The sequence below is a fragment of the Pseudomonas sp. FP2338 genome, assembly GCF_030687515.1.
GTDB classification, from domain to species: domain Bacteria; phylum Pseudomonadota; class Gammaproteobacteria; order Pseudomonadales; family Pseudomonadaceae; genus Aquipseudomonas; species Aquipseudomonas salomonii.
The window spans coordinates 125,001-355,686 of record NZ_CP117436.1 but is presented as its reverse complement, the minus strand read 5'-3'; the positions used below and the strand labels follow the sequence as shown (position 1 = coordinate 355,686).

174 protein-coding genes, 1 tRNA gene, 3 rRNA genes and 3 pseudogenes (2 of these 181 only partly in view) are annotated in these 230,686 nt (G+C 59.5%); 78 read left to right on the top strand and 103 right to left on the bottom strand.

Features of this window, described 5'->3' with window-relative positions:
* Together PSH96_RS01485 and PSH96_RS01480 are read right to left on the bottom strand one after the other, a co-directional pair.
* A protein-coding gene (locus PSH96_RS01485; RefSeq protein ID WP_056860696.1) for a 4-oxalocrotonate tautomerase family protein crosses the window boundary here: on the bottom strand, positions 1 to 100 show its start. 122 nt of this gene lie to the left of the window's left edge; only the first 100 of its 222 coding nucleotides appear in the window; it begins with the start codon at positions 98 to 100; its stop codon lies beyond the left edge, outside the window.
* A 185-nt stretch (positions 101 to 285) separates the two neighbouring features.
* Complete coding sequence (locus PSH96_RS01480) at positions 286 to 1,572, bottom strand: OprD family porin (protein ID WP_056860697.1); 1,287 nt, start codon at positions 1,570 to 1,572, stop codon at positions 286 to 288.
* A gap of 407 nt (positions 1,573 to 1,979) precedes the next feature.
* Here PSH96_RS01480 and PSH96_RS01475 point away from each other — a divergent pair, with 407 nt between their 5' ends.
* The gene (locus PSH96_RS01475) at positions 1,980 to 4,067 is read left to right on the top strand and encodes a TonB-dependent siderophore receptor (protein ID WP_305457057.1); all 2,088 of its coding nucleotides are present in this window, start codon (positions 1,980 to 1,982) and stop codon (positions 4,065 to 4,067) included.
* 653 nt (positions 4,068 to 4,720) lie between these two features.
* On the opposite strand, the gene PSH96_RS01470 is transcribed toward PSH96_RS01475, so the two are convergent.
* A complete protein-coding gene (locus tag PSH96_RS01470) occupies positions 4,721 to 4,939 on the bottom strand; it encodes a hypothetical protein (RefSeq protein ID WP_305457056.1) in 219 nt (72 codons plus the stop codon).
* A 234-nt stretch (positions 4,940 to 5,173) separates the two neighbouring features.
* Positions 5,174 to 6,280 carry an agmatine deiminase gene (gene aguA, locus PSH96_RS01465; protein WP_305457055.1) on the bottom strand — a complete coding sequence of 369 codons (1,107 nt, stop codon included), beginning with the start codon at positions 6,278 to 6,280 and terminating at the stop codon, positions 5,174 to 5,176.
* 365 nt (positions 6,281 to 6,645) lie between these two features.
* Here aguA and rfbB point away from each other — a divergent pair, with 365 nt between their 5' ends.
* The 5 genes from rfbB to PSH96_RS01440 all read left to right on the top strand — a co-directional run bounded on the left by rfbB (position 6,646) and on the right by PSH96_RS01440 (position 12,044).
* Complete coding sequence (rfbB, locus tag PSH96_RS01460) at positions 6,646 to 7,728, top strand: dTDP-glucose 4,6-dehydratase (protein WP_305457054.1); 1,083 nt, start codon at positions 6,646 to 6,648, stop codon at positions 7,726 to 7,728.
* Between the two features lie 41 nt (positions 7,729 to 7,769).
* Positions 7,770 to 8,315 (top strand): dTDP-4-dehydrorhamnose 3,5-epimerase, encoded by a 546-nt coding sequence (rfbC, locus tag PSH96_RS01455; protein ID WP_065930828.1) that lies wholly within the window; start codon positions 7,770 to 7,772, stop codon positions 8,313 to 8,315.
* A 65-nt stretch (positions 8,316 to 8,380) separates the two neighbouring features.
* Positions 8,381 to 10,189, top strand: a complete 1,809-nt coding sequence (locus PSH96_RS01450) for an ATP-binding protein (RefSeq protein ID WP_305457053.1) — start codon at positions 8,381 to 8,383, stop codon at positions 10,187 to 10,189.
* A complete protein-coding gene (locus tag PSH96_RS01445; protein ID WP_056860703.1) occupies positions 10,186 to 11,571 on the top strand; it encodes a sigma-54 dependent transcriptional regulator in 1,386 nt (461 codons plus the stop codon). Before PSH96_RS01450 ends, PSH96_RS01445 begins: the two co-directional genes overlap by 4 nt.
* A gap of 17 nt (positions 11,572 to 11,588) precedes the next feature.
* A complete protein-coding gene (locus tag PSH96_RS01440; protein WP_305457052.1) occupies positions 11,589 to 12,044 on the top strand; it encodes a thioesterase domain-containing protein in 456 nt (151 codons plus the stop codon).
* A gap of 128 nt (positions 12,045 to 12,172) precedes the next feature.
* Here the strand turns inward: PSH96_RS01440 and cysQ are convergent, their stop codons facing one another.
* On the bottom strand, positions 12,173 to 13,009 hold the full coding sequence (gene cysQ, locus PSH96_RS01435; protein ID WP_056860705.1) for a 3'(2'),5'-bisphosphate nucleotidase CysQ: 837 nt from the start codon (positions 13,007 to 13,009) through the stop codon (positions 12,173 to 12,175).
* Entirely contained in the window at positions 13,006 to 13,572 is a 567-nt protein-coding gene (gene nudE / locus PSH96_RS01430; RefSeq protein WP_305457051.1) for an ADP compounds hydrolase NudE, read from the bottom strand. The genes cysQ and nudE overlap by 4 nt, the downstream gene beginning before the upstream one ends.
* 87 nt (positions 13,573 to 13,659) lie before the next feature.
* On the opposite strand from nudE, the gene yrfG reads away from it, so the two are divergent.
* Entirely contained in the window at positions 13,660 to 14,322 is a 663-nt protein-coding gene (gene yrfG / locus PSH96_RS01425) for a GMP/IMP nucleotidase (RefSeq protein WP_305457050.1), read from the top strand.
* A gap of 154 nt (positions 14,323 to 14,476) precedes the next feature.
* Here the strand turns inward: yrfG and lysM are convergent, their stop codons facing one another.
* Entirely contained in the window at positions 14,477 to 14,917 is a 441-nt protein-coding gene (gene lysM / locus PSH96_RS01420) for a peptidoglycan-binding protein LysM (protein ID WP_305457049.1), read from the bottom strand.
* A 234-nt stretch (positions 14,918 to 15,151) separates the two neighbouring features.
* Here lysM and fdhD point away from each other — a divergent pair, with 234 nt between their 5' ends.
* The 3 genes from fdhD to PSH96_RS01405 all read left to right on the top strand — a co-directional run bounded on the left by fdhD (position 15,152) and on the right by PSH96_RS01405 (position 19,141).
* The gene (gene fdhD, locus PSH96_RS01415; protein ID WP_305457048.1) at positions 15,152 to 15,991 is read left to right on the top strand and encodes a formate dehydrogenase accessory sulfurtransferase FdhD; all 840 of its coding nucleotides are present in this window, start codon (positions 15,152 to 15,154) and stop codon (positions 15,989 to 15,991) included.
* Positions 15,988 to 18,336, top strand: a complete 2,349-nt coding sequence (locus PSH96_RS01410; protein WP_058422615.1) for an FdhF/YdeP family oxidoreductase — start codon at positions 15,988 to 15,990, stop codon at positions 18,334 to 18,336. The genes fdhD and PSH96_RS01410 overlap by 4 nt, the downstream gene beginning before the upstream one ends.
* 325 nt (positions 18,337 to 18,661) lie before the next feature.
* Positions 18,662 to 19,141: a glycine zipper domain-containing protein gene (locus PSH96_RS01405; protein WP_065930835.1), complete on the top strand. Its 480-nt coding sequence runs from the start codon at positions 18,662 to 18,664 to the stop codon at positions 19,139 to 19,141.
* 142 nt (positions 19,142 to 19,283) lie between these two features.
* On the opposite strand, the gene PSH96_RS01400 is transcribed toward PSH96_RS01405, so the two are convergent.
* Both PSH96_RS01400 and PSH96_RS01395 read right to left on the bottom strand, forming a co-directional pair.
* Positions 19,284 to 19,715: a thioesterase family protein gene (locus tag PSH96_RS01400; protein ID WP_305457047.1), complete on the bottom strand. Its 432-nt coding sequence runs from the start codon at positions 19,713 to 19,715 to the stop codon at positions 19,284 to 19,286.
* Positions 19,716 to 19,738: 23 nt separating this feature from the next.
* Positions 19,739 to 21,676 carry an ATP-dependent DNA helicase RecQ gene (locus PSH96_RS01395; RefSeq protein ID WP_305457046.1) on the bottom strand — a complete coding sequence of 646 codons (1,938 nt, stop codon included), beginning with the start codon at positions 21,674 to 21,676 and terminating at the stop codon, positions 19,739 to 19,741.
* A gap of 163 nt (positions 21,677 to 21,839) precedes the next feature.
* On the opposite strand from PSH96_RS01395, the gene PSH96_RS01390 reads away from it, so the two are divergent.
* From PSH96_RS01390 to PSH96_RS01375, 4 genes are all read left to right on the top strand, one after another.
* Positions 21,840 to 22,877, top strand: coding sequence for a S8 family peptidase (locus tag PSH96_RS01390; protein WP_370694322.1), 1,038 nt, complete (start codon positions 21,840 to 21,842; stop codon positions 22,875 to 22,877).
* Positions 22,878 to 23,211: 334 nt separating this feature from the next.
* Positions 23,212 to 23,535: a hypothetical protein gene (locus tag PSH96_RS01385; RefSeq protein ID WP_305457045.1), complete on the top strand. Its 324-nt coding sequence runs from the start codon at positions 23,212 to 23,214 to the stop codon at positions 23,533 to 23,535.
* Between the two features lie 578 nt (positions 23,536 to 24,113).
* Entirely contained in the window at positions 24,114 to 24,470 is a 357-nt protein-coding gene (locus PSH96_RS01380) for a DUF1493 family protein (protein WP_017135374.1), read from the top strand.
* 160 nt (positions 24,471 to 24,630) lie between these two features.
* Entirely contained in the window at positions 24,631 to 25,494 is an 864-nt protein-coding gene (locus PSH96_RS01375; protein ID WP_305457044.1) for a DMT family transporter, read from the top strand.
* A 56-nt stretch (positions 25,495 to 25,550) separates the two neighbouring features.
* Here PSH96_RS01375 and PSH96_RS01370 read toward each other — a convergent pair whose 3' ends face one another.
* Positions 25,551 to 27,092 carry a phosphoenolpyruvate carboxykinase gene (locus tag PSH96_RS01370; protein ID WP_017135372.1) on the bottom strand — a complete coding sequence of 514 codons (1,542 nt, stop codon included), beginning with the start codon at positions 27,090 to 27,092 and terminating at the stop codon, positions 25,551 to 25,553.
* Between the two features lie 179 nt (positions 27,093 to 27,271).
* A complete protein-coding gene (gene hslO / locus PSH96_RS01365; protein WP_017135371.1) occupies positions 27,272 to 28,174 on the bottom strand; it encodes an Hsp33 family molecular chaperone HslO in 903 nt (300 codons plus the stop codon).
* Positions 28,175 to 28,278: 104 nt separating this feature from the next.
* On the opposite strand from hslO, the gene PSH96_RS01360 reads away from it, so the two are divergent.
* Entirely contained in the window at positions 28,279 to 29,082 is an 804-nt protein-coding gene (locus tag PSH96_RS01360) for a phosphatase PAP2 family protein (protein ID WP_305457043.1), read from the top strand.
* A gap of 134 nt (positions 29,083 to 29,216) precedes the next feature.
* Here the strand turns inward: PSH96_RS01360 and PSH96_RS01355 are convergent, their stop codons facing one another.
* Complete coding sequence (locus tag PSH96_RS01355) at positions 29,217 to 29,624, bottom strand: RNA-binding S4 domain-containing protein (RefSeq protein WP_017135369.1); 408 nt, start codon at positions 29,622 to 29,624, stop codon at positions 29,217 to 29,219.
* Between the two features lie 115 nt (positions 29,625 to 29,739).
* Here PSH96_RS01355 and PSH96_RS01350 point away from each other — a divergent pair, with 115 nt between their 5' ends.
* The 3 genes from PSH96_RS01350 to rimK all read left to right on the top strand — a co-directional run bounded on the left by PSH96_RS01350 (position 29,740) and on the right by rimK (position 31,917).
* A complete protein-coding gene (locus PSH96_RS01350) occupies positions 29,740 to 30,519 on the top strand; it encodes an EAL domain-containing protein (RefSeq protein ID WP_056858190.1) in 780 nt (259 codons plus the stop codon).
* Between the two features lie 79 nt (positions 30,520 to 30,598).
* Positions 30,599 to 31,015, top strand: a complete 417-nt coding sequence (locus PSH96_RS01345) for an ATP-dependent zinc protease (protein ID WP_235365450.1) — start codon at positions 30,599 to 30,601, stop codon at positions 31,013 to 31,015.
* Positions 31,012 to 31,917 carry a 30S ribosomal protein S6--L-glutamate ligase gene (gene rimK, locus PSH96_RS01340; RefSeq protein ID WP_003171022.1) on the top strand — a complete coding sequence of 302 codons (906 nt, stop codon included), beginning with the start codon at positions 31,012 to 31,014 and terminating at the stop codon, positions 31,915 to 31,917. Before PSH96_RS01345 ends, rimK begins: the two co-directional genes overlap by 4 nt.
* A 139-nt stretch (positions 31,918 to 32,056) precedes the next feature.
* On the opposite strand, the gene PSH96_RS01335 is transcribed toward rimK, so the two are convergent.
* Together PSH96_RS01335 and ompR are read right to left on the bottom strand one after the other, a co-directional pair.
* Positions 32,057 to 33,370 carry an ATP-binding protein gene (locus PSH96_RS01335; RefSeq protein ID WP_017135367.1) on the bottom strand — a complete coding sequence of 438 codons (1,314 nt, stop codon included), beginning with the start codon at positions 33,368 to 33,370 and terminating at the stop codon, positions 32,057 to 32,059.
* A 117-nt stretch (positions 33,371 to 33,487) separates the two neighbouring features.
* Positions 33,488 to 34,228 (bottom strand): two-component system response regulator OmpR, encoded by a 741-nt coding sequence (ompR, locus tag PSH96_RS01330; RefSeq protein ID WP_017135366.1) that lies wholly within the window; start codon positions 34,226 to 34,228, stop codon positions 33,488 to 33,490.
* 357 nt (positions 34,229 to 34,585) lie between these two features.
* Here ompR and PSH96_RS01325 point away from each other — a divergent pair, with 357 nt between their 5' ends.
* The 7 genes from PSH96_RS01325 to tauD all read left to right on the top strand — a co-directional run bounded on the left by PSH96_RS01325 (position 34,586) and on the right by tauD (position 42,780).
* Entirely contained in the window at positions 34,586 to 36,913 is a 2,328-nt protein-coding gene (locus PSH96_RS01325) for a Tex family protein (protein WP_305457042.1), read from the top strand.
* Positions 36,913 to 37,296 (top strand): PaaI family thioesterase, encoded by a 384-nt coding sequence (locus PSH96_RS01320; RefSeq protein ID WP_305457041.1) that lies wholly within the window; start codon positions 36,913 to 36,915, stop codon positions 37,294 to 37,296. Before PSH96_RS01325 ends, PSH96_RS01320 begins: the two co-directional genes overlap by 1 nt.
* A gap of 214 nt (positions 37,297 to 37,510) precedes the next feature.
* A complete protein-coding gene (gene gshA / locus PSH96_RS01315; protein ID WP_305457040.1) occupies positions 37,511 to 39,094 on the top strand; it encodes a glutamate--cysteine ligase in 1,584 nt (527 codons plus the stop codon).
* A gap of 229 nt (positions 39,095 to 39,323) precedes the next feature.
* Positions 39,324 to 40,301, top strand: a complete 978-nt coding sequence (tauA, locus tag PSH96_RS01310) for a taurine ABC transporter substrate-binding protein (protein ID WP_056858186.1) — start codon at positions 39,324 to 39,326, stop codon at positions 40,299 to 40,301.
* An 18-nt stretch (positions 40,302 to 40,319) separates the two neighbouring features.
* Positions 40,320 to 41,099, top strand: a complete 780-nt coding sequence (tauB, locus tag PSH96_RS01305; protein WP_305457039.1) for a taurine ABC transporter ATP-binding subunit — start codon at positions 40,320 to 40,322, stop codon at positions 41,097 to 41,099.
* Positions 41,096 to 41,932 (top strand): taurine ABC transporter permease TauC, encoded by an 837-nt coding sequence (tauC, locus tag PSH96_RS01300; RefSeq protein WP_056858184.1) that lies wholly within the window; start codon positions 41,096 to 41,098, stop codon positions 41,930 to 41,932. The genes tauB and tauC overlap by 4 nt, the downstream gene beginning before the upstream one ends.
* A gap of 11 nt (positions 41,933 to 41,943) precedes the next feature.
* Positions 41,944 to 42,780 (top strand): taurine dioxygenase, encoded by an 837-nt coding sequence (tauD, locus tag PSH96_RS01295; RefSeq protein WP_305457038.1) that lies wholly within the window; start codon positions 41,944 to 41,946, stop codon positions 42,778 to 42,780.
* A gap of 67 nt (positions 42,781 to 42,847) precedes the next feature.
* Here tauD and PSH96_RS01290 read toward each other — a convergent pair whose 3' ends face one another.
* Positions 42,848 to 43,261, bottom strand: coding sequence for a hypothetical protein (locus tag PSH96_RS01290; protein WP_305457037.1), 414 nt, complete (start codon positions 43,259 to 43,261; stop codon positions 42,848 to 42,850).
* Between the two features lie 178 nt (positions 43,262 to 43,439).
* Between PSH96_RS01290 and PSH96_RS01285 the strand changes: the two genes are divergently transcribed.
* A protein-coding gene (locus PSH96_RS01285; protein WP_370694308.1) for an IS3 family transposase occupies positions 43,440 to 44,575 on the top strand; the annotation gives its coding sequence in 2 pieces (ribosomal slippage) (positions 43,440 to 43,689 and positions 43,689 to 44,575; 1,137 coding nt in all).
* Positions 44,576 to 45,163: 588 nt separating this feature from the next.
* Here PSH96_RS01285 and mgrA read toward each other — a convergent pair.
* The 4 genes from mgrA to epsC all read right to left on the bottom strand — a co-directional run bounded on the left by mgrA (position 45,164) and on the right by epsC (position 51,128).
* A complete protein-coding gene (mgrA, locus tag PSH96_RS01280; protein WP_065930849.1) occupies positions 45,164 to 46,201 on the bottom strand; it encodes an L-glyceraldehyde 3-phosphate reductase in 1,038 nt (345 codons plus the stop codon).
* A 108-nt stretch (positions 46,202 to 46,309) separates the two neighbouring features.
* Complete coding sequence (locus PSH96_RS01275) at positions 46,310 to 47,638, bottom strand: OprD family outer membrane porin (RefSeq protein WP_305459960.1); 1,329 nt, start codon at positions 47,636 to 47,638, stop codon at positions 46,310 to 46,312.
* A gap of 178 nt (positions 47,639 to 47,816) precedes the next feature.
* The gene (betT, locus tag PSH96_RS01270) at positions 47,817 to 49,778 is read right to left on the bottom strand and encodes a choline transporter BetT (RefSeq protein ID WP_163005536.1); all 1,962 of its coding nucleotides are present in this window, start codon (positions 49,776 to 49,778) and stop codon (positions 47,817 to 47,819) included.
* Between the two features lie 423 nt (positions 49,779 to 50,201).
* Positions 50,202 to 51,128, bottom strand: coding sequence for a serine O-acetyltransferase EpsC (gene epsC, locus PSH96_RS01265; protein WP_305457036.1), 927 nt, complete (start codon positions 51,126 to 51,128; stop codon positions 50,202 to 50,204).
* A gap of 166 nt (positions 51,129 to 51,294) precedes the next feature.
* Between epsC and PSH96_RS01260 the strand changes: the two genes are divergently transcribed.
* From PSH96_RS01260 to PSH96_RS01205, 12 genes are all read left to right on the top strand, one after another.
* The gene (locus PSH96_RS01260; protein ID WP_305457035.1) at positions 51,295 to 52,290 is read left to right on the top strand and encodes a D-cysteine desulfhydrase; all 996 of its coding nucleotides are present in this window, start codon (positions 51,295 to 51,297) and stop codon (positions 52,288 to 52,290) included.
* 309 nt (positions 52,291 to 52,599) lie between these two features.
* Positions 52,600 to 53,394 (top strand): cystine ABC transporter substrate-binding protein, encoded by a 795-nt coding sequence (tcyJ, locus tag PSH96_RS01255; RefSeq protein WP_305457034.1) that lies wholly within the window; start codon positions 52,600 to 52,602, stop codon positions 53,392 to 53,394.
* On the top strand, positions 53,394 to 54,059 hold the full coding sequence (tcyL, locus tag PSH96_RS01250) for a cystine ABC transporter permease (protein WP_017135731.1): 666 nt from the start codon (positions 53,394 to 53,396) through the stop codon (positions 54,057 to 54,059). Before tcyJ ends, tcyL begins: the two co-directional genes overlap by 1 nt.
* 2 nt (positions 54,060 to 54,061) lie before the next feature.
* A complete protein-coding gene (gene tcyN / locus PSH96_RS01245) occupies positions 54,062 to 54,808 on the top strand; it encodes an L-cystine ABC transporter ATP-binding protein TcyN (protein WP_056858176.1) in 747 nt (248 codons plus the stop codon).
* A 374-nt stretch (positions 54,809 to 55,182) separates the two neighbouring features.
* Positions 55,183 to 55,968 carry a hypothetical protein gene (locus PSH96_RS01240; RefSeq protein WP_065930856.1) on the top strand — a complete coding sequence of 262 codons (786 nt, stop codon included), beginning with the start codon at positions 55,183 to 55,185 and terminating at the stop codon, positions 55,966 to 55,968.
* Between the two features lie 187 nt (positions 55,969 to 56,155).
* Complete coding sequence (locus tag PSH96_RS01235) at positions 56,156 to 57,397, top strand: SfnB family sulfur acquisition oxidoreductase (RefSeq protein WP_305457033.1); 1,242 nt, start codon at positions 56,156 to 56,158, stop codon at positions 57,395 to 57,397.
* A 24-nt stretch (positions 57,398 to 57,421) separates the two neighbouring features.
* Entirely contained in the window at positions 57,422 to 58,615 is a 1,194-nt protein-coding gene (locus tag PSH96_RS01230; protein ID WP_305457032.1) for an SfnB family sulfur acquisition oxidoreductase, read from the top strand.
* Positions 58,616 to 59,968, top strand: a complete 1,353-nt coding sequence (locus tag PSH96_RS01225; RefSeq protein WP_305457031.1) for an LLM class flavin-dependent oxidoreductase — start codon at positions 58,616 to 58,618, stop codon at positions 59,966 to 59,968.
* 141 nt (positions 59,969 to 60,109) lie between these two features.
* Positions 60,110 to 60,925 carry a MetQ/NlpA family ABC transporter substrate-binding protein gene (locus PSH96_RS01220; protein ID WP_058422597.1) on the top strand — a complete coding sequence of 272 codons (816 nt, stop codon included), beginning with the start codon at positions 60,110 to 60,112 and terminating at the stop codon, positions 60,923 to 60,925.
* Positions 60,922 to 62,034: a methionine ABC transporter ATP-binding protein gene (locus tag PSH96_RS01215; RefSeq protein WP_305457030.1), complete on the top strand. Its 1,113-nt coding sequence runs from the start codon at positions 60,922 to 60,924 to the stop codon at positions 62,032 to 62,034. Before PSH96_RS01220 ends, PSH96_RS01215 begins: the two co-directional genes overlap by 4 nt.
* On the top strand, positions 62,024 to 62,668 hold the full coding sequence (locus tag PSH96_RS01210; protein ID WP_056858169.1) for a methionine ABC transporter permease: 645 nt from the start codon (positions 62,024 to 62,026) through the stop codon (positions 62,666 to 62,668). The genes PSH96_RS01215 and PSH96_RS01210 overlap by 11 nt, the downstream gene beginning before the upstream one ends.
* Before the next feature lie 50 nt (positions 62,669 to 62,718).
* On the top strand, positions 62,719 to 63,345 hold the full coding sequence (locus PSH96_RS01205; RefSeq protein WP_305457029.1) for a bifunctional 2-polyprenyl-6-hydroxyphenol methylase/3-demethylubiquinol 3-O-methyltransferase UbiG: 627 nt from the start codon (positions 62,719 to 62,721) through the stop codon (positions 63,343 to 63,345).
* A gap of 112 nt (positions 63,346 to 63,457) precedes the next feature.
* Here the strand turns inward: PSH96_RS01205 and PSH96_RS01200 are convergent, their stop codons facing one another.
* The 4 genes from PSH96_RS01200 to PSH96_RS01185 all read right to left on the bottom strand — a co-directional run bounded on the left by PSH96_RS01200 (position 63,458) and on the right by PSH96_RS01185 (position 70,956).
* On the bottom strand, positions 63,458 to 65,641 hold the full coding sequence (locus tag PSH96_RS01200) for a glycoside hydrolase (RefSeq protein ID WP_305457028.1): 2,184 nt from the start codon (positions 65,639 to 65,641) through the stop codon (positions 63,458 to 63,460).
* A 115-nt stretch (positions 65,642 to 65,756) separates the two neighbouring features.
* Positions 65,757 to 68,810 (bottom strand): efflux RND transporter permease subunit, encoded by a 3,054-nt coding sequence (locus tag PSH96_RS01195; protein WP_305457027.1) that lies wholly within the window; start codon positions 68,808 to 68,810, stop codon positions 65,757 to 65,759.
* On the bottom strand, positions 68,807 to 69,877 hold the full coding sequence (locus tag PSH96_RS01190) for an efflux RND transporter periplasmic adaptor subunit (protein WP_058422592.1): 1,071 nt from the start codon (positions 69,875 to 69,877) through the stop codon (positions 68,807 to 68,809). The genes PSH96_RS01195 and PSH96_RS01190 overlap by 4 nt, the downstream gene beginning before the upstream one ends.
* Complete coding sequence (locus PSH96_RS01185) at positions 69,874 to 70,956, bottom strand: efflux RND transporter periplasmic adaptor subunit (protein WP_305457026.1); 1,083 nt, start codon at positions 70,954 to 70,956, stop codon at positions 69,874 to 69,876. Before PSH96_RS01185 ends, PSH96_RS01190 begins: the two co-directional genes overlap by 4 nt.
* 119 nt (positions 70,957 to 71,075) lie before the next feature.
* On the opposite strand from PSH96_RS01185, the gene PSH96_RS01180 reads away from it, so the two are divergent.
* Positions 71,076 to 72,236, top strand: a complete 1,161-nt coding sequence (locus PSH96_RS01180) for an AAA family ATPase (protein WP_305457025.1) — start codon at positions 71,076 to 71,078, stop codon at positions 72,234 to 72,236.
* Between the two features lie 116 nt (positions 72,237 to 72,352).
* On the opposite strand, the gene PSH96_RS01175 is transcribed toward PSH96_RS01180, so the two are convergent.
* The 11 genes from PSH96_RS01175 to PSH96_RS01125 form a co-directional block, all read right to left on the bottom strand.
* Positions 72,353 to 73,204 carry a transporter substrate-binding domain-containing protein gene (locus tag PSH96_RS01175; protein WP_305457024.1) on the bottom strand — a complete coding sequence of 284 codons (852 nt, stop codon included), beginning with the start codon at positions 73,202 to 73,204 and terminating at the stop codon, positions 72,353 to 72,355.
* A complete protein-coding gene (locus tag PSH96_RS01170; protein WP_056858161.1) occupies positions 73,201 to 73,977 on the bottom strand; it encodes an amino acid ABC transporter ATP-binding protein in 777 nt (258 codons plus the stop codon). Before PSH96_RS01170 ends, PSH96_RS01175 begins: the two co-directional genes overlap by 4 nt.
* Positions 73,974 to 74,633 (bottom strand): amino acid ABC transporter permease, encoded by a 660-nt coding sequence (locus tag PSH96_RS01165; RefSeq protein WP_065930871.1) that lies wholly within the window; start codon positions 74,631 to 74,633, stop codon positions 73,974 to 73,976. The genes PSH96_RS01170 and PSH96_RS01165 overlap by 4 nt, the downstream gene beginning before the upstream one ends.
* The gene (locus PSH96_RS01160) at positions 74,614 to 75,279 is read right to left on the bottom strand and encodes an amino acid ABC transporter permease (RefSeq protein WP_058422589.1); all 666 of its coding nucleotides are present in this window, start codon (positions 75,277 to 75,279) and stop codon (positions 74,614 to 74,616) included. Before PSH96_RS01160 ends, PSH96_RS01165 begins: the two co-directional genes overlap by 20 nt.
* Before the next feature lie 488 nt (positions 75,280 to 75,767).
* On the bottom strand, positions 75,768 to 76,550 hold the full coding sequence (locus PSH96_RS01155; protein ID WP_017135750.1) for a MetQ/NlpA family ABC transporter substrate-binding protein: 783 nt from the start codon (positions 76,548 to 76,550) through the stop codon (positions 75,768 to 75,770).
* 124 nt (positions 76,551 to 76,674) lie between these two features.
* Positions 76,675 to 77,613 (bottom strand): sigma 54-interacting transcriptional regulator, encoded by a 939-nt coding sequence (locus PSH96_RS01150; protein WP_069786395.1) that lies wholly within the window; start codon positions 77,611 to 77,613, stop codon positions 76,675 to 76,677.
* 49 nt (positions 77,614 to 77,662) lie between these two features.
* Positions 77,663 to 78,244: an alpha/beta hydrolase gene (locus PSH96_RS01145; RefSeq protein ID WP_058422586.1), complete on the bottom strand. Its 582-nt coding sequence runs from the start codon at positions 78,242 to 78,244 to the stop codon at positions 77,663 to 77,665.
* A gap of 309 nt (positions 78,245 to 78,553) precedes the next feature.
* On the bottom strand, positions 78,554 to 78,955 hold the full coding sequence (locus PSH96_RS01140; protein ID WP_017136714.1) for a biopolymer transporter ExbD: 402 nt from the start codon (positions 78,953 to 78,955) through the stop codon (positions 78,554 to 78,556).
* 1 nt (position 78,956) lies between these two features.
* The gene (locus PSH96_RS01135; RefSeq protein ID WP_305459957.1) at positions 78,957 to 79,679 is read right to left on the bottom strand and encodes a MotA/TolQ/ExbB proton channel family protein; all 723 of its coding nucleotides are present in this window, start codon (positions 79,677 to 79,679) and stop codon (positions 78,957 to 78,959) included.
* Positions 79,680 to 79,730: 51 nt separating this feature from the next.
* Positions 79,731 to 80,549, bottom strand: coding sequence for an energy transducer TonB (locus PSH96_RS01130; RefSeq protein ID WP_305457023.1), 819 nt, complete (start codon positions 80,547 to 80,549; stop codon positions 79,731 to 79,733).
* A gap of 284 nt (positions 80,550 to 80,833) precedes the next feature.
* Positions 80,834 to 81,685, bottom strand: coding sequence for a LysR family transcriptional regulator (locus PSH96_RS01125; RefSeq protein WP_305457022.1), 852 nt, complete (start codon positions 81,683 to 81,685; stop codon positions 80,834 to 80,836).
* A gap of 109 nt (positions 81,686 to 81,794) precedes the next feature.
* Here PSH96_RS01125 and PSH96_RS01120 point away from each other — a divergent pair, with 109 nt between their 5' ends.
* Positions 81,795 to 82,994 carry a CynX/NimT family MFS transporter gene (locus PSH96_RS01120; RefSeq protein WP_305457021.1) on the top strand — a complete coding sequence of 400 codons (1,200 nt, stop codon included), beginning with the start codon at positions 81,795 to 81,797 and terminating at the stop codon, positions 82,992 to 82,994.
* On the opposite strand, the gene PSH96_RS01115 is transcribed toward PSH96_RS01120, so the two are convergent.
* A complete protein-coding gene (locus PSH96_RS01115; RefSeq protein WP_305457020.1) occupies positions 82,965 to 85,280 on the bottom strand; it encodes a TonB-dependent receptor in 2,316 nt (771 codons plus the stop codon). The two genes, PSH96_RS01120 and PSH96_RS01115, sit on opposite strands and share 30 nt — an antisense overlap.
* Positions 85,281 to 85,435: 155 nt before the next feature.
* On the opposite strand from PSH96_RS01115, the gene PSH96_RS01110 reads away from it, so the two are divergent.
* The gene (locus PSH96_RS01110; RefSeq protein ID WP_305457019.1) at positions 85,436 to 86,380 is read left to right on the top strand and encodes a LysR family transcriptional regulator; all 945 of its coding nucleotides are present in this window, start codon (positions 85,436 to 85,438) and stop codon (positions 86,378 to 86,380) included.
* A gap of 190 nt (positions 86,381 to 86,570) precedes the next feature.
* The gene (locus PSH96_RS01105; protein WP_305457018.1) at positions 86,571 to 88,178 is read left to right on the top strand and encodes an alkaline phosphatase family protein; all 1,608 of its coding nucleotides are present in this window, start codon (positions 86,571 to 86,573) and stop codon (positions 88,176 to 88,178) included.
* A 124-nt stretch (positions 88,179 to 88,302) separates the two neighbouring features.
* On the opposite strand, the gene PSH96_RS01100 is transcribed toward PSH96_RS01105, so the two are convergent.
* Positions 88,303 to 89,208, bottom strand: coding sequence for a TauD/TfdA family dioxygenase (locus PSH96_RS01100; protein WP_305457017.1), 906 nt, complete (start codon positions 89,206 to 89,208; stop codon positions 88,303 to 88,305).
* Between the two features lie 181 nt (positions 89,209 to 89,389).
* Between PSH96_RS01100 and PSH96_RS01095 the strand changes: the two genes are divergently transcribed.
* Positions 89,390 to 90,310, top strand: a complete 921-nt coding sequence (locus PSH96_RS01095; protein WP_017136706.1) for a LysR family transcriptional regulator — start codon at positions 89,390 to 89,392, stop codon at positions 90,308 to 90,310.
* A 98-nt stretch (positions 90,311 to 90,408) separates the two neighbouring features.
* Here the strand turns inward: PSH96_RS01095 and PSH96_RS01090 are convergent, their stop codons facing one another.
* A complete protein-coding gene (locus tag PSH96_RS01090) occupies positions 90,409 to 91,410 on the bottom strand; it encodes an ABC transporter substrate-binding protein (protein WP_305457016.1) in 1,002 nt (333 codons plus the stop codon).
* Between the two features lie 279 nt (positions 91,411 to 91,689).
* Here PSH96_RS01090 and PSH96_RS01085 point away from each other — a divergent pair, with 279 nt between their 5' ends.
* Positions 91,690 to 93,276, top strand: coding sequence for an ABC transporter permease (locus PSH96_RS01085; protein WP_305457015.1), 1,587 nt, complete (start codon positions 91,690 to 91,692; stop codon positions 93,274 to 93,276).
* Complete coding sequence (locus tag PSH96_RS01080) at positions 93,273 to 94,088, top strand: ABC transporter ATP-binding protein (protein WP_305457013.1); 816 nt, start codon at positions 93,273 to 93,275, stop codon at positions 94,086 to 94,088. Before PSH96_RS01085 ends, PSH96_RS01080 begins: the two co-directional genes overlap by 4 nt.
* On the opposite strand, the gene PSH96_RS01075 is transcribed toward PSH96_RS01080, so the two are convergent.
* The gene (locus PSH96_RS01075) at positions 94,075 to 95,145 is read right to left on the bottom strand and encodes a fatty acid desaturase (RefSeq protein WP_305457011.1); all 1,071 of its coding nucleotides are present in this window, start codon (positions 95,143 to 95,145) and stop codon (positions 94,075 to 94,077) included. The two genes, PSH96_RS01080 and PSH96_RS01075, sit on opposite strands and share 14 nt — an antisense overlap.
* A gap of 101 nt (positions 95,146 to 95,246) precedes the next feature.
* Between PSH96_RS01075 and PSH96_RS01070 the strand changes: the two genes are divergently transcribed.
* A complete protein-coding gene (locus PSH96_RS01070) occupies positions 95,247 to 96,251 on the top strand; it encodes an AraC family transcriptional regulator (RefSeq protein ID WP_058422574.1) in 1,005 nt (334 codons plus the stop codon).
* Between the two features lie 84 nt (positions 96,252 to 96,335).
* Here PSH96_RS01070 and PSH96_RS01065 read toward each other — a convergent pair whose 3' ends face one another.
* Both PSH96_RS01065 and PSH96_RS01060 read right to left on the bottom strand, forming a co-directional pair.
* Entirely contained in the window at positions 96,336 to 96,695 is a 360-nt protein-coding gene (locus tag PSH96_RS01065; protein WP_305457010.1) for a response regulator, read from the bottom strand.
* A 38-nt stretch (positions 96,696 to 96,733) separates the two neighbouring features.
* Positions 96,734 to 97,420: a Crp/Fnr family transcriptional regulator gene (locus tag PSH96_RS01060; RefSeq protein WP_305457009.1), complete on the bottom strand. Its 687-nt coding sequence runs from the start codon at positions 97,418 to 97,420 to the stop codon at positions 96,734 to 96,736.
* Positions 97,421 to 97,503: 83 nt separating this feature from the next.
* Here PSH96_RS01060 and PSH96_RS01055 point away from each other — a divergent pair, with 83 nt between their 5' ends.
* A complete protein-coding gene (locus PSH96_RS01055) occupies positions 97,504 to 98,031 on the top strand; it encodes a DUF962 domain-containing protein (RefSeq protein ID WP_305457007.1) in 528 nt (175 codons plus the stop codon).
* Between the two features lie 122 nt (positions 98,032 to 98,153).
* Here PSH96_RS01055 and PSH96_RS01050 read toward each other — a convergent pair whose 3' ends face one another.
* From PSH96_RS01050 to dibA, 6 genes are all read right to left on the bottom strand, one after another.
* Complete coding sequence (locus PSH96_RS01050; protein ID WP_305457005.1) at positions 98,154 to 99,134, bottom strand: sulfate/molybdate ABC transporter ATP-binding protein; 981 nt, start codon at positions 99,132 to 99,134, stop codon at positions 98,154 to 98,156.
* A gap of 3 nt (positions 99,135 to 99,137) precedes the next feature.
* The gene (gene cysW, locus PSH96_RS01045) at positions 99,138 to 100,010 is read right to left on the bottom strand and encodes a sulfate ABC transporter permease subunit CysW (protein WP_056858137.1); all 873 of its coding nucleotides are present in this window, start codon (positions 100,008 to 100,010) and stop codon (positions 99,138 to 99,140) included.
* A 13-nt stretch (positions 100,011 to 100,023) separates the two neighbouring features.
* Positions 100,024 to 100,842, bottom strand: a complete 819-nt coding sequence (cysT, locus tag PSH96_RS01040; protein WP_056858136.1) for a sulfate ABC transporter permease subunit CysT — start codon at positions 100,840 to 100,842, stop codon at positions 100,024 to 100,026.
* Between the two features lie 243 nt (positions 100,843 to 101,085).
* Entirely contained in the window at positions 101,086 to 102,096 is a 1,011-nt protein-coding gene (locus PSH96_RS01035; RefSeq protein WP_305457002.1) for a sulfate ABC transporter substrate-binding protein, read from the bottom strand.
* Positions 102,097 to 102,171: 75 nt separating this feature from the next.
* Positions 102,172 to 102,354: a sulfur starvation response protein OscA gene (gene oscA / locus PSH96_RS01030; RefSeq protein WP_003170956.1), complete on the bottom strand. Its 183-nt coding sequence runs from the start codon at positions 102,352 to 102,354 to the stop codon at positions 102,172 to 102,174.
* A 299-nt stretch (positions 102,355 to 102,653) separates the two neighbouring features.
* On the bottom strand, positions 102,654 to 104,567 hold the full coding sequence (gene dibA / locus PSH96_RS01025; RefSeq protein WP_305457000.1) for a phosphodiesterase DibA: 1,914 nt from the start codon (positions 104,565 to 104,567) through the stop codon (positions 102,654 to 102,656).
* A 166-nt stretch (positions 104,568 to 104,733) separates the two neighbouring features.
* Here dibA and desA point away from each other — a divergent pair, with 166 nt between their 5' ends.
* Positions 104,734 to 105,918 (top strand): delta-9 fatty acid desaturase DesA, encoded by a 1,185-nt coding sequence (desA, locus tag PSH96_RS01020; protein ID WP_017136693.1) that lies wholly within the window; start codon positions 104,734 to 104,736, stop codon positions 105,916 to 105,918.
* A 312-nt stretch (positions 105,919 to 106,230) separates the two neighbouring features.
* Positions 106,231 to 107,232 carry a sensor domain-containing diguanylate cyclase gene (locus PSH96_RS01015; protein WP_305456998.1) on the top strand — a complete coding sequence of 334 codons (1,002 nt, stop codon included), beginning with the start codon at positions 106,231 to 106,233 and terminating at the stop codon, positions 107,230 to 107,232.
* A 143-nt stretch (positions 107,233 to 107,375) separates the two neighbouring features.
* On the opposite strand, the gene PSH96_RS01010 is transcribed toward PSH96_RS01015, so the two are convergent.
* The 3 genes from PSH96_RS01010 to gabD form a co-directional block, all read right to left on the bottom strand.
* Entirely contained in the window at positions 107,376 to 108,578 is a 1,203-nt protein-coding gene (locus PSH96_RS01010; RefSeq protein ID WP_305456996.1) for an HDOD domain-containing protein, read from the bottom strand.
* Positions 108,579 to 108,717: 139 nt separating this feature from the next.
* A complete protein-coding gene (gene gabT, locus PSH96_RS01005) occupies positions 108,718 to 109,995 on the bottom strand; it encodes a 4-aminobutyrate--2-oxoglutarate transaminase (RefSeq protein WP_012721619.1) in 1,278 nt (425 codons plus the stop codon).
* A gap of 182 nt (positions 109,996 to 110,177) precedes the next feature.
* Positions 110,178 to 111,620, bottom strand: a complete 1,443-nt coding sequence (gene gabD, locus PSH96_RS01000; RefSeq protein WP_056858131.1) for an NADP-dependent succinate-semialdehyde dehydrogenase — start codon at positions 111,618 to 111,620, stop codon at positions 110,178 to 110,180.
* 369 nt (positions 111,621 to 111,989) lie between these two features.
* Here gabD and PSH96_RS00995 point away from each other — a divergent pair.
* The 5 genes and pseudogenes from PSH96_RS00995 (at position 111,990) to PSH96_RS00975 (ending at position 117,451) form a co-directional block, all read left to right on the top strand.
* A tRNA-Arg gene (locus PSH96_RS00995) sits at positions 111,990 to 112,066 on the top strand.
* Between the two features lie 104 nt (positions 112,067 to 112,170).
* Positions 112,171 to 114,081: pseudogene (locus PSH96_RS00990) on the top strand (DUF927 domain-containing protein); the annotation flags it as partial.
* A gap of 98 nt (positions 114,082 to 114,179) precedes the next feature.
* Positions 114,180 to 115,022, top strand: a complete 843-nt coding sequence (locus PSH96_RS00985; RefSeq protein WP_305456992.1) for a chromosome segregation protein SMC — start codon at positions 114,180 to 114,182, stop codon at positions 115,020 to 115,022.
* A 63-nt stretch (positions 115,023 to 115,085) separates the two neighbouring features.
* On the top strand, positions 115,086 to 115,295 hold the full coding sequence (locus PSH96_RS00980) for a hypothetical protein (protein WP_305456990.1): 210 nt from the start codon (positions 115,086 to 115,088) through the stop codon (positions 115,293 to 115,295).
* A gap of 386 nt (positions 115,296 to 115,681) precedes the next feature.
* On the top strand, positions 115,682 to 117,451 hold the full coding sequence (locus PSH96_RS00975; protein WP_305456988.1) for a retron Ec67 family RNA-directed DNA polymerase/endonuclease: 1,770 nt from the start codon (positions 115,682 to 115,684) through the stop codon (positions 117,449 to 117,451).
* Between the two features lie 84 nt (positions 117,452 to 117,535).
* On the opposite strand, the gene PSH96_RS00970 is transcribed toward PSH96_RS00975, so the two are convergent.
* The 3 genes from PSH96_RS00970 to PSH96_RS00960 all read right to left on the bottom strand — a co-directional run bounded on the left by PSH96_RS00970 (position 117,536) and on the right by PSH96_RS00960 (position 121,120).
* On the bottom strand, positions 117,536 to 118,714 hold the full coding sequence (locus PSH96_RS00970) for a UvrD-helicase domain-containing protein (protein WP_305456986.1): 1,179 nt from the start codon (positions 118,712 to 118,714) through the stop codon (positions 117,536 to 117,538).
* A complete protein-coding gene (locus PSH96_RS00965; RefSeq protein WP_305456984.1) occupies positions 118,707 to 120,365 on the bottom strand; it encodes an ATP-dependent endonuclease in 1,659 nt (552 codons plus the stop codon). The genes PSH96_RS00970 and PSH96_RS00965 overlap by 8 nt, the downstream gene beginning before the upstream one ends.
* A 344-nt stretch (positions 120,366 to 120,709) precedes the next feature.
* On the bottom strand, positions 120,710 to 121,120 hold the full coding sequence (locus tag PSH96_RS00960; protein ID WP_305456982.1) for a hypothetical protein: 411 nt from the start codon (positions 121,118 to 121,120) through the stop codon (positions 120,710 to 120,712).
* 409 nt (positions 121,121 to 121,529) lie between these two features.
* On the opposite strand from PSH96_RS00960, the gene PSH96_RS00955 reads away from it, so the two are divergent.
* Entirely contained in the window at positions 121,530 to 122,627 is a 1,098-nt protein-coding gene (locus PSH96_RS00955) for a hypothetical protein (protein ID WP_305456980.1), read from the top strand.
* A gap of 675 nt (positions 122,628 to 123,302) precedes the next feature.
* Here the strand turns inward: PSH96_RS00955 and PSH96_RS00950 are convergent.
* The 4 genes from PSH96_RS00950 to PSH96_RS00935 form a co-directional block, all read right to left on the bottom strand.
* Positions 123,303 to 123,911, bottom strand: a complete 609-nt coding sequence (locus tag PSH96_RS00950; protein ID WP_305456979.1) for a hypothetical protein — start codon at positions 123,909 to 123,911, stop codon at positions 123,303 to 123,305.
* 498 nt (positions 123,912 to 124,409) lie between these two features.
* Entirely contained in the window at positions 124,410 to 124,991 is a 582-nt protein-coding gene (locus PSH96_RS00945; RefSeq protein WP_305456978.1) for a hypothetical protein, read from the bottom strand.
* Positions 124,988 to 125,560: an RNA polymerase sigma factor gene (locus tag PSH96_RS00940; protein WP_305456976.1), complete on the bottom strand. Its 573-nt coding sequence runs from the start codon at positions 125,558 to 125,560 to the stop codon at positions 124,988 to 124,990. Before PSH96_RS00940 ends, PSH96_RS00945 begins: the two co-directional genes overlap by 4 nt.
* A 151-nt stretch (positions 125,561 to 125,711) precedes the next feature.
* Positions 125,712 to 127,352, bottom strand: coding sequence for a VWA domain-containing protein (locus PSH96_RS00935; protein ID WP_305456974.1), 1,641 nt, complete (start codon positions 127,350 to 127,352; stop codon positions 125,712 to 125,714).
* A 481-nt stretch (positions 127,353 to 127,833) separates the two neighbouring features.
* Here PSH96_RS00935 and PSH96_RS00930 point away from each other — a divergent pair, with 481 nt between their 5' ends.
* Both PSH96_RS00930 and PSH96_RS00925 read left to right on the top strand, forming a co-directional pair.
* Positions 127,834 to 129,354: a M10 family metallopeptidase C-terminal domain-containing protein gene (locus PSH96_RS00930; RefSeq protein WP_305456972.1), complete on the top strand. Its 1,521-nt coding sequence runs from the start codon at positions 127,834 to 127,836 to the stop codon at positions 129,352 to 129,354.
* A gap of 201 nt (positions 129,355 to 129,555) precedes the next feature.
* On the top strand, positions 129,556 to 131,226 hold the full coding sequence (locus tag PSH96_RS00925) for a M10 family metallopeptidase C-terminal domain-containing protein (protein WP_305456970.1): 1,671 nt from the start codon (positions 129,556 to 129,558) through the stop codon (positions 131,224 to 131,226).
* Between the two features lie 84 nt (positions 131,227 to 131,310).
* On the opposite strand, the gene PSH96_RS00920 is transcribed toward PSH96_RS00925, so the two are convergent.
* From PSH96_RS00920 to PSH96_RS00910, 3 genes are read right to left on the bottom strand one after another with little or no spacing between them, the layout of a single operon-like run.
* Positions 131,311 to 131,961 carry a DUF799 domain-containing protein gene (locus PSH96_RS00920; RefSeq protein WP_017136674.1) on the bottom strand — a complete coding sequence of 217 codons (651 nt, stop codon included), beginning with the start codon at positions 131,959 to 131,961 and terminating at the stop codon, positions 131,311 to 131,313.
* Positions 131,958 to 132,320, bottom strand: coding sequence for a DUF4810 domain-containing protein (locus tag PSH96_RS00915; protein WP_056858116.1), 363 nt, complete (start codon positions 132,318 to 132,320; stop codon positions 131,958 to 131,960). The genes PSH96_RS00920 and PSH96_RS00915 overlap by 4 nt, the downstream gene beginning before the upstream one ends.
* A 29-nt stretch (positions 132,321 to 132,349) precedes the next feature.
* A complete protein-coding gene (locus PSH96_RS00910) occupies positions 132,350 to 133,030 on the bottom strand; it encodes a CsgG/HfaB family protein (protein ID WP_056858115.1) in 681 nt (226 codons plus the stop codon).
* A 429-nt stretch (positions 133,031 to 133,459) separates the two neighbouring features.
* Between PSH96_RS00910 and PSH96_RS00905 the strand changes: the two genes are divergently transcribed.
* The 3 genes from PSH96_RS00905 to PSH96_RS00895 all read left to right on the top strand — a co-directional run bounded on the left by PSH96_RS00905 (position 133,460) and on the right by PSH96_RS00895 (position 135,912).
* Entirely contained in the window at positions 133,460 to 134,071 is a 612-nt protein-coding gene (locus PSH96_RS00905; protein WP_305456967.1) for a hypothetical protein, read from the top strand.
* A gap of 16 nt (positions 134,072 to 134,087) precedes the next feature.
* Entirely contained in the window at positions 134,088 to 134,675 is a 588-nt protein-coding gene (locus PSH96_RS00900) for a hypothetical protein (protein ID WP_305456966.1), read from the top strand.
* A gap of 101 nt (positions 134,676 to 134,776) precedes the next feature.
* Positions 134,777 to 135,912, top strand: a protein-coding gene (locus PSH96_RS00895; RefSeq protein WP_370694308.1) for an IS3 family transposase whose coding sequence is annotated in 2 segments (ribosomal slippage) — positions 134,777 to 135,026 and positions 135,026 to 135,912 — 1,137 coding nt in all. Because the reading frame shifts where the segments join, the coding sequence is not laid out codon by codon here.
* 841 nt (positions 135,913 to 136,753) lie between these two features.
* On the opposite strand, the gene PSH96_RS00890 is transcribed toward PSH96_RS00895, so the two are convergent.
* The gene (locus PSH96_RS00890; RefSeq protein ID WP_305456964.1) at positions 136,754 to 139,324 is read right to left on the bottom strand and encodes an autotransporter outer membrane beta-barrel domain-containing protein; all 2,571 of its coding nucleotides are present in this window, start codon (positions 139,322 to 139,324) and stop codon (positions 136,754 to 136,756) included.
* 675 nt (positions 139,325 to 139,999) lie between these two features.
* Between PSH96_RS00890 and PSH96_RS00885 the strand changes: the two genes are divergently transcribed.
* Positions 140,000 to 140,254 (top strand): hypothetical protein, encoded by a 255-nt coding sequence (locus PSH96_RS00885; RefSeq protein ID WP_073637951.1) that lies wholly within the window; start codon positions 140,000 to 140,002, stop codon positions 140,252 to 140,254.
* A 153-nt stretch (positions 140,255 to 140,407) separates the two neighbouring features.
* On the opposite strand, the gene PSH96_RS00880 is transcribed toward PSH96_RS00885, so the two are convergent.
* From PSH96_RS00880 to PSH96_RS00825, 12 genes and pseudogenes are all read right to left on the bottom strand, one after another.
* Entirely contained in the window at positions 140,408 to 140,944 is a 537-nt protein-coding gene (locus PSH96_RS00880) for a hypothetical protein (RefSeq protein WP_305456962.1), read from the bottom strand.
* Between the two features lie 610 nt (positions 140,945 to 141,554).
* On the bottom strand, positions 141,555 to 142,223 hold the full coding sequence (locus tag PSH96_RS00875; protein ID WP_305456961.1) for a hypothetical protein: 669 nt from the start codon (positions 142,221 to 142,223) through the stop codon (positions 141,555 to 141,557).
* Between the two features lie 268 nt (positions 142,224 to 142,491).
* A complete protein-coding gene (locus tag PSH96_RS00870) occupies positions 142,492 to 142,761 on the bottom strand; it encodes a hypothetical protein (protein ID WP_200431204.1) in 270 nt (89 codons plus the stop codon).
* A 43-nt stretch (positions 142,762 to 142,804) separates the two neighbouring features.
* Entirely contained in the window at positions 142,805 to 143,224 is a 420-nt protein-coding gene (locus PSH96_RS00865) for a hypothetical protein (RefSeq protein ID WP_305456959.1), read from the bottom strand.
* Positions 143,221 to 143,424 carry a hypothetical protein gene (locus PSH96_RS00860; RefSeq protein ID WP_305456957.1) on the bottom strand — a complete coding sequence of 68 codons (204 nt, stop codon included), beginning with the start codon at positions 143,422 to 143,424 and terminating at the stop codon, positions 143,221 to 143,223. Before PSH96_RS00860 ends, PSH96_RS00865 begins: the two co-directional genes overlap by 4 nt.
* Before the next feature lie 80 nt (positions 143,425 to 143,504).
* Positions 143,505 to 143,729: pseudogene (locus PSH96_RS00855) on the bottom strand (IS4 family transposase); the annotation flags it as partial.
* A gap of 197 nt (positions 143,730 to 143,926) precedes the next feature.
* Positions 143,927 to 144,211, bottom strand: a complete 285-nt coding sequence (locus tag PSH96_RS00850; protein ID WP_305456955.1) for a hypothetical protein — start codon at positions 144,209 to 144,211, stop codon at positions 143,927 to 143,929.
* Complete coding sequence (locus PSH96_RS00845) at positions 144,211 to 144,411, bottom strand: hypothetical protein (protein ID WP_305456953.1); 201 nt, start codon at positions 144,409 to 144,411, stop codon at positions 144,211 to 144,213. Before PSH96_RS00845 ends, PSH96_RS00850 begins: the two co-directional genes overlap by 1 nt.
* Positions 144,412 to 144,504: 93 nt before the next feature.
* The gene (locus tag PSH96_RS00840; RefSeq protein WP_305456951.1) at positions 144,505 to 145,203 is read right to left on the bottom strand and encodes a transposase; all 699 of its coding nucleotides are present in this window, start codon (positions 145,201 to 145,203) and stop codon (positions 144,505 to 144,507) included.
* 150 nt (positions 145,204 to 145,353) lie between these two features.
* Positions 145,354 to 145,950, bottom strand: a complete 597-nt coding sequence (locus PSH96_RS00835; protein WP_305456950.1) for an imm11 family protein — start codon at positions 145,948 to 145,950, stop codon at positions 145,354 to 145,356.
* A gap of 1 nt (position 145,951) precedes the next feature.
* The gene (locus PSH96_RS00830; protein WP_305456948.1) at positions 145,952 to 156,361 is read right to left on the bottom strand and encodes a hemagglutinin repeat-containing protein; all 10,410 of its coding nucleotides are present in this window, start codon (positions 156,359 to 156,361) and stop codon (positions 145,952 to 145,954) included.
* Positions 156,362 to 156,392: 31 nt separating this feature from the next.
* A complete protein-coding gene (locus PSH96_RS00825; RefSeq protein ID WP_305456947.1) occupies positions 156,393 to 158,117 on the bottom strand; it encodes a ShlB/FhaC/HecB family hemolysin secretion/activation protein in 1,725 nt (574 codons plus the stop codon).
* Between PSH96_RS00825 and PSH96_RS00820 the strand changes: the two genes are divergently transcribed.
* Positions 158,071 to 158,232 (top strand): hypothetical protein, encoded by a 162-nt coding sequence (locus PSH96_RS00820; protein ID WP_305460207.1) that lies wholly within the window; start codon positions 158,071 to 158,073, stop codon positions 158,230 to 158,232. The two genes, PSH96_RS00825 and PSH96_RS00820, sit on opposite strands and share 47 nt — an antisense overlap.
* 334 nt (positions 158,233 to 158,566) lie before the next feature.
* Here the strand turns inward: PSH96_RS00820 and pgaD are convergent, their stop codons facing one another.
* From pgaD to PSH96_RS00745, 15 genes are all read right to left on the bottom strand, one after another.
* On the bottom strand, positions 158,567 to 159,049 hold the full coding sequence (pgaD, locus tag PSH96_RS00815) for a poly-beta-1,6-N-acetyl-D-glucosamine biosynthesis protein PgaD (protein WP_058422552.1): 483 nt from the start codon (positions 159,047 to 159,049) through the stop codon (positions 158,567 to 158,569).
* Positions 159,050 to 159,051: 2 nt separating this feature from the next.
* The gene (pgaC, locus tag PSH96_RS00810; protein ID WP_305456944.1) at positions 159,052 to 160,392 is read right to left on the bottom strand and encodes a poly-beta-1,6-N-acetyl-D-glucosamine synthase; all 1,341 of its coding nucleotides are present in this window, start codon (positions 160,390 to 160,392) and stop codon (positions 159,052 to 159,054) included.
* 2 nt (positions 160,393 to 160,394) lie between these two features.
* A complete protein-coding gene (gene pgaB / locus PSH96_RS00805; protein ID WP_305456942.1) occupies positions 160,395 to 162,392 on the bottom strand; it encodes a poly-beta-1,6-N-acetyl-D-glucosamine N-deacetylase PgaB in 1,998 nt (665 codons plus the stop codon).
* A gap of 12 nt (positions 162,393 to 162,404) precedes the next feature.
* A complete protein-coding gene (pgaA, locus tag PSH96_RS00800) occupies positions 162,405 to 164,885 on the bottom strand; it encodes a poly-beta-1,6 N-acetyl-D-glucosamine export porin PgaA (protein ID WP_305456940.1) in 2,481 nt (826 codons plus the stop codon).
* Between the two features lie 375 nt (positions 164,886 to 165,260).
* Positions 165,261 to 166,757 carry a YdgA family protein gene (locus PSH96_RS00795; RefSeq protein ID WP_305456938.1) on the bottom strand — a complete coding sequence of 499 codons (1,497 nt, stop codon included), beginning with the start codon at positions 166,755 to 166,757 and terminating at the stop codon, positions 165,261 to 165,263.
* Positions 166,758 to 166,905: 148 nt separating this feature from the next.
* Entirely contained in the window at positions 166,906 to 167,538 is a 633-nt protein-coding gene (locus PSH96_RS00790) for a hypothetical protein (protein WP_058422549.1), read from the bottom strand.
* 80 nt (positions 167,539 to 167,618) lie between these two features.
* The gene (locus PSH96_RS00785; protein WP_305456935.1) at positions 167,619 to 169,061 is read right to left on the bottom strand and encodes an efflux transporter outer membrane subunit; all 1,443 of its coding nucleotides are present in this window, start codon (positions 169,059 to 169,061) and stop codon (positions 167,619 to 167,621) included.
* Positions 169,058 to 169,948, bottom strand: coding sequence for an efflux RND transporter periplasmic adaptor subunit (locus PSH96_RS00780; RefSeq protein ID WP_056858099.1), 891 nt, complete (start codon positions 169,946 to 169,948; stop codon positions 169,058 to 169,060). Before PSH96_RS00780 ends, PSH96_RS00785 begins: the two co-directional genes overlap by 4 nt.
* Positions 169,945 to 170,154 carry a DUF1656 domain-containing protein gene (locus PSH96_RS00775; protein WP_016969155.1) on the bottom strand — a complete coding sequence of 70 codons (210 nt, stop codon included), beginning with the start codon at positions 170,152 to 170,154 and terminating at the stop codon, positions 169,945 to 169,947. The genes PSH96_RS00780 and PSH96_RS00775 overlap by 4 nt, the downstream gene beginning before the upstream one ends.
* Positions 170,151 to 172,229 carry an FUSC family protein gene (locus tag PSH96_RS00770; protein WP_305456933.1) on the bottom strand — a complete coding sequence of 693 codons (2,079 nt, stop codon included), beginning with the start codon at positions 172,227 to 172,229 and terminating at the stop codon, positions 170,151 to 170,153. The genes PSH96_RS00775 and PSH96_RS00770 overlap by 4 nt, the downstream gene beginning before the upstream one ends.
* Complete coding sequence (locus PSH96_RS00765) at positions 172,226 to 172,642, bottom strand: MarR family winged helix-turn-helix transcriptional regulator (RefSeq protein WP_056858097.1); 417 nt, start codon at positions 172,640 to 172,642, stop codon at positions 172,226 to 172,228. The genes PSH96_RS00770 and PSH96_RS00765 overlap by 4 nt, the downstream gene beginning before the upstream one ends.
* A gap of 600 nt (positions 172,643 to 173,242) precedes the next feature.
* Positions 173,243 to 173,680 (bottom strand): hypothetical protein, encoded by a 438-nt coding sequence (locus PSH96_RS00760; protein ID WP_305456930.1) that lies wholly within the window; start codon positions 173,678 to 173,680, stop codon positions 173,243 to 173,245.
* Entirely contained in the window at positions 173,677 to 174,330 is a 654-nt protein-coding gene (locus PSH96_RS00755) for a hypothetical protein (protein ID WP_305456928.1), read from the bottom strand. The genes PSH96_RS00760 and PSH96_RS00755 overlap by 4 nt, the downstream gene beginning before the upstream one ends.
* 262 nt (positions 174,331 to 174,592) lie before the next feature.
* Complete coding sequence (locus PSH96_RS00750; protein WP_305456926.1) at positions 174,593 to 174,838, bottom strand: DUF2789 domain-containing protein; 246 nt, start codon at positions 174,836 to 174,838, stop codon at positions 174,593 to 174,595.
* A 33-nt stretch (positions 174,839 to 174,871) separates the two neighbouring features.
* Positions 174,872 to 176,482 (bottom strand): glycosyltransferase family 39 protein, encoded by a 1,611-nt coding sequence (locus tag PSH96_RS00745; protein WP_305456925.1) that lies wholly within the window; start codon positions 176,480 to 176,482, stop codon positions 174,872 to 174,874.
* Positions 176,483 to 176,676: 194 nt separating this feature from the next.
* Between PSH96_RS00745 and PSH96_RS00740 the strand changes: the two genes are divergently transcribed.
* On the top strand, positions 176,677 to 178,833 hold the full coding sequence (locus PSH96_RS00740; protein ID WP_305456923.1) for an outer membrane assembly lipoprotein YfiO: 2,157 nt from the start codon (positions 176,677 to 176,679) through the stop codon (positions 178,831 to 178,833).
* Positions 178,830 to 179,534 (top strand): DUF3142 domain-containing protein, encoded by a 705-nt coding sequence (locus PSH96_RS00735; RefSeq protein WP_305456921.1) that lies wholly within the window; start codon positions 178,830 to 178,832, stop codon positions 179,532 to 179,534. The genes PSH96_RS00740 and PSH96_RS00735 overlap by 4 nt, the downstream gene beginning before the upstream one ends.
* Positions 179,535 to 179,828: 294 nt before the next feature.
* Here the strand turns inward: PSH96_RS00735 and PSH96_RS00730 are convergent, their stop codons facing one another.
* The 10 genes from PSH96_RS00730 to PSH96_RS00685 form a co-directional block, all read right to left on the bottom strand.
* A complete protein-coding gene (locus PSH96_RS00730; RefSeq protein ID WP_305456919.1) occupies positions 179,829 to 181,280 on the bottom strand; it encodes an efflux transporter outer membrane subunit in 1,452 nt (483 codons plus the stop codon).
* Positions 181,277 to 182,335, bottom strand: a complete 1,059-nt coding sequence (locus PSH96_RS00725; RefSeq protein WP_305456917.1) for an HlyD family secretion protein — start codon at positions 182,333 to 182,335, stop codon at positions 181,277 to 181,279. The genes PSH96_RS00730 and PSH96_RS00725 overlap by 4 nt, the downstream gene beginning before the upstream one ends.
* A gap of 15 nt (positions 182,336 to 182,350) precedes the next feature.
* Complete coding sequence (locus PSH96_RS00720) at positions 182,351 to 183,886, bottom strand: MFS transporter (RefSeq protein ID WP_305456915.1); 1,536 nt, start codon at positions 183,884 to 183,886, stop codon at positions 182,351 to 182,353.
* Positions 183,887 to 184,123: 237 nt separating this feature from the next.
* Positions 184,124 to 185,044, bottom strand: a complete 921-nt coding sequence (locus PSH96_RS00715) for a LysR family transcriptional regulator (RefSeq protein WP_305456913.1) — start codon at positions 185,042 to 185,044, stop codon at positions 184,124 to 184,126.
* A 60-nt stretch (positions 185,045 to 185,104) separates the two neighbouring features.
* The gene (locus tag PSH96_RS00710) at positions 185,105 to 185,953 is read right to left on the bottom strand and encodes an ABC transporter permease (RefSeq protein ID WP_017136616.1); all 849 of its coding nucleotides are present in this window, start codon (positions 185,951 to 185,953) and stop codon (positions 185,105 to 185,107) included.
* Positions 185,954 to 185,964: 11 nt separating this feature from the next.
* Positions 185,965 to 186,816, bottom strand: a complete 852-nt coding sequence (locus PSH96_RS00705; protein WP_017136617.1) for an ABC transporter ATP-binding protein — start codon at positions 186,814 to 186,816, stop codon at positions 185,965 to 185,967.
* Positions 186,817 to 186,836: 20 nt separating this feature from the next.
* The gene (locus tag PSH96_RS00700; RefSeq protein WP_305456910.1) at positions 186,837 to 187,730 is read right to left on the bottom strand and encodes a TauD/TfdA family dioxygenase; all 894 of its coding nucleotides are present in this window, start codon (positions 187,728 to 187,730) and stop codon (positions 186,837 to 186,839) included.
* Positions 187,731 to 187,944: 214 nt separating this feature from the next.
* Positions 187,945 to 189,309, bottom strand: a complete 1,365-nt coding sequence (locus PSH96_RS00695; RefSeq protein WP_056858083.1) for an HlyD family type I secretion periplasmic adaptor subunit — start codon at positions 189,307 to 189,309, stop codon at positions 187,945 to 187,947.
* Positions 189,299 to 191,455, bottom strand: coding sequence for a type I secretion system permease/ATPase (locus tag PSH96_RS00690; protein ID WP_056858202.1), 2,157 nt, complete (start codon positions 191,453 to 191,455; stop codon positions 189,299 to 189,301). Before PSH96_RS00690 ends, PSH96_RS00695 begins: the two co-directional genes overlap by 11 nt.
* Positions 191,456 to 191,496: 41 nt before the next feature.
* Positions 191,497 to 192,855 (bottom strand): TolC family outer membrane protein, encoded by a 1,359-nt coding sequence (locus PSH96_RS00685; RefSeq protein WP_305456907.1) that lies wholly within the window; start codon positions 192,853 to 192,855, stop codon positions 191,497 to 191,499.
* A 340-nt stretch (positions 192,856 to 193,195) separates the two neighbouring features.
* Here PSH96_RS00685 and PSH96_RS00680 point away from each other — a divergent pair, with 340 nt between their 5' ends.
* From PSH96_RS00680 to PSH96_RS00670, 6 genes and pseudogenes are all read left to right on the top strand, one after another.
* On the top strand, positions 193,196 to 200,842 hold the full coding sequence (locus PSH96_RS00680) for a retention module-containing protein (RefSeq protein WP_305456905.1): 7,647 nt from the start codon (positions 193,196 to 193,198) through the stop codon (positions 200,840 to 200,842).
* The gene (locus PSH96_RS29460; protein ID WP_370694321.1) at positions 200,839 to 203,772 is read left to right on the top strand and encodes an immunoglobulin-like domain-containing protein; all 2,934 of its coding nucleotides are present in this window, start codon (positions 200,839 to 200,841) and stop codon (positions 203,770 to 203,772) included. Before PSH96_RS00680 ends, PSH96_RS29460 begins: the two co-directional genes overlap by 4 nt.
* A 79-nt stretch (positions 203,773 to 203,851) precedes the next feature.
* Entirely contained in the window at positions 203,852 to 204,064 is a 213-nt protein-coding gene (locus tag PSH96_RS29455; RefSeq protein WP_370694320.1) for an immunoglobulin-like domain-containing protein, read from the top strand.
* Positions 204,040 to 204,529 (top strand): annotated as a pseudogene (locus tag PSH96_RS29450) (immunoglobulin-like domain-containing protein); the annotation flags it as partial. The gene PSH96_RS29455 and the pseudogene PSH96_RS29450, both read left to right, overlap by 25 nt.
* A 69-nt stretch (positions 204,530 to 204,598) precedes the next feature.
* Positions 204,599 to 213,043 carry an immunoglobulin-like domain-containing protein gene (locus PSH96_RS00675; RefSeq protein WP_370694341.1) on the top strand — a complete coding sequence of 2,815 codons (8,445 nt, stop codon included), beginning with the start codon at positions 204,599 to 204,601 and terminating at the stop codon, positions 213,041 to 213,043.
* Positions 213,044 to 213,195: 152 nt separating this feature from the next.
* Positions 213,196 to 213,534, top strand: coding sequence for a tryptophan synthase subunit beta (locus PSH96_RS00670; protein WP_219337638.1), 339 nt, complete (start codon positions 213,196 to 213,198; stop codon positions 213,532 to 213,534).
* Between the two features lie 140 nt (positions 213,535 to 213,674).
* Here the strand turns inward: PSH96_RS00670 and lapD are convergent, their stop codons facing one another.
* The gene (lapD, locus tag PSH96_RS00665) at positions 213,675 to 215,621 is read right to left on the bottom strand and encodes a cyclic di-GMP receptor LapD (RefSeq protein WP_305456902.1); all 1,947 of its coding nucleotides are present in this window, start codon (positions 215,619 to 215,621) and stop codon (positions 213,675 to 213,677) included.
* 14 nt (positions 215,622 to 215,635) lie between these two features.
* Entirely contained in the window at positions 215,636 to 216,259 is a 624-nt protein-coding gene (gene lapG / locus PSH96_RS00660) for a cysteine protease LapG (RefSeq protein ID WP_370694340.1), read from the bottom strand.
* A 318-nt stretch (positions 216,260 to 216,577) separates the two neighbouring features.
* Between lapG and PSH96_RS00655 the strand changes: the two genes are divergently transcribed.
* From PSH96_RS00655 to PSH96_RS00635, 5 genes are all read left to right on the top strand, one after another.
* Positions 216,578 to 217,288, top strand: coding sequence for a GntR family transcriptional regulator (locus PSH96_RS00655; protein WP_065930942.1), 711 nt, complete (start codon positions 216,578 to 216,580; stop codon positions 217,286 to 217,288).
* Between the two features lie 377 nt (positions 217,289 to 217,665).
* Positions 217,666 to 218,424 (top strand): DUF3050 domain-containing protein, encoded by a 759-nt coding sequence (locus PSH96_RS00650; RefSeq protein ID WP_305456900.1) that lies wholly within the window; start codon positions 217,666 to 217,668, stop codon positions 218,422 to 218,424.
* Positions 218,421 to 219,368, top strand: a complete 948-nt coding sequence (locus PSH96_RS00645) for a diiron oxygenase (protein ID WP_305456899.1) — start codon at positions 218,421 to 218,423, stop codon at positions 219,366 to 219,368. Before PSH96_RS00650 ends, PSH96_RS00645 begins: the two co-directional genes overlap by 4 nt.
* Positions 219,365 to 222,739 carry an amino acid adenylation domain-containing protein gene (locus PSH96_RS00640; protein ID WP_305456898.1) on the top strand — a complete coding sequence of 1,125 codons (3,375 nt, stop codon included), beginning with the start codon at positions 219,365 to 219,367 and terminating at the stop codon, positions 222,737 to 222,739. Before PSH96_RS00645 ends, PSH96_RS00640 begins: the two co-directional genes overlap by 4 nt.
* Positions 222,740 to 222,758: 19 nt before the next feature.
* Positions 222,759 to 223,217, top strand: a complete 459-nt coding sequence (locus tag PSH96_RS00635; RefSeq protein ID WP_305456897.1) for an SRPBCC family protein — start codon at positions 222,759 to 222,761, stop codon at positions 223,215 to 223,217.
* 38 nt (positions 223,218 to 223,255) lie between these two features.
* Here the strand turns inward: PSH96_RS00635 and PSH96_RS00630 are convergent, their stop codons facing one another.
* A complete protein-coding gene (locus PSH96_RS00630; protein WP_058422460.1) occupies positions 223,256 to 225,136 on the bottom strand; it encodes a methyl-accepting chemotaxis protein in 1,881 nt (626 codons plus the stop codon).
* Positions 225,137 to 225,415: 279 nt separating this feature from the next.
* Between PSH96_RS00630 and PSH96_RS00625 the strand changes: the two genes are divergently transcribed.
* The 3 genes from PSH96_RS00625 (at position 225,416) to PSH96_RS00615 (ending at position 229,500) form a co-directional block, all read left to right on the top strand.
* On the top strand, positions 225,416 to 225,931 hold the full coding sequence (locus PSH96_RS00625; RefSeq protein ID WP_305456895.1) for a sigma-70 family RNA polymerase sigma factor: 516 nt from the start codon (positions 225,416 to 225,418) through the stop codon (positions 225,929 to 225,931).
* Positions 225,932 to 225,936: 5 nt separating this feature from the next.
* Complete coding sequence (locus tag PSH96_RS00620; RefSeq protein WP_305456893.1) at positions 225,937 to 226,911, top strand: FecR domain-containing protein; 975 nt, start codon at positions 225,937 to 225,939, stop codon at positions 226,909 to 226,911.
* Positions 226,912 to 227,004: 93 nt separating this feature from the next.
* Complete coding sequence (locus PSH96_RS00615; protein ID WP_305456892.1) at positions 227,005 to 229,500, top strand: TonB-dependent siderophore receptor; 2,496 nt, start codon at positions 227,005 to 227,007, stop codon at positions 229,498 to 229,500.
* 180 nt (positions 229,501 to 229,680) lie between these two features.
* On the opposite strand, the gene rrf (PSH96_RS00610) is transcribed toward PSH96_RS00615, so the two are convergent.
* The 3 genes from rrf (PSH96_RS00610) to PSH96_RS00600 all read right to left on the bottom strand — a co-directional run.
* Positions 229,681 to 229,796: ribosomal RNA gene (gene rrf, locus PSH96_RS00610) — 5S ribosomal RNA — on the bottom strand.
* Positions 229,797 to 229,905: 109 nt separating this feature from the next.
* A 5S ribosomal RNA gene (gene rrf, locus PSH96_RS00605) occupies positions 229,906 to 230,021 on the bottom strand.
* A gap of 151 nt (positions 230,022 to 230,172) precedes the next feature.
* Positions 230,173 to 230,686: ribosomal RNA gene (locus PSH96_RS00600) — 23S ribosomal RNA — on the bottom strand (it continues 2,378 nt past the right edge of the window).

The following is a 230,686-nucleotide window of genomic DNA, read 5'->3' as shown; positions in this document are numbered from 1 at the left end:
TGAGCACGCGTTCGAGGGTTTCGGTGAACTCGGCGATGACCTGGGCTTTTTGCTCAGGGGTCACGCCGTCACGGGTGATGCGCAGGCTGACGAAGGGCATGGTGTTGGCTCCAATGGGCGGGCAGTGAGGCCAATTTAGGCCTGCGCCTGGAGCGGATAAAGATGGGCCGGAGTACTTCATTAGTGATGTGATGTAACAAGTACGTGTGCAACACGCAGGCATAAAAAAACCCCGAACCAGTCGGGGTTTTTTATCGCCTGGCATCAGGCGCGACGTGCGATCAATTAGAAAACGTTGATCGGGTAGTCGGCGAACAGACGGATTTCGTTACCGCCTACGTTGTAGTTGCTGGCGTTGCTGGAGACGCGCAACCACGACGCACGAGCGCGCAGGCTCAGGTCTTTGGCTGGGCCGCTTTGAACGACATATTTGAACTGGTTGAAGATTTCACGCTCGGTGCCACTGCCACGGTTGGAACCGTCGTCAATGTTGGTGCCGCGCACGTAAGCGATGTTGTAGGTCAGGCCAGGCACGCCGAAGGCGCTGAAGTCCAGGCCGTAGCCTGCTTGCCAGGAGCGCTCGTCCTTGCCGTTGAAGTCGGACCAGTAGGAGTTGGCCAGCAGGATGGTATTGCCGCCGTCGCCGATACCGCCAGCGTTGCGGTAGCCGCCGTACAGGTAGCCAGTGTCGCCGGTGCTGCGCTGGTGAGCGAGGGTGAAGCTGTGCGGGCCAACAGCCCAGGTAGCGCCCAGGCTCCAGATTTTGTTGTCGCGGGCGTCCGCATCACCTTGGTTTTCCAGGGCGAAGCTGCGGTCCAGCTTGGTTTTGTAGCCGTTGAAGTCAAAGGTCAACGATTGCTTCTCTGGCAGGGCCAGCACGTAGTTGACGTTGACGTATTGCTTCTTCAGCACGTCCTGCATGTTGGAGGCGTACAACGCCGCCGACAGGCTCTCGGTGAATTTGTAGCTACCACCGATGTAGTCGATGCTTTTCAGCGCGCCACTGTCGGAACCTTCGGCGCTCTTGCGAGCTTCCTTGGTGAAGTGACCAGCGTCCAGTTGCAGGCCGGCGATCTCTTTGGAAACGATCGACGTACCGGTGTAGGTTTCCGACAACAGACGGGAGTTGTCGTACTGCAACACAGGCACAGCCGGCATCTGGTCACCGTACTTGAGTACAGTGTTAGAGACGCGGAACTTGACGGCAGCGCCGCCCTTGGCCAGGTCGTTGGCTGCTTCGCCGCTGTCGCCTTGCTTGAAGAAGTCGATACCGCCAGCGCCGCTGCGACCTTTACCGCCGTCCAGGCGAATGGCGTATTGGCCGATCACGTCCACACCCACACCGACGGTGCCTTGGGTGAAGCCGGATTCGAACTTGCCGATGAAGCCCTGGCCCCATTCGGCTTTGTCTTGCTTGCCGTTTTTGTAGTCACGGCTGATGTAGGCGTTACGTGCTGCGATGTTCAGGTGGCTGTCGTCCACGAAACCCTTGGATTGCTCCTGGTCGTTCGCCATTGCTGTCGATGCGCTCAAAATCCCCAGAGCGATCAGACTCATCCGTTGCTTCAACATTTCTTATATTCCTTATTACTGGTTGAGTACGCGCTGTGACACCAGGCTCCGTGTCGCTTTTCTGGTGTCGACGTTATCCAAAAAAAGAAGGCCCGCGGACGACTGAACTGCCGCGGGCCTTTTTTTATTGGATGAGTCATGGCGGTGAGCCACAGGCGTTGGGCGCAATCCTATGCGCGCGTTGAACTATGTGTCAATTTCGTGAATCGTCTGTATTTAGGCGAAATAATTCTAAGCGGTGCATTCCAAGGCCTTCGCTCAAGCCTGAAAAATCGTCTGATTCGTCAAGAAAACATATTATGTAACACTTTAGCCAAGGGTATGTTTGGGAATAGATAACCTACGCAAATGCAAAGCATTACCATTCGCGCGCTTTTCTTTTTCCAACACTTTTGGATCGACTTCCCATGCCTGCCTCTCGCCTGACGCCCATCACTTTTGGGCTTTCTGTTTTGTTGTCTGCCGGTTTCGCCTGTGCCGCCACGGTCTTGCCCGAAACTTCGGTGAGCGCCGAAGCCGATGAAGACGACCCACGCGTCAAGGAGACCAACACCGCCACCCGCACTGCTACTTCGGTGCGTTACGTGCCCCAGGCCATCGACTCGGTTAAAACCGAAAGCCTGCGTTCCTACGGCACCAACGACCTGGGCCAGGCGTTGAGTGGCATTCCCAACGTCAGCAGCGGCGCCGATACGCGCTTCGACAGCCTGCGTATCCGTGGTTTTGACGCGAGCAATGACTTCTACCTGGACGGCATTCGCGACGACAGCCAGTACGTGCGCGACCTGCATAACATCGAGCGCATCGAAGTGCTCAAAGGCCCGGCCGCCGTACTGTACGGACGCGGCGGCCAGGGCGGGATCGTCAACCGCGTGAGCAAACTGCCCCAGGCGGGCCGCACGTCCAGCATCGAAGCCCAAGGCGGCAGCCAGGATTTGCGCAGCCTGTATGCCGACCTCAGCACCGACCCGACGGATAACATCAGCCTGCGCCTGAATATGGGCAACCAGGACAACAACAGCTTTCGCGACGGTGTGAGTGGCAATCGCCAACTGTTCGCGCCGTCGATGAGCTGGCAACTGACGCCCGACCTGAACTGGCTGGTGCAATACGAATACAGCCGTTACAACCGCACGCCGGACCGTGGCATCCCCGGGGTCAACGGCCGCCCCGCCGATGTGAGCCGCAGCACGACCTACTTCGATAGCCGCGATTACATCGACGATAAATCCCAGTCCCTGCGCTCCAGGCTGGCCTACGAAATCAACGCCAACTGGCAGCTGCGCCACACCCTCGGCGTGTTCAAGCTCGACAGCGATTTCGACAACACCTACCAGGTCGGCTACGACCCCAAAACCAACAAAGTCTCGCGCCAGCGCTGGCAACAAGACCTGAACACCCGCAACGTGTTCAACAACCTTGAGCTGGAAGGTGGGTTCGACACTTTCGGCCTGGAGCACCGCCTGCTCACCGGCCTGGAGCTGGGCAGCCAGCGCCGTGATCCAAAGTTGTACAGCGCTACCGCCACCAACCGTGGCGGCCAGGCCGTGCCGAGCCTGGACCTCAACCAGCCCGACCGCCACTTGAGCCACACCGGGCGCATGAGTGTTTCCAGCAACAACCACACCGAAGTCGAAAGCCGCGCCCTTTACGTACAGGACCAACTGCGCCTCAACGATCAATGGCAAGTGTTGGCCGGCCTGCGTTACGACCACTTTGAAGTGGACACCACCAGCAAGCTGCTCAATACCCAGCAGGCGGTCGACAGCCACAGCACCAGCCCGCGCATCGGCCTGGTCTGGACGCCGCTGGAGCACCATTCGTTCTATGCCTCATGGAGCAAGACCTTCTCGCCGGCCGGCGGCGGCTTGATCGGCATCACCCCGAATGCCGCAGGCGCCGTCAACGACCTGAGCCCGGAGCTGACCAAGCAAAAGGAAATCGGGGTTAAAAGCGACTGGCTCGACGACCGCCTGAGCACCACCCTGGCCGTGTACGAGCTGGAACTCTACAACCGCCGCACCAGCGACCCACTCGACCGCAACATCACCCTGCTCACCGGCGAACAACGCTCACGCGGCGTGGAGCTGACCGCCACCGGCAAAGTCGTCGGCAACTGGTACGTACGCGGTGGCATCGGCCTGCAGGATGCCAAGGTGGTGAAGGACAACAGCGGCTTTGAAGGCAAGCGCATCAGCGACGTGGCCAAGCGTAACGCCAGCCTGTTTATCACCTGGAAACCGGAAATGGGCTGGTACGCAGAAACCGGCCTGACCCTGGTGGGCGACCGTTACGCCGACAACCTCAACACCGTGGTGCTGCCAGGCTACGGCCGCTGGGATGCACTGGCCGGGTTCCGCCAAAAAGAATGGGACGTGCGTGCGGCGCTGAACAACATCGCGGACAAAAATTACTACGCCTCGGCCACCAGTGCGGCGCAGATCCAGCCAGGCGAGCCACGCAGTCTGGTGGTAACCGGCACCTACAACTTCTAAGTTTCACTCGGTCAATGTGGGAGCTGGCTTGCCTGCGAAAGCGGTACATCTGCTGGAAAGTTGCTGGCTGACAGAATGCCTTCGCAGGCAAGCCAGCTCCCACAATTGATCTCAGTGGTCTTCAGTTTTTTGCACTAGCTCACCGAGCCTGCGGGCAACAGGCACCTACAACTTCTAAATTTTACGCGCTCAATGTGGGAGCTGGCTTGCCTGCGAAAGCGGTGTATCTGCTGGAAAGTTGCTGGCTGACAGAATGCAATCGCAGGCAAGCCAGCTCCCACTATTGATCTCAGTGGTCTTCAGTTTTTTGTACTAGCTCACCGAGCTTGCGGGCAACAGGCACCTACAACTTCTAAATTTTACGCGCTCAATGTGGGAGCTGGCTTGCCTGCGAAAGCGGTACATCTGCTGGAAAGTCGCTGGCTGACAGAATGCCTTCGCAGGCAAGCCAGCTCCCACAATTGATCTTGGTGGTCTTCAGCTTTTGCAGTAACCCACCGAGCTGCGGGCAACAGGCACCTACACCCCCTAAATATCACGCGGTCAATGTGGGAGCTGGCTTGCCTGCGAAAGCGGTACATCTGCTGGAAAGTCGCTGGCTGACAGAATGCAATCGCAGGCAAGCCAGCTCCCACAATTGATCTGGGTGTTCTTCAGCTGTTCAGGAGTTCGCACAGCGCTTGCAACTCATCCTCACTGAACAATCCCGTCGGGTAGCGTTCACTCATCACGCTGCGCAAGTCAGGCTGTTGCTGCCTCACCTGTCGCGAGCCGTTTGCCTTCAACCATAGCGCCAGCGCATGGATCGCATCACCGCTAACCCGCGTCGGGTGGAACGGGCGCGTGTAGATCGGGTTGATATCGGCGTTCATTTCAGCGCTCTCTCCTACTGCGTGAGCGGCTAACTTACTCAAGGTTTGTGACAGAACTGTGCAGTCATCACCTTGGGTCACTGTGGCAACACCGATACAAGAGCTATGCCAATGTCCCGTGTTTATAGGCATTCGGGCACAAAAAAGCCCGCAACCTAGCCAGGCTGCGGGCTTGCTGTAAGCGCTTTAAACAGGTAGCGCTCGGCGTTCACTCAAACGCTGTTACAACCGCACTCAATTTTTGTGCGGTGCCGGCTGTTGTTGGGTCAGGCAATGGATATTGCCGCCGCCCAGTAACAGTTCACGGCCCGGCACCATCACCACTTCGTGCTGCGGGAACAGGTTCTGCAGGATCTCTTTGGCTTGGCTGTCCAGCGGGTCATCGAAGCTCGGCGCGATGATGCCGCCGTTGACGATCAGGAAGTTCACGTAGGAACCGGCCAAACGCACAGTAGGATTACGTTCCTGAGAACCGTCGACTGGATCGACACCGGCGCATTCCTCTTCGGTCGCGTACAACGGGCCTGGGATCGGCATTTTATGCACTGTGAACGGGCGGCCTTTAGCGTCTGTGCTGCTTTGCAGCACGGCCATGGCGGTGTGGCAGCGCGCAAAGTTAGGGTCTTGCGGGTCATCGGTCCAGGCCAGCAACACTTCGCCGGGGCGCACGTAGCAGCAGAAGTTATCCACATGGCCGTCGGTTTCATCGTTGAACAGGCCATCCGGCAACCAGATAATTTTATCCACCGCCAAATGGTCACGCAGCACCGCTTCGATGGCCGCTCGGTCCAGATGCGGGTTGCGATTGCGGTTCAACAGGCATTCTTCGGTGGTAATCACGGTGCCTTCGCCGTCGACATGGATCGAACCGCCCTCCAGCACGAAGCCTTCGGTGCGGTAGCGCGGCGCGCGCTCGATCTCGAGTATCTTGCCGCCCACCTGCGAATCGCGGTTCCACGGCGCATACAGGCCGCCGTCAAAGCCGCCCCAGGCGTTGAAATCCCAGTTCACGCCGCGCACTTCGCCACTGTTATTGATCACAAAGGTCGGGCCGGTGTCGCGCACCCAGGCGTCGTCGTTGGACATTTCCACCACGCGGATATTGGGCACGTCCAGGCGCGCACGGGCGTTCTCGTACTGGCCGGCAGACACCGCGACAGTGACCGGCTCAAAGCGCGCAATGGCCTTGGCCACTGCCACGTGAGCGGCCTGCGCCGGCTTGCCGCCCAGGCGCCAGTTGTCCGGGCGCTCGGGCCAGATCATCCAGGTTTGGGTTTGCGGCGCCCATTCGGCAGGCATGTAGAAGCCATCGGCGCGAGGTGTGCTGTGCAGGGTGGTCATGGCGTTCAGGACTCCGAATGGGGTGAAAGCCGACTTTATAACGGATAAAAATCGGCTTTAAAAGTGATAAAAGATCATGAATGACAAATATGACAGCCGTTAGTCGATAACAATCGATAACCTACAGTTGCTAATAAAGCACCTTCGACACCCTGTCGACAAAGAAATCCACGCCGTGTTTAGACGTCACCATCGGCGGCTTGATCTTGAATATGTTGAGGTAGTCGCCGGTCGGCAGCATGGAAACCCAACTCGCGCAGGCAATCAAGGCAACCCTTCTTCACCCGAGTAGGCTTGCGCCGCCCCGTTGCGCAACTCAAGCTATGCTCTGGCTTAATGTCTGTCTTGGAAAAAAGGCTCTCTGAATGCGCATTCTCATCACCGGCGGCGCCGGCTTCATCGGTTCTGCCCTGGTTCGTCACCTGATTCAACACACCGAGCACGAAGTGCTCAACCTGGACAAACTCACCTACGCCGGCAACCTGGAGTCACTCACCAGCATCGCCGCCAACAGCCGCTATGAGTTCGTGCAGGCCGATATCATCGACCAGGCCGCCGTCAGCGCCGTGCTGGCGCGCTTTGAGCCGCAGGCCATCATGCACCTGGCCGCCGAGTCGCACGTCGACCGTTCCATTGATGGCCCCTCGGACTTTATCCAGACCAACATCGTCGGCACCTACAGCCTGCTGGAAGCCACCCGCGCCTATTGGCAAACCCTGGAGGAACCGGCCAAGAGCGCGTTCCGCTTCCACCATATTTCCACTGACGAAGTGTACGGCGACCTCCACGGCGTGGACGACTTGTTCACCGAAACCACGCCTTACGCACCCAGCTCGCCGTATTCGGCCAGTAAAGCCGCCTCCGACCACCTGGTGCGCGCCTGGCAGCGCACCTATGGCCTGCCGGTGCTGCTGACCAACTGCTCGAACAACTACGGGCCGTTCCACTTCCCCGAGAAGTTGATTCCGCTGGTGATCCTCAACGCCCTCGCCGGCAAGCCACTGCCGGTCTACGGTGACGGGTTGCAAGTGCGCGACTGGCTGTTCGTCGAAGACCACGCCCGCGCCCTGTTGAAAGTGGTCACCGAAGGCGTGGTCGGCGAGACCTACAACATCGGCGGTCACAACGAGCAAAAGAACATCGACGTGGTACGCGGCATCTGCGGCCTGCTCGAAGAACTGGCGCCACAGCGCCCGGCCGGTGTGGAGAAGTTCACCGACCTGATCACCTTCGTCAAAGACCGCCCGGGCCACGACCAGCGCTACGCGATCGACGCGAGCAAGATCGAACACGAGCTGGGCTGGGTCCCGGAAGAAACCTTTGAAACCGGCCTGCGCAAAACCGTGCAGTGGTACCTCGATAACCTGGACTGGTGCCGCAGGGTCCAGGACGGCAGCTATCAAGGCGAGCGCCTGGGCAATACCGACCCAAAAGACCTGATCGCATAAGGTTCTGATCACACGACCCGTTCACCCGGCGAGGGAAACAAATGAATGTAATCGCTACTAAGCTGCCCGACGTATTGATCCTCGAGCCCAAGGTATTTGGCGATGAGCGTGGCTTTTTTTATGAGAGTTTCAATGCCAAGGCGTTTGCGCAAGCCACCGGCCTGCAGCTGGAGTTTGTGCAGGACAACCACTCTCGCTCGCAAAAGGGCGTGCTGCGCGGCTTGCACTACCAGATAGAAAACACCCAGGGCAAACTCGTGCGGGTAACGGCCGGTGAGGTTCTGGACGTGGCGGTGGATATTCGCCGCAGTTCGCCCACTTTCGGCCAGTGGACCAGCGTGCGCCTGTCCGCTGAAAACAACCGCCAACTGTGGGTTCCAGAGGGGTTTGCCCATGGGTTTGTAGTACTCAGCGACTACGCCGAGTTCCTCTACAAGACCACTGACTACTACACGCCTTCGGCTGAGCGTTGTATTCGCTGGGACGACCCGGAGCTCAAGATTGACTGGCAGTTTGAGGGCACACCAACCCTGTCCGCCAAGGATCAGATCGGTAAGGCCTTGGCAGACGCCGATCTGTTTGCATGACCGGCGAGTGCCTTGCACGCCGGCCCTAGGCATAATGCGCCTGTCCCCACAGGCGCATGACTCCCATGACTCCACCTCTCCCGCGTAGACCTCGCTGGCGCAGCCTCGCCTTACTGGCGTTGTGCCTGGCACCGCTGCTGTGGCCGCTGGAGCATCTGGCCGAGCGCTACTACCGCAGCGAACTGGCCGGGCAGAACCGCCAAACCCTCGACCTGTATGTCGCCAACCTGCTCGGCACCCTGCACCGCTACGAAGTGCTGCCGCAGATCCTCGGTGACTTGCCGGCCCTGCGCACCGCGCTGGATGCGCCCCAGGTCAGCGCCAACCTGACCAACGCCAACCTGCTGCTCAAGGATGTCGCCGCCCAGGCCGGGGTGGAAGTGATGTACCTGATGGACACCACCGGCAAGACCCTCGCCGCCTCCAACTGGGACAAGCAGGACAGTTTTGTCGACCGTAACTTCTCGTTCCGGCCTTATTTCAGCGAAGCCATGGCCGGGCGTCTGGGGCGGTTCTTCGGCTTGGGCACCACCTCGGCCAAACGCGGCTACTTCTTCGCCGCCGCTGTGCGCGACGGCGCAAAAATAATCGGCGTGCTGGTGGTCAAGGTCGATCTGGACCACACCGAAAGCCTGTGGGGCAAAACCCCCGAGCAACTGCTGGTGACCGACCACAACGGCGTGGTCATCCTCACCTCGCGCCCGCAATGGCGCTTCCGGGCGACCCGGCCGCTCACGGCGCAGGAGCGCCAGGCAATCGTCGCCATCCAGCCCTACCCGACCCGCGACCCGCAGCCGCTGGCTCTGAGCACCACGGCGTGGCTGCGCCAATCCACGGCCATCGCCGAAACCGGCTGGACCGTGGAAATTCTTGCGCCGCGCTCGCTGATCAATCGCCCGGTGCGCACCGTGGTGGCCGTGGGCGGCGCGACGCTGCTGGTGCTGATGTTGCTGCTGGGTCTGATGATGCAGCGCCGTCGCCATTACCTGGAGCGCATCGCCTTCGAAGCCAAGGCCCGCCGCGAGCTGGAAGCGCGTGTGATCGAGCGCACCAGCGACCTCGAAGGCCTTAACCGCCGACTCAAACAGGAAGTGCTGGAGCGTGAACACGCCCAGCAGGAACTGGTGCGCGCCCAGGATGACCTGGTGCAGGCCGGCAAGCTGTCGGCGCTGGGCACCATGTCGGCGAGTATCAGCCACGAACTCAACCAGCCGCTGGCGGCGATCCGCAGCTACGCAGAAAACGCCGAGATCCTGCTCGACCACGAACGCACCAACGACGCCCGTGGCAACCTCAAGCTGATCAGCGAACTGACCGGGCGCATGGCCTCGATCATCGCGCACCTGCGCGCCTTCGCCCGCCGCGACCGCCACGCCCCGGAAAGCGTGGCCCTGCAACCGGCGCTCGACGATGCCCTGGCATTGCTGGCCAAACGGCGGCGTTCGATGGAAGTCGAATTGATCCGCGATTTACCCGAGGCGACCTTATGGGTGCAAGCCGGCGAAACCCGCCTGCGCCAGGTGCTCGGCAACCTGCTGGCCAACGCCCTCGACGCCCTTACCGAAAAAGGCCCGCCGCGCAGATTGTGGCTGAGTGCCCAAACCACCGAACAGGGCGTCAACCTGTACATTCGCGACAACGGCCCAGGTTTTTGCATGGAAGCCCTGGGCCGCGCCAGCGAGCCGTTCTACACCACCAAGACCCGCACCCAGGGCTTGGGGCTGGGCCTGGCGATCTGTGAGACGTTGATGCGTGCCTTTGGCGGCGAACTGTTGTTCGCCAACCACAAGGAAGGCGGCGCGCTGTTAACCCTGAAATTGCGTGCCGGCTCGCCGGGCGTGAGTCTGCAACCGTCCGAGGACCGCAGTGTATGAGTATCGATAACCAGATCCAGGTGGTGTTGATCGACGACGATCCACACTTGCGTCAGGCTCTGTGCCAGACCCTGGACCTGGCCGGGCTGAAAGTCCTGACCCTGGGCGAAGCCACGGGCCTCACGGCGCGCCTGTCCCGCGATTGGCCGGGCGTGGTGGTCAGCGATATCCGCATGCCCGGCATGGACGGCCTGGAGCTGCTGGCCGAACTGCACGGCCAGGACCCGGACCTGCCGGTGCTGCTGATAACCGGCCATGGCGATGTGCCGCTGGCGGTGCAAGCCATGCGCGCCGGGGCCTATGACTTCCTCGAAAAACCCTTCGCCAGCGATGCCCTGCTCGACAGCGTGCGCCGCGCACTGGCCCTGCGCCGCCTGGTGCTGGACAACCGCAGCCTGCGCCTGGCCTTGAGCGATCGCCAGCAATTGAGCACGCGCCTGGTCGGGCATTCGCCGCAGATGCTGCGCCTGCGTGAACAGATCGGCGCCCTGGCGGCGACCCGCGCCGACGTGTTGATCCTCGGTGAAACCGGCGCCGGCAAAGAGGTGGTGGCCCGCGCCCTGCACGACCTGTCGAGCCGCCGCAGCGGGCCGTTTGTGGCGATCAACGCCGGCGCCCTGGCGGAATCGGTGGTCGAAAGCGAGCTGTTCGGCCATGAGCCCGGCGCCTTTACCGGCGCGCAGAAACGCCGTATCGGCAAGTTCGAGTTCGCCAATGGCGGCACGCTGTTCCTCGATGAAATCGAAAGCATGAGCCTGGACGTGCAGGTCAAACTGCTGCGCCTGTTGCAGGAGCGAGTGGTCGAGCGCCTGGGTGGCAATCAGTTGATCCCGCTGGATATCCGCATCATCGCCGCCACCAAGGAAGACCTGCGCCAGGCCGCCGACCAGGGACGCTTCAGGGCCGACTTGTATTACCGTCTCAACGTGGCGCCGCTGCGCATTCCGCCGCTGCGCGAGCGCGGTGAAGATGCACTGATGCTGTTCCAGCATTTTGCCGACGAAGCCAGTAGCCGCCACGGCCTGCCGTTGCACGAACTGCAACCAGGCCAACGTGCACTGCTGTTGCGCCACAGCTGGCCGGGCAATGTGCGTGAACTGCAAAATGCAGCCGAGCGCTTTGCCCTTGGGCTGGAGCTGGCACTCGATGCCACGGCAGACAACCCCGCCACGGGCGTGCTGACGTCAACCTCTGGCGGTTTGAGCGATCAGGTCGAGCAGTTCGAAAAAAGCCTGATCGCCGCCGAGCTGACCCGCCCCCACAGCTCGGTGCGCAGCCTCGCGGAAGCCCTGGGCATCCCGCGCAAAACCCTGCACGACAAACTGCGCAAGCACGGCCTGAACTTCGCCGACAGCGCCAGCCACAGCGCCGACGACGAATGACCCGCCAAGAGACCGCCATGAACCGCGACAGCCGCTACCTGGAATCGATCCTTCACCACGACATTCCCCTCACCCGGGAAATGGGCCTCAAGGTGCTCGACTGGCAACACAGCCAACTGCAGTTGCACCTGCCCTTGCAGGCCAATATCAACCACAAGAGCACCATGTTCGGCGGCAGCCTCTATTGCGGCGCTGTGTTGGCGGGTTGGGGTTGGCTGCACCTGAAACTGCGTGAAGAAGGTGTTGAAGACGGGCATATCGTGATTCAGGAAGGGCAGATCAGTTATCCGCTGCCGGTGACTCAGGATGCGATCGCCATTTGCGCGGCGCCGGAAGACAAGGTGTGGAAGCGCTTTGTGGCGACGTACAAACGCTATGGCCGGGCGCGGTTGGCGTTGGAGACGTGGATTGTGAATGAGGGCAGTGAGGAACGAGCGGTAGCCTTCACTGGCCAATACGTCCTGCACCGCTAACTGCCACCACACAAAACAACTGTGGGAGCTGGCTTGCCTGCGATGAGGCCGTGTCAGTCGAATCAATTATCGACTGATACACCGCTATCGCAAGCAAGCCAGCTCCCACATTTTGAACGGTTGCGGCTTTAAGAACGGGCCAGGGTCAGCAGGCGCTCGCGCCACGCTGCCTTGGCCGGCAACGCCAGAAAGAACGGGTTTAACAACGAAGCCCGCGCCGGATAGCTGAACGGCGCACCACTCAACTCCAGCACCTCACCACCCGCCCCTTCCAGCACGCCCTGGGCCGCAGCCGTGTCCCACTGTGACGTCGGCGCCAGGCGCGGGTAGCAATCGGCACTGCCTTCGGCCAGCAGGCAGAATTTCAGCGAGCTGCCGATATTCGCCAGCTTCAGCTCACCCAAGCCTTCGCTCAAGCCACTGAGCAGGCGCTCCTGCTCCGGGCTGCTATGGCGGCGGCTGGCAACCACGGTAAAAGCCTCGCCTGCAGCCGGGGTCTGGCGTACCTGGATCTGCTTGGGTGCTTCACTCACGTCCGAGCGCCACGCGCCCAAGCCTGCGCCACCGAAGTAGCAGCGGCCACTGGTGGGCATCGACACCACGCCAAATACCACGCGGCCTTGCTCGATCAACGCAATGTTGACGGTAAATTCTTCGCTGCCGGAAATAAACTCCTTGGTGCCGTCCAGCGGGTCCACCAACCACCAGCGCTGCCAGCCGGCGCGCACGTTCTGGTCGATATCGGCGTCTTCTTCGGACAACACCGGGATGCTCGGGTCCAGGGCGGTAAGGCCCGCCAGGATCAGGTGGTGAGCCGCCAGGTCGGCCGCCGTCACCGGCGAATCATCCGCCTTGGAGGTGACCGCTACGTCCGCACGCCAATACGGCAGGATGACTTCACCCGCCTGGCGCGCCAGCTCGATCACAGGGGCAATAAACGGATGGCCTAAAAACAGTTCGCTCATGCGACAAAAGCTCCACGCTGGGTCAACAGGTCTCGTACCAAATACAGGGCCGCCAATGCACGGCCTTCACTGAACTGATCGTTTTGCGCCAGCATCGACAACTCGCGCAGGTTGACGCGCTCCACGCGCATCGGTTCAGGTTCATCGCCTTCCAGGCGTTCTTCATACAGCTCGGTGGCCAGCACCACCTGAATCTTCTGGCTCATATAACCAGGCGACAAGGACAGCTCGGTAATGTGCTCCAACTGGCGCGCGCCATAACCGGCTTCCTCCTTGAGTTCGCGGTTGGCCGCCGCCAGTACGTCCTCGCCAGGTTCGATCAAACCCTTGGGCAAGGACAATTCATATTCGTCGGTGCCGCCACAGTATTCTTCCACCAGCAACGCGTGGTCGGCATCGATCATCGCCACGATCATCACCGCGCCGTAACCGGCACCGCGGCCTACCAGGCGCTCGTAGGTCCGTTCAACGCCATTGGAAAAGCGCAATTGCACTTCCTCCACGCGGAACAAACGGCTACTGGCGACTATTTCGCGGGCGAGGACGGTGGGTTTCTGGCGCATAAGCGGCTCCTTGGCGTGATCGGGTTACTATACCGTGGCTTTTCCGATTGTCTGTGTCGGATATCTTTACTTACATGAGAACGCCCCATGCCCTCTTTGCCCTGGCACGCCATCGACACCGTCCTGCTGGACATGGACGGCACCTTGCTCGACCTGCACTTCGACAACCAATTCTGGATGGAGCACCTGCCCCAGCGCTACGCGCAACTGCACGGCGTGAGCCGGGCCATGGCCGACATGGAGTTGCAACCGCTGTTCGAGCGTAACGCCGGACAGTTGCAATGGTATTGCCTGGATTTCTGGAGTGCCGAGCTGAACATCCCGGTGCGCGAACTCAAACTGGAAACCGCCCACCTCATCGCCCTGCGCCCGGACGCGGACACCTTTCTGGCGGCGATCAAACAGGCCGGCAAGCGTGTGATTTTGATCACCAACGCCCATCGTGATTCGCTGTCATTGAAGTTGGAGCGCATTGAACTGGCGCCGTATTTCGAACGATTGATCAGTTCCCACGACTACGGTTTCGCCAAGGAAAACCCGCAATTCTGGGATGCCTTGCAAGCCGACATCCAGTTCGACCCGGCCCGCAGCCTGTTTATCGACGACACCTTGCCGATCCTGCGCAGTGCACGCGAGTTTGGCGTGGGGCATTTGCTGGCGGTCAAAGAGCCGGACAGCAAGAAGGGGCCGAAGGACACAGGGGAGTTTGCGGCAGTCGATGATTACAGAGATCTCATTGCAGGGCTCTAATGTAAATGTGGGAATGTGAATGTGGGAGCTGGCCAGTGTGGGAGCTGGGCTTGCCCGCGATGCAGGCACCTCGGTGTATCAGTGATACCGAGGTGATGCTATCGCAGGCAAGCCAGCTCCCACACAAAGCTGCTCCCACAGTTAGCTCTGTGTGTTACTCAGGAATACGCAGTACTTGCCCTGGGTAAATTTTGTCCGGGTGCGACAACAACGGCTTGTTGGCCTCAAAGATTTTTTGGTATTTGTTGGCATCGCCATATTCGCGCTTGGAAATAGCGCTGAGCGTGTCACCTTTTTCAACGGTGACAAAACGGGCGGCTGCCGCAGCCGGGCCAGTCACGGTGATCTGGTCATCCACACTGCCAACACCGGCGATATTGCCCGCAGCCAGGATGATTTTCTCTTTCTCTTCCTGAGTGGCAACTTCACCTTTAACGGTGACTTTGTCGCCCTCAACGGTTGCGGTGATATTCGGATTTCCGAGCCCTACCTTGCTGATGTGATCCTTCAGCTCATCGCTCGCATTGGCATTACCCGGCGTCAACAGATCAATCAACTTCTCGCCTGCTTCCTTAACAAAGCTAAAAATACTCATGGTGCGCTCTCCTTGGGGTTTAAGTTCCAGATGCCCAAGACTAGACCAGTCCTGCAGACTTGGGTTCCAGGCCCGCCAAATACCCAAACACGCTAGCCTGCGCGCTGCCTGGAATAAGCCCGCCATAGACGCCTTGATCGACGCCATCTATCAATAGATCAGTACAGCCGATTAGACGCGACCCTTTGTCGCGCCTAGTCTAAAGATCGATCATTCCCTCGGTGGTATTGCCCCATGAACGCCAAGCGCCCAGTCTGCGCGGCGCCTGCCCTCGAAACGCCAGCGCCAGCCGCCAGCCAGAGCTACCAGTTTTGCAATCTCGAACACACGGAAATCGCCAGCACTGCATTGGCCGAAGAAGTGGCGTTGGCGATTGCCTATAACGACATCAGCCAGGCGGTGATGCTGGTGACGCCCACCGACCTGGAAGACTTCATTGTCGGCTTCAGCATCGGCAGCGGCATTATCGCCGACGTTAGCGACATTTATGATCTAAAACTCAGCGGCGCTGGCTCTGCCCAGTACGCTCAGGTGCAGATTTCCAGCCGAGCCTTCTGGAACCTCAAGCAGCAACGCCGCCAGCTGGCCGGCACCAGCGGTTGCGGCCTGTGCGGGGTAGAAGCCGTGGAGCAAGCCTTGCCAGACCTGCAAGTGCTGCCCGGCGCACCGTTGCCGCCTGCCGAATGGCTCGACGGCCTGCGCCAACGCATCAGCGCCTTTCAGCCCTTGGGCCAGCACAGCGGCGCGGTGCATGCGGCGATCTTTATGAATAACCAGGGCGAGTTGCTGATGGGCCGCGAAGACATTGGCCGGCACAACGCCCTGGATAAATTGATCGGCGCGCTGATCCGCCAAAAAATTCCGACCGACGGTGGCCTGGCCATCGTCACCAGCCGCTGCAGCCTCGAATTAATCCAGAAAGTCTTGCGCGCGGGCATCCAGACCCTGGTCAGCCTGTCATCGCCCACCGGCCTGGCCCTGCAATGGGCGCGCCGGCACAACCTCAATCTCATCCACCTGCCGCAAAAAAGTGCGCCGCGGGTCTATAGCCCCGCGATGGAGAACCAGCCATGAGCATGCATCACCAAGCCGACCAAACCCCGACCCCGCGCTACAAGCCTTACAAAGGCCCGGCCGGCGGCTGGGGCGCACTGATCAGCGTGGCGCAGGCCTGGCTGACCAGCGACAACGCCATGAAAAACCTGCGCATGATGCTCAAGACCAACCAGAACGGCGGTTTCGACTGCCCTGGCTGCGCCTGGGGCGACTCGCCGGAAAGCGGCATGGTCAAGTTCTGCGAGAACGGCGCCAAGGCGGTCAACTGGGAAGCCACCAAGCGCCGCGTGGACGCCGCCTTCTTCGCCAAGCACAGCGTCACGGCGCTGCTGGAGCAGAGTGACTACTGGCTGGAATACCAGGGCCGCCTGACCGAGCCGATGCGCTATGACGCCGAGACCGATCGCTATAAAGCCATCAGTTGGGAAGCCGCCTTTGACCTGATCGGCAAGCACCTCAACGCCCTGCCAAGCCCGGACATGGCCGAGTTCTACACCTCGGGCCGGGCCAGCAACGAAGCGGCGTACCTGTACCAGCTGTTTGTGCGCGCCTATGGCACCAACAATTTCCCCGACTGCTCGAACATGTGCCACGAAGCCAGCGGCGTCGCCCTGGCGCAAAGCGTGGGCGTCGGCAAAGGCACCGTGACCTTTGATGACTTCGAACATGCCGATGCGATTTTCGTCTGGGGCCAGAACCCCGGCACCAACCACCCGCGCATGCTCGAACCGCTGCGCGAAGCGGTAAAACGTGGCGCCCAGGTGGTGTGCATCAACCCGCTCAAAGAGCGTGGCCTGGAACGCTTCCAGCACCCGCAACACCCGCTGGAAATGCTCACCAACGGCGACAAACCGACCAACACCGCGTACTTCCGCCCGGCGCTGGGTGGCGACATGGCCATCCTGCGCGGCATGGCCAAGTTCCTGCTGCTGTGGGAGCGCCAGGCCCAGGCCGAAGGCAAAGAGGCGGTGTTCGACCACGACTTCCTCAATGAACACAGCGTCAATGTGCTGGAGTACCTGGGGCAGATCGACGACACCTCGTGGGATGAAATCGTCGCGCAGTCCGGCCTCAGCCTGGTCGAGATCGAACAAGCGGCGCGCATGTACGCCAAAGGCAAAAACGTGATCATGTGCTGGGCGATGGGCATCACCCAGCATCGCCATTCGGTGCCGACCATCCAGGAAATCGCCAACCTGATGCTGCTGCGCGGCAACATCGGCCGCCCAGGTGCCGGCCTGTGCCCGGTGCGCGGTCACAGTAACGTGCAGGGCGACCGCACCATGGGCATCAACGAACGCCCGCCGGTGGCGTTTTTGGATTCGCTGGAGCGCCGCTTCCAGTTCCAGGTGCCGCGTACCAACGGCCACAACGTGGTCGAAGCGATCCACGCCATGCTCGAAGGCCGTTCCAAGGTGTTTATCGGCCTGGGCGGCAACTTCGCCCAAGCCACGCCAGACAGCCCGCGCACCTTTGAAGCGCTGCGTAGCTGCGACCTGACCGTGCAGATCAGCACCAAGCTCAACCGCAGCCACCTGATGCACGGCAAAGACGCGCTGATTCTGCCGTGCCTGGGCCGAACCGACATCGACATCCAGGCCGACGGCCCGCAAGCCGTCACAGTGGAAGACTCGTTCAGCATGGTGCACGGCTCCAATGGCCAACTGCAGCCGCTGTCGACGCTGATGAAATCCGAGCCGGCGATTCTGGCCGGGATTGCCGCCGCCACGTTGGGCAGCAAGCCGGTGGACTGGAACTGGCTGGTGGCCGATTACGGGCGCATCCGCGACCTGATTGCCGACACCATTCCAGGCTTCAAGGATTTCAACGAGCGTATCAAGCACCCAGGCGGTTTCTACCTGGGCAACTCCGCTGGCGCGCGTCGCTGGAACACGCCGTCGGGCCGCGCCAATTTCCGCCCGAACGTGCTGCCCAAAGACCTGATCCACGAACGCACCCATGCCACAGGCCGGGTGCCGGACCTGATCATGCAATCGATGCGCTCCCACGATCAATACAACACAACTATTTATGGCCTGGACGACCGCTACCGTGGGGTCAAGGGCCAGCGTGACGTGCTGTTCGTCAACGAAGCCGACATTATCCGCCTGGGCTTCAAGCCGGGGCAGAAGGCTGACATCGTGTCGCTGTGGGAAGATGGCCGCGAGCGCCGCGTGAAGGGCTTTACCTTGCTGGCGTTTGATATTCCGGCGGGCCAGGCGGCGGCTTACTACCCGGAAGTGAACCCGCTGGTGCCGCTGGAAAGCACCGGGGATGGCAGCCATACGCCGACGTCGAAGTTCGTGGCGATTTGCCTGGAAGCGGCGAGCGACAGTGGCTTGATCATGGCCCGCTCAGCCTGACTTGATCCGGGCTCTTCTTTGCTTGAGCTACCGCTTTCGCGAGCAAGCCCGCTCCCACACTTGAAATGCATTCCAACTGTGGGAGCGGGCTTGCTCGCGAAGAGGCCGGCACAGTCGCCCTCTATTTTTCAGGCACAAAAAAAGGCCGCTTTTGCATAAAAGCGGCCCTTCCGAAGTAGCTAAAGACTCACAAAATCGACTTAAGTTCCCTATACAAAACAGCAACTTAGCAAATTGTATACAACCTGTACCGCCGGTCGGTTTTCGATTGTCAGCGTCTCGATACAACCTCAGGATCGCGCCGTCATCCTCTTGAGGTCTCTCTATGAAGTTCTCCTCGATTCTCTTGTTGTCCCTTGGCCTGGTCAGTGGCGCAGCCATGGCCGGCGGCACCACCGAAGCCGGTGTGGGCGGCGCATTGGGCGGGGTTCTAGGTTCGGTTGTCGGCCAGCAGTTGGGCGGCAACACCGGTTCCACCATCGGCGCCGCCCTGGGTGGCGCGGGCGGTAGCGCGGTGGGTGCCGATAAGCGCAGCCGTGGCGAAGCCGCTATTGGCGGCGCGCTGGGCGCAGCCGGCGGCAACGTCGTGGGCCGCAGTGTCGGCGGCAGCACCGGTGCACTGGTCGGCTCAGCAGCCGGCGGTGGTGCAGGCGGCGCGCTGGGCAACTACATGGGCAACAGGAGCGATGACGACGACCGCCGCTACCGCGGGCGTGACAACCGTCGTTATGACCGTGATGACCACCGTGGACGCGGGCATGCCTATGGGCATCGCAAGAACAAGCATCACTACCGTCATCGGTAAGGTCTAAAGAACACTGCTGGCCCCCTGTGGGAGCTGGCTTGCCTGCGATAGCGGTGGGTCAGGACGCACATCTAATCCTGACCCACCGCTATCGCAGGCAAGCCAGCTCCCACATTTGATTTTCATTGCATGAAAAAGGGTCTCATACCACCAACCGCTCCAACGCCTCGCGCAACTTCCCCGCAATCGCCACCGGCTGGTTCGACGCCCTGTCCACAAACACATGCACAAAGCGCCCCGCCGCACAGGCTTCATCCTCGCCAGCCTTGAACACCGCCAATTCATATTGCACCGAGCTGTTACCCAGTTTGCCCACCCGCAGGCCGATATCCAGCCGATCCGGAAACGCGATCGAGGCGAAATAATCGCACGCCGAACTCACCACAAACCCCACCACTTCACCGTCATGAATATCCAGCCCACCTTCTTCAATCAGGTAGGTATTCACCGCCGTGTCGAAAAAGCTGTAGTAGGTGACGTTGTTCACATGGCCATACACGTCATTGTCGTGCCAACGCGTGATGATCGGCTGGAAATGACAGTAGTCAGCGCGTTGCGGCATTGAGTCAGGCATGGGCGGCTCTCTGGAAAGTGGGTTTACAGGTCATTCAAATGGGCTTGCGCCCACTCACGCACTTCGGCGTAAGGGTAATCCTCCAGCGCAGCAAAACCCGGTATGCCCCGCGCCTTCAGCTTGGTAAACAACGGTACGCTGATACCACCGAGAAACCGCGTCAGCCGTTCCGCTTCTGGCAAGTTCGTGGTGTGTTCATGATGCCTGTGGATAAAATCACCGCACAGCCCCATGAAGTTTTTATCCACAAGTGGCGGCAGACTCGGCGGCGGCGGCAAATGTGCGACGTGGCCGTGGCATACCGAACAATGTCCGCAGCGTTGAGGGGCATTTTCATCACCAAAGTACTTGGCCAGACGCTGCCCCAGGCACTGCTCGGTCGCAAAAAGATCGAGCATGGCGTGGATCCGCGCCACTTCCGTCACTTCATGGTGCTTGAAGCCTGTGTATAACTCGGCGCTCAGCGCCTGTGGATCAAAGTCGGTATCGAGCAGGCTGTAGACCTCGGTCATCTGCTTGCTTTCCAACTCGATCAGGCCCTGCTCCTGGAAGTAATCCAGCGCCTTCACCACCCGGCTGCGCTCGGCATTGTGCTGTTGGTACAGCGCATCGAAATCCACCGTCGCCCAGGTTTTGGCGCGTTTACACACCTGGATGATCGCCGCGACAAACTGCTGCCGCTCGCCGGAAAACCGCGCCAGCAATGCCTCGGGCTCAATCAGGTATTTGAAGCGGTATTCGGCGTAAAACGCATAGCGCGGCGCGATCACACCCTTGAGTTCCAACTGCACCAACAGCGTCTTGAGCGGCAGCTCGCGGATGTTGCTGTGGTCCGACAGCGACCTCAGCAGGAATTCCCACTGGCCCTCGCTTCGCGCCGCTTGCAACTCCTCCAGCACACGGCGAATGCCCTCCTGCTCCGGCGTGTCGCCATACACAAAATTTTCCAGCACATTGAGGCTGTCACGGTTGGCCAGCACCAGGCAGTCGGACGGCTGCCCGTCACGCCCGGCGCGGCCGATTTCCTGGCTGTAGTTCTCGATGGATTTGGGCAGGTCGAAGTGCACCACGTTGCGGATGTCACTCTTGTCGATGCCCATGCCGAACGCGATGGTGGCAACGATGCAGTTGGAGCGCCCGCCCATGAAGCGCTGCTGGATGCCTTCACGTTTATCGTGGGGTAACCCGGCGTGGTACGCCTCGGCCTGGATGCCATTGCGGTTCAGGTGCTCGGCAATCTGCTCGGCGGTTTTTTGCAACGTGACGTAAACGATGCTTGGCTGATTGGCCCGCGCGCTCATCCACTCGACCAGGCGCCGACGCTTGTCGTGGCCACTCACCGGCTCTACCAGCAAGTTCAGATTGGACCGGTAGAAGCCCGTGGTGATCACGTCATCCGGCGCAATGCCGAACTTGGCCTGCATGTCGGCAATCACCTTGGGCGTGGCTGTAGCCGTCAGCAGCAGCGCTTGTGGGATATTGAACTGGCGCTGGTAGTCCGGCAGCTTCAAATAGTCCGGACGGAAGTTGTGGCCCCATTCGGAAATACAGTGCGCCTCATCCACCACCAACAAGGAAATCTGCACGCTTTGCAGGAAGTTACGGAAGCGCTCGTTCTTCAAGCGCTCCACGGAAATCATCAAAATCTTCAACTCACCCGAACGCGCACGGGCCATCACCTCATTGGCGTCTTCACGGCTCTGCGCCGAATCGATACTGCCAGCAGAAATGCCATGGCGCTGCAGGAAACCCAACTGGTCCTGCATCAGCGCCAACAACGGCGACACCACCAGCGTCAGGTGCGGCAACAGCACCGCCGACAGCTGATAACACAAAGACTTGCCGGAACCGGTGGGGAAAATAGCCGCAGCCGAACGACCGGCCAGCACCGCGCTGATCGCGGCTTCCTGGCCCAAACGAAACTGTGGATAACCAAAGACCTGTTGGAGGGTGTTGTGCATAAGCTGTCACTCCGTTGACCGCTGAACGAGTCAAAAACATAGACCAGCGATCAGTAAAAGGTCGGGGATAAACGCTACAAACTGATACAGAGAAAACCAGCAAGCCCGCGCAAAAACGCAGACAGTAGCACGCTTGATTACATCCCCCGACAAGGAGTCGTGAATGTCTCGCATGCCATCGTTTTCTTTGCTTCTCGCATTGCCCTTGCTGCTGATGGGCTGTGCAGCGCCGCCAAAACCCACTAGCGAGCAATTGGCCGTGCGTGCCTTTGAAACGCCTGAATACTTCGCCGCAAATGCATTGCCCATCGTCAAGGCATCCACCCTCTATGCGCGTGGCGGCACTGGCCAAGGCGTAAAAGTGGCGCTGATAGACTCAGGCCTCAACAGGGAATTACCTGAGTTTCAAGGGCGCTTGGCCGACATCGGTTACGACTTTGTTCGCCAACAGCCTGGCACTGTCGACATCAAGGGCCACGGCACGCAAATGGCCGGTATTCTCGCCGCCAACAAGAACGCTCAAGGCATGCACGGGATCGCCTTCAACGCCCAGTTAATCCCCATGCGCTTCGGCGACGATAAGGAACCGTTTTATTTCGACAGCGAAATTGCCCAGGGCTGGCGTCTGGCACATGCCCAAGGCGCACGTTTCTTCAGTAACTCCTGGGCAAACCCCATTGAAGCCAACACCAATGAAGTGCCGATCTATGAACGCCTGATGGGCGACTCACTGGAGGCGGCCAAACACCTGGTGGCTGAAGGCGCGGTCTTTGTGTTCTCAACCGGCAACGAGGTCAAACGCGAGCCTCTTGCCGAACCCGGCCTGCCTGCCTTGGTGCCGGAACTGGAAAAAGGCTGGATCGCCGTCATGGCCCTCAAAAATGATGGTAGCGCGATCAACCTCAAGTCCAACTACTGCGGGCTTGCCGCGCGCTGGTGCATTGCCGTACCGGGTGGCGATGGTGGTGCGGGCCTGCTCACTACACAGAAAGATGGCAGCTATGGGCCGACCGCTGGAACTTCCCCGGCCGCCGCGTTGGTCAGCGGCGCCCTGGCGGCATTGCAAAGCCGCTTTCCCGAAATGACCCCGCAGCAGGTTCGGGATCGATTGCTCAGCACCGCCAATCGGACGGGCATCTATGCCAACAGCGAAGCCTACGGACGCGGGCTGATGGACCTGGATGCGGCTTCGCGTCTGTAGGCTTGGCGATGGCCGTCCCATGAAGCCGTTCTGACTGATCGTTCCTCACGCTCTGCGTGGGAATGCCGCCCGGGACGCTCCGCGTCCCACCTCCGCGCACGGCTTTAAGCTTGGGCACTGGTGACGCAGAGCGTCACGGGAGGCATTCCCACGCAGGAGCGTGGGAACGATCTAAGTGGTTAAACCATACGTTTATTGCTCGAAATTACGCTGACTTCTAAGGTTCGCTCCGTCGCTATCAATACGGCGACCGAGCTTGGTCACTCGAACAACAGCAGAGATAAACGTGCCAATTTTTTTGGCGTATTTCTTTGATTTTTCGGAGTGCCCTTTTATGACAACGCTCAATGTCCCTGCCAATCGCTATCGTCAGCTACGCACCAACTTCACCGACACCCACCCTCTCGTCATCGACACCGAAGCCGCCGCCGAAGATATCCAGTGCGCCGCACACCAGCGCATCCGCGCTGCCACCGATTTACTGGAAACCTTCACCTGCCTGACCTACGAACACGCCGACCTCAAAGACATTTCCCACATCATCAACGCCCTATATCTGCTGGTGCAGGATGGTTGTGATCTGCTGGAAGCAGCGCAGCACGTTCAACTGCAACCGGCAGTCGACACGCAGCCCCAACCAAGCCAACCACTGAGTTAAACCTGTGGGAGCCGGGCTTGCCCGCGATGGCGGTGTGTCAGGCAGGGAAATATTGCCTGACACACCGCCATCGCGGGCAAGCCCGGCTCCCACATTGGCTGGGTGTTGCCAAAAAATCACTGTCAAACCGCAAATGCCGGAAAGCTTTGTGGGAAGCAGACAAACACCGCGTAGTCCTCTTCCCAAACTGATCAAAACACCTGCCAAGCCCTCTACATAACCTCCCTTCACATGACCGAAACTAGTGACCTCTCAACTGTCCCGGCAAAAACCGTGAACATCGAAAGGACTCAACGATGGTCGACTACAGCTCTTGGGGCTCGCTCCTCATTCTTATTGCCCTTACTGTCCTGCTCGATAGTAAGTTGAAGCATCCCGAGCTCAGAAAATGGTTCGGACTGGCCCTCATCCTCACCGGACCAATGCTTCTAATCGTCGCCACTTCCTGGCTGAGCGAATTACAATTCGACAGTCTTCCGACATTCGCCTTTATCATTGGCATCCGTCTCTTTTTCACCCGAAACAAATTCCGTCGCCAACGCAATCCTCCCCCCCACCCACTCCTGCGTGCCCCCACCATGAACCTGGCCCCCAACTTCCCCGAAGACCCCGTGATGCAGCAGCTTCTGCAACTGTTGCACGAAGAAATCGGCCTGCCGAAGCACAAGACCCTGCGCCTCGAAACCTCGATCAACCTCGAGCTCGGCTGCGACGGCGCCGAGGCCAAGCAATTGATGGAAGCGATGGAGCAAGAGTTTGCCCTCGACTTGGGCGACTACGATGCTTATCGTTACTTCAAACCGCCGGTGTTCGATGTGTTCCTCAAGCGCCGCGCCAAGGGGCGGGGCGATAAGGTGCCGCTGACCATCGGCATGCTCTACCTGGCGATCAAGACCCATAGTTGGGATACGCAAACCCTGGAAAACTTGAGCTGATCCCAAGATCACCGAGTATCAAATGTGGGAGCGGGCTTGCTCGCGAAAGCGGTGTGTCAGGTAGAGTATTTCTCACTGATCTACCGCATTCGCGAGCAAGCCCGCTCCCACAGGGGCTATGCGTTAGTCTGGCGATTTGACCCAATAACAAGGACCTTACATGGACGTAATAATGGGCCTGCTGGCCGCCCTCCTCTGGGGCGGCACGGACTTTCTCGTGGGCCTCAACGCCCGAGCCGTCGGCGTTAAACGCGCGGTGTATTTCGGCCAAGCCCTTGGCTTTTTTATCATGACGCTGTTGCTGGTGATCTTCCCGGCATTCCTGTTCAAATCCCTGAATGCCCCGTTGAGCGTCTGGCTCCTGGGCATCACCGCCGCCCTGCTCACCGTCTCCGGCGCGCTGGCGCTGTCCAAGGCCTTCGCCCTGGGCAAAGCCGCTATCGTCGCGCCATTGGTGACCTCTTACGGCGTAGTCACCACCCTGCTGTCCTGGGCCAGCGGCGAACACATCAACCTGATCCAACTCGGTTGCATCGCCCTCTGCGTAATCGGCGTGATCCTCTCCAGCATCCACAAGGACAACGGCACGCCCCACAACAACCCACGCCAGTCCATCGCCTACGCCATGCTCGCCGCCTTGCTGTATGGCACCGGTTTCTGGTTGCAAGGCCGCTACACGCTGCCGGCGTTGGGGCCGATCACCATGCTGTGGCTGGGTTACCTGGTGGGCCTGTGCGTGCTGGTGATGATGGTGCTGAAGATCAAGGACGGCCTGAAAATCCCGCCGCTGAAAAACTGCGCGACCTTGACCGGCGCGAGCCTGATGAACCTCGGTGGGTTCTCGGCGTTTTCGTGGGGCGCGATGGCGGGCTCGGTTTCGGTGGTGACGGTGATCAGTACGTTGTCGGGGGGGATTGCGGCGATTCTGGGGTTCGTGTTTTTCAAGGAGCGGTTGTCGGCGGTGCAGGTCGTGGGGGTCGCACTGGTGCTGGTCGGCGCCGTAGTTTTGCATATCGCCATCTAACCTTTCGGCCACAAAAAAGCCGCCCCGGAGGGCGGCTTTTTCACAACAACCGAACCTTACAACTTAGGCCCGGCCGCCTTGATCGCATCGCTCACTTCAAACTTCTTGAAGTTCTCGATGAACAGACCGGCCAGCGCTTTCGCCGCTTCGTCGTAGGCAGCCTTGTCAGCCCAGGTGTTACGTGGGTTCAACAGGCCGGTATCAACGCCCGGTACGGCCAAAGGCACGTCGAGGTTGATGGTGTCGAGGTGTTCGGTTTGTGCACCGATCAACGCGCCGCTCTGGATCGCTGCGATCACGCCGCGAGTGGTCGGGATGTTGAAGCGCTTGCCGACGCCGTAGCCGCCGCCGGTCCAGCCAGTGTTGACCAGGTAGACCTTGGAGCCGAAGCCGCGCACGCGCTTGATCAGCAGTTCTGCGTATTCACCGGCTGGGCGTGGGAAGAACGGCGCGCCGAAGCAGGTGGAGAAGGTCGACTTGATGCCGCTGCCCGAACCCATTTCGGTCGAGCCCACCAGAGCGGTGTAGCCGGACAGGAAGTGGTAGGCTGCTTGTTCTTCGCTGAGGATCGACACGGGCGGCAGTACACCGGTCAGGTCGCAGGTCAGGAAGATCACAGCGTTTGGCTCGCCGCCCAGGTTCTTCTCGGAACGCTTGGCAACGTGCTCCAGCGGGTAGGCGGCGCGGCTGTTCTGGGTCAGGCTGACGTTGGTGTAGTCGGCGTGCTTGGCATCGTCGATCACCACGTTTTCGAGCACGGTGCCGTGCTTGATGGCTTTCCAGATTACCGGCTCGTTCTTCTCGGAGAGGTCGATGCACTTGGCATAGCAACCGCCTTCGATGTTGAACACCACGCCTTCGCCCCAGCCGTGTTCGTCGTCACCGATCAGGTAACGGCTTTCGTCGGCCGACAGGGTGGTTTTACCGGTGCCCGACAGACCGAAGAACAGGGTCACATCGCCTGCTTCGCCGATGTTGGCGGCGCAGTGCATTGGCAGCACGTCGGCGGCCGGCAGCAGGAAGTTCTGCACCGAGAACATGGCTTTTTTCATTTCACCGGCGTAACGCATGCCGGCGATCAGCACTTTTTTCTGGGCGAAATTGAGGATCACGCAACCGTCGGAGTTGGTGCCGTCACGCTCTGGCACGCATTCGAAGTTGGCGACGTTAAGCACTTGCCACTCATCACGGCCGGCCGGGTTGTACTGGGCCGGGTTGATGAACAGGCAACGACCGAACAGGTTCTGCCAGGCAGTCTGGGTGGTCATTTTCACGGCCAGGTAGTGGTCTTCTGCAGCCCCTACGTGAACATGGGAAACGAAATGCTCTTGCGCGTTGTTGAATGCCTCGACGCGAGCCCACAGGGCATCGAACTTGTCGGCCGGGAACTTGCGGTTGATCGGGCCCCAGGCAATTGCGTCCTGGGTGGAAGGCTCTTCAACGATGAAACGGTCAACCGGCGAACGACCGGTGCGATGACCGGTTTCTACGACCAGTGCGCCAGTATCGGCAAGCACGCCTTCACCGCGCTGCAGGGCTTCTTTGACCAGATCGTCAACACTCAGATCGGTGTATACGGCGTTATTGGCTTGCGTCATGAGGTTCCCCGTCGGCCTATGGCCGAGTGCTCCAAACGTTTTGTAGTAGAAAGTTGCGCACTACTACCGCGAAAAAAGTGGGCCGGATTATGCCAGAAAAGCCCAAAAAGAGTAGGGCCCTCCCGTCAGAACTGCGCTAATCCGGCGTTTGTCAGGTGATTTACCTGTGCTTAAACGTTTTAGTGGCGGGTGTCGGAAGGGGTGTCGATGCCTGCGCCGGCGAATAATTGGGCGACATCGGCCGCATCGAACAGGTAGCGCTGGTTGCAGAACTGGCAGTCGATCTCGATATTGCCGCCATGTTCCACCACCAATTGCTGCGCATCTTCCAGACCCAGGCTAACCAAGGCGTTGGCTGAGCGCTCACGCGAGCAGCTGCAACGGAAGCGCAGGCCCTGGGCGTCGAACAGGCGCACGGCCTCTTCGTGGTAGAGGCGATGCAGGATGGTTTCGTTGTCCAGGCCCAGCAGTTCTTCAGCCGTCAGGGTGCCGGCCAGGGCGGTCAGTTTGCGCCAGCTGTCGGTGCGTTCATCGTCGTCCTTGATGCGGTCGGCCGGCAGTTGCTGCAGCAGCAGGCCACGGGCGCGTTTGCCGTCCGCGTTGAGCCAGAATTTGGTGCCGACCTGCTGGGACATTACGAAATAATTGGTGAAGCAGTCCGAGAGGGTTTCGCCGTCGAGGTCGACGATGCCCTGGTAACGCTGGCCTTCGGTGGGGTCGACGGTGATCGCCAGCACGCCGTTCGCCATCAGGTCAGACAAGGTTGCATCCGGCGCGATCTGGTCGGCCTCGTAACGGGCCAGGCCACGAATTTCGCGCTCGCTCGAGCACTCGATCATCAACATCGGCACCGGGCCTTCGGAACGGGCCTGCAAGATCAGCAAACCGTCGAACTTCATGGTGCCAACCAGCAGCGAGGCCGCCGCCATCAGCTCACCGAGCAGTTGCGCGACCGGCTCCGGATAGGGGTGCTTGGCGAGGACTTCGGCATAGCTGCGCTCCAGCGAGACCAGTTCGCCGCGGGCGTCGTTCTCATCGAAGATAAAGCGTTGGGTGAAGTCGGTATCCGGTAGATCAGTCATAGGTCTGGGTATCTGAATTGATGACAAATTGGTTACAAGGTTTATAGAATTAAACGCTTTGGCACCTTTTTGGTGCGTTTTTATAGAGCGAAGAGGGACAGTTTATGAACAATCCGGGTTTGTTCCAAGCCAGGTGGAACCTCGGGAGGTTGGCCTTGTGCAATCTAGTCGCTATCGGGCTGCTGTGTTTTTGGCTGTGGCCCACGGGACAGATGCTGTGTGTGGTTTTCGACGAATGGCTGTTTCATCTGCTCAATGACCCACTGGCAAGCCATTCGACGTGGTTGCATGTGTGGGCGGTGGCCAGTTTGCGACCGTTCGATGCCGTGGTCGGGGTGATTTTGCTGACGCTGCTGATTCGCGGCGACTGGGTGTTCAAGGCCATCCAGGTGCGCCAGGCGTTCTTCGGTTTCTTCAGCATTCTGCTGCTGTTGCTGTTTATCCGCATGCTGTTTTCCAAGCTCACGGCGCAAATGGGCTGGCAACACAGCAGCCCGTCGATGGTGATCAGCGGCGCTATTCATATGAGTGATTATTTCCCGGGACTGGAGAAAACCTGGGAGCTGAAGGATCGTTCCAGCCAGAGTTTCCCGGGCGATCATGCGTCGGTGCTGCTGATCTGGGGCATGTTCATGACGGTGTTTGCCCAGCGTCTCACCCAGGTGGTAGCGATCTGGGGCTTGGCGCTGTTGTTCATGATGCCAAGGCTGGTGGCGGGCGCGCATTGGGGCCAGGACGATTACATCGGCGGGGTGTTGCTGGCGTTGTTGGCGTTGGGTTGGGGGTATTACACGCCGTTTGCGGCGAAGGTGTCCGGGGTTCTGATGCGGGTGACGGTGCCGGTTTTCGGGTTGCTCGGGAAGCTGCCAGTCATCGGGCGCTTAAGTGTCATGCGCACAGCCGCGTAACACCGCAGGTTTAATGTGGGAGCGGGCTTGCCTGCGATAGCGGCGGGTCAGTGAATGAGAGGGTGGCTGACCCACCGCTATCGCAGCCAAGCCAGCTCCCACATTTTCGATCTCCTTTTAAAGGGAGATCCGTGTCAATCATCATTGCCACTGCCGCGAAACTTGAACAAATCGCGACGCTGCTTCTTGCTCGGCTTGCCATCGGTGGTCATGCCGGTTGCGCCGGCCTTACGCATAGCGGCCGCGTTTTCGCGCTTGGCGATACTGGCTTCGGTTTCGGCATACAACGCCTGCGCCTCAGGCGCGCCACGACGCACGACGGACAGCGCCTGCACCACCACAGTCTTTTCGTCAAAACCGGTACGAATCTGCAACTCGTCCCCGACGCGCGGTTCCTTGCCCGGCTTGCAGCGCTCGCCGCGATGGTGCACCTTGCCGCTCTCGATGGCCGCCTTGGCCAGGGCACGGGTTTTGTAAAAACGCGCCGCCCACAGCCACTTGTCCAAACGGACCTTTTCTTCCTCTTCCTGCTTTTGAGCCACTTGAATTCCTCGCTCTGAAAAATGTCGCAACTTTACCGTTGACCCTCTTCAACGCATAAATCCCAAGCCTCACCTAAGATACGCCAGACACCCCCTGTTTTCGCGAGGATACGCTGTGACCGACTTTCCCACCTCACTCACCTCGCCCAACCAGCGTTGCGTAGGTTGCCAGCAAAGCGAAGCCTTGGGTTTCGATTTTTCCTTCGCCTACCAGCCTATCGTAGACCTTCGCGACCGGTCGATTTTTGCCCACGAAGCATTGGTGCGCGGCACTCACGGTGAAGGGGCGTTGTCGGTGCTGGACCAGGTCAACGACAGCAACCGTTATCGCTTTGACCAACGCTGCCGTACTCAGGCGATTGCGGGGGCCGCCGCCTTGGGAATGCAAAGCTATCTTTCGATCAACTTCATGCCCAATGCCGTGTACCGGCCGGAGTTGTGCATTCGCAGCACGCTGGAGGCGGCCCGCGCGCATAATTTCCCGCTGGATCGGTTGATTTTCGAAACGCTGGAAAACGAGCATGTAGATAACTATCGCCATTTGACCAATATTCTGCGTGAATACCGCGAATTCGGCTTCAAGACCGCCATCGATGACTTCGGCGCCGGCTATTCGGGGCTGAACCTGCTGGCCGATTTCCAACCTGACTTGATCAAACTCGACATGGCGCTGATTCGCGATGTCGACCAGGATCGTGTCCGGCAGGTAATTGTCCAGGGGATTGTCACAATCTGTGAGCAGTTGGGGATTACTGTCATTGCTGAAGGTATCGAAAGTGCCGGCGAGCGTGACTTCCTGTCCAACTGCGGAATATTTCTGATGCAGGGCTACTGGTTCGCCAAGCCTGCGTTTAAAGCCTTGGCCGAGGTTTCACCTCAGGCCTGGGCGAACTGACCGGTTACCCATATTGAAGACATTTGACCATTTGACCGTTGTGGGTCTGCGCGAGTGGGTGGCCCTTCCCGACCTGGGAGTGGCCGGCCTGCGCGCGAAGATCGACACCGGTGCCAGCACCTCGAGCCTGCACGCCACCGATATCGAGCCCTTTGAGCGCGACGGTGAGAAGTGGGTGCGCTTTACCGCGCATCTGGGCAGCGTGGTGCAACTGCGTCATCGTCGCTGCGAAGCGCCGCTGGTGACGATGAAAACCATCAAGAGCTCCAACGGCCACGCGCAGGTGCGGTATGTAATCAGCACCACCCTGGCTCTGGGTGACCGAGTATGGCGGGTGGAATTCACCCTGGCCTGCCGCAAAGCCATGCGTTACCGCCTGTTGCTGGGTTCCAAGGCGCTGATTGACGGCCAGTTGGTGGTCAGCCCCGGCGTCAAGTACGTTCAAGACAAGCCGGTGTTCCCGGTCTCTACTATTTCTGCCCCAGGTGCTGCATGAAGATTGCTGTGCTGTCGCGAAACCCGCGTCTGTATTCCACCCGCCGCCTGGTCGAGGCCGGCACTGAACGTGGCCATGAAATGGTGGTGATCGACACGTTGCGTGCCTATATGAACATTGCCAGCCACAAGCCGCAGATTCACTACCGAGGCAAGCCGCTGGAAGGCTTTGATGCGGTGATCCCGCGGATCGGCGCTTCGGTGACCTTCTACGGCTGCGCAGTGCTGCGCCAGTTTGAAATGATGGGCGTGTTCCCGCTCAACGAATCGGTGGCCATCGCCCGTTCGCGAGACAAGCTGCGCTCCCTGCAACTGCTGTCACGCCGGGGAATCGGCCTGCCGGTGACCGGCTTTGCCCACTCCCCCGATGATATCCCCGACCTGATCGAGATGGTCAACGGCGCACCGCTGGTGATCAAGGTACTCGAAGGCACCCAAGGTATCGGCGTAGTGCTGTGTGAGACGGCAACTGCCGCCGAGTCGGTGATCGAGGCGTTCATGGGCCTCAAACAAAACATCATGGTGCAGGAATACATCAAGGAAGCCGGCGGTGCGGACATCCGCTGCTTCGTGGTCGGCGACAAGGTGATTGCCGCCATGAAACGCCAGGCCAAGCCGGGGGAGTTCCGCTCCAACCTGCACCGTGGCGGCAGTGCCAGCCTGATCAAGATCACCCCGGAAGAACGCATGACTGCACTGCGGGCCGCCAAAGTGATGGGCCTGGCAGTCGCGGGCGTGGATATCCTGCGTTCCAACCATGGCCCGCTGGTGATGGAGGTGAATTCATCACCGGGGCTTGAAGGGATCGAGACCACCACCGGCAAGGATGTGGCGGGGATCATCATTCAACATCTGGAGAAGAATGGTGGGCCGAATATGACCCGGACCAAGGGCAAGGGTTGATACAACCCGGCCTTCCACCCACCGAAAAAACCTGTGGGAGCTGGCTTGCCTGCGATAGCGGTGTATCAGTCAACTAATGGGTTGCTGACCCACTGCTATCGCAGGCAAGCCAGCTCCCACATTTGATTGATGTTGTTTGTTAGACCGCGTCCCTTGGCAACATCAAGCCGAGCGGCAAGCGCACCCGCGCTTCCAGGCCGCCTTCTTCGCGGTTACGCAGCTCAACATTGCCGCCATGCATCGAAGCAATTCGCCGCACAATCGCCAGCCCCAGCCCCGTACCCTTGCCGCCCCGCGCACGGTCGCCACGGGTGAACGGGTTGAAAATACCTTCCAGCTCCGCCGGGTCGATGCCCGTGCCACGGTCCATCACACTCAACACCACATAGGGCGCAGTGCTGTCGCCGGACACATAGGCGGCCACCTCCACATCTGAACCGGCGTGATGCAGGGCGTTGCCGATCAGGTTGTTCAACAGACGCTTCATCGACACCCGACGCAATGCAAACGGCTGGATAGGCTCCAGGCGCATACGCACCTGTTCGCCATTCTGGTTGTAGGGCGCCACCACCTCACGCACCAGGTCCGTGAGATCGACCTCTTCCACCACCTCATCACGGCCATCGCGAATAAACGCCAGGAATTGGTCGAGAATCGCGTCCATGTCCTCGATGTCGCGCACCATGTCATCGGTCAGGTCGTTATGGTTGCCCATCAGCTCCAGGGACAGCCGCAAACGCGTCAGTGGCGTGCGCAGGTCATGGGATACGCCCGCCAGCATCAGCTCGCGTTCGCGCCCGGCCTGTTCGACATCCTCCGCCATCTGGTTGAAGGCACCGTACACCTCGGTCATCTCACTGGGCGTATCGCTGATCGGCAGGCGCACACTGCGCCCCTGCCCCAGTTGGCGCGCGGCAAACACCAAGCGTTTAAGCGGTTGGTTGAGTTGTCGGACGAAAATCCACGCGGAAGCGGTTGAAAGTAACCCGATGGCCAGGAACCAGCCCAGCACGTTCCAGATTTTTTGCCCGCGCAGCGGATGGGGGTAAAGGGGCACCTTGATCCAGGCATCTCCCAGACTCGGGGCCCGGACCCAGAGCGCAGGTGAAACATGCATGCGCAGGCGCACCTCGGTGTCCTCTCCCAGCTCAGCCTGCATCTGACGCTGATAAATCTCGCTGTAAGGCCAATGCTGCTCACCTTCGGGCACACCAGCGCCGTCGACGCGAATCAGCGTCGAAGCCTTGGCTACCTTTTCGCGGTTTTCAGGGTCAACGGCCCAATAGGCACGCAACGTCAACGCTACGCCGTGGCTGTACTGCCGGTCTACCAGCACGTCTTCGTTCATCAACAGGTAAACCAGCGTCAGTGCCTTGGAAAACAGCACGACGATCAGCACCAGCCAAAGGGTGCGAGAGAAGAAACTTTGCGGGAACCACAACGGGGTTTTCATAGGAGACAGCTAAACACCTTGCAGGAACGAGCGGCGCTCGCAGAATTGCTGACGCCGGGCATCCCGTCGACCCTCATGGAGTCAAACGCCGGGATGCCCGCGCCTGCAAGTCATCGGTCACTTGGTAGCAGTGCCATCCGGCACAAACACATAACCCACACCCCACACCGTCTGGATGTACCGCGGCTTGGCCGGGTCCGGCTCGATCATCCGGCGCAGGCGGGAGATCTGCACGTCGATGGAGCGCTCCAGGGCGTCCCATTCACGGCCACGGGCCAGGTTCATCAGCTTGTCGCGGGTCAGCGGCTGGCGAGCGTTCATCACCAATGCCTTGAGCACGGCGAACTCGCCGGTGGTCAACATGTGCACTTCTTCGCCACGCTTAAGCTCGCGTGTCGCCAGTGACAGCTCGTATTCACCAAAGGTGACGCTCTCGTCTTCGCTGCCTGGCGCGCCCGGTACCGGCGGTGCCTGGCGACGCAATACGGCTTTGACCCGGGCCATCAACTCGTCAGGGTTGAACGGCTTGGCCAGGTAGTCATCAGCGCCCAGTTCCAGGCCCTTGATGCGGCTCAGCTCATCGCCCTTGGCGGTCAGCATGATGATGGGGATCTGGTTGTTCGCACCGCGCAAGCGTTTGCAGGCGGTAAGGCCGTCTTCGCCGGGCAGCATCAGGTCGAGTACGACCAGGTTGAACACTTCACGCCCCAACAGGCGGTCCATCTGCTCGGTGTTCGGCACCGCGCGGGCACGGTAGCCCTTGGAGTTGAAAAAACGTTCCAGCAGGCTGCTCAGCCCCGGATCGTCGTCAACGATGAGAATTTTTTCGCCTTCAGCAGTTTGTGCAGTGCTGCTCATTAGATGCTCCTCTTATCTCGGCGCGCATTATGGCGTAGCTGCCGTTATACGCACCGTGTGCATTGTTAGCAGATTTTTCCTCCACCGCCAGCGAACCCGCGTCCTACAACCACCGGCGCAGTACCCCCCAAGGGCAGAACGCTGGTTATAATGCGGCGCCTTCATGCAGGGCACTGTCAGACTTTACTGTTTGCAGCCTCAGCCATTTTTTCAGCGCGGGGCAGCAATTTCCCGATTTCGAGGGTCAATAGGCAGCCTTTTGACCCAGGCAGCGGCGCCGCTGGCGCCGCTCAACCAGCCTCGCAACGCCTTGTTTTCCGGGCCTGCGAGCTGCTTTCAAGCATTTCAGGTGGTTATATGGACAGCATCAACAGCCGCATTGCCGAGGAACTCGGTGTACGCCCACAACAGGTCGAAGCGGCCGTCGCGCTATTGGATGAAGGCTCCACGGTGCCTTTCATCGCCCGTTACCGTAAAGAAGTGACCGGCAGCCTCGACGACACCCAACTGCGTCACCTGGAAGAGCGCCTGCGCTACCTGCGAGAACTCGACGAACGGCGCATCAGCATCCTCGCCAGCATCGAGGAACAGGGCAAGTTGACCCCGCAGCTGGAACGCGACATCAAGCTCGCCGACACCAAGACCCGCCTCGAAGACCTTTACCTGCCGTACAAACAGAAGCGCCGCACCAAGGGCCAGATCGCCCTGGAAGCCGGTTTGGGCGAGTTGGCCGACGGCCTGTTCAACGACCCGTCGCTGACCCCGGAAACCGAAGCCGCACGCTTTATCGATGCCGAAAAAGGTGTCGCCGACGTCAAGGCCGCCCTCGAAGGTGCCAAGTACATCCTCATGGAGCGTTTCGCCGAAAACGCCGGCCTGCTGGAAAAACTGCGCACCTACCTCAAGCAGGAAGCCATTCTCAGCGCTCGCGTTATCGCCGGCAAAGAGGAAGAAGGCGCCAAGTTCCGCGATTATTTCGAACACGACGAACCGCTCAAGAGCATGCCGTCGCACCGCGCACTCGCAATTTTCCGGGGTCGCAACGAAGGCATTCTCAGCTCCGCGCTTAAAGTCGGCGACGAGTTGCCGGGCACCATGCACCCGTGCGAAGGCATGATCGGCCAACAATTCGGCATCCAGAATCAGAACCGTCCTGCGGACAAATGGCTCGGTGAAGTCGTGCGCTGGACCTGGAAGGTCAAGCTCTACACGCACCTGGAAACCGACCTGCTCGGCGAGCTGCGCGATGGCGCTGAAACCGAGGCGATCAACGTGTTCGCCCACAACCTGCACGACCTGCTGCTGGCCGCACCGGCCGGCCCGCGTGCCACCTTGGGCCTCGACCCAGGCTTGCGTACCGGCTGCAAGGTTGCGGTGGTCGACTCCACCGGCAAGCTGCTGGACCACGCCACCGTGTACCCGCACGTGCCGCACAACAAGTGGGACCAGACCCTCGCCATCCTGGCCGCGCTGTGCGCCAAGCACGCCGTGGACCTGATCGCCATCGGCAACGGCACCGCCAGCCGTGAAACCGACAAACTGGCCGCCGAACTGATCAAAAAATACCCCGCCATGAAGATGACCAAGGTCATGGTTTCCGAGGCCGGCGCTTCGGTGTACTCCGCGTCGGAACTGGCTTCCAAGGAATTCCCGGACCTCGACGTGTCGATCCGTGGCGCCGTCTCCATTGCTCGCCGCCTGCAAGACCCGCTGGCAGAGCTGGTGAAGATCGACCCTAAATCCATCGGTGTCGGCCAGTACCAGCACGACGTGTCGCAGCTGAAACTGGCGCGCGGCCTGGATGCAGTAGTGGAAGACTGCGTGAACAAGGTGGGCGTGGATGTAAACACCGCCTCGGTTGCGCTGCTGGCGCGTATCTCCGGCCTGAACACCACCCTGGCGCAGAACATCGTTACTCACCGTGACGAGAACGGCGCGTTCAAAACCCGCGCCGCGCTGAAGAAAGTCGCACGCCTGGGCGAAAAAACCTTTGAACAGGCCGCCGGCTTCCTGCGCGTCATGAACGGCGATAACCCGCTGGATTCGTCTGCGGTCCACCCGGAAGCCTACCCGCTGGTACAGCGCATTGCCGCCGAGACCGACCGTGATATCCGTTCGCTGATCGGTGACGCCGCGTTCCTCAAGCGCCTGGACCCGAAAAAGTACACCGACGAAACCTTCGGCGTGCCGACCATCACCGACATCCTGCAAGAGCTGGAAAAACCTGGCCGCGACCCGCGTCCCGAGTTCAAGACTGCCGAGTTCCAGGACGGCGTTGAAGACCTGAAGGACCTGCAGCCGGGCATGATCCTCGAAGGCGTGGTCACCAACGTGACCAACTTCGGCGCCTTTGTGGATATCGGCGTGCATCAGGACGGTTTGGTACACATCTCTGCGCTTTCGGAGAAGTTCATCAAGGACCCGCGCGAAGCGGTCAAAGCCGGTGACGTGGTCAAGGTCAAGGTCATGGAAGTCGATATCCCGCGTAAACGCGTGGGCCTGTCGATGCGCATGAGCGACACCCCTGGCGAGAAAATCGACGGCGCCCGTGGTGCGCGCCCAGGCTCGGCACCGCGCCAGTCCCAGGGCAATGCGCCGCGTAAAGAGCCCACCGCGACGGCCGCGCCGAGCAACAACGCCATGGCGTCGTTGTTCGCCAACGCCAAACAGTTGAAGAAACGCTGATGGAAATCCCGGCCGGTTTGACCCAGAGCGCGTTCAGCGAGCTGATCGGCTGCCGCCTGCAACGCCTGGACGAGGGCGTTGCCGAGGTGGCCCTGACCCTGGAGCCGCAACTGCGCAACCGCGCGGGCAAGCTCCATGGCGGGGCGATTTTCAGCCTGGTCGACATCACCATGGGGCTGGCCTGCTCCAGCGCCCATGGTTTTGACCAGCAGAGCGCGACCATCGAGTGCAAGATCAACTATATCCGCGCCGTCGAAGACGGTGATGTGCTGTGCACCAGCCGGGTGATTCACGCCGGCAGACGCACATTGGTGGTGGAAGCCGATGTGTATCAAGGCCAAAGACTTGTCGCAAAAGCACAAGGCACCTTCGCTGTCCTCTAGCTCCCCGCCCTCGATTTGAGTTAATTTCGGCGCTGCGACAACAGCGTCGGAATTTTCTTGCTGCGCTATAGCCCAATTCATGGAGTGAAGTAGGCTTTTTCAATGTGAGCCAAATCGACTCTAAACCAGGCGATAACGCCAGTTTCAACTTCACCCTTGTAGACCGTCCTGCCCACCCCCATATTGGGGCGACTGACGCGTGAAGGAATCCAACTTGAGCGAACTTCTCAACCGCCGCCTGGCCCTGCTCGGCAAGCGCGAACACCTCTCCCTGCTAGAGCAATGCTTGCACGGCATCGAGCGTGAATGCCTACGCGTCACCGGTGAGGGTCGCCTGGCACAAACGCCGCACCCCGAAGCCCTGGGCGCCGCGTTGACCAACGAATTGATCACCACCGACTACTCGGAATCGCTGCTGGAGTTCATCACTCCCGCCCTGCCCAACCCGGCCGATACCCTGAGCAGCCTGGACAAGATCCACCGGTTTGCCTACAGCAAGCTCGGCAGCGAGTACCTGTGGAGCCCTTCGATGCCGTGCCCGTTGCCGGCCGAGGAAGATATTCCGATTGCCTACTACGGCACCTCCAATATCGGCCAGCTCAAGTACGTGTACCGCAAGGGCCTGGCCCTGCGTTACGGCAAGACCATGCAGTGCATCGCCGGCATCCACTACAACTTTTCCCTGCCGGAACAGCTGTGGCCATTGCTCAAGGAGACTGATGGCTTCGTCGGCACCGACCGCGACTATCAGTCCACGGCCTACATCGCGCTGATCCGTAACTTCCGCCGCTACAGCTGGCTGTTGATGTACCTGTTCGGTGCCTCACCGGCGCTGGACGCGGGCTTTCTGCGCGGTCGTTCGCACCAGTTGGAAGTATTGGACGCCGACACGCTGTACCTGCCGTACGCCACCAGCCTGCGCATGAGCGACCTGGGTTACCAGAGCAACGCCCAAGCCGGCCTGACGCCGTGCTACAACGATTTGAACAGCTACACCGACAGCCTGCGTGAAGCGGTGGCAACGCCCTACGCACCTTACGTCGAAGTCGGCACCCATAAGGATGGTGAGTGGGTGCAGCTCAACACCAACATCCTGCAGATCGAAAACGAGTACTACTCCAACATTCGCCCCAAGCGCGTGACCTACACCGGCGAACGGCCGATCCAGGCGCTGATGGCCCGTGGCATCCAGTACATCGAAGTGCGCTGCCTGGACATCAACCCGTTCCTGCCGATGGGCATCGACCTGCCGGAATCACGCTTCCTCGATGCGTTCCTGCTGTATTGCGCGTTGAACGACAGCCCGCTGTTCGCCAACAACGAGTGCGGCAATGCCACCTCCAACTTCCTCAGTGTGGTCAAGGAGGGCCGTCGCCCAGGCCTGCAATTGCAGCGTGACGGCCAGGCGGTGGACATGAAGGAATGGGCCACCGAGCTGCTGGAGAAGATCGCCCCGCTGGCGGCCTTGCTGGATGAGAGCCATGGCATCACCGAGCACAGCCAGGCGCTGGACGCTCAGCTGGCGAAGGTCAAGGACGCGTCCCTCACGCCATCTGCCCAGGTACTGGCGGCGATGGCCGAACGCAAAGAGAGTTTTGCGCAATTCTCCCTGCACCAGAGCGAGGTGCACGCCGCGCACTTCCGTCAGGAGCCTTTACCGGCCGAGGAGCAGGCACGCTTTGAAGAGCTGGCGCGTAAGTCGCTGGCTCAGCAGGTGGAGCTGGAGCAGAACGAGGTGGGCGACTTTGACGTGTTTGTCGGCTCGTACCAGGCGAGCATTCTGGCGATCAGTAACTAAAGTGTGGGAGCTGGCTTGCCTGCGATAGCGGTGGGTCAGCAACCCATTCGTTGACTGATACACCGCTATCGCAGGCAAGCCAGCTCCCACATTTGCCTTCATTGGGTTGAAGATTGCGTTCACTCTTCTACTCATAAGCTAATTCGAAAATGTTATTTATTTTCGAGTTCTTAGATCATTTAGTCTCCTCACACGCCGACCCTCGGCCGCCTGATTGAGGAGCTTCCCCTTGAAACTGCTTACCCCATTGCGCCTCTTGGCCGCATTGTCCTTGGCCGGTGCCAGCCTGTTTGCCCAGGCGGCAGATGTGACCATCGCTTACCAGACCACCGTGGACCCGGCGAAAGTCGCCCAGGCCGACGGCGCGTATGAAAAAGCTACCAACGCCAAGATCGACTGGCGCAAATTCGACAATGGCGCCGACATCATTGCCGCCATCGCTTCCGGCGACGTGCAGATCGGCTACCTCGGTTCCAGCCCACTGACCGCTGCAGTCACACGCAAAGTGCCGGTGGAAACCTTCCTGGTCGCCACCCAGATCGGCGGCGCCGAAGCGCTGGTGGCGCGCAATGGTTCGGGGATCAACAGCCCACAGGACCTGATCGGCAAAAAGATTGCCGTGCCCTTCGTTTCCACCGGCCACTACAGCCTGTTGGCCGCGCTGAAGCACTGGAACATCGACCCGTCCAAAGTGACCATTCTCAACCTCGCACCGCCGGCAATCATCGCGGCGTGGAAGCGCGGCGATATCGACGCGACTTACGTGTGGGACCCGGCCCTGGGCGTCGCCAAGGAAAACGGCAAAGTGCTGATCACCTCCGGCGAACTGGCCAAGTTCGGCGCGCCCACGTTCGATGCCTGGATCGTGCGTAAAGACTTCGCCGAAAAACACCCGGAAATCGTCACGGCCTTCGCCAAAGTCACCCTGGACGCCTACGCCGCCTACCGCAAAGACCCACAAGCCTGGCTGGCCGACAAAGGCAACGTCGACAAGTTGGTGAAGCTCTCCGGCGCCAAGGCCAGTGACATCCCACTGCTGCTGCAAGGCAACGTCTACCCACTGGCAGCTGATCAAGTGACCCTGCTGGGTGCACCGACTACCAAGGCTGTGACCGACACCGCCGCGTTCCTCAAGGAACAAGGCAAAGTCGACGCCGTGCTGCCGGACTACGCCCCTTACGTCAGCGCCAAGTTCATCACTAACTGATTCAAGGAGTTCCTCGCGATGGCCTTGCTACAACTGGAGCGCATCAGCGCACAGTACCCAGGCGCCACAGCACCGGTACTGTCCGATATTTCACTCGACCTTGGGCCTCAGCAATTGCTGGTGGCCCTCGGCCCGTCCGGCAGTGGCAAGACTTCGCTGTTGAACCTGATCGCCGGTTTCGTCGAACCCTCTGCCGGGCGCATCACCCTCGATGGCGTGCCGGTCAAAGGCCCGAGCGCCGAACGCGGCGTGGTGTTCCAGGACGATGCCCTGCTGCCCTGGCAGGACGTGCTGGCCAACGTCGGCTTCGGCCTGGAGCTGGCCGGTGTGCCCAAGGCGCAACGTGAAGTGCGCGCCCGGGAAATGCTCGCACTGGTCGACCTCGCCGGTTTCGACAGCCGCCGTGTCTGGCAACTCTCCGGCGGCCAGAAACAGCGTGTGGGCCTGGCTCGCGCACTGGCGGCTGACCCTCGTGTATTGCTGATGGACGAGCCTTTCGGCGCCCTTGATGCCTTCACCCGCGAACAGATGCAGGAATTGCTCCTGCAAGTCTGGCGGCGCACGGCCAAGCCGGTGTTCCTGATTACCCATGACATTGAAGAGGCGGTATTTCTCGCCACCGATCTGATCCTGTTGGCGCCCAACCCAGGCCAGATCGTCGAGCGCCTGCACCTGGACTTCGGTCAACGCTACGCCGCCGGTGAATCGGCGCGGGCGATCAAGTCCGACCCGCGCTTTATCGAAACCCGTGAACACGTGCTGGGCAAAGTGTTCTCGCAACGGCAGGTGTCCGCATGAGCAGCTACGAACTTCCCGCCACGGCTGCCAAGCCGGTAACGCACAAGGTCATTGCGGTACGTCGTAGCCTGAGCACGCGCTGGATCAGCGTACTCACCCTGGTTGCCTTGCTGGCGCTCTGGTGGGCGGTCACCGCCACTGGCGTGATCGAACCGCTGTTCCTGCCGCCGCCATCCGCCGTGCTGCAAAAAGGCTGGCTGCTGGCGACCACCGGCTATATGGATTCCACCTTGTGGCAGCACCTGGGCGCGAGCCTCACGCGCATCGGCCTGGGCCTGGGCTTTGCGGTGCTGACCGCGGTGCCGGTGGGGATTGCCATCGGTTCCAACCGCATTGCCCGTGGCATCCTCGACCCGCTGATCGAGTTCTACCGGCCGATTCCGCCCCTGGCTTACCTGCCGCTGATCGTGATCTGGTGCGGCATCGGTGAGCTGTCCAAGGTGTTGCTGATTTACCTGGCGATCTTTGCGCCTATCGCCATCGCCACTGCGACCGGCGTGCGCACGGTCGACCCGGCCAAGCTGCGCGCCGCGCAGTCGTTGGGCGCCACCCGCGCCCAGTTGATTCGCCATGTGATCCTGCCGAGCGCCCTGCCCGACATCCTTACCGGCGTGCGCATCGGCTTGGGAGTGGGTTGGTCGACCCTGGTTGCCGCCGAATTGATCGCCGCCACCAGCGGCCTGGGCTTTATGGTGCAGTCGGCGGCGCAGTTCCTGGTCACCGACGTGGTGGTGCTGGGGATTCTGGTGATCGCCCTGATCGCCTTCGCCATGGAAATGGGCCTGCGTGCCCTGCAGCGCAAATTGGTGCCCTGGCATGGCCAGGCACACTGAGTGAGAACCGCATGAGCAGCCTGACCGTTACGCCAATAAGCACCGCCCTGGGCGCCCTGATCAGTGGCGTCGATATCACCCAACCGTTGAGCCTCCACGAACGTGACGCCATTGAGCAGGCGCTGCTCAGCCACTCGGTGCTGTTCTTTCGTGGCCAGGCCGTCACCCCGCAGCAACAGGCGCGGTTTGCGGCAAATTTTGGCGACCTGCACATTCACCCCATCTACCCCAACGTGCCGGAGCAGCCCGAAGTGCTGATCCTCGACACCGCCGTGACCGACGTACGCGACAACGCCGTATGGCACACCGACGTGACCTTCCTGCCCACCCCGGCGCTCGGTGCGGTGCTCAGCGCCAAGCTGCTGCCGGCCTTTGGTGGCGACACGCTGTGGGCCAGTGGCATCGCGGCATATGAAGCCTTGTCGGAGCCACTCAAACGCCTGATCGATGGCCTCACTGCGACGCACGACTTCACCAAATCCTTCCCGCTGGAGCGCTTTGGCAACACCGCCGAAGACCTGGCACGCTGGGAGGAGACCCGCAAGAAGAATCCACCGCTGTCACACCCGGTGGTGCGCACGCATCCGGTAAGCGGGCGAAAGTCGCTGTTTGTCAGTGACGGGTTCACCACCAAGATCAACGAGCTGGAGCCGGCGGAAAGCGAGGCCATACTGAAGCTGCTGTTTGCCCACGCAACGCGGCCGGAATTCACCATTCGCTGGCGCTGGCAGGAGAACGACGTGGCATTCTGGGACAACCGCGTGACCCAGCACTACGCCGTGGATGACTACCGCCCGCAGCGGCGCGTGATGCATCGCGCCACGATCCTGGGTGATGTCCCGTTCTAAGCCAGGCACAGCCTCTGCATCAATGAAGATCAAATGTGGGAGCGGGCTTGCTCGCGAAAGCGGTGTGTCAGCCAACAGATTCATCGACTGATTCACCGCCATCGCGGGCAAGCCCGGCTCCCACATTGACCGAGTTCAACCGAATGAATTTGCCACACTGAAGATCAAATGTGGAAGCTGGCTTGCCTGCGATAGCGGCGTACCAGCCCATACATTCATCGACTGACACACCGCCTTCGCGGGCAAGCCCGGCTCCCACATTGACCGAGTTCAACCGGATGAATTTGCCACACTGAAGATCAAATGTGGGAGCTGGCTTGCCTGCGATAGCGGCGTACCAGCCCATACGTTCATCGACTGACACACCGTCTTCGCGGGCAAGCCCGGCTCCCACATTGACCGAGTTCAACCGAATGAATTTGCCACACTGAAGATCAAATGTGGGAGCTGGCTTGCCTGCGATAGCGGCGTACCAGCCCATACATTCATCGACTGACACACCGCCTTCGCGGGCAAGCCCGGCTCCCACATTGACCGAGTACTGCCGAGTGACTTTTCCACACTGAAGATCAAATGTGGGAGCTGGCTTGAACTGGCCTAATGATTTTGGACACTTCAATCGGGCGCTATGATGGCGCCCAAATCTGAGGTGTTTGGATATGCGCAAATCTTATTCGAGTGAGTTCAAGCTCAAAGCTGCCAGCATGGTGCTGGATGAAGGGCTGCAGGTTCCCGAGGTGTGCGCCAGTTTGGATATTGGCCCTACAGCCTTGCGCCGCTGGGTGGATCAGGTGCGTAAAGAGCGATTAGGCTCGACGCCGGTAGGCGCCAAGGCGATTACTGCCGATCAACGAGAGATTCAGAGGCTCAAAGCGTTGCTTCGGGAGAAAGACCTGGACATCGAAATCCTAAAAAAGGCCAGTGCTCTCCTGCTTTTGGACGCCAAAGATCATTCACGCTGATCGATGAGCTGGACGAGCAGTACGGCGTCAACAGGTGTTGCCGGGCGTTCGGCGTCAACAGAAGTAGCTTTTACGCTTGGCGTCAGCGCCAAGGCAGAGCAAATCCTGAGCGGGAGAAGCTCAAGGCCGCGCTGGTCAGGCATCACAAGGCATCGCGGGCTTCTGCGGGAGCGAGAACTTTGGCGAAGGAGCTGCAAGAGAAAGGGCATCGCATCGGGCGGTACTTGGCTCGCAGTTTGATGCGCGAAGCGGGGATCGCCAGCCGTCAGCGCCGACGTCACAAGTACAAATCGCCCGGCGTGGAAGCGTTAGTGGCCCCGCATGTGCTCAAGCGCAAGTTTGATGTGACGGCGGTTAACCAGGTGTGGTGTGGAGACGTGACGTACATCAAAGTCGGGAAGCGGTGGCTGTATTTCGCCGCAGTTCTGGATTTGTTTGCTCGTCGGGTCGTGGGTTGGTCGTTTTCTATGATTTCCGATGCCACGCTGACCTGCGAGGCTTTGCGGATGGCAGTTGAGCTTAGAGGCCGCCCTAAAGACGTGCTGTTTCACTCAGACCAAGGTTGTCAGTACACGAGCCATAAGTTCAGGAATGAGCTGCTGGAACATGAGCTACGGCAAAGCATGAGTCGTAAAGGCGAATGCTGGGATAACGCTCCGATGGAGCGCTTCTTCGGAAGTTTGAAATCAGAATGGGTGCCTGAGACGGGCTATGAATCAGAGCATGAGGCCCGGGCAGATGTGCAGCGCTATGTCTCTCGCTACAACATCTCCAGGCCTCACAGTTACAACGATTACCGGTCGCCGGTCGTCAGGGAGAGACTGGCGGCGTGAACCTTAAATGGTGTCCAAGATTACTTGACCAGTTCAGCTTGCCTGCGATAGCGGCGTACCAGCCCATACATTCATCGACTGACACACCGCATTCGCGGGCAAGCCCGGCTCCCACATTGACCGAGTACTGCCGAGTGAATTTGCCACACTGAAGATCAAATGTGGGAGCTGGCTTGCCTGCGATAGCGGCGTACCAGCCCATACATTCATCGCCTGACACACCGTCTTCGCGGGCAAGCCCGGCTCCCACATTGACCGAGTTCAACCGAATGAATTTGCCACACTGAAGATCAAATGTGGGAGCTGGCTTGCCTGCGATAGCGGCGTACCAGCCCAGACATTCATCGACTGACACACCGCATTCGCGGGCAAGCCCGGCTCCCACATTGACCGAGTTCAACCGAGTGAATTTGCCACACTGAAGATCAAAATGTGGGAGCTGGCTTGCTCGCGAAAGCGGTGTGTCAGCCAACAGATTCGTCAACTGACACACCGCATTCGCGGGCAAGCCCGGCTCCCACATTGATCGAGTTCAACCGGATGAATTTGCCACACTGAAGATCAAATGTGGGACCGGGTTGTGCCAGCTTATTCAGCAGTGGACGGTTTTTCCCACAGGTTAATCCCGCCTTCCTGCGCAAACCGGTCGATCTCGGCCAGTTCTTCCGCACTGAAGTTCAGGTTCTTCAGCGCGCCGACGTTTTCAATGATCTGCTCCGGCCGGCTCGCACCAATCAAGGCACTGGTCACCCGTGGGTCACGCAGGGTCCAGGCCAGGGCCAGTTGGGCCAGGCTCTGGCCGCGGCGCTTGGCGATTTCATTCAACCCACGCACATGGGCAATGTTGGCTTCGGACAAGTGCTTGGCCTGCAGCGAACCACCGCCAGGGCGGTTGACGCGCGCATCGGCCGGCACGCCGTTGAGGTACTTGTCAGTGAGCAAACCCTGGGCCAGCGGCGTGAAGGCAATCACACCGGCACCCAGCTCATCGGTGGTGTCCAGCAGGTCTTTTTCAATCCAGCGGTTGAGCAAGTTGTAGGCGGGCTGGTGAATCAACAGCGGCACTTTCCACTCTTGCAGCAGAGCGGCCATTTCGCGAGTTTTTACCCCGGAATAAGACGAGATACCGATGTACAACGCCTTGCCCTGTTGCACGGCAGTGGCGAGTGCGCTGGCGGTTTCTTCCAACGGGGTGTCGGCGTCAAAACGGTGGGAGTAGAAAATATCCACGTAGTCAACGCCCAGGCGTTGCAGGCTCTGGTCCAGGCTTGCCAGAACGTATTTGCGCGAACCGCCACCCTGGCCGTATGGGCCGGGCCACATGTCCCAGCCGGCTTTGCTGGAGATGATCAGTTCGTCGCGGTAGTGCTTGAAGTCTTCACGCAGCAAACGGCCGAAGTTGATCTCGGCGCTGCCATACGGTGGGCCGTAGTTGTTGGCCAGGTCGAAGTGGTTGATCCCCAGGTCGAATGCGGTGCGCAGCAAGGCGCGCTGGGTGTCGATCGGGGTGCTGTCGCCAAAGTTGTGCCACAGCCCCAGGGACAGTGCCGGCAGCACCAACCCACTGCGGCCTACGCGGCGGTACGGGATAGATTCATAGCGGTTTTCGGCAGCAATGTAAGTCATCGAATCCTCTCTTGGACGTAGGCAAATAAGGCCTGGGAATAAGGTTATTCCCAGGCCTTTTAACCAGCTGAATCGCTTGAGCCTGCCCTTCCGTTCTACAGCAATTTCCTACCAGAGTGGAACGACATAGCTGACATAAAAGCGATTTTCATCTTGGACGGTGGCACCGGTAATGTCCGGGCTGGCGTGGGCATTTTTCCAGGTCACGCCCAGGCCCTTGAGGGTGCCGGTCGGTACTTGGTAAGCCACGGCAACGTTGCGCTCCCACTCGCTGGTGGTGCCTTGCACGGTGCGGATGTCATCACCGTGGGCGTAGGCAGCAGAGAATGTCAGGCCGGTGAGGCCCAGCTTACCGAAGTCGTACTTGTACTGCGCAAGCCAAGTGCGCTCACCGGCGTGTTGAAATTTATTCAACTGCATGTTGGTGAGCGCCGGGGTGTCGGCGCCTGAACCAGGGCCTTGGCGGTTGTCGCCGCTGTTGAGGCCGGAATCGAGGTACGGGAAGTCGCTGTCGCCGCTGTTTTTCTGAATGCCCAGGCCGACGGTGTGGCCGTCCAGGCTGTAGCTCTCGAGCAGGCTGGCGGTGGTCTGGTTGATGCGGCCTTTGCTGGTGCCGTCACCATAAAGACCGGCGCCGGCAAAGTCGTTGTCGCCATCGGCGTTGGCGCCCACACCGAGGCTGCGGAACACGCGCACGTCGGTGTCGATGGCGCCCACGCTCAACGCGTCATGACGCTTGGCGCCGAGGAAGAACTGCTGGTAGTAGTCCTCAAGGTTGGAATACCACAGGCTCACGGTGGTGTTCTGAATGCCGGTGTAATCCGCCCCGCCGAACAGGAAGCGATCGCTCTCTTTGGTGCCGCCGGCGGTGATCATGCCTTGGTCGCCGGTTTCGTTGCGGATTTTGGTCTTGAAGATATCACCGCCGGTGAAGGTGAAGTCGCTGAGGTCTTTGGAGACCAGTTGCACGCCGGTGTTGGTCTGCTGGTACAGGCGGCCGTCGGTGTTGGCCAGCACCGGGTTGTTGCCGAACAAGGTGCCGACGCGCAGCTCATCCTTGGCGAAGCGCATTTTGAACGTTGGGCTGAGCACGCCGAACTGGTCGGCGGACTTGCCGTTATCCAGCGGGAACATACTGCCGGGGTAACGGCCCTGGTGATCCTTGTCATTGAGGTCGCCGCCAGAATCGAGTTTCAGGCCGTAAAACGCCTGCAAATCCAGGCCAAAACCTACCGGGCCTTCGGTGTAGCCGGACTTGAAGTTGAACTCGAAACCCTGGCCCCAATCCCGCACGCTGTGGGCCTTGGCGTTGCGGCCTACCACGTCACGACCTTGCTGGTTGAGATAGCGGTTGAGCAGGGTCACGTCGGCGTGGCTGTCGTCGATAAAATCGGCATGGGCGGACAGCATAAAGCTCGCCATGGCGGCACCCACCATGGGGCTTATTAACGTCTTCATTGTTACCGGTCTCCGTCACTGTTCTGAAATGAAAGCGTCAAACGCTTCACACAATTACGCAGTGGCCAGATGACAGTTCGGAGTCAAAACACTTGGTTCACGAATGAAATTAAGTTTAAGAAAGCCCCGTAGAACGGGGCTTTGCGCAGGTTTAGGGTCAGCGCACCAGGTGCAGGAACTGCAGGTGGCGCTCGTACTGGTCGAGGATGTCGTTGATGATCTGCTCCTTGGTGTAGCCGACCAGGTCGTAGTCCTGGCTGCCCTCACTCAAGTGCACTTCCGCGCGGTAATAGCGGCGGTTGTTGATCTCTTTGGAGCCCATGCCACCCCGGGCAAACGACGGCGTGAAGTAGCCGCGCATCTGCACCTGGTAAACGAATGGATGCTCCTCGCCATGCCCGATTTCGAGGCTGACGCTGTCGTTGGACGGGTCCGGCTGAGTCACCACATTCAGGCCTTTCTCGACAAACACCGCCGTCACTTCTTCAATCGCCGGGCGCACCGTCGCTTCGAGGAAGCGGTACACCTCATCCCGTGAAGGGAAGTGCACAGCCTGGCTCAAACGCTGACGCCAACCGCCTCGGCCTTTGCGCGCCGCCGACACCGGTGCCAGCGAATGCAGCTGGGCAATCTGTTTCTGCGATTCGAGGTAGAAGGCCTTGTGCAGCCCCCACATCATCAGCAGCAAAATCAGCGAGAACGGCAACGAAGTCAGCACCACCGCCGACTTGAGCGAGTCGATACTGCCGGCAAACAGCAGGGCACTGGTGACCAGCGCCGTCATCGCGCCCCAGAACACCCGCAGCCATTTCGGCCCGTCTTCATCAGCGTTACCGCCTTTGGACGAAAGCGTCGACAGCACTACGGTGCCGGAATCCGCCGAGGTGACGAAGAACACGAAGCTGATAAACACCGTGACCGCGATCACCGTCTTGCTCCACGGGTAGGTTTCCAGCAGCAGGTAGAGGCTCATCGACGGGTCATCGATAGCCGACTGGCCCAGCGCGGTCATGCCGTGATTGAGCACCTGATCGATGGCGCTGTTGCCGAAAATCGACATCCACGCCAGGGTGAAACCCAGCGGAATCAACAGCACACCGAACACGAACTCGCGGATGGTACGGCCACGGGAAATACGCGCGATAAACAGGCCCACAAACGGCGACCATGCGATCCACCAAGCCCAGTAGAACACCGTCCAACCGCCCAGCCAGTCGCTGGGTTTGTCGTAGGCGTACACATCGAAGCTCTTGGTCGGCAAGGCGCCGAGGTAGTCACCGATGTTCTGGATCAAGGTGTTGAGCAAGTGCTGGGTGGGGCCTGCGAATAACACGAACAGCAGCAGCGCACAGGCCAGCAGCATGTTGATGTCGGACATCACTCGCACGCCCTTGTCGACACCGGCCACGGCCACGAGGATCGCGGCGCCCATCATCAGGGTGATCAGGCCGACCTGAATCCACTGCGTATGCGCGATGCCAAACAGGTAGTCGAGACCGGAGTTGAGGTGCAACACACCAAACCCCATGTCGGCGCCCAGCCCGAACACCGTGGCAATGATGCCGAAGCCGTCCACCGCATAACCGATGGGGCCGTTGATGCGTTTGCCGATCAGCGGGTACAGCGCCGAGCGCAGCGCCAGCGGCAGGTTATGCCGGTAGGCGAAGTACGCCAGGGCCATGCCCACAAAGGCAAACACGCCCCAGCCATGCAGACCCCAGTGCAGAAACAGGATCTGCATGGCCTGGCGTGCCGCGTCGGCATTCATCGGCGCGCCCTGAGGCGGCTGCACCAGGTGTGTCAACGGCTCGGAGACGCAGAAGAAAAACAGCGTGATGCTGATCCCGGCGGCGAACAGCATGCCGGCCCAGGACAGGTAACTGAATTCGGGCTCGTCGTGGTCGGCACCGAGTTTTATCTTGCCGTAGCCCGATAACGCGGTGACCACCACGAAGACCAGATACAGCGTCATCGCGAGCATGTAGTACCAGCCGACCGTGTTGGCCGCCCAGTTTTGCGCCGCCAGCAGCCAGGCACCGGCCTGTTGCGGGATAGCGATGACAGTGATGCCAAACAGCAGAATGAAGGTTGCGGCAAAGTAGAAAACCGGCGCATTCATGCGCACCAGGCCGCTGGATGGGGTGGACGATGCACTCATGAACGATGCACCCCGAAGGTGTGTGATGTGGCTGTAAATAACGGACTCAGCAAAGGTAAGCCTCCTGTTGTGAGCGGGCAGCGAACCACCGGGTTTAACTTGAACGAGCATTCAAGTTAAACATAGGTAGGCGGTTTGGGACTAATCGCAGGGCTGAGTGGTAGACAATTCCTACACTAGCTCAAGGATTGGTATGACGGGCGCGAGAGGTAAATCGTTCAGCGATTACGGGTCTAATTTGAAATGCGGTTAAACCTGTGGGAGCTGGCTTGCCTGCGATAGCGGTGGGTCAGCCACCCATTTGTTGGCTGGCTAACCGCTATCGCAGCGATGCGGCGACCCGACAAGCCAGCTCCCACAGTTGATCGGTGTTTGGCTCAAATACTATTTCTGCGCGCCGTCGTCGTGCTGCAAATTCGCCTGCGTAATATTCGCCCCCGCCGGCACGCTGCGGGTCAGCCACACATTGCCGCCGATGGTCGAGCCCTTGCCGATGGTGATGCGCCCCAGGATCGTCGCCCCGGCGTAGATCACCACATCGTCCTCAACAATCGGATGGCGCGGATGGCCTTTCTGCAACTGCCCGTCCTCATCCGCCGGGAAGCGCTTGGCGCCCAACGTCACGGCCTGGTAGATGCGCACGCGCTCGCCGATGATCGCGGTTTCGCCGATCACCACACCGGTCCCGTGGTCGATGAAGAAACTCGGGCCGATCTGCGCGCCGGGGTGGATGTCGATGCCGGTGGCCGAGTGGGCAATCTCCGCGCTGATTCGCGCCAGCAACGGCAGCCCGGCGCGGTACAGATGGTGAGCCAGGCGGTGGTGAATCACCGCCAGAATCCCCGGATAGCACAGCAGCACTTCATCCACACTGCGCGCGGCCGGGTCGCCGTGGTAGGCGGCGAGCACGTCGGTGTCCAACAGGCTGCGCAGTGAGGGCAAGGCCAGGGCGAAGTCCTGGATCAGGCGGATGGCCAACGCATCGACCTCGCTGTCATCCTTGGCGCCCTGGCGCGCGGCGTAGCGCAGCTCCAGGCGAGCCTGGGCAAGCAAGGCATTCAGGGCGACGTCGAGGGTATGCCCGACGTAAAAATCTTCACTTTCTTCACGCAGGTCCACCGGCCCCAGGCGCATCGGGAACAGCGCGCCGCACAAAGATTCAAGAATCTGCGCCACCGCCTCGCGGGACGGCAACTCACGGCCACCGTGTTCGCCACTCAGGCGACCATTGCGCGTGCGCCACTGGTCCCGGGCGCTGCGCAGCTGGCTGACGATGGTCTGTAATTGCCAATGACTGGAACGCTCACTCACGGTATTCACTCCTGACGATGTGGCCATCACTTTACGGTATGCACCCTGGCCGCCCTTAAGAACCAATGGTGTGATGCTAAGAACTTTCCGGCATAAGCGATTGGCGGTTGCCCGATGAAAAGTGCCTGCCTATAGTCGCCCCATCACTTAGCCACTGTACGTCGCCATGATCAAACAACCGCTCGACCGTTTTAACCGCCTGGAACTGCTGGGCGGCGCCACCGCCCTGGAAAAACTCGAGCGGCTGTCGGCCTGGCTGGGCAGGGACATTTACGTCAAGCGCGATGACACCACGCCGCTGGCCATGGGCGGCAACAAACTGCGCAAACTTGAATACCTGGCCGCCGATGCCCTTGCGCAAGGTGCCGACACCCTGGTGACCGCCGGCGCCATCCAGTCCAACCACGTGCGCCAGACCGCCGCGCTGGCCGCCAAGCTCGGCCTGGGCTGCGTGGCGCTGCTGGAAAACCCCACCGGCACCGAAGACCCCAACTATCTGGGCAATGGCAACCGCTTGCTGCTGGAGTTGTTCGACGCCACAGTCGAATTGGTCGAGAACCTCGATAACGTCGACGACCAACTCAACGCCCTCGCCGACCGCCTGCGCAGTAACGGCAAGAAGCCCTACCTCGTCCCTATCGGCGGCTCCAATGCCTTGGGCGCCCTGGGCTACGTGCGCGCCGGGCTGGAGCTGGCCGGGCAGATCGAAGACAGCGGCATTGAGTTCGCCGCCGTGGTACTGGCCTCGGGCAGCGCCGGCACCCATAGCGGCCTCGCGCTGGCGTTGAGTGAAGTGCTGCCGAATCTGCCGGTGGTGGGCATTACCGTGTCGCGCACCGAAGAAGCCCAGTTCCCGAAGGTACAAGGCTTGGCCGAACGCACCGCCGAGTTGCTGGGCGTGGACATTCCCGAAGCCTTCAAAGTGATCCTGTGGGACGAATATTTCGGCCCGCGCTACGGCGAACCGAACGCCGGCACCCTGGCAGCGGTCAAGCTATTAGCCAGCCAGGAAGGTTTGCTGCTGGACCCGGTCTACACCGGCAAGGCCATGGCGGGTTTGCTCGATGGCATCGGCCGTCAGCGGTTTGAGGACGGCCCGATCATTTTCCTGCACACCGGCGGAGCGCCGGCGTTGTTTGCCTACGACTCGGTGCTTAACTGATTAAACACCGATCAAACTGTGGGAGCTGGCTTGTCGAACCGTCGCACCGCTGCGATAGCGGTGTATCAGCCAACACATTTGTAGCTGACGGACCGCTATCGCAGCGGTGCGACGGTTCGACAAGCCAGCTCCCACATTGGACCGGCCGCATATACCATAAAGAAATATCAAATTAATTTTATATTATTTTCAAGTCTTAAAAACTGGCTTTATAGTCGCGCCGCAGGCGAAGACGCGCACCGCGCTTTAAGGCAGGATACGACTACTGCGTCACCTGCTTCGCTCAACATAAAAACACAGGGGCTCTTCATGACTATTTCTGTATTGCGTCGCACGTTGCTGGTTGGCACTTTGGGGTTGGCACTCGGGGCTGGTCTGATGGGCCAAGCCATCGCGGGCGAGCAGCTGGACAACATCAAGAAAGCTGGCGAAATCAAGATCGGCCTGGAAGGCACCTACCCGCCGTTCAGCTTTGTCGATGAAAGCGGCAAGCTCAGCGGCTTTGAAGTCGAGCTGTCCGAAGCGCTGGCCAAAGAGCTGGGCGTCAAGGTCAAGCTGCAGGCCACGCCGTGGGACGGCATCCTCGCCGCCCTGGAATCCAAGCGCCTGGACGCGGTGGTCAACCAAGTGACCATCTCCGAGGAGCGCAAGAAGAAGTATGACTTCTCCAAGCCTTACACCGTCTCCGGTATCCAGGCGCTGGTGCTGAAGAAAAACGTCGACAGCATCAAGACCGCCAACGACCTGGCCGGCAAGAAAGTCGGTGTGGGCCTGGGCACCAACTACGAACAATGGCTCAAGGACAACCAACCCAAAGCCATCATCAAGACCTATAACGATGACCCGACCAAGTTCCAGGACCTGCGCATCGGCCGTATCGACGCCATCCTGATCGACCGCTTGGCCGCTCTGGAATACGCCAAGAAAGCTCCGGACACCGCCGCTGCCGGTGATGCCTTCTCCCGTCAGGAAGCCGGTATTGCCCTGCGCAAAGGCGAGCCAGAACTGCTCGACGCGGTGAACAAGGCCCTCGACAAGCTGCGCGCCGATGGCACCTTGAAAAAGCTGTCCGAGAAGTACTTCAACGCTGACGTCACTGAATAATGGAAGCAGGTTTCCAACTCGCGCTGGACTCCGCGCCCTTTCTGCTCAAGGGCGCGTACTACACGGTGATTCTTAGCCTCGGCGGGATGTTTTTTGGCTTGCTGCTGGGCTTCGGCCTGGCCTTGATGCGCTTGTCGCGCTTCAAGCTCCTGAGCTGGACCGCCCGGGTCTACGTGTCGTTCTTTCGCGGCACGCCCTTGCTGGTACAGCTGTTTTTGATCTACTACGGCTTGCCGCAAGTGGGCATCGAGCTGGATCCGATCCCGGCGGCCATGATCGGCTTTTCGCTGAACATGGCCGCTTACGCCTGTGAAATCCTGCGCGCCGCGATCAGCTCCATCGAGCGCGGCCAATGGGAAGCTGCCGCCAGCATCGGCATGACACGCGCGCAGACCCTGCGCCGGGCCATCTTGCCGCAGGCCATGCGCACGGCCTTGCCGCCGCTGGGCAACAGCTTTATTTCGCTGGTCAAGGACACGGCGCTGGCCGCCACCATCCAGGTGCCGGAGTTGTTCCGTCAGGCACAGCTAGTATCGGCCCGCACCTTCGAAATCTTCACCATGTACCTGTCCGCCGCCCTGATCTACTGGATCCTGGCAAGCATCCTGGCGCATTTTCAAAATCGCCTGGAAGACCGGGTCAACCGGCATGACCTGGAGTCCTGAGCATGATCGTGGTTGAAAAACTGACCAAACAATTCAAAGGTCAGGTGGTACTCAACGGCATCGACCTGGAGGTCAAGGAAGGCGAAGTGGTCGCCATCATTGGCCCCAGCGGCTCCGGCAAGACCACCTTGCTGCGCTGCCTGAACTTCCTCGAAGAGCCCACCAGTGGCCGCATCAAGGTCGGTGATATCGAGATCGACAGCAGCAAACCGCTCAACCAGCAACAAGGCCTGGTGCGGCGCTTACGCCAGCACGTGGGTTTTGTGTTCCAGAACTTCAACCTGTTCCCGCACCGCACCGCGCTGGAAAACGTCATCGAAGGCCCGATCGTGGTCAAGAAGATGCCGCGCGAGGCGGCGACCGCGCTGGGTCGCAAGCTCTTGGCCAGGGTCGGCCTGGCAGGCAAGGAAGACGCGTACCCGCGGCGCTTGTCCGGCGGCCAGCAACAGCGCGTGGCGATTGCGCGTGCCTTGGCCATGGAGCCGGAGGTGATTCTGTTTGACGAACCCACCTCGGCGCTCGACCCGGAGCTGGTCGGCGAAGTGCTGGCGACCATCCGCAGCCTGGCCGAAGAAAACCGCACCATGGTTATCGTCACCCACGAAATGAGCTTTGCCCGCGATGTTGCCAACCGGGTGATCTTCTTCGACAAAGGCGTGATCGTCGAGCAAGGCGAAGCCAAGGCGCTGTTTGCCAACCCCAAGGAAGAGCGGACCAAGCAGTTTTTGAGCAAGTTTTTAGCCCACTGACTGGCTTGCGGTGTGGCGAGGGAGCTTGCTCCCGCTGGGCTGCGCAGCGGCCCCAAAATCCTGGGAGCCTTCGCACTCCAGCGGGAGCAAGCTCCCTCGCCACAGTCCTACGCAAAACCGTCGCAACTATGGGTAAAACACCCCGCCAAACCCGCCTTAAAATCCCCCCCCGCGTCAGCCTTTTCTGAATCTGCTCCAACTCGCCGTTTAGCCTTTTGCCGCCATTGACGCCCGCTGGCCAACCCTCTTATCTAGCGCACAGAGGATTGGATCCTATCCCGGCTACTCACTAAATCGTTCCTTTCGGCACCTTACGCGCAAACGCGCCACGGGCGCCGGAACGATTGCTGCTGGCTGCATCAAGGAGATTACTTATGACGCGCACCGCACCCCAGGCCACGTTCACCGCCCCAACCCTGCCCCAGGCGAATCGACACGGCATCAACGCCCTCGCCGCGACCCAATTGCAGGTGGATATCGCGCCTTACCCTGGCATGGACGAGGGCGACCTGATCGAACTGTTCTGGAACAACTGCTTTGCCGACTCGCGTCGGATTACCGCGTGCAAGGTCGGCACGCTGACCCGCCTGCGTGTACCCGAAAGTTTTATTCAGGATGGCACCGCACGGGTTCACTACCAGGTCATGCAAGTCGGCCACGGCCCGGCACGTTCAGACCTCACTCAGGTGCCCGTGAAGACCTGCTATCCGGGTGGCCACCCCTGCGCACTGCTGGACGATGAAAACCAGAACCTCGCCCCCGTGGGTCTGCCCGAGACCATCCGCCGCTACGGTGTCAACGGCAGCCAGGTGCGGCGCGGCATCCCGCTGACCATCCAGCCTTACCTGAACATGGCCACAGGCGATGCCATCACCCTGCGCTGGGGCGACGTGCGCCTGGACCTGCCGAGAATCCAGGCCAAAGGCGTCGGCCTGCCGGTGCAAGTGTGGGTGCCTTCCACAGTGATTATCGAAGCGGGCGACGACAGCCGCCTGGACGTGACGTACTGCATTCTCGATCGGGTCGGCAATAATTCGCGCTGGGCACCGGTACGCACCTTGAACATCGCCACCTGCGCGCCACAGCCGCCAGCCCGCCCCGTCAGGGCCGCGACGACCTATCAACCGCGCCAGCCCGGCTCGCCCTGCGAGCCTGGGTGACAGCCCTTCTATGCATATTCCAATAAGTTAGTTTATTTAAAAAATTAACACGCTTAGGGTATATGCACCGGACCACCGGACATCTCTGATTTTTCTGTTTTTATTTCATTGAATGCGAGGTCGGTATGGTCAGAATTACCCCGGTGCATAACGCCAGGGCATTACGTGCAGCCAAGGAGCGGCGCTGATGTCTAACTTGGCTCTAACACCCCCCCAGAGTGATCTGGACGTAGCCCCCCTGCTGTTGCCGGCCACGGTGCTGCGCAGTGACGCCCAGGCGTTGAGCGCGGCCCATGAGCTGGCTCAGGCCGCGCGCCTGCAAGCGGCCAAACGCGACCAGCAGCGCAAGCTGCCCTGGGCGCAGCTTGAACAGTTCACCCGCAGCGGGCTGGGCAGTATTTCCATTCCCCGTGAATACGGCGGCCCCCAGGTGTCATTCGTGACCCTGGCCGAAGTGTTCGCGATCATCAGCGCTGCGGACCCGGCCCTCGGGCAAATCCCGCAGAACCATTTCGGTATTCTGCACCTGCTGCAAAGCACCGCCACCGAGCGCCAGAAAAAACAGCTGTTCCAAAGCGTGCTCGACGGCTGGCGCATCGGCAATGGCGGCCCCGAACGCGGCACCAAAAACACCCTGGAACTCAAGGCGCGCCTCACTGCCAAGGATGACGGCTATGTGATCAGCGGCCAGAAGTTCTACTCCACCGGCGCCTTGTTCGCCCATTGGGTCGCGGTAAAAGCACTGAACGATGACGGCAAGCAAGTCATGGCGTTTGTGCGCCGTGGCACGCCAGGGCTGCGTATCGTTGACGATTGGTCGGGATTTGGCCAACGCACCACCGCCAGCGGCACGGTATTGCTCGATCAGGTGCCGGTGGACGCAGAGTTGGTCGTCGACAACTGGCGCCTCGGCGAAAGCCCGAATATCCAGGGCGCCGTCTCGCAACTGATCCAGGCCGCCATCGATGCCGGCATCGCCCGTGGGGCGCTGGATGACACCATCGCCTTCGTTCGCGAACGTTCGCGCCCGTGGATCGACGCCAAGGTCGAACGCGCCAGCGATGACCTGTACGTGATCGCCGATATCGGCAAACTGAAAATCGAACTGCACGCCGCCGAAGCCCTGCTGCGCAAGGCCGGCAAGCTGCTGGACGAGGTCAGCGCCGCACCGATCACCGCGCACTCGGCCGCCCGCGCCTCGATCGCCGTGGCCGAGGCCAAGGTGCTGACCACCGAAGTGTCGTTGCTGGTCAGCGAAAAACTCTTCGAACTGGCCGGCAGCCGCGCCACCCTCGCCGAATTCAACCTCGACCGCCACTGGCGCAACGCCCGCGTGCACACCCTGCACGACCCGGTGCGCTGGAAGTATCACGCCATCGGCGCGTATCGACTAAACGGCACTTTGCCTGCTCGACATTCCTGGATCTGACCGACCAGACATCTGGAGAAACCCATGACTTTTTCCCCTAACGTCGCGGTCATCACCAGCGACGAACAAGCCCTTATTGTCGCCAGCGACCTGGCCGAAGACTTTGCCCGCGACAGCGCCCAGCGTGACCGCGAACGCCGTCTGCCGCTGCCCGAACTGGACGTGTTTTCGCGCTCCGGCCTGTGGGGCATCAGCGTGCCCAAGGAGTATGGCGGCGCCGGTGTGTCCAACGTCACCCTGGCCAAGGTCATCGCCCTGATCGCTCAGGCCGACGCCTCCCTGGGCCAGATCCCGCAAAACCATTTTTATGCGCTGGAAGTGCTGCGTGTGAATGGCAGCCCGGCCCAGCAAAAACGCCTGTACGCCGAAGTACTCGCCGGGCAACGTTTCGGCAACGCCTTGGCGGAACTCGGCACCAAAACCGCCCACGACCGCGTCACCTCCATCAGCCGCGACGGCGATGGTTTTCGCATCACCGGGCGCAAGTTTTATTCCACCGGCGCGATTTACGCCCAACGCATCCCCACTTCGGTGGTGGATGAACACGGCGTGCAGCAACTGGCGTTTGTGCCCCGCGACAGCGAGGGCTTGAGCGTGATCGACGACTGGAGTGGTTTCGGCCAGCGCACCACTGGCAGCGGTTCGGTGGTGTTCGAAAACGTCTGGGTGGCCGCCCAGGACGTGATCCCGTTCCAGAGCGCCTTCGAGCGCCCGACCACTGTCGGCCCGCTGGCGCAGATCCTTCACGCCGCCATCGACACCGGCATCGCCCGCGCCGCCTTTGAAGATGCGCTGCACTTTGTGCGCACCAAGACTCGCCCATGGATCGACGCCGGTAACGACAAGGCCAGCGAAGACCCACTGACGCTCAAAAGCTTCGGCCACTTGAGCATCCGCCTGCACGCGGCCGAGGCCTTGCTGGAGCGCTCGGGTGAATACCTCGACCGCGCCCAGGCCGACAGCAATGCCGAGACCGTCGCAGCAGCCTCCATTGCTGTCGCTGAAGTGCGCGCATTGAGTACTGAGATCTCCCTGGCCGCCGGCAGCACCTTGTTCGAGTTGGCCGGCAGCCAGGCCACTCTGGCCGAGCATGGCCTCGACCGTCACTGGCGCAACGCCCGCGTGCACACCCTGCACGACCCGGTGCGCTGGAAGTACCACGCGGTGGGCAATTACTACCTCAACGATGAAAACCCACCCCTGCGGGGGACCCTCTGAATGGCCAAGAAAAAAATCCTGCTCAATGCCTTCAACATGAACTGCATCGGGCATATCAACCACGGCCTGTGGACCCACCCACGGGACACCTCGACGCACTACAAGACCGTCGAATACTGGACCGACTTGGCGCAAACCCTGGAGCGCGGGCTGTTCGACGGTTTGTTCATCGCGGATATCGTCGGCGTGTACGACGTGTACCAGAACGCTATCGACGTGCCGCTCAAAGAGTCGATCCAACTGCCGGTCAATGACCCGTTGCTGCTGGTCTCGGCCATGGCCGCCGTGACCAAAAACCTCGGTTTCGGCCTCACCGCCAACCTCACCTACGAGCCGCCGTACCTGTTCGCCCGGCGCATGTCCACGCTCGACCACCTGAGCCGTGGCCGGGTCGGCTGGAACATCGTCACCGGCTACCTCGACAGCGCGGCCAAGGCCATGGGCCTGACCGAGCAGGTCGAGCATGACCGGCGCTATGACCAGGCCGATGAGTACCTGCAGGTGCTGTACAAACTCTGGGAAGGCAGCTGGGAAGACGACGCGGTGCTCAACGACCCCACGCAACGGGTCTACGCGCAGCCGGGCAAGGTGCACAAGGTCGAGCATCACGGCGAGTTCTATCAGGTCGAGGGTTATCACCTGTGCGAACCCTCGCCACAGCGCACGCCAGTATTGTTCCAGGCCGGCAGTTCGGACCGTGGCCTGCTGTTTGCCGGGCGCCATGCCGAGTGCGTATTTATCAGCGGCCAGAACAAGGCCGCAACCAAAGCCCAGGTGGACAAGGTGCGCGCCAGTGCCGTCGAGGCCGGGCGCAACCCGGAAGACATCAAGGTGTTCATGGGGCTTAACGTGATCGTTGGCGCCACCGAAGCGCTGGCCTGGGCCAAGCACGCCGAGTACTTGAGCTACGCCAGCCCGGAGGCCGGCGTGGCGCATTTTTCGGCGTCCACGGCGATTGATTTCTCTCAATACGAGATCGACGAACCGATCCAGTACGTGAAGAGCAACGCGATTCAGTCGGCCACCAAGAACCTGCAGAACAACGACTGGACCCGGCGCAAATTGCTCGAACAGCACGCCTTGGGTGGCCGCTATATCACCGTGGTCGGCTCGCCCGAGCAGGTGGCTGATGAGCTGGAATCCTGGATCAGCGAGACGGGCCTGGATGGCTTCAATTTGACGCGGATTGTGACGCCGGAAAGCTATGTCGACTTTATCGACCTGGTGGTGCCGCAGTTGCAGAAGCGTGGGTCGTACAAGACCGCTTATGAGCAGGGAACACTGCGCGAAAAGGTCTTTCACGCCGGCGCTCGTCTACCCGAACAACACACCGGCTCCACCTACCGACACTAATGAAAACTGTGGGAGCTGGCTTGCCTGCGATGGCGGTGGGTCAGCAAAAAATATGTGGCTGACCCACCGCTATCGCAGGCAAGCCAGCTCCCACAAGTGACCGCATTGTTCTTATCCATACCTTATGACTGGAAATCGACTATGAAAAAAACCCTGCTCTCCCACCCAGTCAAAGCACTGGCCCTGGCCTTCGGCTTGTTCAGCTCGGCCGTATTTGCCGCCGACGCACCGCTGAAAATCGGCACCACCGCCGCCTTCGCGATTCCTCTCGAAGCCGCCGTCGCTGAAGCCGGCAAGCAAGGCCTGAAAGTCGAGCTGGTGGAGTTCACCGACTGGATTGCGCCCAACGTCAGCCTGGCCGCCGGCGATATCGACGTGAACTACTTCCAGCACATTCCGTTCCTGGAAAACGCCAAGGCCGCCGCCGGTTTTGACCTGGTGCCATACGCGCCGGGCATCATCAACAACGTCGGGCTGTATTCCAAGAAGTACAAAACCATCAACGACCTGCCCCAAGGCGCCAGCGTGGCGATTGCCAACGACCCGATCAACAGCGGTCGCGGCCTGCAACTGCTGGCCAAGGCCGGGCTGATCAGCCTCAAGCCGGGCGTGGGCTACAAGGCCACCGAAGAAGACATCATCGCCAACCCGAAAAAGCTCAAGATCCTGCAAGTCGAGGCCGTGCAACTGGTGCGCGCCTATGACGACGCCGACTTGGTGCAGGGCTACCCGGCCTATATCCGCCTGTCCAAGACCTTCGATGCCGAGTCGGCGCTGCTGTTCGACGGCCTCGATCACCCGGAATACGTGATTCAGTTTGTGATCCAGCCCAAGAGCAAAACCGACCCACGGGTGATCAAGTTCGTCGACATCTACCAGCACTCGCCAGTGGTGCGTGCGGCGCTGGATAAATCCCTCGGCAAGCTCTACCAGGTCGGCTGGGAAGATAAAAAATGACCGCCGCCAACGCCCAACTGCGCGACCTGGGCACGCCGCCCAGGGCCGCCGAGCAGACAGAGCTGCACCCGGACCTGAACCGCGCCCATGTGCGTTTTATCAACCTGGGCAAAACCTATGACGGCGCCGTGCATGCCCTGCAAGGCATTGATCTGGCGATCCAGCACGGTGAAGTGTTCGGCATTATCGGCCGCAGCGGCGCCGGTAAATCCTCGCTGATCCGCACCATCAACCGCCTGGAGCAACCGAGCAGCGGGCGCGTGTTGATTGATCAGGTGGACATTGGTGAGTTCGACGAAGACCGCCTGGTGGCGCTGCGGCGGCGCATCGGCATGATCTTCCAGCACTTCAACCTGATGTCGGCCAAGACCGTGTGGCAGAACGTCGAACTGCCGCTGAAAGTCGCCGGTGTACCCAAGCCGCAGCGTGAGCAAAAGGTGCGGGAACTGTTGGAACTGGTCGGCCTGAAGGACAAGCACACAGCCTACCCGGCGCAACTCTCCGGCGGGCAGAAACAGCGCGTGGGCATCGCCCGTTCGCTGGTGCATGACCCGCAGATATTGTTGTGCGACGAGGCCACTTCGGCCCTCGACCCGGAAACCACCCAGTCGATCCTCGGTCTGTTGCGCGAGATCAACCAGCGCCTGGGCCTGACCATCGTGTTGATCACCCACGAGATGGCGGTGATTCGCGACATCTGCGACCGCGTGGTGGTGTTGGAACACGGGCGCATCGTCGAGCAAGGCCCGGTGTGGCAAGTGTTCGGCAACCCCCAGCATGAGGTCAGCAAAACGTTGCTGGCGCCGTTGCAACACAGGCTGCCGGACGAACTGCAAAGTCGCTTGCAGGCTGAACCTTCGTCGACGGCGGCGGTGGTGTTGCGGTTGCAGTTCACCGGCAGCGCCGCAGACGAACCGGACCTGGCCGCACTGTTCAGCGCCCTCGGCGGGCGCGTGCGCTTGCTGCAAGGCGGCGTGGAACGCATTCAGGGGCATGCCCTGGGGCAATTGTTGCTGGCCGTGAATGACTCGCCCCACAACGCCGAAGCGTTGCGCAACCGCGCCGGGCATTGGGCACAACAGGTGGAGGTGCTGGGCTATGTGGTTTGATCGTTTATTACAGGGCGCCATCGACACCTTGTTGATGGTCGGCGTGTCATCGCTGATTGCGTTGCTGGTGGGGATTCCGCTGGCGGTGTTCCTGGTCACCAGCGACAAGGGCGGCATCTACCAGGCTCCGGCGCTGAACCGCGTGCTGGGGGCATTCGTCAATTTGTTCCGCTCCATTCCGTTTTTGATCCTGATGGTGGCGCTGATCCCGTTCACGCGGCTGATCGTCGGCACCACCTACGGCGTGTGGGCCGCCGTTGTACCGCTGACCATCGCCGCCACGCCGTTCTTTGCGCGGATTGCCGAAGTGAGTTTGCGCGAGGTCGATCATGGCTTGATCGAGGCCGCACAGGCCATGGGCTGCCGCCGCTGGCACATTATCTGGCATGTGTTGCTTCCCGAGGCGCTGCCGGGGATTGTCGGCGGGTTTACGATTACCTTGGTGACCATGATCAACTCATCGGCCATGGCCGGGGCGATTGGTGCTGGCGGTTTGGGGGACATTGCGTATCGGTATGGGTATCAGCGGTTTGATACGCAGATCATGCTCACGGTGATTGTGCTGCTGGTGGTGTTGGTGGCGGTGATTCAGTTGGGTGGGGATCGGTTGGCGCGGGTGCTTAACAAGAGGTGAGGGAGAGGTGAGGTATAGTCGGGCAATCTCAGCGCCCGGTATTACCCGTCATGACCTTAAAGCCCGACGACCTCGACCAGATCACCACCACCACCCTCGGCCACTACAACAAAGTCGCCGAAGACTTTCGCGAAGGCACTCGCGACCACGATGTGAGCCAGAACATCGACGCCCTGCTTCGGCATATCCAGGGCACGCCACCGTTTACCGTGCTGGATTTCGGCTGTGGGCCGGGGCGGGATTTGCAGACGTTTACGCGCATGGGGCATATCGCCGTGGGGCTCGATGGCTCTGAGCGCTTTGCGCAAATGGCGCGTGAAGACAGTGGTTGTGAGGTGTTGCAGCAGGACTTCCTGAAGCTGGATTTACCCGCCGCGCGCTTTGATGGCGTGTTTGCCAATGCGGTGCTGTTTCATATTCCAAAACAGGAACTGCCACGGGTGCTCAAGCAGCTGCATGGGGCGCTGAAGCCAGGGGGTGTGTTGTTCAGTTCCAACCCTCGGGGTGAGAATCAGGAAGGCTGGAATGGGCCTCGGTACGGGGCTTATCACGATCTGGAGGCGTGGCGGGGTTTGCTGATGGCGGCGGGGTTTGTGGAGTTGGAGCATTACTACCGACCGGCCGGGTTACCGCGCGAGCAACAGCCTTGGTTGGCGAGTGTGTGGCGCAAGGCCTAGAGACTCGTTGTTTAATCTGACGCTATCGCAGGCAAGCCAGCTCCCACATTTTGATGTGTGAACACCTTCAACTGTGGGAGCTGGCTTGCCTGCGATGGCGATTTAACCGGCGCTACGGATTCACCTGATACACCACCGGTTTTTCACCCACCACCAACGCCGTCACGCTACGCCCCACATACCCCGCTTGCTCCCGCGCAGAAAAATTCACCACCAACCGCGTGCCATCGGCAAAGGTAGTCTGCTGCACCTGTTTGTCCGCCGTCAGCCACCGAAAATCGGTCAACGCCTGAGCTGCCAAACGCTGATGCAACGGCCTGAAAAACCGATCCTGACGCTGAATCATCGGCAGCCGCTGTTTAAGCGTCGCATCCGTAAGGTGATACAGCGGCGGCACGTTGTAGAGCAGTTGGGTCAGCTCGTTCTCGGCCCGCACATTGCTCAACTTCAGGTTGTCGAACAGCCAATGGTGGGTGGTGATCACCGAACCGTGGAACACCGCCTGGTACAGCGGCAGGCGCATGGTCGGGTCGAAGTACAGTGTGCGAAACGGCTCTTTTAACGGCACAGGCTTGAAGAACACTGCCGGCTGCTCCGGCGGGTACCAGTTGCCGACGTAATAGGGCGATTGCTTGTCCTGGGTCATCTGCCGATCGCCCCAGCCGATCACCGGTGTCTGCATGCCGTGGGCGAACAGAGTGCCTTGGGCGGTGCTGGCATTGCCATCTTCGGAACCCGCCGGCAGTTTGAGTACCGTGTTGATCCAACGGGAGGCGTCGATATTGCCTTCGGCGTTCTGCGCCTGAGTCATGGGCGCACTGTCACGGTAGCTGTCGAACACCATGCCGGTGGCGTAGGCATCCAGGAACCAGGCGTTAAAACCGGCCCTGGCCTGCACCGCCTTCACCCGTGCTTCCAGCAAAGGCCGTATACAGCGCGGGTCGATGTAGTGGCCCGATTGCTGGAAGCCGGTTTTCAGCTTGCCGTCCTTGAGCACAATTGCGCAGTCGCGGTAGGCCTTGGCGCCCAGGTGCGCGGTGGTCCAGTCCGGGTTTTCGCTGGCGGACAAGGCAGTTTCATAGGAGTCGTAGGGCGCCATCAGGTAACCGGCTTCGACACCGGCGCGAATCGCTTCGGGATGCCACAGGCCGCCTTCCCAGCCTTCGCCCAGGGTCACCAACAGGCGCGGCAGCCCGGCATCGCGCAGGGATTGAATCGTCTGGTTGCCCCAGGTCTCGGGGGTATCGGTCAAGGCCCCGGCAAAGTCCTTGGCCAGCTCGCTGCGCAGCTCACCATAGCGGGCGGCGAGTCGGGTCATGTCCGGGTCTTCGACTTGCCAAGCCTGCCGCGCTTGCTGATTGATCGCCGCATTCAGGCCCCGCAGCAAAACGCCTTGCTCATAACGGTTCAAAGCCTTGGCCTGCGCCAGAACCTGAGTCGCCTGTTTGTCCATCAACCCCTTGAGTGCATGACCGCGCAAGCGTTTGACCAGCAGCGGCCAATCACGCACATCAGCGGGGGCCAGCAGGCTGTTGCCCCACAGGTAGACATGGCTGGCGCCCAGCAGTTTTTTGGCTTCGGGGGTTTGTTGCAGCTTGTCCGCCAGCGGCTCGTAGCGGCCCTGCTCTACCAGCCATTGGCGATAGCGCTTGGCACCGGCCAATGGGTCGGCGTCGCCCAGGTGCAAGCGCAAGGTCATCGGCGCCGTGGGATCAAGACGGGTAAATTCGTGGGCCACCGAGAGTGCCAGGCCCTGGTCGTCGGCCTGCCATTTCAACTGATTGTTGTAGGGGTTGGTCAGCAACCAGTTCAACGTGAAGCGGCCGTGATCCATGCCCCATAACGGCAGGCTGAGGTCCTGAGTGGTATTGAGTTCGCCCTGCTCCAGCAAAAACGCTTTCCACACGGCGTTACCGGACGGTATGTAATGCCCTTCGGCCAAGGGCCAGATCAACCCCTTGCCCATGGCCGCAGCGGGTTGACGCAGCAGCGGCAATTCACCCGGCTCGCGGGCGCTGAGGGTCAGGGACAGGTCGCGCTGCTCAAGGCGGGCCGTCAGGCGATAAGCGCCGTTGTCCCACTGCCAGGCAGCCTGCTCGGTACCCGCTTGCATATCACTGACAGCATGGGCAGCCACACCGCTGGACGCCTGCACCGAGGTCTCGCCTGCGGGCGTAACGCGCAGCGCCAGCGTGGCGGGGTCGAGTTCGACACGCCACAGGGCGTTTTCCAACACGGTGCCGGCTAATGCCAGTGGAGATAACAACAGGCTGACAACCAGCAAAAAATGACGCATGGCACGGGCCTTCCAGACAAGATCAGGCCCGGAGGGTAATGCACATAACCCTCAGAAAGTGTTCGAAAACTGTTTCAAAGAACCTTCCCACATCCTTTCAGGAAGGCTCCGATGGTCAGGCCTGTTCTTTTTTCGGCTCGCGAATCTTGTACCAAGCCACATACAACGCCGGCAAAAACAGCAGCGTCAGCAAGGTCGCAATGATGATCCCGCCAATCATCGCGTAGGCCATCGGCCCCCAGAACACTTCCCGCGCAATCGGGATCATGCCCAGGCTGGCCGCCGCTGCAGTGAGCAGGATCGGTCGGCGCCGGTGCTCGGTGGCCTCCACCACCGCGTCCCAGGGTGTGTAACCGGCCACTTCATATTCGTGGATCTGCGTCACCAGAATCACCGAGTTGCGGATGATGATGCCGATCAGCGCCAGAATGCCGAGGATCGCCACAAAGCCCATGGGCGTGCCAGTGGGAATCAGCGCCAGCACCACGCCGATAAGGCCCAGCGGCGCGACACTGGCCACCAGGAACATCTTCTGCACGCTGTGCAGCTGGATCATCAGGAAGGTCGCCATCAGGAACAGCATCAGCGGCACCACCTTGGCAATCGGGCCCTGGGCCTTGCCGCTTTCTTCGACGGTGCCGCCGGTGGCCACCTTGTAACCCACCGGCAAGCCGGCGCTGAATTTGTCGATGGTCGGCGCCAGCTGCTTCACCAGGTCCGTGGGCTGCATCTCGTCACGCACCGAGGCCTTGATGGTGATCGTCGGCTTGCGGTCGCGACGCCATACCAGCGGCTGCTCCAGCTCATAACGCACGGTGGCGAAGGCCAGCAGCGGAATCGAGGTGCCATTGGGTGTGACGATCTGCAGGTTCTGCAGGGTTTCCGGGGTGCCACGCTCGGCATCTTCGGCGCGGCCGACCACATTGATCAGGTAGATGTCGTCGTGTACCTGGGTCACCGATGCGCCGCTGACCACGCTGTTCATCAACTGCGCCACGTCTTCCGACGACAGCCCGAGTTGGCGCGCCTTGTCCTGGGCAATGTCCACGCGCAGCACTTTGCCGGGCTCGTTCCAGTCGTAGATGATCTCGCCCAGATGGGTGTTCTGGTCCAGCAAGGTCGCCAGTTCGATAGCGTGTTTGCGCACCTGATCGATATCCTTGCCCGACACGCGATACTGAATCGGCCGCCCCACCGGCGGGCCCATTTCCAGCGGCTGCACATAACTGCCGATGCCCACGAAGTCATCGCGCAGGCGCTTTTGCAGGCGCGCAATCAAGGCACCGCGCTCTTCCAGGCCTTTGCTCACGATGACCAGCTGCGCGTAGTAGGGGTTTTCCAGTTGCTGGTCGAGGGGCAGGTAGAAACGAATCGCGCCCTGGCCAATGTAGGTACTCCAACGCGCGATGTCCGGGTCGTCCTTGATGATCGCTTCAAGGCGGTCGACGGCCTTGCGCGTCTCATTGATCGAGGCGTTTTGTGGCAGGTTGAGGTCGACGAGGATTTCCGGGCGGTCCGAGGACGGGAAAAACTGGTTCTGCACAAACTGCATGGAGAACACCGAGGCCACAAACAGGCCCACGGTAATGCCGATGGCCCACCAGCGGTTGCGCATGGCCCAGAGCATGCCGCCATTGAAGGCACGGCCGATGCGCCCAGGTTCGGCGTCATGCGGTTTTACGTTGGCGCTGAGGATATGCACGCCGATCACCGGCGCAAACAGCACCGCCACCACCCACGACACCAGCATCGCCACGGCAATTACTGCGAACAGCGTAAAGGTGTACTCACCCGCCGAACTGGCGTTGAGGCCGATCGGCACAAAGCCGGCCACGGTCACCAGCGTGCCGGTGAGCATCGGGAAGGCGGTCGAGGTGTAGGCGTAGGTCGCCGCCTGCTCCTTGGTTTCGCCTTTCTCCAGGCGCGTGATCATCATCTCGACGGTGATCATCGCGTCGTCCACCAACAGGCCGAGGGCAATAATCAAGGCGCCCAACGACACCCGCTGCATGGTGATGCCGCTGTATTCCATGAACACAAACACCAGCGCCAGCACCAGTGGAATCGAGCACGCCACCACCAGGCCGGCACGCATGCCGAGGCTGATAAAGCTCACCACCAGCACGATGATCACCGCTTCAAACAAGGCGCTGGTAAAGCCGCCGACGGCTTCTTCCACCACTTCGGCCTGGTCGGAAACCTTATGCACGCCAACGCCTACCGGCAAGTCGGCGGTCAGTTCGTCCATGCGCGTGTGCAACGCCTTGCCGAACGACTGGATATTGCCGCCCTTCTGCATGGCAATGGCCAAGCCAATCGCCGGCTTGCCATTGAAGCGGAACATCGGCCGCGCCGGGTCGACGTAGCCACGGCTGATATCGGCAATGTCCGCCAGCCGATAGAAGCGGTCATTGAGCCGCAGGTTGACGTTGGCCAGGTCTTTTTCCGAGGCAAATTGCCCGGACGTGCGCACGGAAATCCGCTCTGGCCCGGCCTCGATCACCCCGGCGGGGGTTACGGCGTTCTGTGATTGCAGGCTTTGCACCACTTGGCGCTGATCGATGCCCAACGCGGCGAGTTTGCGTGTGGAGAAGTTCAGGTAAATCACTTCATCCTGCTGGCCGATCATCTCAACCTTGCCCAGCCCCGGCACCGAACGGATCTCGGCGCGCACCTGTTCTACGTAGTCGCGCAGTTGGCGCATCGACAGGCCATCGCCGGTAAACGCGTAGACCGAGCCGAACACATCACCGAACTCATCGTTGAACGACGGCCCCTGCAAACCCTGGGGGAAGGTGCCGCGAATATCGTCGATCTTCTTGCGCACCTGGTACCAGATATCCGGGATGGCCTTGGCGCTGGTGGTGTCCTTGAGGAATACGAATACCGTGGATTCACCCGGCCGCGTGTAGCTTTTCACGTAGTCGAGGGAGTCGAGTTCTTCGAGTTTTTTCTCGATGCGGTCGGTGACTTGCTTGAGGGTTTCTTCCTGGGTCGCGCCCGGCCAGCGGGTCTGGATCACCATGGTCTTGATGGTGAACGACGGGTCTTCCTCGCGGCCCAGGTTCATGTAGGAGAACACGCCCATCAGCAGCGCGACGAACATCAGGTACCAGACGAAGGACTGATGCTTGAGGGCCCAGTCGGATAAGTTGAAGCTCCCTTTCATCGCGGGCTGTCCTCGTCGATTTTGACTTTTTGCCCGGGTTTCAGGCTGTTCACACCAGCGGTGACGATGCGTTCGCCGGGTTTGACGCCGCCGTTGAGCAAGGCGCTGCTGGCATCACGGCTGATCACCGTGACGTCACGCGGCTGCACGGTCTGGCTCTGGGTATCAAGCAGCCAGATGCGGGTTTTACCGTCGGCTTCCTGCAAGGCTGTCAGCGGCACTTCGATACGCGGTGCAATGGCCGTGCTCAGGGTCACACTGATGGCGGTGCCGAGGCGGAACGCAGGTGGCGTCTCGGCCAGGGTCAGGCGCGCGCGGCGGGTGCGCGTGGCGCTTTGGGCCTGGGGTTCGATCTCGCGCACGATGGCGGTGGTATTAACGCTGGGGTCGAGCTGCCCGGCGACCAGGAACACCACGTCCGGCGGCAGGCGCTCGGCGAGCCCGGCGGGCAGGTCGATCACCGCTTCCTTGATGTCCGGACGCGCCAGGGTCACCACTTGCTGGCCGGCGCTGACCACTTGGCCGGCTTCGGCATTCCAGGCGGTGACGATACCGGCGTGGTCGGTGCGCAGTTCGGCGTAGTTGAGTTGGTCCTTGGCCTGGTTGACCGAGGCTTTGGCTTGATCAAGGGTCGCCTGGGTAGTTTTCAGGTCGGTCTGGGCCACATCCAGCTGGGCTTGGGCACCGACGCCGCGATTGAACAGTTCCTGCTGGCGCCGGGCGTTGGCCTGGGCATTGATGAACTGCGCCTGCACGCGGGCCAGGTCGCCTTGGGCGGCGCGCAACTGGTTTTGCTGGTCGGTGGGGTCAAGCACGGCGAGCAAGGCGCCCTTCTCCACTTCGGCGCCGACATCCACGGCGCGGCGAGCGATACGGCCGGGCACGCGGAAACCCAGGTTGCTTTCGTAGCGGGCCTGGATGGTGCCGGCGAAACGGCCGAGGTTTTCCTGATCTTCAGATTTCACTTCCATGGACAGCACCGGGCGTACGGGCTCGGGCGGCGCTTCCTCTTTGGAGCAGGCGACCAGCAACAGGCTGGCGGCAAGCAAAGCCGTCAGGCGCTTCATGGCTGGACTCCTTGCTGGGCGATCTCGACCAGCATGCCGGGGTGCAGCAACTGCCCGCCAGCCACCACGACTTTTTCGCCGCCTTTAAGGCCGTCGCCAATAATCACTTTGCCGGTCAGGTAGCGCGCTACCGTGACTTTGTGCAGTTGCGCCTTGCCGTCGCCGTCAATCAGCCACACGGCGGGTTCGTTGAGGTCTTTGGTCAGCGCCGACCACGGCAGCTCCACACTGGCCTTGGCCGGGCCATTGGCCGTGGCGCTGACCACTGAGCCCAGCTGCATGCCTTTGGGCAGCGATTGCAGGGCGATTTTCACTTGTACGGTGCCGGTGTTGGCCGCCACGGCAGGCGTGACTTCGCGAACTTTACCCACGGCCTTGATGCTCGGGTTATCCAGCAGGCTAACGGTGATCGGCGCATCGGGCGGCGGCTCCACCAGCAAGGATTCATAGACATTGAACACGGCATCGCGCTCGCCATCGGTGGCCAGGCTGAAAATCGGCACGGTGGCCTGCACCACCTGGCCGACTTCAGCCTGGCGCGCCGTGATCACGCCTGGGGCATCAGCGACCAGCGAGGTGTAGCCGAGTTGTTCGCGGGCATTGGCCAACTGCGCCTGGGCAGCGGCCAGGGCACTTTGGCTGCTGCGCAACGCGGCTTGAGCGGCGTCGTATTCGCTGCGGCTGGTGTAACCCTTGGGCAAGAGCTTTTCCTGGCGCACAAAGGCCGCTGCGGTCTGCTTGACCCGCGCCTGCTCGGCCACGACCTGGGCCTGGGCGGAATCGACGTTGGTCTGCAAATCCTTGGGGTCGAGCTTGGCCAGCACTTGCCTGGCGGTTACGCGGTCGCCCACGTCGACCATGCGCTGGATAATCTTGCCGCCCACGCGAAAGGACAAGTCGGTTTGCACGCGAGCCTGGATATCGCCGGTCAGGGTCACGGCGGCGGCAAAATCCGCGGGCTGCACGGTCTGCACAAACACCCGCGAATGCTCCTTGGGTTCGGCCTTTTCCTGGCCACAGCCGCTCAGCAGCGTCAGCAGGCCAAGTCCGAAAATACAGGTGTAAATACGACCGCCCATGCAGGCTCCTTTTGCGTGACGCGATGTGACAGTGAGTATGCGACTGTGAGCTTAGATCAGGGTTCCTTATCTGCATGGAGCATCCCATACTCCAAGGGTTCCCACGCCGGCTAAAACACATGCTCAAAACCCTCGCGGTGGCCAACTACCGCTCGATCAATAAACTGGTGGTGCCGCTGGCCCGCTTGAACCTGGTTACCGGCCCCAATGGCAGCGGCAAGTCCAACCTGTACCGCGCTTTGCGCTTGCTGGCCGAAACCGCCCAAGGCGGGGTGATCAATGCCCTGGCGCGTGAAGGCGGGCTGGACTCAACCTTCTGGGCCGGGCCCGAGAATGTCAGCCGACGCATGCGCAATGGCGAGGTGGCCGTTGAGCCGACGGTGCGCCAGGGCGTCAAACGCCTGCGCCTGGGGTTTGCCGCTGAGGACTTCAGCTACGCGATCTCCCTAGGGTTGCCGGAAAAGACCCTTTCCGCGTTCCAACTGGACCCGGAGGTAAAGAAAGAATGCATCTGGGCCGGTCACATCTACCGCCCGGCCAGCCTGCTGGTGCAGCGCTCCGGGCCGATGGTGCGCGCCCGCGATGGCCGCGCCTGGGATGTACTGGCCCAGCACACGCCCAACTACCACAGCCTGTTCGATCAGGTCGGCAGCCTGCGCGGCTCGCCGGAGGTGTTGCTGCTGCGCGAAAGCATTCGTGGCTGGCGTTTTTATGATCATTTTCGCAGCGATGTGGACGCCCCTGTGCGCCAGCCGCAACTGGGCACGCGCACGCCAGTGTTGCATCACGACGGCCGCGATTTGGCCGCGGCATTGCAGACCATCCGCGAAATTGGCGACCCCGAGGCGTTGCAGCGCGCCGTCAGTGACGCGTTCCCCGGCGCGCGGCTGAACATCGAGCCGTTGCAAGGTGGGCGTTTTGCGATTGAGTTTTATCAGGAAGGTTTGCTGCGGCCGTTGTCGGCAGCGGAATTGTCAGACGGCACCTTGCGCTACCTGCTGCTGATCGCGGCGCTGCTGACGCCACGGCCGCCGACCATGATGGTGCTGAACGAGCCGGAAACCAGCCTGCACCCGGATTTATTGCCGGCGTTGGCGCGCTTGATTATCCAGGCCTCGACGCAGTGCCAGGTGTGGGTGGTGTCGCATGCCAGCCGCTTGATTGCCGCGTTGCAGCAGGATGAGGAATGCAATTCGATCGTGCTGGAGAAGGTGTTGGGGCAGACTCAGATTGTGGGCCAGGGGATTCTGGATGCGCCGGCTTGGCATTGGCCGGAATAATCGGTGCCTGGAAGGGCCTCTTCGCGAGCAAGCCCGCTCCCACATTTTGATGTGCGAACACACGCAAAGGTGGGAGCTGGCTTGCCTGCGATAGCGGTAGAACAGTCAGCACATAATCAGCCCTGCCACTTACCGCCTTCAACAATCACACTCTCAGGCTTGGTGTCATCGCTCAGCTCTTTACGCACATACTGGTCATACAGCTTGAGCAAAAACTTCTCCTCGCCCAACTTCGCCAGCTCCGCATTCACCCAGTCACGCAATTCGATATTGCCCTTCTTCACCGCCGGTGCAATCGGCGCTTCATCGCCGAGTTTCTCTTCCAGCACGCGGTAGCCAGGGTTTTGCTTGGCCCAGCTGAACAGCACCAGGTTGTCTTGCGCGTAGGCATCGCCACGCCCGGCCGACAGGGCTTGCAGTGACTCGGAGTTTTTCTCGAACTTGAGCAGCTTCCAGTCCGGGTGGTTCTTGGTCAGCCAGATATCGGCGGTGGTGCCGGTAGTGACGATGGTGGTGCGGGCCGCCAGGTCATCCAGGCTTTTCACCGCGCTGTCATTTGGCACCAGCGCCTGCACAGCGACCTTCAAGTTCGGGTTGGTAAAGTCCACCGCTTCCTTGCGCTCCGGCGTCACGGTCATGTTGGCGAGGATCAGGTCGACCTTGTCGCTTTGCAGGAACGGAATACGGCTGGCCGGCTCGACAGCTACGAACTCAACCTTGTTTTCATCGCCCAGCAGGTCCTTGGCGAATTGGCGGCCGATGTCGGTATCAAACCCCACATAGCGGCCCGCTTCGTTGACGAAACCGAACGGGGGTTTGTCGGTAAACACGCCGACAATCAGCTTGTCCCGCGCTTTGATCTTGTCGATGTAGCTGGCAGCAGCGACGGGTTTTGCAGGCTCTTCGGCCTTTTTATCGCAGCCGGCCAGTAAGGCGACGGCAAACAGTGGCAGCAGTAGTTTTTTCATATCAGCTCCAATTCCTTGGTTTTCTTGGGCAGTGTTGAAACAAAGGAGAACTTCTCGAGGAACTGCTGCGCACGTGCGGTTTGCGGGTTCGTAAAGAATGCCTCGGGGGTGTTGTGTTCGAGGATGCGACCGGCCTCCATGAAGACCACGCGGTCAGCGACGGCGCGGGCGAAGGCCATTTCGTGGGTGACGATCAACAGGGTCATGCCATCGCGGGCCAGGCCCTGGATCACTTCCAGCACTTCCTTGACCATCTCCGGGTCGAGGGCGGCGGTGACTTCATCAAACAGCATGACTTGAGGGTTCATGCACAACGAACGGACGATGGCGATGCGTTGCTGCTGGCCGCCGGACAGCTGGCGCGGGAAGGCATCGCGCTTGTCGGCGAGCCCCACGCGCGCCAGCAGTTTCTCTGCTTGCTCACGGGCTTCACGCGGGTCGCGTTTTTGCACTTTCAGCGGGCCGAGCAGGATGTTGTCGAGCACGCTCATGTGCGGGAACAGGTGGTAGCTCTGGAACACCATGCCTACGTCCTGGCGCACCTGGCGCCAGTCGGTGTTTTTGTCCAGCAACTCCTTGCCGGCAAACCGCAGGCTGCCGCTGTGGGCGACTTCCAGCCCATTGAGGCAGCGCAGCAAAGTGCTTTTGCCGCAGCCGCTGGGGCCGAGGATCACCACCACTTCGCCGCTTTGCACGCTCAGATCGATGCCCTTGAGCACCTGCGCCTCGCCGAAAAACTTGTTGAAACCCTGGAACTCGATCAATGCGCTCATGCCTGGCCCCAGCGCCGTTCCAGCACCTTGGAGGCGGCCGACAACGGATAGCAGATAAAGAAGAAAAACAGAAACAGCACGCCGTAGATCAGCACTGACTCGTAGGTGCGCTCGATGATTTGCTGGCCGACCTTGATCACATCCACCACGCCGATCAGCACCGCCAGGGAGCTGGTCTTGATGATCCGCGTGTAGACGTTGATGGTCGGCGGCGTCATGCGTTTCAGCGCCTGGGGTAGCAATACGTAGCCGTACAGTTGCGGGTCGGATAAACCAATCGACAGCCCCGCCTCGCGCTGGCCTCGTGGCAGCGAATGCAGCGCGCCACGCACCACCTCGCCGACTTCGCTGGCGCCCCATAGCGACAGCACCAGCACCGCGCACCAGAAGCTTGGAATGCTCAGGCCAAAGAAAATCGGCAGCCCGAAAAACAGCAGGTACAACCACACCAGCACCGGGATCGCGCGAAACAGCTCCAGGTACACCCGCAGCACCGCGTTGATCACCTTGTTATTCAAGGTGCGCAACACGCCATACAACACGCCGCCGACGGTGCTGAAGGCGATGCTCAAAAAAGAAATCGACAGGGTTTGCGCCGCGCCCTTGCCCAGTTGCGGCAACGACACCCACAACAACTCAAGACCCGAACTGGCCATGCTGGAGCCTCCTTTCCAGGCGGCTGAGCAACAGCGACAGCGGCAAGAACAGCAGCACGCAAATCAGCGTCAACACGGCGAGCATTTCGTAGGTCTTGTAGTAGAGCGCGATGTAGCTCTTGGTGGTGTAGAGAATCTCCGGCACCGCCACGGCGGACACCACGGTGGTCTCTTTGAGCAAAAAGATGAAATTGGCGAACAGCGCCGGCAGGCTGAGGATGCCGGCCTGGGGCAGGATCACATGGCGCAGCAGTTGCCAGTCGGACAGGCCGATGGATTTACCCGACTCGATCTGCGCCAGCGGCACCGCTTCCACGCCGGCGCGCAGCACTTCGGTGAGGTAGGCGCCGCCGAGGAAGGTCATGGTGATGATCGCCGCCCAGAACCCGGAGATATTGAAACCCAGGGCCGGCAGTGCGAAGTACACGAAGAACAGCTGGATCAGCAGCGGCGTGTTACGCGCCAGCTCCACATACAGCGCCACCAGGCGTGACAGGTAGGGCGTGCGAAATACCAGCAGCGCCGCGTTGATCACCGCCACCAGCAACGAGGTGGCAATGGCGATCAAGCCCACTTGCAGTGTGACCCCCACGGCTTTTAGAAACGCCGGCAAGGTGCTGAGGATAAAAGCAAAATCGAAGGTCATCTTGAGTCCATGACGCCGCAGGGGTAATGCGGCGGGCGCTGTCCGTTCCGACGAGGGTAACGTCGGGTAGCGCGAACTTTAAAGGCATAAAAAGTAAAATTTAAATACCGAAATAGCATATTGATATCACCCAAAAAGATAACCGCCGGATTCGCGGGTTGGGTGGGTGACGGCTATGGTTGCTGGGTCTGTGTTTCGAGGGAATGACCGATGAACGAAGCGAAACCGATTGATCCGCAGGAGTTGGTGAAGTGGCTGGTGGCGTTGCGTCGGGCGATCAATAGCCGCGAGCTCTGAGCCACTGCCGCTCCAAATGTGGGAGCTGGCTTGCCTGCGATGGCGGTGGGTCAGCTAACTTATTTGTCACTGACAGACCGCTATCGCAGGCAAGCCAGCTCCCACAGGGTTTGATTGTGCATCAGGCATAAAAAAACGCCGACGCTGCAGTAGCCGTCGGCGTTCAAACCTTGAAGGGGGTTTTATTTACATCAGAACGCAGGCACTACCGCGCCGTTGTACTTCTTCTCGATGAAGGCTTTGACTTGCGGGCTGGTCAGGGCTTTGGCCAGTTTCTGGATCGCGTCGCTGTCCTTGTTGTCCGGGCGGGCAACCAGGAAGTTCACGTACGGCGACTTGGCGTCTTCGATGATCAGCGCGTCCTTGGCCGGGTTCAGGCCGGCTTCCAGAGCGTAGTTGGTGTTGATCACGTCCAGGTCAACCTGGTCCAGTACGCGTGGCAACAGCGCCGATTCCAGCTCTTTGAATTTCAGGTTTTTCGGGTTGCTGGCGATGTCTTTCGGCGTAGCCAGTGCATTGGTCGGGTCTTTGAGCGTAATCAGACCATTCTTTTGCAGCAGCAACAGGGCACGGCCGGCGTTGGAGCCTTCGTTCGGGATGGCCACGGTGGCGCCATCTTTGAGCTCAGAAATATTCTTGATCTTTTTCGAGTAACCGCCGATGGGCTCAACGTGCACACCAATCACGGTGACGAGGTTGGTGCCCTTGCCCTTGTTGAAGTTTTCCAGGTACGGCAGGGTCTGGAAGTAGTTGGCGTCCAGACGCTTCTCGGCAACCTGGGTGTTCGGCTGCACGTAGTCAGTGAAGACTTTGATTTCCAGGTCCACGCCTTCTTTAGCCAGGGTCGGCTTGACCAGCTCAAGGATCTCCGCGTGCGGGATCGGGGTAGCCGCTACCACCAGTTTCTCGTTGGCCTGGGCGAAGCTTGCAGTCAGGGCAGCCGCCAGTGCGGTAAACAACAGAACCTTTTTCATGCAGTGTCCTTATCGAAATTCCGGGGCGTCTCTGACGACCGTTTTTATGGTGTGCCAGCGAAGTGCTATCGCGGCATGAGAGGGACAATACCTATATTTTTTATTCCCGAACAATATCTTTTATTCACGTTGATATTCCATTTTGTTCATGTTGCGGCTGTTCATTTAGAAAGCTGAGCAAGGTTTGCTGTTCGGCGGCGCTGGCACTCGCGAAGATCCGCCGCAGTTGTTCCAACGGCGAACCGGCGGCGGGCAGGTTCAAATGCTCGGGCAAAATCTCATCGCCACTGCTTACCAACAGCGCAAAGTGAATAACGTTTTCCAGCTCGCGGGTATTGCCCGGCCAGCTGTGATGCTCCAGCACACGCTGGGCGGCATCACTGATCAGCGGCACCGGCAGGTCCAGGCGCTGGCTGTAGATGCCAAGGAAATATTCCGCCAGGGACAAAATGTCGCCTACCCGCTCACGCAGGGCTGGCAGGTCCAATTGGCCCTCGCTCAGGTAATGGAACAGGCGTTCATGAAACTTGCCGGCAGCCACAGCCTGGGCCAGGTCGATGCTGGTGGCCGCAACCAGCCGAACATCCACCGGGCTCGGCTGATGAGCGCCGACACGGGTGACTTCGTGGTTTTCCAGGGCGGCGAGCAGTTTCACCTGGATCGGCAGCGGCAAGTCGCCGATCTCGTCCAGGTACAGGGTGCCGCCATTGGCCGAACCAAACCAGCCGGCGCGGCTGCTGGCTGCGCCGCTGTGGCTGCCGGCGGCATAGCCGAACAATTCGGCATCCGCGTAGGTAGGGCTGATGGCGCCGCAATTGACCGACACAAACAAACCCGTGCGGTCGCTGCCCCGGTGAATATGCCGCGCGAGCAGCTCTTTACCACTGCCGGTCTCGCCGCGAATCAACACCGGCAATGCACGCGGCGCGAGGCTTTCCAGCTCTTCACGCAGCTGGCGTGAACGCGGGTCGACAAACACCAGCGCCTTGGCGCGGATGCTCAGCGGGCTTTTTTCAGCATCGGGAAAGGTCAGCAACGGCTGGCCAAAGGTGTCATGACTCATGGCAGGCTCCCGCCCCAAATCCGCTCAGGGACGGGGCGTTGAAAAAAATTTATGCACGGCGCCGGGCGTGATGCTCAAGGCGGTTTTGCAGGCGATAGAGGTAAGCGAAACCCTGTTCCCAGCGTTGGTGGCCGGACTTCACATTGATATGCCCGGCACCGGACAAAATGCCGGCCTCGGCGCCCCAGTTGCGGGCCAGCTCCAAGGCGCGGGTGGCGCTGACGGCGCTGTCATTGTCGGAGCTGACCACTTGGCTGGGAAACGGCAACAGGTGCGTGGGAATCGGTGCAAAGTTGCGCAGGGCGGGGGCACAGGCTGGGCGTTCGACATCGGCCGGCGCCACCAGCAAGGCGCCGCGCACCTGCCGTAGAAAATGCACCGGCGCGGTGGCCGCCCAGTGGGCGACCGTGATGCAACCCAGGCTGTGGGCAATGAGAATCACCGGTGTGCTGTCGGCGGCGATGGCCTCCGCCAGTGCCGCCACCCAGTCTTCGCGACGCGGGGTAAGCCAGTCGGCCTGCTCCACGCGCGCACTGTTGGGCAGGCTGTTCTGCCAATGACTTTGCCAATGATCTTCTGGCGATCCTTGCCAGCCCGGCACGATCAGATAACGAATCGACTCGCTGTGCATGGGTGTGCCCTCCTGCAGCGTTTAACGTTGCTGGTCAGTATAGGGACGAGGGTTATATTCGTTAAGGAATAAGAAGCTATTTATTAATAACCAAAATATCAATCACACGGATACTTAAAAATGTGGGAGCTGGCTTGCCTGCGATAGCGGTGGGTCAGTCGATACATCTGTAACTGAGAGACCGCTATCGCAGGCAAGCCAGCTCCCACATGGACCGGGTTGCACAGTGGAAATCAGGTAAATACCAGGTAAAAAAAAGGCCGCACCCTGCCAAGGAGACGGCCAAAAAATTGTCGAGGCTTTTGAAACTTAACGTGCCGTAATCACCGACAGCTTGGTGATGCCCGCGCGCTCGATAGACGCCATGGCTCGCGCCACTTCGCCGTAATTCACACCATCATCGGCCTGCAGTTGCACCCGCACTTCCGGGTCCTTGGCCTTGGCCGCCTGCAGGTTGAATTCCAACAGGTCGGGCTGGATTTCGTCCTTGTTGATAAACAATTTGCCGGCACCGTCGATGCTGACCACCAGCGGGTCTTTCTGCTCCACCGGGGCTACAGCCTGGGTCTTGGGCAGGTTGATCGGGATCGAGTTGGTCAACAACGGCGCGGTGACGATAAACACCACCAGCAGCACCAGCATCACGTCCACCAGCGGCGTGACGTTGATCTCGCTCAGCACCTCATCACTGTCTTGCGTGGAGAAGGCCATCTCAGGACGCCTCCTTCACTTTTTGCGCGGTGCCGGCCGCGCTTTTGGTCAGGGTCGGGTGCAGCAGCACACGGAAGGAATTCTTCTGCGCCAGGCTGTAGAAATCGTGGGCGAAGTCATCCAGGTCCGCCGCCGTGAGCTTCAGGCGACGCAGGAAGTAGTTGTAGACCAGCACCGCCGGCACGGCGACGGCGATACCCACACCGGTGGCGACCAGGGCCGCACCAATCGGGCCGGCCACGGTTTCCAGGCTGGCCGAGCCGGCAGCGCTGATGCCCTTGAGGGCTTCCATGATGCCCCACACGGTGCCGAACAGGCCGATAAACGGCGAGGTGCTGCCGATACTGGCGACCACGGCCAAGCCGGTTTCCAAAGAGCGGCGCTCACGCACGATCTGCTGGCGCAAGGCGCGTTCAAGGCGGTCCTGGTGATTGATGGCCTGGCTCAAGTCTGCCGCGTGCGGTGCATCACCGACCTGGATCGCGGCATAACCGGCCTGGGCCACACGGGCAGCGGCGCCGGGCTGGGTTTCGGCCAATTCAGCGGCGGCATCGAGGCTCGACGCCGCCCAGAACTGTTTGTGGAATTTTCGATCCTGGGCCTTGAGGCGTCCGAACTGCACGCCCTTCAATAACGCCAGGCCCCAGGTGGCGACCGAAAAGACCACCAGCAGCCAGATCACCGCGCTTTCGATGGATTCAAGTGGAGATGCTAATGCCATGATGTTTTCCCTCTGTGCAGGTGGCGGCGTGTCCAACACACCGCTGCCGAATAGTTAGTGAATCTTGAAATCGATCGGAACGCTGACCCAGCCGTCCTGGGCCACATCGCCCTGCTTGGCCGGCACGAAGCTCCAACGCTTCACGGCGGTCAGTGCGGCGTCGTCGAGTTGCTGGCGACCGCTGCTTTTCTGGATCTGGACCTCGCCCGGCTTGCCGCTGGCCAACACATGCACGCGCAACAACACCGTGCCTTCCCAGCCACGGCGCTGGGCCAGTGACGGGTACTCCGGCGCCGGGTTCTTCAAGTACGCAGCGTTGGCCGAAGCCGGTGTCACCGGTGCAGGTGACGGTGTCGGTGGCGCTGCAGGCGCTGGAGGCGCGGGTGTCGGTGGCGCGGGCGGTTGCTCGACCGCTTTCGGCACAGGCTTGGGTTCTGGTTTCGGGACCGGCTTTGGTTTGGGTTTTGGAACAGGTTTTGGCGGTGCAGGCTTGGCGGCCAACTCATCGACAACCGGCGGCGGTGGCTCGACCACAGGTGGCGGCGGTGGTGGCGGCACAGGCGGAGGCGGCTCCACCACCGGCGGCGCGGGCTGGGAAAATTCGATGGTCATCGGCGGGATTTCCGGCGGCACAATCGGCAGCACCGGCGTGGGCTTCTGGCTCACCCAATAGATCACCGCACCGTGCAGGGCCAGCACCAGCAACCCGAGCAGAATCCCTTCGCGACGGCTCGAAAAACGCTTAGGGGTTTTCTGCAAACGCAATTGCCCCAACGGCGCGCGGTGCGGCCGGCCAAGGTCGACCAACTCACCACCCGGTGCCTGGCGCCACTGCGCCTCGGGTGCACTGGCGGCGGTCTGGACATTGCCCATTGATTCACTCCCTACGGTTTTCACACAAAAAAACCGACAGGCCTGCCAAAGCGGCCGTCGAGGGCTGAATCATCGGGGCTAGACGCTTATCTCTTAAAGTAATCTTTAAAGTTATACATAGATCTAAATTGAATAAACGAAACATCCTGAAACGCCAAAGCCACGGCTGCCGTGGCCTGTGGCGAAGGGGTTGTTTTTGAATGCTTTAAAGGCATAAAAAATATTCAGTAAACGCATGGATTGTGGCGAGCGGGCTCGCCACAAAAAAACACTCGTCGAAAGCGTCAAGATGGGTTGTTGGCGCATAGAGCGAACAATTGCTGCTGCAAAGTCTGCCCTGCCGCGCCCAACCCACTGCGGCCATACAGCGCTAGGCGCACGCCCTGCACCATCGGCAAACCACTGTCATCGCCGAGCACCACATGCCCAGGCTGCACCACCCGCCGTGGCAACAAGCTGATGCCCAGCCCCGCCGCCACCGCCGAACACACACTGGCCAAACTGGCGCTGGAATAGCCGATACGCCAACGCCAGCCGCCGACTTCCAGGTGGTGGAGCATTTCATTGCGGTACAAACCGCCTACCGGAAACGCCACCAGGGGCAGCGGGTCGCGCCCCAGCGACGGCATGTCGCGGCTGTCGACCCAGCACAGGGGTTCCGGCCACGAGGCCACGCAGTCGTCGCTGTCGCCCATCTGCTTGACCAGCAACACGTCGAACTCGCCGGCACGGTATTGGCGCTGCAACTCGGGGCCCAGGCCGCTGGTCACCTCAAGACGCACCCGCGGATAGGCCACCACAAAAGCCGACAGCAACGGCATCAGGCGTTCGGCGGCAAAGTCTTCCGGCACACCCAGGCGCAATACGCCGTCGCTTTGCTGGTTGATCAAGACATCGGCGGCCTCTTCATGCAGCGCGAGGATGCGCCGCGCGTACGCCAGCAAACGCTCGCCCTCGGCCGTGGCCACCACGCGGCGCTGGTCACGGTCGAGCAACTGGCACGCCACCGTGTCTTCCAGGCGGCGGATCTGCTGGCTGACGGTGGATTGGGTCAAGTGCAGGCGCTCGGCGGCGCGGGTGAAATTGCCGCAATCCACCACGGCGACAAAACTGCGCAATAACACGGGATCGAACATGCTTGTCACCATTACGTTTGCCACTGATTGGCATGGTTATATTTAATTTCAGAATACTCTGGCGGCTGGCCATACTTCACGCCTCTTTTGCGCAGACGACAGGCCGTGCATGACGCTCAACCATTCATTCGCGGGAAAACTCGCCGGCTGGGGCCTTTTGGTCGTACTGGGCCTGAACCTGCGCCCCATCCTCAGCTCCATCAGCCCGTTGCTCGGCGAGATCCGCCAGGCCACCGGCCTGAGTTTCCAAAGCAGCGCCCTGCTCACCAGCCTGCCGGTGGTGTGCATGGGCCTGGTGGCGCTGGTCGGTGTGCGCGTGGAAGCGCGCCTGGGCGAGCGGCGCGGCATTGCCCTTGGCTTGATGATGATTCTGCTGGCGTGCCTGGCGCGCTGGTTGATGGGCCAGGCGTCGGCGCTGCTGGTTACCGCGTTGCTGGGCGGTGCCGGTGTGGCGCTGATCCAGGCGTTGGTGCCGGCGATGATCAAGCGCCAATTTCATCACCGCGTGCCGGTGGCGATGGGTGTGTATTCGGCCTCGTTGATGGCGGGCGGTGGCCTGGCGGCGTTGCTCAGCCCAGTGGTGGCTACGCATTTTCAGCAATGGCAGGCGGGGCTTGGCGTTTGGCTGTTACCTGCCTTGGGGGCGTTGCTGCTGTGGGCCTGGCTGCCGTTGGGCGCGGCGAGAAACCAGCAAATCGCGCCTGCCTTCAAGGGGCTGCGCAATCGTCGGGCCTGGCTGCTGGCGTTGTATTTCGGGCTGGTGAATTGCGGCTACATGAGCATGGTGGCGTGGCTGCCGGCCTACTATCAGCAACTCGGCTGGGGCGTGTTGCCCAGCGGTTCGTTGCTGGCGTTCATGACCATCTTCCAGGTGATCGCTGCGCTGTTGATGCCGGTGCTGGCTCAGCGCGGTATCGACCGTCGTCCGCTGCTCGGCATCAGCCTGTTGGCGCAGACTGTCGGCTACCTCGGCCTGATCCTCGCACCGCTGGAGTACCCGCACCTGTGGGTAGCCTTGTGCGGTTTTGGCCTGGGCGCGTGTTTCGCCCTGAGCCTGCTGCTGACCCTCGACCACCACCGCGATCCACGTCAGGCCGGGCAACTGGCGGCCTTTGTGCAGGGCGTGGGCTTTTTGATCAACGCGGTTTCGCCCTGGCTGACCGGCTGGCTGCGCGAACTCACCGGCAACTTCGTCAGCGCCTGGGTGGTGCTGACGGTCACGGTGCTGGCGATGCTGGTGGTGACGCGGGTGTTTAGCCCGGCCACCTACCGCACCGACTCAGAAGTCGTAGCGGCCCGTCACGCCTAGGGTGCGCGGCGTGCCCAGCAAGCCTTCGTAGCCGCCGTTGCCGCCCGTCCACAGGGTGGTGTAGTAGGTTTTGTCGAAGGCGTTTTTCAGCCACAACGACACATCCCACTGCCCTTGCTGGTAGTTGCCGCGCAGGCCGGTAGAGAGGTTGACCACCGCGTAGGCCGGAATCTGCCCATAGTCGGAATCCTCGACTGTGCCCACCGCTTTGGAGCGGAATGCATAGCTGGCGGTCACGTAAGGTTCGAAGCCGTTATCCAGGTTCCACTTGTACTCGCCGTTGGCGTTGGCGATCCACTTGGACGCGCCGACCACTTGGTGACCGCTCAAGTCGCAGGAGGCCGGCGCACCCGGGCGCAGGCTGACTTCCGGTGGGCACGGCGCATCTTTGTAAGACAGGTAACTCACATCGTTGAACGAGCCATTGATATTCAACGTCAGGCCCCGGATCGGCACCAGCGTGCTTTCCACTTCCACGCCGCGCGAGCGCACGGAGCCGGCGTTGGTCAGGTATTGCACGCGGTTGTCCTGGTCGTAGGCGTTGGTCTGGTAGCCGTTGACCTGAGTCCAGAACAGGTTGGCATTAAGTTGCAGACGGCGGTCCCACAGCGTGCTTTTAAACCCCAGCTCGGCGTTGTTGGCGCGCTCGGTGCCGACCAGCAGCGAATCGGCCCCGGCCGTCGGGGCAGAGCCCACCACCAAATTCACCCCGCCGGACTTCTCGCCATGGGACAACGTGGCGTAGCCAAGCAGGTTGTCGTTGAAGTGGTAGCTCAGGTTGAGCAGCCCCGACGGCGTGGCGCTGTACTGGTTGAGATCGCCGGAGTCATACGCGCCGGTGCGCCCACGCCGCGCCGTGGCAGCGGCGCCGGTGACCGCAGCGCCACCCACGGGCGCATTGCGGCTCACCCAGGCGCTTTTTTCTTCGTAAGTGCCGCGCACACCGGCGGTAAAATCCAGGCGCTCGGTGAGGTGCCAGGTGCCTTGGGCGAACAGGGCAAAACTGTCGGTGCGGATATGCCCGTTGCCGACGGTGCTCACATCATTCAGCGCGCCGGTCGGCGTGCCATTCCAGATATCCGCCTTGGGCCCGTAATAGGCGAAGGATTTGTTATCCAACGAGTTGCCGAAGTAGTAGGCGCCCAGCACATAGTCGAAGAAACCGCCGGTGGGCGAGGCCAGGCGGAATTCCTGGGACCACTGCTTATCTTCCACCGACACACCGGCGTTATACGACGCCGGCACATTGAGGCCGTCGTCATTGCGCGGGGTGAAATTCCACCAGCGATAGGAGCTGACCGAGGTCAGGGTGAAGTCACTCGGCAGCGTCCAGTTGGCTTCCAATGAAGTGCCGCCCTGGAACACGGTGACATGCTGGTCGTTGTCCAGGTTGACCTTGCGATGGGTGCCATCCACCAGGGTCGCGCCCGCCGCTGCGGCGCGGGATTGATAGAGGTTGGTGCCATTGATGGTCGGCCCCGTGCTGTACAGCACGCGGGTGCCGGCGCTGGAGTCTTCTTCGTTGTAGTCGCCGATCCAGCGCAGGTTGAAAGTGTCGCTGGGCTTGTACAGCAACTGCCCGCGAAAGCCCTGGCGTGAGCCGCCGTTAAGGTCATGGCCGTTGTATTCGTTTTTGATGTCGCCATCGCTGCGTGTGCGATAGGCGGAAAAACGCCCCGCCAACTCGTCGGTGAGCGGGCCGGAAATCGTGCCCTTGGTCTGGAAATAACCGTCCTCGCCCAACGAGGTTTCAATGCTGCGCTCCGGAGTGAAACTCGGCGCGCGCGTACTGATATTGATCACGCCCGCCGTGGTGTTCTTGCCGAACAAGGTGCCTTGCGGACCACGCAAGACTTCAAGCTGCTCGATGTCCATCAAGTCGAACACCGCCATGCCCGGCCGCCCGAGATAAACGTTGTCGATATACAGCCCCACGCTGCCTTCCAGGCCGTCGCTGGCCGGGTTGTTGCCCAACCCGCGAATCGACACGCTGGACTGGCGCGCATGCATGTAGGCGACGTTGACGCTGGGCACCAGTTGCTGCAAATCCTGAATGCGGTAGACCCGCTGGCTCTCCAGCGCCTGGCCGCCGATGACGCTCATGGGCGTCGGCACTTCCTGGGCGCTTTCGGTGCGCCGCCGGGCGGTCACAGTGACGGTCTCAAGCTGGCCGCTGGCGTTTTCACCCTTGCCGGCAGGCGCAGGCGTTTCGGCGGCCTGGGTCGGCGACCAACTGGTGCTGCCGGCCACCAGCATGGCCAGGGGCAAGGACTTCAACAGACTCATAAGCGGCTCCGAAACCCGGAAATATCCATCAATAGATATTCCCAAAAGTTATTTATTTATGTTTTATCGAACATTTACTGCATAAGAGATAGCCTTTATAAGGAGTCGACCTAATGCATAGCCAATGCATTTCCCGGATATTTTTGATGTGAAAAATGCATATCGACTTACGCCAACTTCGCCACTTCATTGCCCTTGCCGAACAACGCAGTTTTGTCGCGGCGGCATTGGCCGTGAACCTGTCGCAGTCGGCGTTCAGTCGCAGCATCCAGGCGCTGGAACACAGTGCCGGTTGCCAACTGGTAGACCGTGGCCGCAAGGACCTGGCGCCGACCAAGCAAGGCCAGGTGCTGCTCGAACATGCACGGCGCCTGGTCAGCGGCGCGCAGCAACTGGCCAACGAGATCAGCCAGTTCAATGGCCTGGAAGCCGGTGAACTGCGCTTCGGCTGCGGCCCGGCGCCCGCTGCCGGGTTGATCCCGCGTGCCATCGGCAGTTTTATCGGGCGCTACCCCAAGGCCCGCGTGCAGTTCCAGGTGGATGACTGGCAAAGTTTGAGCAAGCGCCTGCTCAGCGAAGAGTTCGAATTTTTCGTCGCCGACACCCGCCACTTCGAAGCCAACCCGGACTACCACACCCACCGCCTGCGCGCGCGGCGCTGGTACTTCTGCTGCCGCACCGGGCACCCGCTGGCCGAGCGCGAAAGCGTCAGCGCCGCCGAGCTGATGAGCTACCCGCTGGCGGTGACGATTCGCCCGCCGAACCTGCGCAAGGTCATCGTCGACCTCAGCGGCCGGCCGGATTACCTGCCCAATGTGGAGTGTGAAAACGGCTACAGCCTGATGGGTGTGGTGTTGCGCTCGGATGCGATCGGCATCGTCAGTGCCAACAGCGATGTGCTGCATATGGCGCGGGGTGAGTTGGTGTGTTTGAAGATTGATGGGCTGGCGGAGGATCTGGAGGAACGCTATACGCGCTATGGGATTGTCAGCCGTGCGGGGTATCGGTTATCGCCGCTGGCGGAGGCGATGATTGAGCAGATCAAGCAGATCGATGAGCTGGATGAGGACGTGTGCGCGCTGGAGAATGTCGCCGTCTGAGCGGGCGTTATCGCAGGCAAGCCAGCTCCCACAGGGGAACGCATTTCAACTGTGGGAGCTGGCTTGCCTGCGATAGCGCCGTTAGCAACACCCATGCATTCCCTGCATAAAACCCAGTCCTCAAATGCACTTGCCAGCCCACCACCCGAACAGCGAAAACCTTCACCTGTCCTCAGTCCGGTGAAGCCTCATGTCCAACTCCCAACCCGTGCGCAACGTGCTGTACATCATGTGCGATCAACTGCGCCGCGATTATCTGTCGTGCTACGGCCACGCGCATTTGCACACGCCGAATATCGACCGCCTCGCCGCCGCCGGCGTGCGTTTCAGCCGCGCCTACACCCAGGGCACCATTTGCGGGCCGTCGCGGATGTCGGCGTACACCGGGCGCTATGTCAGCAGCCATCAGGTGGCCTGGAACGCGGTGCCGCTGCCCTTGGAAGAGCTGACCATCGGCGACTACCTGCGCCCCCATGGCATCCGCACCGCGCTGGTGGGCAAGACCCACGCCACGCCGAACCTGGAGGCTTTGCAGCGCCTGAATATCAACCCTGAAAGCCCGCAGGCCGAGCCCTTCAATGAGGTGGGCTTCGATGCGTATTTGCGCCATGACGGCATCTACCCCGACAGCCCGCTGTTCGCGGAAAAACGCGAGTCCGCGCCCTACACCCAGTACCTGCGCGAGCACGGCTACGACGGCACCAACCCATGGCATGAATGGGCCAACGCCGCCGCCGGTGAAAACGGTGAGGTACTCAGCGGCTGGCACATGCGCAACGCCGGGCTACCTGCACGCGTAGCCGAGCAGCATTCGGAGACCGTCTACACCACCGACCGCGCCATCGACTTTATCGCTGAACAAGGCGAGCAACCGTGGTGCTTGCACCTGTCGTACATCAAGCCGCACTGGCCCTACATTGCGCCGGCGCCGTATCACGCGCTGTATGGCGCCGCGCATATCCAGGTGCCGATTCAGCCTGCGCACACCAGCGATCATCCGGTCTACCAGGCTTTCCGTCAGCATCAGGAGAGCGTGAATTTTTCCCGTGATGAAGTGCGGCTCACGGTGATTCCAACCTACATGGGCCTGATCAAACAAGTCGATGATCAACTCGGGCGGCTGTTCGATGTTCTGCAAAGCAACGGCCGCTGGGACGACACGCTGATCGTGTTCACCAGCGACCATGGCGACTTCCTCGGCGACCACTTCCTGGGCGAAAAGGAGTTTCTGCTGGAGCCTGCGGTGGGCATTCCGCTGATCGTGCGCGACCCGCGTGCCAGTGCCGATATCAGCCGTGGCACGGTGGACGAGCGCCTGGTGGAAACCATCGACGCCCTGCCAACGTTCCTCGATGCCCTGGGCTTGCCCGCCGCAGACCATCGCCTGGAAGGCCGCTCACTGATCCCGCTGCTGCACGGCGACCCCATCACCTGGCGCAACTACGCCATCGCTGAATATGACTATGCCTTCCAGGCTCCCGCCCGAGAGCGGCTGGCGCAGCCTATCGACCGCTGCCGCATGACCATGGTGCGCAGTGAGCGTTGGAAATACCTGGCCTATGACGGCTTTCGTCCACAGCTGTTTGACCTGGAAAATGACCCGCAGGAAGTGCACGATTTGGGCGAAGATCCGGCGTATGCGGCGGTGCGCGACACGCACTTGGGTTATCTGTTGGAGTGGCTGCGCGGGTTGAAGCGGCGCACCACCATCAGCCATGCGGAGGTTGATTCGCGTGGCCAGTGGTTCCGGTACGGTGAGCCTGAGGCGGAAAAGGTGGTGAAAATCGGCGTCTGGTAAACACCACAAAACCCATGTGGGAGCGGGCTTGCTCGCGAATGCGGTCTGTCAGTTACAAATATACTGACTGATCCACCGCATTCGCGAGCAAGCCCGCTCCCACATTTTTGATCTGCGACTTAGCTCATAATCCCTTTGTGGTCTGGCTGCGCTGCCCTTGCACACTCACCGGCACATCGCCCTTGAGCGTGACCCGGCGCACGATGCGTTCCTGGGTGCCGTAATCGTCCACCGCGTAATGCTGAGTCGCGCGGTTGTCCCAGATCGCCACGTCGCCGGTGTTCCAGCGCCAGCGCACGGTGTTTTCCAGGCGGGTAACGTGGCCTTGCAGCAGGTTGAACAGCTGCGCCGATTCGGTCTGTGAATAGCCTTTGAGGCGTTTGACGAAGTGGCCCAGCAGCAAGGTTTTTTCGCCGCTGACCGGGTGTACACGCACCACTGGATGCTCGGTTTCATACACGGTGGAAGTAAAGATTTTGCGGTATTCCTCAAGCTTTTCCAGCGACACATCCGGCTTGCGCCCGGCGTAGTCGTACTCGTTGCTGTGCACGGCCCACAGGTTGTCGGCGAGTGCGCGCAGGTCGGCGCTGAGGTCGTTGTAGGCGGCGGCCGTGTTGGCCCACACCGTGTCGCCACCGGACTTTGGCGCCAGCACCGAACGCAGAATCGAGGCTTTCGGGTAGGCATCGACGAAGGTCACGTCGGTGTGCCAGGAATTGGCGCGCTGGCCACGGGCACCGTCCAGTTCCAACAGGAAGCGCGTGCCGTCGCGCACCGGCACCGTCGGGTGTGCGATCGGCGCGCCGAGCAGGTGCGCGAAGGCTTCCTGGCTCTGGTCATCGAGGTGGGTTTGCTCGCGGAAGAAGATCACTTTGTACTGCACCAGCGCTTGCTGGATGGACTCGACGGTGGCGGCATCCAGGTCGCCGGAGAGTTTGATGCCACGGATCTCGGCGCCGATGCGGCCGGCCACAGGGTGGATGTCGAGCGCCTGGGCGACGGGTTGAACAGCTAATGTGGCGTTGCTCATTGTGATGACCCTCATGTGCCTGCTGATGGTGGGATGCTTTCCTGCAACGCTCTATTCATATGCAATTTAGATCTAGCAAATGAATCATTGCTTCGTTGACGGAATAAGAGCTTGCATTTAAAACCTCAGCTCCCACGGTCGCAAATGCCTTCGACCTATTTTTAAAATGCCGGGAAAGCATATGGATCTTCGCCAACTTCGGTACTTCATCGCCCTCAACGAACACCGCAGTTTCGTGCGTGCAGCCGACGCCATGGGCATCACCCAACCGGCGTTCAGCCGCAGCATCCAGGGGCTCGAACAGGAGTTCGGCTGCGTGCTGGTCGACCGTGGCCACAAGGACTTGCGCCCCACGCCAGAGGGCCAGGTGGTGCTGCAACATGCCTTGACTCTGGTGCACGGCGCCGCACTGCTGAGCAGTGAAGTCACGCGCATGACCAAGCTCGACGCCGGCGACCTGCGCTTTGGTTGTGGCCCGGCGCCAGCGGTAAAACTGGTGCCGGACGCAGTGGCGCGTTTTATCGGCGCGCACCCGAAAATCCGCACCAGTTTCCAGGTGGATAACTGGGAAAAACTCAGCCGCGCCTTGAGCCGCGAAGAGATCGAATTTTTTATCGCCGACATCCGCCAGTTCGAGGCCGACCCGAATTTCCAGACCCGCGCATTGACGCCCAAGCGCGGCGTGTTTTTCTGCCGCCCTGGGCACCCGTTGCTGGCCAAGGACAGCCTGTCGACCAACGACATGTTCGACTACCCGCTGGCCTCGCCGCTGATCTCCCAGGGCATTCGCAAACTGCTGGCAAACCTGAGCGGGCGCATGGATTTTTCACCCAGCATTCAGACTGAACACTTCCCGGCGCTGGTGAAAATCGTGCTGCAATCGAATGCCATCGGCGTGGGCACCGAGGAAGCCTTTGCCGAGGACATCGCACAGGGTTCGCTGGTGCTGCTGCACTGGCGCAACCTGCCGCAGAACATGGAAACCATGAGTGCGCGGTGCGGGATTGTCAGCCGCACCGGGTCGAGGTTATCGCCGGCGGCGAAGGCGATGATTGAGACGCTGGTGGAGGTCGACAGGCAGGAGGTGAGTGTGGCGGTTTGACGGGCCTCTTCGCACGCAAGCCAGCTCCCACAGTTGGAATGCATGCCCCTGTGGGAGCTGGCTTGCCTGCGATAGCAATATCCCAGCCACCAAAATTCTCAGAGCCCCGCCGCCGCCAGGTTCGGCGCCACCCAGTCACTCACCTGAAACGACTTGCGAATCAAGCGCTCCTTGGACGCCAAGTCCACCGCGTCCTGCAACTTGCCCAGGAACACCGGATCCAGGGTCGCCGGGAAAATCTCGCTGAGCTGCTGGTCTTTCAAGTCGTTGGTCAGGATTACCGGTGGATAACTGGCTCGCTCCGACACCAGTTCGATATAGGCCTGCTTGTTGCTGTCGGTGGTCAACCACTGCACCGCTTGCTGCTGGGCCTTGAGCAGCTTGGCTACCGCATCAGGGTGTTCGTCGACAAACTGTTTGCTGCCCACCAGCACCGCCTGGACGCTGCCGGCACCGCCGAGGTCCTTGGTGGTGAGCGGTATTTCCGCCAGCCCTTTGGCCTGCAACGCCGTCAGGTTCGAACCGCCCCAGGTCGCATCAATCTGCTTGGCGGCCAACGCCGCGCCCGCTGCGTTGAAATCCAGGTTGATGACCTTCAGGTCCTTTTCATTCAAGCCCTGGCTGGCCAATGCACTGTCGAACGACAACTGGCTGGCCGTACCACGGAACACCGCCACGCGCTTGCCCTTGAGATCTTGCAAAGTCTTGATCCCCGAGCCTGGTACCACGCCCAGGTACTGCTTGATGTCGCGCGCGGTGGCGCTGAGCAAACGCGTGTCCAGCCCATTGGAGCGACCGATGATCGCCGCCAGATCGCCCAGGTAGGCCAGGTCCACCTGGCCATTGGCGAAGGCTTCATTGATCACGGGACCGGCGCCCTTGAAGTAATTCCACTGAATCTTGATGCCTTGGTCGGCAAAGGCTTTTTCGAAGACCTGCTGCTCGCGCAATACATCCGTTATACCGCCGCCGCTGTGCTGGCTGCCGGCACTCAGGTCAGGCACGGCGATGCGGATTTCCTTGAGGTCGGCAGCGTGCACCAACCCGGCCAGGGCGGTGCCCGCGAACAGGCTGATCAGACGTTTGAAGGGCAGTTTCATAAGCGCAGCTCCTGGTGGGCGACGGTCGCCTGGGGAGCAGAAAGTAGGCATAGCCCGAGCAAAACTTTAAATACTATAAATTCACAATTTAATAGCTTTTTGGACTATGCAAGCGGAAACGCTGGCTCCAGCGGCGTATGCATAAACAGCATCGAAAATATTCTTCGAATGCATTGGATGCGTGCCGGGCAGAGGCTTTAAATGATTTTTCTTATCTCACAATCATCTTGATTCCATTTTTATAAGATCGAAATCACATAACACCGAGGGAGGTCCGCCATGGCCCGTACTTCACAGTTGAGCCTGCCTCTTTCAGCCTCCATGCCGCGCTGGCCCTTGCTCGGTGAGCGTCTGCTGCCCTGGCTGTTGCCGCTGGCACTGTTCGGGCTGTGGTGGTTGGCCAGCCGTCATCAGTGGATGAGCGAACAAATTTTGCCCGCACCTTCACTGGTGTGGAGCAGCGCCGTGGAACTGGCCGGTGGCGAGTTATGGAGCAACCTGGCGATCAGCTTGCAGCGTTTGTTCTGGGGGCTGCTGGCCGGCATCGGCGCCGGGGCGCTATTGGGTGCGCTATTGGGTTTCAGCGCCCGCGCCGAACGCCTGGTGTTCCCCACCTTCAGCGCACTGTCGCAAGTGCCGACCCTGGCCTGGATCCCGTTGTTCATGGTGTTTTTCGGCATCGGCGAAACCTTGAAGCTGGTGGTGCTGGTGAAAGCGATTGTGGTGCCCGTTACCTTGCACACACTGGTCGGCGTGCGAGACGCGCAACCCAACCTGCGTGAAGCCGCCCGTGTGCTGCGCCTGCCCACCCATCTGCTGATTCGTCGGCTGATCCTGCCCGCTGCATTGCCGGCCTTCATGGCCGGTGTGCGCCTGGCGCTGGCGGCGGGCTGGACCTCGTTGCTGGCCGTGGAGCTGCTGGCGTCCAGCGAAGGCATCGGCTACTTGATGGTCTGGGCACGCCAGTTGTTCATGCTCGATATCGTCTTCGTGTGCATCGTGGTCATCGGCGTGTTGGGCGTGGTGATGGATCGCGGCATCGGCTGGCTGGACCGCAAGTGGGTGCACTGGCCGCACCCGGCCACCGCGCAGATTCGGCGCGGCCCGCGTTATGAGGGGTGGCAACGCCTGCAACCGTGGTTGTTGCCGCTGCTGTTGTTGGCGTTGTGGCAGGTGACGACGGATCAGGCTTGGGTGGACCCCAATATTCTGGTCAGCCCATGGGCCGTGCTGCAAACCACCGGCGCGGGTGTGCTGGATGGCAGCCTGTCCGGCGCCTTGGGCAAAAGCCTCGGCCGCACGCTGGGTGGCTTGCTGCTCGGCGGCAGCCTGGGGTTTGCCATGGGCTTGTGGCTGGGTTTGTCGCGACGCAGCGAGCGAGTGCTCGGGCCGACCCTGGCCGCACTGCGCCAGATCGCAATTTTCGCCTGGGTGCCATTACTCACCGCCTGGTTCGGCCTGGGTGAATTGGCCAAGTGGGTGTTTATCGCCCTGGCGGCGTTTTTTCCGCTGTTTATCGCGACCCAACGCAGCGTGTTGAACCTGTCGCCACAGCTGCGCGAAGCCGCGCAAGTACTGCGCCTGAACCTGTTCCAGCGCCTGCGCCGCCTGGTACTGCCGGGCGCGGCGGCGGGGATCTTCGCCGGCCTGCGCCTGAGCCTGATCTATGCCTGGTTGGGCACCATTGGCGCGGAATATTTCATGCCGTCCAATGGCGGTATCGGCAGCCTGATGATCGGCGCCCAACAGTTGCTGCGCATGGACCTGATCATGGGCGGCATGCTGCTGGTCGGCCTCACCGGCGCCACGCTCAACTTTATCGGCCAACGCATCGAAACCCGCGCCACGCGCTGGAGACACGCATGAACGCACCAATCGTCAGCTTCAACCATGTGGGCAAGACCTTTGACGTCGACGGCTTTGAGCTGGAGGCGATTCGCGAATTCAACCTGGACATTGCCGAAGGCGAGTTCGTCGCGATTGTGGGTTCCAGCGGCTGCGGAAAATCCACCCTGCTGCGCCTGCTGGTGGGGCTGGACACGCAGTTTCGTGGCGAGATCCGGGTGGATGGCAACGCCGTAAAGGGCATTGGCGGCGAGCGGGGCATCGTGTTCCAGGAGCATCGTTTGTTCCCCTGGCTGACGGTCGCAGAAAACATCGGCCTGGGCCTGGTCAACGAGCCGTTGAGCGAGGCCGAGCGCAACCGGCGCATCGGTGACTTTATCGAATTGGTGGGCCTTACCGACTTTACCCGCGCTTACCCGCATCAGCTGTCCGGCGGCATGGCGCAGCGTGTGGCTATCGCCCGTGGTCTGGTGGCCAGCCCGCGCATTCTGTTGCTCGACGAGCCGTTCGGCGCCCTTGATGCGCTGACCCGTCAGCAGATGCAGGACGAGCTATTGGCCATTCGCGCCCGCGCCAGAATCACCACGGTGCTGGTGACCCACGATGTGGAAGAAGCGATTTTCCTCGCTGACCGCGTGGTGGTGATGGAGCCGCGACCCGGGCGGATCAAGCAGGTGGTGGACATCGCCCTGCCCCATCCGCGCCAGCGCAGCAGCTTCGAGTTCCACCAACTGCGCGAAGAGCTGCTGCATGAGCTGATCAGCGACGACCACTATCAGCCGCCGCTGCGCGAACAGATTCGCGACCTGCCGCTGGCGTTTATTGCTTGCTGAACGCCAATTCGGCGTCCGTCCGTTCCTGGCGCTCCAGCCGATTGGCGCGGGCGAACGTGCCGATATCATTGAAGCGCACGCCCATCTCGCGCATCACCTGGTGGGCGACCTTGGCGGTCATCTGACGGATGTAGAACGGCTCCTTCACTACAAAATGGTGGATGCCGTGAGTGCTGCCAAAGTTGAAGCAGAACGCCTGCAACGGCCACATCCACCACGGGTTGAGCACCTGGGTTTGCTGGATCACGTTGCCCAGTTCCACATCGCCGTAATAGTGCATGTTGGAGCTGACAAAATGCAGGCAAAAAGTGCGCAGCACGTTAGGGCCGATGATCACCACGGCGGCGATATCAATCACCTGCATCATCTGCAAGGTACCGGCGGACCACTGGATTGGCGCACCCATCAAGCTGGCGATGCCATTGGCGGCATGGAAGCCCAGGAACACATACCACGCGCCCCAATGCAGCAGCGCCAGCGGTGCGTAGACCAGCAGCGAGCGTTTGAGGATCTTGAGTTTGTGACGCCAGGTTTTGGCCCGCAGCATGCGGATAAACGCCGACATCACGTTATCGCCCACCATCAGCAACCGCGCGAACCCCCAAGGCTCGCCATTGGTGATGGCGCGTTCTTCCATATCGGTTTCGGTGCCGGACACCTTGTGGTGGTTAAGGTGCAAGTGCCGACGAATCCACGGGTTGATGGTGCTCGGCCGCGCCAGCCACACCAGGCCCATCATCAGGTTGTGCGGTACGCGTTGCTTGCGAAAATACATGCTGTGGATCAGGTCGTGTTCCAGCTCGTGGGTCAGCGAAGCGAGGAAGGCATTGAGCAGCAGGCACGCCCACCACGCCATATGGCCGGTGATATAGAGCGCCGCCGAGCCGAGCATGCCGAGCAAGGCAAAGGCCAGAATGCCCGCGCCCAACGCGTCCTGATGCAATAGCCAGGGGTGCTGTTGGCGCAACCGCACGCCTTCGGCGAGCACCACTTCGCGGATTTTTGCCGAGCGCTGTTGCGCGTTCATCTGTTGGGGACTTGCAGAAGTACCGTCCATGCTCCCATCCTCTTGTTAAGTGATTCGTCCATCCTGCCCCACGCGATCGGGCAGGACGCTAGCCCCGGACGCCAACCTGTTGACCGCAAGCGCCAATCACCATGACTGAACCCACCTCCCTCGCCAGTTGGACCCGCGCCCTGCGCAAGCAGCTCGACGCCCTGAACCTGGACAGCGCCGCGCTGTGCATCGAGGCCGGGCTCGACCCGCAACAGATGGACGACCCCAATGCGCGTTACCCGCTGTCGGCCACCACGCGCCTGTGGGCGCTGGCGGTGCAGGCCAGTGGCGACCCGGCGATCGGCTTGCGCGTGTCGCGGTTTGTGAGCCCGACCACCTTTCATGCGCTGGGTTATGCACTGGTGGCCAGCGGCAGCTTGCGTGAGGTGTTCGAGCGCATCGTGCGGTATCACCAGGTGGTCAGCGATGCGCTGACGCTGGAGCTTAGCGGAGATGGCGAACGTTACCGCTTTCGCCTGCTGCAACCTGCGGACAGTCCGGCACCCGCGCCGGAAGCGATTGATGCGTTTGCAGCGATCTATGTGCGCACCTGCCGTAATCGCCTGGGTCGTGACTACGCGCCGTTGGCGGTGTACCTGCGGCGGCCGGAACCGGCGGATCCAAAACCCTGGCACACGGTATTTCGCGCACCGGTGTTTTTCGCTGCCGAGGAAGACCGTCTTGAATTTTCCGCCCAGGACTTTGACAGCCACCTGGACGACGCCAACCCCGAGTTGGCCGAGCACAATGAAACCGTGCTCAAGCGCACCCTTGCCCAACTGCAACCGCTGACTTGGGAGCGCAAGGTGCGCGCGGCCATCGAGGCACAACTGCCCGAGGGTGAGCCGAGCGCCGAGCGCATCGCCCAGGCCTTGCACCTGAGCCTGCGCAGCTTGCAGCGGCATCTGGCGGATGAAGGCTGTCGGTTTGATGCATTGCTCAACGAGTGCCGCGAGAACCTGGCACTGCTGCACTTGCGCGATCCGCACTGCTCATTGGCCGAGATCAGTTATTTGCTTGGGTTTGCCGATACCAGCAGTTTCAGCCGAGCGTTCAAGCGCTGGACGGGCATGACGCCGGGGCAGTTTCGCGATGGGTTGCGCTAGGTCGGGCCTCATCGCAGGCAAGCCAGCTCCCACATGGGAATGCATTCCAACTGTGGGAGCTGGCTTGCCTGCGATAGCGGTGGCTCAGCGACCACGCCGCAAGAGTTTTTTCACCCGCGCCACCAGCACTTTGTCTTCAAACGGCTTGAGCAAATAATCATCCTCATGCAGTTCCAGCCCACGCAAGCGGTCTTCAATCCCGCCCGGCGTGGTCAGGAACAACATCGGCGTCTCACCCTTCAACCGAATCGCCTGCTGCAACTTCCAGGCATTGAGCCCCGGCAGCATCACATCCAGGATCACCAGGTCGTACTCAGTGCTTTCAACCAGGCGCAACGCCGCCATGCCATTGGCCGCGACTTCGACGCTGTAACTGGCCTCGTTCAAGCCCTGGGCCATCCGCTGTGCCTCTTCGGATTCATGTTCCACTAACAGCACACGCATAACACACCTCGATTAATCAGGTTTGCAGGCTAACACCCTCAGGTGTGCGCCGCCTCACGCAGTCGCCGGGCATCGAGGATTTCGATCTCGCCGTAGCCCAGGCGCACGATACCTTGGGCCTGCAGGTCTTTGAGCAAGGCGTTGGTGGTCTGGCGTGACAGGCTCAACATGGCGGCCAGGTCTTCCTGGGGCAGTTGCAGCACGCTTTTTGAAGACTCGGCCTCGCCGTAACCCTCGACGATCATCAACAACCGATGCGCCAGGCGCACCGAGGCCGGCATCAGGCTCAGTTGCTCGATGTTGATAAAACTCAGGCGCAGCTTCTGGCTCATCAACAACGCCAGATCACGCCAGTACTGCGGGTGTTCATTGAGGATATTCAGCAGCGCCTGTTGCGGCACCTGCAACAACGTGCACGACCCGACGGCGCAGGCGTCGTGGGTACGCGGCAGGCCATCGAACAGGCAAATTTCACCCAGCCAAAAGGGTGATTCCGCCAGGCTCAACAGCGCTTCCTTGCCATGCTCATTCACCGCGCTGATGCGCAAGGCGCCGTCGAGCACCGCGTACAGGCCACAGGGCGGGTCGCCACGCTTGAACAGGTATTGCCCCGCCGCCAGCTGCCGCTGCCGGGCGTGGGCCAGCAGGCTATGCTGAAAAGGCGCAGGCAGGTGGCTGAACCAGTGACCGGTGGCCAAGCGAGTACGCCATTTCTCTGTGTCCATGAGCACTCCGAAGATTGTCGCCCAGCTGACAGTCAATCCCAGGCTGGCAGGGCATGATCAAGCATCCTACAGGAGGAACAACAATGAAAAGCCTCGTCGACCACCTCAGCCAATACGCCGCCTACCACCGCGACCCGCGCAATATCGCCAGCCACTTTATCGGCATCCCGTTGATCGTCGTCGCCGTGGCGGTGCTGTTGTCGCGCCCCGAATGGGCCGTCGGCAGCCTGTGGATATCTCCGGCGGTGGTACTCGCGTTGTTGTCGGCGTGGTTTTACCTGCGCCTGGAACTGGCGCTGGGCGTGCTGATGACGGTGTTGATGGGCTTGTCAGTGTGGGCCGGGCATGCGCTGGCGGCGCAGAGCACACTGGTGTGGCTGAGCAGCGGCATCAGCCTGTTTGTGGTGGGTTGGGTGATTCAGTTTGTCGGGCACTATTACGAAGGCAGGAAGCCGGCGTTTGTGGACGATGTGTCGGGGCTGATTGTGGGGCCGTTGTTTGTGGTGGCGGAGTTGGCGTTTTTGCTGGGGTTGCGGCATGGCCTTAAAGAGCAGATTGAGGCGCGGTCCGGCCCGGTAGAACGCCGCGATCTAAAGCCGAGCAAGGTCTGAATGTGGGAGCTGGCTTGCCTGCGATACAGGCACCTCGGTGTGTCAGTCACACCGCAGTGATGCTATCGCAGGCAAGCCAGCTCCCACACAAGCCCGCTCCCACATGGGGTTTTGCAGTGTTTTCAGGCTTTTTGCCAGACCTTGGGCTTGAAGAACAAGGTTTCGCCACGCGCCAAACCCGTCAGGCTGTCGTGGTCTTTGACCACTTCGGCCTCGATCAGCTCGCTTTGGCCTTCGACCTTCAGCGTTACCCGTGTGGTGGCGCCGAGCGGGCGAATATCACGCACTTGCGCCGCGTGGTGGTCTTCCAGCTCATGGCGTGACAGCGACACTTCGTGCGGGCGGAACAGCACGTGCTTGTCTTCGCCCACGTGCAGGCGGTTGGAATCGCCCAGGAAGTGATAGACAAAATCGCTGGCCGGGTTTTCGTAGACTTCGCCCGGTGAGCCGATCTGCTCGATCACGCCCTTGTTCATCACCACGATGCGGTCGGCGACTTCCATGGCCTCTTCCTGGTCGTGGGTCACGAACACGGAGGTGAGGTTGATGTCTTCGTGCAGGCGCGCCAGCCAGCGGCGCAGCTCTTTACGCACCTTGGCGTCGAGGGCGCCGAAGGGTTCGTCCAGCAACAGCACTTTGGGCTCCACCGCCAGGGCGCGCGCCAGGGCAATACGTTGGCGCTGACCACCGGAGAGTTGTTCCGGGTAGCGATCCGACAGCCAATCGAGCTGCACCATGTTCAGCAATTCATGCACTTTGACCGCGATCTGGCTTTCGCTCGGGCGCTGGTTTTTCTGCTTCATGCGCAGGCCGAAGGCAACGTTGTCGAACACGGTCATGTGGCGGAACAACGCGTAGTGCTGGAACACAAAGCCGACGTTGCGATCACGCACGTCGTGGCCGGACACGTCTTCACCATGGAACACGATGCTGCCGGCGTCCGGGGTTTCCAGGCCGGCGATGATGCGCAGCAAGGTGGTCTTGCCGCAGCCGGACGGGCCCAGCAACGCCACCAGCTCGCCACTCTGGATGTCCAGATTGATGCTGTTCAGGGCCTTGAAGGCGTTGAAGTTCTTGCTGACATTACGGACTTCGATCGACATGACTTATTCCTCACCGGCGCTGTTGCGCAGGCGGTTGATACGGTTCTCGCTCCACTGCTTGAGCAGCAGGATAAAGAGCGCCAGGATCAGCAACAGGCTCGCGACGGCAAACGCGGCGACATGGTTGTATTCGTTGTAGAGGATCTCGACGTGCAGCGGCAAGGTGTTGGTCACGCCGCGAATGTGGCCGGACACCACCGACACCGCGCCGAACTCACCCATCGCCCGCGCGGTACACAGCACCACGCCGTAGATCAGGCCCCACTTGATGTTCGGCACGGTCACGTGCCAGAACATTTGCCAGCCGTTGGCGCCCAACAGGCGTGCGGCTTCTTCTTCCTGGGTGCCCTGCTCCTGCATCAGCGGGATCAGTTCACGGGCCACGAACGGCACCGTCACGAAGATGGTCGCCAGCACAATGCCCGGCAGGGCAAACACGATCTGGATGTCATGGTCTTGCAGCCACGGGCCGAAGAAGCCCTGAGCGCCGAACATCAGCACATAGACCAGGCCCGCGATCACCGGCGACACCGAGAACGGCAGGTCGATCAGCGTGACCAGAATGCTCTTGCCACGGAACGAGTACTTGCTCACACACCACGCGGCGCTGACGCCAAACACCAGGTTGAGCGGCACCGAAATCACCACGGCGATCACCGTGAGCTTGAGTGCCGACAGCGCGTCCGGCTCAAGGATCGCCGCGAAGAACGCGCCGAGGCCGTTCTTCAAGCCCTGGGACACCACGATAAACAGCGGCAGCAGCAGGAACAGCGCGAACACCAGCCAGCCAAGTGTGATCAGGATGCGCCGCGACACCGCGCTGCCACGACGGGCAGCGTTGGCCGAGGACGCGGCGGAAATAGACGATTGGGACATGTTCCGCGCCTCCTTATGGGGTTTCGATGCGCCGCTGCAGCAAATTGATCAGCAGCAGCAGGACGAAGGAAACCACCAGCATCATCACGCCGATGGCGGTGGCGCCGGTGTAGTCGTATTGGTCGAGCTTGACCATGATCAGCAACGGCAGAATCTCGGTTTTCATCGGCATGTTGCCGGCGATGAAGATCACCGAACCGTACTCACCCACGCCACGGGCGAAGGCCAGCGCGAAGCCGGTCAGCCAGGCGGGCAGCAATGCGGGTACGAGGATGTAGCGGAACACCTGCAAGGGTTTGGCGCCCAGGCACGCGGCGGCTTCTTCGATTTCACGCGGGATATCGGCCAGCACCGGCTGCACCGTGCGCACCACGAAGGGCAAGGTGACGAAGGTCAGTGCGAGGGTGATGCCGAGTGGGGTGTAGGCGATTTTAAAGCCCAGGTCGGTTGCGAACTGCCCGACCAGACCGGCCGGAGCGTATAGCGCAGTGAGCGCGATACCGGCCACGGCGGTGGGCAGGGCAAACGGCAAGTCGATCATTGCATCGATGATCTTGCGGCCGGGGAAGGTGTAACGCACCAGCACCCAGGCCAGCAGTGTGCCGATCACGCCGTTGATGATCGCCGCGACGAACGCGGTGCCAAAGCTCAGTTTTAACGCCGCCAGCACCCGCGGTGCGGTAATGATGGCCCAGAACTGATCCCAAGTGAGTTGAGCGGCATGTACAAACATCGCCGCCAGGGGGATGAGTACGATCAGGCTGAGGTACACCACGGTGTAGCCCAGCGTCAGCCCGAAGCCGGGTATGACGGGGGAAATACGACGCGACATAAGAGTCCTTGGTTAAAGGGTAAACACCGCTGTAGGAGCACGCCACATCGGCAAAGGTGACCTACTGTGGCAAGGGAGCTTGCTCCCGCTGGGCTGCGAAGCAGCCCCAAAACCATCCGCCGAAATGCATCAGATGCAACGCGGACACCGGCTTGGGAGCGCTTCGCACTCCAACGGGAGCAAGCTCCCTCGCCACAGTAGGAGCCTTGCCACTGAAAACGGGCTCCTACAGTTTAATTTGGCTTACTGCGCCGTGTAGATCTGGTCGAACACGCCACCGTCGTTGAAGAATTTCGGTTGGGCAGTTTTCCAGCCGCCGAAGTCTTTGTCGATAGTCACCAGGTCCAGTTTCGGGAACTGCTGGGCGTATTTGGCGGCAACTTTTGCATCGCGTGGGCGGTAGAAGTTTTTCGCCGCAATCTCCTGGCCAGCCGTGCTGTACAGGTGCTTGAGGTATTCGGTGGCTATCTCGGTATTGCCCTTTTTCTCGGCGTTTTTGTCGACCACAGCCACTGGCGGCTCCGCGAGGATCGACAGGGACGGCACGACGATATCGAACTTGTCAGCACCGCCGTCTTCTTTGAGTGCCAGGAACGCCTCGTTTTCCCAGGCCAGCAACACATCACCCTGACCGTTGTTGACGAAGGTGATGGTCGAACCTCGAGCGCCGGTGTCGAGGATCGGCACGTGCTTGAACAGTTCTTTTACGTATTCCTGGGCCTTGGCTTCGCTGCCACCGGATTTGAGGCCGTAGGCCCACGCGGCGAGGAAGTTCCAGCGCGCACCGCCGGAGGTTTTCGGGTTAGGCGTGATGACGGAAACGTCTTTTTTGATCAGGTCGCCCCAGTCCTTGATGCCTTTAGGGTTGCCCTTGCGCACCAGGAACACGATGGTCGAGGTGTACGGGGTGCTCGCATCCGGCAGGCGGGTTTGCCAGTTTTCCGGCAGGGTCTTGCCCAGTTTGGCGATTTCATCGATGTCGCCGGCCAGGGCCAGGGTCACTACGTCGGCGCGCAGGCCGTCGATCACCGCACGGCCTTGCTTGCCCGAGCCACCGTGGGATTGCTGGATCTTGACGTTGTCGCCAGGGTGGGACTGTTTCCAGTAGCTGGTGAACTCAGCGTTGTAGTCCTGGTACAGCTCACGGGTCGGGTCATACGAGACGTTGAGCAACTCGTAGTCCTTGGCAACGGCGGAACCGGCAAACACGGCGCTGGCCAGTGCAGCCAGGGCATAACGGCGAATCGACGACATAGAAGCTCCTGAAAATTCTTGGGTGTTGGCTTTTTCTTATAGTTGCGGGTCTAGCATGCGAATCGCCGTCGGTGCTTAGCTCGGTTTGTTACCGGGGTTCTGCAAACGGAATTTTTCCTTGCGTTCGATCTGTACCACTTGGGCGTTATGCACAGTGATTTCCACCGCGCCAAACCGCAGGTCGCGCAAGGCGCTCTGGATCTCACGCAAAATGGCTGCTTCGTCCTGGCCGTCGACGCTACGTAGAGATGCGCTCATGGTCTCGCTCCTGAAATAAAGAGTGCCTGGCAGTGGCGGCACTGCTTGCGGCGTGAGGGCGATAGTAGATAAGCGCGGATATTCTTAAAAATACTATTTAAGAATGTTTATATAACCAGAAAGAATTTTCTGACAGGACGTGGGGTTGCGTGGGTTTTGGCCTGGAAAATACTGCTACCCAGGCACCGCTGAACCCTGTGGGAGCCGGGCTTGCCCGCGATGACGGTGTGTCAGGCACTGATGTTTCGACTGATACTGCCTCATCGCGGGCAAGCCCGGCTCCCACATTGGCCTGTATTTCAAGTCCTGGTGGTCGGTGACCTGGCCCAATCCATTTCTTGCGCCGGCACCGGCCGGCCAAACCAATACCCTTGGCCCAAATCACACTCCTGCTCCAACAAAAACCGCGCCTGCTCCACCTGCTCAATGCCTTCAGCGTGCACCTGCATGCCCATGCTTTTGGCCAAGGCGATCACCACGCGCACAATTGCCGCGTCGTCCTCATCCCACGGCAGCCCGGCGACAAAACCCTGGTCGATCTTGAGCTTCTGCACCGGCAGGCGCTTGAGGCGCAGCAGTGACGAATAACCGGTGCCAAAGTCATCGATGGCCAGGCGCAAGCCCAGCTCGCGCAGGCGGTGCAGTTGTTCAAGGGCCACTTCCGGGTCTTCCATCACCGCGCTTTCGGTGACTTCGAGTTCCAGATAAGCAGGATCCAGGCCGGTGGTGTGCAGCACCTGGGCGACTTGCTCATACAGCTCACGCCGGGCAAACAAACGGCTGGAGACGTTCACCGCAATAAAGCTCAACGGCGCGCCATCGGCCAGCCATTGGCCCATCTGACGGCAGGCCTGGTCCATCACCCAGGCATCGATATCGGCAATCAGCCCGGTGCGCTCGGCAATCGGGATAAATTCGCCCGGCGACACCAGGCCGCGCTCCGGGTGCTGCCAGCGCACCAGGGCTTCGACGCCGACCAGGCGGCGGTCTTGCAGGTCGTGCACGGGCTGGTAGTACACGCGCAGCTCTTGCTGATCGAGGGCACGGCGCAGCTCGCTGGCGATTTCCACGCGGTGCTGGGCGTGGGCGGTCAGCTCTTCGGTGTACAGCGCATAACCTTCACGGCCGGCGCTCTTGGCTTTGAACAGTGCGGAGTCGGCATTGCGCAGCAGTTGTTCGGCGCTCAGGGCATCACTGGGAAACAGGCTGATGCCGATGCTGGCGCTGATAAACAACTGGTTGCCGTCGAACACAAACGGCTCTTTCATCGCGTCGAGCATGCGCTGCGCCAGCGCGGCAGCCTGCACCACCTGTGGACAACTTTCGGCCAGCACGGCGAACTCATCGCCGCCGAGGCGCGCCAGGGTCACGCCGGGGCCGAACAGGCCCTTTAGCCGCTCGCCGACGGCTTTGAGCAACTGGTCGCCGACGTTATGGCCGAGGCTGTCGTTGATGATCTTGAAGTGGTCCAGGTCCATCAACAGCAGCGCGCAGCCGCGTTTGTGCACTTGCGCCGAGGCCAGCGCCTGCTCGGCGCGGTCGGTGAACAGCAGGCGGTTGGGCAGGTCGGTGAGCGGGTCGTGGTGGGCCAGGTGCGCCAGTTCGTGCTCGGAGTCCTTGATGGCGCTGATGTCGGAAAACACCGCGACGTAATGGCTGACCTGGCCTTGGTCATTGTGGATAACCCGGATGGTTTGCCACTGTGGATAAATCTCACCGCTTTTGCGACGGTTCCAGATTTCCCCACTCCATTCGCCTGTGCGCTCCAGGGTCTGGAACACCTGTTGATAAAAATTCGACGAATGGCGCCCGGACTTGAACAGGCTCGGCCGTTCGCCCATTACGTCCTCACGGCTGTAACCGGTGATCTCCATGAACGCCCGGTTCACATGCACGATCAGCCCCTGGGCGTCAGTGACCAGCACGCCTTCACGGGTGCAATCGAACACGGCGGCGGCCTGTTGCAGGCGTTCGTGGTTTTCTTTCAAGGGTTGCTGCAGCCGGTGGGTGCGGGCAAAACGGGCACAGATCAGGTAAATGACCCACGCGCTGAGGGCCACCCACACATAGCCGCGTACCTGCAACCAACGCCCTAACTGCCACGGGTCATCGAGAAAGTTGATCAATAGCTGGTTGCTGAGCTGGAGCCACACTATGGAAACCAGCAGGTATACCAACCCCACACGCAGGGCACCTCGGTACGAAAACAGCATATGGTCAGTAATCCTTACCCAAAAAACAAAATCGCCCTACAAAGGCTGAGGATTATAGAATAAGAAACATCCAGTCACTCCTATCTGAAAGGGCGGCTGGTTTTCTCTGTAGGCTTAGTGATAATGCGTGAGCTGTTTTTTTCTTTATCTGAGGGCCATACAGCCTATGTGGTACAACGGTTTTCTTGACCTGTCAGCCTGGCAACTGGTGGCAGTCACGCTGTTGATGACCCACGTGACCATTGTTGGGGTCACGGTCTATCTGCACCGTTATTCAGCCCATCGCTCCCTGGAGCTCAATGCCGGCCTGAAACACTTCTTCCGCTTCTGGCTGTGGCTGACCACGGCGCAGAACACCCGCGAGTGGACCGCCATCCACCGCAAGCACCACGCCAAGTGCGAAACCGTCGACGACCCGCACAGCCCGGTCATCAAGGGTTTGTCCACCGTACTGCGCAAAGGCGCCGAGCTGTACCGCGCCGAGGCCGAGAACCCCGAGACCCTGCGCATCTACGGCAAAAACTGCCCGGACGACTGGATCGAACGCAAAATCTACACGCCTTACCCGCTGCTGGGCGTGGCGATCATGGGCGTCATCGACCTGCTGCTGTTTGGCACCATCGGCATCACCATCTGGGCGATCCAGATGATGTGGATCCCGTTCTGGGCCGCCGGCGTCATCAACGGCCTGGGCCATGCGGTCGGTTATCGCAACTTCGAGTGCCGTGACGCCGCCACCAATCTGGTGCCGTGGGGCATCATCGTCGGCGGCGAAGAGCTGCACAACAACCACCACACCTACCCGAACTCGGCCAAGCTGTCGGTGAAGAAGTGGGAATTCGACCTGGGTTGGGCGTGGATCAAGGTGTTCAGCTTCCTGCGCCTGGCCAAGGTGCAACGCGTCGCGCCCATCGCGCACCGCGTGGAAGGCAAAGGCCACCTGGACATGGACACCGCCATGGCGATCCTCAACAACCGCTTCCAGATCATGGCCCAGTACCGCAAGTTGGTGATCGGCCCGCTGGTCAAGCAGGAGCTGGAAAAGGTCGATCATTCGGTGCGCCACCAGTTCCACCGTGCCAAGCGCCTGCTGTCGCGTGAAACCAGCCTGCTGGATGACCGCCATCACGTGCGCATCCAGAGCATGCTCGAACACAGCCACGCGCTGACCGTGATCTACGAGAAGCGCCTGGCGCTGCAGCAGATCTGGCTGAAGACCAGCACCAATGGCCACGACATGTTGGCGGCAATCAAGGAATGGGTGCATGAGGCTGAGGCCAGCGGCATTCAGTCCCTGCGCGATTTTGCCCACCAGTTGAAGACCTACTCGCTGCGCCCTGCAGCGGTCTGACCCGGTCTCCACAGCCCTCCTGTGGCGAGGGAGCTTGCTCCCGCTGGGCCGCGAAGCGGCCCCAAATTGGGCCTGCTACGCAGTCCAGCGCGAGCAAGCTCGCTCGCCACAGGTACGGTGCTTGCCGTCAATTGATCTGCAACAGCTGAACCTCTAGTTTGGCTTGCCACTGGTTTCTGACGCCATTTCTTAGTCAGCCCGTTCACGGAACTTCACCGCAAATCCCCTCTCTCAAGGAACACTTCGCCATCATGGTGGCCCTTGTACTGACCGCTGCTCCATCCTGCGGCGAGCCCAGAGAGAGTTGTGCCGATGGTTCCCGAAAAGCCCTATTCAACCGATGCCCCTGTCGCTGAGCCCCCACGCCCGGCTGCGGCGGCCACCCTGCTGGCGCTGATGCATGCCCAGGGTGAAGTCGAACGGCTGAGTGAGCGCGAACAACTGCTCAGTTCACTGCTGGTCAGCGTGAATGCCGTGCTGTGGGCCATCGACTGGGAAACCCGGCGTGTGCTGTACGTGAGCCCGGCCTACGAGCGGGTGTTTGGCCGATCCGCCGGTTTGTTGCTCGCCGACCACCGGGAATGGCGCAACAGCATTCACCCCGAAGACCTCGACTACGCCGAACACAGCCTGGCCCGCGTGATGGAAGACGGCGCAGTGGAGGACCGCGAGTACCGCATTATCACCGCCGACGGTCAGATTCGCTGGTTGAGCGACAAGTGCTACATCAACCAACAGGTCGAACCCGGCAAGCCGGTGATTGTGGTCGGCATGGCCGAAGACATCACCGAAAAAAAGCACATGGAGTTGGAGCTGCACCGACTCGCCACCACTGATGTGCTGACCCAAAGCAGCAACCGCAGGCACTTTTTCGAGTGCGCCAACCAGGCTTTCGACAGCGCCTGCGCCCAAGGCGCCCCACTGGCGTTCCTGCTGCTGGACATCGATGACTTCAAAGACGTCAACGACAGCTACGGCCACCTGGAAGGCGATCAGGTGTTGCGGCGTATCGCCGAGAGCGGTCGCGGCGTACTGCGCCGTGGCGACCTGTTCGGACGCATTGGCGGCGAAGAGTTCGCCGCCGTGCTGCCTGGCTGTGCCCCGCAGATGGCGTTACAGGTGGCCGAGCGGCTGGGCAAGGAAATCCAGGCCTTGAGTTTCAGCTTTGAAGGCCGGGACTTTACCGTGACCGTCAGCCAAGGCCTGGCCAACCTGCGCGAAGACGACTCAACCCTGGACAGCCTGTTCGCACGGGCCGATGCCGCGATGTATGAGGCCAAGCGCCAAGGCAAAAACCGCGTCATAGAAGGCTAGAACTCAATGGGAGATGGTTTGTGTGGGAGCTGGCTTGCCTGCGAGGCCGGCACCTCGGTCTATCGGCTATACCGAGTCGATGCTATCGCGGGCAAGCCCGGCTCCCACACAAGCCTGCTCCCAGACCCGAACCTCGTTGCCGACTAGGCCTTGCGCACCCGCATCAGCTCCGACAAGCCCACCTTGAGTAACCTGGCCGTCTTGCTCTTGGCCAGCGCTTCCAGCCCCTCATGCTCGGTCAGGCGTGCCATTTGCGCCGCCAGGTTCACCACCAGCGCGTCGCGCGAATACACCCCGCCTTCAAGTGAGTAGGTCGCTGCAATCAACTGCCGCAACTCCAGCGGCAAGCGCCAGCGCGTGCGTAACGCCGAGCCATAAGCCGCGCCAAAGGTGTCGAGGGATTCACCGATTGCCTCGTCATCCAGCGCCCCGCCACCCAGGCGCCAGTCTTCCAGGCAGCGCAACAACGCCAAATCACCCAGCCGATGCAGGATGCCGGCGCAGTAACAGCGTTCGTGATCCAGCTCCAACATGCGCGCCAGGCGGCGTCCATAGTCGGCGGTGTCCTGGGACAACTGCCAGTGGCGCTCGGCGTAGGCCACCAGCGCCGGGTCACCCAGCACCACGTTGTGCTTGAGCGCCAGGCCCAGAATCAGATTCATGCTCTGCCCGGCGGCGAGCTTTTGCAGTGCAGCGGCCAGGGTCTGCACCGGCGTGCCGTGATGCCCGGCGCTGTTGGCGGCGGCGATCAGTACAGCCGTGATTTGCGGGTCGGTTTTTACCTGTTCTTCAAGTTGCCTAACGTCCAGGCCGTCCGGCGCCAGGCTGTGTTGCACGGCGGCCTTCACATCGACCCGCAGCGGCGCGCCATCGCAGACGTCGCGGCGGCGTTCCAGGAACATGGGCAAGGCCATGCCCGGGGCCAGTGGCGGTATCTCGCAATACACACTTTCGCCTTCATTGAGCAGCAGGTCTTGCAGGCGCTGGGTCAGGCCTTCCATGTTCAGGGGTTTGGTCAGATACGCCGTGGGCGCCAGGGGCAAGGCTTCGCGCACGCTGGCGCTGTCATTGCGATTGCTCAGCAGAATAAACGGCAGCGAACGGCGCTTCTGGCGCACGCTGCGCAGCAGGCTCAAGCCATCGATGCCCGGCAACTCCCAATCTGCCAGGATCAGGTCGTAGGTTTTGTCTCGCAACAGCGTGGCCGCTTCCTGGCCATCGCCACACACATCCAGCCGCGCGTCACAGCGCACATTCAACAACACTTGCTTGAGCAGGTCCCGCGACCAAGGGTCCGCCTCAGCAATTAACACGCGGGGTACAGCGGGTAAATCAACAGCAGTCATCCAGCACGCTCCATCGGCAATGCTTGCACCTTAGTCAATCACCCCGCCTGCGTACAATGAACATGACCTGAATGTGCTGCACCAGGCACAAAAAAACCCGCCGAGGCGGGTTTTTTCTGTCGATCAGGTCAAGCGCCGCTTACAGCTCGGAGAAGCACTCTTCGATGATCGCCAAACCTTTGTCCAACTGCTCGTCCGGCGAGGTCAGCGGCACCAGTACGCGCAACACGTTGCCATAGGTGCCGCAAGACAGCAGGATCAGGCCCTTGTCACGCGCCTTGGCCACCACGGAAGCCACGGCAGCCGCGTTCGGCTTGTGGCTGTCGCCATCTTCGAACAGCTCCACCGCGATCATCGCGCCCAGGGCACGCACTTCACCGATCACCGGGTACTTGGCTTGAATGGCTTTGAGGCCCGTCACCAAGCGCTCGCCAACCGCCTTGCAGCGGTCCAGCAGGTGCTCTTCTTCGAACACTTCCATCACCGCCAGCGCAGCCGCGCAAGCAATCGGGCTACCGGCATAAGTGCCGCCCAGGCCGCCTGGCGCAATGGCGTCCATGTATTCAGCCTTGCCGCACACACCGGCCAGCGGGAAGCCGCCAGCGATGGATTTGGCGAAGGTGGTCAGGTCGGCAGCCACGCCCATCTGTTCCATGGCGAAGAACGTACCGGTACGGCCGGCACCGGTTTGCACTTCGTCGGCGATCAGCAGGATGCCGTGCTTGTCGCACAGTTCGCGCAGGCGCTTCATGAAGGATTTAGGCGCCACGTAGAAACCGCCTTCGCCCTGCACCGGCTCGATGATGATGGCGGCGATATCACGCGGCTCGGCATCGTTTTTGAAGATGCGTTCGATGCTGGCGATGGCATCGTCATCGCTCACGCCGTGCAGTTCGTTCGGGAACAGTGCGCGGAACACGCCGCCTGGCATCAGGCCCATGCCGGCCGAGTACGGCACGACTTTACCAGTGAGGCCCAAGGTCATCATGGTGCGGCCGTGGTAAGCGCCGGTAAACGCGATTACGCCAGCACGGCCAGTGGCGGCGCGGGCGATTTTCACGGCGTTTTCGACCGCTTCGGAACCGGTGGTGACCAGCAGGGTTTTCTTGGCGAAATCACCTGGCACCTTGGCGTTGATTTTTTCGCACAGCTCCACGTAAGGCTCGTAGGCCAGTACCTGGAAGCAGGTGTGAGTCAGCTTGTTCAGTTGCTCGGTCACGGCCGCGATGATTTTCGGGTGCACGTGGCCGGTGTTCAACACGGCGATACCGCCGGCGAAATCGATGAACTCGCGACCTTCAACGTCGGTCACGGTGGCGTTCTTCGCGGATTCGGCGAAGATCGGGTGAATCTGGCCAACACCGCGCGGTACAGCGGCTTCGCGGCGTTTCATCAGGGATGCGTTGGTCTTGCTCATAAAGTCCTCATTCGCCACTCATCGGGTGGCGTGGTCCAAGGAATACGTGGCGGGGAGGCAACTACGGCAGCATGCGATGATCGACTGCCACAGCTTTCCCGGCCACTACGAATAACGTCTTGAAACACGCAAAGGGTCAGCGCTCTCGTGCCCTCTGCGTTTGCCGCAATCTCGTGCCGAGCTTAGATGCCCAGGCAGAGGTATTTGATTTCCAGGTAATCCTCGATCCCGTACTTGGAGCCTTCACGGCCCAGGCCCGAAGCCTTGATGCCGCCGAACGGCGCCACTTCGTTGGAGATCAACCCGGTGTTGACGCCAACCATGCCGTATTCCAGCGCTTCAGCCACACGGAACACACGGCCCAGGTCGCGCGCATAGAAATAGGAAGCCAGGCCGAACTCGGTGTCGTTGGACATCGCGATCACTTCGGCTTCGTCTTTGAAGCGGAACAGCGGCGCCAATGGCCCGAAGGTTTCTTCTTTGGCGACAGCAGCATCTTTGGGCACGTTGACCAGAATGGTCGGCTCAAAGAAGTTGCCTTCCATCACCTTGCCACCGGCCAGCAGCTTGGCGCCTTTGCTCAGGGCATCGGCGATGTGTTCCTGAACCTTGGCCACGGCTTTTTCATCGATCAGCGGGCCAGTGGTGGTGCCTTCTTCCAGACCGTTGCCGATCTTGAGCTTGGCCACGGCCACTTTGAGTTTTTCGGCGAACGCGTCGTACACCGAATCCTGGATGTACAGGCGGTTGGCACACACGCAGGTCTGGCCGTTGTTGCGGTACTTGGAGATGATCGCGCCTTCGACGGCCTTATCCAGGTCGGCGTCGTCGAACACGATAAACGGCGCATTGCCGCCCAGTTCCAGCGAGACTTTCTTGATGTCCTTGGCGCATTCGGCCATCAGCTGGCGACCGATTTCGGTGGAGCCGGTGAAAGACAATTTACGCACGATCGGGTTGCTGGTCAGCTCGCTGCCGATATCACCGGCGCTGCCGGAAACCACGCTGAACACGCCTTTTGGAATGCCCGCACGCTGGGCCAGTTCAGCCAGGGCGAACGCCGAGTAAGGGGTTTGCGAAGCCGGCTTGAGCACCATGGTGCAACCGGCGGCCAGGGCCGGGCCGGCTTTACGGGTGATCATTGCGGCCGGGAAGTTCCACGGCGTGATGGCAGCGGTAACGCCGATCGGTTGCTTGATCACAATCAGGCGCTTGTCTGGCTGGTGGCCAGGAATCACGTCACCGTAGACGCGCTTGGCCTCTTCGGCGAACCACTCGATAAAGGAAGCGGCGTAGACGATTTCGCCTTTGGCTTCGGCCAGCGGCTTGCCCTGCTCCAGGGTCATCAGGCGCGCCAGGTCGTCCTGGTTCTCGATGATCAGCTCGAACCAGCGACGCAGCTTGTTGGCGCGGTCCTTGGCGGTGAGTGCACGCCAGGCCGGCAGGGCCTTGTCGGCAGCTTCGATGGCGCGGCGGGTTTCAGCCGCGCCCATCTTCGGCACGGTACCGAGAATTTCGCCCGTGGCCGGGTTGTTGACCTTGATGGTTTGACCGTTGTCCGCATCGACCCAAGCGCCATCGATAAAGGCTTGTTGGCGGAACAACTGGGTATCTTTGAGCTGCATGTCGGCTTTCCTTAACAGCACCGCGCGCACGCGGAGCGAATTGGAGTTGTTGAAAGGCGCCTTGTGGGCTGCCGTCAGGGAAATCACCCAGTGCGAGAGATAAGTGAAATAGCGCACGGGAGACAGAGCGTTTGAAATCTCAAACGAATCCTAGGATCAATGGGGGTACAGGGCAATAGTCTGTTCGAAAAAAAGAACGAAAACGGCGCATTTGCCGAATCTTTCTGATCAACGTGTTTCGGCCGGGTTCCAACCTATCGATCACTGGTACGCGGCGTAGAGCCTCTTGGCAGCAAATTCCTACCCATAAACGGCCAAAGACCAGCATGGACGCCCAAGGTCGACATGGGTATGATGTCGCCCGCACAAGCATCCGTAGCTCAGCTGGATAGAGTACTGCCCTCCGAAGGCAGGGGTCGTGGGTTCGAATCCCGCCGGGTGCACCATATAGCAGTCTCGGGCTGTCTCAGACAGTCTACGAAACACCCCAAGAAGCCCGCCCTGTGCGGGCTTTCTTGTTTCTGGCTATCCATCCCTGTCCACCCCTATAAACCTGACGCCACTTAAAGGGCGCACGGTGGTGCTATGGCCGAATAACGATGCCAGCGGCAAGACCTGCATGGACGCCATCGAGCTCAAGTTGATTGAGCAGGGCGTCGCTTCGGTACAACAAGTCTCGCTCGACGTGTTCAAGCTCAAGCCCAGTAGCAAAGGCGGAGAGCCCACGCTCATCAAGGGTGGAAAATGAGCAGACGGCGACGATGGCGAAGCGCGTCCTGTGTGTTCGCCTCTCGAAATCATCGCTCGTACTCGCGACGACAAGGGCCAAAACTGGGGGTTATTGGTCGAGTTCGACGACCCGGACGGCGCAAAAAAACGCTGGAACATTCCGGCACGAAACATGACCGGCGACTTCGGCAAGGATGTACTCGGGCCGCTGGTCGACATGGGCCTGCGCCTCGCGGGAAGCCGGTCTGGACGTAACGCACGCAATGATCTGCAGAGTTACCTCGGTGGCTTCGATAGCGCCCAACGCGCACGATTAGTGACTCGCCTGGGCTGGCACGACAACGCCTTCCTTCTACCAGAACAGCAAATCGGCTCGCACGCCGAACACCTGCATTTTTATGAAGCCGGTGCGCAGTTGCCACCGATCAGCGAGGCCGGCTCTCTGGAGCAATGGCAGCAGCAAATCGGCGCGCTGTGCGTTGGCAACCACCGCTTAGCGTTCGTCGTCTCTGTGGCCTTTGCAGGCCCGCTGTTGAACATGCTCGGACATGAGTCGGGCGGCTTCCACCTCTACGGCGACAGCTCCGGCGGCAAGACCACTCACTTGCAAGTCGCAGCCTCGGTTTATGGTGGGCCTCGTCTGGTGCGCTCGTGGCGCTCCACGGATAACGCCCTGGAGTCCATCGCCGCCGCACACTCAGACGGTCTCCTGGTACTGGATGAAATCGGCATGTGCGACCCGCGCATTATTGGCGAGACGGTGTACATGCTCGGCAACGGCACCGGCACCGGCAAGGCCCGGGCGAATGATCGAGGACAAGCGGGCCGACAGGTGCAGGAGTGGCGCTTGCTGTTTCTCTCGACCGGCGAGAAGACGTTGGCGCAGCACATGGCGGATGCGAACAAGGAGCTGAAAGCCGGTATGGACGTGCGCATGCTCGCCGTGCCAGCGGATGCCAGCAAAGGCCTCGGCATGTTCGATGTGCTAAATGGTTTTGAGGACGCTGCCGCCCTCTCCGATGCGCTCAAGGCCCGAGTAGCCAAATATTACGGCACGCCCCTCACCGCTTTCCTGCACGCACTGTGTGCGCCTGGGGAAATGCTCAGGTGGAAAGTGATCGTGCGCCGCACGGTGGAACAGTTCATCACCCAAAACCTACCCGCCTCGGCCAGTGGTCAGGCGCAGCGTGCCGCCCTTCGCTTCGGCCTCGCCGCCGCCGCCGGAGAGTTGGCTACCGCCTTTGGAGTTACCGGCTGGCCGGATGGCACAGCCACGACCGCCGCTCGGGTGTGTCTGCATGCGTGGCTGGCCGAACGTGGCGGCGCCGGAAACTTCGAGGGCGATGCGATCTTGGCGCGGCTGCGCCAGGTCATCGAGCGGTTTGGAGAAAGCCGCTTTACCCGCTGGGAATCCGCCGCCGCCAAGCTCGATGAGCACGGGCCGCGCACGATTGATCGGTTGGGCTTTCGCAAGACGCTGGAACACGGCATGGGCGACGCCCTGCACACCACCAACACCTATTACGTACTGCCTGAAGCCTGGAGGACCGAGATCTTCAAAGGCATGAACATCAGTGCGGTGAACAAGGAGTTGCTGCAACGCGGCGTGCTTGAGCCGGGTAGTGACGGCAAGGCCTACAGCTTGATCCGTCTGCCCGGGTTAGGGCCCCAGCGCTGCTACGTGGTGAAGACCGTTCCAGGAACGGACGAAGGCGAGGCCAAGGCCGCCTGACGGCGAGCCTGCTGATCGAGGTAGCGCTGGCTCATTCCCGGCCTCGCCAGCCATTCGACAACCATCCCTATCAACCACACCATCCAGAGACAATACAGATGAACACTATCCAAGAATTGAAGGACCGACGCGACCAACTGATCCTCGAAGTGGAGAGCATACAGCGCGACCTGTCGCCCTTCGAAGAAGCGCTGGAAAGCCCGGAGGTTATCCAGCAAGGCCGTCAACGGGCAGTGCAAGATGAAATCAACGATCACAAAAGACGCATCGACTCGCGAAATCTCGAGATCAGCAAACTGGACCAGAAGATTGATCGCCTTGAAACATTGGCAAACCGCGAGAGCTTGGCTGCCGGCTATCTCAGCGATATGGCGAACTGGAAAGCAGACGAGATGGAACTCAACGAGAAGCGCACCAGCATCGAGACCCGGTTACAGCAGGTCCGCCAGAGCGCTCATGAAGACATGGCAAAGGCTCGACAAGCTGAAACGGACGCTGCCACTGCTTATGCGCAGGCTGTCGCCTGGGGCGATGTGGAGGGCGAGAAAGCCGCTAATACAGAAGCTCAAAAGGCAGCTAAAAACCTCACGGCTGCGGTTGAGCATCATCGCCGTCAACAACTGCTCATCAACGCCCTGGAACAAGAGTTGGTGACTATTGATCTGCACATCACGGAGGCACAAAAAGAACGCGCCAAGATCGAGAACAAAGCGGCTCACCTGGCGAACGCCGTGTTAGAAGAAAAATGGAACGAAGCCGCCAAAGCGCTGCTGGAAACCGGCGGTAAGTTGTGGGCAGCACGCAACCTGATTAGTCGTGACCCGGTTGCACTGATGAAGCTGGATATCCCTGAACAGGGCGAGCACTTTGGAAGCTGGACCTGGCGAGAACTCGTGGCTCGCTCACACCAACACAGCCTTATTGACCTATTGGCAGCCTAACCCAAACCTTCCCCGAAGCAACCGGCGAGGGTCGGCTGCTTCGGGCCAACCATAGGTCTAACCATGAATAAACCACCACAGAACAGTGCTCAGATGCCTGATTACCTAAAGGCCCGCAAGCTTCACTTGAGCGGAATAATTGCCGTCATAGCCGGCATGAAAAAGCTCAATGCAAGGGCAAACAAAGACACCAAAGTCGAGACGCTCACGATTGATGCAATCAAGGCAGAGCTTGATTTCATTGATATCCAACTCAAAAGAAAGGGAGGGTGATGAAGAAGCGGAGGCTTCCGCCTCGCTATATCCTTCCATTACAAAAAATACCCCAGATTTTTCGGCTTTCGGTCTGTGGCGGCTGCGAGCCTATGACCGCTTCGGGGCAGAAGCGGACGTACAGCCATATCCCTAGAGTCCACTAGGAAGACGGTAAAAGTCTTGGTCATCAGACTAAATCGGACCTTTTTCAAAGATTGATTTCGGATTCCACAGTTTGTTAGTCTCGCGCTCGGCTTACGGGCAGATTTTGGATCGCGCATCGCGATCAGTGAAAAAATTGTCCGAAAGGATTGCCCTTGTGGTGACTTGTCGCTTCTTGACGGTCCTGGCACAGTGCGTAGGAGTGCCCGTAAGCCCCTTTCCTTTATCAAAAAAGTCAATATATGAAAAAGATCAGTGCCTTGCGTTTAGCAAAGACAAAGCCAGACCTTGCATTGCTGATGGGTATTGATGCTTCATTTCTGACAAATATTCTTTACAGACTAAAACCAACAACTCAATACACGAGTTTCACCATCCCGAAAAAAAGTGGTGGCTTACGTACGATCTATGCTCCATCCGATGAGCTGAAGTCGATTCAGAGCGCGCTCTCGACTTTACTGCAAGATTGCATTCAGGAAATAAATACTTCGAAGGGGCCAAAATTTAAGTCAACTCTTTCACATGGTTTTGTGCGTGACCGATCAATCTTAACAAATGCAATAATGCATCTTAACCAAAGAAACGTCTTAAACATTGACTTGAAGGATTTTTTTGACCAGTTTAATTTTGGCAGAGTTCGAGGTTATTTCATATCAAATAAGACTTTTCAGCTTGATCCGGCCGTAGCGACAGTAATTGCTCAAATTGCTTGCTACGGCAATAAACTTCCTCAAGGAAGCCCGTGCTCTCCAGTTATAACAAATTTGATAACCCATTCGCTTGACATTAGACTGGCATCGTTGGCACGGGATAATTCATGCACTTATACTAGATATGCTGACGACATCACCTTTTCGACGCGAAAAAAAGAATTCCCGAATAATTTAACGTCGGACCAAGCATCTGGATACATTATTGGAAGTAGACTTGCAGCGGAAATCAAGCGTGCAGGGTTTAGTGTTAATCCTGCAAAAACCAGAATTCAATACAAAGATTCTCGCCAAGATGTTACAGGATTAGTTGTCAACAAAAAACCCGGAACCAAATCTGAATATTGGCGCACCGTTAAATCTCAGTGTCATGCGCTATTCCAAACTGGCAAGTTTTTAGAAAACAGTTCAAATCCACCACAAGCTGGTAATATTTTTGTATTGGAGGGAAAGCTAAGCTTTATAGACCAGATCGACTTCTTTAATCGAAAGCGAAGCAAGACGCTCTTGAATCCGGAGTATGAGCTCTCGAAACACGGATCGAAAACTAGAAAACTTCTTAATGGAAGAGAGCGTACATTCAGCAGGTTTCTTTTCTATAAGCATTTTTATGGCAATACCAAGCCCACTATTGTGTGCGAGGGGAAGACAGACAACGTCTACCTGAAAGCTGCTATTAATAAACGTGCAGCTGCGTTCCCAAGCCTAGCTAAGGCTAAGTCCGGAAACGACCCATACGAACTCCTAGTTCACTTTATCAATTATACTAATCGAACGCGATTCCTCCTTGAGCTCTACGGTGGAACACCCTATTTAAAAGAGTTCATATTAGATTACGATGAGCATTTTAAATTTTACAAAGCGCCCATGCCGACGCATCCTGTTATTGTTATTTTAGATAATGACGATGGATTTGGTAAAATTGAAGGCGCTTTAAAAGGCAAAAGATACAACCCGACAGTTTCCCCTGTTACTTTACCAGTTACCGACTTTCGAAATGCAGACTTCATACATGTTGTACACAATCTTTATATTGTACTTACACCACTGAAAGGCAAAGGTGACAAAAGCTCAATTGAAGATTTGTTCACAAAAAAAATCAGAGCCACAAAACTTGGAGGGAAAGTATTTAATAAACAAAATAAGACTGATAGCAATACTGAGTACGGCAAAGAGTATTTTGCGAGCAAGGTTGTGGCTCCTAACAAGCATAAAATAAATTTTTCCGGATTCAACCCTCTTTTAGGGCGTATCGATCAATGCATTCAACACTTCGCTACATTGAAGCTGGTTAAGCCATGAGGGCATTATAGTCCCAGAGTGTTGTTACAGACCACTTTGGTCAACATGTGTGCGCTAACATCTATAATTAGTCAGCTTTGCGCATTACGCCTCAAACGCTGCTGCGCGCGCGCCATCCCAAACAGGGTAAGGGAGCCCTTTCACCTTCTTGTCCTCGACGAGAATGGCCAGACTATAGCGCGCACGAGTGATCGCGACGTATAGCTTGTTCCGCGATTCATCCGTTTTATCCTTGTCGAATACCTTGACATTCCCGCCAACAAACTTCAGATGTTTATCTGGCAGTATCACAAGCACCCGGCCAAAGCCTAAGCCTTTGCAGGAACCGAACGTGTAACAGCGAAGGTCGCTCGGTAGATATCCAGTACCGGTGGTTGACGACCAGCGCAGTACTTGGGGCTGAAACGCTGAGAGGTAATCGCTAACCTGAGATTGCTTCACTATGAAGATGCCATGGTGATGCGATATTTCGTCAGGCACTTGCTCGACGCCCGATATTGTCTTGTCATAAAGCCCCGGGTGGATAGTGTCGGAGAGATCGCATATTTCTTGGATGCACCTGCGATTCTTCGGCATCGAATGCTTTACGAACCTCATTTTTCCAACGAAATAATCGATCTTCTGTTGAGGCGTCTGCGGAGCCTTATGGCCGAACGTCGTGGTGTATATTGTCTGCCGGAAGTCGCCCACACAGCAGATCGAGTCCACCATGACCTTGTTGAGTGATTTGATCACGTCGTAGTCCCAACCGACTAAATCCTGAACTTCATCAAAAAAGACCCTTTGATAAATCTCTTTCAGCCGCTTGGCAGATGCATCTTTGGATAGCTTCGCAATAAGCGTCGCAAGCTTTGCCAACAATCCGGAGTACGCCTGAGTTTTGCAGGATGTCAGGTAATACAGCGAGTTGATCGTGCCGTCTTCTAGTTTTTCAGCTCTGCCATCAATGTAGTAGGTCGTGCCTGCTATCAAGTGAGGGTTGTTCTCAGTGAACGAGATAGTTGCGATCCGATCTGGAAATACCTCACTCTGATAGGGACGTACCATATCTTCCAGGTAAAAAGAGAACAGCCCCTTTACGACGAAGCGCTCACTGCTAGCACCGTATAGCTCAACAAAGCGAGCGCGTAACTCTGCTTGATTGTTGGTCGTGTAGGTGACTACAAGCACCCGCCCACCAGCCTCAATGACCTCAATGGCTTCAGTGATGATCTTGTGCGTTTTACCTGACCCAGCGCCCGCGATCCAAAGTTCGTTAGGCAAAATCAAGCACCTCGTCCAGGAAGACCGGGTACTTGAAGTTCAGTGTGCCATCAAACAGTTTTATTGCTGAATCGACCTTTCGGGTGCCTTTCCCGTTGCCCTTTACGCTTTTGAACCAATGGATCAGATTTTCTCTTCGATCTTCCAGAGTGACCTCTTTGTTGTAGATATTGAAGGTTTCCGTCGACAAGACTTCCTTCGCGAAGGCGTCAAGAGTTTTGATGTCAGTTGCGTTAGCATAAATCATGGCTGGCTCAAGCGAAAATTCGGCGTCGTTCTTCGACGAGTACAACTGGACATTAGGAAACGCAGCATATTCCAAACTTCCTTGTACAACGTTACCGTTATAGTCGCCGTCATTATCCCTGAGCACATGGATCTTGGTGCCGATCTCTTTGCCCACTTCAATGAACGTTTTAAACCCCACACCGCGTACCACGATAATATCTATACCATCCTGTTCAGGCAGCCGGGCGTGTTTTCGTTGGTAGATTTTCTTGAGAACCAGTTCGTCCGACGGTCCCTCAACTAGGACTACCTTGCCCGACAGTGCCACCCGCAAAGTATCGTAACCAGGAAGACGTTTGAGAGTCTTTACTACTTTCGCATCAAGCATATGCAGCCGTTTATATCCTGACTGCACAAGGCAAATCTTGTCGATGCTCAGCTTGTTCAACACATACGAGCTGTGAGTGGTTAAGAACAGTTGCTTGTCTCCTCGCTGGTTTTCAATGTAGTGCACCAGTTTGTTCAGATTGGTATGAGACAGATGGTTTTCGGGCTCTTCCATCATCACTAGATCGATGTCATGGGATTTATTCTGAATAGCAAGTTTGATCTGCACATTGCTCTGTTCGCCCTTGCCGATAAAGTGAAACGGCACATCATCTACCTCAAGCTGCAGACCGGTTTGGATGGAGCCCGCTGGTAATGTACTTGCTGCAATTGTGAGCTTGCTATCGGTGATAAGGTGACCCGCATCAAGGCTAGCATTGATTGTCTTGACCTCCCCGGAGTTGTTAAACACCTGCAGGTTTTCACGATAATTGAGGGTTAGCTTGACGAGTTCTTCCTTGGCCAACGCGGTGTTGAGGATGCTCGAAATGTACTGGTTCTTCCCCATGGTGGGGTGAATGCGTGTTGGATCAATGTAAAGTGCCTTGAACTTCTTGGCGATCGGCTTTATCGGGTTCCAGCCGAAATCAAGCCATTCCACCTTATAGAACTCAATCGGAATGCTGGTGAAGTTCGGTTTGGTCAGTAGATGGCTGTTGTAAACGGCCTCCAGCGACGGGTCGAAACAGGCTTGTACTACTACGCCCTGGGCGTCAGCCTTGATGCTGTTGTTCGAGCCTCGATATTCAGGCACACCGTCAATGTAGGCTTCGATCATCAGGCTAGGCAGGTGCTCAATGCTCAAGTCTGAAGCGAGAAAGCGAGTGACGGCATCTTGATTGAAAAGATCAGGGGAGAACTCGCCGTTGAAGGGCCGGCCACGATGGCTGAAGTTGAGCACAATTTCCAACGCTTCTAAGATTGTACTTTTACCAGCATTGTTGTCGCCGACAAAAATGTTGACGTCATCGTTGAATTCTAGGAGATCGTTGCGAAATTTTTTGAAGTTGATCAGCTTGATCGATTTAACGTGCACTCTAAATCCCTCTAGGCATCACTTAACGATGGCGGATTGCCATAGCAATTGAACCGTACCTCGGGCAGTGCCTGCTGTCCATACGGCGATCAGCTGAAGACAAACGCTTGGAGGAGCTTGAATCACCTTAAGATCAGGTAGTCACATCCAATGACCGCTCCTGGCCCAGAGTGTGTAAAAACGCTTCGCCAAAATTGAAGTGTGCGCGTCTACGTTAAATCTGAAATTTATCGGCACGTCAGCAGATATGGATTTCGCGTAGAACCGCGATTTTCAGTCCGGTTTTGAGTAGCTGTCGCGCTCAAAACTGTTTTTACACAGCCTCGGCCGAAAGCAGGCGGGTATTACCTTGTTTCAGCTGCGTCAGGAGGCCAGCTCTCATAGAAAGAGCCGGCTACAGGGATCGGGTTGCCATCCATATGGTATGCGGCCCATGCCAGTAGGTGTGCCATACGTTCGACAGCAACTGGCGACAGTCCGCAAGACTCTCTGACTTCGTCTAGTCGTACTCGGCAAACATCGAGGTGGCGTCGAACGCCCGAAAATCCGCCAAGATAGAGATAGAACTCGTCGAGAAGGATACCCACGCCTGGAACACCATAGGTGCCGGCCACACCTGGTGCCTCCTCATATATGGCCTGCACATCATGGCCTTCCAAGGTCGCGACAGCGGTTAGCACCTCGCAAAAAGTATCTTTCATGCTGTTGCTGACCCAGAGGCCATAGCTGTTGCCGATAATGATGGGCGCGCCCATGAGTCTTACTCTGATTTCGATAATGGAATGCTGAGGAAGAGACTGATTCAGCCATGTTGCCAATTTTCAATAGGCCGTCTCCGCTCCGATTATTATCGTTTTGGGCTGGAAAAGGCCATGCGTGGGCGGCAGCTCTTGGCCGGTAGCTGACGCTCATGAACGACCCTAAGCTGCCCTTCGCGAAAAGCAGCAATCGGCCAAGAGCAGCCATCCACAAACGACCGTTGCCGAACCGGACCAACTACTCGGATGCCTCTACAAAACAATGGCCCCTCACCTGTTTAATGTCTGCAACTGGTAGGCGTTGAAAGCCCCAGATAGGCGGAGGATACGCTTGGCCGTCTGATGGCTCAGTGCTGGCGAGCGATGTAAGCTACACGATTTGCCACGGTTGATCGGGAGCAGATGAATGACGGGCAAGCAAAAGCCGAAATTGGCAGACCTTGTGAAAAAAACGGAGGTAGATACCAGTATCGGGCCGCTGTATGTCCGAAACTTCACCGCACGTGACATGGACGTAGTTGCAGAGGCGACCTGGCCTGATGACTTGAATGCTGCGGGGCTTCTCGTCTTGGGCAGAATACTATCGAGGGACAGCGAAAATTATGACGCGCCGGCCATTCATCAAGAAGAGTTGGAACGACTTACTCCGGAAGATATCGCTTCATTGCTGCCGATCGCTTATAGGCACTGCGGTGTGGAAAATCTAGAAGGCTCTGAGTCTGTTGCTGGCCTCGGTAAAGCCGTCGAAATGCAGGTGGAACGCTTCACGAAAAACACAAATGAAATGCTTGAGCGATTTCGGACGGTTGTAGCTCCGGAAACGGTTACCCGATTTAAGAGCAGTCTGGACGGCCTACAGTCGTTAACTGACCGTATTCGGGTTAGTACTATTCGGCCAGGACCCAAGGATAGGATTCAGCGCAGCTCTCCAGTAGAGCTTTTGCAAGGTCAGAATGGAGTTCCATTTTTTCAGGATATAGCGGTGCCAGCGGAGCGATCAGCTCAGGCAGCAGAGAAGTCGCTAGAAACATTGACTGAAATGTCGGGCGAGCTACTCCGCATGGCCGCAGCAATCGGTGACGCAACCACGTCAGTGATGCGAGCCGTACCCGAGTTCATGCTGCATTTGGAGGGCAACAAAAGATCTGCTTCGACTGCGATGAGAGTCACCATCGGAGGTCTGGTTTTCTCGGCGCTAGTTTCATTGGGCCTAACTGGTTGGCAAGTATTTTTGGCGACGGAGGCTGGCAAGTCTTCTGACCAACAATCCGCTGCGGTACTGGCAGCACTTCGAATGCAGCTTGAAGAGTCCCGTCAGGCAAAGACGGAGCTGACACAGCAGCTTCAAGAGACTCAGAAGCAGAACGAAGACCTCAATGCGCAACTGATCATCGCGCTGGAGAAAATGCCTCCGCCTGTTGTTAAGGTGATTCAGCAGTCAGTGCCTATCAATTTCCCTCCATCCAAGGATGTAAATCTTCAGTCGAAGGTGCCCCCTCGATGACGGTCTGCTCCTTTCGGCTCGATAGTGCCGAACTGGGTCCATCGCGAGTGTCCTCTTTGGGCCGGTAGCGGCCCTTCTAAACGAAGCCCCTAGGTCGAGGGTACCCGCTGCAATCATCACCAACAGCTCCTGCCAAGGCATTAATTGATGTAACACCTCTTCGCCATGTAACACGCATATCGGCAAACGAGCCCCAGCTGTGTAACACCATATAAATCCATTAAAATCATATAGTTATATACTTCCGTAACACGCGTAACACCGGTAACACGGTTTTATTAGGGCAGCCCCCTAGCCCCTATGGTATTGCTCCTTCAGCGAGCGAGGTGGGTCATGCTCTCGGCTTTGGTTCGATGGTGGGGACCCTGGAGAATTCTTCTAGGTACGGAGCATAGAACCCGCGCGTTCGTGTTAGCGGCTGGATTTTTTAAGTTGGTTGACACCCATCACCATGGTTGACGCCCTGCGGGTGTTCACTATCAGCAACAGATACAGCCACCTTTACCGAAGCTGTAACGATGGCCCTTTTTCTTCAAGATCCTTTCAATTTCAATGATTGAAATTTCAATAACTTCCGGCACCTCCCTCTAACTCGATCCCGCGGGTTTCATGCCCCGTGTGTTTAAGAATCTCCCAGGGGCCCCGCCAATTTTCTCAGCGTAGATCAGACAGCGGCTATTCTCCGGGCGGGTAACCAACCCAGAATGCATGAGTTTCGGACAATGACTCGTACGGCAAACCACAGAGCTCATGAGCGTCACGAACTCTTGAGTCGTTCATCACAAAAATCAGCGCGGCCATTCGGTGACTACCATCAACCAGGTGAATTTGAGCACCTGTATTCACGATCACGGGTGGCTCGGTGAATCCTCCTAATTTCAGAAGGTCACCCACTTGTCGAAAGAAACGCCCTTTGCTGCTCTCCCCGAGAAATATGGTCAACAGCGTTTGCTGACCATAGGCATGACCCAAGATCATGTCATGCAGATCTCGAAGCTCCTTCTCAGTAAAGGTCAGTTGGTCTGGTCTCAAATACTCCAATTTCCAGACCACAGTGCACCAGTAGTGAAGTGGCTTTTTTAGGATTGATTGCCAACGTGCAATCTTCATCGTCGGATCGGCGTTGAATACCGGCGGCCACCCTATGTCCTCCGCGAAGGGAAGTAGCCAGTGATAGATCAGGCTTTCCGGAAAATTTGGCAGCTCCTTACGGATGTCGTTGAACATCTGCTCTTGAGCTTCGGTTGCAAATACCAAGGGTTCGAAATCATTTTCAAGAGGCACGGTAATAACCTTTCTGCATGGCGCTGAGCTTCAATCTACACAGCTTTGCAACCCTCAGCAGCCAGCACCGTGTATGCCAGCTTGTATGCCTAACCGATCAACGCCTGATAAAGCCCATATAAACCGGGCATAAAACCCTCCAGTTCAAACGACGCCGGGCACCATATACAGATGAAAAAGCCCCAGGTCAAAAGACCTGGGGCTTTTTTGTGGGCATTTTTTGTATGTCCTAGGCTTCAAGTCTCCGCACTATCCAAATAGTTGACTTGGGGGTGTAAATAAATCTCTGCCCATTTCCCCCACAGCGTCTTTCCAGGCAAACGATGATCAAAATGTGGGAGCGGGCTTGCTCGCGAATACGGAGTGTCAGCCAATACAGGTATGACTGATACACCGCTTTCGCGAGCAAGCCCGCTCCCACATTTTTGGCCAAGTTGTTTTCAAGATTTCATTAAAAAGCCCGCCACCGAGCAATCGGTGGCGGGCTTTTTAAGGCATTTATCGCTTCTGCAACGCCTCTAACCGCGCCGGCAAATCCTCCTCGGGAAAGCGCTCATGCAGCGCCAACAGCTTTTCATCCGCCGCTTTGGCTTGCCCCGCCAGGCGCAGGTTCACGATCTCCTGCAACCCTTCCTCCAACGAAGGCACAACGGCCGGCGCGCGTTTGCTCAGCTTCGCCACGGGTGCATCTGCCATCGCACCGGCGATTTCAGCCTGAACCGGCGCGGACTCAACCCTCGGCGCAATCGCCATCCGCGCCATGGGCGCAGGCGCGGCATACATCTGTGGCGCCGGCGCCGCGGAAAACGTTGCGGTGGATATCTCCGGCTGGGACACGGGCACGCGCATCACCACGCCGATCATCAGTGCCACACCGGCGACGGTGGCGAATGCCATTTGCCAGCGCGGTTGGCGGCAGGCTTGCAGCCAGCGTTGCCACAGGCTGGGTTGCGGCGCCGGGGCTTCGCGGCGGGCGGTGGCGAGGATGAAGGCGTCGAGGGACGCAGGCGGCTCGCCGGTGCTGTGTTGACGGAAATGCTGGATCAGCTCGTCGTCGGGTGTGTGTGGGGAGTGGGTCATACGAGTATCTCCTCGGCCAGCAGGCGGCGCAGTTTCTGCTGGGCGTAACGCAGGCGGCTTTTTACGGTTTCCAGCGGGGCGCCGGTGAGGGCGGCGATTTGCGGCACTTCGAGGTCGCCGTGCAGGCGTAGCAGGAAGACTTCGCGCTGGTCTTCGGGCAGGTCTTGCAATGCCGCGTCGAGGCGGGCCTGGTCGCGGCTCAGGCTTAGTTGATGCTCAGGGCCGGCGCTGTCGTCGGCCTGGGCGTGCAGTTGTTCGTCGTAGCTGTCGTGCAGCGGGTTGTGGATGCCGTGCTTGCGCCAGTGGTCGATCAGGCGGTTGCGGGCTATCTGGAACAGCCATGTACGAAAACTCGCCCGGCCCTGTGGCTGGGTGGTGCTGCGGATCAGACTGAGCCAGGTTTCCTGGTACACCTCTTCGGCCAGTTCGGCCTTGTTGCTCAGTGACACCAGAAACCGATAAAGCCCTTGGCGGTGCCGCGCGTACAACACTTCGAACGCGCAAGCGTCGCCGGTTCGGTAGCGGGCCAGCAGCGATTCGTCGCTGGGTGAGTCATCTGTTACGGCCATGTAGGTCGCGAACTCCTTTCGATGGATCGATGCACATTGACTGTGGGAGCTGGCTTGCCTGCGATGCAGACGATTCGGTACATCCTGTACACCGAGTGGCTGCCATCGCAGGCAAGCCAGCTCCCACAGTTGATTGTTGCCATGTTCGGGATCAGCGTTTGAGGCTCTGCGCCAGCTCCACCAGTTGCACGAACTCGTTGCGCAACCCGAACGGGTCATCACCGCGTGCCGAGCGAGCCAGTGCGGCGGTGTCCTTTAAGCTCATGCTGCCAGTGTAGCGGCCATCGCCCTTGAGCTGTTGGGCGAAGGCGGCCACCGCTGCCGCAAAGCGCAGGTCGGCGCTGGCTGGGGTGGTTTCATTGCGGATGGGCCGTTCAATCAGTTGGCTGGCACCGCACGCCGCTGGTTTGTAGCGTACGCGCAGCATGGCCAGCTCAGCGGAGGTGTTATCGGCCGCAGGCGCGGCGGCGTAACGCAACGGCTCCAACCAGCCCTTCTCGCCCTTGGGCACAATTTCGTAAAGGGCGGTCACGGTGTGCCCTGCGCCGATCTCTCCGGCGTCGACCTTGTCGTTGTTGAAATCCTCACGTTTGAGTGCGCGGTTTTCATAACCCAGCAAGCGGTACTCGCTGACCTGGGCCGGGTTGAATTCCACCTGTAATTTCACGTCCCGCGCCACTACCGCCAGGGTCGAGCTGAGCTGGTCCACCAAGACTTTGCGGGCTTCACGCAGGTTGTCGATGTAGGCGTAGTTGCCGTCTCCGGCGTCGGCCAATTGCTCCATCAGGTGCTCGTTGTAGTTATCCACACCGAAACCCAGGGTAGTCAGGGACACGCCGCTTTTGCGCTGGTCGACGGCCATCTGCTTGAGGCTGTCGAAGTCGCTGATGCCCACATTGAAGTCACCGTCGGTGGCCAGCAGGATGCGGTTGATGCCCTTCTCTATAAAGCCGGCACGGGCCATCTGGTAAGCCAGCTCGATACCGGAGGCGCCTGCCGTTGAGCCGCCGGCGGTGAGTTGGTCGATGGCATTGCGGATCCTGGTTTTGTCACGCCCGGAGGTGGGCTCAAGCACCACACGGGATTCACCGGCGTAGACCACCAGTGAAACGCGGTCCCTGTCGCGCATCTGGTCCACCAGCAATTTCAGGGTGCTTTTCACCAGCGGCAAGCCTTCGCGACGGTCCATCGAGCCGGACACATCCACCAGGAATACCAAATTGGCCGGCGCCAGGTCCGCTACGGCGCGGTCGGAAGCTTTGATGCCGATACGCAGCAATCGGGTGTGTGGATTCCACGGTGTGGCGGCCACTTCGGTGGTCACCCCAAAGGGCGAACCATCGGTGGGTAGGGCGTAACTGTAGGGAAAATAATTGACCATTTCCTCCAATCGCACCGCCCCGTCTGGCGGCAGACTGCCTTGATTGAGGAAACGTCGTACGTTGGCGTAGCTGCCGGTGTCGACGTCGACACTGAAGGTCGAGACGGGGGCTTCAGCGACGCGGTGTACCGGGTTTTCCGGCAGATTTTCATAGTGTTCGCGGCGCTCGCTGCGGTAGGCCGTCGGCGCCGAGTCTTGCATAACTCTATGCGTGGTCATTGCTGCAGGCAGGGGCATGCGCTTGGTCAGCGCGCCTTGCACCGTCGCGCTGTTCAGTTCAGCGACGGGTTGCGCCTCGGCAGGCCTCGCCGCATCGCGGGAAGAAGGCAACCCACAACCGGCCAGCAGCGTCAGAAAGGTCACGGCAAAGCCCTGAGCAACAGGACGTAAAAAAAGCACAGGACGGGACATGGGCTGAACCTCGCGAATAAATGATCCGTTCAGGGGGTCAGACGCGGGTGGTGAGCACAACGGGTTAAAGCTCGTGGATTATTCCTTGGTAAATGTCTGAAAAGGGGACTCAATCCCCCCATAAAAAGCGCATCAATCGTCAGCCTTTTCACTGCCTGCGCGGCACAGTGTGTGATCGTTTAGCAAGTGTGCAATCGGACATTTCAATCCGCGAGTAAAGGAAAGTTTCACCTACGCGTAAGTTAAACATTATTGGAAAGGTGACGCCGCGCCATTCCTCGAATTTTCTCACTCCGCTTAAACACTTAAACAACAGCCCGCCACCACTAAACATCTTTGCGACACACTTAGGCTCACGCTGAAAAATATTTGCCATTGCCAACTTAAAACCCACAATGGCAGGCTCTTTCTCAGCAGCAGGAAGTTGCCAGCACTTCATCAACACAAGGATTCAATAAGTAAAAAAACGGACAATCCTCGTATGAACTTAATTAACGCTTCCTATACACCCTATTCACCCATGGCCTTATCGCTCTTTCCCATGCTGCGACCGTTTATCAAGCCTTTTATTATCCATCCTGTCTGGCGCCCGTTCCGTCAGCCGTTTATCAAACATCCTTTCGTGCGACGGTTAGTCAAACCGACGGTGTGGCCAGTTGTTCAACGTCCACCCATACGCATACAGAGGGAAATTAATAACAACCCGCCTACCCCAGCCCCAAGCGATAAAACGGATGCCACGCTGAGGGCCGACGACCCACACATCATCAAATCCGATCGAAAATCCTTTGATCTGGAACGTTGCATCAAACAACTCTCACCCACCGGAAATAAATGGCATGACCGCAACGGCGACGGTAAAACCGAAATCGCCTATACCTTCAGAAATGGCGGGTTCAACCAAGCACAACGTCTACAGGCACAGTTGACCATGCAGGCGTGGGGCGACGTAGCCAACCTTGAGTTCAATGAAAGCAACCAGCGAAGCGAAGGCCGGTTGTCCTTCAGTATTGACCGTTCGGTACACAGTGCCGTCGGGCATTATCCGGGCAACCATCCCCGAGCCGGAGATACTGCTTACAACCCCGGGCGCGTGAATCGTAACGACCTGACTCACGAAATCGGTCATGCGCTGGGTTTGCATCACCCAGGCAACTACAACGGCACACTTAACCACAGTCAACGTATCCATGCCCAAGACTCTGTCGCCCACACTGCCATGAGCTATTTTGGTGCACAGACCAGCGGTAAAAGGGTCGGCACGGGAAGGGTGCTGCCTAAGGCGCCGATGATGAATGACATCGCTGCGATTCAGAAACTGTACGGCATCAATAAACAAACTCGCCAAGGCGATACCACGTACGGTTTCAACTCTAACAGCGGGCGTGACTTTCTGTCGCTCAACTCCCGCCAGGATACAGCGTTCTTCTGCGTTTGGGACGGCGGGGGCAACGACACCCTGGACTTCTCAGGCTATGGCGCTAACCAGATCATTAACCTGAAAGCAGGCTCATTCTCCGACGTTGGCGGATTTGAAGGCAATGTCTCCATCGCCCGAGGCGCCCTACTGGAAAATGCCATCGGTGGTTCGGGTCATGACGCTTTGATCGGCAACGCGGCCGACAACCGACTCACCGGCGGTGGCGGCGCAGACCGACTGCGAGGCGGCGACGGTGCAGATACATTCGTCTATAACGACGCCGGCGACTCCACACCGGGCCAGCCCGACACCCTGATGGACTTCACCACCGGCACGGACAAAATTGATGTCGCCGGTGCCATGAAAAAAGCCAATACACCCGCGTTGCTTTTTACCCAAACCTTCACGGGCAAGGCAGGTGAAAGCATCCTTGCGTTCGACCAGGCGAGCGGGCGCGGCACGGTGTCCATCGACCTGACTGGCAACGGCCACGCCGACTTGCTGATTCACACTGTCGGGCAGGTTAAACCTGCAGACATCGTCCAGTCCAAAACTGCCCTGCCACCTCTGCAGAACACTTAGCGCCTGAATACATTGTCGTCCAGAGCAACGCAGGCGTTTTTGCCTACAAGAAGAAGACACTTTTAACACCCTATCAACTCCACACCATCAACCTGTCCAACTGCCTATTGCGAACATGAAACATCGCACACGCTTTACTTGTGCACACGTATTAATGCGTCGGCACAACGGCGTTTTCTAGCACTTGGAGGAAATACTTAAATGAATATAAATTTGCGAGCACCTTTGAATTACCCACTTGATCCAGCGCCGCAGAATAGCCCTAAATATTCGCCCGTCGCTAACAGCAACACGTACAATCAGAACGATGATGATGCGACCTTGCGTCCAAACGACCCCTATATAAAAACCATCAACAAAACTTCCTATGATCGGCAGCGGGCCGTTGCACAAATCACACGGGGGACCACCCGGTGGCAAGACTGGAATCAAAACAACAAAACAGAAGTGTCCTACCACTTCACCCAGACGCCGGGGACCCAATTCAATGAAAACCAGAAACAGGAAGCCAGGCGCGCCATCCAGTCCTGGGGCGATGTGGCTAACGTGGTCTTCACTGAAAACGGCGGCCCGGCCGAGGGCCGCTTGTCTTTTGGTGTTTCGAGCAATGAGACGACTGCCTATGGTGTTGTTCCAGGCCCCTACTCCGATAGCGGAGATACCCGCTACAACCCAAAGTATGTGGAGCGCCATACGTTGACCCACGAAATCGGCCACAGCCTCGGCCTGCTTCACCCGGGCAATTACAACCACGCAGGCAAAGACGAAAAACGCACTGAAGCCGACTTCGCGGAACTGCGCGACTACGCTGAAGACTCTCGCGCCCACACCGTGATGAGTTATGTCTCAGACGAATTCAGTGGCAAACGTATTGGCGGCAGGCCCAAAGCCCCCATGATGGATGACATCAGCAGCATTCAACACAAGTACGGCGCAAACACTCAAACCCGTAGGGAGAACAACATCTACGGCTTCAATTCAAACAGCGAGAGGGACTATTACTCGCTGAAAACCTCACGTGATACTGCCACTTTCTGCATTTGGGACGGCGCTGGCATCGACACACTGGACGCCTCGGGTTACTACGACAATCAAGTTATCAACCTCAGGGCGGGCTCGTTCTCCGATCTAGGCGCCTTGAAGGGCAACGTCTCCATCGCCCGCGATTGCACCATCGAAAACGCTATTGGCGGCTCAGGCCATGATGCGTTGATTGGTAACGACGCGAATAACCGGCTCACCGGCGGGTTGGGTGCCGATCGTTTGCGCGGAGGCAGGGGCGCCGATAGCTTCATCTATAACCACGCCAACGACTCAAAGCCTGAAAGCCCGGATGAAATCATGGATTTCACCAGCGGCATCGACACCATCGACGTATCGGGAGCGTTGCAGCACTCAGGCCTGGCCTCACTTTCTTTCGTCAATGCCTGGAGCGGCAAGGCCGGTGAAGCGCTGATCACCTATGACGAGAAAAGTGGCAGGGGTTCCGTGTCCATCGACCTGACGGGTGATGGCCGAGCCAACCTGTTGATCCTGACCCATGGGCGAGTCAGGCCCACGGATATCATCCCCGTGGCAGTACCGCGCTTCGTCTTCAAGACGGCACGCGAATCAGGCGTTGCCAATGCCCGGTTGTTGACGGACTTCATCAGTGGCAAAGACCAAATCGACATGCGCGCAATAGAGAAAGAGGCCGGCACGCGCTTTAGGCTCGTGACGCAATTTTCCGGGCGCGCCGGGGACACGATCGTGAGCTTTAACCCGCAGAGCAAGCGCTACTTCGTTGCCATCGACTTGAACGGCAACCGAGCAACGGACTTCCTGCTGAAAAGCACGCAGTTGATCCGGCCTAAAGACCTTCTTGTGAGCTGACGACGCATCGCGAAAATCCGAACCGCGAAGCTTTGCTGGCCTGAAACGGCCAGCAAAAGCTTTTTTCACGGTCGAACCGGCAACTTAGTCAGTGCCGTACTTCGGATTACGCGGCCCGTACAGGATCCCGGTGCGCTGCCCCGCCGACAGCAGTCGGACACTGGCAATACCGGCAATCGGGTGCGCCGCATCGGTGGAGCTGTTGATCACCTGCTTCACCGCTGCCGAGACCAGCATGCCCACCAGGCCGCCGCCATTGTTGTTGCCTTCCTCGCTGGAAGCGCGTGCCGAGCCGGTCCACAGCGTGGTGCCGGTGCGCAGGTCCACCAGCTTGGCCGAGGCCGTCACGGAGGTGTCGCTGGAGATCAGCATGTACTTGGTGCCGTAGTCGCTGATGGTGATGTACAGCGCCGCGTCCGCACCAAAAATGTCATGCAGCTTGCCCGGTGCAACGCCCTGGATATCGTTGGCGGTGGTCAGGCCGTTCTGGCGGAAGGTCTCGTCCACCAGGGCAATCGGCAGCACGTAGTAACCGGCTTCGGCCAACGGGTAGGTGACCTGCGAAACCAGGCTGTAGGACGCCTGCACTTCCGGCGATTCATTGATGGGGGGCAGTACCAGGATCGACTTCGGCCGAGCCTGTTTGAAGGCCGTGTAATCAATGGTCTTGGGCGCCGCGCAACCGCCGAGCAACGCCAGGGCCAGCAAGGCGCCGGTGAGTTTTAACAGGTTCATTTAGTGGCGACTCCAGCCTTGGCGTTTTTCAGCAGAAAATCCATGTACGCAGCGGACTCAGGGAACAACGCCTTCTCGGTGCGCAACTCCTGCACCATCTGGTCATCTTTGCCCATGCTCATGTACAGCATGCCCAGGTGCGCGTGGTAACCCGGCGGGGCCTTGCGGCCGCTGGCGTTGATCTTTTGCAGGTCGCGTTCCAGGGCTTCCACCTGCGCTTCCTTGGGCTCGCCCTTGAAGTACTCGTAAACCTGCGGCTGGTAGCTTTCCCATTGATACAGGGGTTGGGGCGCCGTCTGGCACCCGGCGACCGTCGCGATTGCTGTCAGCATCAGCGCCAACTTAACTGCCTTGCTCATCCGTGTAGTGCTCCTTGGCGTTGTTGTTATTAGTTGCGCGGGTTCCAGGCGCCGGCGTTGATGCCGTCTACCAGGCGGTTGATCGCTTCGCGCATGGCCAGGTCCAGCACCTTGCCATTGAGCGTGGAGTCGTAGCTGGCAGTGCCGCCAAAACCGATGACTTCGCGGTTGGACAGCGCGTACTCACCGGCGCCCTGGGTGGAATACACCACTTCGGAGGTGCTGATGTTGACGATATTCAGCGCAACTTTGGCGTAGGCCACTTGGGTTTTGCCACGGCCGAGAATGCCGAACAGTTGGCGATCGCCGGTCTCTTTGCGGCCGAACTCGGTCACGTCGCCCGTCACCACATAGTCAGCGCCTTTAAGCTTCTGCACGGCGCCTTTGATCGCGGCTTCCTGGGAGATTTCGCCCATGTTGTCGCGGTCCAGCACGCTGAAGCGGTTGGTCTGCTGCAGGTGGGTGATCAGGATGGTCTTGGCCTGGCCGCCAAGGCGGTCAACGCCGTCGGAGAAGATGCCGCGCATGTAGCTGGAGCGGTTATCGAACTTGCCCACGGCAATCGGCACACGCACGCCGGAATAAGCGACGTGGGCGCTGGCAACTTGCTCCACCGGCATCGCACGGTTGCTCTCGGTGGCGCAACCGGCCACGCTCAGCAGCGCTGCGGCGGCAAAGCCCGACAGCAGAATTTTGGACAGTGTTTTCACAGGGTGCTCCTAGGGGTGAAACCAACGGAAAGGGCTGTGGTGTACGTTATCAACCCAGTGGCGGCGATCAGATTTTGCTGAAAAAGCGCGCACGCTTGCACACGGCCTCAACATCAATAGTGTCGAGCCCGCCAATAGCGGTATCAGGAAGAGTGACTGCCATGCAGCAGTGCGGTTGAAACATGCGGCCCGCAGTGAGGCGGGTGGCAGGGAGAAAAGCAGAGAGGCGCATTGCTTGATTCGTCCTTGAAAAATGCCTTGTATCCAGTGCGCGGTATTTTACGGGGTTGCCCTGTGTACTCAAGCGGTTTCACCGCTTCGCAAGCGTTCCCCGCTCAACGGCATTCTGTTACGTTGCGCGCCCGCCTCAAGTTACACAACCAGCGGTCGAGACATTGGCTTGGCTTGTTCATTAAATAGGGATATTGCGTGTTGAAAACCCTCCTTAGGGCTGCGGCCCTGCTCGCGACGCTGTCGATGACCGGCTGCGTCTCCTACACCGTCAGCGGCCCCATTGGCGCCCCGCTCCACCCGGCCCCCGTCAGCAGCCCGCGCAGTGCGCAAGTGGCTGATGTGACAGTGAGCGCCGCCGACGTCAACGACGCCAATAAAACTGCGATCAGCCACTCGCTCACGGCCCAGCTCAACCAGTACGTGCGTACGGCGGGCTACTTCAAGCAGGTCACTGAGTACCCGGTGCGCCTTGGCGAAAACGACGTCGCGCTGAAATTCAACATGACCTCCCTCAAAGGCCACCGTGGCGTTCACCCCGCCTACGTGCCTGGCGCGCTGTTGACGCTAACGATCTGGATCTGGGTCAACGGCCCGATTTTCGTCGACACCTTCGACGTGGCCGGCGACCTGGTGATTGTCGACCGTGACGGCAAGGAATTGGCGAGCGCCAAGCAAGAGGTCAAGTTTGAACGCAACGTGGGCCTCTACGGCCGCGAATACTGGGCCCCGACCATGGGCGCCAAACAGTTGAACGAACTGGTCGCGCAACTGCTCGATACCGCCACTGCCAAACTCGCCAAACCGTAATTTCAGGGAGCAACACATGAAAGGGTTGATCAAACACAGCCTGGTCCTCGCCGCCGTCTTGTTGACCGGTTGCGTGTCCTACTCGCAACACGAATTGCCAGCCGTGCAAACCTGGCCGCCGACCGCCAGCACACCGGCACAGAAACCAACTGCCTACGTGCGCACCACGGCGCTGAGCCAGGTCAACGGTGGCCCCGGCAATACCACTGCCGGTGCACCTGCGGCGCTGTGGGAAAAAACCGTGGCCGATGGGTTCCGCCAGTCCAACCGCTTTGCACGGGTGAGCACCGACAAGGTCGACTCAGACATCTACGCCGATGCCACGCTGTACAACAACGAACAGTTCAGCATGGCCTCGGCGATCATCACCGGCGCCACGTTCTTCATCATCCCGTCCACGGCGAAGAACACCTTCACCCTGGAAACCGTGTTCAAGGACAAGGACGGCAAAGAGTTGGGCCGGGTGAAGAAAAGCGAATCCGTGCGCACCTGGATGCACCTGGTGCTGATCGTGGGCATTCCGTTCCAGGCCAATACCGGAGAAGTGGTTGAAGCACTGACCCGCAGCACGCTGGATGAGGCCGTGCAACGCAAGTTGTTCTGACAAACACAACACCACATGTGGGAGCGGGCTTGAACTGGCCTAATGATTTTGGACACTTCAATCGGGCGCTATGATGGCGCCCAAATCTGAGGTGTTTGGATATGCGCAAATCTTATTCGAGTGAGTTCAAGCTCAAAGCTGCCAGCATGGTGCTGGATGAAGGGCTGCAGGTTCCCGAGGTGTGCGCCAGTTTGGATATTGGCCCTACAGCCTTGCGCCGCTGGGTGGATCAGGTGCGTAAAGAGCGATTAGGCTCGACGCCGGTAGGCGCCAAGGCGATTACTGCCGATCAACGAGAGATTCAGAGGCTCAAAGCGTTGCTTCGGGAGAAAGACCTGGACATCGAAATCCTAAAAAAGGCCAGTGCTCTCCTGCTTTTGGACGCCAAAGATCATTCACGCTGATCGATGAGCTGGACGAGCAGTACGGCGTCAACAGGTGTTGCCGGGCGTTCGGCGTCAACAGAAGTAGCTTTTACGCTTGGCGTCAGCGCCAAGGCAGAGCAAATCCTGAGCGGGAGAAGCTCAAGGCCGCGCTGGTCAGGCATCACAAGGCATCGCGGGCTTCTGCGGGAGCGAGAACTTTGGCGAAGGAGCTGCAAGAGAAAGGGCATCGCATCGGGCGGTACTTGGCTCGCAGTTTGATGCGCGAAGCGGGGATCGCCAGCCGTCAGCGCCGACGTCACAAGTACAAATCGCCCGGCGTGGAAGCGTTAGTGGCCCCGCATGTGCTCAAGCGCAAGTTTGATGTGACGGCGGTTAACCAGGTGTGGTGTGGAGACGTGACGTACATCAAAGTCGGGAAGCGGTGGCTGTATTTCGCCGCAGTTCTGGATTTGTTTGCTCGTCGGGTCGTGGGTTGGTCGTTTTCTATGATTTCCGATGCCACGCTGACCTGCGAGGCTTTGCGGATGGCAGTTGAGCTTAGAGGCCGCCCTAAAGACGTGCTGTTTCACTCAGACCAAGGTTGTCAGTACACGAGCCATAAGTTCAGGAATGAGCTGCTGGAACATGAGCTACGGCAAAGCATGAGTCGTAAAGGCGAATGCTGGGATAACGCTCCGATGGAGCGCTTCTTCGGAAGTTTGAAATCAGAATGGGTGCCTGAGACGGGCTATGAATCAGAGCATGAGGCCCGGGCAGATGTGCAGCGCTATGTCTCTCGCTACAACATCTCCAGGCCTCACAGTTACAACGATTACCGGTCGCCGGTCGTCAGGGAGAGACTGGCGGCGTGAACCTTAAATGGTGTCCAAGATTACTTGACCAGTTCAGCTTGCCCGCGATAGCAGTGTGTCAGTCACCGGATTTATTCACTGACCCACCGCCATCGCGGGCAAGCCCGCTCCCACAGGGGTTAGGCGCTGGGGTTTAGAACGCGTGCCGCACTGGCGACAACTGAACTGAAAGCAAAACCCAGCTACCTGAAACACCCAAATCCAAATGTGGGAGCGGGCTTGCTCGCGAAGGCGGTGTGCCAGCCAATGCATGTATCGACTGAACTGCCGCTTTCGCGAGCAAGCCCGCTCCCACAGGGTTAGGCGCTGGGGTTTAGAACGCGTGCCGCACTGGCGACAACTGAGCTGAAGCAAAACCCAGCTACCTGAAACACCCAAATCCAAATGTGGGAGCGGGCTTGCCCGCGATAGCAGTGTGTCAGTCACCGGATTTATTCACTGACCCACCGCCATCGCGGGCAAGCCCGCTCCCACAGGGGTTAGGCGCTGGGGCTTAGAACGCGTGCCGCACTGGCGACAACTGAACTGAAAGCAAAACCCAGCTACCTGAAACACCCAAATCCAAATGTGGGAGCGGGCTTGCCCGCGAAGGCGGTGTGCCAGCCAGTGCATGTATCGACTGGTCTACCGCTTTCGCGAGCAAGCCCGCTCCCACAGGGGTTAGGCGTTGGGGTTTAGAACGCGTGCCGCACTGGCGACAGCTGAAGTGAAAGCAAAACCCAGCTACCTGAAACAACCAAATCCAAATGTGGGAGCGGGCTTGCTCGCGAAGGCGGTGTGCCAGCCAGTGCATGTATCGACTGGTCTACCGCCATCGCGGGCAAGCCCGCTCCCACAGGATTTAGAACGCGTAACGCGCTTTGAGCATCACGCCATCGGCGTCAAAGCCACTGCGCGCCTGGCGGGTGTAGCTGGCGCCCACGGTGAAGTCCGACACCTGGTAGTTCACACCCACACTCGCCTCGTAGCTGTCACGCGCCACCGACGCACCAGTGGTGGTGAACGCCGCACCACCCGCGACAAAGTTGGAGGTTTGCGCCACGCGATCACCCATCAGGTCGTGATACGCCATCAAGGTGGCTTCCGGTTGCAGGCTGCCTGCGCCCATCGGCAAGTTGCCGGCCAAACGCACACCGGCGCCCAGCTCACCCACTTCATAGCGCTGCGAACGCGTGCTCAACGCGGCGGCCGAGCCCTTCTCGTCAAAACCGTCCATGCGCACATTGGCATAACGCGCCGCCACGCGTGGCTCGATCACCACCGCCTGCGATGGCTTGAAGCTGTAGCCGCCGATCACACTGGCTGCCAACACATTGCTGTCGTAACTGCCCTTGGCCGTGGTGCCGGCCACATGGCGTTTGCTGTCGTTGTCGTTGTGGCCGTAGCTGAGGCTGCCATCCACAAACCAGTTTTGCAGCGCCCAGTTGCCATACAGCGACAGCGCGTGGCCCTCGACTTCGGTCTTGTTGCCAAGGTCCGAATGGATGTTGGAATTAAGGTAGCTGTAAGCCACGCCCAAGGTGGTGGTGTCGTTCAAACGCCCGTCCACACCCACGGCCATGCCGCTGCTGTTGGCCGAGTAACCGTTGTTACCGCCGCGCCCGTCCTGGTCCATGTTGCTGCTCAAACCCTGCACCCACACGCCGCCGGTTTGGCGGTTTTCACGCTGGTCGGTGAGGCGGTTGAAGATCGCGCCATTGACCACGCTTTGCCCCGACAACGCCACATCCAGCGCGCCGCGGTTGACGTCCGGCTTCAGCGCCTCGCCGACCTGTGCAAGCGCTTGCACCGAGGGTGCATTGGCCACCGACTGGAACACCGCATCCTGGGTATCGAGTTGGCCGAGCACGCGGTTTTTAAGGGTGTTGACCGCCGCCACAGTCGGCTCGGCAGTGCCCACACTGGCGAGCATGCTGCGCACTTGCTGATCGCTCTTCACCGCCACCACGGCCTTGACCGTCTGCGCGTCAGCCGAGTAGCTGAGCACGTTGAGCAACGACGAGGCGCTGGCCACCGTCAGGCCGTTATTCTGCAAGCTGCCGGCCTGCAACAGGGTGTATTGCGTGGCGGCAGGCGTGCTGGTGAAGTCACCGGGTTGGGCGCTGACGGTGATGTGCGAACCCAGGGCGAAAGTCGCCGGGCCATTGACGGTGAGGTACGGCGTGGTCGGCACCACATGGCTGCCCAGGCGCATGTCCACACCTGCGCCGCTGCCCACATACATCTCACGGCTCACTACCGTGCCGGGCGCCGACAGGTTCAGGGAACCGGCGTTAACCGACACCGGCGCGTTGATACGGCTGCCGGTAAAATCCGCTTGCCCGCCGATGTTCACCGAGTTCACATCCAGCACGTCACCCTGGATGCGGCCACCGGTCCAGATCAGCGAGGCCATGTTGCCGCCGTCAATCGCAAGGCCGGAACTGCTGCGAATTTCCCCGGCTTGCTGGTTGATCTCGAAGGGCGAGGTCTGCTCGAGAGGGTTCACCAGGATCGCCGTGCTGTCAGCACTGATCACACCCCGGTTGATGATGCCCCGCGCCCCGACCGGTGAATCGTTGGTGAACGTCGCCCCGCGCAAGCTGATCGCGCTCGCGTTGCTGCTCTTGGCTTCGATGGTGCCCGTGTTGAGCAGGTTATCAAGGGTGCCTTCGTATATCTCTACCGCCCGTGACTGACCACCGGTGACCGAGAGCAGGCCCGTGTTCTCAATGCGCAGGGCATTGGTCTTGGTCTCAATCACCATCCCCAGCGCTTCTTCACCCGTGACGCGAATAATCCCGGCGTTGATAATCTTGCCGCCGACCGTCACCGGCATGTTGTTGTGGGTGTCCAGAATCAAGCCATACCCGTAGTACGAGGTGATATCCACCAGGCCCGAGTTGATCACGTCGCCGGCAACCGTAGTGCCATTGAGGTAGATGCCTTCTGCGTCGCTTTCCGGCCCGGAGCCCGGTACATCGACCGCGATGATCGTGCCGGTGTTAACCAGATTGCCGCCGACCATGGCCGCGCCCACTTCAAAGCCTTCAGCCCAGATCTGGTTGTACATGTTGATCGTGCCGGCCTGAACGATACCGCCGGTGATGGTGCCGCCCCGGTTGCGCAGGTCTGAATCCAGCGCGCCATCCACCACAAACCCGCGCACATTGCGGCCGCTGCCATCCAGGTTGAAATTGGCGTAGTTGATCAACGCGCCCTGGATGTTGGTATCGGCCACGCTGGCGCCGTCGGTCTTGCGCTCAGTGGCGACGATATTGCGTGTGCCCACCAGCGTCACGGTCTCGTTGAAGTTCTGGTACGACCACGCGTTCTGGCCGGTACTCACATCAAATTCCACGGCACCGGCCTGCGCGGCGCCTGCGCTGACCATCAGGGCCAGCAGGGTTTTCTGGAACGGTTTGCGCTTCATTTCAAACTCCATGAACTACAGTCAAAGCCGCCAATATGCCCGGCGGCTGTAGGTGTGCTGAGCGAAGGATCAGATGATCCGAATGCACTCCCTCAAGGCGCCTTGCTGAACCCCAGGCGCGAGCAATCGCACCGCAGGTGGTGGCAGAAAAGGGATTGGGGAGGTGAGGTTCACATTAATCCTTAATGTCATTTGAAAACGCTGCAGTCCATGCAGCCCGACCGGTTGCGGGTGGGCGGGTTAAAGACCCGGGTTTGAGGGAAATGGTTCCTTTTGCGGTAGGACGCTTCCCCAAGCTACCGAGGATTTGCCTGATATCCGTGAGCGGACGGCGGAATGCGTTGGGGATGGTGGGGGTGGGGATCGGCGAAAGGGGGTTGAGTCAGGGCGTTGGTGCCTTGCGTGGGTTTGGGTGGGGGGCTTATAGTCCGGCCCGTCGCCCAACAAGGGCGATCGGATTTGGCGATCCGTTGACCGTATGCGAAAGCTTTCTGCTTGCTTGCAGGGGCTTCCGTACCCGCATCGCTGCTTTATGGCAGCTGTGCGCGGGAGACCTTCGGGTCTGCCGGAACTCGGTCCCGGTTCGCCAACCTGCGTACAGCTGTCACCCATTCGTTTGGCGACGATAGGTGACAGCTTCACTCTACTGACCGAGGTTTCACCATGAACCAATACATGCCCCTAACGGGCCACGACTGCACCGTCCCCGCTCTGCTTATCGACACCCGCGCGCCCCTCGACGTGCTCCACGACGCCGCCGCGTACCGGATTCGCGCCGTCACCCAACTGTTGGAAAACCTGGCCTTCCGCGAACAGCTCAGCAGCGATGCTGTGGTGCTTCAAGACTTCGCCCAACTACTGGCTATACCGCTGCGCGATGGGTGTGATTTGCTGGATGTCATCATTCGCAGGCTTAACAGCGTCAACTGACCGCGACAGGGCGGCTGACGAGTTGCCCTGTTAATGGTGAGGCAGTGAATAGGTGCGGGCCACGCTTGGGCAGTAAAAGTGGCCTGTCGCCTATGCAGCCTTGGCGCTGCGCGAAAAGCATGAACAGCTGCCGGCCCAGCCCGCCAGTTACCTTTATTTTCTCCCGCAACTATTCGACGGAACGTGTGCGATAGCACCCGGCGTCTCCAGACCAGAGAGCAGTCGAATCACGCCACCGCACTGCCAGTCTTGCCTCTGTAGGTACGCCTCATAATCTTTACCCGCCTCAGGAACAAATACACGGGCATCGGGCACACAAGACGCCTCGGCGGCAACCATCTTCATCACAACCACCGACGGCACACCCGCAGGGATCACAAACTCGGCATAAGACTCGCCATAGCTCAGGTGCTCGCTCCTCCAGGAAGCGGGCATTCCGACACTTCGCTTGGTGTGTTGCCCCAAGGTGGAATTGACCTTATCCGCAACGGTGTAACCGTAGGCAAAGAGAGGTTCTTTACTCGACGCGCAGTCTTGTCCCGGGTTGATGGCGACAGGCAAACCGTTATTCCCATATAGACGGATGCGTGCGGTGGTGGCCTGGTCGTAGGGGATAGGCTTCTCATAGCGCGCAGAGCCGCAGCCACTCAGCAATAGAGCTGAAAAAAGGGTCAACAACAGTATTTTCAAGACGACTCCCAGGCTCACATATCAAGCGGTTATGGGTGATTTATTGAATATCTAAAGTTCATTGCCAAGGTGACCTGTCCCCAGTTCGCGTTGATGAGCCTAGGGCCCATGCCACGACAACCCCACCTTTAATGCATCAGGCACAAGCTCAAAAAGAGCCTTTATACACTTCAGATGCTCGTAGTAGTTAGGTGATAAATCACCATCACAACGTTCATAATAATATTTGGCTTGGTGATTTAAAAACCATATGTCGTGCTCAGAGAAATCAGGACTGAGCAAGCTAGTTGTAAGGTTATGTACCAACTCCGCTTCAAGATAACACGATACGTCCTTGCCTTTGATTTCCTCACTCTGCGACTGGATGTTTCTGATATAAGCTAAAGAAAGAGATAGCATCTTTACGTACAGGTGACTTTTTTCCATAAAGGCAGTCATAGCTTTCTCTCCAACAGGCTACGGCATGAGCTAAAGTTAACAAAAGGATAGGAGGCAGACCACTATTTATACGTGTATTAAAAATACCGTGGCCTGGCCCCCTGCAACAAGTCGTCATTGTTGGGAGTGCGCCAGTTGGCCCCGGATCTTCTGGACCTAACTCCCCCTCGCATCACCCAACCAAAAGTTCTTTTAATCGCTCTCCAGCAGTAGCTATCTCGCTGGTGGTCAGCGGCGTATAGCTAACAACAATCAACACACCTCCGGCCAATTCCGAGGTCACCTCAACGTGCCCCTTGAGACAGTTAATAATCTGTTGAGGGCTTTTCCCAAATGCACGAAGGCATAATTTCTCATCAAAATAATTAGCCGCATTTATACGAAAAACACCCTCTCTCCCGTTAACATCTTTTTTTGTAGCATCGCATGCAGCTACTACTGCCGGCCAGTCGCTTCTAGTGACAGACCAATCATGCAGTGCAGCTCTATAGGCACCAAAAGCCTCTACGTACGCAGGGAAAATTCTTTTCAATAAGTCCAAATAATCAATTTTAGCATTCGAAAACTCAATGAATAGAGAGTCATCAAATTGAGCATCCTCTTCTAGATATTTCTCACTTCTAAGAGAATATGCTATTCGACCTTTTATTCCCTTTGGAAGGAATTTATCTAAAGAAACAGAAACAACAAGCTCGCCTTCAATATGGGGAACATCTACAGCACCAGCCAAATCCCATGGCGCACCTAAGCCGGACAACCTTTCGAGAAAATTTTCGTGTCGTTTTTCAATAGACTCTGAAAATTTTGGCCTATGACGAAATTCAAGCTTATGCGTAGCCATTAGGGTGCAACCCTCACAGTAATGTTTCTGATATTTTGCTCAATCAAAATATCAGTTGCTCTCTCAGCCGCTTTTTGACTTGGAAATTCAAAAACGGCCTTGATACCGGAATTTTGTTTCAACGCACTCGATGAAAATAGGGGGGCAGTCCACTATTCTTCTCAAAAAACAAATAACATTTTTAAGGAGCAACTCAGCTGAACTCTAAAAACAAAACCCTAAACCGTGATCTGACCCCTATTTCACCCCTATTTTATCTTTTCTCTACTCAACGGCAAATTAGATACAGCTTAGAGCGCAACTCATCAAATCTGTCATTCTCTGCCTTTAGAAGTTTACCATCGTGATAAAGCACAATATCGCTTAAGGAACCACAACCACCATACATCCTTAGTACCGCACTATATAAAACAGTCGCTTCAGACTCACTATAGCTACCGACTCGCCGCAGGCCTTCGGCCCAGTCCCGAATTCCCGCCATATCGAGCAAGGTAGCCATCTCCTCAAGAACCAGTACAGCACTCTCATAGTTATTCATTTTACGGCCTCACGTCCAAAACCTTTACTCCTTCAATCGCCCCCTATTTCCTCCCGGCGCAAATCTGCTCCCAGCCTTTCACGATGGTGCCGGTGTACTTGCCACAGGTCGCCCCTTCCAAATTCGCGTCGAGCGCGTCGCGCTCAGGCGCAAGCCATACCGCGTCGGCCAAGTACACCGCGCCCGCTGCCAGCAGCAGAACCACGGCCACACGCGTCACCATGTAGCGCGCCGTGGCCCGAGGCGTGCGCAAGCGCTCGAACACAAATGCGAACAGCAGCCCAATGCCACACATCAGGAAACCGCCCAGCGCCGCTCCGAAAGCGCCGGCGGTAGAGCTGTCGAAGGAGCCCCACGCCAACATACAAATGCTGGCGCTGACGAACATCAGCAGCAGGCACAACCCCTGCACCAACCGCCATCCGACTACCGCTAAACCTGCCATCTGAACCTCACGTGTCATGGGAACCTCGTACCTATATGCGCTGGCTCATTTAAAAAAACGTGGTCTGACCCCAATATCTCCCGATTCCCATCCACAGCAATTTGAGCTTTAGGATATTTAGAGTTCATGAGCGTAACTGAGGTACCACGATCATCTATTTTTATTTTTCTAATTTTATCTGCTGTATCAATAAAATCCTCTACTTCCAGAATGGTCATCGGTTCTGCATTGAAAAGGGGACAGATTTATTTCCTTAACAACGGACTCGGAAAATCAAATAAATCTGTCCCCTTATTCCGGCCTTCTGACAAGAACGGTCGGCATTCATGGCCTGAGCCAGAAACATCGACAGTTTTTCAGTCGGCGGGAACAAGCGTTGACGATGCTTGGGAATCACTGACTCGGCACGCTGTAGCAGCGCCGGATCGGCTAACAGCTTAAAGAATGCATGGGCGTTGCTGTTTTTGGCGTGCTGCTGAATGCGCTGCTGTTGATGCCTGACGATTTGACGTCTACGATTCACGCGGGCTGTCCTTGTTCGAGTGGTGTGTGTTCGCAACTATCACCGTAGACCAAGGACGGCCTTTTTTCATTTTTCTGTAGTCATATCAGCTGGTTAGCCGTTAAGGATGTGCCATTCGGGTCTGACCCCTATTCCCTCTTTCCTGCTGCCTCTTTTCTTTTCCTTTTCTGACACCACTACTCTTCGTAAATGTCACGTTATGGATATATGCCGCCCCGCTCAAGTTCAGCGAAAAAATACTCCATACCTTCCCGTATGCTGTCTGTGTCTTTTCTTATTACGACATTGTTACCTGTGGACATGTTTAAAATAAAAGTATAAATGTTACGTTCTCTTTCACCATCAACCTTAAAGATGAAAAAACCCTTATTCTTCATCGCCACCAACTCTAGTACTTGAACAAACTCCTCTAGCCCGACGCTATTCATACCTGACGAACCAAAACGAGCCGCATACTTTTCAGAAAGCTCATTGAAAGACATTAATCCAACCCTCTTAATGCTTTTGAAATATCCTGAACATTAGTTAGCTTACCCGTCGTAACCTTATCAACAACATTCCAAATAATTTGTTTTGGCGGACCATCCACGCCGTTTTTTATAATCAACTGCTCAACCACCTCAACAGCAGTCCGCTTGTTCCCATTATCAAACAGATGCCCGCCTGCAATATCCCTGATCATTGATCCAGCCTTATTATAAAAACCATCATAATTTGCAGCATTTGCAATGGCCGTATCGACTTCTCTGAAAATAGGGGTCAGACCACTATTCTTCTATTCTTTTAACTCATACTTTTTTGGGCGTCCTGACATACCCTGCGAAACTCTTTTACCTAATGCGTGCGCGATCTCGGACGCAAACTTCTGATCGCCCAAAACATAATTACCGTTTGTAGAAGATCGGATTTGTTCTATCAGCCCAGGTGAAAGTCGATCATTGAATATAGACCGGTAAGCTTCGGCTCGTTGCGCGCTGCCGCTACCTAATTCGCTATAAACCGCATGCGGGCTTATAAAGCCTGACAGCTCGCCCTGTGCGTTTGCCCTATAGCTGGTCCAGCGATAGTCGCCCGGATGAATAACCATACCGGCTCTGACCGGGTTCATTTCGATATATCGATAGCAAGCTAAAACATAGTTGTCTTGTTGAACCAAACAGGAGCGGAAACGGCCTTCCCACAACGTGCCCGTTCGTTGATATGTTCGATTGACATATTGAACGTAGCGCTGCCCCACCCCCTTCATAAGCAGGCCAGCTCCCGCGCAGCAGGTGGGAGTCAACAACAAGTGAACATGATTTGTCATCAAGCACAATGCGTGAACTTTACAGCCATAAAATTCAGCAAGCATGGCTAATGTATCAATGTAAAAAATATAGTCTTCATCTGAGTAAAAACACGCAGACCGATTGTTTCCCCGTTGAATAATATGCAACGGGATATCCGGCAGTAAAACCCTAGGACGGCGAGCCATATAAACCCCTAACTGGATAAGAGCTAACAGCTTAGCCGTCCTTCAACAGGCCAACAGAGTGGAATAATTACAAAAAATAAATCATGTTTTTAAAGAGCAACTCTGCTGAACTCTAAAAAATAAAACCGTGGTCTGACCCCTATTTCCCCTTTATGCAACAGTAACCTTATCGCCATTAACCGACTCAAATACCGCCCCCACCACTCCTGCTGCCTCAAATCGAAGTTTCACATCTTCGCTCACTACAATCGCACCCAAATATTTTTTAATCCTAAAAATATGAAAATCACCTACTTTTGACTCATCTATGGCCAAATTATAAAACGCGCGGTATTGACCAGCCATGTCTGGGCGCACAGGATCATTCACTGAAAACTTTGTAAACCTTGAAGACTCTTCATCTACACAATCTATTTGTGTTTCTATGATCATTAGAAAATAATTTTGCGAAACGTGTTTCCCTTCGATATCAACGGGCTCGAAGACCACATTTTGATAAGGTTGATCGACTTCAGACAAACCTATGAGTGAATTTCGAGCTCTCTCACTCAGAACAGGAACACTCGCGTAGCCCGCTAGAGAATAATCAATTTCAACGCCGTCGAACCTGACATCGAGCGTATATCTGCCAGGCTCCATGAAATTAAGGGGTGGATTACTAAAGTTCCAATTATCCACATGCCTCACATCGCCGAGCACCCACTTTTCGGAAATAGAAAGATCCTGACGCAGCAAATAATATTTCATATCAATCCCTAGTCAGCCACTTATTAACTTCACTACCCACTATCACTGCTTCCTTTTTAATTCCATCCAACGTCTTTGTAACAGCCGATTTATAGGCTGGTGTTCCAGGCGCTAAGCCTTGAGTAGCCTGTTCCAAACTCCCATATACATACTGGTGATACTCTATGGGGTGCGGCCCTCTATGCCCTGGCACCGCAACTAAATTTTCAGTTGCTCGATTAATATTAAGATCTGCCCCATCAAAGAAGCGCTGATACTCCTTTGTCCAGGCGATCTGCCCATTCGCACCAGAAGTACATTTATTAGTACAAATATGATGTATCGGAATCGACTCATAGTTAACTGGTGCACTAACGTTGGTTCTTCCGCCCTCTAACGTGACATATCCCCCACTATTATCTCGGTACACGGGCTTACCATCGGCAGTATAACGCCCAGTTGAGTTGTACAAACCACCTCGGGGCCCTTCGACGGTGGCAGTGCCATCTGCGTTTCGAGTCAGGCGATATTCACTTGGTACCTTAAACTCAGGTGAAGGTAAAGCCAGCGGTCTGGTGGGCGATATTTCTCCTATCGTTTTTGCACCCTGAATCTCATTACTGGCGCTGCTAATCAGCTTCGATGCTTCGCTGATATCGCCCCTGTTCAGAGCTTTGCGTGCCATTTTCAAGGTGCCGGAAATAATCCGTTCACCTGGAATAAGTGATGCTGCTACCTCAAGGTAATCAAGTGCACTCTCAGCCTCCGCTACGCTTTTAACTGTGCCGACAACTGGTACAAAATTTGCGCCTTCTGACAGGGCACCTTTGAGCTCTTCACGCCGCTGAGTATACATCTTGACCGAGCACGCTTGGTCACTCATGCCAGCGCAGTTTTGCTCCTTGTAGTGTTGGTTTTCTGCTTTGACGCGGTCTTCAGCCTGCTGCTCAAGTGTCTTATGTGCGGCTAATGCTTCTGCAATATCACTGAGGGAGTTGTTCTCCACCGCATTGCTTCCCGCCTTTGCCCCAGTAACCGCACCGCCCAGATCACCACCAGCTATCCCCCCAGCCAACCCTGCTGCTAGACCCGAAAGTGCAACAACCGTCTCTCTCTCCTCCTCCGTCAACTCGATTGTCTTCTTGCCCGGATACAACTGATGGGCGATGAATTCACCCGTCGCAGCTCCCGCAGCTCCCGCTCCCGCAGAGTTGCCTTGCGCCTGCGCCACCACCGCACCCAATACGGCATGCGCCATGGTGTTGAGTACAGCGTTGTCTCCGGTGGTTTTCCTGATGACTTGCGCCATGTACGGCGCCGACGCGCCCGCAATAGCGGAACCGATATCGCCTCCCACCAACCCTTGCAATGCTGCTGTCACCGCCTGCGCTACACGTGGGTAATTGCCGCCGACCCCGTAGTCCGCCATGATCCGTTGATAAGCGTCAGTGGCAATCAGTTGTTTCTTGTAGGCATCGACGTCCTCTTTTTTGGCATCTTTTCCAGGGTCCTTGATGCCACGCTTATCAAGTTCAGCACGCGCCTCTTTATCAGCATCGATCTGGCCTTGGGTTCGAACGATGTCTACTGCCTGAGTACCAATATCCGCAATCAACTGCACCTGCCGCAGGCGCTTCTGCTCTTTTTCCTTATCAAAGATCGGGCTGATGCTGCCATTGGCGTGTTCAACATCGTGGCTCAGCGTTGCCACGTCCTGCTGCTGTTTGGCAGCGTCGCGGATGTCGAGGGTGCCGTTGGAAATGGCCGATGACGTGGTGCCGCTGTCACTGTCGCCATGATTGAACGCGATCAAGCTGCCGGAGGGCATATTGCTGATGAAGGCGTTCGCGCCGCTTGCGCCACTACTGACGCTGGCGCTCTGCAACTGGCTTGTGTAGTCGGCTTTATTCTTTAAAACGCTCCAGCCGAGGGTGCCGGTGCTCAGGCGGTTTTTGTCCGCTGTTGCAGTGCTGGCGATCACGCTGCCATCGAGTTGCGTGTGGTTGCCCACATCAATCTGATAGCCGCCCTTACCGCCGAACAGGCCGGTTTGCTCCTGCACACTCTTATAGTTGGAGTCGATCTTGCTCTTGCTGATGCTGAGCGAACCACTGCCCGTCATGGTGCCAAACGTGAAACTTGCGCCACCACTGACATCGGTTTGTTTGGACTTGTAGTCATCGGTGTCTTGCAGACTTTGCAGCGTAAGATCGCGGCCTACCGCGGCCTTGATCTGGTCTGCACTGACCTGCGCACCTTTGAGGACGGTGTCTCGCCCACTGATCAGGCTGACTTGCTTGCCCGCATCCAGCGTCGTTTCCGTCCAGGTTGTGCCATTGCCCTTTTCGCTGCCGGTGCCTTTATTCGCATTAGCAAAGATACTCAGGCCTGCACCACTGGAACCAAACCCGAGGCTAACGCCTACGGCCCCGCCGCCACTGCTGTTCTTGCCATCGAGTTTTTGTGTGTTGGCGGCGGCTTCCAGGCGGATATCACGCTCTGCTGCCAACAGCATTTCATTACCGGCCTGGAGCTTGCTGCCCTGAACGCGGATGTCTCCATCTGCGCCAGGCGTGCCGTTACCGGCGGCTACAATACTGAGGTTATTGCCACTGGTGAGGCTACTGCCTTGGCTTGCTGTCTGCTCCTGGGTCTGTTTGGAGCTGGATTTTTGCGAGCCAAGCGAGATGGCGATGCCGACAAATTCCCCGGCGTTAGCGCCGGTCATGCCGCCATCCTGCTGCGCCGCTTGCCACGCCTGCACCCCCGTCAAACCCGCCTTCACACCCTGCAGCGCCGAGAGGCGGCCGTCGTCCTCGTTCTTGGCTTGCTTGGCGGTCTTATAAGCGGAGTCCACCGCGCTACCCACGGTGCCGGACAACGCCAGGGTCAAACCACTGGTTTTGCTTTTGGAGGTCTGCTCGCTGCGGTTGTTGTTCTCGGAAGCCAGGATGCTGACATTTTGCCCAACCAGGCTGATGTCCTTACCAGCAACCACGTCAGAGCCGCGAATGGTCAGGTCTTTGCCAGCCTGAATATCCACGCTGCCCAGCACACTGCCGATGTTGCTGGCCCGGGTGGTTTCGGTGCTGCTGGTGAAGGTGTTCTGGTTGCTGCTTGAACCCAACGTAACGCCGATGCCACCGCTGCTCATCAAGCCCGATTTTTTGGTCGAGGACGAATGGCTTTGTTCAAAGGTTTCCGTCGCCCCATCAATCACCACATTGCGCCCGGCAATCAGGCTGGTGGCGTTGGTGGAAACCACGTCGCTGGCGGTAGTACCGATGTCACGGCCAGCACGCACGACCACGGTATCAGCGCTGATGGAAGAGCCCTGCTGGCTGATCTGGTTACTGCTGTCGATGCGCGTTTTCTGGCTGCTGGACAGCAACCCTTTGCTGGTTTTGGTTTTGCGGTAATAGCTGTAGTCGCTGTCTTGCGCGGCGTTCAGCGCCAGGTCATTGCCTGCGTACAGGTAGGCTTCCTTGCCGGCACTCGCACGGCTGGCGCTGACCACGAGGTCGTTGCCGGCACTGAGGGAGAGGTTCTCACCGGCAACCAGGGAGGTGCCCACTTGCTGGACGTGGTCTTCCTGGCTGGTGACCTTCTTGGAATTAAACGCCGAATGCTGTTCATTCGCCGCCGATGCCAGGTTCACATTGCCCTTGGCTACCAGCGCCAGATCACGCGTGGCATTCAACTGGCTGCCGATGGCGCTGATGTCCCGCGCAGCCACCACCTGGAAGTCACGCCCGGCCTCGATCACGGTGCCATATTGGGTAGCCGAGTTACTGCGCATCAGGGTGCTGACGGCATTGGCGTTGCGTTGTTCGGCGGTGGCCAGGCTTACATCACGCCCGGCTTGAACGCCCAAGTCGGCGCCGCTTTTGAAGGCGCCGCCGGTGCTGTTGACGTCGCGCCCGGCTTGCAGGGTGAGGGTGTTGGCGGCTTCGATGCGGGCGGCGTTGTCGACGAAGTCGGTGCGCTCGGTGCGGTAGCCGCTGCTGCTCTGGTGGCTGGTGACGGTGCGTTCGTTGAGCACATCGCCACTTACCGCGCGCACGCTGACGTCGCGCCCGGCGATGATGCCGCCGGCGCGGTTGGTGAGGTTGTTGCCGGCGAGCAGGTCGAGGCGGTTGCCCGCTTGCACGAGGCCGCTGTTGACCATGTTGCGCCCGGCGCTGGCGGCGAGGTTGTTGGTGGCGCGCAGGGTGCCGACGTTGTTGAGGTCGGTGCCGCTGACCAGGTTCAAGTCGCTGCCGGTGATGAGTGCGCCGTTGGGCGCCAGGCGGTTGTTGGCCTGGGCCAGGTAGAGCACGGGCACCAGCACTTGCTGGCCGGCGACAGTGGCGTTTTCCATCCACACGATGTCGTGGGTCAGGGCCGCCACTTGCTCGGCGGTGAGGCTCACGCCTACGGCCAGGTTTAGCGCCTGTTTGGTGCCGATGGCGTTGTCCATCAGGTACTTGAACATTGCTGTGTCGCTGGTCTGGCCATCGATGAAGCGCTGGCCGGTACGGGCGATCACGGCTTGCTGGATCAGGCGCTGTTCATACAGGCCGTCACCCAGGCGCTTTTGTGCCTGGTCCGGGTCGTAGCCCAATTTGGACAGCATGTAATCGGAGCTTAAGAACTGGCTGAGGTTGGTCAGCAACGGGTTGGTTTCGATCAGGTATTTCTGTGGGTTGGAGACGAACTGGCTGTCTGGCAGGCCTTGCACGCGGTTGATCACTACGCCGTCGGCCGAGGTGCCGCTGCCGGGCACGACCGGGCCGGTGACCGGCGTGCGGTCGACGCTGCCGCCGCCCAGGGTCCAGCCTTGCGGGCCGGTGCTGGCTGGCGCGCTGGCGCTTTGGCCACTGAGGCGGAACAGCCCGCCTTGGCCGCTGGGCAAGGTGAAACCGGGCAGGCTCAGCGGGTTGATCTGCTGTTGGGCCAGGTCCGGTGGCAGTTGCTGGTTGAGGGTGACGCGGGTGGAGTAACCGGCTGCGCCACTGGCACCGGTGGCGTCGGTGGTGGTTTTGGCGCCCGCACCGATGTAGCTATAGCCCAGGCGTACCACGCTGTTGTCGATACCGGCTTGGGCCTTGACGTCTACCGCGCCGCCCGCCTGAATCACGGCGGCGTAACGTTGGTCATCGCTGGCGATTTTGGTGACTTTGCCGAATTGGGTGCGCTCGCTCTCCATCATGCCGACGAAGCTGGCCACGGTGGCTTCCAGGCCGCCAAGGTCATTGGGGTTGTAGCCGGCGCTTTGGTACCAGTATTTGTTGGTGAGTGCGGCGGCGGCGCTGAACCAGGCGCCAGGGTGTTTGGTGCGCGTGGAAGTGAAGAGACGATAGGTTTCGGTCTCGCCGGTTTCGATGCCGGTGTTGACCAGGTTGTTCAGGCGCGCGGTGAAGTTACCGCCGGCCGCGATCGAGCTGCTGCTGTTGAGCAGGTCGCCGCCGGCCAGGGTCATGTTGCCGCCGGCGGTGATGCTCGAACCGGCACTGGCGGCGGTCACTTCCAGTTTGTCGCGTGTCACCAACTCCCACACGTAGTTGCGCGGGGTGCCGCCGGCTTTGCAGTCACCGGCGTTAACGTACTTGATGCACGTGCCTTCGGTGGCCGAGGCGGTGTAGACACCCGCATCGTTGACGTTGAGTACCGCCCGCTGGTTTTTGATCGAGTTGGCGGACAAGCTGAGGTTGCCGTCACTCTGGATCGTGGATGAGCTGTTGAGGATGCTGCTGGCCAGGCCGCCCTTGCCGTCACGGTCGACGCTGAGGTTGCCCAGGCTGTAGACGTCGGCGTAACTGTTGGTCAGCGCGTCCACACGCAGGCTCATGTCACCGCCGCTGAAGATCAGGCCGTGGTCATTGAGCAAGGCGCCGGTGGTGGCGACCAGTCGCTGGCCGCTGCCCAGGGTCGCGTAGTTGTTGAGTGTGCCGGCGTTGACCACCAGGTCGGTGGCGGCGGTGAGGCGCCCACGGTTGTTGAGTGTGCCGGCGATGTTGGCGGTGGTGACGCCGCCGGCAATGCTGGCCGTGTCGCTCAGGCTGGCCTGTGCGGCGCTGAGGTTGAGGTTGCCCAGGCTGCTGATGCGCCCGCTGCTGTTGAGCGCGCCGCTCAAGGTCAGGTCGAGCGCGCCGTCGCTGGCGATCAGGCCGTGGGTGGTCCAGTTGGCGCCATTGCCGATAAAACGCCGTGCGCCAAGCAGTTGGCCGGTGGCGGTCTGGTCGAGGCTGTCGACGTTAACGGTGAGTTGCCCGGCCTGGATCACGCTGCTGTTGGTCCAGTTGCCCTGGGTGATGGTCAGGTCGCCACGGGTGACCAGGCTGCCGCCCACGTCGTTGAGGTTGGCCGGGGCAATGCCGAAGTTGCCGGTGCCCACGTGCAGTACGTTGCCGCCCAGGTTCTGGAAGCTGCCGGCGTTGAGGGTCAGGTCGTTGTTGGCGGTTTCCACCACGCCGTTGCGGTTGTCGAGCAGGCCACCGATGGCGAATTCGGTGGTGCCCGCCGTGCCCAGCGCACGCAGGCGCCCGGTCTGGTTATCGAGGCTGGCCGCACGCACCTTCAGGGTGCTTTCGCTTTCGATGATGCCGAGGCGGTTATTGAGTGCGCCGCTGAGGTCCAGGTCGATTTGTTGGCCGGCAATCTGGCCGTCGTTGTCGCCACTGTTATCGAAGTCATGCCCGACCACGCGCATCAGGCCTTTGGCATACAGCCCGCCGTTGCGGTTGTCGAAGTTGCCGGTGGTGACCAGTGCGTTGCCGCCCTGTGCGGCGATGCGCCCGCCATAGTTGTCCACGCTGCCGGCTTGCAGGTTGAGGCTTTGCCCCTGCATCACGCCGCCCTGGCGGTTGTTGTTGAGGTCGTAACCGTTGCGCAGCACGCCGACCACTTGGGTTTGCAGTGCGGCCTTGAGGCTGGCGAGGGTGCCGCCACGGTTGTCTAGGCTGGCTGCGTTGACGCTGAGGTCACCGGCCTGGGCGATCAGTTTACCGCTCTGGTTATCCAGCGTGTCGGCCACGTTGGCGGTCATGCCGCCCTGGCTTTGCACGGTGCCTTTGCCATTGTCCAAGCGGTTGGCGGTGAGCGCGAGGTCGGCGTTCTGGCTGTAGATCAAGCCGTCGCTGCCGTTCTGTACCAGGCCGCTGGCGGTGAGGCTCAAGCGGTCGTTGGCAGCCAGGGTGCCACGGTTGCGGTTATTCAGGCCGCCGGTCAGCAGGGTCAACAGGCCTTGGCTGGCAATCTGGCCGCCCTGGTTGTTGATCTGCGCCGCGCGGCTGATCAGCAGCGGGCCGCCGCTGGCCAGCTTGCCGTTGGTGTTGGTCAGGGTCGCGAGCAGGTCGAGGGTGGTGGCGGTGCCGCCACTGATGCTGCCGGCGCTGTTGTCCAGGTTTTGCGTAGTCAGGCTCAGGGCCGCGCCGCTGTCGATCACGCCGCCCTGGGCGTTGTTCAGCAAGCCGCCGACGGTAAGCGTCTGCCCGGCCGCGCTGGAGAGGACGCCTTTGTTGCTGTTGTCCAGTTCGCCGGCATTAACGGTCAGCGCTTTCTGGCTCACCAGTGCCCCGCCCGCGCTGTTGAGCAGGTTGGCGGTCAGCGTGGCGTTAAGGTCGCCGTATCGGCTCGACAAGGTGCCGCCGTTGCGGTTGTCGAGGTTCACGCCGCTGACGGTGAGGCCCTGCCAGCCGGACATCAGGCCATTCTGGTTGATCAGGTTTTCGGCATTGAGCACCAGCAGGTTATTGCTGATCAGCTTGCCGTTGCTGTTGTTCAAGGTGCGGCCACTGAGGTTCAGGGTTTGCGCGCTGGAGAGTTCGCCTCCCTGGTTGCTGAGGTCACGCAGGTGGTTGATGGAGAGGTTGCCAGCGGTGGTGATCAGGCCACCCGCGTTGTTCAGGTCGCCGGTGGCGGTGCCGAAGTCCAGGGCAATCGCGCTGCCCAGCAGTGAGCCGTTCTGGTTGTCCAGCTCGGCGCTGTTGAGCGTCAAGGCGTTGCTCGCGTTGAGCAGGCCCTGGTCGCGGTTGGCGAGGCGGCCAGCCACGTTGAGTACGGTGTCGCCACGGCTGGTGAGCGTGCCACCGCTGTTGTCGAGGTCGGTGGCGTGGGCGTCAACCGAGGCGGCGGCAATCAGGCCTTTGACGTTGGCCAGGGCCTGGCCGATGCGCAGGGTCAGCGCGGCGTTGCTCAGCAGTTTGCCGCTGCTGTTATCGAGGTTGTCGGCGGTGAGTGTGAACGCCTGGCTGCTGGAGATTTCGCCGCCCTGGTTATGCACGTTCTTGAGGTTGTTGAGCATCAACAGCGGCGCGTTGATCAGGCCGTTCTGGTTGTTGAACTCGCCCCGGTTGAGGTCCAGGGTCAGGGCCTCTGCGCTGGTAATCTGGCCGCCTTGCTGGTTGTTGAGGTCGGCGGTGCTGATGTGCGCGGCCTGGCGCGCACTCAGGGTGCCGTTCTGGCTGTTGTCGATGCTTGCGGCGTTAAGGATAAGGCTGCCATCGGTGACCAGCCGCCCGCCTCGGTTATCCACTGCGCCGAGTGCGCTGAGCGTCAGCGGCCCGGCGCTGGAGAGCGTACCGCCGCCGTTGGCCAGCGTGCGCGCCGAGATACTCAGCAGCCCTTCGCTGCTGATCAAACCCTGGTTGCGGTTGAGCAGTTGGTCGACATTCAAACCTGCACCGGCGCCGGCAATCAGCAACCCGCCGTCGCTGTTATCCAGTTGCGTAGCGGTCACCACAACGCCCGAACGGCTGGACAGCTCGCCGTTGCGGTTGTCGATGTTGACGACGTTGGCCTGCACACCACCCACGCCTGCGACCAAGCCTTTTTGGCGGTTGTCGAGGCTATTACCGGCCACGCTCACTGTGCCTTGGCTGGTGACCAAACCGGCTTGGTTGTTGAGGCTGCCGACGTTGAGGCTGAGTGCATTGCCCGCTGTGATAAGGCCCGCGACGTTATCGAGGGTCGCGACCGTCAGCGCTGCAGTGTCGAGGCTTGAGAGCTCACCGCCCTGGTTATGCAGCTCACCGACGACGACGGTCAGCGGCCCGTTGCTGGTGACCAACCCAGCTTGGGTGTTCTGCAGGCGATCAGCGGTGATGGCCAGGCCGCCGTTGCTGAGAATGCGGCCTTTGTTCTGGTTGTCGACTGTGGCAGCGGTAATTTGGGTGTGTTGTTTGGCACCCAGTGTGCCGCCCTGGTTGTTCAACGCTTGGGCATCCACGCTCAACGCGCGGCTGGCAATCACACTGGCGCCGGTGTTGGTGACGGCCTTGCCGCGCAGGCTCACATCGCCCGTGGCGTTGCGGGTGTTGTCGGCGTTGACGCCGGCTTCGATGATGTCGGCGTTGGTCAGCGTGCCGCCGCTGGACAGCGCAATGCGGTCACGGGCGGCCAGGCTCTGGCGGTTAGTGAGGTCGCCCTGGGTGTTCACGTTAAGGGCGGTACCGGCATACACCGGCCCTTTGGCGTCCAGGCTTGCGGCGTTGATGTTGACCGCGCCGCTGGCGGCGGTTTGCGCCATGCTCAAATGCCCGCTGGCATCGAGTTGGATATCACCACCACTGGCCGCCAGCGTGCCGTCGAGCTTCACGCCCACACCAGCTTCGGTGCCCACCAGTTTGATTGCGCCGGCGTACATGCCGCCCAAGGCGCTGGAGTCGATGGCCAGCTCGGGTTTGGTGCTGCCTTCGTCGGCACGGGCGGTGGCTTTCAGGCTTTTGGCATCGACGTCGTTGCGCCCGGCGATAACGGCCAGTTCGCGAGCGTTGATTTGCGCGTTGATCTTGGCCGTGCGGGTAATGATTTCGAAGCGGTCGACGTTGCTGGCGTTCAGGCCTTCGCCGTCGATGGTCACGGCGCCGCCGTCCACCTGGTAGTGGTCCAGGCGACCGACGTTGTCCATCATCGGCTTGCCGGTGGTCAGGGTCACGTTGGGCGTGTTGATAAACCCGCAACCGCTGCACGTGATGCCGTAAGGGTTGGCGACGATAACCTTGGCTGACTGCCCCGCCACTTCGGTGTAACCGCGCAGCTGGCTCGGGCTGCCGCCGTTGACTTCGTTGAGGATAACGTTGGCCGCGCCGCCCTTGAGGTTGGGGTTGCCGACGATGTAACCGCCCAGTTGGGTGTTCTGCAGCGCGCCGGTGGCGTTGTTGAGGATCACGCCGTTGGGGCCGACGTTGTAATCCTTGAACTGGTTATGGGACAAGCCACTGCCGTTGGGCGTAGCGATGTTCACCACCGGCACGCCATTGCCGGCCTGGCCGACGCTGGTGGCCGGGTTGCTCACCACGATGCCTTCGGCCTGGGCCAGCAACGGCTGCCAGAACAGCGCGTTGGCCAGGATCAGCACCAAGCCGCGCTTGGGCAGGCCGAAGAACGCGTCTCGCGGCTTCAACGCAGCAGAAGGTTGGCGGGCCAGAAAGGCAAAGTGGCGAACATCCATGGTCAAATTCTCGTTGTAGCGGGGCGTTGAATTACAGGAAGAAATCCATGCGGAAGTAGATCGGCGCTTCACGCTCCGTCACCACTCCGGGTCTTTCTAACGAGTGGGCAAAGGTCACACTGGTGCTGACGTATTTGCCACGGGCGAACAGTTCCACGGAGTTGCTTGAAACGCGGCCGTGGAAGTCGCCGTTGTAACGGTCGTTGCGGATCACGCCCTGGTCGTAACCGAGGCTGGTGCCGTATTCGGCGAAGGCCGGGCGCAGCCATTCCAGGGTGACCGGGCGCGCCCAGCGCACTTCGTTGCGCCAGTAGCCGCCGCTGTCGCCGGACAGTTGCTGGTCCTTGAAACCGCGCACCGACGACGAGCCGCCGAGGCTGATGCGCTGCGGCGAGAACAGCACGTCTTCACTGCGTTGCCCAGTGGCCAGGCTGGTGAAGCTGAACGACTCGCCCCACAGGCGAAACGGCTGCAAATAGCTGACGGTGGCGGTGTATTTGCGGTAATCCGGGGTGGGCGTGAGGTTGCCGAACTGGTCGCGGTGCTGGTCGTCGCGCTGGGCGTCAAAGGCGCCGATGCCGTTCTGCACGCCCAGGTCGATGTTGACGAAGGCATTGCCGATGCGCCGGCCGTGGTTGATACCAAACTGCAACTCACTGAGGCGGTTGCTGCTGATTTCGAGCTGGGCGTCGTTGATGTAGTTGTTGGTGCGCAGGTGAGCCAGGCCGACGTTGAGCGAGGTTTTGCTCACGTCATCGCGGTGAATCACGCGCTCTGCGCGCAACTGGTGGTTCTGGTTGTCGCCCGACTGCTTGAATTTGAAGGTGTCGGTGTAACCCAGCGCGCGGTAATCGCTCTCGCTGTAGGTGTAAGTGAAGTTCCACCAGCCCCACGGCACGTTGTAGTAGAGCAGGGTGTTTTTCGAGGTTTTCTGGTGGTCGCTGATGGCATCGTGGCCACCGCGCAGCACCAGTTGATCGGCCAGGCCCAGCGGGCTGTCCCATTCCAGGCCGGCGCCCCACTGTTGCTCGCCGGTGCTGCGTTGCCCGTCGTTGTTGCGCGACAGGCTGGCGCGCCAGGGCTTTTGCGGGGTGTTCTTGACCACCACGTCGCTGCCGCCCACTTGCTTGCCGGGGGTCAGTTCCATTTGCGCCTGCTTGGACGGCAGCCGGTTGAGCTGGTCCACCAGTTGCTCGACCTCGCGCAGGTTCAGCGCCTCACCGACCTTGCCGGGAAAGGCCATGGCCAGTTCGCGCTCGGTGACGTTGCTGCCTTCGGCGCTGCGCACGGCTTCGAGTTTGCCTTCGACCACCAACACCTGCAGATGGCCGCTGGAGAGGTCTTGTTGCGGCAAGTAGGCGCGGCTGGTGACGCGGCCTTTGGCGATGTAATAGTCGGTGATGACTTTGAGCAGCTCATTGAGCTGCGAGACGCCCAGGCATTGGCCTATATAGGGTTTGAGCAGCAGCGTGCGGTCGCCGACAGGCAGGCTGTCGGCGCCTTTGAGTTCGATGTCTTTGATCGGGAAGCAGCGGGTGTCGGCAGGCGTGGCCGGCGCCTGGGGCTTGGCCTCTTTGCCGGGCAGGTCCTGAAGCTCTTGCAGGCGCCGGCTTTGCTCTTCGAGCAGGCGGTTCTGCCGATCGCGGATCAGGTCTTGATCCCCAGGCGTGGGGGCGGCGATGGCCGTGTTCAGGCTCAGGCAGGCGAGCATGAAAGTGCACAACAAATACCGAGTCCGTGGCGATAAAAAAGACATGTTCGATCCATCGATTATCAAGGGGCGGCAAACTACCATCGAACTAGCGCTGGCCCAAGAAACCGGGACAGTTGCACATTCGTACTTATTACATCCGCAACACTTTGATTATTAACAACAAAGAATTAACGAAAAGAGATAGCGGCGGTCGTTAGAACTTTTATTCCGACCAGCGGCAACTCTTTTGATAGTCATTCGGCAAACATTCGAGCAAATGCCATTATTTAGCCATCAACTACTTGCCGAGTTAGGTTAGTGCAGGAGAATGACGAAAAGTTCGCGGCTGTTTTGTGAGTTGGATCCCATTTATCGGCATTCCAGGCGACGCAGATGGAATGTGGGAGCTGGCTTGCCTGCGATGGCGGCGTGTCAGGTATTGATAGGTTGTTGGCCCACCGCTATCGCAGGCAAGCCAGCTCCCACCGGGGTCTTTGGTATCTTTGGATTTTCTAGCCGGCGTCTTGGCCTTTTTCCGCGCCGGGCACCAGGGTCAGGCCGGGGCGCTCCACATCGCGGGACACGTGGGACTTCACATCCTCCACACCGCCGTCTTCGTCGTTGTGGATCACCAATACACCCGGCTTGCGAAACTGCTCCAGGTGGCCGTCGCCCAAATTGAAACTCTCACTCAGGTGTTGGTCGCTCAGCGCATTGGCCTCGGCGCGACGCTGGGCGAATTTGCGCCCACGGCGTTGCTGATAGCGCGCCCAACTGATCAGGATCACCGCGTTGAACACGGCGATCCACAGGTAGATCTGCAAGGTATTGAGCGCCGCAAATATGGGCGCCTCGATACGCGGGCCGCCGTGGGTTTCCAACATGGCGCCGATACCACGCGCGAGCAGCCAGATCAGCCCGCCCCACGCCAGCAGCGTCAGCAGCACATCGATGATCCACATCACGGTGTTTTGGCGAGTTCTGACCAGTTTCATGATCACGCCTCCTCTTCACTGGGTTTGATGCCGCGGTCCGGGCTGACCCAGCGCGCACGTTTCTGATGCTGGTTGAACAGCACTTTGGGAAAACTGACCAGGGTGGTGAACAGGCTGACCAGCCAGAACACCATCGGGTACCACACGGTCCAGAACAGGGTTTTCCACAGGTCCTTTTCATAGCGCCGGTCGATCAGGATGCTCACCGCAAATTGCAGCAGGCACACCATCGCCAATACCAGGCCGGTAAAGGCCGGTGGCACCAGGGAATCCACGGCAATCGCCTGTGGCAGTACCACGAACTTGCCCACGCCCCAGAAGATCACCGAGAGCAGGAAGGTGAAGGCCCAGCCGGTGGACAGGCAGTACTCGAACAGCAGTGGCCACAGGTAGCGATGGCGCCATTGCCAGATGCCACGGATGTTCTTGAACAGCACCTCGGCACCGCCCTGGGCCCAGCGCAGGCGCTGTTTCCACAAGCCGCCAACGGTTTCGGGCATGAGGATCCAGCACAGGGCACGGGGCTCGTAGAAGATCGCCCAGTGGTCCAGTTGCAGCTTCCAACTCACGTCGATGTCTTCGGTGATCATGTCGGTGGACCAGTAGTCGATGCGGTCCAGCGCTTTCTTGCGAAACGCCACCACCACACCCGACACCGTGAATATCCGCCCGAACACGCGCTGGGTGCGCTTGATCAAGCCGATGATCGAGGAGAACTCGCCCACCTGCACACGGCCGATCAAGGTCGAACGCGTGCGGATGCGCGGGTTGCCGGTCACGGCGCCCAGGCGCGGGTTGTCGAGCATCGGCGCGACCATGTAGGCCGCTGCGTTTTTGTCGAGCAAGGCATCACCGTCGATGCACACCAGGTACTCACTGCGCGCCGCCACGGCACCCATGCGCAAGGCCACGGCCTTGCCCTGGTTTTGCGCCAGGTGCAACACGCGCAGGCGCGGGTTTTCCAAGGCCAGGGCATCGAGCACGGCGGCGGTGTTGTCGCTGGAACCGTCGTTGACCGCGATGACTTCAACGTTCGGGTACAGCTGGCCGAGTGCGGCATGAATAGTGTCGGCGGCGTTATCACCCTCGTTGTAGCAAGGGATGATGATCGAAATCAGCGGGTTGCCGGCCAGGGTCGGCGCCGGCGTGTCTTCCTTCCACGGCCAATGCCGCTCCCAGTGCAGCCAGAAGTACAGCCCGCCGGCGATCCACAACGCCGACATGAACAGCGGGTAGAAAAACACGAAGTCCATCAGGAATTGCCCGGTGACCAGGAAGATCAGGCCCAGGGGCACGCCCAGTACCAGCGCCAACACGAATAGAGCCAGGATTCTGTCAAACATGATCAAGGGTTCCACTGGTTGGAAAGGGCCGGACGAACTGTCTTCAGGTCCGGCGAGTTTTCCAGGAAGTTATCCGGGTAGTAGCCGAAGCTCTTGACCCCCTGGCGTTTGAGCACGCCCATCCACTCGGCCATTTGCGCGCCATTGATATCCGGTGCTGCTTTGGTGCGCCAATCTTTGGCTTGCAGTTCGAACACGGTTTTATCCAGCGCGCCGGGGCGCGCCTTGACCGTGGCGACGAGTTTTTCCAGCCAGGCGTTGGAGGTGTTCAGCGCTTGGCCCTCCATCAACGGCATGGCCATGGGCGCGGTCCAGTCGTAGGCCTGGAGGAAGTCATCGAGGTTCTGCGCAAACCAGGCTTCGCTGGCCGGGTTGAGCATCGGCTCGGCAAAGATATTGCGTGCGGTCTGCACCTGCGGGCCACCGATGGCGCGAACCTTGGCGGTCAGCTCGTTGGTGAAGTCGATCAGGTAGCGGCTCTTGAAGCGCGTCCAGCGTTGCATCACGGCAGGGTCTGCACGCAGCGCCGCGATGCTGCCCGGCAGGCCGTTGGCGGCATAAGCCTTGAGCGCCGCGGGGCTGGCGTCTTCGAAGTCGGACAGCACGGCGTCGTCGTGGTACAGCACACCGTCGATGGCATTGTTGCGGGCCAGGTCTTCATAGATCTCGCCGATGATCTTGCGCACCTGCGGGTCGAACGGCGACAAGCGCTTGTATTGGTCCGGGTCGGTGCCGACCTGGCCGGTTTGCGGGTCCCAGCGGGTCACGCGCGGCAGCTTGGAGTCGAGGGCAAAACTCAGTACCGGCATCCACGCATACACACTGGCATGGGCACGGGTGCGCAGCTGCCAGGCGACGCGGTTGAACAGGTCGGCGCGCACCGGCAAGTGGCGGTTGGGGAAGTACAGCGAATGCACCAGGCCGTCACCCTTGGGGTCGGCGAAGGCTTGCAGGAACACGGTGCCCGCGCCCATGTCGACCACACGTTGTACAAGCTGGTCGAGGTTACGCGCTTGTTGGGCAAGGTCAGGGTCGTAAACGTTGTCGAGGTCCACGTGCAGCACGCGCAGCGGTGCCTGGGTTTGCACGGCCACCATGCTGTTGGCGAAATGCTCGCCGTCCGGGTCCGAGGCCACCAGAAAGCGCGGGCTGTTCATCAGGTTGCCGAGGCTGTCGAGGCCGTCTTCCAGGGTCAGCGCCATCTTGTAGCCCTGCTCGCCGACAATCGCCAGCGCGGTGCCTTTGGCGGCGCCGTAAGGCCACACCCACACCCGAGGCGCCTTGCCGGTCACGCTGCGGATCTTGTTGGTGATCGCCGCAACATCAGCCCGCATGCGCGCATCGAATTTGGCCTGGTCTTCATAACGACCGGTGGCCGGGTCAAAGCGCAGGCTGGTCGCCGCCGGCTCGAGGTTGCCCTGGGGGTTGGCCAAAATCCCTTTGTGGTTGTTGTCGGTGTGCGCGGCGATTTCCACCAGGCCCGACTGCGACACTTCACGAATCTGTTGCCAGGTGAGGAATTCACCACGTGGGCGCGGCGAGCCGGCGAAGTCCACCGGTTGGTTGAGCGGCGTATCGATCCAATACCCCACTGGCGCCAGCAAGGCCGGCCAGTGATAGGCGCGCAGAATCGGCATCACGCGGGTGTAGAAGCTCGAATAGCCGTCATCGAAGCTGAGCATGATGGCCTTGGGCGGCAGCTCGGGGCCGCCGTTGCGTGCCGCCAGGATCTGGTCGACGCTGACCGCCTGGTAGCCATTCTCGCGCAACCACGCCAGCTGTTCGATCAAGCGCTCGGTGCGCACCGCCACCACCGCCTGGTCGGGGTCGCGATCCTCGACATCGTGGTAGGCAATGCCCAGGAAATGGTTTTTCGGCCACGGCGCTTCATTGGCCGCTATCGGCCGCTCGGCGGGTGGAGTGAAAGGCGCGGGTTGCTGGGCGCAGGCACTGGCCAGCATTACACCCAGGACCAACAGGCAACGGCAAAGGACGGTCATGGTCAGGCTCTTTTAGAAACGGTAAGTGAGGTCGACGAGCAAGCGCAGATCGCGTTCGCGATCACCGTCATAAGGTCGGCTGATCAGGCTCAGGTTGGCGCCCACGTCGAGTACATCGTTCCAGCGAAAACGTTGGCCATAGCCGATCAAACCGACGCCACCGGTGGAGTAATCCCGTTGGCTGTACGTACCTGCACCGAGCTGGAACTGCTGACTCCACTGAGTCTCGTAGCGGTGATAAAGCACATGATTGACCGTGACCGTGGGCAACACGGTGAAGTCGGACTTGGGGTTGAAGTACACCGTGTCTTCTTTGCTGTTATGGCTGGTGCCGACTTCCAGGCCCAGGTCGACCTGCACGCCGGGCGCGCTGTAGATGCCCTCGCGGCCGGTCAGCACGGCTTCGAAGCGGTTGTTGCCATCGCTGAAATGCGACGGGCTCAGGGCCAGTTTCCACTCGCGGCTTTCATTTGCGCGCCAGCGGATAAAGCCACTGCCGCCGTTGGCGGTGACATCGGCATTCAACGCCCGCAGCGGCGTGGTGGTGAGCAGGTAGCCGAGGCTGCCGCCGTACTGCCAGTTGTCGTTGATGTCGCGGGCAATCGACACGGCCGCACCCTGCTTGGAGCCATGGCCGTAGGAATGGTTGGAGACTTCGGCTTCCAGGGTCATGTCGCGGGTGCGGCGCTCCACACCGACGCGCTGCCAACGGTGTTGGCCGGTGCCTTCGCTGAAATCGGCGGTGGCGTAGCCGGCACCGGCGAACAGGCGCCAGTCTTCATCGATAGGCGGCGTGTAAAGCACGCTTTCAATGCCCCAGTCACGGCTGCCGGCCACCGCGCCGGTGTCGTTGTTATTGCCGCCGCCGTAGCTTTTACCGGTGTAGGCCTCCACGCGCAGCTCGGCCATGTCGTGTACATCCCGCAGGCGGCTCAGGCGCTGCACTTGGCGGCTGTCGGGGTTGCGGGCCAGCACGTCATCGGTGAGCACGTCCATTTGCCGCCATTCCTGCAGGTCCATGGCGGTGTAGGCCTGGCTGACTTCCAGGCCGATATCCCGTGGGGTCTGGGCTTCGGTTTCCTTGAGGATGCCCTCGGCGCGGCGCGGCAGGTCGCGGGCGCGGTACATGTCGGCCTGGGCCAGGCGCAGGCCGACATTGCCGGGGGCTTTGGCCACCAACGCGTCCAGCCCGGCTTCGCTGCCCGGCAAGTCACCGCCGTAGACGCCGGCCTGGGCCGACAGCTGTTGCGCGTCCATCCAGGCGTCGTTGGGGTTGCCGATGGGCAAACCCTTGAGTTCGACCCGAGGTTTCTGGCTAGTGGCGAGGCTGTTGGCGACTTCGCGCGCCTCGGCGCCTTTGTCGCTTTCCTGCAAGGCGTAGAACAAGGCCGTGGTGTCTTCGACCCGGTCATCGGGCTCGGCATCGGCAGCGCTGATCACCTGGCGGTACAACGGCTCGGCTTTTTCCGGCAGGCGCTGGTCGAGGTAAGACGCGGCGACCCAGCGCAGGGCATAAGTGGGCAATTGCACGCCTTCGCCCTTGAGGGTTTCGTAGTCGCGGATCACATCGGCGGTGCGTGCCCGCGCCTTGAGGGCGCCCAGGCGGTCGATGCGCCAGCGCACCACGTCGTCGTGGGCGCTGGCATCCGGGGTCCAGCGGGCGAGCAGTTTGTCGTAGTCATTGAGGGCACGGTCGGCAACCACGTAGCGTTCTTTTTCGGTGCGGGTGGCGAACTCGGCCATGCGCACGCGCTCGGCGGCGAGGTCACCTTCGAGGCGGCGCTGGGTCACCGCGTCGAGCAGCCCCGGATGTTTGGCCGACAGGCGCAGCGCCGGCTCCGGCAGGCGGGCCTTTTGCAGGGCGACGATGTATTCGCGGACCACTTCAGGTTTGTCACCGGCGCGAGTAAAGGCTTGGTCGAACTCAAACAAGGCGTCGTAGTTCAAGCCTGCGCGGGTCAGCGCATAACCCAGGGCCATGCGGCGGTTGGGGTCATTGGGTTGCGCCGCCACCAGTGCGCGCAGGCGCTGCACGGCCGTCGCGGCCTGGCCGCCGTCGGCCTGGGTCAGGGCCTGGCCCAGTTGCAGGTCGACATTGCCCGGCTCACGCACCAGCGCTTGCTGATAAACCGCCAGGGCCTGTGGCCACTGCTTTTGGTTGCGATAAGTGCGCGCCACCGTGGCCAGCGCCTGGGTGGTGAGGTTGCGGTTTTTGCCTTGGGCCTCGTAGACCTTCAGCACTTCGGCGTCTTGCCCTGCCCAACCGGCAATCACCAGGTGATCGCTGATCTGGCCGGGTGTCTGGCGTTCAGGCGACAGTTGGCGCAACTGGGTCAGCGCGGGGGTGAAGTTGCCCTTGCGCGCCTGGATAATCAGGGCGTCATAGGCTGGGTCGGCGAAGGCAAGGCTGGGCGTCAGCAGTTGGCTGCATAAGGCGGCCCCAATGAGCAGACGCAACCGGCCTGAAGCACTGATGGGTAGTGTTCGCAGCATATCGTGAGCTTCCTTACACACGGAAAGCTGTAACGATAGGTAGTCCTGAGCGCTACGCGTCAGGGTGCCGGCGTCTCGTGACCCGGCCTAGCTTTCCTGTAGGAACTATCCCTTAAGGATGAAGGGAAATGCCCAAATCAGAACAATTGTTCAGAATTGCAGGAGCGGTCATAAAGGCGAGTCTGCAAGCAGCGTCGTTGTGGAAAGCGAGCATGCTCGCGTTGGGCTGCAGGGCAGCCCCTATTCAAACGAGCGCTTTTTCAAGGCGGTCGCCGCGTGAGGTTTCAGGGCTGCTACGCAGCCCAGCGGGAGCAAGCTCCCTCGCCACAAAAAGTACGCTTCACACTTTGATTACTTCAATTAGATCTAACGAAATTAGTGCGCGCCGCTGACCGCACCCGCTTTGGCCATCACAAAGCCAATGAACTGCTCCACGGTCATCTTCTGGCCGTTGAAGGTCACTTCATTGTTGGCGTAGTGCAGTTTGGAAACCACGTCGGTGCCCACCAGGGTCGCCAACTGAGTACCAACGGCCATGCCGCTGACCATTTCGGCCGCCATCTGCGATTGCTGCTCGATGGCTTTAGGGTCGGTCACACCGCCTACTTCAGCTTGCAGGGCAGCGACGTCGCCGATCATCGGCTTGGACAGGGTCAGGTTGGCATCCAGCAGCGCGATAACCTGCTTGCCCAGCTCAACCGGCGGCAGCTCCATCGAAGCGGGTTTGGTCAGGTCCACCACCAGGTTGAATTTGCTTTCACCGTGGGTGGTTTTCAGCGACAGGTTTTCCACTGCCACTTGCGGCTTGGCAGCCAGCACCTGGTTGACGTTGGCCTCGGCCAGGGTCTGCTCGGCTTCGGTCAGTTGCAGCTCAGGCACTGGCTGGCCGGCAGCAGCGGCGGCTTGCACCGGCTGCATCTTGTCCTGGTAGAGCTTGGTCAGCACCAGCATCGCCGGGATGTCGATGTTCTTCATGCTCAGGGCCATGGCGGCCGAACCTACAGGTTTACCCTGGTAGCCGATCTCGTCGATCTTGTAGTCGACGCGACCCGCCAGGTTGTTGTCCTTGGTTTCGCTGGTGTCTTTCTGCTCGAAGCCCTTGAGGGTCAGCACGGCTTTCTGCGGGCCGAAGGTGACTTTGGTGTCGGTCAGCTCAACGGTGTTTTGCCCGGTGTAGAAACCGAAAGTGGATTTTTCCAGGTTGCTGGCCACGGTCAGGCCGGACAGTTCAGCTTCAAGCGGCTGGCCATTGGCGTCGATCACTGCCACCTTGAGGCTGTTCATGTAGCCGCTGGCCTTGACCTTCTTGCCTTCGGCGCTGCTGTCGAAGTCGAGGTTGGCGCCGGAGAAGCTCACCGAAGACTTGTCGTCCTTGATATCCAGCGGCAGCAGTTCGACGTTGCCGTCGACCGAGCGGTTGTAGCCGATATTGGCCACGCCTTTGAGCGGCGACACGTCTTTGCTGGCGGCAAACCATTTTTCGGTGGTGGCGTTCTTTTCCAGTTCATAGTGACTGGTGGCCATGACCGGCAGCCATTTGAGCGTCACCAGGCGCGAGAACGGCAGCGGGCCGTGTTCGATATGGTCGACGAACAACAGCTCAGGGTTCGGGTTTTCTTCACCGAACACACTGCCTTGGCCTTTGAGACGGTAGTGCGCGGTGCTGCTGAACAGGCCACGGTCCAGGGACACCAGCTCCAGATTCACCGTGCCATCGACGCCGGCCATGGAGGTCTGCAGTTCTTTGTTGGCGTTCTGGATCGCGGTTTGCAACACCGGCTCCAGTTGCTTACCGGTGTACCAGGCGCCGCCTGCACTGATGGCGCCGACGGCGACAATGAAACCCAAGAAAACAACTGCTGGCTTATTCATGAAGTGACCTGATCAAATCCTGTGAGAAGTGGGCTGTCTTCCTTGAACCCCAGGAGGGGTTGGCTCAAACCCGCCGAAAACCGGGGAAGATTAGCACTGGCGGCCGAAAACGGCCCAGCTTTTCAGAGGGGTCAGGTCAGCGGTTGGTTCACGAGTATTCCAATTCAACCTCATCGAGTTGGTGATCGAAACTCTTCAAGCGTGCGGTCCAGGTGTACACCAACACCTCAAACTCGCGGTGTATCACGGCGTTGCTGGGGGTGTCGGCCTTGGGGTCGCAGAAGTCGAGCTGGTAGCGTTCTCGTGCCATTTGTGTGGCCACGTCGGACAATTCCCGTGCGTTATTCAGCCAATGCCTACCGTCGGCGACCTGTTGGTCGAGCAGCACACATTGTTTTTTCAGGGCTTCGAGGCTTTTTTCCAGTGGCGTACCGGTGAGCTCGCCCATGACTTCCTGGAAGGTGCGCCCGGGCTGCCAGTAGCTGCCCCAGAAATAGCGGTCGAACACGGTTTCGACGCGACGCAGGGCGACCTTGGTGTCCCAGATCGCCACGCGGGTCTTGCCTTGTTGAAGCAGCTTTTTCTTCACCCGTTGATTTTGATAGGACGCCCAGGCCACCACGCCGATGGACAACGTGCCGATCACCAGGCAGGCACTGTCGAGAAACACCATGGCCTTGTCGAGTTGGTGGGCAAGCATGACGCCGTAGAAATAGGCAGCCGATAACAACACCAGCGCGAAGAGCACGCACCAGAATGCGGGAGCATAAGGGTTTTTCATTATTGGAATCCCCATGAGCAAACGCGAACTTTGTCAGGCGAGCCTCACGGTGGCCCGCCTGTCAAAGCATAGCTATTCGCTCAGGGTTTGCCGGGTTGTGACGCCTGCGTTCGTCCGCTTTCCCAACCGCCGCCCAAGGCCAGGAACAGATCGATCTGGCTCATGGCAACTTGCGTGTTGGCCGCCGCCAGCTGCGCGCGCACATCGGTGTAGGTGCGCGTGGCCTGCAGGTCGGCCAGGAACGAGGCGCGGCCGGCCTGGAAGAAGCGGTGCGTCTGCTCCGAAGCTTCCTTGGCGGACGCACCGGCCTCGGCCAGGGCGTCGCGGCGTTGCAGTTGTGCGGTGTACTGCGCAAGGCCGGTCTGGGTTTCGCGGATGGCATTGAGCACCACGCCGTCAAAGTGCGCCAGGGCGCCCTGGGTCGCGGCTTCGGCTTCGTGGATGCGGGCACGCGCACCGTTGGTCGGCACCGTCCAGCTGATCAGCGGGCCAAAGCCCCAGCGATTGGTGGCAGGGGTGCCGAGGTCGTCAAGAATGCCGACCGTGCCCACCGTGGCGCCGATGCTGATGTCTGGGTACAACGCGCCGGTGGCCACGCCGATACGTGCGGTGGCCGCCGCCAGTTGGCGTTCGGCCTGGCGCACGTCGGGGCGGCGCTTGAGCAGCGCAGCGCCGTCGCCCACCGGCAGCAATTGGGCGATATGCGGCAGCTCGGCGCAGGTGCCGGTGCCCGCGGGCAACTGGTCCACCGGTTTGGCCAGCAGCATCGACAAACGGAACAAGCCTGCCTGACGCGATGCTTGATAGCGCGGGATCTCGGCGCGCAAGGATTTGTATTGGGTCTGCGAGCGGGTCACCTGGGTTTCGTCACCGCGCCCGGCGTCGCGCAGGCGCTGGGTGAGCTTGGTGCTCTGGCCTTGCAGGTCGAGGGACTCGTTGGCAATCGCCAGCTCTTCATTGGCCGCACAGACCTGGGTGTAGGAGCGCACCACATCGGCCACCAGCGTAATGCGCGCAGTATCGGCGGCGGCCTGGGCCGCGTCGGCGCTGGCGTGGGCGCTTTCGATGCCGCGCTGCAAGGTGCCGAACAGGTCAAACTGGTAGGACGTGCTGATGCTGGCGCTGCCGATGTTGGCCACCGGGACTTTTTCCGTCAGCAAAAACGCTTCGCCCGACTCCTGCAGGCGTTGGGCTTCAGCCTTGGCGCCAGCACTCCAACCGCCTGCGGATTCGGCTTCCTGGGTCTGGAACCGCGCGCGTTGCAGGTTGGCGGCGGCCACGCGCAAATCGGTGTTGGAGGCCATGGCCTGGCGCACCAGCTCATCCAGGCGCGGGTCGTTGTACAGCTTCCACCAATCGGCCGGCACCGGCGCCGACACCACGTTGTTGCCCTCGCCCGCGAGCTGCCCTTGCAGGTCGCCACGGTTGATGGCGGACGTTTCCGGCAGCGTGTAATCCGGGCCTACCGCCTGGCAGGCCGACAGCAGCAAACCCAGCGCAGCGGTTGCCAGCAGCTGCTTCATGGTTGCTCTCCGTCTTTGACCTTATCGCCGATGATCGACACCGTAGCCGTGCGCCCGGCGATCATGCGGAAATCCGCCGGCACGTCGTCAAAGGCAATGCGCACCGGAATCCGCTGGGCCAGGCGCACCCAGCTGAACGCCGGGTTGACGTTGGGCAGCAGGTTGGAGCCGCTGGTGCGGTCGCGGTCTTCGATACCGGCGACGATGCTCTGCACATGCCCGCGCAGACGGGCGTTGTCGCCGATCACACGAATATCCACAGCCATGCCGACATGGATACCGTCGAGCTTGGTCTCTTCAAAGTAACCGTCGATGTGGAAGGAGTTGCTGTCCACCACCGACAGCACCGGGCGCCCGGCGGTGACGAACTCCTGATTGCGCGGTGCACGGTCGTTGACGTAACCGTCCACTGGGCTGCGGATAACCGAGCGGTCGAGGTTGAGCTGGGCGGCGTCCACGGTCACTTGGGCTTCGGCCAGGGCCGATTGGGCACGGGCTACCCGCGACTGGCTTTCTTCCAGTTGTTCGCTCGGCACCAGGTTGCCCAGGCCACGGTTACGCTTGTACTCGCGGTTGGCCTGGGCCAGGGTTTCCTGGCGGTCGGCCACGGCAGCCTGGGCTTGGCGCAGGGCCAGCTTGAAGCGGTCCTGGTCGACGGCGAACAGCACCTGGCCTTTGGTCACCAACTGGTTGTCGCGCACGTCGACCTGCTGGATCAGCCCGGACACGTCCGGGGCGATCTGCACGATGTCGGCACGGATATGCCCGTCACGGGTCCAGGGCGCAAACATGTAGTACATGACCATGCGCCACACAACGACGACAGCGAAGGTCACTATCAATAACGTCAGGACGACACGGCCGATGGTCAAAAAAGGTTTTTTCATGTCATGAGGTATCGACTGAGTGAGTCCACGGCGCCCAGTAACAGCGCGTAGAGCCCCACATTGAACAATGCCCGGTGCCAGACCAGGCGATAGAAGTGAATGCGCGTCAACAGCCCGTGCACCACCAGAAACAACACATACGTAATGCCCATCAGCACCAGCAGCGTGGGCAGGAACACCCCGCTGATATCCAGATCACCGATCATAAAGGCGCTCCATCAGGTAACGGCGCTTCCCGCTCGGTGCCGTCGATAAATTCCACCCCCGGCAGCAACGACAGGCGCAGGCCGGCCAGTGCATGCAGCAGATGCAGGCGGGTGTCTTCTTCGTCTTGCTTGCCCTGGCCGTTGAGGGCGCGGCGGGTGCGGTCGAGGGTCATCAGCAGACCACTGGGCGCGGGCAAGCGTTCACCCGCCTTGAGGCAGGCTTTGAAGTAACCGCCCACGCCTTCGACCACCTGGTTGAGCAGCACCCGTGGCACGCCGTAGATGCGTGGCGAGTAGGCCAGCAGGTCGAGCAGGTTCAGCGCCACACGCAAGTCGCGCAGGGCGCTGCCGGTGTCCTGGCCGATCAGGGCCAGGCGCGGCAGGTGCTGCATCAGGCGGTCGAGCATTTGCACAGCCATGTGCCGGTGTTCGGCCAGGGTCGCAGGCTCGGTGAGCGTGACGATGTCGCGCCAGCTGAAGCGGGTCAGGCGTTTGGCCGCCAACTCGGCGCCGAACGGCCGTGCGATCAGCGTCCACACAAAGGCGAACAGCAAGCCCACCGGCCCGGCCAGGTTGACGTTGGCGAAGTTGAGGAAGTCCGCGTCGTAGGCGCCCTGGATGCTGATAAACGACGATGTGTTGACCAGCGTCAGCAGCATGCCGAGGTAGAAACGCGGCTGCACCGTGAGGGTGCCGATGCAGATAAACGGCACCGCAAACGCCAACACCAGCATCGGGAAGTCGTGCAGGTTGGGCAGCACCAGAAACAGGTACAGGCTAGCGAACAGCACCGACATCGCGGTCCAGAAAAAGAACCGATAGATCTGCGGCGCCGGGTCGTCCATGGAGGCAAAAAAGCTGCACGCCACGGCGGCCAGGATCACCGCGCTGCCGCCGTCGGTCCAGCCCAGCAAAATCCACAACACCGAGGCGACAATGATCGCGGTAACGGTGGAAAACGCCGAATAGAACATCAGGCCACGGTCGAGGAACGGCGTGAGCCGGCCCAGGCGCCAGTGGCGGTACACGGCGCGCCAGGTGTCCTGGCTTTCGCACTGGATGGCGGCTTGCAGGCTGCGGCAGTCTTGCCACAGGTCCACCCACTCGCCGAGGCGATACAAGGCATTGGAGAACAGCAGCGTGTGGCGGTCGTCCAGCACTTCGCCCTGGGGTTGCGCGGCGTCGATCTTGTCGCGCAACACGCGCCAGCGTTCCAGCGGCGCCTCTTCGGTGGTGCTCTGCAGCCAGGCGTCGGCTTCTTGCAGCAACGGCGTGAGCCGGTCGAGAAACTCCGGGGCGCGGTGTTCGATGGCGTAGATCGCGTCGTCCAGCGCGTCGATCACCGGCAGCAGGTGAATCATGCGCCCGCGCAGTTCCTTGGTGTTGCGCACCGTCTGCGGCCGTGCGCCTTCGTGGGGCAACTGGCCGATCATCAGTTCCAGGGTGTTGAAGGTAGCGACCATGCCGCCGCGCAAGGTGCTGATTTGTTCGGGCGTAACGTTACGGGTCAGAAAGCGCTGGCTGTAGACCTGGGCATCGGCAAACCACTTGGCCACCGAGCCGTCGAACACCGGCATCAGGCGCCGCGGCCAGAACATCGCGCCCACAACGGCCGCAACGGCAATGCCGAGGAAGATTTCTTCGGTACGCGCCTCGGCCACATCCCACACGGCCAGCGGGTTATCCACCACCGGCAAGGCGATCAGCGGCAAGGTGTAGCCGGCCAGCATCAGCGCGTAGCTGTTGGCGGTACGCAGGTGCAAAGACAAAAACAACAAGGTGCCGGTCCACAGCGCAATGATCACCACCAGCAGGTACGGCGTCTGAATAAACATCGGCACAAAAAACACCGCCGCCGCCGCGCCCATGAAGGTGCCGATGGCGCGGTACAACGCCTTGGAACTGGTGGGGCCGACAAACGGGCTGGAGACGATATACACCGTGGCCATCGCCCAGTACGGACGTGGCATTTGCATGAGCATGGCGATGTACAGGGCGATCATCGACGCCGCAAAGGTGCGCACGCCGTAGAACCAGTCGCGGGCCGGCGGCATGCCGGTAAAAAATCCGTTCAAGAGGTCGCCTCAGCCGCCTCGAAGGCCCGCAGTACGCGCAACGCCGCTTCAAGGTCACCGTGGGCGATGTCGGCCAACACTTCCTGGCGCAGGCGCACCAGTTGCACTTCCACCGCCTGCACCAGCTCACGGCCGCGCTCGGTGAGGCTCAAGGCCTTGGCGCGACGGTCATGGACGTCTTCGGTGCGGCACACGTAACCGTCATGGCACAGACGATCAAGCAGGCGCACTAACGACGGGCTTTCCATGCCGGATGCCTGGGCTACTTTCACTTGGTGCACACCGTCGCCCAAGCGGCCGATCATCAGCAACGGCACGGCGCAGGCTTCGGAAATGCCATAGCTCACCAGCGTGGTCTGGCAGATTTTGCGCCAGTTACGGGCGCCCACCACCATGCTGCTGCTGAGGTTCATATGGAGTTGTTCGAGGGTTTGGGACACTGGATTGTTCGCATACAGTTAGTTTGCTAACTATCAATATGGTGGATGTATCCAAAACCGTCAAGTTTTGAAACACTTTTGTGATGGGTGGTGGGGGCTGTGGGTAAGTAAAGCGGGTTTGAGCGAGAACGTTAGATTTGCGGCAGAACAAAACACCTGTGGGAGCTGGTCTGCTTGCGATGGCGGTGGATCAGTCGAGGCCGATGTTGACTGAACCACCGCCATCGCAGGCAAGCCAGCTCCCACCTTTAGTTCAGTGTTGGCCTCAGGCTGGCTGTTCGGCCTGAGCGTCCAGGCGGCGCTGGATTTCGCCCATCATGTCCAAGCCATCGCGCAACGAAACCAGTGCTGCGGTGACGAGGTTGCCAAATGAGTATGGGTGGCAGCTGTACGCAGGTTGCGAGCCGGTTATCTATGAAACCCGGCAGATCCGAAGATCTCCCGCGCACAGCCGCCATAGAACCCATGTATCCACCAAGCGCAGAACACGGATCGCCAAATCCGATCGCCGATGTGCCGCGACGGGGCGAACTATAGGGGGGGATGGTTGAGGCTGTGCAACTGGCTTATGGACTACCGCCGACTGCTGGAAACGTCAGATTCCTTGCCCCATCGCCAGACGCTCCAAACCTTCATTGCCTCGGACGCGACAATTAGCACCGCCATCCCCACCACGCTGTAGTCTGGAACTAACTGAGCGCCTATTAGCAGAAGAGAAATTGAAGGGACAAAAAAAACTAACCGTAACGGGGCTTGAAGGTAAACAAGCCAGCGGACCTTTTGACTACTGAGAAGAAATAAAAAACAGGACGCTATTATCGAGATCTGCAGCAACATGACAAAGCCAAAGGTGTAAATCTGCAGCACGCCGTGGTCACGCAAAACCCATAATGCGTTCTCGATATCGCTCAAATAAGGAACTCGCCCCTCCACCGCACTGGTGACCCAATAGCGAACCAGATAAATGGCATCCATCGCTCCCCAAAACCAAAAGACCTGCTTGCGCGTCACTGTTTCGCATCCTTGTATTCATAAGCTGTATCCGGCGTTACAGGCTGCCAATGCCAGGATTTTCCACCCTGCTGCCAATTGTCATCCCCCTCCAGATAGCGTTGCTTGATTTGCCGCAGCTCCCCGTACCGGTGCTCAACCGATCTGTGGGTGAGTTGGTCGTCACGACTGTCCAAACGGACCCAGCGCTGCGTCATGACCCTGGTGGTGTTCGCGAGATCTTTCCCGTCGGATAAGAACATTCGCCCTTCGTCACCCATAGATGCCAGTCGGTTTGCGGCCAGGATTGCAGTATTTTTAACCCCATCGTAATCGATACTTACCTTTTCCCATTTACCAGGCCCGACATACAGTCGGCGCCCCATCAAATGCCCATACTTAACACGGCACTCTCGACTTAAAGGAAGAAAAGGCCGGTCCATTACGAACAGCCAATCACCGGATGCCAACCTGTCCAAAACTCGGCGCTGATCGTTCTCCCCTGAACAACGAACAGGAGAAACATTGCACTCGGCTAGCAGCTCGCACAGCCCCTGCAATGCATAAGGCGCGCGAAAGAACTCCCTTACTTTGATACCAGCAAAGTAGGGACTTTCGATTTTGGTGAGATCATAGCTTTCAATTTCTTTGTGAGGGATCAGACGCTGCATGACGTGACCATAAAAGGAAATCAGCGTCTGTAAATAGCGGGCTCCTCATTCTGGCGACTATCATCCGTTTCTGTTTAACCAATAGGAAACTTCCCAAGCTGTCCCACTTCTCACACTTCCCCGCTTTGATCGTTCCCACGCAGCATGGGAACAATCAGACAAAACATCTGTGGGAGCTGGCTTGCCTGCGATAGCGGTGGATCAGTCGAGGTCGATGTCGACTGACTCGGCGCTATCGCAGGCAAGCCAGCTCCCACATTTTTTACACCCCGCGCCCTTCCCGCAGTAACAGATTCAGCTCATCCACCACCTCAGCCCAATCCGCATCCTCCAAAATTTCTTCACGCAAAAACGCTCTCTGGCTGGCAGTCCAGAAAAAGGCATCTGCCAATTTCAGATTCGGTTTAAGCGGCGAATGCACGGCCACAAACTTCTCAATACTGACCGGGTCATCCGGCAGCCCGAGCTGTTTGAACAGTGATGGCAAGCTGTGCACAGGCGATTCCATGGCGGGCTCCAGGTAAAGAAGACTTGACTGAGTCTAGCGGCAACCTTCAGGTTGCGGCTGCGCCCCGTTGCACAGCACGAACAGTCGCGCCCTCGCACCACCGCCATCCTGACGGCTCAACTCACGCCAGCCTTCAGGTAAGGGCGCGAAATCATCCGGCGCTTCGTTGCTGCTGATCAGCCAGACGCGGCGGGTATCGGCAGGCAATGCCGACAGGCGGTCGAGGTAAATGCGCCCGCCGTCCTGATCGACCAATGTGCCGAAACCGTAGGCGTTCGGCCGGGTCGGCGTGCCGTCGGGTTTGGGCGGTGTGTAGAGCTGCAATTGGGCATCGGTCTGGTCGTAATACACGTAGCTGAGGTACCACATCATGTCGCTGAGAACGATGCGGTCGTCTTCCTGGTAATTACGATTGACGAATTCCACAGGCACGTTGAACTGGTCATGTTCATCGACGGTGAAGTTGTTCTTGAGCCCCACCAGCTCAATACCAACAAACAACACGAACAACGCGGCGCCCAACCATGACAAGCGTGTCGGCAAGCGATCAATGGCCAGTGCCAAAAGGATGGGCAAGCCCATGGCGTACACCGTCAGATAACGCTCGATGAACACCGGGGAAATGAATGACACCCCGTACACCAGCAGCAGCGGCAAAAGGAAAAACAGCGCCAGCAGGCTGGCCGGGCGATAGCGGTCGCGATCCTGCCAGGCAGTAACGCCCACCACAGCGATCAGCAACAACGGGAACACCCAAAACAGCGGCTGCCAGAAGCCAATGCCTTCATCCTGAACGATGAATTGCCAGATCATCGACGGCAATGAGAACAGGTTGACCGGATCTTCCCAGCCGATGTCACCCCCCACCTTGAGCTGTTCGGCGTGTTGCACCAGGCCAAGCAGGTTCGGCAACCACGGCAGGTAAACCACCACGATCGCGGCATTGGCCACCCACCACGCCGGGCGCTGGAGCAAACGTTGGCCGGGCGCCTGGGCTGAACTCAGCAAGGCCAGATACGCCCAGTGCACCAGCACACACAAGGCCGTGAAGTAGTGGGTATAGAAACCGGCGCTCATCAGCACGCTATACGCCACCAGATAGCGCGTGCGCTCTGGTTGGCGCACCCAGTACACCAGCGCCAGCGTGGCACCCAACAGCCACACGGCCAGCAGCGAATACATGCGCACTTCCTGGCTGTAGCGCACCGCCGTGGGCAGCAGCGCCAGCAGGATCCCGGCAAGCACGGCGGCACGTCGGGTAGACAGTTGCCGCGTCAACCAGATGCCCAGGCCCACGGCGATCGCACCGGGGATCGCACTCATACTGCGAATCGACCAGATACTGTCACCGAACAGCTCGATCCAGCCACGCAGCATGAAAAAGTACAGCGGTGGGTGCACATCGTGGGCGGCGTGAAACCACAGGTCATCGGCAGCGTATTCGCTGAGCAGCAGGCTGGAGCCTTCGTCACCCCAGATTGCGGCGGACGTCAGGTTGTAAAAACGCAGGGCGACGGCCAGTACCAGGATCGGTACCCACCACAGACGGCTCATCCAGCCGGCAACGTCCCAGCTACTCGCGACGCGATCAAATGCGGGCAATGCCGCCACCTTTTCATCTTGCTCTACCACAGACCGTCGCACCTCGATTCCCCTACCATTGCCTTTTCCGGCGGGCCAAAAAACCCTGCGCGTGAATGATCGCCACTCTAGGACAAAAACCCCTTATTCGCTGCTGGAATCGGACAAATCGGCGATTTGTGTAGGCCTTCACCGAAGCATTTGTAAGATCACGCTATTATGGCGTCCTTCAAAGGACTCAGGATCAAGGACACGTCATGCGCATCGGTTTTCTGTCACCACTGGCCCTGGCATTGCTCGCCGGCCTTTCCTTCCAGGCCCAGGCCAGCGGCGATGACTCGTGCTACCCCGACTGGCGGGTCTCACGCGACAGTCTTGAAGGCTGCAGCAACCTGCCCTTCCTGAGCCCGGGCAATGACAGCCGGGTCAACCTGCGCCTGTTGCTGGCGGATAAACAGGTGGCACCGCTGACGCCCAATGCACTGGGCGAGACCGACCTGGAAGAAGGCTTCGGCCCGGTGCCGTTTCCGGTGTACCGCCTGACCCCGGTAGCCGACGCCGCCGATGAAAAAAACGACGTGGCACCCACACCCAGCAAACTCGACGAATTGCTCGCGCCACTGGGCATTCAGCGTGAAGGCGACAAGGCGGCGGGTGACGCATTTCTGACCGGCGAAGGCAGCCGCTGCCGCAGCAATGATGAAAGCAGTGCCACGGCGTTTATCAGCCAAGTGGTTAAAGCCGACGTGCCCGAAGCGGAGCGCCACCTGCTGGCCAAGGGCCGTGTAGAGATGCTCGGCGCCTGTACCTGGGACGGCGCCAGCCTGGGCGACCCGGAGCAGATCCAGTCCGCCGCAGGCCGCGAGCTGCGCACTTACCTGCAAGCCGCCGGCGACTTCTACAGTGGCCGGTTTGGCGATGCGCAGCGCGGTTTTGTCGCCGCCGCCGCCGGCAGCTTGCCGTGGGTCAAGGAAGCCGCGTTCTACATGATCGCCCGCACCGAGCTGAACCAGGCCCAGGAAAACGCCTTCGACGAATACGGCATGCCGCAACTGGAGCATGTGGATAAGTCGGTGCTGGCCAATGCAGACACCAGCTTCAACCTGTACCTGAAAACCTATCCACAGGGCGAATACGCTGTCTCTGCCCAGGGCCTGCTGCGCCGGGTGCATTGGCTGGCGGGCGATACCGACAAGCTGGCCAACGACCTGGCCGCGCAGTTGAGCGCCAAACGCCGCAATGTGTCGCTGGACGAGTTGGTGCAGGAAGCCGACAACAAGCTGCTCAGTGCCACCCAAAAACCTTCGGCCAACCCACTGATGCTGGCGGTCAACGACTTGATGTGGATGCGCGCCGGCAACCCGCCGCTGCTGAGCCGCGCGGCCCTGGACGCGCAAAAGCCGGTGTTTGCCCAGGAGCCAGCGCTGTACGACTACGTGCAAGCGGCGTTTGCGCTGTACGTCGAACATCAGCCCGACACCACCTTGAAACTGCTGCCCCAGGACGTGCCCGCCAGCCTCGACTACTTCGCTTTCAGCCAGCAAACCCTGCGCGGCCTTGCCCTGGAAGCCAAGAAGGATTGGCAAGGTGCGCAAGCGCTGTGGCTGCATCTGCTGCCCCTGGCCAAGCAGCCCTTGCAGCGCGACCAGCTGGAACTGGCGCTGGCGATGAACTACGAGCGCAACGGCCAACTGGCCAGCGTGTTCGCCAGCGATTCGCCGATCAGCGCCAAGCAGGTGCGCTACATCTTGCTGCGTAACATCGCAGGCCAGGACCTGTTGCGCCAACAGATCACCCAGGCCAGTGACCCGGTCGAGCGTGCCACCGCCCAGTTTGTGCTGCTGTACAAAGACCTGATGCGCAGCCAGTACGCCACGTTCGCTGACGACCTCAAGCAACTGCCGGCATCGGCGCCCGCCGACAAACTCGGCACCAGCCTGGGTTATGTGTATGGCGATGGCCGTTCGTTGCAGTTGTTCCAGTGGAACGGTGATAAGGCGGAGTCCGGCTACACCTGCCCGAGCATTGCGCAAATCGCCAGCACCCTGCAGGCCGATGCGAAAAACCCCAAGGGCCTGAACTGCCTGGGTGAGTTCATCCTGCGCAACAACCTCGATGGCATGCCACTGGACCAAGTGCGCGCCGCCGGCAGCCTGGGCAGCACCGCCTCGTTGTTCAAGGGCGAGACCTTTTCGCGGCTCGACGGTTACCGCCAGGTCATCGCCAACCCCAAGGCGCCGCACAACGACAAGGCCTACGCGCTGTTCCGCGCGATCAACTGCTATGCGCGGGCCGGTTATAACGGCTGCGGCGGTGTAGACGTGGATAAATCCGTGCGCAAAGGCTGGTTCCGCCAGCTCAAAACCGGGTTTGCCGACACCGAGTGGGCCCAATCGCTGAAGTACTACTGGTGAAACACCTGTGGCTAGGCTTGCTGCTCCTGGCAAGCCCGGCCTTTGCCGGCGTTGACGCCCGCGACTACGACGCCTTCTGGCTGTGGAGCGGGGTCACGCCGCAGCCGGTGCTTAAACAGGCGAACACCCTGTACATCCTCCAGGGCCAGATCAACTCCACCCGCCGCGCGCCGCAACGGGGCGTGCAGTTTATCGCCCAAGGCATCAGCGTACCGCGCATCACCCAAGGCCAGGTCTGGGTGGTGTACCGCGCCCACACCCTGCACTGGCCCGAGCGCGTCTACACCCAACTGCTCGGCCAGGTGCAACGCTGGCGCGATGCGGGCAACCCGGTGGTCGGCATCCAGATCGATTTCGACGCCCGCACCCAATACCTGCACGAATACACAAGCTTCCTGCGCGACCTGCGCCAACGCCTGCCTGCCGACCTGCGCCTGAGCATTACCGGCTTGATGGACTGGAGCAGCAACGCCGACCCGCACGCCATCGCCCAGCTCAAAGGCGTGGTGGATGAAGTGGTGGTACAGACCTACCAAGGGCGCCACAGCATCCCGGATTACGCAGCGTATTTGCCACGCATGAACCGGCTGGGGCTGCCGTTCAAGGTGGGGCTGATTCAGGGCGGCGTATGGGAAGAGCCGGGGTATTTGAAAGGGAGTGAATGGTTCAGGGGGTATGTGGTGTTTTTGCAGAACCCTTAATCACGCAATATTCCATGTGGGAGCGGGCTTGCCCGCGATGAGGGCACTTCAGTCAACATAACTGTGGCTGAACTACCGCCATCGCGGGCAAGCCCTAATGCCAGTCAGTTAAGCGCAGATCCCCTGTGGGAGCGGGCTTGCTCGCGAAAGCGATGGGTCAGTCAACATCAATGTTTGCTGGGCCGACGTCTTCGCGGGCAAGCCCGCTCCCACATTTGATCTTCGCTGCTTTGAGCATTTCGTTCGCTCAACTGACTGGCATTAGGGCAAGCCCGCTCCCACAGTGGGTTGTGTTCAGCCTGCCGGAATGGAGGCTGTAGCGGGGTAGACGGACTCCCAGCCACCGCCCAACGCCTTGTACAGCCCCACCATCGCCAGCGACACGCCGGTGGAGCTTTCTACCCACTGCTCCTGCGTGGCCAGCAGCGCGCTTTGCACGGTGAGCACGTTGACGAAGTCCACCACGCCTTCGACGTACTGCTGTTGTGCGGTGCTCAACGCGATCTGGTTCTGGCGTACCGCTTCGGCGAGGCTGTCGCGGCGCAGTTGGCTGGCGTTGTAGCGGGTCAGTTGGTCGTCGATCTCATGCCAGGCACGCAGTACGGTTTGCTGGTACGCCAGCGCCGCTTCCTGTTGCTGGGCTTCACGCAAATTCAACATGCCTTGCAAGCGCCCGCCATTGAACAGCGGCAGGCTGAATTGCGGGCCGAAGGCAAATGCGCGCGAACCCCAGGAGCCAAAATCCGAGAGTTGCAGGGCTTGGGAACCCAGGCTTCCGGACAAGGTGATACGCGGGTAAAAGTCGCCTTTTGCCACGCCGATACTGGCGGTGGCCGCATGCAGGCGCGCTTGCGCCTGGCGAATATCGGGCCGGCGTTCGGCCAGTTCCGAGGGCAAGCCGATGGCGACCTGGCGCGGGGTTTGCGGCACGGCGGCGTCCTTGGACAGTTGCGCGTGCAGCGCTTGCGGCGGCTCGCCCATCAGCAGGCTCAGGGCGTTGATCAGTTGGTCCTGACGCTGCTGCAAGTCCGGCAAACGCGCTTCGATGGCGGCGACCTGGGCGGCAGCTTCGGCCACATCCAGGTCAGTGGCCACGCCGTCGGCCAGGCGCAGTTGCGAGAGCTTGAGGCTGTGGCGGGCGACGTCGAGGTTTTGCTCGGTGACGGCGCGAGTGTTCTGCACGCCGCGCAGTTGGATGTAGTCCTGGGCGGTTTCGGCGAGTACCGACAGCAACACGGCGCGGCGGTCATCTTCGGCGACTTGCAGGGTGGCGTCGGCGGCTTCGGTTTCGCGTTTGACGCGGCCCCAGAAGTCCAGCTCCCAGGCGGCCGAGAAGCCCATGTCCCATTGGTTATAAGCAGATTGACCGTTGTTTTTGGACGGGTCGCTCAAGCCTTTGCCACTGTTGCGCTGGCGCAGGTAATCCCCAGTGGCGTTGACGTTGGGGTAACGCTCGGCAGTGGTCACCTGACGCACGGCACGGCTTTGTTGCAAGCGGCTGCTGGCCAGTTTCAGGTCGAGGTTATCGGTGAGCGCACGGCGTGTGAGGGCCGAGAGTTCTGCATCGTGGAACACGTCCCACCAGCGCTCCTGCAAAGGGTCGGTCACCGCGTGACTCGCCGCCTGGCGACCCTGGGGTTCGCTCCACTGGGTAACTTGCGGGCCTTGGGGCCGCTGAAAATCCGGGCCGACCGTGCAGGCGCTCAGGCTGATCAGGCTCAAGGTGAGCCAGGCAAAAGGCTTCATTGCTGTGCCACCTCACGCGACTGCGAGACAGGCCGGGTGTCGACTGTGGCTTGCACCGACATGCCCACGCGCAGGCGTTCAATATGGGGCTGGTTCGGCTCCAGGATGATCTTCACCGGAATACGCTGTACCACCTTGGTGAAGTTGCCGGTGGCGTTGTCTGGCCTGACCGACGCGAAGGTCACTCCGGTAGCCGGTGCCAGGCTTTCCAGATGGCCCTTGAGCAACTCGCCGTCGAGGCTGTCGACGCTGAGTTCTACGGCTTGGCCGGCATGCATATGCGACAGTTGCGTCTCCTGGAAATTGGCCACCACATAGGCCTCGGCCAACGGCACGACCGCGAGGATCTTGCTGCCCGGCGTCACATAGGCGCCGACCCGCACGGCACGCTCGCCGACCATGCCATCCACCGGCGCGACAATGCGTGTGTAGGACAGCTGGTAGCTGGCCATTTCCAACGCCGCCTGGGCGCGTTTGAGTCCACCTTCGGCAGCGTCACGCTGGGCGGTGAGGATTTCCACTTGCTTGCGTTCAGCCGCCAGCACCGCCGTGGCTTTGGCCAGGTTTGCGGTGGCCTGGTCGATGCGCGTCTTGGCTTGCTGGGCGTTCTGCACGGTGCCTGCGCCCACGCCGGCGAGGTGGTTGTAGCGGTTCAGTTCGTGCTCGGCGAACGCCACTTCGGCACGGTCGGCCGCGACGGTGGCCTGAGCCTGGGCGATCACCGAGCTTTGGCGCTCCAGGGTCGCGGTGGCGTTCTTCAGCTGGGCCTGGGCGACCAGGGTGTCGGCGTCAGCGGCCTGGGCGGCAGCGCGAAAATCGCGGTCGTCGATCAACGCTAACAGTTGGCCGGCCTTGACCTGTTGGTTGTCTTCCACCAGCACTTCTTTGATAAAGCCCGCCACGCGCGGCGCCACCAGCGTGAAGTCGGCGGCGACGAAGGCGTCGTTGGTGGTCTGGCGCTTGCTGCCCAGCACGCTCGGCGCGACCAGATAAACCAGTACGCCGACGGCAAACACAGCAATAACGGAGACGGCAATTTTGTCTTTGCGTTTCATGAGAAGTCCTTGAGGCTAGGTCGGTGCGCGAGGCGGAAAGATCCGCGTGGGCATCCAGAAAATCAGCAGGATCAACGCCACTGCGACACCGGCCATGACGTAATAGAGGTCCGAAGAAGTCAGCACCACCGCCTGCTGGTGCAGGCGCTGGGCAAGGTCCGGTGCGTCGCCGTCGGCCAGGGGCGAGTTGCCCAGGTGGTCCACGAGCATGGTCGAGTGGAAGTGCTCACGCTGGGTGGTCAGGGTGTCGAGCACGGCCGTGGCGATGACCGCAGCGAGGCCTTTGACGGTGTTGAACCAGGCCGAGGCGAACGGCCCGTCCATCGGCTGGATGCTGCCGGTAGAGAGCATCAGCAACGGCAATACGGCCATGGGCTGGCCGAAAATCTGCAGCAGGTACCAGCCGTAAAAATCGTCACGTATCCACGCCGAGGTGAGGTGTGAACTGCCGATGCAGCACAGCACCAGCATGCTCAAACCAAGGCCCAGCACCCAGCGGCAGTCGACCCAACGCAGGTTGCACAGCGCCGCCACCAGCGGCAGCGCAATCAACTGGGGCAACGCCATCAGCAGCATCACCGGCGCGGTTTGCAGTGGCCGGTAACCCTGCACCTGAGCGAGAAAACTCGACGGGATGATGATCACCGAGGTCAGCACCATCAGCACGCCCGCCAGCACGATCAGGGCGAACGCCAGGTTGCGCAGGCCGAGCATCTGCAACTTGAAAAACGGCACGGGGTGCGACCATTCATTGAGCATGAACAGCACCAGCAACACGCCGCCGCCGATCAGCAGAAAGGTGATCAGGCCGGATTCGAACCAGTCCAGGCGATTGCCCTGCAACAGGCCGATGACCAGCATGCAGATCGCCGGAAAACCCAGCAGCAGGCCGCGCCAGTTGAACTGCTTGAAGCGCTCCAGGCGCAGCGGGTCTTGCGGCAAGCCGTAAGCCACCGCGACCATCGCCAGCAGGCACGGCCCGACGATCTGCCAGAACGCCCATTGCCAGCCGACGTATTCGGTCCACAACGCCGCCAGCGGCGTGCCCAGGCTCGGGCCGAACGTGGCGGTGAGCGCGTAACCGGCCAGGCCGTAGAGCTTGACGTGGGCCGGCAGGAAACGCAGCGCCACGGTCATCAACATCGGCGGCAATGCGCCGCCGGCCAGGCCTTGCACGGTGCGCAGCACCAGCAGGCTTTCGTAGTTCGGCGCAAACGGGCACAGGATGCCCAGCACGGTGAACAGGCCGATGGCGCACAGGGTGAAGCGTCGCAGGGAGAAGGTCACCGAACACCACGGCGCAAAGGCCATGGCCGCCACGGAGGTGGCCGTGTAGGCCGCAACCAGCCAGGTGCCTTCGTCAAAGCCGATGAACAACGCACCGCGAATATCCGCAAGGGCTACCTTGGTGACCATCTCATTGAGGCCAGAGACCAGCACCGCCAACAACACACCGACCAAGCCGATGATGATGCGCGGGCCGAACACAGGTGGGCTCAGGGCAGTGGGTTTGGCTGCAGCCTGGAGAGCGGGGGCAGCGAGGGATGTCATGAACGCGCAACTCGGAATTGGAAATACCCGAGCAGTTTAATGGGGTGCATACATGACAAAAAAGTTACTTGTTGGAAGCTTATAAGTGCGCCAGACGCAATCGTTGGAATGGCGTAAATCCAATGTGGGAGCGGGCGTGCTCGCGAAGGCGGTGTGCCAGGCACCTTAAGTATTGACTGACCCAACGCTTTCGCGAGCAAGCCCGCTCCCACATTTTGACCGCGCCAGCATCAACAGTCAGTTGGGCTGGGCTTCGAGCCAGGTGGCATGGCAGCTCTCGCGCATGGTCTCGCGTAGCCATTTATGGGCCGGGTCTTTGTCGAAGCGTGGATGCCAGGATTGGGCCAATACCAAGGTCGGCAAGGAGATAGGCAACGCAAAGGCGCGCAACGGCAGCTTCAGGCGGTTGGCGCTCAGCAACGCTTCCTTTGGCACGGGCAGCAGTAGATCGGAGTCGGGCAGCATGAACATCGCGCCGTGAAAGCCTGGGGCGATCATGGCCACGCGGCGCTCCAGGCCTTGGGCATTCAGCGCAGTGTCAATCGGGCCACGGGCGATGCCGCGTCGCGAAATGCTGATATGGGAATAACTGGCAAACCGTGCGGCGGTGATTTCTTCGTCGAACAGCGGGTGATCTTGCCGAGCCAAACCGACGAAGGTGGTGGAAAACAAATTCTGTACCTTCACCTCGGGGCTGGCCGGCAATGTATTGCTCACGCGCAGGTCCAGGCGCCCTTCGCGCAGCGCGTCGTCGTCGGTATCGCCTTCGGGCACAAAGCACAGCTCGCACAGCGGCGCCATGCGCTCCATGGTGTCAAACAGACGACCGCCGTACACGCCGACAAAAAAGTCGTTGGCCCTCACGCTGAAGCGGCGGCGCAAGGTGCTGAGGGCTACCTCGTCCGCCGAACGAAACAGCAACGCCGCCTGTTCCACCACGTTGCGCACCTGGCCTTGCAACTGTAAGGCCTTGGGCGTCGGCACCAGGCCGCGACCGGCGCGCACCAGGATCGGGTCGCCCACCGCCTCGCGAATCCGCGTAAGGGTACGGCTCATGGCCGCCGGGCTGAGGTTCATCCGCCGCGCGGCGCCGACCACACTGCCCTCGTCGAGCAAGGCGTCGAGGGCGACCAGCAGGTTCATGTCCGGTAGTTGCATGCCAAGCACTCGTGATCAGTGGGGAGTGAATTGCACGCAATCCTAGCAGGGATCAGTGGCTCAGCGCTGCATGCCCCAACGCTTTACGGTGAGACGCTCGAAGGTATCAAACACCAGGTTTTCCACCAGCAAACCGATGAGGATCACCACAGCCAAGCCGGCGAACACTTTATCGGTATACAGCTCGTTGCGGTTCTGGAAGATGTACCACCCCAGCCCGCCTTTACCGCTGGTGGCGCCGAACACCAGTTCAGCGGCGATCAATGTGCGCCAGGCAAAGGCCCAGCCGATTTTCAGGCCGGCCAGGATCGACGGCAGCGCCGCCGGAATCAGGATGAACAACACAAAACGCATGCCCTTGAGGCCATAGTTACGACCGGCCATGCGCAGGGTTTCGGACACGCCGAGAAACCCCGAATAGGTGTTCAGCGCCAACGCCCACAGCACCGAATGCACCAGCACAAAGATCAGGCTGTTCTGCCCCAGGCCAAACCACAACAGCGCCAGCGGCAGCAGGGCAATCGCCGGCAGCGGGTTGAACATCGACGTCAGGGTACTGAGCAGGTCGCGGCCCAATTGCGTGGACACGGCCAAGGTGGTGAGGGCAAACGCCAACACGATGCCGATCAGGTAGCCCTTGATCAGCACCGCCAGCGAGATCCAGACCTTGCTCAACAGTTCACCGCTGAGCAAGCCGTCGAACAGCGCCTGGGAGGTCTGCAAAAAGCTCGGCAGCAGCAGGTCGTTGTTCTGGTAGCGGGCGACCGCCTCCCAGAGAATCGCAAGCACGATCAGGATCAAGCCCTTGCGCAGCCAGCCTTGTTGCCACAGGCGTTGGCGCAGGGGCAGTTCGCGCTCGACGGGGACGCTGAGCAGTGGTTCGAGGGTGACTTCAAATTCCTGGCGCATGGTGCGGCCCCTTAGTAAGCAATGCGGATATCGGCGAAACCCAACTCACGTTCGGCTTCGGGCGCTTCATCGAACAGCAGGCGATGAATACGCCGCGCCGACGCCTGGAATTCCACACCGCCGAGGCTGTGCAGGTCGTATTGATGGCTGTGGATTTCTGCCCGCACGCGCCCTGGGTGCGGCGACAACAACAGGATGCGGTTGCCCACCACCAGCGCCTCTTCGATGGAATGGGTGACGAACAACAGGGTGAAGCGCACCTCTTCCCACAGCAGCAGTAATTCCTCCTGCATCTTGCGCCGGGTCAGGGCATCGAGGGCGGCGAAGGGTTCGTCCATCAGCAGGATTTTCGGTTGCATGGCCAAGGCACGAGCGATGGCCACACGGGCTTTCATGCCACCGGACAGGGTGTGCGGGTAGGCGTCGGCAAAGGCACTGAGGCCGACTTTTTCCAGGTAGTGCAGCGCGCGCTCTTCGGCTTCGCGGCGCTTGAGGGTCTTGGAGGCCAACAGCGGGAACATCACGTTCTGTTTGACGGTTTTCCACGGTGGCAGCTGGTCGAATTCCTGGAACACCACAATGCGATCCGGCCCGGGTTCGTCGACCTTTTGCCCCAGCAGACGAATCTCGCCTTCGCAAGGTTTGATAAACCCGGCGATGGACTTGAGCAAGGTGGATTTGCCGCACCCCGAAGGGCCGAGCAGCACGTAACGGTCGGCCGGGTCGATTTCGAAACTGACCTGGTGCGTGGCCCGCACCACGCGCTCTGGCGTGCGGTATTCGAGGCTGACGTTGTCCACCGCCAACAGCGGTTTGGCGGTACTCAGGGTGCTGGCCGCGTGGCCTTGCAGGGGCGCGTTCATGTCAACTCTCTTGCCGGGAATCAGAAAGGCGCATCGCCCTGGATGGTGGTGCGAAACAGTTTGCGGCGCAGGTGGCTCGGGCAACCGGCGGCCAGGTGGATCAGCGAGCGGTTGTCCCAGAACACCATGTCGTGGGGCTGCCACTGGTGGCGGTAGATATTCTCCGGCAGCACGCTGTGGGCGTAGAGCTGGGCCAGCAGGTCGCGGCTTTCGTCTTCCGGCAGGCCGACGATACGGGTGGTGAAACCTTCGCTGACGAACAGGGCTTTGCGGCCGTTTTCCGGATGGGTACGCACAATCGGGTGGACCACTTCCGCCACCTGAGCCAACTGTTCGGGCGTGAGGGTTGGGCGCCAGTTGCCTTCGAATTTGGTTTCGCTGTAACGCGCGGTGTAGGAGTGCGCGGCGCTGCGGCCTTCCACGGCTTTGCGCAGATGCTCGGGCAGTTGCTCCCAGGCTTTGTGCATGTCGGCGAACAGGGTGTCGCCGCCTTCGGATGGCAGTTCCTGGGCGTGCAACATCGAGCCGAGGCTGGGCAGCTCTTTATAGGAGAGGTCCGAATGCCAGAATTTACCCGCATCGCCCAGGCCGATGGATTGGCCGTTCTCGATGATGTTGGAGACGATCAGGATTTGCGGGTGGTTGGCCAGCAGGAACTGTTTGAGCACGTGGATCTGCAGCACGCCGAAGCGGCGGCTGAAGGCGATCTGTTGTTCGGGGGTAATGCGTTGGTCGCGGAACACCACGACGTGGTGATCCAGGTGCGCGCGGTGGATGCGTGCGAAGTCCGTGTCGTTGACCGGGCGGGACAAGTCCAGGCCGATGACCTCGGCGCCGACACTGCCGGGCAGTGGGCGAATCTCGAAGGATTGGGCGGTTGGGGTCGCTGTTGGAACAGTAGAGGTGGCGGACATGAGGGCACTCCCGGTCGGACAGGGGAGTGAATTTATAGGTATAAGAATGGAAGCTTAAATACCGTTAGCGAATATCGATATGCTTTAGGGTTGGGATCTGCGGTGGGGCTGACGACGCTATCGCAGGCAAGCCAGCTCCCACATTCGAATGTGTTCACACATCAAAATGTGGGAGCTGGCTTGCCTGCGATGAGGCCACAACAGGCGCTGAAGATCAGCGCTCGTGCAACGCCTCGGCCCGCGCCTTGATGATCGGCTTGAGCAGGTAACTGAGGATGCTTTTCTTGCCGGTGATGATGTCCACCGAGGCCACCATGCCGGGAATGATCAACAAGGGCTTCTCATCAGTGCCCAAGTGGCTGCGGTCGGTGCGCAGGGTGATCATGTAGTACGTGGTCTTCTTGTCCTCATCGGTGATGGTGTCGGCACCGATGCGCTCAAGCTTGGCCTTCAGGCCGCCATAAATGGTGTAGTCATAGGCGGTGAACTTGACGATCGCCTCTTGCCCGGGATGCAGGAAGGCGATGTCTTGCGGGCGGATCTTGGCTTCCACCAGCAGGGTATCATTGAGCGGCACGATTTCGACCATGTCGCTGCCCGGCTGAATCACGCCACCGACGGTGTTGACCAACAGCTGCTTGACGATGCCGCGCACCGGCGAGGTGACCAGGGTACGGCTGACCCGATCTTCCAGGGCACGGCCGGTGGACTCGGCCTTGTTCAGCTCGGTGCGGGCTTCGTTAAGTTGGGTCAGGGCTTCGCTGCGGAATTTGCCACGGGTTTCGTCGATTTTGCGCTGCACTTCCTTGATCGCCGACTCGGCGCGCGGGATCGCCAGGGTGGTGGCGTCCAGCTGACCACGGGTTTCCATCTCGGCACGCTTGAGGCGCAATACTTCCACCGGCGATACCGCGCCCTGGGCCACCAACGGCTCGGACATGTTGATTTCCTGGCGTTGCAGGGACAACTGGCTGCGGTACTGGCCTTGCTTGGAGGTAAATTCGCGCAGCTCCTGCTGGCGCTGTACCAACTGCTCCTGCAAACCACCGACTTCGTCTTTTAATTGCTGACGGCGGCTTTCATACAGCGAGCGTTCGTTGGCGGCCTGGCTGGGCGCGGCCTTGAGCACGTCGTCGGGGATGTTCAGCGGGCGGTCATCCACCTGCGCACTCAGGCGCTCAACGCGCAGTTGCATGGCCAGGCGCAACGCTTCGGTTTCGCCGGCATTGGAGACAAACCGAGTGTCGTCGAGGCGAATCAACGGCGCACCGGCTTCGACGATCTGGCCTTCCTTCACATACAGCTCGGAGACGATACCGCCTTCCAGGTTCTGGATTTTTTGCAGCTTGGACGACGGAATCGCCTTGCCGTCGCCTCGGGTAACTTCGTCGATGCTGGAAAAACCGGCCCAGGTCACCAGGAAGACGAAGAACGCAATGATGGCCCAGATAGTCAGGCGGATCACCCGCGGCGCATCTTCGATCAGCGCTTTGTTGACTTCAGGCAGGGGTTGGCCCTGCAGCGAGTCGGTGCCTTTGAAGTAACGGCCAACCGCGCTTTTGATGGAGTTAAGCAACACTGATCTGCCCCTTTTTCAACGCTTCCATAACCACGGCTTTCGGGCCGTCTGCGAGGATCTGCCCACGGTCGACCACCAACAGGCGGTCCACCAGCGAGAGCAGTGAGGCACGGTGCGTCACCAGCACCACGGTCTTGTTTTGCACCACGGCTTGCAGGCGTTGTTTTAAGCGTTCTTCACCGGTGTTGTCCATGGCACTGGTGGGTTCGTCCAGCAGCAGGATGGGCGGATTGAGCAGCAGCGCACGGGCCAGGGCGACGTTCTGGCGCTGGCCGCCGGACAGGTTCTGCCCGCGCTCGCCCACTTGCAGTTCATAACCTTGTGGGTGCAGGCGGGCGAATTCGTGAACGCCGGCCAATTCCGCGGCTTGCAAGACCATTTCGTCTTCTACATAGCGCGCACCGGACACCAAATTGTCGCGCAGGGTGCCGGCCAGCAATTGAATGTCTTGGGCGACGTAGCCGATGTTGTGGCGCAACTCGCTCACGTCGATCTGGCGCACGTCCACACCGTCCACAAGCAAGGCGCCGGAGTCGGGCTGGTACAGGCCGACAATCAGCTTGGCCAGGGAGCTTTTGCCCGAGCCACTGCGGCCGATGATGCCGATTTTCTCGCCCGGCTTGATCACCAGGTTGATATTTTTCAGCGCGGCGTTCTGCTGGTTCGGGTACGTGAAGTTCAGGCCACGGCACTCGATGGCGCCTTGCAGGGTGCGGCGGCTCATGGGCCGCTCTTCGAAATTGCGCTCCTGGGGCAGCTCCATCATCTGGTCCACCGAGGTCATGGTGACCTTGGCTTGCTGGTAACGGGTCAGCAGGCCCGACAGCGAGGCCAGCGGGCTCAAAGCGCGGCCACTGAGCATGTAGCAGGCAATCAGGCCGCCCATGCTGAGGTTGCCGTCGATGATCTGGTACACGCCGAAGACGATCATGATCACGCCAGCCAGTTGCTGGATGAGCAAGGTCATGTTCATCGACAGGCCCGACAGCAACTTCACGCGCAGTTCGAGGCGGCTGAGGGTGCCGATGGTCTGCTCCCAGCCGTACTGGCGCTCGCTCTCGGCGTTGTTGACCTTGACCGCATCGAGCCCGGCGAGGGTTTCGATCAGGCTGGACTGACGCTCGGCGGCCAGGGCCATGGTCCGTTCCATGGTCGCCACCAGCGGTTTTTGCAGGGCGTAGCCGATGCCCAATGCCAGCGGAAACGCCAGTACCGGGATCCACACCAGGTGCCCGCCCAGGATGGCGATCACCAGGAAAATCAGCAACGTGAACGGCAGGTCGATCAGACTGGTGAGGGTCAAGGATGCGAGGAAATCACGCAGGCTCTGAAACTCATGGATGTTCTGCGCGAAGCTGCCAACCCGTGCCGGGCGGTACTTCATGGACATGCCGACAATGCGCTCGAACAGCGTGGCCGAGATGATCAGGTCGGTTTTCTTGCCGGCCAGGTCCAGGCACAAACTGCGCAGGCTTTTGAGCACCAGATCGAACAGGTAGGCGCCGCAGATACCCACGGCCAGCACCCAGAGGGTCGCGGTGGCCTGGTTTGGCACGACACGGTCGTACACGTTCATCACAAACAGCGGCGCGGCCATGGCGATGATGTTGATCAAAAAGCTCGCGGCGATGGCGTCGGTGTAGAGCCAGCGCGAACGTTTGAGCGTGTCGCGAAACCACGAGCGCGCCCGAGGAATCAGGGTGCCGTGGTTGACGTCGAATTTATGCTGAGGCTGGGCGAAGAAGACCTTGCCGATGTAGTCGTCGGCCAGCAGCTCACGTTTGATCAGCACTTCACCGCCGTCGCTTTCGCTGAGCAGGATGCGTGCTTCGTCTTCGCCTTGCCAACCCACCAGCACGGTACTGCGGCCGTCCTTGAGCAGCAGCAGCGCCGGCAGTGCAATCGTCGGGATCTGCTCCAGCTTGCGCTGCAATACCCGGCCTTGCAGCCCGGCACGCGCGGCTGCACGTGGCAGCAACTCGGCACTCAGGCGCTGCGACGGCAGCGGCAAACCGGTGGTGAGCATGGCCGCGCTGGCGGGCTTTTGATGCAGGGCACAGAGCGCCAACAGCCCGTCCAGTAACGGGTCGTCGTGCAGCGTGCGTGGATCATGACTGAGATGAACTCGACTGACTTCGGATTCCACGCGGTGCACTCTCGACTAACAGATGGGGCTATTGGGGTGGCTCAATTCATCCCAGGCAGTTGGACTTTAGGTTTCACGTCGTTCTGTACGACGGACGCCATCGGTGCGACCACGCCCTGGCTTTTGAGCAATTCGCCCATGGTCGCCTTGATTCGATACTGAGTAAATAACTGAATGTTCTTGATCTCTTCCAGACGACGGGAAGCGGTGAACAATTCGTTCTCACTGTCGAGCAAGTCGAGCAGGGTTCGTTGGCCGAGGCTGAACTGCTGCTGGTAAGACGTGCGCACGCGGGTGCTGTGGTCCACGTATTGCTGGGCAACCGGCAACTGCGCATTGGCGTTGTTCAAGGCGTTCCAGGCCAGGCCCAGTTCTTCATTGAGCTGGCGCAAGGCGTTGTTACGGATATCCAGGGCTTGGCTGGCCTGGTACGACTTGGACTGCAGGTCGGCCTTGTTGCTGCCACCGGCAAACAGGTTGAAGCGCATGCGCACCATGGCTTCCCAGCCGTTGCTGTGACCGGCGTCGCCGCCGACGTTGTTGTCGGCATTGGTACCAAGCTCGGCATCAAAGCGCGGGTAGAAGGGCGACTTGGCAGCTTCGTACTGGCTCTCGGCGGCGGAGATATCCGACTCGGCCGAACGCAGGATCGGGCTGTTATCGAGCATCTGGCGCCGGGCTTCATTCAGGTCCGCCGGCAGCATGGCCATAAAGGGCGCTGGGCGCTCAAGCTGATCGGGCATCTGGCCGACGGCGCTGAGGTAGTTGACCTGGGAGTCGGCCAGGTTGGTCTGCTCGGTGATCAAGTTGTTGCGCGCCTGGGCCAGACGCGCTTCGGCCTGGTCCTGGTCGGCACCGTTGCCGACACCGCGCTGGGTGCGCAATTTGATCTGGTCGTAGATGCGTTCGTGGTTGCGCAGGTTCTCTTCGGCCAGACGCACGAATTCGCGGCGGGTCAACACGTCCAGGTAGACCTGGGCGACGGTCAAACCGGTGCGCTCGGAGGTGCCGAGCAAGGAATAAGCACGGGAGTTGACGTTGGCTTGCTGACGCCCGACTTCGCTGGAGGTGGCGAAACCGTCAAAAATCATCTGTTGCAGACGCAGGCTCGATTCGCCGCGGTTGTGGGTGTCCCACTGGTTGCCGTTCGGGCCGCTGGCGGCGCGGGTGGTGGAGTTGTCGGTGCCTTCACGACCGTAACCGGCGTTCAGGTCAACGCGTGGCAAGTAACCACCTTGAGCGGCGCGCAGTTGGTAATCGGCGGCAATTCGGCTGTTCACACCGGCTTGGATTTCCGGGTGCACATCCAGCGCCTGCTGCATGGCCTGGGGCAATGTTTGGGCTTGTACGAAACCGGCGGCGAGTACGAACGGTATTGCCTTGAACAGGTGCAGACGCATTAAAAAATTCCCCAGGACTTCTTGTCTCAAATCACAGCGATTGGCTTCGCTGCGTCGGATAATGGCTACCGTAATGACCGTACGTCGGAAAGTTCAAAAAGCGGAACTGCTTCACACATGTAGGACGGTTCGCCGCATAAATATCAATGTGACATTACGGGGCCAATTGTTTAGGATGGCGACCAGAAGGTCAATAGTTTGGCATAAACTAGATAACGAATAAATCTAGCCAATAATTTGACGTCAGTAACTACTTAGACTACGCCCCCTCCTGTCTGGCCCTCACCCCGCGAGCGGCCACATGGAATTCATCAGAAACGGATCGCCGGAGAAATCTTTAATGAGCAGTGTTGTTGCCATCGTCAAAAGCATTGTTGGTCAAGTTTTCGTTATTTCTCCGGAAGGGACGCGCCGTGTCCTTGTAGAAGGTGATCGCCTGTTCGCAGGCGACCAGATCGACACCGGCATGTCCGGCGCCGTGAGCCTTGAGCTGGCCGACGGCCGCACCCTGGACCTGGGCCGTGAAACCCAGTGGAGCGCCGACCTGCCGGACTCCAGCCTTGACCTGGCCGCTGCCGCCGAGAACGCCGCGCCGTCGGTTGCCGAACTGCAGCAAGCCATCGTCGCGGGCGCCGACCCGACGACCGACCTGGATGCTACCGCCGCCGGCGCGACGGCTGCCGGTAATGGTGCTGCGGGCGGGGGCCACAGCTTTGTTGTACTGGACGCGACTGCGGGCCGTGTCGACCCGACGATCGGCTTCCCGACCGGCCCACTGGGCCAGAGCACCACGACAGCGACCCAACTCACGGGCGCCCAAAGCGCAGGCGGCAATGGCAACCTGGTCTTGCAGACGTCGACCCTGACGCTGAGCGCAACGCCGACCATCACCGAAGCCGGTGGTGTGCTGACCTACACCGCCACCGTCACGCAGCCGCCGATCAATGACTTGAGCATCACCCTGTCCAACGGCGCAGTGATCACCATCACCGCCGGCCAACTGACCGGCACCGTCAACGTGCCGCTGGCACCGAATGACAGCCCGTACATCGACCCAAGCCAGATCAACGTGAACGTCACCGGCACCACCGGCGGCAACAACCTGGTGCTGACGATTGACCCGAACCCGGCCGTTACGCAGATTACCGACACCATCGACACCACCACCGTCACGTTGACGGCGGGTAATACCGTGACTGAAGGCGGTCAGATTACCTATACCGCCACCTTGACCAACCCGGCGCAGACGCCGGTGACTGTCACCTTGAGCAATGGCTCGGTGATTACGATCAAGGCTGGGGAGTCGGTTGGTACTGTTGTGGTCGATACACCGGCTAACGACGTTTACAACAATGGCTCGACCGTCAGCACTACTATTACCGGTGCGACCGGCGGCAATTTTGAAAACCTGGTACCGAGCACCACGCCCGCGGTTACCACGATCACTGATTCGATCGACACCACCACCGTTACCCTGACAGCAGGCAACACTGTCACCGAAGGCGGTCAGATCACTTACACCGCTACCCTGACCAATCCGGCCCAAACCCCAGTGACTGTCACCTTGAGCAATGGCTCGGTGATTACGATCAAGGCTGGAGAGTCGGTTGGGACTGTTGTGGTGGATACACCAGCGAACGACGTTTACAACAATGGTTCGACCGTCAGCACCACTATTACCGGCGCGACCGGCGGCAATTTTGAAAACCTGGTACCGAGCACCACGCCTGCGGTTACCACGATCACTGATTCGATCGACACCACCACCGTTACCCTGACAGCAGGCAACACTGTCACCGAAGGCGGTCAGATCACCTACACCGCTACCCTGACCAACCCGGCGCAAACCCCAGTGACTGTCACCTTGAGCAATGGCTCGGTGATTACGATCAAGGCTGGGGAGTCGGTTGGTACTGTTGTGGTCGATACACCGGCTAACGACGTTTACAACAACGGTTCGACCGTCAGCACTACTATTACCGGTGCGACCGGCGGCAATTTTGAAAACCTGGTACCGAGCACCACGCCTGCGGTTACCACGATCACTGATTCGATCGACACCACCACCGTTACCCTGACGGCGGGTAACACCGTGACCGAAGGCGGTCAGATCACTTACACCGCTACCCTGACTAACCCGGCGCAGACGCCGGTGACTGTCACCTTGAGCAATGGCTCGGTGATTACGATCAAGGCTGGGGAGTCGGTTGGTACTGTTGTGGTCGATACACCGGCTAACGACGTTTACAACAATGGTTCGACTGTCAGCACTACTATCACCGGTGCGACCGGTGGCAATTTTGAAAACCTGGTACCGAGCACCACGCCTGCGGTTACCACGATCACTGATTCGATCGACACCACCACCGTTACCCTGACAGCAGGCAACACTGTCACCGAAGGCGGTCAGATCACTTACACCGCTACCCTGACCAACCCGGCGCAAACCCCGGTGACTGTCACCTTGAGCAATGGCTCAGTGATTACGATCAAGGCTGGAGAGTCGGTTGGGACTGTTGTGGTGGATACACCAGCGAACGACGTTTACAACAATGGTTCGACCGTCAGCACTACTATTACGGGCGCAACCGGCGGCAACTTTGAAAACCTGGTGCCAAATACTACGCCTGCGGTCACCACGATCACCGATTCGATCGACACCACTACTGTCTCGCTGACGGCTACCGACGCGATCACCGAAGGCGGCCAGATCACCTACACCGCTACCCTGACCAACCCGGCGCAAACCCCGGTGACCGTCACCCTGAGCAATGGCTCGGTAATCACCATCAAAGCGGGTGAATCGACCGGCACCGTTGTGATCGACACTCCGGCGAACGACGTTTACAACAATGGTTCGACCGTCAGCACCACTATTACCGGCGCGACCGGCGGCAACTTTGAGAATCTGGTACCGAGCACCACGCCTGCGGTCACCACGATCACCGACTCGATCGACACCACCACTGTTTCGCTGACGGCTACCAATACCGTGACCGAAGGTGGCCAAATCACCTACACCGCCACCCTGACCAACCCGGCGCAAACCCCGGTGACCGTCACCTTGAGCGATGGCTCGGTGATCACTATCAAAGCGGGCGAATCTGTCGGCAGCGTGGTGGTCGGCACTCCGCCGAACGACGTCTACGTCAATGGCAGCACGGTGAGCACCACCATCACTGGCACGACCGGCGGCAACTTCGAAAACCTGGTGCCGAACACTACACCTGCGGTCACCACGATTACCGACTCGATTGACACCACCACCGTCACCTTGACGGCTCCGTCCGAGGCGAACGAGGGTGGTCAGATTACCTACACCGCTACGCTCTCCAATAAAGCGGGTACTGACGTCACGCTGAAGTTGGATAACGGTTCGACCATCACCATCAAAGCGGGCGACACCGTCGGCACCGTGACCGTCCCTGCGCCTAGCGATGACGTGTTCATCGACAAGAGCACCCAAACGGTCAAGATCACTGACACCGCTGGCGGCAACTTCGAGAAGCTGGAAGTTGCAGGTAATGGCGCAACCACGACTATCAACGACACCATCGACAAAGTCGATGTGGTGTTGACTGCCACCACCACCGTTGGCGAAGGCGGCAATATCGTTTACACCGCGTCGCTGGTCGACAAGTCGGGTAATGCGGTGACCAACATCACCAATCCGTTGACCGTGACTTTGGATAACGGCCAGACCATCACTATCGGCGTTAATCAGTCGAACGGCAGCGTCACCGTTGTAGCTCCGGATGATGTGTACAAAGGCGATCAAACCGTCACTACCGCTATCACTAATGTGGCTGGCGGGGAGCACTTCGAGAATTTGGTGCCAGGTACTACACCTGTTAGCACTACCGTCACCGACACTCCGGGTACCGATAACACCACCACCGTGACACTGACGGCGCCGTCTGCAGTGAACGAAGGTGGTCAGATCACCTACACCGCGACGCTCTCCAATAAAGCGGGTACCGACGTCACGCTGAAACTGGATAACGGTTCGAGCATCACCATCAAAGCTGGCGACACCGTCGGCACCGTAACCGTCCCTGCGCCTAGCGATGACGTGTTCATCGATAAGAGCACTCAGACGGTCAAAATCACTGACACTGCTGGCGGCAACTTCGAGAAACTGGAAGTAGCTGGTGATGGTGCAACTACGACCATCAACGACACCATCGACAAGGTCGATGTGGTGTTGACTGCCACCACCACCGTTGGCGAAGGCGGCAACATCGTTTACACCGCGTCGCTGGTCGACAAGTCGGGTAATGCGGTGACCAACATCACCAACCCGTTGACCGTGACTTTGGATAACGGCCAGACCATTACCATCGGCGTTAATCAGTCGAACGGCAGCGTGACCGTTGTAGCTCCAGATGATGTGTACAAAGGCGACCAGACCGTCACTACCGCTATCACTAACGTGACTGGCGGCGCGCACTTCGAGAACCTGGTGCCAGGTACTACACCTGTTACCACTACCGTCACGGATACTCCGGGTACCGATAACACCACCACCGTGACGCTGACGGCTCCGTCTGCAGTGAACGAAGGTGGCCAGATCACCTACACCGCCACCTTGAGCAACAAGGCCGGCACTGACGTCACGCTGAAGCTGGATAACGGCTCGACGATCACCATCAAAGCCGGTGAAACCGTCGGCACCGTAACCGTCCCTGCGCCTAGCGATGACGTGTTCATCGACAAGAGCACGCAAACGGTCAAGATCACCGACACCGTTGGCGGTAACTTCGAAAAACTGGAAGTTGCAGGCGACGGCGCGACCACCACGATCAACGACACCATCGACAAGGTCGATGTGGTGTTGACTGCCACCACCACCGTTGGCGAAGGCGGCAACATCGTTTACACCGCGTCGCTGGTCGACAAGTCGGGTAATGCGGTGACCAACATCACCAACCCGTTGACCGTGACTTTGGATAACGGCCAGACCATTACCATCGGCGTTAATCAGTCGAACGGCAGCGTGACCGTTGTAGCTCCAGATGACGTGTACAAGGGTGACCAGACCGTCACTACCGCTATTACTAATGTGTCCGGCGGTGAGCACTTCGAGAATTTGGTGCCAGGTACTACACCTGTTAGCACTACCGTCACGGATACTCCGGGTACCGATAACACCACCACCGTGACACTGACGGCGCCGTCTGCAGTGAACGAAGGTGGTCAGATCACCTACACCGCGACGCTCTCCAATAAAGCGGGTACTGACGTCACGCTGAAGTTGGATAACGGCTCGAGCATCACCATCAAAGCCGGCGATACCGTTGGCTCTGTGACTGTTGCGGCACCTGGCGATGACGTGTTCATCGACAAGAGCACTCAGACCGTAAAGATCACTGACACCACTGGCGGTAACTTCGAGAAGCTGGAAGTTGCAGGCGACGGCGCAACCACCACAATCAACGACACCATCGACAAAGTGGATGTGGTGTTGACCGCCACCACCACCGTTGGCGAAGGCGGCAACATCGTTTACACCGCGTCGCTGGTCGACAAGTCGGGCAATCCGGTGACTAACATCACCAACCCCCTGACCGTGACCCTGGATAATGGCCAGACCATCACCATCGGCGTTAATCAGTCGAACGGCAGCGTGACCGTTGTAGCTCCAGATGATGTGTACAAAGGCGACCAGACCGTCACTACCGCTATCACTAACGTGACTGGCGGTGAGCACTTCGAGAATTTGGTGCCAGGTACTACACCTGTTAGCACTACCGTCACGGATACTCCGGGTACCGATAACACCACCACCGTGACACTGACAGCTCCGTCTGCAGTGAACGAAGGTGGTCAGATCACCTACACCGCGACCTTGAGCAACAAGGCCGGTACTGACGTCACGCTGAAGTTGGATAACGGCTCTTCCATCACCATCAAAGCTGGCGACACCGTCGGCACCGTAACCGTCCCTGCGCCTAGCGATGACGTGTTCATCGATAAGAGCACTCAGACGGTCAAGATCACTGACACTGCTGGCGGCAACTTCGAGAAACTGGAAGTAGCTGGTGATGGTGCAACTACGACCATCAACGACACCATCGACAAGGTCGATGTGGTGTTGACTGCCACCACCACCGTTGGCGAAGGCGGCAACATCGTTTACACCGCGTCGCTGGTCGACAAGTCGGGTAATGCGGTGACCAACATCACCAACCCGCTGACCGTGACCCTGGATAATGGCCAGACCATCACCATCGGTGTGAATCAGTCGAACGGCAGCGTGACCGTTGTAGCTCCGGATGATGTGTACAAGGGCGACCAGACCGTCACTACCGCTATCACTAACGTGACTGGCGGCGAGCACTTCGAAAATCTGGTCCCAGGTACCACGCCGGTGAGCACCACAGTCACCGATACACCGGGTACTGATAACACCACCACCGTGACGCTGACGGCTCCGTCTGCAGTGAACGAAGGTGGTCAGATTACGTACACCGCTACGCTTTCCAATAAAGCGGGCACCGACGTAACCTTGAAGCTGGATAACGGCTCGACCATCACCATCAAAGCGGGCGACACCGTCGGCACCGTAACCGTCCCTGCGCCTAGCGATGACGTGTTCATCGACAAGAGCACCCAAACGGTCAAGATCACTGACACTGCTGGCGGTAACTTCGAGAAGCTGGAAGTTGCTGGCGACGGCGCGACCACCACGATCAACGACACCATCGACAAGGTCGATGTGGTGTTGACTGCCACCACCACCGTTGGCGAAGGCGGCAACATCGTTTACACCGCGTCGCTGGTCGACAAGTCGGGTAATGCGGTGACCAACATCACCAACCCGTTGACCGTGACTTTGGATAACGGCCAGACCATTACCATCGGCGTTAATCAGTCGAACGGCAGCGTGACCGTTGTAGCTCCAGATGACGTGTACAAGGGTGACCAGACCGTCACTACCGCTATTACTAATGTGTCCGGCGGTGAGCACTTCGAGAATTTGGTGCCAGGTACTACACCTGTTAGCACTACCGTCACGGATACTCCGGGTACCGATAACACCACCACCGTGACACTGACGGCGCCGTCTGCAGTGAACGAAGGTGGTCAGATCACCTACACCGCGACCTTGAGCAACAAGGCCGGTACTGACGTCACGCTGAAGTTGGATAACGGCTCTTCCATCACCATCAAAGCTGGCGACACCGTCGGCACCGTAACCGTCCCTGCGCCTAGCGATGACGTGTTCATCGATAAGAGCACTCAGACGGTCAAGATCACTGACACTGCTGGCGGCAACTTCGAGAAACTGGAAGTAGCTGGTGATGGTGCAACTACGACCATCAACGACACCATCGACAAGGTCGATGTGGTGTTGACTGCCACCACCACCGTTGGCGAAGGCGGCAACATCGTTTACACCGCGTCGCTGGTCGACAAGTCGGGTAATGCGGTGACCAACATCACCAACCCGCTGACCGTGACCCTGGATAATGGCCAGACCATCACCATCGGTGTGAATCAGTCGAACGGCAGCGTGACCGTTGTAGCTCCGGATGATGTGTACAAGGGCGACCAGACCGTCACTACCGCTATCACTAACGTGACTGGCGGCGCGCACTTCGAAAACCTGGTGCCAGGTACCACGCCGGTGAGCACCACCGTCACCGATACACCGGGCACCGACAACACAACCACCGTGACACTGACAGCTCCGTCTGCAGTGAACGAAGGCGGTCAGATCACCTACACCGCGACCTTGAGCAACAAAGCAGGTACCGACGTCACGCTGAAGTTGGATAACGGCTCGAGCATCACCATCAAAGCCGGCGATACCGTTGGCTCTGTGACTGTTGCGGCACCTGGCGATGACGTGTTCATCGACAAGAGCACTCAGACCGTAAAGATCACTGACACCACTGGCGGTAACTTCGAGAAGCTGGAAGTTGCAGGCGACGGCGCAACCACCACATCAACGACACCATCGACAAAGTGGATGTGGTGTTGACCGCCACCACCACCGTTGGCGAAGGCGGCAACATCGTTTACACCGCGTCGCTGGTCGACAAGTCGGGCAATCCGGTGACTAACATCACCAACCCCCTGACCGTGACCCTGGATAATGGCCAGACCATCACCATCGGCGTTAATCAGTCGAACGGCAGCGTGACCGTTGTAGCTCCAGATGATGTGTACAAAGGCGACCAGACCGTCACTACCGCTATCACTAACGTGACTGGCGGTGAGCACTTCGAGAATTTGGTGCCAGGTACTACACCTGTTAGCACTACCGTCACGGATACTCCGGGTACCGATAACACCACCACCGTGACACTGACAGCTCCGTCTGCAGTGAACGAAGGTGGTCAGATCACCTACACCGCGACCTTGAGCAACAAGGCCGGTACTGACGTCACGCTGAAGTTGGATAACGGCTCTTCCATCACCATCAAAGCTGGCGATACCGTCGGTTCCGTCACTGTTGCGGCGCCTAGCGATGACGTGTTCATCGATAAGAGCACTCAGACGGTCAAGATCACTGACACTGCTGGCGGCAACTTCGAGAAACTGGAAGTAGCTGGTGATGGTGCAACTACGACCATCAACGACACCATCGACAAGGTCGATGTGGTGTTGACTGCCACCACCACCGTTGGCGAAGGCGGCAACATCGTTTACACCGCGTCGCTGGTCGACAAGTCGGGTAATGCGGTGACCAACATCACCAACCCGTTGACCGTGACTTTGGATAACGGCCAGACCATTACCATCGGCGTTAATCAGTCGAACGGCAGCGTGACCGTAGTAGCTCCAGATGACGTGTACAAGGGCGATCAAACCGTCACTACCGCTATCACTAATGTGACTGGCGGCGCGCACTTCGAGAACCTGGTGCCAGGTACGACGCCGGTTAGCACTACCGTCACGGATACACCGGGCACCGACAACACAACCACCGTGACACTGACAGCTCCGTCTGCAGTGAACGAAGGTGGTCAGATCACCTACACCGCGACGCTCTCCAATAAAGCGGGTACTGACGTCACGCTGAAGTTGGATAACGGTTCGAGCATCACCATCAAAGCTGGCGATACAGTTGGCACCGTGACCGTCCCTGCGCCTAGCGATGACGTGTTCATCGACAAGAGCACGCAAACGGTCAAGATCACTGACACTGCTGGCGGCAACTTCGAGAAGCTGGAAGTTGCAGGTAATGGCGCAACCACCACAATCAACGACACCATCGACAAGGTCGATGTGGTGTTGACTGCCACCACTACCGTTGGCGAAGGCGGCAACATCGTTTACACCGCCAGCCTTGTGGATAAAAACGGCGCGGCAGTGACTAACATCACCAACCCGCTGACTGTGACCCTGGATAATGGCCAGACCATCACCATCGGTGTGAATCAATCGAATGGTAGCGTGACCGTTGTAGCTCCGGATGATGTGTACAAGGGCGACCAGACCGTCACTACCGCTATCACTAACGTGACTGGCGGCGAGCATTTCGAGAACCTGGTGCCAGGTACGACGCCGGTTAGCACTACCGTCACGGATACACCGGGCACCGACAACACAACCACCGTGACACTGACAGCTCCGTCTGCAGTGAACGAAGGCGGTCAGATCACCTACACCGCGACCTTGAGCAACAAAGCAGGTACCGACGTCACGCTGAAGTTGGATAACGGCTCGAGCATCACCATCAAAGCCGGCGATACCGTTGGATCTGTGACTGTTGCGGCGCCTGGCGATGACGTGTTTATCGATAAGAGCACTCAGACGGTCAAGATCACTGACACCACTGGCGGTAACTTCGAGAAGCTGGAAGTTGCAGGCGACGGCGCGACCACCACGATCAACGACACCATCGACAAAGTGGATGTGGTGTTGACCGCCACCACTACTGTTGGCGAAGGCGGCAACATCGTTTACACCGCGTCGCTGGTCGACAAGTCGGGCAATCCGGTGACTAACATCACCAACCCGTTGACCGTGACTTTGGATAACGGCCAGACCATTACCATCGGCGTTAATCAGTCGAACGGCAGCGTCACCGTTGTAGCTCCAGATGATGTCTACAAAGGCGATCAAACCGTCACTACCGCGATCACTAATGTGACTGGCGGCGAGCACTTCGAAAATCTGGTGCCAGGTACTACACCTGTTACCACTACCGTCACGGATACTCCGGGTACCGATAACACCACCACCGTGACACTGACGGCTCCGTCTGCAGTGAACGAAGGTGGTCAGATCACCTACACCGCGACGCTCTCCAATAAAGCGGGTACTGACGTCACGCTGAAGTTGGATAACGGTTCGAGCATCACCATCAAAGCTGGCGATACAGTTGGCACCGTGACCGTCCCTGCACCTAGCGATGACGTGTTCATCGACAAGAGCACGCAAACGGTCAAGATCACCGACACCACTGGCGGCAACTTCGAAAAACTGGAAGTTGCTGGCAACGGCGCGACCACCACGATCAACGACACTATCGACAAAGTCGATGTGGTGTTGACCGCCACCACTACCGTTGGCGAAGGCGGCAACATCGTCTACACCGCCAGCCTTGTGGATAAAAACGGCGCGGCAGTCACTAACATCACCAATCCGCTGACCGTGACTTTGGATAACGGCCAGACCATTACCATCGGCGTTAATCAGTCGAACGGCAGCGTGACCGTAGTAGCTCCAGATGACGTGTACAAGGGCGATCAAACCGTCACTACCGCTATCACTAATGTGACTGGCGGCGCGCACTTCGAGAACCTGGTGCCAGGTACGACGCCGGTTAGCACTACCGTCACGGATACACCGGGCACCGACAACACAACCACCGTGACACTGACAGCTCCGTCTGCAGTGAACGAAGGTGGTCAGATCCTACACCGCGACGCTCCAATAAAGCGGGTACTGACGTCACGCTGAAGTTGGATAACGGTTCGAGCATCACCATCAAAGCTGGCGATACAGTGGCACCGTGACCGTCCCTGCGCCTAGCGATGACGTGTTCATCGACAAGAGCACGCAAACGGTCAAGATCACTGACACTGCTGGCGGCAACTTCGAGAAGCTGGAAGTTGCAGGTAATGGCGCAACCACCACAATCAACGACACCATCGACAAGGTCGATGTGGTGTTGACTGCCACACTACCGTTGGCGAAGGCGGCAACATCGTTTACACCGCCAGCCTTGTGGATAAAAACGGCGCGGCAGTGACTAACATCACCAACCCGCTGACTGTGACCCTGGATAATGGCCAGACCATCACCATCGGTGTGAATCAATCGAATGGTAGCGTGACCGTTGTAGCTCCGGATGATGTGTACAAGGGCGACCAGACCGTCACTACCGCTATCACTAACGTGACTGGCGGCGAGCATTTCGAGAACCTGGTGCCAGGTACGACGCCGGTTAGCACTACCGTCACGGATACACCGGGCACCGACAACACAACCACCGTGACACTGACAGCTCCGTCTGCAGTGAACGAAGGCGGTCAGATCACCTACACCGCGACCTTGAGCAACAAAGCAGGTACCGACGTCACGCTGAAGTTGGATAACGGCTCGAGCATCACCATCAAAGCCGGCGATACCGTTGGATCTGTGACTGTTGCGGCGCCTGGCGATGACGTTTATCGATAAGAGCACTCAGACGGTCAAGATCACTGACACCACTGGCGGTAACTTCGAGAAGCTGGAAGTTGCAGGCGACGGCGCGACCACCACGATCAACGACACCATCGACAAAGTGGATGTGGTGTTGACCGCCACCACTACTGTTGGCGAAGGCGGCAACATCGTTTACACCGCGTCGCTGGTCGACAAGTCGGGCAATCCGGTGACTAACATCACCAACCCGTTGACCGTGACTTTGGATAACGGCCAGACCATTACCATCGGCGTTAATCAGTCGAACGGCAGCGTCACCGTTGTAGCTCCAGATGATGTCTACAAAGGCGATCAAACCGTCACTACCGCGATCACTAATGTGACTGGCGGCGAGCACTTCGAAAATCTGGTGCCAGGTACTACACCTGTTACCACTACCGTCACGGATACTCCGGGTACCGATAACACCACCACCGTGACACTGACGGCTCCGTCTGCAGTGAACGAAGGTGGTCAGATCACCTACACCGCGACGCTCTCCAATAAAGCGGGTACTGACGTCACGCTGAAGTTGGATAACGGTTCGAGCATCACCATCAAAGCTGGCGATACAGTTGGCACCGTGACCGTCCCTGCACCTAGCGATGACGTGTTCATCGACAAGAGCACGCAAACGGTCAAGATCACCGACACCACTGGCGGCAACTTCGAAAAACTGGAAGTTGCTGGCAACGGCGCGACCACCACGATCAACGACACTATCGACAAAGTCGATGTGGTGTTGACCGCCACCACTACCGTTGGCGAAGGCGGCAACATCGTCTACACCGCCAGCCTTGTGGATAAAAACGGCGCGGCAGTCACTAACATCACCAATCCGCTGACCGTGACTTTGGATAACGGCCAGACCATTACCATCGGCGTTAATCAGTCGAACGGCAGCGTGACCGTTGTAGCTCCGGATGATGTGTACAAGGGCGACCAGACCGTCACTACCGCTATCACTAACGTGACTGGCGGCGAGCACTTCGAAAATCTGGTCCCAGGTACCACGCCGGTGAGCACCACAGTCACCGATACACCGGGTACTGATAACACCACCACCGTGACGCTGACGGCTCCGTCTGCAGTGAACGAAGGTGGTCAGATCACTTACACCGCTACGCTTTCCAATAAAGCGGGCACCGACGTAACCTTGAGGCTGGATAACGGCTCGACTATCACCATCAAAGCTGGCGACACCGTCGGCACCGTAACCGTCCCTGCGCCTAGCGATGACGTGTTCATCGATAAGAGCACTCAGACGGTCAAGATCACTGACACTGCTGGCGGTAACTTCGAGAAGCTGGAAGTAGCTGGTGATGGTGCAACTACGACCATCAACGACACTATCGACAAGGTGGATGTGGTTTTGACGGCCACCACCACCGTTGGCGAAGGCGGCAACATCGTTTACACCGCGTCGCTGGTCGACAAGTCGGGCAATCCGGTGACTAACATCACCAACCCGCTGACTGTGACCCTGGATAATGGCCAGACCATCACCATCGGAGTGAATCAATCGAATGGTAGCGTGACCGTTGTAGCTCCGGATGATGTGTACAAAGGCGATCAAACCGTCACTACCGCTATTACTAATGTGACTGGCGGCGCGCACTTCGAAAACCTGGTGCCAGGTACCACGCCGGTGAGCACCACCGTCACCGATACACCGGGCACCGACAACACAACCACCGTGACACTGACAGCTCCGTCTGCAGTGAACGAAGGCGGTCAGATCACCTACACCGCGACCTTGAGCAACAAAGCAGGTACCGACGTCACGCTGAAGTTGGATAACGGCTCGAGCATCACCATCAAAGCCGGCGATACCGTTGGCTCTGTGACTGTTGCGGCACCTGGCGATGACGTGTTCATCGACAAGAGCACTCAGACCGTAAAGATCACTGACACCACTGGCGGTAACTTCGAGAAGCTGGAAGTTGCAGGCGACGGCGCAACCACCACAATCAACGACACCATCGACAAAGTGGATGTGGTGTTGACCGCCACCACCACCGTTGGCGAAGGCGGCAACATCGTTTACACCGCGTCGCTGGTCGACAAGTCGGGCAATCCGGTGACTAACATCACCAACCCCCTGACCGTGACCCTGGATAATGGCCAGACCATCACCATCGGCGTTAATCAGTCGAACGGCAGCGTGACCGTTGTAGCTCCAGATGATGTGTACAAAGGCGACCAGACCGTCACTACCGCTATCACTAACGTGACTGGCGGTGAGCACTTCGAGAGTTTGGTGCCAGGTACTACACCTGTTAGCACTACCGTCACGGATACTCCGGGTACCGATAACACCACCACCGTGACACTGACAGCTCCGTCTGCAGTGAACGAAGGTGGTCAGATCACCTACACCGCGACCTTGAGCAACAAGGCCGGTACTGACGTCACGCTGAAGTTGGATAACGGCTCTTCCATCACCATCAAAGCTGGCGATACCGTCGGTTCCGTCACTGTTGCGGCGCCTAGCGATGACGTGTTCATCGATAAGAGCACTCAGACGGTCAAGATCACTGACACCACTGGCGGTAACTTCGAGAAGCTGGAAGTTGCTGGCGACGGCGCGACCACCACGATCAACGACACCATCGACAAAGTGGATGTGGTGTTGACCGCCACCACTACTGTTGGCGAAGGCGGCAACATCGTTTACACCGCGTCGCTGGTCGACAAGTCGGGCAATCCGGTGACTAACATCACCAATCCGCTGACCGTCACTCTCGATAACGGACATACCATCACCATCGGTGTGAACCAGTCCAGCGGCACTGTCACTACCGTCGCTCCAAACGATGTGTACAAAGGCGATCAAACCGTCACTACCGCCATCAAAGGCGTGACCGGCGGCGAGCACTTCGAAAACCTGGTGCCAGGCACAACGCCTGTTAACACCACAGTGACTGATACACCGGGCACCGACAACACAACCACCGTGACACTGACAGCTCCGTCTGCAGTGAACGAAGGTGGTCAGATTACGTACACCGCTACGCTTTCCAATAAAGCGGGCACCGACGTAACCTTGAAGCTGGATAACGGCTCGACCATCACCATCAAAGCGGGCGACACCGTCGGCACCGTAACCGTCCCTGCGCCTAGCGATGACGTGTTCATCGACAAGAGCACCCAAACGGTCAAGATCACTGACACTGCTGGCGGTAACTTCGAGAAGCTGGAAGTTGCTGGCGACGGCGCGACCACCACGATCAACGACACCATCGACAAAGTGGATGTGGTGTTGACCGCCACCACTACTGTTGGCGAAGGCGGCAACATCGTTTACACCGCGTCGCTGGTCGACAAGTCGGGCAATCCGGTGACTAACATCACCAATCCGCTGACCGTCACTCTCGATAACGGACATACCATCACCATCGGTGTGAACCAGTCCAGCGGCACCGTCACCACCGTCGCTCCAAACGACGTGTACAAGGGCGATCAAACCGTCACTACCGCCATCAAAGGCGTGACCGGCGGCGAGCATTTCGAAAACCTGGTGCCAGGCACTACGCCGGTTAACACCACAGTGACTGATACACCGGGTACTGCGGATACCACGACCGTAACGCTGACCGCACCAAGTGCCGTCAACGAAGGTGGCCAGATCACTTACACCGCCACCTTGAGCAACAAGGCGGGTACTGACGTCACGCTGAAGTTGGATAACGGTTCGACTATCACCATCAAAGCTGGCGACACCGTCGGCACCGTAACCGTCCCTGCGCCTAGCGATGACGTGTTCATCGACAAGAGCACCCAAACGGTCAAGATCACTGACACCGCTGGCGGCAATTTTGAGAAGTTGGAAGTTGCTGGCAACGGCGCGACCACCACGATCAACGACACTATCGACAAAGTCGATGTGGTGTTGACCGCCACCACTACCGTTGGCGAAGGCGGCAACATCATCTACACCGCCAGCCTTGTGGATAAAAACGGCGCGCCTGTGACTAACATCACCAGCCCGCTGACCGTCACTTTGGACAACGGCAAAACCATCACCATCGGTGTGAACCAGTCCAGCGGCACCGTCACCACCGTCGCTCCAAACGATGTGTACAAAGGCGATCAAACCGTCACTACCGCTATCAAAGGCGTGACCGGCGGCGAGCATTTCGAGAACCTGGTGCCAGGCACAACGCCTGTTAACACCACAGTGACTGATACCCCAGGCACCACCGATCTCACCAGCGTCACGCTGACCGCACCAAGTGCCGTCAACGAAGGCGGCACCATCACCTACACGGCCACCTTGAGCAACAAGGCTGGTACCGACATGGTCGTCACGCTGGATAACGGTTCAAGCATCACCATCAAGCAAGGTGCGACCGTGGGCTCCGTGACGGTTGCGGCGCCTGGCGATGACGTGTTCATCGACAAGAGCACCCAGACGGTCAAGATCACCGGCACTACCGGCGGTAACTTCGAAGGTGTGAGCATCACGCCGGGCGGCGCGACCACCACCATCAACGACACCATCGATGATGTGACCGTGGTGCTCAAAGCCACGGGTTCCGTCGCTGAAGGCGGCCAGATTACTTACACCGCATCCTTGGTCGACAAGAACGGTGCGGCAGTGACCAACGTCGGTTCCGATCTGGTGGTAAAGCTGGATAACGGCTCGACCATCACTATCGGCAACGGCAAGTCCAGCAGCACGACCACGGCTGTTGCGCCAAATGACGCGTATGTCGGCGCCAACGATGTGAACAACAAGATTACCGGCGTGGTCAGCGGCGGCGACAAGTACGAACACCTGATCGTCGACGGCAGCACCGTCACCACCAAAGTGACGGATGTGATCAACAACACCACCATCAGCATCACCGGCGACGCCTCGGTGACTGAAGGCGGCACGGCGCATTACACGCTGACGCTGAGCAACCCGGCGCAAACCGATGTGACCGTGACGCTCAAGTACAGCGGCACCGCCACCGATGGTTCGGACTTCAACGGCGTATACACCGTGAAGATCCCGGCCGGCGCCACCAGCGTGCCGTTCAACATCGCCACGATCGACGACAAGATCACCGAGCCGACCGAACAGATTGTCATCACTATCGACAAAACCACCGGCGGCAACTTCGAGAACCTGGTGGTCGGCAACGGCAGCGTCAGCACCAATATCATCGATAACGATGCGCCGCCGGTCATCGACCTGGATGCCAACAATTCCAGCGGTGCCACCGGTGCCGACTACAGAACCACCTTCACCGAAGGCACCGCCGGGCCGGGTGTGTCGATTGCCGACACCGATATCAAGATCACCGACCCGGACAGCACGATGCTGACTGGCGCGACGGTCACCCTGACCAACGCACAGGCCGGTGATGCACTGAACCTGGGCAACAGCGTGAACGGCATCATCGTCAGCACCAACAACCAGACAGGCACCATCACCCTGACGTTGTCGGGCAGCGCGACGCTGGCTGATTACATGCAGCGTATCCAGAACATCACGTTCACCAACAACAGCCACGACCCAAGTACCACGCCGCGGACCATCACCGTGACCGTGACCGATGGCGGCAACTACTCCAACGTCGCCACCACCACGGTTAACGTGGTGGCGGTCAACGATCCGCCGGTCGCCACCGGCAGCGCTGTCACCGGCACCGAAGACACGCCGCTGGCACTGACCTGGGCCAACTTCGGCGTGACCGATGTGGACTCGCCACAAGCCAGCCTGGGCGTGAAGATCACCGACCTGCCGGTGGCCGGCAAGCTGCAATACCTGGCAGCGGATGGCACCACCTGGACCAACGTGACTGCCAACCAGACCTTCACCAAGGCCCAGATCGACGGCGGCCAGTTGCGCTTTATGCCTAACGCCAACGAATCCGGCGCCGACGGTTATGGCGGCACCGGCATTGGCAACAAGCAGGCTGATTATGCGCAGTTCAAGTTCCAGCCTACCGACGGCAAGGACCTGGGCAACAGCGCCACGGTGAAAGTCGATATCACACCGGTGGCCGACGCACCTACGCTGAACGTGGCCGATAACACTGTCGCCTCGACCGGTCTGATCAAACAGGGCTGGAACAGCATTGCCGGCCTCGGCACCAACGGGAACGGCGCGGCACCCGATGTACTGAAAAAAGCCATCGACAACGCAGGTACGCCGAACAACACCAGTGTCGTCACCAATGTCGAGTCAGTCGACAATGTCAACGCCGGCTCCGGCTCCAAGATCTCCGGCCTGATGTACATGGAAGCTGGCAAGAGCTACACCTTCAGCGGCGTCGCCGATGACAGTGTGGTGGTCAACGTTGGCGGTAAAGACATTGCCAGCGGGGTATGGGCGACCAACAGCGGCAAATTCAGCGGCTCGTTTACGCCAACGGTCAGCGGTTACTACAGCCTCGAGATCTACCAAGCCAACCAAGCGGGGCCTGGCAGCTTTGACGTCAATCTGTCGATCAACGGCGGGGCGATACAGAACTTGAGCACCAGTACCGTGCCGCTGTACACCGGCCTCACTGATTTGACCAACGCCGGCGTGACCGTCTCCGACCTGCATGGCAGTAACGGTGACGGTTACTACGTGGGCTACAAGCTCAACGAAGGCCAGGAAAACGGCACCGTCAAGCTGTCCAAGGTCACCACCGCACTGACCGACACCGACGGCTCCGAAACCCTGAGCGTGAAGATCAGCGGCGTGCCGGCAGGCTCGGTACTCACCGATGCATCCGGGCACACGTTCACGGCGACCAAAGGCGTGGGCGAAGTCAACGTGACCGGTTGGGACCTCAACACCCTGACCATCAAGCCGCCGACCTATTACAGCGGCCAGTTCAACCTGACCGTCACGTCGACCTCTACCGAAAGCATCGGCGGTTCGGCGTCCACCACGGCGCAATTGCCAGTCACCGTGTACCCGGCGACCTACAACTCGGTGACGGGTACTTCGGGCAGCGACAACATTGTCGGCACTGACGGCAATGACATCGTCGTGGCCGATATCGGCGGCCTGAACGTGGTGCAAGGCAAGAACTACAACATTGCGTTCATGGTGGACAGTTCCGGCAGTATGAGCGTCGACTCGATCAACGCGGCGAAGGCTTCGCTGACGTCAGTGTTCAAGTCGCTCAAAGACAGCCTGGGCGCCAACACCTCCGGCACCGTGAACATCTTTGTGGCGGACTTCGATACCCAGGTGAACAAGTCGGTTGCGATCAACCTCAACGATGCAAACGCGCTGACCTTGCTCAGTGCGGTGCTGGATTCGATGAAGTCCGGTGGCGGCACCAACTACGAAGACGTGTTCAAGACCACGGCCAACTTCTTCCAGAGCGGCCTGGCCACCAGCAACACCGGCGCGACCAACCTGACTTACTTCATCACCGACGGCCAGCCAACGTACTACCAGAGCGGCGAGCAGACCAACCCGACGCTGTACGGCAACGTCAAGTTCGACAACGTGGTCACGACTGCCAACTACACGCCTGGCACAACGTTCTCCACCTACATCGACAATACGCACTACTTGTCCATCGACAATTCGGGTGCCGCTCAGCTGCAAATCTACAATGGCTGGCGCTGGGTCGTCACCGACCTGGGCACCGTACATGCCCAAGGTGACGGTACCTTTGAGTTGTCTAACCTGGACGGCACGGGCAACAGCACCAACTCGGCAACGCTGAGCAATGCCAAAAGCGCCTTTGCGCTGCTGGGCGGGTTGTCGCAAGTGGAAGCGATCGGTATCAACGGCGACGTCAGCCTCAACGACCTCAAGCCTTACGACACCGATGGCAAGCCGCAAAGCAACATCGATCCGAAGGACCTGGCCAACGCGATCCTCGGCCACACCGAGGCCACGCTGCCAGGCGCCGACACCATCAGTGGTGGCGACGGCAACGACATCCTCTTCGGCGACCTGGTGAGCTTCAGCGGGATTACCGGCGAGGGCTACAACGCACTGCAGGCCTTTGTGGCACAGAAAACCGGCGTGGCTGTCTCGGCGGTGACCACCTCGAACGTGCACCAGTACGTCACCGAGCACTACGCGGACTTCGACGTCTCCGGCGCCAAGGACGGCAACGACACGCTGTTGGGCGGCGCAGGTGACGACATCCTGTTCGGCCAGGGCGGCAACGACCTGCTGGACGGCGGCAAAGGCAATGACATCCTGTTGGGCGGTACCGGTAACGACACGCTGATCGGTGGGCCGGGCAACGACATCCTGATCGGCGGCTCGGGTGCCGACACCTTCGTCTGGAAGGCGGGCGACTTCGGCAACGACGTGATCAAGGACTTCAAGGCCTCGGAAGGTGACCGGATCGATCTCAAGGATCTGTTGAAAGGTGAGACGGACAGCACCATCGACAACTACCTCAAGATCACCACGGTAGAAGGCGTGTCGACCCTGCAAATCAGCAGCGAAGGCAAGCTCAACGCCGCCGGCGGCCTGGCCAATGCCGATGTGACGATCAAGCTGGAAGGCAACGATTGGTCGCACACCAGCATCAACTCGCTGATCACCGGTGCCGACCCGACCATCAAGATCGACCACACCGCCTAAGCTGTGATTTATCGGCCGCCCGCAAGGGCGGCCGATTTACTTGGGCGATACGTCGCTGGCCGTGGCGGCCGGTTGCATCGCATACTCGCGCCCATAAACACAGCATTGACCTATGCTGGTGAACGCGTGTGGCTCATTTTCGAGGGATTCTTATGTTTTACGTGCAACGTGATGCACAGGGAGCGCTGAGTCGCGTGGAGGCCGCCGCCTTTGCCGAGTCGACCGAAACCCTGCCGGCCGATCACCATGAGATCCAGGCCTGGTACGCCAACGAAGTGGTGGAAACCAGCCTGGCCCAGCTCAAGCAAAGTGACTTGGAGATGATCCGGGTACTGGACGACTTGATTCAGGTTTTGACCCGTAAGGGCGTGATCAGCGTGACCGACCTGCCGCCGGCGGCCCAGGCCAAGCTGATGGACCGTAACCACGCACGGGAAGCGCTGGGTGGGTTGAGCCATCTGATCAATGATGAAGAGACTGGGTTGATCTGATTTTTTAAAGTCGAACCGGATCGAAATGTGGGAGCTGGCTTGCCTGCGATGCAGACACTTCGGTGTATCAGGCAAACCGAAGTGATGCTATCGCAGGCAAGCCAGCTCCCACACAAGCCCGCTCCCACATTGGATTTGCATTATTTCCAGGGCGCAGGCTCACCAAACAACTGCCCCTGCACACCGAAAATCCCCATCTCGCGTATCACCTTCAATTCACCTTCGGTTTCCACGCGCTCGGCAATCAACGGCAAGTCGATGCTGTGGGCCGCGCGCTGGATCGCTTCGATAAACAGGCGCTTGTCGCTTTCCTGGTCGATGGCACGGATGTAGCTGCCGTCGATCTTCAGGTACGCCAAACCCAGGCGCGCCAGGTTGCCGATCATGCTGAAGCGCCCACCAAAACGCTGCAGGCTCAGGGAGAAGCCCAACTCGCGCAGGCGCTGGGTCAACTGCTCCAGCAGAGCCTGTTCGGGCAATTGCTCCTCGCCGATTTCCAGGGTCAGGCGCGGGCCTAGGTTGCTGTGCTGGCGCAGCAACTCGACAATCCGGTTCAACGCCTGGGCATCCTGCAAGGTGGCGGCCGAGAGGTTCAGCGCCAGGCTGTGCGTATGGCTGGCCATCTGCTTGAGCACGTGCTCGAGCATCAGCCGGTCCAGGCGCGCAGTCCAGCCGAAACGCTCGAGCCACGGCAGGAAACGCCCGGCCGGGATGGTGTGGCCGTCGTCATCCTGCAAACGCGACAACACTTTGTAGTGCAGCACCAACTGTGGGTCCTGGCTGGCGACGACCGGCTGGAAGTACAGCTCAAAACGCTGGTGGGTAAGGGCTTGGTCCAACAGCGTGTGCCAGGCATGGTGATCGTCGCCGACACTGGCGGCGGCGCTGTGGTCCAGGCACACCCAACTGCTGTCGCCCTGCCCTTCGGCCTGGGCCAGAGCCTGGTCAGCCAGGGTCAGCAATGCCTGGGGCGAATCACCGTGGTTGAACGGCGCAAGGCCAATGTAGGCGACCGGCGTGACGTCACTGGCACTGGTGGCCTGCAAGCTGAGCAGGGTGCTTTCGAGGTTCTGCGCCAATTGCAGCGCTTCTTCACGCACCAGCCCCGGCGCCAGCACCGCGAACTCACCACCACGGATACGGGTGACGAGGTTATGGGTTTCCGGGTAAGGCTCGCACTGGCGCAGCAGCTGTTCGCCCACCGCTTGCAGCAACTGATCGGTGCGCTGGCCGCCCAGGCGCTGGTTGAGACCGGCCAGGTCCTTGACCCGCAACAGCAGCAAGTAACCGGAGTTGGTGTCTTCCGGGTTACTCACGCGGGCGTTGAGCTGCATCTCGAAATAACGCCGGTTGGCGAGGCCGGTAAGGTTGTCCTGGTAGGATTCGATGCGCAATTTTTCACTGCGCTCGGCCTGCTCCTGGAACAGCGCCTTGAGCTTCTCCACCATCTGGTTCATGGCCTGCACCACGCGCCGCAGCTCCGGCGTGCGCGGCAGATCCGGCAGGCTGAGGAATTCGCGGCGGGCAATGGCGTGGGACTGCTTGACCATGTAGTCCAGCGGCTTCAACTGCCGACGCAGCAGCAACGCGCCGAGCACCGCACTGACCGCACCGCACAGCAGCAACCAGCCCAGGCTGCCCAGGGCGCTTTGCCAGAGCTTGGCCAGGGCGAACATCGGGTGGCTGACCACCTCTACACGCGCCGCCTGCTCCCAGCCGCGGTTGACCAGTGCATCACCACCGGCCGGCTCAAGGCCGATCAGCTTGACGAACCAGTTGGGCACGCCGTTGTTGTCCGGGATGCCGCTGCGTTCGACGATGGTTTTGTCAGTGGCTAAATCCACCACGCGGATGCTGGCGTAATAACCACTGTCGAAAATCGAACTGACCAGCAACTCCACCATCGCCGGGTCGTCGATATTGGGCGTCAGCGACAACGCCAGCGCGGTCGCCGCGTCCTGTGCATGGGAGCGCAGCTGGTTGACGTATTGGGTGCGCGAGCTTTCCAGGCTGACCATGAAGCTGCCGCTGAAGGCGACCACCAGGAACAGACAGATTGCGATCAATAGTTGTTTGAACAGTGACATCCGATCAGTTACTCCTAGTTGGCAGGCTCGGCCGGGAAGCCTTCCGCACGCATTTTTTTCAACACATCCTGCCAACGCGACAAGCGTTTGGTATCACCGACTTTTTTGTTGCCCTTGGCGCCGGGCAGATACAAACCCTCGGCGTTGAATGAGTACACCGGCACCAGGTCGGTACGGCGGGTGGCCGGCAGGATCTCATCCATCAGGCTGTCGAGCACCAGCGGGATAGCGTCGGGGGTCGGGTAGTAGGTCAGCACCATGTGAGCGCGATTCTGACGCAAGGCCTTGACGTATGTAATGCGCAATTTGTCGCTGGAGACACCCAGGTGGCGCAGGCTGAAATACTTGGCGATTGCGTAGTCCTCGCAATCTCCCGCACCTTTCCACAGCGCTTCGATGGGGGTCTCCCAATAGTCGACCACGTGCCAGAGGTCGATGTCTTCTACATAAGTCATTTGCTTGTTGAAGAACAGGTTGACGACCTTGAGCTGCTCCTGTTCGTCGACCTTCTTTTCAGTCGCCAACAGGCGCTGCCAGGCGTCGATGCGCTGTTGGCCCTCGCCGAGCGGCCCGTACAGAGCCGTGGCTTTGCGGCTGATCTGCGAGAAATCCCAATCGGCATGCAGCCCGCCGGGCATCAGGCCAGCGAGCAAAGTCGCTGCAAGTAGCCAGCCGACAATTCGAGAGGGAATAAAACTTACCGCCAAGGCGTTCAGTCCGTGAAGGGAGACGCAATTTCAGGGATGGTGAAGCTTCAATCAACAAAAAACAATGGCACAGTGCAATCATTCATAAGGGGTTCGAGTTTATAAACGCCGCTTGTGGGACGCACAAAGTACCGCCTGTAAGCCCTTACAAACTGAAACTTTGGCTGTTTGACAAGCGCGCGACCCATCTCTAGTGTGCTTTGGATCCAATTAAACACACTCCATTCAAGAAAGGAGGATAGCGTAACCGTGACGCAGAAGCCGAACCCATTAAGCAGCATCAAAATCAGCGGGCCTATTCCCGCCCATCTTGCACGCGCCGTTATTGAAGAAACGTTGCGCAATGCCATTCTCGACGGCAGGTTGCCCTGTGGTACCGCGATGCGCCAGCAAGAATTGGCCAGCCTGTTCGGCGTCAGCCGTATGCCCGTGCGCGAAGCCTTGCGCCAGTTGGAAGCTCAGTCCTTGCTCCACGTGGTAACCCACAAAGGCGCTGTGGTGGCGCCGTTGATCGAAGATAATTCGGCCGAGACCTATGCCCTGCGCATATTGCTGGAGTCCGAAGCGCTGCGCCTCTCCATTCCGTTCCTCACCGAGGCAGACATTGCTGAGGCCGAAGCGTTCATCAATGCGCTGGAACGCGAGCGAGACTATGCCGAAATTGGCCGGCTCAACCGCCTGTTCCACATGGCACTGTATGGCAAGGCGCCCAACCAGCGGCTGCTCAAACTGGTTGAACACGGCTTGAATGAGGAGGAACGCTTTCTGCGCTTCAACCTCGAGGCCATGGGCCTGGGCGAGACTTCCCAGGAAGATCACCGTGAATTGCTAAGCCTGGTGGTGCACAAGAAAGTCGAAGAAAGCATCCTGACCCTACGCAATCACCTGATGCGGGGTATGGAGGTGATCAACACCTACCTCAATAGCCTTGAGGGCGCCGCGACCAAAAACGCACAGTAAGGGTTTACACCTGCCTTTCTTATCACTTGAACCGTATGGGGTATCTTTCTTCTCGGAAAGTGCCCCACGCTTGTACACCACGACGAGATTACTTTTAAATAATCCCGCACTTGCCAGCGAAACTTCCCACGCACTTGCACACTACTGACTCACGGCAAACTTCTTCTCGTAAAACCATCTAATACTTTCATCAGTTTATCCAAACGTTTAATCAGATTATTATCTTTCACCCATAAAAGAACACTTCACTCGGCAGTGCAAACCTATGTCAGGTTAGCGCTGTACGCGTGGCTTGGCGTAACGCTGGCCATCCGCTTTCCATTACAAAACCCCATCACTGTTTTCAGAGCAGTCGCAACAATTTATAGGCGTCAACCATGCATCAACTTTTGCTTGAACAAAAAAAACTGCAACTGTGTAGCCATCCGTTATTTGCAGAAATAACCTCACTTAACAAGTTACAACTTTTTATGGAGCAACATGTATTTGCTGTTTGGGATTTCATGAGTCTGGCTAAACGCCTGCAGCAGGACCTGACGTGCATGCAATTACCCTGGCTGCCGGCCGCTGACCCGCAAAGCGCACGCCTGATCAATGAAATCGTGCTTGGCGAAGAATCAGACGAACATCCAACACGTGGCCACTGCAGCCACTTCGAGCTGTACCTGGAGGCGATGGCCGAAACCGGTGCAGACACCACTCCCATCCAACGCTTCATCGACCTGCAGCGCCAAGGCGTCGAGGCAAACACGGCGATGCAAATGATCAATGTGCGCCCCGGCGTGGCACGCTTTGTCAGCAGCACATTGCAGATCGCGTTAAGCGCACCTACCCACTGTGTGGCGGCAGCGTTCCTCCACGGTCGCGAAAGTGTCATCCCATCGATGTTCGAACGCATTCTGCAGGGCGACGTCTTCATGGCGCGACAGGCTCCCCTGTTCTGTCACTACCTGAGCCGCCACATCGAGTTGGATGCCCAGGATCATGGCCCAGGCGCGGAGCAGTTGCTCCAGCGCCTGATCGGAGCCGACCCGGCACGCCAACACCAGGCGGATGAGACCGCCCTGAGCGCCATAGAAAGCCGCCTTGGTTTCTGGGACGACGTACACACCTCGCTACACGAGGTACAACCATGAGCACCGCAGACTACCGCGCGTTTGCCGAAGATTGGGAGCGCCGCGCCACCATCCGCACACGCCCCCGGCGCCTGCTGGAGAACGACGATCGCTTGATCTTTCCGGTCTGCCGCCAACCCTTGGTGCTCAGTGCGACTTTTGTTGAGCACTGCCCCCAGTGGCGCGACTTCGTGCTGACGCAAAGTTTCTACAAATTCATCAATGACGTGGTGATCTTCGAAACCGAGATCGTCGACACGACCGCCCGCAGCATTGCCAAGAATCGCTTCGCATTGCCCTTCCCCCTTGCCTGTCGCATTGATGCGATGACGGTCGTGGTCGATGAGGATTACCACGCGCTGGTCGCCCTGGACTTCCTGCAACAGACCATTGAACTGACCGGCATACAACCGCTTGAGCTGCCCACGCAAATCGAACTGAGCCGGGCCTTGCCGGCCGCCCAGGCGCTGGCACCGCACCACCTGCGCGATGCGGTGGCGTTGATTGGCGTGGCCATCGCCGAGAACACCGTCACCCACGACGTCGCGGCATTTGCCAAGGACGGCAGCGTCAAGGCTTCGATTCGCGGCTTGATGGCCGATCACTTGTTTGACGAAGGGCGCCACGCCCAGTTCTGGACGCAGCTGGTGCGTCTCTACTGGCAGGCAGCTAGCCCGGCAGACCGCGACAGCATCGCCGTAGTCCTGCCGACCTTTTTGACCCACTACCTGACTAACGCGCTGCACAAAGACTTCGACCTGCGACTGGTCGAACACCTGGATATCGGTACCGACATCCGCCAAGCGCTACGCGACGAAGTCACAGCACTGCACTTTCCCATCAGCCGCCAGCACCCGTTGCTCGGCAACATCATCGGGTTCCTGCAGCACAGCGGCGTGCTGCATACCCCAAGCGTTGCCCGCGCCCTGAGCGATTACCTGCCCGAACCGGGGAGGCAGACATGAGGCGGCTGAGTATCGGATGGGGCGGTACGAGCCAAGCCCTGATGGCGCTCAAGCAAGCGCTCGAAGATTACGGGCACGCCAGCGCAACGCAAACCTTCGACCTGTTCATTGAGGACGGCACTCAACCTGCGCTTGCACACGGCGCCACCACCCAACGGTTAAGCCTGCGGCTGGGTATCGGCCCAGTGTCCGAAAGCGGACTGCCCTCGTTGCAGTTACGCTGCTACGACCGTGATCAACGTGTGCTGACGGTACACAACGTTGCCGAGGAACCCAGCGGCAACGGCCAACGATTGCGCCGGCAGGCGACTGACGCACTGGTTGAGTGGGCCACCTCACTGGTCAGCGGGTTCTCGAGGGCCGCGGAATTCTTTGCCGCCAGCACTACCACTAACACCTGGCCGGAGCACAGTTTGCACGGGCTGGACGGCCTGGCGTTTGGGCATCGGTTCAATCGCACCGACCAGCCGGCATTGTTGCAGGCGGCCCAGGTGCCGATGATCGAGCGACTGCAGGCCAGCCTGCACGCCTTCGCCGAACGTCCAGCGCTGAACATCGCGGGCAGCGTGCTGACTTACCGCCAATTGCAGCTTCGCGCCCTGTCGATCCAACAACGCCTGCATCCTTTACTGGAAGGCGTTGAGACGCCGGTGGTCGGCGTGTGCCTGGAAAAGTCCGTCGAGCTGTATGCCAGTATTCTCGCAGTGCTCGGTTGCGGCGCGGTGTACTTGCCACTGGCCCCGGATCATCCGCCACAGCGCCAGCAGGCCATGCTGGAAAGCGGCAACGCAAAGGTCTTGCTGGACAATGGCCGACACCCTTTGCGCGAGTATTTCACGACACTGAATGTCGGCAATATTGACTCGAGCCACGCCGACATCACGCAGCCATTGATACAACGTCGCGCCAGCATCGACGCACCGTGCATGGTGCTGTTCACCTCGGGCACCACCGGCCAGCCCAAAGGCGTACTGCTGAGCCAGGGCAACCTTGCGCATTTCACCGGTTGGGCCGGCGCCAGCCTCGCGTTGGATGAACACAGCCGTGTCCTGCAATTTTCGCCGCTGAGTTTCGATTCATCACTGATCGATATCTTCCCGGCCCTGATCGCCGGTGCCGAGTTGATCGTCCCAAGCGAAGAGCAGCGGCGCGACCCTCAGCAACTGGTCGAGCTGATTCGCCAGCAGCGCATCAGCCATGCTTTTTTGCCGCCAGCGCTATTGAGCATCCTGCCGTTGGATCAGCCTTTGGGGCTTACCCATCTGTTGACCGGCGGCGATGCCTGCGAACCGCATGTGATCGAACGATTGGCGGGCCAGTGCCAGTTGCACAATCTCTACGGCCCTACCGAGACGACAGTGCTGGTCACCCATCGGGTGTTGCGCCCGGCAGACAGCAATCGCAATGTGGGGCGCCCCATCGCCAACAGCCAGGTGCTGATCCTCGATGACGCGCTGCAACCGGTGGATGAGCAGGTAATGGGCGACCTGTACATCACAGGCCCTGGCGTAGGGCTGGGGCATGTGACCGCGCCGCCGCACGAGGGCAATCCATTCGTCGAGCTGACGCTGCCGGGCGGCCACGCGCTGAGGGCTTACCGCAGCGGAGACCGGGCAAAATGGACGGCGGACGGTATCGAGCTGGGTGGCCGACGGGATGATCAGGTGAAGATCCGGGGCTTTCGCGTCGAACCCCAGGAGATCGAACAGTGCCTGCGCAGCAGTCGGTTATTTCGCCAGGTAGCGGTGGTGATCGACCGTGATCGACGAATTCTCGGTTTTGTCGCCCAGCCAGAACCGGGCGCAACGGTGGCAGACCTGAAGCAACATGCGCAACGGTGGTTGCCGGATTACATGCAACCCGAGCGCTGGGCAGAGCTGCCAGGCATGCCCAGCAACGCCAATGGCAAGATCGACCGCCAGGCCTTGCTGACGATGCCTGGGCACACCACGCCACGCATCCCCTGCGCTGCGGCGCTAACGCCTTTGCAAGCGCAACTGGTGGCGCTGTGGAGCGAATTGCTGAGCATGCCTGGCCCTGAGCTTGGCATTGACGACAGTTTTTTCAATGTGGGCGGCCACTCCATCTTGCTGTCGACCTTGCTGCTGCGTGTGCGCGAACAGTTTGGTCGTAGTCTGTCGTTGAGCCGTTTTTTTGAAGCGCCTACGATTCGCACCCTTGCCGTGCTGATGGAAGACGGTGCATTACCTTTTGCAGCGTCATGCCAGATGGAAAAGGATGCATCCCAGCCGCTGGACCTGTGCACGCTGCCAAGGGAGTCCGCAGGCGACCCACGCAAGGTGATCGTCACGGGCGCCAACAGCTTTGTGGGTGTACATCTGGTCGAAGCGCTGTTGGCGGGCGGGGCCCGTGAGGTGGCGTGCCTGGTGCGCGAACGCCCGGGGCACTCGGCGGCAGCACGGTTTGCCCAGGCACTGCGCGAGTACCACCTGGAGCATCTGGACCTGAGCCGCGTGAGCGTCTACGCCGCTGACATCAGCCTGCCCCGGCTGGGCCTGGCCTGTGATGTCTATGACCACCTCGCCCGCAACCATGGAGTGTTGGTGCACAACGCCGCCCGGGTCAACCATGTGCTGGACTACACCTCATTGGCCCGGGACAACGTCGAACCGGTGCTTGAGTGCCTGCGCCTGTGCGAAACCCACAGCAAGAAAGTCTTCAACTTCATCTCCACGCTGTCAGCCTGCAGCAGTATCGACACTCAGGGTCGCGTCCTCGAAACACCGGCTGTTACCACGTTGCCGCTCTATCTCAAGAATGGCTACAACCTTTCCAAATGGGTCGCCGAGCGGCTGGTGGGGCGTGCGGTCGAGCAAGGTGCCTGGGTGAATATTCATCGACCGGGGAATATTGCGTTCAACAGCCACAACGGTGTGTGCCAGCCACAAAACAACCGCTTGATGCTGATGCTCAAGGGGTCGCTGCAGTTGGGCCTGGCGCCCCGCCTGGAGGTGAATTTCGACCTGATGCCGGTGGATTTCCTGGCCCGTTTCATTGCGTTCCACTGCGGCCAATTCGTGGCACGGCGAAACGTCTTCAACCTGCATAACCCGCAGCCCTTGAGCTGGGACCACTACCTGGATGCATTCAGCCAGGCCGGCCATCTTTTCGAACGGGTGAGCGTCGCGCAGTGGCAAAAGGTGTTGCAAACGGTAGGGCCCGATAACGCGCTGTTTGGCGTGCTGGGTTTTTACCTGGATGACCTCGCGGAAGACATCAGCGACGTCTCGATGATTTGTCACGACAACGCACGCGCGGGTGTGGCAGCGATGGGCGAAGAGTACCCGCGCAAAGACCCTGCACTGCTGCGCAAAGGCTGCGACCACCTCATGGCCATTGGCTTTCTCTGAACTGCTTAAAGGACTCCTTATGAAACCGCTGCAACCCGATACATTAATCCGTAACCCGAATGGCGCGCCGTTGGTAGCGTCTGTTGACGTCGCATGCGATGCCGCTCGCCTGTGGAGTGTGGTGGGAAATTTTGCAGGCTTTGATGCCTTCATTCCGGCCCTGTCGCACATCGAAATGACGGGAACCGGTGTGGGCGCATTGCGGCGTAAATTTTTCCACGATGGGCACCACGTCGTTGAGCAACTCAATAGTTGGGACGACGAATCGATGTGCATGACCTGGACCACCCTCTACAACACCTTGGGTGTTGCCCGGCTTTGGGCCTCCATGCGTGTAGAGGCACTTGACGCGCAACGTTCCAGGGCGACCTGGACGCTGATTGGCGAGCCGGTCGATATGCCGCAGGCGGAGTTTGAACAGTTTGTGCAGGCTTTCGCCGACAGCGCGTTGGGGCATGTGCGCCGGATGCTCGGTTGATCAGCCGGCGCGAGGAACCTCGCGCCAGCTGAGACCGATCAGATCTTGAAGCTGTCGACCAGTTGCTTCAATCGACTGGCCTGCTGCGACAGCGCATCACAGTCCTTGAGCGTCTCGTTGAGGTTGGCGACGCCTTGCTGGTTGAGCAAGTTGATCTGGTTGATATCAACGTTGAGGGTTTCAACCACGGCGGTCTGCTCTTCGGTAGCGGCCGCAACCGATTGGTTCATGCCATCGATCTCGACGATGCGCTGCGTCACGCTGACCAGGCGCTCACCCGCCTGGTTGGCCACTTCAACGCTTTCTTCGCTGGAGACCTGGCTGGCGTTCATAGTGGTCACGGCTTCACGCGAGCCCACTTGCAGCGAAGTGATCATCTTGTGAATCTCTTCGGCCGATTCCTGGGTCCGGTGCGCCAGGTTACGCACTTCGTCGGCCACCACGGCAAACCCGCGCCCGGCTTCACCGGCACGCGCAGCCTCGATCGCCGCATTGAGCGCGAGCAAGTTGGTTTGCTGAGAGATGCCTTTGATCACATCCAGGATGTGCCCAATGTTATCGGTGCTGGCGTTGAGGGTTTCGATCTGCGTGCAGGACAAGCTGATCTTCTGCGACAGTTCCGACATGGCCAGGATGGTTTGCTCCACCACCTTGCGCCCGTCGTCCGCTTGCTCACTGGCACCGCTGGCATGCTGCGATGCATCGGCGGCGTTGCGGGCGATTTCCTGGGTGGCGGCGCCCAGCTCGTTGATGGCGGCAGCCACGCTGTTGGTGCGCGCGCTTTGCTCGTCCGAGCCGATGATCGAGGCGTTTGACGAGGCCATGACGCGCTGGGACAGGTCATGGACCTGGCGCGTGGCTGAAGACACTTCGGAGATAGAGGCGTGGATACGTTCGACAAACTGGTTGAACGCACTGCCCACTTCGCCGAACTCGTCCTTGCTGGTTACGTCCAGGCGGCGCGTCAAATCGCCTTCGCCCTGGGCGATGTCCTGCATGGCCACGCCCATGGTGGTCAGCGGGCGCAACAGCACTTGAATCAGCAGGCTGAGCAGCACGGCGATCGCTACCACGGCGATCAACATGGCGATCAGTGCCGATGTACGGAATTTACTGAGCGGTGCGTAGGCTTTGTCTTTGTCGATCGACAGGCCGATGTACCAATCCGCCCCCGGCAAACCACTGATCGGGGTGAATGACAAAATACGGTCCTGGCCGTTGAGCACAACGTCCTGGCTGACCTTCTCGATACGCAGGCTGGTGCCTGGGTAGATGTCCTTGAGGTTCTTCATCACCTGGTCCTGATCGGGACTGACGATGACCTGGCCGTCGGCGCTGACCAGGAACGCATGGCCAATACCGCCGAAATCCACCGAGTTGATGATCTTCACCAGGGTTTGCAAACTCAGGTCACCGCCCACTACACCGAGCAGTTCGCCGTTCTTTTTGACCGGCAGGGCAATGGTCACGATTTGCCCGCCAACGGCCGCCATATAAGGCGGAGTCAGCATGGTTTTATCGGCGGCGACCGCTTGCTTGTACCAGGGGCGCTGACGAGGGTCGTAATCGTCGGGCATCTTGGCGTCAGGGCGCTGGGTGAATACGCCGTTGGTTTGGCCGACATAGGTGAACTGGAAGTTCGAGGTGAGCGCAGGCTGGTCGACCAGCCCTGGCAGGTCGGCACCGCTGCCCTGATGAGCAACGTTTTGCGCCAGGCTTTCCAGGACCAGGATGCGGCCACTGAGCCAGTTCTGCACGCTGCTGGCCGTGAGCTCGCCCGATTGCTGGATAGACGACTCAAGGTTTTGTTTGATGGTGCTGCGCTGCAGGTAATCGTTGTAGAGGGTAAATAGCGCGAAGGCCAGAACCACGACGCCTGATGCGGCCAGTAGAATTTTATGACTGAACTTGAGATTCATTTCATCGACTTCTTTTGCCAAAGGGGGGTGAGCGTGCCGAGTGGAACATTCCATGTAACGGGATAGGCCGGCTCTTCGGCCGCTCTATTTCGGTGCACGCATGGCTCATCAGGCTTTCGGCCACTCCAGGAGAAATCTTAGGAATTTGTGAGAAGCATCCTTATTTTGAGTGGGAAACCGACCAGTGGTAGAGGCTCAGTGTTCGGCGTTGCAAAATTTTTCTGCCTCCCAGACAATGCGACTAATTATCATTTGTGACGCTTGGCCAGGCCTGCCTGAATGCCCTCTACTGACTACATTGCGTGCGAACGTGTTGTACACACGCTTTACAGCACCCACCACAACTGGCTCAACACCTGGCTGCGCAGTCGCTTGGGCAATGCCGCCGATGCTGCGGACCTGGCGCAGGACACGTTCGTACGCCTGCTGCAAAAAACCGAACGCTTTGAGCTCAAGGCGCCGCGTGCATTTTTGCGCACCATCGCCCGGGGACTGGTGATTGATCACTGGCGCCGCGAAGAAATCCAACGGGCCTACCTGGAGTCCATCGCAAACTTGCCACAAGCGCTGGCACCCAGCGCCGAAGCGCGTGCGTTGGTGGTGGAGCTTCTGGAGGAAGTCGCCCGCCTATTGGACGGATTGAAGCCCAAGGTGCGTAAAGCGTTTTTACTGGCTCAGTGCGATGGGCTGGCTCACCAGCAGATCGCAGAGCAGATGGGCGTGTCGTTGCGCTCGGTGGAGCGGTACATCGCTGAAGGGCTGTATCACTGTTATGTCCTGCGCTATGAAACTTGACGCCAATGGATAACGCCGCGCGCTCCGGGCCGGATCCCCAAGTGGTCAAACAGGCGATCAGTTGGGCAATGCGCCTGCGTAACAACCGTGCGAATGCGCGCTTGCATGCGCAATGTGAACATTGGCGTGAAGCTCACGATGACCATGAATTGGCGTGGCAACGGGTGCAGGCGCTGCAACGGGAATTGAACAGCCAGATGGCGGCGATTCCAGGGGCGCATGTAGCACTGGAAAACGTCGCACAAGGCTTGGGCCGACGACGGGCACTGAAGGTGTTGTCGGGTGTGGTGTTGGTGGGTTCGGCGGCGTGGGTAAGCCGGGACATGACCGGCTGGCAGCGCTGGACGTCCGATTTCGCAACCGCCACCGGCGAGCGGCGCAGCATGCACTTACCGGACGGCACGCGCCTGCAACTCAACACCGACAGTGCGGTGAACCTCACCTTCAATGCGCAGCAGCGCCTGATCACGTTGGTGCGCGGGGAAATCCTGGTGACCTGCGGTTCGCCATCTTCAGCGCCTTTGCTGGTACACACTCGCCACGGCTTGCTCGAAGGCATCGATGGGCGTTTTACCGTGCGCCAAGACAGCGAGTGCACGCGCTTGAGCGTGGTCAGCGGCAATGTGGCTATCCATTCACCGCCTACGGCCGATGGCCTGGCGACTCAAGTGCACACAGGGGAAACCTATCTGATCAACCAGGCGCACGCCACGTTATCAACGCCGCTGACTATGGACATGGGCGCCTGGGCCGATGGGCTGATTATGACGCGGGACATGCGCCTGGCCGACTTTGTATCGGAAGTGGGGCGCTACCGCCCGGGTTATCTGGGCTGTGCTGCAGAGATCGGCGACTTGCGGCTGTCAGGGGTTTTCCGCCTGGAAGACACCGACAAGTTGCTGGCGATAGTTGCGCAGACGCTGCCCGTTCAAGTGCGCTATCGCACGCGTTGGTGGGTGAGCCTGGAACGCCAGGCCTGACTTTTTTGTGTTTTTTTGGCGGCTTTTTTCCGTGAGCCCGGCTTAGACAGTAAGCCTCTTTATCTGCCTTACCGGCCTCTACGGACCTTGATCATGACTGTGCGTTTTCTCAACGATTCACCAGACTCCTCCTACCCCCTTTTGGCCAAGGCCATACGCGTAGCGTTACTGTCGACGGCAGTGGGCATGGGCGCGGTTCCGCTGGTTGGCATGGCTGCGCAAGCGGGCAGCGAACACATTCATCAACGCTATGACATCCCTGCCGGCCCGCTGAGCGACGCGCTCAATCAGTTCGCCCGTCAGGCAGGCATTACGCTTGCCAGCACCCCAGCGCAGACACAGGGCCTGGAGTCGCCAGGGCTGCACGGTGAATATTGCGCTGAGCAGGGCCTGAATTATTTGCTCAATGGCTCGGGGTTGCAGGCCGCCTCACAGAATGGTGCCAGCTTCGTCCTGCAGCCGCTGCCGCAAAGCAGCACGCTGACGTTACCCACCACCGACATCAAAGGCTTCGCCCTGGGTAATGCGCTGGGCAGCATGGATGGCTACAACGCGACGCACAGTCAGATCGCCACCAAGACCAGTACGGCGCTGCTGGAAACCTCACAAACCGTCTCCGTCGTCACACGTGAACAGATGGATGACCAGGGCTCTCAGACCGTGGCCCAGGCCATGCGTTACACCCCTGGCGTGCTGACCAACCCCTATGGCGCAACCCACCGCTATGACTACGTGGCGATGCGTGGCTTTAACGATGGCTCAGTCGATAACATCTACCTGGATGGCTTGAAGTCCATGGGGGACAGCGGTACTTACAGCACCATGCAGGTGGACCCGTACTTTCTTGAACGCGTGGACATTCTGAAGGGGCCATCTTCTGTGCTGTACGGGCGCAGCTCGCCTGGAGGTCTGGTTGCACTGACCAGCAAGAAGCCGTTGTATGAGCCCTACCATCAAGTCCAAGCGACAATCGGCAGTAACGGGCAACGCGGGATGGGTTTTGACCTCAGCGGGCCAGTGGACGATGACAAGCGCGTAGCCTATCGGCTGACCGGGCTGGCGGATAAGTCCGACACGCAATTCGACCACGCCAAAGAAAAACGCTACGCACTGGCTCCGACAGTGAGCATCGACTTTACCGAAGACACGTCGCTGACGCTGCAAGCCTATTTGCAGCATGACCCTGAGGGTGGTTATCACGGTGGTATGCCGGCGGACGGCGCACTGCATCAGCGCAATGGCCAGCGTATCTCCAACCACTTTTTCGAAGGTGAGCCTGGGGTAGATGGGTACAAGCGTGACCAGCAGTCGTTTGGCTATCAGTTCGAACATCGCTTCAACGATGTGTTTACTGCGCGACAAAACTTCCGCTATCTCGACTCCAAGGTAAAGCTGGACCAGGTATATGCCTATGGCTGGACCACGCCGACCAGCAATGAGCTGAACCGCTATTACTCCGGCGGTGATGAAAAGCTGCATGCGTTCATTATCGACAATATGCTGCAAGCGGAATTTTTTACCGGGGCGACCAAACATACGGTGCTGATGGGCGCGGATTATCAGCGGCGTAAAACCGTGGTGGACTGGACCAGCGGCTCATTGCAGCCGATCAACGCGTTTAACCCGGTCTATGGCAATTCGGCGATCAGCAATGCCAACCTGACCAGCTATTTGCGACGACTGGAGCAGACAGGCGTCTATCTGCAAGACCTGATTGAGATGGATCAATGGCGGTTCTCCCTGGGACTGCGCCAGGACTGGGTAGAGACGTCGGATGAAAACCGTATCGCCGAAGCGGGCCGACCGTTGGGTACGCAGATCAGCGACAAACGTACCAAGCTGACGGGTCGGGCGGGGGCGTTGTACCTGTTTGATAACGGCCTGGCGCCGTATGTGAGCTATTCGGAGTCTTTTAACCCGAACTCCTATTCCGACAGTGCGGGCAACCCGCTGGCACCGACTAACGGGACACAGTGGGAGGCGGGTTTGAAGTATCAGCCGCCGGGGACTGACGACCTGTTTACCGCATCGTTGTTTCGCATCGACCAGGAAAACCTGGCTACCAAGCTACCGCAGGAAAACTTCTATCGTGCGGTAGGCGCCATCCGCTCACAGGGACTGGAGCTGGAAGCCCATATGCAACTGACCGACAACCTGAAGCTTTTAGGCAGCTATACCTTCACCGACATCAAGTACTCCAAGTCGATGGTGAGTACCTTGAGCTCCGCCGACAATCTGATCGAGAACAAAGGCAACTCGCCGACCCAGGCGCCTCGGCATATGGCGTCGGTATGGGCGGACTACAGATTCAATAACGGCACCTTGGACGGTCTGCGTCTGGGCGGGGGCGTGAGATATGTCGGATACAGTTGGGCAGATGCCGAGAACACGATGAAAGTGCCCGCCTATACGTTGTTTGACGCTTCGGTAGGGTACGACCTGGGCAAGGTAGGCCTGAAGGGTGTGGATGTAAGGCTCAATGCCAACAACTTGACCAATGAGAGCTATGTGGCTTCGTGTGCCAGCTTGAACTTCTGCTACCTGGGTGAAGAGCGTAATGTCAGTGCGACGGTCAGCTATCAGTTCTGATCCGTTATAGCTTCTAACAAGCCGGCGCCTGATTCCAGGTGCCGGCTTTTTTGTGGGTGTCGTCAGGTCGCCGTTGTCCGGCCCAGACATATACGTGGGCGGTCTGCAGCCGGGGCATTATTATCCCCTTAAACGACAAAACCCCTGTCTGCGTTAGCAGACAGGGGTTTTGGAATTTAATCTTGACGATGACCTACTCTCACATGGGGAAACCCCACACTACCATCGGCGATGCATCGTTTCACTGCTGAGTTCGGGATGGGATCAGGTGGTTCCAATGCTCTATGGTCGTCAAGAAATTCTGTGTACCAGTCCGTTGCGCTAGCAACGTGCCGGTGAAATTCATGGACTTCTACATAAACAAAACCCCTGATTGCGTTAGCAATCAGGGGTTTCGGAATTTAATCTTGACGATGACCTACTCTCACATGGGGAAACCCCACACTACCATCGGCGATGCATCGTTTCACTACTGAGTTCGGGATGGGATCAGGTGGTTCCAATGCTCTATGGTCGTCAAGAAATTCGGGTACTGAGTCGTAGCCAGATGGCTTCGCTTCAGCAAATTGGGTATGTGACAGCTTTCGGTGTTTTGTGAATGTCGAACTTTCGGTTCATCTCGTCTTCACACACCGCAATCTGGCCTTTCGACTCAAATTGCTTGGGTGTTATATGGTCAAGCCTCACGGGCAATTAGTATTGGTTAGCTCAACGCCTCACAGCGCTTACACACCCAACCTATCAACGTCGTAGTCTTCGACGGCCCTTCAGGGGACTCAAGGTCCCAGTGAGATCTCATCTTGAGGCTAGTTTCCCGCTTAGATGCTTTCAGCGGTTATCTATTCCGAACATAGCTACCCGGCAATGCCACTGGCGTGACAACCGGAACACCAGAGGTTCGTCCACTCCGGTCCTCTCGTACTAGGAGCAGCCCCTCTCAAATCTCAAACGTCCACGGCAGATAGGGACCGAACTGTCTCACGACGTTCTAAACCCAGCTCGCGTACCACTTTAAATGGCGAACAGCCATACCCTTGGGACCGGCTTCAGCCCCAGGATGTGATGAGCCGACATCGAGGTGCCAAACACCGCCGTCGATATGAACTCTTGGGCGGTATCAGCCTGTTATCCCCGGAGTACCTTTTATCCGTTGAGCGATGGCCCTTCCATACAGAACCACCGGATC

Coding starts and splice junctions, on each gene's coding strand:
- PSH96_RS01035 (WP_305457002.1), bottom strand. CDS start 102,096: ATGTCGTCGATTCGCCGTTATGCCCTGGCTGCACTGGCCAGCGCCGTG.
- PSH96_RS01075 (WP_305457011.1), bottom strand. CDS start 95,145: ATGGACGGTACTTCTGCAAGTCCCCAACAGATGAACGCGCAACAGCGC.
- aguA (WP_305457055.1), bottom strand. CDS start 6,280: ATGACCACCCTGCACAGCACACCTCGCGCCGATGGCTTCTACATGCCT.
- cysT (WP_056858136.1), bottom strand. CDS start 100,842: ATGTCGCGTCGTATTTCCCCCGTCATACCCGGCTTCGGGCTGACGCTG.
- PSH96_RS01405 (WP_065930835.1), top strand. CDS start 18,662: ATGAAGTTCTCCTCGATTCTCTTGTTGTCCCTTGGCCTGGTCAGTGGC.
- PSH96_RS00650 (WP_305456900.1), top strand. CDS start 217,666: ATGCATCAACTTTTGCTTGAACAAAAAAAACTGCAACTGTGTAGCCAT.
- PSH96_RS01165 (WP_065930871.1), bottom strand. CDS start 74,633: ATGGCCAGTTCGGGTCTTGAGTTGTTGTGGGTGTCGTTGCCGCAACTG.
- tauC (WP_056858184.1), top strand. CDS start 41,096: ATGAGCAGCTACGAACTTCCCGCCACGGCTGCCAAGCCGGTAACGCAC.
- PSH96_RS01145 (WP_058422586.1), bottom strand. CDS start 78,244: ATGCACAGCGAGTCGATTCGTTATCTGATCGTGCCGGGCTGGCAAGGA.
- PSH96_RS00930 (WP_305456972.1), top strand. CDS start 127,834: ATGAACTTAATTAACGCTTCCTATACACCCTATTCACCCATGGCCTTA.
- PSH96_RS00840 (WP_305456951.1), bottom strand. CDS start 145,203: ATGGCTCGCCGTCCTAGGGTTTTACTGCCGGATATCCCGTTGCATATT.
- desA (WP_017136693.1), top strand. CDS start 104,734: ATGTGGTACAACGGTTTTCTTGACCTGTCAGCCTGGCAACTGGTGGCA.
- PSH96_RS01155 (WP_017135750.1), bottom strand. CDS start 76,550: ATGAAAAAGGTTCTGTTGTTTACCGCACTGGCGGCTGCCCTGACTGCA.
- PSH96_RS00835 (WP_305456950.1), bottom strand. CDS start 145,950: ATGAAATATTATTTGCTGCGTCAGGATCTTTCTATTTCCGAAAAGTGG.
- PSH96_RS01150 (WP_069786395.1), bottom strand. CDS start 77,613: ATGAGTCATGACACCTTTGGCCAGCCGTTGCTGACCTTTCCCGATGCT.
- PSH96_RS01080 (WP_305457013.1), top strand. CDS start 93,273: ATGAACGCACCAATCGTCAGCTTCAACCATGTGGGCAAGACCTTTGAC.
- PSH96_RS00985 (WP_305456992.1), top strand. CDS start 114,180: ATGAACACTATCCAAGAATTGAAGGACCGACGCGACCAACTGATCCTC.
- PSH96_RS01120 (WP_305457021.1), top strand. CDS start 81,795: ATGACGCTCAACCATTCATTCGCGGGAAAACTCGCCGGCTGGGGCCTT.
- pgaB (WP_305456942.1), bottom strand. CDS start 162,392: ATGACCGTCCTTTGCCGTTGCCTGTTGGTCCTGGGTGTAATGCTGGCC.
- PSH96_RS01235 (WP_305457033.1), top strand. CDS start 56,156: ATGTCTAACTTGGCTCTAACACCCCCCCAGAGTGATCTGGACGTAGCC.
- PSH96_RS00865 (WP_305456959.1), bottom strand. CDS start 143,224: ATGACACGTGAGGTTCAGATGGCAGGTTTAGCGGTAGTCGGATGGCGG.
- PSH96_RS00870 (WP_200431204.1), bottom strand. CDS start 142,761: ATGAATAACTATGAGAGTGCTGTACTGGTTCTTGAGGAGATGGCTACC.
- PSH96_RS01010 (WP_305456996.1), bottom strand. CDS start 108,578: ATGACTGCTGTTGATTTACCCGCTGTACCCCGCGTGTTAATTGCTGAG.
- PSH96_RS01380 (WP_017135374.1), top strand. CDS start 24,114: ATGAACCTGGCCCCCAACTTCCCCGAAGACCCCGTGATGCAGCAGCTT.
- PSH96_RS00960 (WP_305456982.1), bottom strand. CDS start 121,120: ATGGGCGCGCCCATCATTATCGGCAACAGCTATGGCCTCTGGGTCAGC.
- tauD (WP_305457038.1), top strand. CDS start 41,944: ATGAGCAGCCTGACCGTTACGCCAATAAGCACCGCCCTGGGCGCCCTG.
- rfbC (WP_065930828.1), top strand. CDS start 7,770: ATGAATGTAATCGCTACTAAGCTGCCCGACGTATTGATCCTCGAGCCC.
- PSH96_RS00680 (WP_305456905.1), top strand. CDS start 193,196: ATGAGCAGTGTTGTTGCCATCGTCAAAAGCATTGTTGGTCAAGTTTTC.
- PSH96_RS01065 (WP_305457010.1), bottom strand. CDS start 96,695: ATGCGTGTGCTGTTAGTGGAACATGAATCCGAAGAGGCACAGCGGATG.
- yrfG (WP_305457050.1), top strand. CDS start 13,660: ATGCCCTCTTTGCCCTGGCACGCCATCGACACCGTCCTGCTGGACATG.
- PSH96_RS01140 (WP_017136714.1), bottom strand. CDS start 78,955: ATGGCCTTCTCCACGCAAGACAGTGATGAGGTGCTGAGCGAGATCAAC.
- PSH96_RS01105 (WP_305457018.1), top strand. CDS start 86,571: ATGTCCAACTCCCAACCCGTGCGCAACGTGCTGTACATCATGTGCGAT.
- PSH96_RS01160 (WP_058422589.1), bottom strand. CDS start 75,279: ATGACCTTCGATTTTGCTTTTATCCTCAGCACCTTGCCGGCGTTTCTA.
- PSH96_RS00730 (WP_305456919.1), bottom strand. CDS start 181,280: ATGAAGCCTTTTGCCTGGCTCACCTTGAGCCTGATCAGCCTGAGCGCC.
- PSH96_RS01375 (WP_305457044.1), top strand. CDS start 24,631: ATGGACGTAATAATGGGCCTGCTGGCCGCCCTCCTCTGGGGCGGCACG.
- PSH96_RS01470 (WP_305457056.1), bottom strand. CDS start 4,939: ATGAACGCCGATATCAACCCGATCTACACGCGCCCGTTCCACCCGACG.
- tcyJ (WP_305457034.1), top strand. CDS start 52,600: ATGACTATTTCTGTATTGCGTCGCACGTTGCTGGTTGGCACTTTGGGG.
- PSH96_RS01385 (WP_305457045.1), top strand. CDS start 23,212: ATGACAACGCTCAATGTCCCTGCCAATCGCTATCGTCAGCTACGCACC.
- PSH96_RS01440 (WP_305457052.1), top strand. CDS start 11,589: ATGAACCGCGACAGCCGCTACCTGGAATCGATCCTTCACCACGACATT.
- PSH96_RS00670 (WP_219337638.1), top strand. CDS start 213,196: ATGTTTTACGTGCAACGTGATGCACAGGGAGCGCTGAGTCGCGTGGAG.
- PSH96_RS01450 (WP_305457053.1), top strand. CDS start 8,381: ATGACTCCACCTCTCCCGCGTAGACCTCGCTGGCGCAGCCTCGCCTTA.
- dibA (WP_305457000.1), bottom strand. CDS start 104,567: ATGCTGTTTTCGTACCGAGGTGCCCTGCGTGTGGGGTTGGTATACCTG.
- PSH96_RS00900 (WP_305456966.1), top strand. CDS start 134,088: ATGAAAGGGTTGATCAAACACAGCCTGGTCCTCGCCGCCGTCTTGTTG.
- PSH96_RS00975 (WP_305456988.1), top strand. CDS start 115,682: ATGAAAAAGATCAGTGCCTTGCGTTTAGCAAAGACAAAGCCAGACCTT.
- pgaC (WP_305456944.1), bottom strand. CDS start 160,392: ATGTTTGACAGAATCCTGGCTCTATTCGTGTTGGCGCTGGTACTGGGC.
- PSH96_RS00845 (WP_305456953.1), bottom strand. CDS start 144,411: ATGATCAGGGATATTGCAGGCGGGCATCTGTTTGATAATGGGAACAAG.
- oscA (WP_003170956.1), bottom strand. CDS start 102,354: ATGAGCGCATCTCTACGTAGCGTCGACGGCCAGGACGAAGCAGCCATT.
- PSH96_RS00635 (WP_305456897.1), top strand. CDS start 222,759: ATGAAACCGCTGCAACCCGATACATTAATCCGTAACCCGAATGGCGCG.
- PSH96_RS00795 (WP_305456938.1), bottom strand. CDS start 166,757: ATGAATAAGCCAGCAGTTGTTTTCTTGGGTTTCATTGTCGCCGTCGGC.
- PSH96_RS01070 (WP_058422574.1), top strand. CDS start 95,247: ATGACTGAACCCACCTCCCTCGCCAGTTGGACCCGCGCCCTGCGCAAG.
- PSH96_RS01220 (WP_058422597.1), top strand. CDS start 60,110: ATGAAAAAAACCCTGCTCTCCCACCCAGTCAAAGCACTGGCCCTGGCC.
- PSH96_RS00850 (WP_305456955.1), bottom strand. CDS start 144,211: ATGTCTTTCAATGAGCTTTCTGAAAAGTATGCGGCTCGTTTTGGTTCG.
- tauB (WP_305457039.1), top strand. CDS start 40,320: ATGGCCTTGCTACAACTGGAGCGCATCAGCGCACAGTACCCAGGCGCC.
- PSH96_RS01395 (WP_305457046.1), bottom strand. CDS start 21,676: ATGCACAACACCCTCCAACAGGTCTTTGGTTATCCACAGTTTCGTTTG.
- PSH96_RS01290 (WP_305457037.1), bottom strand. CDS start 43,261: ATGGGCTGGTACGCCGCTATCGCAGGCAAGCCAGCTCCCACATTTGAT.
- tcyL (WP_017135731.1), top strand. CDS start 53,394: ATGGAAGCAGGTTTCCAACTCGCGCTGGACTCCGCGCCCTTTCTGCTC.
- PSH96_RS01215 (WP_305457030.1), top strand. CDS start 60,922: ATGACCGCCGCCAACGCCCAACTGCGCGACCTGGGCACGCCGCCCAGG.
- PSH96_RS00775 (WP_016969155.1), bottom strand. CDS start 170,154: ATGATCGGTGATCTGGATATCAGCGGGGTGTTCCTGCCCACGCTGCTG.
- PSH96_RS00725 (WP_305456917.1), bottom strand. CDS start 182,335: ATGAAACGCAAAGACAAAATTGCCGTCTCCGTTATTGCTGTGTTTGCC.
- PSH96_RS00935 (WP_305456974.1), bottom strand. CDS start 127,352: ATGTCCCGTCCTGTGCTTTTTTTACGTCCTGTTGCTCAGGGCTTTGCC.
- PSH96_RS00890 (WP_305456964.1), bottom strand. CDS start 139,324: ATGAAGCGCAAACCGTTCCAGAAAACCCTGCTGGCCCTGATGGTCAGC.
- PSH96_RS01050 (WP_305457005.1), bottom strand. CDS start 99,134: ATGTCGATCGAAGTCCGTAATGTCAGCAAGAACTTCAACGCCTTCAAG.
- tcyN (WP_056858176.1), top strand. CDS start 54,062: ATGATCGTGGTTGAAAAACTGACCAAACAATTCAAAGGTCAGGTGGTA.
- PSH96_RS00765 (WP_056858097.1), bottom strand. CDS start 172,642: ATGAACCTCAGCAGCAGCATGGTGGTGGGCGCCCGTAACTGGCGCAAA.
- PSH96_RS00830 (WP_305456948.1), bottom strand. CDS start 156,361: ATGGATGTTCGCCACTTTGCCTTTCTGGCCCGCCAACCTTCTGCTGCG.
- PSH96_RS01175 (WP_305457024.1), bottom strand. CDS start 73,204: ATGAAAAAACTACTGCTGCCACTGTTTGCCGTCGCCTTACTGGCCGGC.
- gabT (WP_012721619.1), bottom strand. CDS start 109,995: ATGAGCAAGACCAACGCATCCCTGATGAAACGCCGCGAAGCCGCTGTA.
- PSH96_RS01085 (WP_305457015.1), top strand. CDS start 91,690: ATGGCCCGTACTTCACAGTTGAGCCTGCCTCTTTCAGCCTCCATGCCG.
- PSH96_RS00820 (WP_305460207.1), top strand. CDS start 158,071: ATGAAAGTGCACAACAAATACCGAGTCCGTGGCGATAAAAAAGACATG.
- PSH96_RS01200 (WP_305457028.1), bottom strand. CDS start 65,641: ATGCGTCATTTTTTGCTGGTTGTCAGCCTGTTGTTATCTCCACTGGCA.
- PSH96_RS00790 (WP_058422549.1), bottom strand. CDS start 167,538: ATGAAAAACCCTTATGCTCCCGCATTCTGGTGCGTGCTCTTCGCGCTG.
- PSH96_RS01015 (WP_305456998.1), top strand. CDS start 106,231: ATGGTTCCCGAAAAGCCCTATTCAACCGATGCCCCTGTCGCTGAGCCC.
- PSH96_RS01110 (WP_305457019.1), top strand. CDS start 85,436: ATGCATATCGACTTACGCCAACTTCGCCACTTCATTGCCCTTGCCGAA.
- PSH96_RS01370 (WP_017135372.1), bottom strand. CDS start 27,092: ATGACGCAAGCCAATAACGCCGTATACACCGATCTGAGTGTTGACGAT.
- lysM (WP_305457049.1), bottom strand. CDS start 14,917: ATGAGTATTTTTAGCTTTGTTAAGGAAGCAGGCGAGAAGTTGATTGAT.
- PSH96_RS01185 (WP_305457026.1), bottom strand. CDS start 70,956: ATGGGCGGTCGTATTTACACCTGTATTTTCGGACTTGGCCTGCTGACG.
- PSH96_RS00750 (WP_305456926.1), bottom strand. CDS start 174,838: ATGGAATCGCCTGTGCACAGCTTGCCATCACTGTTCAAACAGCTCGGG.
- PSH96_RS01190 (WP_058422592.1), bottom strand. CDS start 69,877: ATGAAGCGCCTGACGGCTTTGCTTGCCGCCAGCCTGTTGCTGGTCGCC.
- PSH96_RS00980 (WP_305456990.1), top strand. CDS start 115,086: ATGAATAAACCACCACAGAACAGTGCTCAGATGCCTGATTACCTAAAG.
- PSH96_RS01390 (WP_370694322.1), top strand. CDS start 21,840: ATGTCTCGCATGCCATCGTTTTCTTTGCTTCTCGCATTGCCCTTGCTG.
- PSH96_RS01125 (WP_305457022.1), bottom strand. CDS start 81,685: ATGTTCGATCCCGTGTTATTGCGCAGTTTTGTCGCCGTGGTGGATTGC.
- PSH96_RS00955 (WP_305456980.1), top strand. CDS start 121,530: ATGACGGGCAAGCAAAAGCCGAAATTGGCAGACCTTGTGAAAAAAACG.
- PSH96_RS00625 (WP_305456895.1), top strand. CDS start 225,416: ATGCCCTCTACTGACTACATTGCGTGCGAACGTGTTGTACACACGCTT.
- PSH96_RS01055 (WP_305457007.1), top strand. CDS start 97,504: ATGAAAAGCCTCGTCGACCACCTCAGCCAATACGCCGCCTACCACCGC.
- PSH96_RS00700 (WP_305456910.1), bottom strand. CDS start 187,730: ATGTCCGCCACCTCTACTGTTCCAACAGCGACCCCAACCGCCCAATCC.
- PSH96_RS01445 (WP_056860703.1), top strand. CDS start 10,186: ATGAGTATCGATAACCAGATCCAGGTGGTGTTGATCGACGACGATCCA.
- PSH96_RS01090 (WP_305457016.1), bottom strand. CDS start 91,410: ATGAAACTGCCCTTCAAACGTCTGATCAGCCTGTTCGCGGGCACCGCC.
- PSH96_RS01205 (WP_305457029.1), top strand. CDS start 62,719: ATGACCTTAAAGCCCGACGACCTCGACCAGATCACCACCACCACCCTC.
- PSH96_RS01225 (WP_305457031.1), top strand. CDS start 58,616: ATGGCCAAGAAAAAAATCCTGCTCAATGCCTTCAACATGAACTGCATC.
- PSH96_RS01210 (WP_056858169.1), top strand. CDS start 62,024: ATGTGGTTTGATCGTTTATTACAGGGCGCCATCGACACCTTGTTGATG.
- nudE (WP_305457051.1), bottom strand. CDS start 13,572: ATGCGCCAGAAACCCACCGTCCTCGCCCGCGAAATAGTCGCCAGTAGC.
- PSH96_RS00640 (WP_305456898.1), top strand. CDS start 219,365: ATGAGGCGGCTGAGTATCGGATGGGGCGGTACGAGCCAAGCCCTGATG.
- PSH96_RS01480 (WP_056860697.1), bottom strand. CDS start 1,572: ATGTTGAAGCAACGGATGAGTCTGATCGCTCTGGGGATTTTGAGCGCA.
- PSH96_RS00785 (WP_305456935.1), bottom strand. CDS start 169,061: ATGAAGCAGCTGCTGGCAACCGCTGCGCTGGGTTTGCTGCTGTCGGCC.
- PSH96_RS00860 (WP_305456957.1), bottom strand. CDS start 143,424: ATGACCATTCTGGAAGTAGAGGATTTTATTGATACAGCAGATAAAATT.
- PSH96_RS00710 (WP_017136616.1), bottom strand. CDS start 185,953: ATGCGCCAGGAATTTGAAGTCACCCTCGAACCACTGCTCAGCGTCCCC.
- PSH96_RS00885 (WP_073637951.1), top strand. CDS start 140,000: ATGCCCCTAACGGGCCACGACTGCACCGTCCCCGCTCTGCTTATCGAC.
- PSH96_RS00630 (WP_058422460.1), bottom strand. CDS start 225,136: ATGAATCTCAAGTTCAGTCATAAAATTCTACTGGCCGCATCAGGCGTC.
- PSH96_RS01400 (WP_305457047.1), bottom strand. CDS start 19,715: ATGCCTGACTCAATGCCGCAACGCGCTGACTACTGTCATTTCCAGCCG.
- PSH96_RS01170 (WP_056858161.1), bottom strand. CDS start 73,977: ATGAGCGCATTGATCGAGTTCCAGGGTTTCAACAAGTTTTTCGGCGAG.
- PSH96_RS00685 (WP_305456907.1), bottom strand. CDS start 192,855: ATGCGTCTGCACCTGTTCAAGGCAATACCGTTCGTACTCGCCGCCGGT.
- PSH96_RS00620 (WP_305456893.1), top strand. CDS start 225,937: ATGGATAACGCCGCGCGCTCCGGGCCGGATCCCCAAGTGGTCAAACAG.
- PSH96_RS00825 (WP_305456947.1), bottom strand. CDS start 158,117: ATGTCTTTTTTATCGCCACGGACTCGGTATTTGTTGTGCACTTTCATG.
- PSH96_RS01325 (WP_305457042.1), top strand. CDS start 34,586: ATGGACAGCATCAACAGCCGCATTGCCGAGGAACTCGGTGTACGCCCA.
- betT (WP_163005536.1), bottom strand. CDS start 49,778: ATGAATGCGCCGGTTTTCTACTTTGCCGCAACCTTCATTCTGCTGTTT.
- cysQ (WP_056860705.1), bottom strand. CDS start 13,009: ATGAGCGAACTGTTTTTAGGCCATCCGTTTATTGCCCCTGTGATCGAG.
- PSH96_RS00740 (WP_305456923.1), top strand. CDS start 176,677: ATGCGCATCGGTTTTCTGTCACCACTGGCCCTGGCATTGCTCGCCGGC.
- PSH96_RS00645 (WP_305456899.1), top strand. CDS start 218,421: ATGAGCACCGCAGACTACCGCGCGTTTGCCGAAGATTGGGAGCGCCGC.
- PSH96_RS01275 (WP_305459960.1), bottom strand. CDS start 47,638: ATGGTGGGTGCCGCCATGGCGAGCTTTATGCTGTCCGCCCATGCCGAT.
- PSH96_RS01195 (WP_305457027.1), bottom strand. CDS start 68,810: ATGAAAGGGAGCTTCAACTTATCCGACTGGGCCCTCAAGCATCAGTCC.
- PSH96_RS01320 (WP_305457041.1), top strand. CDS start 36,913: ATGGAAATCCCGGCCGGTTTGACCCAGAGCGCGTTCAGCGAGCTGATC.
- PSH96_RS00940 (WP_305456976.1), bottom strand. CDS start 125,560: ATGGCCGTAACAGATGACTCACCCAGCGACGAATCGCTGCTGGCCCGC.
- PSH96_RS01115 (WP_305457020.1), bottom strand. CDS start 85,280: ATGAGTCTGTTGAAGTCCTTGCCCCTGGCCATGCTGGTGGCCGGCAGC.
- PSH96_RS01335 (WP_017135367.1), bottom strand. CDS start 33,370: ATGAAAACCCCGTTGTGGTTCCCGCAAAGTTTCTTCTCTCGCACCCTT.
- ompR (WP_017135366.1), bottom strand. CDS start 34,228: ATGAGCAGCACTGCACAAACTGCTGAAGGCGAAAAAATTCTCATCGTT.
- PSH96_RS00920 (WP_017136674.1), bottom strand. CDS start 131,961: ATGAACCTGTTAAAACTCACCGGCGCCTTGCTGGCCCTGGCGTTGCTC.
- mgrA (WP_065930849.1), bottom strand. CDS start 46,201: ATGACTTACATTGCTGCCGAAAACCGCTATGAATCTATCCCGTACCGC.
- PSH96_RS00780 (WP_056858099.1), bottom strand. CDS start 169,948: ATGAAAAAACCTTTTTTGACCATCGGCCGTGTCGTCCTGACGTTATTG.
- PSH96_RS00875 (WP_305456961.1), bottom strand. CDS start 142,223: ATGGCTACGCATAAGCTTGAATTTCGTCATAGGCCAAAATTTTCAGAG.
- PSH96_RS01100 (WP_305457017.1), bottom strand. CDS start 89,208: ATGAGCAACGCCACATTAGCTGTTCAACCCGTCGCCCAGGCGCTCGAC.
- PSH96_RS00705 (WP_017136617.1), bottom strand. CDS start 186,816: ATGAACGCGCCCCTGCAAGGCCACGCGGCCAGCACCCTGAGTACCGCC.
- PSH96_RS01360 (WP_305457043.1), top strand. CDS start 28,279: ATGAACAATCCGGGTTTGTTCCAAGCCAGGTGGAACCTCGGGAGGTTG.
- lapG (WP_370694340.1), bottom strand. CDS start 216,259: ATGCCCGGCGGGCTGCATGCCGATTGGGATTTCTCGCAGATCAGCCGC.
- pgaD (WP_058422552.1), bottom strand. CDS start 159,049: ATGAAACTGGTCAGAACTCGCCAAAACACCGTGATGTGGATCATCGAT.
- PSH96_RS00720 (WP_305456915.1), bottom strand. CDS start 183,886: ATGACATCCCTCGCTGCCCCCGCTCTCCAGGCTGCAGCCAAACCCACT.
- PSH96_RS01475 (WP_305457057.1), top strand. CDS start 1,980: ATGCCTGCCTCTCGCCTGACGCCCATCACTTTTGGGCTTTCTGTTTTG.
- PSH96_RS00915 (WP_056858116.1), bottom strand. CDS start 132,320: ATGAGCAAGGCAGTTAAGTTGGCGCTGATGCTGACAGCAATCGCGACG.
- PSH96_RS01130 (WP_305457023.1), bottom strand. CDS start 80,549: ATGGGCAATGTCCAGACCGCCGCCAGTGCACCCGAGGCGCAGTGGCGC.
- lapD (WP_305456902.1), bottom strand. CDS start 215,621: ATGTCACTGTTCAAACAACTATTGATCGCAATCTGTCTGTTCCTGGTG.
- PSH96_RS00925 (WP_305456970.1), top strand. CDS start 129,556: ATGAATATAAATTTGCGAGCACCTTTGAATTACCCACTTGATCCAGCG.
- PSH96_RS01180 (WP_305457025.1), top strand. CDS start 71,076: ATGCTCAAAACCCTCGCGGTGGCCAACTACCGCTCGATCAATAAACTG.
- rfbB (WP_305457054.1), top strand. CDS start 6,646: ATGCGCATTCTCATCACCGGCGGCGCCGGCTTCATCGGTTCTGCCCTG.
- hslO (WP_017135371.1), bottom strand. CDS start 28,174: ATGACTGATCTACCGGATACCGACTTCACCCAACGCTTTATCTTCGAT.
- rimK (WP_003171022.1), top strand. CDS start 31,012: ATGAAGATTGCTGTGCTGTCGCGAAACCCGCGTCTGTATTCCACCCGC.
- fdhD (WP_305457048.1), top strand. CDS start 15,152: ATGAACGCCAAGCGCCCAGTCTGCGCGGCGCCTGCCCTCGAAACGCCA.
- PSH96_RS01240 (WP_065930856.1), top strand. CDS start 55,183: ATGACGCGCACCGCACCCCAGGCCACGTTCACCGCCCCAACCCTGCCC.
- PSH96_RS01060 (WP_305457009.1), bottom strand. CDS start 97,420: ATGGACACAGAGAAATGGCGTACTCGCTTGGCCACCGGTCACTGGTTC.
- PSH96_RS00945 (WP_305456978.1), bottom strand. CDS start 124,991: ATGACCCACTCCCCACACACACCCGACGACGAGCTGATCCAGCATTTC.
- PSH96_RS00715 (WP_305456913.1), bottom strand. CDS start 185,044: ATGCAACTACCGGACATGAACCTGCTGGTCGCCCTCGACGCCTTGCTC.
- gabD (WP_056858131.1), bottom strand. CDS start 111,620: ATGCAGCTCAAAGATACCCAGTTGTTCCGCCAACAAGCCTTTATCGAT.
- PSH96_RS01410 (WP_058422615.1), top strand. CDS start 15,988: ATGAGCATGCATCACCAAGCCGACCAAACCCCGACCCCGCGCTACAAG.
- pgaA (WP_305456940.1), bottom strand. CDS start 164,885: ATGCTGCGAACACTACCCATCAGTGCTTCAGGCCGGTTGCGTCTGCTC.
- PSH96_RS00755 (WP_305456928.1), bottom strand. CDS start 174,330: ATGCAGCGTCTGATCCCTCACAAAGAAATTGAAAGCTATGATCTCACC.
- PSH96_RS01095 (WP_017136706.1), top strand. CDS start 89,390: ATGGATCTTCGCCAACTTCGGTACTTCATCGCCCTCAACGAACACCGC.
- PSH96_RS00615 (WP_305456892.1), top strand. CDS start 227,005: ATGACTGTGCGTTTTCTCAACGATTCACCAGACTCCTCCTACCCCCTT.
- PSH96_RS01260 (WP_305457035.1), top strand. CDS start 51,295: ATGATCAAACAACCGCTCGACCGTTTTAACCGCCTGGAACTGCTGGGC.
- cysW (WP_056858137.1), bottom strand. CDS start 100,010: ATGTCCCAATCGTCTATTTCCGCCGCGTCCTCGGCCAACGCTGCCCGT.
- PSH96_RS01230 (WP_305457032.1), top strand. CDS start 57,422: ATGACTTTTTCCCCTAACGTCGCGGTCATCACCAGCGACGAACAAGCC.